This is a genomic window from Bordetella genomosp. 1 (assembly GCF_002261335.1).
Classification (GTDB): Bacteria; Pseudomonadota; Gammaproteobacteria; order Burkholderiales; family Burkholderiaceae_B; genus Bordetella.
On sequence record NZ_NEVL01000005.1, the window covers coordinates 1 to 225,398 of the forward strand.

Genomic DNA, 225,398 nt, shown 5'->3' on the forward strand with positions numbered 1-225,398 from the left:
CGATCACGTCGGCCAGCTTGCGCGCCTCGGTCTTCTGCGCGTAGCGCGCCTTGTCCGGATCCATCAGCGTGGTGCGGCCTTCGTAGACCACGCCCTCGATGTCGGTGACCCAGACGTTCTCGAGCGGCAGGCCCAGGTCCACCATCAGGTTCAAGCACGCCAGCGCGGCCGCGCCGGCGCCCGAGGTCACGACCTTGACCTGCTTGATGTCCTTGCCCACGACCTTCAGGCCGTTGATGAAGGCGGCGCAGACCGTGATGGCGGTGCCGTGCTGGTCGTCGTGGAACACGGGGATTTTCATGCGCTCGCGCAGCTTGCGCTCGACGGTGAAGCACTCCGGTGCCTTGATGTCTTCGAGGTTGATGCCGCCGAAGGTGGGCTCCAGGCCGGCGATGATCTCGACCAGCTTGTCGGGGTCGGTCTCGTTGATCTCGATGTCGAACACGTCCAGGCCGGCGAACTTCTTGAACAGCACCGCCTTGCCTTCCATCACCGGCTTGGAGGCCAGCGCGCCGATGTTGCCCAGGCCCAGCACCGCGGTGCCGTTGGAGATCACGCCCACCAGGTTGCCGCGCGCGGTGTAGCGGAACGCGTTGGCCGGATCGTCGACGATCTCCTCACAGGCCGCCGCCACGCCGGGCGAGTACGCCAGGGCCAGATCGCGCTGGTTGGTCAGTTGCTTGGTCGGCGTGACCGAGATTTTGCCGGGGCGACCGTGCTCGTGATATTCAAGCGCGGCTTTGCGGAGATTGGCATCCATGGGAATGGGCTCGTGAGAGACGGACAAATGGGGGGTGAATTCTAGCGCCGGGCGGGCTTGCGCGGTACACGCATCAGCCCGGACAGGCGGACGGCCGCAGGGCGCGCGCCGGCGCCGGCGCAGGGATCGGCGGGGGGCCGATGGCTCGTATCTTACACAAAGCTGAATAACCCTCCTTTCTCGCCCGCCACACTCAATGCGGTCCGGCCTCGGCGTAGCAGCCCGCGGGATCGAACAGCGCGCGCACGCGGGCGTCGAGCTGGCGCGCCAGGCCGGCCAATGCGGGATCGGGCGCAGGGGGAAGTGCCGGCGCCGCGCCGCCCGGCTCGAACACCAGCTCCTCGATCCAGGCCAGCGCGCCGCCGTGGCCCAGGAACACCTGCGCCAGGTTGACCGCCGCGCCGTCGAGCGCATCCAGCCGATGGCGCGGCGCCCATGCCGGCGCGGCGAGGCAGGCGCGGCCGGCCTCCCCGCGCAGCAGCTCGAACAGCGCCGGCACCAGGCGCTGCACCGTGACCGATTGCAGCGGCTGCGTGGCCGCCGCGCCGAACGCGCCGAAGGTCTCGACCGTGCCGTCGGCCAGCACCGCCTTCACGCCGACCAGGCCGCTGGCGGCCGTGCCCGAGGTGGGCCAGCCACCGGCCTGCGCCAGCCACAGCCCCACCGGGGTGGACGGGATCTCGCTTTCGAACTGGGTGAGCCCCGCGGCCAGCAGCCCGCCCACGCGCGCGCCCGGCGCCACGTGCCAGCGGCCGTCGGCCTGGCGCACGCTCGTCAGCCGCCCGGGGTCGACCACCAGGCAGGGGCCGGCGGCCGCGGCCGGGCGCGCGGCGGCGGTGCCGGCCAGCGCCAGCGTGACGCCGTATTCGGCACAGAGGCGGCGCGCGATGCGCGCGTCCATGGCGTCGGCGGCGAGCAGGCGGGCGCGTTGCTCGCCCAGGATTTCGAGCGGGCCGGTGGCCACGGCCTCGAGCCGCTCGCAGAACGTGAGCCAGACCGAGCGCGGCGGCCGCTTTCCCAGCAGAAAAGCGCGACGGGAAGGCTGCATGACTACAATCCCTCTTTCGCTGTGAGATTCACCATGCCTGCCCTCGCATCACGTACCAATGATTTTTTGACATTCCAGGTCGTCGAACTCTTCAAAGAAGCCCAGGCGCTTGCCGCCACGGGACGCGACATTATCAGCCTCGGTATCGGAGAACCCGACTTTACCGCGCCGCCCCAGGTGATCGAGGCGCTCGAGCGCGCCGGCCGTGCCGGCCTGAGCGGCTACAGCGCCCCCGGGGGCCTGGCGCCGCTGCGCTGCGCCATCGCCCAATTCTATGAAACCGAGTTCGGCGCCCGCATCGATCCGGCGCGCGTGATCGTGACCGCCGGCGCCTCGGGCGCCCTGTGGCTGGCCTGCGCCGCGCTGGTGAACCAGGGTGGCGAGGTGCTGATGCCCGACCCGTCCTATCCGGCCAACAGCAACTTCGTGCTGGCCTCGGGCGGCCGTCCGCGCCTCATCCCCAGCACCGCCGCCAAGCGCTTCCAGCTCTCGGCCGCCGACGTGCGCGAACACTGGGGCCCGGCCACGCAGGGCGTGCTGGTGGCCTCGCCGAGCAATCCCACCGGCACCTCGATCGCCCACGACGAGCTGATCGACCTGCTGGCCGCGGTGCGCGAGCGCAAGGGTTTCACCATCATGGACGAGATCTACCTGGGCCTGTCGTACGACGGCCAGCCGCGCTCGGCCCTGACGCTGGACGACGACATCATCGTCATCAACAGCTTCTCGAAGTACTTCCACATGACGGGCTGGCGCCTGGGCTGGATGATCGTGCCGGAATCGATGGTGGGCCCGATCGAGAAGATGGCCGCGAGCCTGGCGATCTGCGCGCCGACGCTGGCCCAGCACGCCGCGCTGGCCTGCTTCCAGCCCGACGCGATGAAGATCTTCGCGCACCGCCGCGATGCCTTCCGCCAGCGCCGCGACTACCTGCTGCCCGAGTTCGAGCGCCTGGGCATTCCCGTGCCGGTCAAGCCGGATGGCGCCTTCTATATCTATGCCGACGTGGCCGGCCTGGGCATGGACAGCGCGACCTTCTCGCACCGCCTGCTGCACGAGGGCGGCGTGGCCGCCGTGCCCGGCCTGGACTTCGGCCCGGCCCACGGCCACCACATGATGCGCTTCTCCTACGCCACCGGCCTGGACCGCCTCCAGGAAGCCGTGGCCCGCATCGAAAAGCTGCTCTGACGCAGGCTCAGCGCGCCGCCGCCCCGGCCGGGCACGGCGCGCGCGTGGGCGCCGGGGCCGCGCCATCGACGATCAGCGTCATGAAGCGCACCACCCCCACCTCTTCATTGCGGTACAGGCCGCGCACGGCGCCGTCGGCGCCCTGCAGCACCGACATGCCTTCGGGCACGGTGTCGTGGCCGGCGCGTTCGGCGCCCGCCTCGTCCCAGGGGCTGAAGAGCCAGGCCGCGGGGTCGTCGCCGACCCGGCCGGCCGTGCGCACGCGGGTGCCCGCCGGGTAGCGCATCTCGCCCAGCGCGAGCGGGCAGACCAGCGCGCCGTCATCGATGCGCACCAGCCGGCGCGCAGCATCCAGGTAGATCGAGAGGCCGTCGAGCGCCAGGCCGCGCAGCGTCAGGACATGGCCCGTGTCCACGTCGATGCGCCACACGTCGTCGGCGCGAAAGCCATCGCCGTACAGCGTGCCGTGGGTAGCGATCAGGGCGGCGCCGGCCGGCAGCCCGGCGATCGCGTCGTTGCCCGGCCCCAGCTTGCACCGCCGCAGGCCGGCCGGGGCCTCGTCGGCATCGGTCTCCAGCGTGATGCCCTCGGCGAGGTCGCAGCGCCAGCCGTCGATCTCGTGGGTGCCGGCGCCGCGCAGCACCACCTCCTCGGCGTGGGTGCCGGTGACGGCGTACGCGTCGTTGCGCTGCACCTGCACGTTGCGCGACAGCGAGGCCGCCGGCACGCCGCGCACGCCGACCGGCGCGGGAAACGCCGCCGTCACATACGACTCCGGGTGCCCGGCGCGCTCGAGCCGCAGCCGCGTGCCGGCCGGCATGGCGATGCCGCCGAGCGTGCGCGGCGCATCGAGCGTGAGCTGCAGCGCAGCCTCCTGCGCCGCGTACTTGCGCTCGATCTGCTTGACGCCGACATAGAGCCACACGTCGAACGCGGCCGCCACGCCCAGCGCCAGCATCAGCAGCCCGCACAGGACGCGGCGCCGGCCGAAGGCGGCGCGGGCCCCGCCGCTGAAAGCCAGCACGGCCAGCCATCCCACGAGCGCGACGCCCGCGAGAAACGACACCAGCACGGTGAGATAGAAGTACCCGCTCGGAAAGGCGACAGGAATCATGGTGCCATCACTATACCGGGACGCATGATCCGGCGTCCGCCGCCGGGAGGCGCCCCAAACAAAAGGGCCACCCGCCAGGGTGGCCCCGTGCCTGTGCGCGGCGGGTCAGTCGCGTGCCAGGGCGATGCCGGAGGCCAGCGCCAGGCGGCGCCGTTCGGCCTGCACCTTGGCGCCGTAGCCGCCGTCGTCGGGGCCGGTGGCGCCGACGTAGCAGGCCAGGCCGCCGTTGACCGAACCGCGGCGGTCGACGCAATCCTTCAGGATCGTGGCGCCGACGTGGATGTTGGCGAGCGGATCGAGCGGGTTGCCCTTGCCCTTGCCGGCCGACACATAGGCGTCGAACTTGTCCTGGTGCACGCGGGTCATCACCTGCATCAGGCCCTGCGCGCCCACCGGGCTTTCGGCGAACGGGTTGTAGCGCGATTCGATGGCGATCACGGCGAGCAGCAGCAAGGGGTCGAGCTGCTTTTCGCGGCCGACCTTGTACACGGCGTTCACCAGCGTGCCGGTGGCGTCGTACGACACCTTGTATTTGCGCGAGATATAGTTGCGCAACGCATCCACCTGGGCATTGTTGGTGGCTGCGGATGCCGTGGTCTTGCGACCCTGCGGCGGGTTTTCGCTGCGCAACGGACCGAGCAGGCCGGTGGCGTTGCTGGGCGCATTGGGTACTGCCATGACGACGGCCGAAGCGTTATCGGTACCGGAATCCAGCCCCAGCTCGACGTCGGGGGCGGGCTGCATGGATGTGGGTGCGAGAGCGGTCAACAAGGCTTTGTGCACCTGCAGTGCCTGGTCTCGCAGACCGGGCAGTGCGAAGCCCATGCTCACCGTGACGATGACCGCGATGCCCAGATAGACCGTGCAGAGTCGCAGTGCTTCAGCGAGATGGTGGTGCACTCCTTGGGCCAGCTGACGAAAGACGCCGGCCACTGACGCATCGGGCATAAGACCTCCTGCGTGGGGAATGAAGAGCGGGCAATGTTAACCTCTGTTCTATCAATCAAATGTAACCAAATCACCGGGATCTGTAGTGAAGTACCGCGACCTCCGAGATTTTCTGACCCAGCTCGAACGCAAGGGCGAGCTCAAGCGCATCGCCGCGCCGGTGTCCACCGAACTCGAAATGACCGAGATTTCGGACCGCGTGCTGCGCGCCGAAGGCCCGGCCCTGCTGTTCGAAAAGGCCCTGCACAACGGCGCGCCGGCCGAGATGCCGGTGCTGGCCAATCTGTTCGGCACGCCGCGCCGCGTGGCCTGGGGCATGGGGGCCGAAGACGTGGGCGCGCTGCGTGACGTGGGCGAACTGCTCGCCTCGCTGCGCGAGCCCGAGCCGCCCAAGGGCTTCAGCGACGCGCTGGCCAAGGTCAAGATGCTCAAGGCCGCGCTCTGGGACATGAGCCCCAAGAGCGTGCGCGGCGCGCCGTCCCAGGAAGTGGTGTGGGAAGGCAACGACGTGGACCTGGCGCGCCTGCCGATCCAGAGTTGCTGGCCCGGCGACATCGCGCCGCTCCTCACCTGGGGCCTGGTCATCACGCGCGGCCCGAACGCCAAGCGCCAGAACCTCGGCATCTACCGCCAGCAGGTGATCGGCCGCAACAAGCTCATCATGCGCTGGCTGTCGCATCGCGGCGGCGCGCTCGACTTCCGCGACCACGCGCTGGCGCACCCGGGCACGCCGTTCCCGATCGCGGTGGCGCTGGGCGCCGACCCCGCCACCACGCTGGGCGCGGTCACGCCGGTGCCCGACACGCTCTCCGAATACCAGTTTGCCGGCCTGCTGCGGGGCTCGCGCACCGAGGTCACGCAGGCGCTGGGCAGCACGCTGTCGGTGCCGGCCACCGCGGAAATCGTGCTCGAAGGCCACCTGCTGCCGTCCACCGATCCGCGCGCGCTGGCGCCGCAGGCGCCCGACGGCGCGCCGCCCGCCCCCGACACCGGCTACGAGATGGCGCTCGAGGGCCCGTACGGCGACCACACCGGCTACTACAACGAGCAGGACTGGTTCCCGGTCTTCACCGTCGAGCGCATCACGATGCGCCGCAACCCGATCTATCACACCACCTACACCGGCAAGCCGCCCGATGAGCCGGCCGTGCTGGGCGTGGCGCTCAACGAGGTGTTCGTGCCGCTGCTGCGCCGCCAGCTGCCCGAGATCGTGGACTTCCACCTGCCGCCCGAGGGCTGCAGCTACCGCCTCGCGGTGGTGTCGATCCGCAAGCAGTACGCCGGCCACGCCAAGCGCGTGATGTTCGGCCTGTGGAGCATCCTGCGCCAGTTCATGTACACCAAGTTCATCGTGGTGGTCGACGAAGACATCGATCCGCGCGACTGGAAGGAGGTGGTCTGGGCCATGACGACCCGCATGGACCCGGTGCGCGACACGGTGCTGGTCGAACGCACGCCGATCGACTACCTGGATTTCGCCTCGCCCGTCTCGGGCCTGGGCGGCAAGATGGGCATGGACGCGACCAACAAGTGGCCGGGCGAAACCGACCGCGAATGGGGCACGCCGATCAAGATGGATCCGGCCGTGAAAAGCCGCGTCGACGCCATGTGGGGCGAGCTCGGGCTTTGATCGCGCGGGCCGCAACGCAAAGCAAAAGCGCCCCGCGGGGCGCTTTTGCTTTTGCCGGACCCGGCCCTTCAGCGCGGATCGCGCCCGGCGCGGTGGTTGTTGCGCCAGGCCTTGTAGAGCTGCCAGCCGGCCAGCGCGCCGCCGGCCAGCTTGAGCAGGCCGGCACGCTTGCCCCCGCCCATGACGAAGGCCGACAGGCTGGAGCTCACCATCGGATAGCGCCGCATCAGGTTGAACCCCTGCCACAGCAGCTGCGAGGTGTTGCCCCGCGCGAACTTGGGCCACAGCCCCCGCAGCAGCGTGGCGGGCTCGAGGGCCTGCCCCGCGTCGGCGATGCTGTGGGCCAGCGCCTCGCGCTCGATCGCCGCGCGGGCGCGCAGCAGCTCGATGCGGACCTGGCGGTCGACGGTTGCGGAATGTCGCGACATCTCAGCGCCTCCCGGCGCGCTGGCGCGCCGCTGCTTCACGTTCCGCGAGCGCTTCGCGCTCCTCCAGCTCTTCCTGGGCGTCGCGCACCCGGTCGAGCAGCTCGGCATCGCGCCCCAGCTCTTCGAGCGTGGCGGCGAACGGCACCGGGCCATCGACCAGCGTGCGACGCACCAGCAGCAGGAGACCCACGCCGATGACGCCATAGATGCCGGCCAGCAGGCCGAGCGCGACATAGCGATCCTCGGTGGGCCAGAACGCCACCGCGATGGTGATGGTGAATACGAGCACCGCCAGCGTGATGAACAGGAGCGCGGCGAATGCCATGCCCAGCACCTTCACGAGGCGAGCCTTCTCGCCGCTGGCTTCGAGGGCCAGCAGCTCGAGGCGCGTGCGCAACAGCCCGACCAGGCTGGCGGCAACGCCGAAAACCGATCTGCGCAGACTCATAGGCGATCAAATGCAAACGGCCGCGTGGTTTACCCCCGCGGCCGTCTGCACATGGCCTTAGCGTCGGCTGATCAGCAGGCCGAGCAGCAGGCCGGTCACGCCTGCAATGCTGATGGCCTGCCAGGGATTGTCGTGCACGTAGTCGTCGGTGGCACGGGCGGCGCGGCGGCCGCGCTCCAGCATCGCGTCTTGCGCGTCGTAGAGCGCTTCGCGGGTGCGCTTGAGCGAGGCCTGGGCGCGCTCGCGCAGCTCGGAGGCCTTTTCGCCGGAGCTCGCAGCGGCTTCACGCAGCAGCGACTCGGCATCGCTCAGGCTGTTCTTGACGCTGTCGATGAGTTTGTCCTTGGCGACGTCTTCGGATCGTTTTGCGTTCATTGGCGCTCCCTTCTGGATGTGACGGTGACACAACGATAATACCAGCCGCATCGGCGCCGGCAAGGCATCGATGCTACCGGTTGCTACGCCGGCTTACGGCGTGCGCCCAAGGCTTACTTGAGCTGCGTGATCTCGACGGCCGACTTGATCCCGCCCTGGTCGATATCCTGGCGCATGACCAGGTTCATCGACGGGCAATACCAGTCGGTGACCGTGGTGTTCAGCCCGGGGATCGGCAGCGTGATGCCCTTGAAGGTGGCCATCGTGGGATCGCTGTTGCGCGTGTAGGTGATGGGCAGGCAGGCGTACTTGCCCAGCGGCGTGTCGATCTCGCGGCGCGCGCCGACGGTCTTCTCGCCGATGCGCACGGTGGTGCTGGGCTGCCCGCCCACCGGCGCTTCCTTGCCGATGTTCAGGCGATAGGCGGCGCCCGGCAGGCGCTGGCCTTCCTTGACGGTCTCGTAGGCGAACAGGCCCAGCATGCGCAGGTCGAACTGGCCGTCGTTGCGCGGCGCCTCGCCGGCCTGGTCGTAGCGCACGAACGTGGCCTGGCCGTTCTTCACGGTCATGAGGTAGTCGAGCCGCGACTTGCCCGGCGGCAGGCCGGCGTAGGCAAACGTGGCGGTGCCGCGCACGCGCGCGCGGCACTCCGCGCCGCTCTTGCTCACTTCGGCGAAGTTGAGGTCGGCGCCCATGTTGATGTTGCCCGACCCGGTGAGCACGACCTGCCCGCCGTCGTGCATGAACTTGGCGTCGCACACGCCCGCGGCCTGGGCCGGGGCGGCGGCGAGACCGCCCGCCAGGGCCAGGGCGGCCATCGGAAAAATCAGACTTCTCACTTGCACAGGGCACTCCAGTAACGAACGCCAGCCGCGGCCGGACGATGCTCCGATACTACACCGCGGCCCCCGCCGGCCTTGTATCCGGCTGCGCCGGTCCGCAACCGGGAGACGCAGCGGCGACCCGGCCCCGTCCCATATCCCTCGGATTGCAGGAAACCCGGCCCGCCAAATAACTTTTCGGAATATGGATCCAAGCAATCAAAAGTTGTAGGGATGTAGCCCGCTTTCTATGATCGGGGCACATGTTGCGGGCCTGCGCCCGCGTGGCGCACCGACGATTCAATGAAGCTCTTTCCGATTTTCACCGACCTCGCCCAACGCCGTGTGCTGGTGGTGGGGGGCGGCGAAGTGGCCGCCCGCAAGGCGGCCGCCCTGCTCGAAGCCCAGGCCGACGTGGTGGTGGGCGCCCCCGAACTCCATCCCGAGCTGGCCCGCCTGGCCGCGGCCGGCCGCATCACGCACCTGGCCGGCGCCTACCAGCCGGCCTGGCTCGACGAGGCCTGGCTGGTGGTCGCGGCCACCGACGACCGCGCCGTCAACCAGGCCGTGCACGACGACGCCGTGGCGCGCCGGTTGTTCTGTAACGTGGTCGACGACGCCGCGCTGTCCACCTTCCAGGTGCCGTCCATCGTCGACCGCTCGCCGCTCATCGTCGCCATTTCGTCTTCCGGCGTGGCGCCGGTGCTGGCACGCCGCCTGCGCGAGCGCCTCGAATCCCTGTTCGACCACACGCTGGGCCCGCTGGCCGCGCTGGCCGAACGCTTCCGCGCCCGCATCCGCAGCCAGCGCCCCGACCTCGGCCAGCGCCGCCGCTTCTACGACTGGCTGCTCGACGGCCCGGTGGCCCAGGCCCTGCGCCAGCAGCAGCCCGACGAGGCCGAACGCCTGCTCGGCGCGGCCCTGGACCAGCCGCAGGAGGCGCGCCAGGGCAGCGTGGTGCTGGTGGGCGCCGGCCCCGGCGACCCCGGCCTGCTCACGCTCAAGGCGCTGCGCGCGCTCAACGAGGCTGACGTGATCCTGCACGACCGGCTGGTGAGCGATGCGGTGTTGGCGCTGTCGCGCCGCGATGCTGAGCGCATCACGGTGGGCAAGCTGCTCGGCGAAGACCACCAGGCCACCCAGGCGCGCATCCATCGCCTGATGGTGGAACACGCCCGTGCCGGCCGCCGCGTGGTGCGGCTCAAGGGCGGCGACGCCTTCATCTTCGGCCGGGGCGGCGAAGAGCTCGAATACCTGCGCGAACACGCCGTGCCGTTCGAGGTGGTGCCCGGCATCACCGCGGCGCTCGCCTGTGCCGCCTACGCCGGCATCCCGCTCACGCACCGCGAGCATGCGCAGTCGGTGCGCCTGGTCACGGCGCACTGCCGCGCCGACGAAGACACGCTGGACTGGGACGGCCTCGCCCGCCCGGCCCAGACCCTGGCCTTCTACATGGGCGTGGGCCAGCTCGATACGCTGTCGGCGCGCCTGATCGCGCACGGCCGCCAGCCCGACACGCCCTTCGCGCTGATCGAGAACGGCAGCCGGCCCGAACAGCGCGTGGTGGCGGGCCGCCTCGACCAGCTCGCCGAGCTGGCGCGCGCCCATGCCGTGCACTCCCCCGCCCTGCTGGTGGTGGGCGAGGTGGCGGGCCTGGCCGGCAAGCTGCGCTGGTTCGGCCAGTACGCCGAGGGCCTGCCCGCCCCCGCGGCCGCCTGAACGGCCCGGCCGATCCGCCCGCGCCTGCCGGCGCGGCCCAACAAAAAACCCGGCGCATGCGCCGGGTCTGTTGCAACGATCCGCCAGATCGCGCGGGCAGGCTTGCGCCCTTACTCGACCTTCTGCTTGGTGCCGAAGATGCGGTCGCCCGCGTCGCCCAGGCCCGGCATGATGTAGCCGTGCTCGTTGAGCTCGCGGTCGATCGAGGCGGTGTAGATGTGCACGTCGGGGTGGCGATCGAGCACGGCCTTGATGCCCTCGGGGGCGGCCACCAGCGTGAGCGCACGGATCTCGCGCGCGCCGGCGCGCTTGAGCATGTCGATCGTGGCGACCAGCGAACCGCCGGTGGCCAGCATCGGGTCGACGATCAGCGCCAGGCGCTGGTCGAGCTCGCCGACCAGGCGTTCGAGATAGGTCTGCGCTTCGAGGGTTTCTTCGTTGCGGGCCAGGCCCACGACGCTGACCTTGGCGCCCGGGATCAGGCTCAGCACGCCGTCGAGCATGCCGATGCCGGCGCGCAGGATGGGCACCACGGTGACCTTCTTGCCGGCGATCTTCTCGACCTCGACGGTGCCGCACCAGCCCTCGACCTGGGCCGGCGCGAGCGGCAGGTCTTTCGAGGCTTCGTAGGTGAGCAGCGCGGCGACTTCCTGCGACAGCTCGCGGAAGCTCTTGGTGCTGAGGTCGGCACGACGCATGATGCCGAGCTTGTGGCGGATCAGCGGATGGCGGATTTCATGCACGGGCATGTCCGTTATCTCCAGTAAATAGACTGAGCAATTCTTGCGCGGCCAATGCCGCGCCTGGGCGATATCGTAATCCGATTGCGCCCGGCGCGCCCCGGCGCGCCCCGGCGCGCCCCGGCGCAGCCGGTTTTTTCACTGCTCCGCGAGCCAGGCCACCAGCGCGTCGTCGAAGGCCCGCACCGCCGCCGCGTTGTCGTGATTGACGATGCTGACCACCACGAAGCGTTTGCCGCTGGCGCCCAGCACATAGCCCGCGATCGCGCGCACATCGCGCAGCGAGCCGGTCTTCAGGTGCGCCATTCCGGCCGCGCCGTTGCCCTTGAGGCGGCGCCGCACGGTGCCGTCGACCCCGGCGATCGCCATGGACGCGATGAATTCCGGCATCACGGGCGACTGCCAGGCCACGGTGAGCAGCGAGGCCAGGCTCTCGGCCGACACCCGCGCCTCGCGCGACAGCCCCGCGCCGTTGTCGATCACCAGCTCGGGCATCGACAGGCCCTGTTCGTTGAGGATCTGCTTGGCCACCGCCTCGCTGGTCGCCACGGTGGCGGGCCGGCGGCCGCGCTCGGCGCCGAGCGTGAGCAGCACGGTGCGCGCCATCACGTTGTTGCTGCGCTTGTTGATCACGCGGATCGCCTCGCCCAGCGTGGGCGACTCGTGGCTGGCCAGCGGCACGGCGTCGGTCGGGACCATGCCGGTGCGGACCTTGCCCTTGAAGGTGCCGCCGAGCTCGCGCCACAGCATGCGCAGCACCGCGTCGGCGTAGTCCTGTTGCGACAGCGCCAGGCGATACAGGCTGAATTCGCCGCACGAGCCGGCGACCTTGCCCTTCAGGCGCAGGCTCATGCCCTGCTGCGTGACGACCGGGTCGGTGCTCACCACCGGCGGGCCGGGGCAGCGCACGTCGCTCCATTCCACCGCGCCCTCCAGGCGCAGGCCCGGCAGCGGCGGATCGACCACGCCGACCCATTTGTGCGCCACCGGGTCCGGCGTGAACAGCAGGCGCACCGCGCCGAAGCCCACCATCAGCGCGTCGGGGCTGGCGTTGTAGGCCCGGTCGGGGGCGCCGTCGAAGGCGCCCGGATCGGTGGCCACCTGGCCGAAGATGCTGCGGTCGATCACCAGGTCGTTGATCTGCTTGACGCCGCGCAGGCGCAGCTCGCGCAGCAGCGTCCACATGTCCTGCAGCAGGAACTGCGGGTCGCCGCTGGCGCGCAGGTAGAGCGGGCCGGCCAGCGCGCCGTGGGCGTCGGGCCGGTTGCCCGGGTCGGTCAGGAATTCGGTGCGCCATACATAGTTGGGCCCCAGCTCGGACAGCGCGGCCCAGGTCGTGACCAGCTTCATCACCGAGGCGGGGTTGCGCGGCGTCTTGGCGTTGAGCGAGAGCAGGCGCGGCCCGTTGATCTCCTGCACCACCACCGACAGCGCGTCGTCGGGCAGCTTGGCGTCGCGCCAGGCGGCCGCCAGCTTGGCCGGCATGCCGGCCTGCGGCGTGGGCTGCGCCAGCGCCGTGCCGGCCAGCCCCATCAGCGCCACCGCGCTCCAGCGCCGCAACCATCCCGCCGCCCGCGGGCCGCCCTGGCTTCCGTTGCGCGCCTGCCTGCCTTGCCCTTGTGCCATGCCCCACCCGTTGGTTGCTTCACTGCCGTCGAAGCCGAAAGCATACAAAAACTGCGCGCATCCGACTCGTTCGCGGTGGCGCGCGGCGGCCCGGATGTTGGCCGCATGGGACGCCGGCCGCGCAAGATACAATAGCGGGTTATGTCCGCGGACCGTGGCCCGCCGCCGTTGCCTGCGATCGTCGCATGGGCCGTTGCAGACGCCGGTCGCACGCGCCCGTTGCACGGCCCGTTGCATGGGCAGGTCGCATAAGCCGGTTGCATGCACCGTTGCGCGACGCCCGGCCGGATTTCGGCATGGCGCCGAGCCGGCGCCCGCGGCTGCCGGCCGCCCCGGCGCAGGCCCGCCGCGGTCCGACCCGGCCCGGCCGGCGCGCGAGCGCCCGCCCGCCGCCGCCCGCCCCGGCCCGCCTTTCCCTACGTTCTTGATTGCCCATCGTGTCCCAAACCTACACCGTCGCCGACTTCGATTACGTGCTGCCCGACGAGCTGATCGCGCAGACGCCCGCCGCCGAGCGCGGCGGCAGCCGGCTGCTGCATCTCGACCGCGCCAGCCAGCTGCACGACCGCCAGTTCCCCGACCTGGCCGGCCTGCTGCGCCCGCATGACCTGCTGGTGTTCAACGACACCCGCGTCATCAAGGCGCGCCTCACGGGCCAGAAGGCCACCGGCGGCAAGGTCGAGGTGCTGGTCGAACGCATCACCGACACCGATCGGGCGCTGGCCCACGTGCGCGCCAGCAAGTCGCCCGGCGCGGGCATGACGCTGCGCCTGGCCGACGACGCCTTCGAGGCCGAAGTGCTGGGCCGCCAGGGCGAACTGTTCGAGCTGCGCTTTCCGGCGCCCGTGCTGGACCTGCTCGACGCCCACGGCGCCACGCCGCTGCCGCCCTACATCACGCACGCCGCCGACCAGGAAGACGACACGCGCTACCAGACCGTGTACGCCCGCGAGCCGGGCGCGGTGGCCGCGCCGACCGCCGGCCTGCATTTCGACGAGCCGATGCTCGCGCGCCTGGCGGCGCAGGGCGTCGAACGCGCCTTCGTCACCCTGCACGTGGGCGCCGGCACCTTCCAGCCGGTGCGGGTCGACAATCTCTCGGATCACATCATGCATTCGGAGTGGTACACCGTGCCGCCCGAGACCGTGGCCGCCATCGAGCGCGCGCGCCAGGCCGGCGGGCGCGTGATCGCGGTCGGCACCACCAGCGTGCGCGCCCTCGAATCGGCCGCCGCCCACAGCGCCGGGCAAGGCACCGCCGGCCCCGCCGGCCTGGGCGCCGCCAGCGGCGACACCCGTCTGTTCATCACGCCCGGCTACACCTATCGTGTGGTCGACGCCCTGCTCACCAATTTCCACCTGCCGCAGTCGACCCTGCTGATGCTGGTGTCGGCGCTGGCCGGGATGGACCCCATCCGCCGCGCCTACGCCCATGCCGTGGCCCAGCGCTACCGCTTCTTCAGCTATGGCGACGCCATGTTCATCGAAACGCCCCAGCCATGACCGGATTGAACTTCGAACTGCTCGCCACCGACGGCGCGGCCCGCCGCGGCCGAATGACCCTCAACCACGGCGTGGTCGAGACCCCCATCTTCATGCCGGTCGGCACCTACGGCAGCGTGAAGGCCATGATGCCGCACGAGCTCAAGGAGATCGGCTCGCAGATCGTGCTGGGCAACACCTTCCACCTGTGGCTGCGCCCGGGCACGGAAATCATGGAGAAGCACGGCGGCCTGCACGGCTTCATGCAGTGGGACAAGCCCATCCTCACCGACTCGGGCGGCTTCCAGGTCTTCAGCCTGCAGGGCATGCGCAAGATCACCGAGGAAGGCGTGAAGTTCGCCTCCCCGATCGACGGCGCGCGGCTGTTCCTCACGCCCGAGGAGTCGATGCGCATCCAGCGCTCGCTCAACTCCGACATCGTGATGGTGTTCGACGAGTGCACCCCCTACGAGATCGACGGCCGCCCGGCCACCGCCGAGGAAGCCGCCCGCTCGATGCGCATGTCGCTGCGCTGGGCGCGCCGCTCGCGCGAGGCCTTCGACGGCCTCGAGAATCCGAACGCGCTGTTCGGCATCGTGCAGGGCGGCATGTATGAACACCTGCGCGACGAGTCGCTGGCCGGCCTGACCGACATCGGCTTCCACGGCTACGCCATCGGCGGCCTGTCGGTGGGCGAGCCCAAGGAAGACATGATGCGCATCCTGGCGCACGTCACGCCGAAGCTGCCCCAGGACCGGCCGCGCTACCTGATGGGCGTGGGCACGCCCGAGGACCTGGTCGAGGGCGTCGCGCGCGGCGTCGACATGTTCGATTGCGTGATGCCGACCCGCAACGCCCGCAACGGCTGGCTCTTCACCCGCTTCGGCGACGTGAAGATCCGCAACGCCAAGTACCGCGACGACACGCGCCCGCTCGATCCCAGCTGCGCCTGCCACACCTGCCAGCACTTCTCGCGCGCCTACCTGCATCACCTGCAGCGCGCCAACGAGATCACCGGCGCCCGCCTGAACACCCTGCACAACCTGCACTTCTACCTGACCATCATGGCCGAGATGCGGGAAGCCATCGCCGAGGGCCGCTTCGACGCCTGGCGCGCCCAGTTCGCGGCCGACCGCAAGCGCGGCATCGAGTAGCCGGCGCGCCGTGCCGCCCTAGGCGTTTTCCCTGAGGACGACGTCTTTGGCGGCCGTCGTGGCCGCGCCCCGCGTGGCCGCCCGGACCGCGCCGCGCAACCTCGCTACAATAGCCGGCTGCCCTACCCATGGCTCGCGCGGGGGATAGGGACATAACAACACACGCGTACCCGAATACGTACCGAAAAATACGTAGCGCATTTACGTACCAATCGAATAACCAAGGAGTTACTCCATGTCTGCTATCGACACCGCTGGCATCGTCCTGGCCCAGGCCGCTGAAGGCAATCCGCTGATGAGCATGCTGCCCATCATCCTGATGTTCGTGATCCTCTATTTCCTGATGATCCGTCCGCAGATGAAGCGCCAGAAAGAACACCGCAACCTGGTTGCCGCGCTGGCCAAGGGCGACGAAGTCGTCACCGCCGGCGGCATGCTGGGCAAGGTCTCGAAGGTGACCGACAGCTACATCACCATCGAAGTCGCCGAGCTGGCCGACAAGCCCGTCGAAGTCACGCTGCAAAAGGCCTCGGTGACCACCGTGCTGCCCAAGGGAACCATCAAGGCCCTGTAATCGTCAGATCAGGCCCCGCTCACGAGCGGGGCCTTGTTCCGCTCCACCCCTTGATAAGTAGCCGGCAATGAACCGCTATCCCCTCTGGAAGTACATCACGGTCCTGGTTGCGGTCGTCATCGGCCTGCTCTACACCCTGCCCAATTTCTACGGTGAATCGCCCGCCGTTCAGATCTCCAGCGCCAAAGCCACCATCAAGGTCGAGCCCGGCATGCTGGAGCGCGTCGAGCAGATCCTGGCCGACGCCAAGCTTCCCGCCACCAGCGTCTATTACGAGCTGAATGGCACCCTGGGCACCATCCGGGCCCGCTTCGCCTCCACCGACATCCAGCTGCAGGCGCGCGACCTGCTCGACCGCACGCTGAACACCGTCGCCGGCGACCCCCACTACACCGTGGCGCTGAACCTGCTGCCCGCTTCGCCTCCGTGGATGCGCAGCCTGGGCTGGTTCGAGCCCAAACCCATGTACCTCGGCCTGGACCTGCGCGGCGGCGTGCACTTCCTGCTGCAGGTCGACATGCAGGGCGCCCTGACCGCGCGCTACGACTCGCTCGCCACCGACGTGCGCGCCACCCTGCGCGACCAGAAGATCGATGTCGCCGGCGTCGAGCGCACCGGCATGGCCGTGCAGGCCACCTTCGCCAACGCCGAGCTGCGCGACCGCGCCCGCGACGCGCTGCGCAGCCGCATGGCCGACCTGCAGTTCACCGATGCCGACAACGGCGGCCGTCCGGCCCTGGTCGGCGAGCTCGCCCCCGCCGCGATCACCCGCGTCCAGGACACCGCGCTCAAGCAGAACATCAACACCCTGCACAACCGGATCAACGAACTCGGCGTGGCCGAACCCGTGATCCAGCAGCAGGGCAGCGACCGCATCATCGTGCAACTGCCGGGCGTGCAGGACGTGGCCAAGGCCAAGGAACTGCTGGGCCGTACCGCCACCCTCGAAATCCGCATGGTCGACGACTCGCCGGGCGCCTCCAGCGCGCTGGCCGCCGGCACCGTGCCGTTCGGTCTCGAGCGCTACACCGACCGCGACGGCCGTCCGCTGCTGGTGCGCCGCCAGGTCATCCTGACCGGTGAAAACCTCCAGGACGCCCAGCCCGGCCGCGATTCGCAGACCCAGCAGGCCGCGGTGCACCTGACGCTCGACACCAAGGGCGCCCGCATCTTCCGCGACGTGACCCGCGACAACATCGGCCGCCGCATGGCCATCCTGCTGTTCGAAAACGGCAAGGGCGAGGTCGTGACCGCGCCGGTGATCCGTTCGGAGATCGCCGGTGGCCAGGTGCAGATCTCGGGCTCGATGAGCGCCGAGGAAGCCGCCGACACCGCGCTGCTGCTGCGCGCCGGTGCGCTGGCCGCGCCGATGTCGATCATCGAAGAACGCACCATCGGCCCCAGCCTGGGCGCCGACAACATCGCCAAGGGCTTCTACTCCACCCTGTACGGCTTCCTGGCGATCGCGGTCTTCATCATCATCTACTACCACCTGTTCGGCGTGTTCTCGACGCTGGGCCTGACGCTGAACGTGCTGCTGCTGCTGGCGCTGCTCTCGATGCTGCAGGCCACGCTCACGCTGCCCGGCATCGCGGCCATCGCGCTCACGCTCGGCATGGCCATCGACTCGAACGTGCTGATCAACGAACGTATCCGGGAAGAGCTGCGCAACGGCGCCTCGCCGCAACAGGCCATCCATCATGGCTTCGAGCGCGCGTGGGGCACGATTCTCGACTCCAACCTGACCACGCTGATCGTGGGCCTGGCGCTGCTGGCCTTCGGTTCGGGCCCGATCCGGGGCTTCGCGGTGGTGCACTGCCTGGGCATCGTCACCTCGATGTTCTCGTCGGTGGTGGGCGTGCGCGCCCTGGCCAACTTCTGGTATGGCCGTCAGAAAAAGCTCACGCACCTGTCGATCGGCACCGTGTGGAAACCCTCCACCACCAAGGCAAACTGAACTGGCGCGGGCGGCTGAACCAGCCGCCCGGCCGGGCTACCTGCAAGGCGTAACATGGAATTTTTCCGGATTCATCGCACCATCCCGTTCATGCGCCACGCGCTGGTGCTGAACATCATCAGCCTGGTGACTTTCCTGGCGGCGGTGTTCTTCATCATCACGCGCGGCTTCCACCTGTCGATCGAATTCACCGGCGGCACGGTCATGGAGGTGAACTATGCCCAGACCGCGCAGCTCGACCAGGTGCGCGGCGCGGTGTCCAAGCTGGGCTACACCGACTTCCAGGTGCAGAACTTCGGCACCTCGCGCGACGTCATGATCCGCCTGCCGGTGGCAGCGGGCCAGACCTCGGCCACGCAGAGCGAAACCGTGATGGGCGCCCTCAAGGCCGCCGATCCGTCGGTCGAGCTGCGCCGCGTCGAGTTCGTCGGTCCGCAGGTCGGCCAGGAGCTGCTGCACAACGGCATGATGGCGCTGCTGGTCGTGGTGATCGGCATCATGGTCTACCTCGGCATACGCTTCGAATGGAAGTTCGCCGTGGCCGGCGTGATCGCCAACCTGCACGACGTGGTCATCATCTTGGGCTTCTTCGCGTTCTTCCAGTGGGAATTCTCGCTCTCGGTGCTGGCCGGCGTGCTGGCGGTGCTGGGCTACTCGGTCAACGAATCCGTGGTCATCATGGACCGGATCCGCGAGAACTTCCGCAAGTACCGCAAGGCCAGCGTGCACGAGGTGATCGACAGCGCCATCACGCAGACCATCTCGCGCACCATCATCACCCACGGCTCGACGCAGATGATGGTGCTGGCCATGCTGTTCTTCGGCGGTCCCACCCTGCACTACTTCGCCCTGGCGCTCACGATCGGTATCTGGTTCGGTATCTACTCGTCGGTGTTCGTGGCCGCCGCGCTGGCGATGTGGATGGGCGTCAAGCGCGAAGACCTGGTCAAGCCGGTCAAGAAAGACGAAGACGGCGTCGAAACCGCCTGATCTTCCGCGCCCGCCGCCTTGCGCGGCCGGCACACGCACCCCAGGCACGGCGCCCGCCGTCCTGGGGTGTTTTTCATGGTGCCGCCGCGGAGCGTGGCCCGGCCACGGAACCCCTGCCCGGCCCGCCACACAGGCGCGTCCTGAAACCGGGCGCCGGGCTGCCGGGCGCGGGGCAACCCGGCGCCGGGCAGCCCCACGCCCGCCCATGAAAAAGCCGCCCTCGGGCGGCTTGTCGTGGCAGTTCAGTTCAGGGCTGGGCCGGCGGCGTGGCCTTGCCGGCCGGTTGGCGCCAGCGCCACGGCGCGCGCAGCGGCCAGCTGTAGCGCGACGACAGCACCCGCGGCGCCAGGACGGCCGCGCTCAGGATGGCGATCAGGGCGCCGCCGGCCACGTCGCTCAGGTAGTGGTCGCGGTTGACCACCCGGCTCACCGCCACCAGCGCGGCCAGCGCGTACACCGGCCAGCGCCAGCGCGGCGCCACGATGGCGATCACGGCCGCCACGGCGAAGGCCGATTGCGTGTGGCTGGAGGGGAAGGAATCGAAGGGCTCGCCGGCGAAGAAATCGCCGATGCCGTAGAACTTGTCGTCGAGCAGCTCTTCCGGCCGGGCGCGCGACACCAGGCGCTTGAGCAGGAGGGTCACGATGCCGCCCACCGCCATGGTGGCCATCAGCAGCGTGCAGACCCGGGCGACGCGCTCGAAGCCCGCCTGGAGCGGGCAGCGCCAGCCGCGCTGCAGGCCCATCAGCGACAGCACATAGGCGGCCAGCGCCGCGGCGAGGTACAGATCCGGGTCGCCCAGCTCGCCCACCCACTCGAACGCGGTATTGGTGGACTCGCTCACGTGGGCATGGATCCAGAGCGTCAGCGCCTGGTCGAACCAGTGCGCGCTCGCGGCCATCGCGGCCAGCGCGAGCAGCGTGGCCAGCACGGCGCGCGACACGGGAAAGCGCGGCGGTTCGGCCAGCGGCGGAGTCGGGATCGGGGGCGTGATGTTCATGCGTGGCGCGGGCGCGAGGCCTGTGGTCGATCGGGGCCGGAACGCAAAAACACAACGTTCCGGGCGGCAATAGTAACGGCCCGAGGCTGCCAGACCAAGACAATCCCGGTAACCAGCTAAAATCCCGGGTTCCCCAGCCCTCCCTACCGCCCCCGGGATATAAACCCGTCACGGCGCACGCTCATGCAAGAAACCACGCTCAAGCGCGACGGCTCGGCCGCCGCCCCCGCCCCGGCCGACATCGCCGCGGCCACCCCGCTCGACATTCCCGCCAACGCCCGCAAGCTCTACATCCGCACCTTCGGCTGCCAGATGAACGAGTACGACTCCGACAAGATGGTCGACGTGCTGCGCGAGGACCAGGGACTGGAAGTCACCGAGAATCCCGAAGAGGCCGACGTCATCCTGTTCAACACCTGTTCGGTGCGCGAGAAGGCGCAGGAAAAGGTGTTTTCCGACCTCGGCCGGGTGCAGCATCTCAAGCGCATGAACCCCAACCTCGTGATCGGCGTGGGCGGTTGCGTGGCCAGCCAGGAAGGCGAGGCCATCGTCAAGCGCGCGCCCTACGTCGACGTGGTGTTCGGCCCGCAGACCCTGCACCGCCTGCCCGAGCTGATCCGCCGGCGCCGCAGCGAAGGCCGCTCGCAGGTCGACATCAGCTTTCCCGAGATCGAGAAGTTCGACGCCCTGCCGCCGCCGCGCGTCGAAGGCGCGACCGCGTTCGTCTCCATCATGGAAGGCTGTAGCAAGTATTGCAGCTTCTGTGTCGTGCCCTACACGCGCGGCGCCGAAGTCTCGCGCCCCTTCGACGACGTGCTGATCGAAGTTGCCGACCTGGCCGACCAGGGCGTGAAGGAAGTCACGCTGCTGGGCCAGAACGTCAACGCCTACCGCGGCCCGATGGGCGACAGCGGCGAGATCGCCGACTTCGCCACCCTGCTCGAATACGTGCACGAGGTGCCCGGCATCGAACGCATCCGCTACACCACCTCGCACCCCAAGGAAATGACCCAGCGCATGGTCGACGCCTACGCGCGCCTGCCCAAGCTGGTGTCGTTCCTGCACCTGCCGGTGCAGGCCGGCAGCGACCGCGTGCTGGCCAACATGAAGCGCGGCTACACCGCGCTCGAGTTCAAGTCGGTGGTGCGCAAGCTGCGCAGCGCGCGGCCCAACCTCACCCTGTCGTCCGATTTCATCGTGGGCTTCCCGGGCGAAACCGAGGAAGACTTCGAAAAGACCATGAAGCTGATCGCGGACGTGGGCTTCGACACCTCGTTCTCGTTCGTCTACTCGCGCCGCCCGGGCACCCCGGCCGCCGACCTGCACGACGACACCCCGGCCGACGTCAAGCTCAAGCGCCTGCAACGCCTGCAGGCCTTGATCAACGAGCAGGCCGCCGCCATCTCCCAGGGCATGCTCGGCACCACCCAGCGCCTGCTGATCGAAGGCACCTCGCGTCGCGACGTCAACGAGCTGATGGGACGCACGGAAAACAACCGCATCGTCAATTTCCCCGGCCCGCGTTCGCTGATCGGCCACATGGCCGACGTGGTGATCACGCACGCCAACACCAATTCGCTGCGCGGCCGACTGGCGGCCGAACAGCCGCACCTCCAGGGAGCCGCATGAGCCAACCCCGCAGCAAGAGCCGTCGTGGCATGCCCGTCATCGTCACGCTCGATGGCGACAACATCCACCTGTCCAACCTGTGTGGTCCGCTCGACGAGAACCTGCGCCAGCTGGCCGACGGCATGGGCGTCACGCTCAACCGCCGCGGCTCGCGCGTGACCATCGAAGGCGAGCACGCCGACCTGGCAGGCCGCGCGCTGCGCCGCTTCTACGAGCAGGCCACGCACCGCGCGCTCAGCGTCGACGACATCCAGCTCGGCCTGGTCGAGATCGGCGTGGGGCGCAAGAACGAGCCCGAGGCCGAGGTCGCCGAGGATCCGCGCAATCTCGACCCGCTGCCGCCGGTCGACGACGAGAGCAACGGCGTGCTGTTGCGCACCAAGCGCACCGACCTGCGCCCGCGCACGCCGCGCCAGCGCGACTACCTCAACAACATCCTCAAGCACGACATCACCTTCGGCGTGGGCCCGGCCGGCACCGGCAAGACCTGGCTGGCGGTGGCCTGCGCCATCGACGCGATGGAGCGCGACACGGTGCAGCGCCTGGTGCTGACGCGCCCGGCCGTCGAGGCCGGCGAGCGCCTGGGCTTCCTGCCCGGCGACCTGGCGCAGAAGGTCGACCCCTATCTGCGCCCGCTCTACGACGCCCTCTACGACCTGATGGGCTTCGAGCGGGTGCAGCGCATGTTCGAGAAGCAGAGCATCGAGATCGCCCCGCTGGCCTACATGCGCGGGCGCACGCTCAACCATTCGTTCGTGATCCTCGACGAGGCGCAGAACACCACGCCCGAGCAGATGAAGATGTTCCTCACCCGGATCGGCTTCGGCAGCAAGGCGGTGATCACCGGCGATCCCTCGCAGGTCGACCTGCCGCGCGGCCAGCAATCGGGCCTGGCCCATGCCGTGAAGGTGCTCGAAGACGTGCAGGGCATCGCCATGACGCGCTTCACCAGCCGCGACGTCGTGCGCCATCCGCTGGTGGCCCGCATCGTCGACGCCTACGACAAGGCCGAGCAGGACGAGGGCGGCCGATGAGCGCGGGCCTGTCGCTGGCCGTGCAATACGGCGTGGCCGAGGCGCGCCTGCCGCGCCACCGGCTGCGCCGCTGGGCCCGCTACGCGCTGGACGGCGCCCGGGCCGACGGCCTGACCGAGTTCGACTCGGTCGAGCTGTCGCTGCGCCTGGTGGGCCAGGCCGAGGGCAAACGGCTGAATCGCGACTTCCGCGGGCGCGACTACGCCACCAACGTGCTGACCTTCGAATACGGGGTCGATCCGCTGGGCGTGGCGCGCGGCGACATCGTGATCTGCGTGCCGGTGCTGGCGCGCGAGGCGCGCGAGCAGAAGAAGGCCTTCGTCGAGCGCGCCGCCCACCTCACGATCCACGGCGTGCTGCACGCCCTGGGCTACGACCACCTCAAGGCGCGCGACGCCCGCCGCATGGAAACGCTCGAAACCGCGATCCTGGCGCGCATGGGCATCACCGATCCCTACGTGATTGCCGACTGAGGCGCCGTCCTGCGCGGGTTGACGGCGCAGGACGCGCATATCGGCGCGGATCGGGTCACGTTGGGGACGCGTTCGCGCCGTCGTTACAACTATGTCTGCAACTTGGGTTATGCTGGGTTTTTAGAAACGAGTCCATTTGGACGATGTCCGACCCCTACCCTGCTGCCGACGCGCCCGCCGCGCGCTCCACCAAACCCACCAAATCCCTGCTCGACCGCCTGCTCAGGCTGGTCCGGCGTGAGCCCGAAGACCGCGAGGGCATCAAGGCGGTGCTCGATGCCGCCCACGACCGCGCCCTGCTCGATGCCGAGTCATACACCATGTTGAAGGGCGCGCTGGCCGTGTCCGAGCGCACCGTCGCCGACATCATGGTGCCGCGCTCGCGCATGGATCTCCTCGACGTGGCGCTGCCGCTGCCCCAGCTGCTGGCCACCATCGTCGACACCGCGCACTCGCGCTTTCCCGTCTACGAAAACGATCGCGACAACATCCTCGGCATCCTGCTCGCCAAGGACCTGCTGCGCGTGATGCAGGATCCCGGGCTGGAAGTCCGCTCGCTGATCCGCCCGGCCGTCTTCATCCCCGAGGTCAAGCGCCTGAACGTGCTCCTGCACGAGTTCCGCGCCAGCCGCAACCACATCGCCATCGTCATCGATGAGCATGGCGGCATCTCGGGCCTGGTCACCATGGAAGACGTGCTCGAACAGATCGTCGGCGACATCGAAGACGAATTCGACGAAGACGAAGAAGAATCGATCTTCCCCGAAGAGGAAAACCAGTGGCGCCTGCTGGCCTCGACTGACATCAGCCACTTCAACGAGACCTTCGGCACCGCGCTGCCCGACGACGAGTACGACAGCGTCGGCGGCTGGCTCGGCGGCGAGCTCGACCGCATCCCGCGCCGCGGCGACAGCGCCGAGTTCGATGGCCTGAAGATCGAGGTCATCCGCGCCGATCCGCGCCGCGCCCTGTGGCTGCGGGTCTACCGCAAGCCCGCCGCGGCGAGCGCCGACACGCAGGCATGACGCGCCCCGCCTGGTTGCGCCGGCCCGCGGCCGGCACGCTGCGCGGCGCGGCCTGGCTGGCCGGCGCCGGCAGCCTGCACGCCCTCACCTTCGCGCCGGGCCCGCTGCCGGCCTGGTCGCTGGCCCTGCTGCAGATCCTGACCCTGGCCGTGGCCGCGCACGCCACGCTGCGCGCGCCCACGCTGCGCGCCGCGCTGGCACGCGGCTGGTGGTTCTCCTCCTTCAGTTTCAGCATCGGCCTGTACTGGCTGTTCGTCAGCATGCATCGCTACGGCGGGCTGTCCGCGCCGCTGGCGGTGGGCGGCGTGCTGGCGCTGTCGCTGTTCCTGGCGATCTTCCCCGGCCTGGCCTGCGCGATCGCGCGCTGGTTCTGCCCGCCGCGCGCGCTCGACGGCGTCAACGCGCAGGCGCGCCAGGCACTCTGGGCGGCCGCGACGTGGGCCGCCTGCTGGGCCTTCTTCGAGTGGCTGCGCGCCACCATCTGGACCGGCTTCCCCTGGCTCAACATCGGCTATGCCCACGTCGACGGTCCGCTCTCGGGCTGGGCGCCGCTGCTGGGCGTGCATGGCATGGCGCTGTTCGCCGCCTTCGCCGCCGCCGCGCTGGCCGGGCTCTGGCACGCCGAGCGCGCCGATGCCGGCGGCCTGCGCTTCGATGCGCGCCATGGCCTGGCGTTCGGCATCGCGCTGGTCATCGTGCTGGCCGGCTGGCCGCTCGGCATGATCGCGTGGTCGCGCGCCAGCGGCGACCCTATCACGGTGCGCCTGGTGCAGGGCAATGTCGAGCAGTCGCAGAAATTCGATCCGGCGCTGCTGCAGCAGAACCTGCTGCGCCATCTCGAGCTCGCGGCCCTGCCGCCGGCCGAGGGCGTGCCGCGGCCGCAGCTCATCATCCTGCCCGAGACCGTGCTGCCGGTGTTCCAGGACCAGCTCGATCCGCGCGTCTGGGACGCCTGGCGCGAGATCGCCGCGCGCCAGCAGGCCACCATCGCCATGGGCGTGCCGCTGCACACCCGCGGCGCCGATGGCCGGCCGAGCTACACCAACAGCGTGCTGGGCTTCGACGGCAGCACCAGCGCCGCGCAGCTGGCCGCCGGCACCACCGCGATGCGCTACGACAAACAACACCTGGTGCCCTGGGGCGAGTACGTGCCGCCGGGCTTCCGCTGGTTCGTCGAGATGCTGGACATCCCGCTGGGCGACTTCGACAGCGGCGCCGCACGCCAGAAGCCCTTCGCGGTGGCCGGCCAGCACATCGCCTTCAACATCTGCTACGAAGATCTGTTCGGCACCGAGCTGCTGCCCGCGCTGCAGCCCGGCCCGAATGGCGAGGCGGGCGCCACCATCCTGGCCAACGTGAGCAATCTGGGCTGGTTCGGCGACACCTGGGCGCTGCGCCAGCATCTGCAGATCGGGCGCCTGCGCACCATGGAAACCGCGCGTCCCATGCTGACCGCCACCAACACCGGCCTGACCGCCGCCATCGATGCCCGCGGGCGCGTGGCCGCGCAACTGCCGGCGCACCAGCCCGGCGTGCTGCCGGTGTCGGTGCAGGGCATGACCGGTCTCACGCCCTACACGCGCTGGGACGACAAGCCGGCGCTGGCGCTGATGGGCCTGGTGCTGATCGCCGCCGCCGGCCGCGGCCGCTACAACCGCCGCACCTGAGCGCGGCCCCGGCCGCCCTCAGCGCGGCGCGGCAGCCACCGCGTCGCGCGTTTCGGCATCCACCCGCTCCAGCATCTGCGCGCCGCCCGGCGCGGCGCGCAGCGCGTCGGTCAGCCGCTCGGCCCGTTCGCGTTCGGCCGGCGTCATGTGCGCGGCGACATCGTCGCGATAGGCCTGCATCTCGGCATCCGGCGAGGGCGTCGCGCCGATCAGGGCATAGGCGGCCGGCAGGCTGCGCGGCAGCGCGCGCCCTTCGGCATACATCACCCCCAGCGCGTACGTGGCGCGCCGATGGCCGCGCGCCACCGCCTCGCGCCACAGGCGCACGGCCCGCGCCTCGTCCAGCGGGGCGCCTTCGCCATTGGCATACATCGCGCCGAGATTGAACAGGCCCGGCGGGTGACCCTGTGCGGCCGCACGGGCGTACCACTCGCGCGCCTGGTCGAGATCCTGCGCCACGCCGCGGCCGAAGTCGTATTGCTCGGCCAGATGCTGCTGCGCCTCGGCGTAGCCCTGCTCGGCGCCGCGGCGGAACCAGGCCACGGCCTGCGCCGCGTCTTTCGGCACGCCCACGCCCTCCAGGTAAAGCCGGCCCAGCGTGTCCTGGGCTTCGGCATGGCCCTGCTCCGCGGCACGGCGCAGCCACTGCGCGCCCTGGGCGCTGTCCTCGCCCACGCCGCGTCCGGTGAGATAGAGCTCGCCGAGCCGGTTCTGCGCCTGCGCATCGCCCTGCTCCGCCGACCGGCGCCACCATTGCGCGGCCTGCGCCTCGTCGCGCGCCACGCCGAAGCCCTTGAAGAGCATCGCCGCAAGATTGTTCTGCCCCTTGGGCAGGCCCTGTTCGGCGGCCTGGCGGAACCAGTTCACCGCCTGCTCGGGGTCGGTCGGCCCGCCCCGGCCCTGGGCGGCCATCACGCCGAGCTCGTTCTGCGCATCCGCATTGCCCTGGCGCGCCGCCAGCGTGAGCCAATGCAGCGCCTGGGCATCGTCGCGCCCGTTGTCGAAGTAATACGCGCCCAGGCGGTATTGCGCCAGCGCGTCGCCGGCCTCCGCGCGGGCGCGGCCGCGCTCGGGCGTGTCGGCCTCCTGGTCGACCGCGCTGCTCGCGGCGGTGTGATCGTGTGGCGCGGGCTGGGCGAATGCGGCCGGGCCGCAAGTCAGCGCCAGCAGCAGCCATGCCGTGTGTCGTCGCATCGGGATCCCTCTTTGCAACGCCGCCCGCGCGGCGAAGCGCGGACGGCAGACTCGATGCAGGGAGGGTAGCAAAGCGCGCCCGCGCGCTGGCCGCGCAGTCGTTACGGCATGCTGCGTGGCGTCAGCGCACGTGACTCAGGCGAGCAGATCGTCGGGCAGCGCGCCGTCTTCGGTCGGGCGAGCGGGTCCGCTGCCCGCGCCACTCAGGCCGATCGCATCGGCGATCTCTTCCATGTCGTCGGAATCCAGCTCCAGCGAGGCCGCGCCGATCCAGCCATCGACCTGGGCCGGACTGCGCGCGCCGACGATGGCGCCGGTCACGCCGGGCCAGGCCAGCGTCCAGGCCACGGCCACCGCCGCCTGCGTGGTGCCATGGCGTTCGGCCACCGGCTTGAGCGCGTCGGCGAGCGCCAGGTTGCGCGCCAGTTGCGGCGCCGTGAACTCGGCGTTGCGCGAACGCCAGTCGTCGCCGCCCAGCCGCGCCGCCCGGGCCGCATCGAAGGCGCCCGACAGCAGCCCCGATTGCATGGGGCTGTAGACGATCACGCCGGTGCCGTGGCTGGCGCACCAGGGCAGCACGTCGGCGGCCGCGTCCCGCTTGATGGCCGAGAACGGCGGCTGCAGGCTGTCGACGTGTCCCAGGGCCTCGGCGGCCTGCAAGGCCGCCACCCCATGATTCGACAGCCCCACCGCGCGCACCTTGCCCTCGCGCTTGAAGTCCAGCAGCGTCTGCCAGTAGAGCTCGATCGGCGTGCCGTCGCCGGCGGGCCAGTGCATCTGGTAGAGGTCGATGCAATCGGTGCCCAGTCGTTTGAGCGACTGTTCGAGTTCGCGCCGCAGGCTGTCGGGCGCGCCGGTGCGGCGCGGATTCGCCATGCGGTCCTTGGCGGACCAGGTAAGGCCGCCCTTGGTGAACACATAGGGCCGCTCGGCGGCGCCCAGCGGCGCAAGCGCCTGGCGCACCACCTCCTCGGAATGACCCAGGCCGTACACGGCCGCGGTGTCGATCCAGTTGACGCCGCGTTCGACGGCGTGACGGATCGCACGGATCGAATCGGCGTCGTCCTGCGCGCCCCAACCGACCGCCCAATCGCCGCCGCCCACGGCCCAGGCGCCAAAGCCCACGCGCGTGATGTGCATGCCCGTGCGGCCGAGCTCGCGCGTCATGAATCCGGTACTGGCCACTTCCACCTCCTTGCCACCAGGCGTTGCGCTGCAGCCGCGCAAAGAAATGCTGCACTGCTGCCCTGCCGGCATCGCCGCGCCGCGGTTGCGCCGTGTGCGAGGCTTGCGCAGGGGTCTGCGCAGGGCGGCACGCGGCGGTTTTTTGCGGCACCGGCCCGCAAGCGAATGCGGGGGACAGGGCAGCAAATACTGTACCCCACCACTTTTTTTCAGTTTTTTTTTCACGCCGACTTGCACAGGCCCTGAAAGTTGTGCATAATCTCGTTTCTTCGCCAACGACGCGAAACAAAACAAAGCGGAAACGCTGATCGGGCACCCAGCCAGAGCAGATTCGAGGCCCAGTTTTGTGTAGCGGCGGACAGCAAACGATGCCTTGCGGATGACACCGCGAATCATCAGATGATGTCGGTATTCGGGGGTATAGCTCAGCTGGGAGAGCGCTTGCATGGCATGCAAGAGGTCAGCGGTTCGATCCCGCTTACCTCCACCACCATAAGCGAAGAAACTGTTAGTCCATGTCCCCTTCGTCTAGAGGCCTAGGACATCACCCTTTCACGGTGAGTACAGGGGTTCGAATCCCCTAGGGGACGCCAGCTTTTCCTTGAAGAGATCTGGCTCGGTAGTAGTAATACGCCGCTGCGGAGCGGTAGTTCAGTTGGTTAGAATACCGGCCTGTCACGCCGGGGGTCGCGGGTTCGAGCCCCGTCCGCTCCGCCACCATTCGAAAGAAAAAAAGCCACAGCTCAGCTGTGGCTTTTTTCTTTTCCGGATCCGGATCGTGTCCGCATCGCCCGCTGCCGTATCATCCTGCCGGCCGCCCGTCGCCTTGCAGGCGCTGCCGCTCGGCCTGGGGCTGCAGGCGCGCACACCTGACGGCGGCCACCCATCGCGCGGCGCACCTCGCGACAACCCTGCACGCGGCCGCTAAGCTTGCGGACTCACGCTCCGATTGCGGCGCCACGCCGCCCCACCCCGTGAAACCCTGCCCGCGACCGCCGCCGCGCCCGCCCCTGCATCCGTCGCAACCGCCGTCGACACACCTGTCGGTGCACCTGCCGCCGCGCCTGTCGCCGCTCCAGCCACCGCACGTGCCGCCACGCCTGCCGGCGCACAGGCCGCCGCGCTCGCCGGGGCGCTCGCCGGGGCGACCATCGCCTTCGACCTGGACGGCACGCTGGTGGAGTCCGCGCCCGACCTCGTGGCCGCCGTGAATGCCGCGCTCGCGCCGGACGGCCTGCGGCCGCTCGAATACGAAGAGGCCCGCCCCTACATCAGCCGCGGCGCGCGCTGGCTGCTCGAGCACGCGCTGACGCTCGCCGGGGTGGCGGACCCGGCCGGCGAGGCCGCCGCGCGCTTCGGCCGATTTCTCGCGCACTACGGCGCGCACGTCGCCGACGAGAGCCGGCCCCATCCGGGCGCCATCGACGCGCTGGCCCGGCTGCAGGCCGCGGGCGCGCGGCTGGTGGTCTGCACCAACAAGCCGACCGGCCTGTCGCGCGAGCTGCTGGCCCGCCTGGGCATGGACTCGTTCTTTGCGGCCGTGGTGGGCATCGATGCGGTGCGCGCGGCCAAGCCGGATCCGGCACACCTGATCGAAGCCGTCGGCGCCGTGGGCGGCGACCTCGCGCGCACGATCATGGTGGGCGATGCGGAGCCCGACGCCGGCGCGGCCCGCGCGGCCGGCGTGCCCCTGATTTTGGTGGACTTCGGCTACACCGAAATTCCCGCGGCCGAGCTCGCGCCCGACGTCCTGCTGCATCATTTCGACGCGCTGGTGCCTGCCTGCCTGGCGCTGCTCGAGGGCGCCTCGCGCTGAGCGCCGCGCGGCCGAGGCTGCGGCAAGCAAAGCGCGCGGAAACGCCGCGGCGGGCGCGCAACGCGTGGCCCGGGTGGCCTGGGTGGCCCGGGTGGCCTGGGTGGCCTGCCACTCGCGCGCACGATCCAACACCCGGCACGCGAGTGCCGGGCGCACAAAAGCAAAAAGCCACAGCATCTGCTGTGGCTTTTCACTTTCGAATGATGGCGGAGCGGACGGGGCTCGAACCCGCGACCCCCGGCGTGACAGGCCGGTATTCTAACCAACTGAACTACCGCTCCGCAGCGGCGTATTGCTACAACCGAACCAGGCCTCTGCGTTGGCAGGCAGAGCTGGCGTCCCCTAGGGGATTCGAACCCCTGTACTCACCGTGAAAGGGTGATGTCCTAGGCCTCTAGACGAAGGGGACACTAGTACTTGCTATCGTTCGTTGAAGTGGTGGAGGTAAGCGGGATCGAACCGCTGACCTCTTGCATGCCATGCAAGCGCTCTCCCAGCTGAGCTATACCCCCACGATCCCGAGTCATCTGCGCCTACCAGCCTCGACAGGGATCGCTCCGTGCCGCTGCTCGTCGTCGCTTCAAATTCGCGTTTCGTCGAACGGGGCCGAATTATGCATCATTTTTTGAATGCGTGCATGCACAGGCGGTTTTTTTTCGAATATTTTTCGTTCGCTGCGCAATCACTGCGCAAAAGTGCCTGTTTCAAGCACTCGCGTGCGCAAGCATTGCGCAGCACGGCGGGTCGTCGCCAAACAAAATACCCCGTGACCGCGTGGCCGCCGGGGTATGTTGCGCGCGCAACCATCGGCCGCGCGCAAGGTGCGGCAAGCGGAATCAGCCGCCGTGGGCGTGACCGTCGCACTCGACGTAGATCGCGCCCACCGCCTGGCACAGGCGCGGCGACTCATGGAACAGGCGCGCGCTGATGAGGCAGCCCTGCACGGTGGCGAACACCGAACGCGCCGCGACCTCGGGCGTGCCGGAAAACTTCAGCGTGCCCTGCTCCGCGCCTTCGCGCAGCACGCGCGCCAGCCAGACTTCCTGGGCGCGGAAAAAACCCTGCAGCGCCAGGCGCACCTTTTCGGGCAGCGAGTTGACCTCGGCCGCCAGCATGCCGCCCAGGCAGAGCTGGTCGCCGCCGCCACAGGCGTGGGACTCGAGCAGGCGCAGATAGGCGTCGAGCTGCTCCTGGGCGGGCAGCGACGTGTCGATCGCGCGGATCGATGCCAGGGCGCCCGAGCTGTAGGCCTCGACGGCCTCGAGCAGCAGATCGTCCTTGCACGGAAAGTAGTAGTGGATGCTGGACGTCTTCACGCCCACGTGATCAGCCAGGTCGCGATAGCTGAAACCATTGCAACCACGCGTGCGGATCAGGGTTTGCGCGTGCGACAGCAACTGGTCGCGCGTGTTGGTTTGGGTTGGCGTATCCATGGCTGAATTTTACCTACAGGTAGATCGGGATGCATCGGGAATAACCACCGGTGTCGCGCATCCCATGACCCGCGCGCACTTTCCGTCCCTCAAGGGGCGGCTGGCGCGCGGGTTTTCTGGCGACGCATCGGCGGCCCGGCTCAGCCGGCCACGGGCGGGTAATCCAGCTCGCCCGAGCGGGTCAGCCCGGCGTGGCGCGCGGCCTGCAGGTCGTCCCGGACCGCGGCGCGGCTGGCGTCGCCGGAATCGGCGTAGGCCGTGACCGGATACTCCTGCTCGCCGGAGGCGAGTTGGCCCAGTGCACGGGCGGCTTGCAGGTCGGCCTGCACATCGGCGCGGCTCACGGTGCTCACGCTGGTGTCGGCGGGCGGCCAATCCAGTTCACCGGCCTGGGCGCTGCCCAGATAGGCCAGCGACGCGAAGACGCCGGCGGCGAGAAGACTGAGGGCTTTCATGTCTGGCTCCTTTTCACGGGTAGACGGGACGCGGCGTTCAGCCGGCCACGGGCGGGTAGTCGAGGTCGCTGGTCTGTTCCAGGCCGGCGGCTTGGGCGGCGTGCAGCTGCTCGCGCACTTGTTCGCGGGTCAGTTGCGTGGCGGCTTGCTGGGCGACGGGCGGGTAGCCGAGTTCGGTGGTGCTGACCAGGCCTTGCGCGCGGGCGCCCTGCAGGTCGGCCACGACCTGGGCGCGGGTCAGGGTGCTGGCCGAGGTGTCGGCGGGCGGCCAATCCTGTTCACCGGCTTGGGCGGCGCCAGCGAAGGCGGCGGTGGCAACGAGGGCGGCGGCGAGGGTCTTGATGGCGTTCATGATGTGTTCCTTTCAGGGTTCGGGTGCAACGGGTTCAGGGCAGTGTCGAATGGGGTGGCGTTCAGCCGGCCACGGGCGGGTAGTCGAGGTCGCTGGTCTGTTCCAGGCCGGCGGCTTGGGCGGCGTGCAGCTGTTCGCGCACTTGTTCGCGGGTCAGTTGCGTGGCGGCTTGCTGGGCGACGGGCGGGTAGCCGAGTTCGGTGGTGCTGACCAGGCCTTGCGCGCGGGCGGCTTGCAGGTCGGCCACGACCTGGGCGCGGGTCAGGGTGCTGGCCGAGGTGTCGGCGGGCGGCCAATCCTGTTCACCGGCTTGGGCGACGCCGGCGAAGGCGGCGGTGACGGCGATGGCGGCGGCGAGAGTCTTGATCGAGTTCATGGTGGTTCTCCGTTCGTACTATCTATCTGTAGATAGGTATTCAGTGAAATAAAAAGGCGGTTCTCGGGGCGGCGGCTCAGCCGGCAACGGGCGGATAGTCGAGTTCGCCCGATTGGTCCAGACCGGCGGCCTGGGCGGCGTGCAGTTGCTGCTGGACCTGTTCGCGGGTCAGCCGCGTGGCGGACTGCGCGGTGACGGGCGGGTAGGCCAGTTCGGCGGTGGTGACCAGGCCTTGTTCGCGGGCGGCCTGCAGATCGGCGACGACCTGGGCGCGGGTGACGGTGCTCACCGAGGTGTCGGCGGGCGGCCAATCCTGTTCACCGGCTTGGGCGGTGCCAGCGAAGGCGGCGGTAACGGCGATGGCGGCGGCGAGGGTCTTGATCGAGTTCATGGTGCTTCTCCAGTTTCGGTATGATTCGGTTCGGTTTGTTATCTACTAGTAGATAGATAACTCGGGAAATAAAAAAGGCGATGTGCCTTGGTACTTCGGGTGCTGCCAGGGGTAAAGCCTTGCTGCATGAATCTTGGGGTACGTCATCCGCGGCATCTTGCGGTCGTTTTCGTTCTGGGTCCTGCGGTACGGCTGTGGTTCTCTGTCTGGGTACGGCGGTGTTGCTGTGGTTCTCTTTCTGGGGTCCTGCTTCGCTGTCGCGTTTGTCGTTTGCTTCAGCGTTGAACGAATATTACCTACCAGTAGATAGATAACCCAAGCCCTTATTTGCATCTTTATGTAACGCTACCTCCCGCCCTTCCCCAACAAAGGTGTCAGACTGCATTTTTTCCAGGAGCCGCCAGTGGAAAAAAGGAGTCAGACTGCATTTTCTCCAGGGCCAGCGCTGGAAAAGGAGTCTGGGAAAAGGAGTCAGACTGCAATTTTCCCCTGGCCGCTCTGCCCTCGCCGAACACCGCGCTGACGACGGGACTTTCGAAAAATGCAGCCTGACACCTTTGTTTGGGGGCATGGTCCCCACCCCGAAAAAGGAGTCAGACTGCATTTTTGCCCCCGCTGCTCGGCCATCGATCCGCCGCGCGTTCGCGACGGGACGCCCAAAAAAATGCAGTCTGACACCTTTGTTTGGGTCGCTCAAAAAATGCAGTCTGACACCTTTGTTCTGGGTGCCGCGGTGCGGGAGCGGCCCTGTCGAAAATGTAGTCTGACACCTTTGTTTGGGGCGGGTGGCCCGCGGGGCGTCGTGGCTTTGCTACACCGGGGCTGCGTGGAAAGGGCTTGAGACGGCTCGGACCTGCGGGGAATCCCTGGCGAAATCGCCGAATTTACATAATGAAACAACATTCTGCGCCCCGGGGCGTCGGCGAAGATGGCGGCGGGTTGGGCGAGCGCGGAGGGCAAAATCGCCCAAATCCTTTGAAGCCCGTCTAACATTGCCGCAATTTCGGCCTTTGCGGGCCGATTGCGCGCAGGCACGGGGCTTCCTACGATCGGGCCGACGCGGCGAGCACATCACGCCGAGCCATTGCGTCCCGCCCCCCGTTCTTCTGGAGCCCGCCCCATGCAGACCGCCTTCATTCCCCTGCCCGAACGCCGCCCGCCGGCCCCCGCCGGCGCCTGGTCGCGCGACGACATCGAAGCGCTGTTCGCCCTGCCCTTCCCGGAGCTGCTGCACCGCGCCCAGACCGTGCACCGGACCCACTTCGATCCGACCGAGATCCAGCTCTCCAGCCTGCTGTCGATCAAGACCGGCGGCTGCCCTGAGGACTGCGCCTATTGCCCGCAATCGGCGCATCACGACACCGAGCTCGAGGCCGACAAGCTGATGCCGCTGGCCGACGTGGTGGCCGCGGCGCGCGCCGCCCAGGCCAATGGCGCGCAGCGCTTCTGCATGGGCGCGGCCTGGCGCAGCCCCAAGCCGCATCACCTGGAGCAGGTGGCCGAGATGATCAGCGCGGTCAAGGGCCTCGGCCTGGAGACCTGTGTGACGCTCGGCATGCTGGCCGACGGCCAGGCCGAGCAGCTGCGCGAGGCGGGGCTGGACTACTACAACCACAACCTCGACACCTCGCCGGAGTTCTACGGCAAGATCATTTCGACCCGCACCTACCAGGACCGCCTCGACACGCTGGAGCGCGTGCGCGACGCCGGCATCAGCGTGTGCTGCGGCGGCATCGTGGGCATGGGCGAGACCCGCCGCGAACGCGCCGGCCTGATCGCGCAGCTCGCCAACATGGATCCCTATCCCGAGTCGGTGCCGATCAACAACCTGGTGCAGGTCGAGGGCACGCCGCTGGCCGGCATCGACCCGCTCGACACCTTCGAATTCATCCGCACCATCGCGGTCGCGCGCATCACCATGCCGCGCGCCCGCGTGCGGCTCTCGGCCGGACGCGAGACCATGAACGACGCCGAACAGGCGCTGTGCTTCGTGGCCGGCGCCAACTCGATCTTCTATGGCGACGTGTTGCTGACCACGGCCAATCCGCAGGTCGACGCCGACAAGCGCCTGCTGGCGCGCCTGGGCCTGCGGGCCGAGGGCGCGGGCATGGCGCCTTCCCTCGATGCATCACAACCGGGCCCCGCCTGCCACGAACGGCAGCAGGCCTGATTCCGGAGAGCAAGACCATGAGCGCAGGTGTGAGTTTGCTGCTGGCCAGCGTGCTGTGCAGCGTGACCGTGGCGGTGCTGCTGAAGCTGGCGCGCCGTTTCAATATCGATGTGCGGCAGGCCATCGCCACCAACTACGCCATGGCGGCGCTGTTGTGCGTCCTGCTGCTCAAGCCCGACCTGGCGCGCTTCCAGTGGGCAGGCCCGGAACTGGCGCTGCTGCTGGCGCTGGGCGTGCTGATGCCCAGCGTGTTCGTGGCGATGGCGCGTTCGGTGCGCTACGCCGGCATCGTGCGCAGCGACGCGGCGCAGCGCCTGTCGCTGTTCATCGCGCTGCTGGCGGCCTTCGTGCTGTTCGGCGAGGCGATCACCGGCCGCAAGCTCGGCGGCATCGCGCTCGCCTTCGCCGCGCTGTTCTGCGTGCTGCGCCGTCCCAAGGACGCCCCCGCGCACGACGGCCCCGCGCATGCCGCGTGGCTGTGGCCGCTGGCGGTCTGGGCCGGCTACGGCACCATCGACGTGCTGTTCAAGGTGATGTCGCGCGCCGGCAGCGCCTTCACCGGCACCCTGCTGCTCACCTTCCTCCTGGCGGGCATCCTGATGACGGTCTACCTGGTGGCGGTGCGCACGCGCTGGGAGGCGCGCAGCCTCGCGGCCGGCCTGCTGCTGGGCGTGCTGAACTTCGGCAACATCTACACCTACATCCGGGCGCACCAGTCGCTACCCGACAATCCCGCGCTGGTGTTCGCCTCGATGAACATGGGCGTGATCGCGCTGGGCACCGTGGTGGGCGCCCTCGCCTTCCGCGAGAAGCTCTCGAAGCTGAATCTGGTGGGCCTGGCGCTCGCGCTCGCGGCCATCGTGGTCATGATGCCGCGCTGAGCGCGACGGCGATCCCGCGCGTCCGACCCAGGGCCGTTGCCGCGAGGCAGCGGCCCTGTCTGCGTGCGGCTCAGCTGCCGGTGCCGGTGCGCGCAAGCGGCGGCTCGGCGGCCTCGTCGACGGCGGCAGCGGCCTCCGGCTCGCGCACTTCGGCATGCGAAAACGCGGTGGCGGGCTCGACGTTCTCGAAGGCGGCGATGGGCTCGACCGCCTCGCCCGCCGCCATCGGCGGCTGCACCACGCCGGATTCCGGCGTGACCATCTCCATGCCGGGATCGGCCACCGGATCGACCCGCGGATCGAGCGCCACCGCGGCCGGCGAGCTCTGCAGCGTGTCGGGCATGGGCACGAACTGCACCGGCGCCTCCTGCACCTGGTGCAGGCCCGTGACGCGGGCCGGACGCACCTGCCACACCAGGATCAGCGCGCACGCCGTGATGAAGACGAAATACATGGCGTGGCCGCCGAACGACATCAGCACGCCGGCCACCAGCGGGCCGAGGCAGGCGCCCACGCCGTAGGTCATCAGCAGCACCGCGCTCAGGCCCACGCGCCGGTCGGACTCGACGTGGTCGTTGGCGAAGGCGGCGCCCAGCGGATAGAGCGTGAACTGCAGGATGCCGAAGACGCCGGACAGCACCAGCAGCAGCCAGTACGGCAAGGACAGCCAGCCCCACATCAGCACCGGCAGCGCCACCAGCAGCGCGGCATTGAAGCGGATCAGGCCGGCGCGATTGATGCGGTCGGAGAGCCAGCCCATCGGCCATTGCGCCAGCAGGCCCGCGGTCACGCCGGCCGCCACGAACATCGCCGCGTGCGAGGTGCTCAGGCCGAGCTTGGCGGCGTAGACCGGCGCCAGGCCATAGAAGGCGCCCGATAGATTGCCCGCCACGAACAACACCGTGAGCGACAGCGGCACGCGCTTCAGGAAGAAGCGCACGTCGAGCGGCGCGGGCAGCGGCGTGGGCGGGTGCGAGCGCGCGGTCACGGCGATCGGCACCAGGCACAGCGTGAGGCACATCGCCACCAGGATCAGCGGACCGTCGCCCAGCGTGGTGTAGGCGGTGAGCACCAGTTGCCCGAGCACGGTGCCCAGGCCCGACACCATCATGTAGACGGAGAAGACGCGGCCGCGCTGGCGGTTTTCGGTCTGCTCGTTGAGCCAGCTCTCGATCACCATCAGCTCCGTGACCATCACGATGCCCGCGATCAGGCGCAGCGCCAGCCACAGCGGCATGTAGTCGATCAGGCTCTGCGCCAGGATCATGCTGGTGGCCACGGCAGCACAGGCGGCGAAGGCCCGGATGTGGCCGACGCGGATGATGAGCTTGTGCCCCATCCGCGCCCCGCACACGAGGCCGAGATAGTAGGCGGCGATCAGCGCGCCGATCCAGATCTCGCTGACCGATTCGCCGGTCAGGCGCAGGCCCATGTACGTATTGAAGATGCCCGTGCCGATCAACATCAGCAGCGTGGCGAGATACAGCGAGGAAAACGAGGTAATCGTGGAAATCATGAACGGGCGACCGCTTTTGGGTTGTCGGGCACACGCGGGGCAAGGCGGAGTGTCCGCCGGACGCGGGCGGGCCGCGTCGGCGGAACGGGCCGGCGGGCCCTTACAGCTGGCGCAGCAGCGTGTCGGCGTCGCTGACTTCGAACTTGCCGGCGGCCTCGACGTTCAGGCTCTTGACCACGCCATCGTCGATCAGGGCCGAGTAGCGTTGCGAGCGCACGCCCATGCCGCGCGCGACCAGGTCGAGCTCCAGGCCCAGCGCACGGGTCCAGGTGGCCGAGCCGTCGGCCAGCATGCGCACCTTGCCGGCGACCTGCTGCTCACGGCCCCACGCGCCCATCACGAAGGCGTCGTTGACCGACACGCACCAGATTTCGTCCACGCCCTTGGCGCGCAGCGCCTCGGCCTGGGCCACGTAGCCCGGCAGGTGCTTGGCCGAGCAGGTGGGCGTGAAGGCGCCCGGCACCGCGAACACGGCGATCTTCTTGCCTTTCACCAGATCGGCAACCTGGAAGGCGTTGGGGCCCAGCTGGCAGCCCGGCGTTTCGGTTTCGATGAATTCGGTCAGGGTGCCATCGGGCAGCCGATCGCCGACTTTGAGGGTCATGGAGTTCTCCAGCATTTCGCAAACGGACGTTATGTGATTGTTGTACGGCGGGCCGCGCGCGCGGTCCGCCTGTCGTCATGATAGTGCCGAATGCCGACCCCATGTCACCGCCCCGAAAGAATCGCGCACAGACTGAAACGACTCCAAACGCCGTGTTCGTGCCCCTGTCCCGCGTGACTGGCCATAATGAGGTCACAACCGGCCCGGCCTGCGTCCGGGCTCCGAAATGCAGGAGGACATACCATGCGCGCAACCCTGGCCGCCTTGCTGGCCGCTGCGAGCTGGACCCTGGCGGCAGGCGCCGCCCATGCGGCAGATCCGTCGGGACAGCTCACCTACGAACAGATCATCGACACCGCCGGCGCCACCAACGGCGCGGCCCGCACCTGCGGCGCCTCCGAGCCCGACCTGGCCCAGCACGAAGCCACCTGGCGCAACAATCTCCAGCGCTTCGCGCAGGAATATGGTTACGACTTCAAGGTCTTCGACGCGGCCTTCAAGCAAGGGCAATCCAAGGGCAAGGCCATGATGGAAGACATGCGCCGCGGCAACGTCGACGGCTGCGCCGGGGTGCTGGGCGGCTTCCAGCGCGAACGCGCGATCGGCTACAGCGAAATGAAACAGGCCATCGCCGAAGTGACCGATGGCCTGCCCGAGGGCAAGGCCGGCAACTGAATGCCGGCCCGCCGTCTGCGCTGACGCGCCTTATTTCAGGCCCTTCTCCGCGAACCAGTCCAGCATGCGGGTCCAGGCCTGCTCGGCCTCGGTCTTGCGGAAGCTGGGTCGGTAGTCGGCGTGGAACGCATGCGGCGCTTCGGGATAGACGTCGATGCGCGACGCCTTGGCCGCCGCCGGCCCCTTGGCCAGCGCGATGCGCATCTTGTCCACGTCTTCGAGCGGAATGCCGGCATCCTTGCCGCCATAGGCACCCAGCACCGGCGCCTTCAGCTGCTCGACCAGGTCCAGCACCGACTTGGGCTTGAGCTCCGACGGCGTGCCGCCGAGCTGGCCATACCAGGCCGCCCCCGCCTTCAGGCCGGGGTTGTGCGCGGCATACAGCCAGGTGATGCGCCCGCCCCAGCAGAAGCCCAGGATGCCGAGCTTGTCGGCTGCGCCGCCATGCTCCTTGGCCCAGGCCGCGGTGGCGTCGAGGTCGGACAGCACCTGCGCATCGGACACGCGGTCGACCACCTCGGCGCGCAGCTTGGCGATCTCGGTGTACTTGGACGGGTCGCCCTGGCGCGCGAACAGCTCGGGCGCGATGGCCAGGTAGCCAGCGTGCGCCAGGCGGCGGCACACGTCCTGGATGTATTCGTGCACGCCGAAGATCTCGGAGATCACCAGCAGCGTGGGGAGGTTTTTCTTGCCCTCGGGCTCGGCGCGATAGGCCGGGATCTTGCCGTCGCCGGCCGGGATCTCGATCTTGCCGGCGGTCAGGCCGCGCGCGTCGGTCTTGATGGCGGTCTGGGCCACCGCCTGGCCGGTGGCCAGGGAGAAGCCCGCCGCCACGCTGGTGGCGATGAAGCCGCGCCGGTCTAGCTTGAGCGGCGGCAACAGGCTGTCGAATTCGGAATCAGAGCCGGACATGAGGAGACACTCCTGTGGGTCACTTCAGAGAGAAATCGACGCGCGATGGCGAACCGTCGTCCTTGATGCCATCGGTGCCGAACGTGGGCTCGACCATGAAGATCCGGTCGGCGGGCCCGCTGGACTGCAGCTTCTCGTATACCGCCTGAGCGCGTGAGTCCGCAAGCCTGCGCAGCGCATCCTGGGTGACGGGCGCCGCCTGGCGCAGCAGGTCTTCCATCTGCTCCGGCGGCAGCGACTTGGCCATGCCGATGAAATTGCGCGGCTTGTTGTCCATCTTGGTGTCGTCATAGACGCGCTCGAGGTACTTGGCGCGCTCGGCCGCGGTCACGCTCACGCCATCGGGATCGGCCTTCTTGCCGCGCGGCGAGGTGGCGGCCGCCTTGGCGCGGCGGATCTGCAGGTCGACCCAGGCCTGGCGCAGCCCCGCGTCGTCGGCCTTGGCGTCGGCGCGGCCCGCCACGTCGAGCTTCAGGCTGGGCCGGTCGTTGAGCGCCTTGGCCAGGGTCTCGAGCCGCTCGTTGGCCTCGTCGGTGAGCGCGGCGCTGCCGGGCGCGAACTCCACGTACGACAGCTCCTCGCCGCCGCCGAAGGCCGAGGCCAGCAGCTGGAACGGCGAGGTCACCGCCTTGACCACGAGATTCACCAGCACCCGCACGATGATGCCGCCGACCGAGAACTGCGGATCGTCGAGCGAGCCCGAGATCGGCAGGTTGATGTCGATGTTGCCGCTGCTGTCCTTCAAGAGGGCCACGGCCAGCAGCACCGGCGCCTTGATCGCGTCGGGGCTGTCGGTCTTGTCGCCGAAGGTGAGCTGGTTGAGCACCACGCGGTTGCTGGCGGTCAGGGCGCGGTTCTTGATCTGGTAGTGCACGTCCATCGAGAGCTTGCCGCGCTTGATCGGGTAGCCCACGTACTTGGCCGAATAGGTGGTGAAGCGCGGCAGGTCCACGCCCTTGGCGCTCGCCTTCAGGTCCAGTGCCAGGAACTGCTCGAACGGCTGCACGGTGCCGCTGATGGAAAACGGCGCGGTAGTGTAGACCCGGCCGCCCACCTTGACGCGGGCGGGCTGCGGCCGGCGCGACGACACGGCCGACACCGCGCCCTCGATCGAGGACAGCTCCGCCGTGTAGTTGGGCTTGATGAAGCGGTCGGTGAAGGTCATGCGGCCGCGCTTGAGCGTGACGCTGTTGAGCGAGATGTCGGGCAGCGGACCCGAGGCCTGCTTCGCCGCCTGCGGCCGCGTGCGCGTCTGCGTGTCCTGCGTGATCGAGCCGCCGGCCTGGCCGGGCTCGGCCACGAGGTCCATCACGTTGAGGCGGCCTTCGGCGTTGAGCAGGATGCGGCCGTAGAAATCGTCGAGAACGATGTCGCCGAGGTTGGCCGTGAAGGTGCTGCCGTTCACGCCGATCTGCATCCCCGACAGGCCGAGCCTGGACCATTTCAGGAAGTCGTCGCGGTTGACCCGGTCTTCGAGATCCAGGTCGGTCACGTCGACCGCGCCGGACCAGCTGGCCTTGAGCGTGTTGCCGCTGCCGGCATAGCTGGCCTCGCCCTTGGCGCCCACCACCACCGACCGCACGGTGGCGTTCAGGCTCGAGGCCACATAGGGTGTGAAGGGCGTGAGATTCAGGCCCGCGAGGTCGACCGAGGTCTTGAGCGACAGCGGCTGGGTCGTGAAGCTGCCTTTGAGCGCGAGCTGGCCCGGGCCCTGGATGTCCTTGGCACTGAGCGTGAAATTGGCGGGCTGCGGGCCCAGCGTGAGCTGGTCCACGCCCAGGTCGAGCTGGCCCAGCTTCACGTCCACCGCGGGCTTCATGCCCTCGTCGCGCAGGGCCAGCCGCGACAGGCTGGCCTTCACGCCGGCGGCGGAAATCACGTTCACCTCGCCCTGCTGCACCATGCGCAGCCGCGCATCGAGCGCCACCCGGCCGTCCTGCAGCACGATGGGCGCGACGCTGCGCACCGCGGGCGCGAACGGCGCCAGCGCGACGTTGGCCAGGCGCAGGTCCAGGTCCAGCGAGAGCGGCTGCAGCACCAGCGGCCCACGGGCGCGCAGCCAGCCGCCGTCGGTGGTGTTGTCCATCGAGGCCCAGAGCAGGATCGGCCGGTCCTTGGGCTGCGGCAGCTCCACGCCCTCGACCGTGAGCGCCAGGCCGCTGACCAGGTAGTCGAGGCCGCTGCCGGCATCGCGCAGCCGCAGCTCGCCGTCGTGCACATTCACCGCATCGACCACTACATGCCAGGGCGCGGGCTCGGGCGGCTCGGCCGCCGGCGGGGCCGAGCCCGGCTCCGGCACGGCCGTCGTGGCCGACGCCACCGCGGCGCCAGCGGGGGCAGCCGCCCCGGGCAGCGACGGCTGCGAGGGCACGGACGGCTGCGCGGGCTGCGACGGCGACGACGGCCGCGAGGCGCCCGCGGGCTGGGCGGGCTGCGAGGGCTGGGAAGCCTGCGAAGGTCGAGACGGTTGCGACGGCAACGATGGCCGCGAGGGCGACGGTTGCGCGGGCAACGAGGGCTGCGAGGCCTGGGAAGGCTGCGACGGCTGAGACGGCTGCGAAGGCCGCGACGGCTGCGCGGCGCCGGCCTGCGCCACCTGGACCGCGCCCTCGACGGGCGGCGCGGCCGGCCTGGCCTGGCTGGCCGGCGCCACCTTCTTCGCCGGCTCGGTGTTCGGATCGCCGAGCTTCTGCAGGCCGTTGATCACCTCGAGCCAGTTCACGCGCTGGTCGGCGTAGCGCCGCGTCTGGGCCTGGGGCGACCAGAGCTCGACCTCGCCGACATAGAGCTTGCGCGCCATCGGCTCGACCGAGATGCGGCGCAGCACCAGCGTGCTCCAGCCCAGCAGCGCCTCGCCCGAGGTCTCGCGCACGTCGACCTGGCGCAGGCCGGCATCGCCCACCACCCGGATCACCGGCGCGGCGCCGGCCGGCTGTTCGAAGCGCACCTGCAGGTCGGTGTCGAGCAGCCCGCGCTTGAGCGCGACGGGCAGCGGCAGGGGCCAGATGTCGGCCCATTTTTCGAGCTCGAGCCCGGCAAAGCTGACGTTCAGCGTGGACACCGGCACCTTGTCGAAGGGCCGCGCGGTGCCGTCGATGTCGAAGGCGCTGCCGTTGATGCGCATGTGCACCTTGGGCAGCACGTCCACGTCGGCGGCATAGCCGAAGGTCGACACGAAGGGCACGCCCAGCGTGATCTCGTCGATGCGCTGCTGGCGGCCGGTGACCTTGTCGTCGAGCGTGACGACCCCGCCTTCGAGGCTGAGATTGTTGAGCGAGAAGCGCGGCAGGCCGCCCGCCTTGCCCTCGGTTTCGGGCTCGGCGGCGGCCATGGCCGCGAGCCGTTCCTGGACGTCGGAGAAGTTGAAGCGCGTGACCTCGTCGCGCACCAGCGCGATCTGCGGGTCGACCAGGCGCACGCGGTCGACCACCGGGGCGAAGAACACGATCGAGCGCCAGGCGGCGCTGATGTCGACCAGTCCGATCTTTGCGAGCGGCTCGGCGCCGCCGGGCTGTGCCACGGCGAGGTCGCGGGCCCGCACGGTGAGGGTGAAGGGATTGAAGGAGATGTCGCCGACGCTGACGTCGCGGCCCAGCAACTGCGCGACGTTTTCGGTGAGCGCGCCGCGCAGCAGCTTGGGCACCTGCCACGCGGCCAGCCCCGCCAGCACCAGCGCCACCCCCACCACCCACGCCAGGATCTTCAGCATCCGGCGTGAAACCCGCAGTGCAGGCAGGTGCAAGGGCATTTGGCGACTCCCGACGTGTGTTGCGGGGGATTATCGCGCCCCGTTTACGGCTCGTCTATCATAGGGTGATCGCGCGCCGTCCAACCCGGCCGCCCTTGCATTCCTTAACCATTCAGAAGGTCCCGTCCATGTCCGGCTCTTCTCCCGCGGACGCCCCCGGGCTGCCCGCTCTCAGCCACCTCGATGAAGACGGGCAGGTCCGCATGGTCGACGTCGGCGCCAAGCACGACACCGACCGCATCGCCATCGCCGCCGCCAGCGTGCGCATGAACCCGCATGCCTATGGGCTGCTCACGGCGCCCGGCCAGGGCAAGGGCGAAGTGCTGAACACCGCGCGCGTCGCCGCCATCCTGGCCGCCAAGCGCTGCGCCGAGCTGATCCCGCTGTGCCACAGCCTGCCGCTCGCCTTCGTGGGCGTGGAGTTCTCGCTCGACGACGCGGCCCACCGCGTCGACATCCGCGCCACCTGCCGCACCAGCTACAAGACCGGTGTCGAGATGGAAGCCATGACCGCCTGCAGCGTGGCCGCGCTCACCATCTACGACATGTGCAAGGCCGCCGACAAGGCGATCGTGATCGAACAGGTACGCCTGCAATACAAGGCGGGAGGGAAAAGTGGTGAATGGCGCAACGATTGACCTGCTGTATTTCGCACGTGTCGCCGAACTGACCGGCAAGCGCGCCGAGGCCTGGCCGCTGGTCGGCCCCACCACCGGCGCCGAGTTGCTCGCCGCCCTCACCGCGCACTACCCGCAGCTGGGCGCGGCGCGGCGGCTCAAGCTGGCGATCAACCAGACCCACGCCAAGCCCGAGGCCGAGATCCGCCCCGGCGACGAGGTCGCGGTGTTCGAGCCGGTCACCGGAGGCTGAGCCTCCCCCGCCCCCCAAGGAATCCAGCATGATCCTCGTCCAGGAAGCCGACTTCGACGAAGCGGCGCTCAAGGCGCGGCTGGTCGACGCGGCCGGCAATCCCGGTGCGGTCGTCACCTTCACCGGCTACGTGCGCGACTTCGCGCCCGACGCGCCGACCGACGCCCTGCACCTCGAACACTATCCCGGCATGTGCGAGCGCGAGCTCGAGGCCATCGCCCAGACCGCGCGCGAGCGCTGGCCGCTGTCGGCCACGCTCATCATGCACCGGGTCGGGCGGCTCGAGCGCGGCGCGCGCATCGTGTTCGTCGGCGTCGCCAGCGCCCATCGCGGCGACGCCTTTCGCGGTTGCGAGTTCATCATCGACGCCCTCAAGACGCGCGCGCCCTTCTGGAAGCGCGAATCGCTGGCCTCCGGTGAAAGCTTCTGGGTCGAGCAGCGCGCTGCCGACGCCGAGCGCACCGAGTCCTGGCAGGGCCTACCGGCACATCCCAAGGAGATCTGATGGATACCGAAAACAAAGAAAAAGTGTCATTGGCCTGCGCGGTGCTCACCGTGAGCGACTCGCGCACGGCGGGCAACGACACCTCCGGCAACCTGCTCGCGCATTCGCTGGCGCACGCCGGCCATCAATGCGTGCGGCGTGACATCGTGCCCGACAATCTCTATCAGATCCGCCGCATCGTCAGCGAATGGATCGCCGATCCCGAAGTGCAGGTGATCCTCACCAGCGGCGGCACCGGCTTCTCGCCGCGCAACAGCACGCCCGAGGCCATCCGCGTGCTGTTCGACAAGGAGATCGACGGCTTCGGCGAGCTGTTCCGCCAGCTCTCCTACGCCGAGATCGGCAGCTCCACCGTGCAGTCGCGCGCCATCGCCGGCTACGCCAACGACACGCTGATCTTCTGCATGCCCGGCTCCAACAGCGCCTGCCAGACCGCCTGGGACGGCATCATCCGCGAGCAGCTCGACAGCGACCAGAAGCCCTGCAACTTCGCCACGCAGTTCCGCCGCCGCGACGCCGAGGAATGACCATGCTGGAATTCGATCAGGCCCAGGCCCAACTGCTCGACGCCGCCGGCCCCGTCGCCGCCACCGAATCGCTGTCGCTGCGCCTGCTGGCCGGCCGCGTGCTGGCCGAAGACATCGTCGCCACGCTGGATCTGCCGCCCGCCGACAACAGCGCGATGGACGGCTATGCCGTGCGCCACGCCGACCTGGCGGCCGGCACGCCGCTGCCGATCCAGCAGCGCGTGTACGCGGGCGAGGCGCCGCAGCCCGCCCTGCCCGGCCACGCCACCCGGCTCTTCACCGGCAGCCTGATTCCGCCGGGCGCCGACACGATCATCATGCAGGAAGACACGCGCGAGGCCGACGGCCACGTCGAGGTCACCGCGGCGATCCGCCCCGGCCAGCACGTGCGCAAGCGCGGCGAAGACACCACGGCCGGCAAACAGATCGTCGCCGCCGGCACGGTGCTGGGCGCCGGACACATCGCGCTGCTGGCCTCGCAGGGCATCGCGCAGGTGCGCGTGTTCCGCCGCCTGCGGGTCGGCGTGCTGACCACCGGCGACGAGCTCGTCAATCCGGGCCTGCCGCGAGCCGAGGCCCAGATCTACAACTCCAATGCGCCGATGCTGGCCACGCTGCTCGAGGGCGTGGGCGCCGAGGTCGCGCACGTGCTGCATGCGCGCGACGAGGAGGCCGACACGCGCGAGGCGCTGCAGACGCTGCTGCGCGAATGCGACCTGGTGCTGAGCGTGGGCGGGGTGTCGGTGGGCGAGCGCGACCTGGTCAAGCCGGCGCTCGAAGCGCTCGGCGCCACCCTGGCACTGTGGAAGGTGCGCATGAAGCCGGGCAAGCCGGTGGCGCTGGCCCACGTGGACGGCAAGCCGGTGGTGTCGCTGCCGGGCAATCCGGTGTCGGCCTTCGCCGTGTTCACGGTGCTGGTGTCGCCGCTGATCCGCCGCATGCAGGGCCGCACCGAGGTGCTGCCGCCGGTGTCGCGGCTGAAGCTGCGCACGCCGGCGCCGCGCCGCGACGACCGCGCCGAGTTCGTGCGCGTGCAGCGCCACGATGGCGAGGCGGGCGGCGAGCTGCAGCTCTATCCGCACCAGGGCTCCGGGGTGATGAGTTCGTTGCCGTGGTGCACCGGGCTGGCGCGCCTGCCGGCCGACGAAACCGTCAATGACGGCGACGTGGTGCGCTACTACGACCTGCGCCACTGGCTGGCGTGAGCGCGGCGGCTCAGGACTGCGCGAACGCGAAGTCTTCGGCCGTATTCAGGTTGAGAAAGGCCGCGGGCTGGTCGTCGAAGGGCACTTCGACACAGCCCGCCTGCTCCTGCCACAGCGCGACCTTGCGATCGCCCCCGGCCAGGTAGGCCCGCAGGCCGTCGAGCGCCTCTGCCCGCACCGCCATGCAGACCGCGTGGCGCCGGCCCAGCGAACTGGCCACGCCCACCCTGCAGCCCGCCCGCGCCGCCGCGCCGATCAGGCGCGCCGCCAGCGTGTCGGGAATCAGCGGCGTGTCGCAGGGCACGCACACCAGCCAGCCCTCGCGCCAGGCGGCCAGCCCCGCCGCCACGCCTGCCAGCGGGCCCTGCCAGGCGCCGAGCGCCGCATCGTCGCCCACCACCTCGCCGTAGTGCGCGTAGGTGTCCTGGTTGCGGTTGGCGCTCACGATGAGACGGCCCACCTGCGGCGCCAGCCGGCGCGCCACGTGCGACACGAGCGGCTCGCCGCGCCAGGCCAGGAGGCCCTTGTCCGCGGCATTGACGCGCTGCCCCTGGCCGCCGGCCAGGATCAGGCCGGCGACGTGGCCGCGCGCGATCGCGGCGGCCGCGCGCAGGTCGGCGTCGGAGTCGGGCACGGGTTCAGCCACCGATGTAGCTCATTTCGATCCGGTCGCGCGCGGGCCCGTCGTGCTGGGCGCGGCGTTCGGAGTAGTTGTCGGTGCGGCCCTGCCAGATGCCGGACAGCACGCGCAGCACGCGGGCATCGTCGGCGTGACCGCGCAGCAGATCGCGCAGGTCGTGGCCGCTGTTGGCGAACAGGCACAGGAACAGCTTGCCCTCGGGCGACAGGCGCGCGCGCGTGCAACCGCCGCAAAAGGCCTCGGTCACGCTCGAGATCAGCCCGATCTCGCCGGTCCCGTCGGCATAGCGCCAGCGCTGCGCGACCCGGCCCATGGCCGGCTCGGTACAGGGCTCGACCGGGTAGTGTTCGGCGATGCGCTGCACCACCTCGGCGCTGGGCACCACCTCGGCCAGGTTCCAGCCGTTGGTGCTGCCCACGTCCATGTATTCGATGAAGCGCAGGATGTGGCCGCTGCCGCGGAAGCGCCGCGCCATCGGCAGGATCTGGTCGTCGTTCAGGCCGCGCCGCACCACCATGTTGACCTTGACCGGCGTGAGCCCGGCGTCGGCGGCGGCATCGATGCCGCGCAGCACGTCGTCGGGCGTGACGCGGCTGTCGGTCATGTCGGTGAAGCGCGAGGCGTCGAGCGCGTCGAGACTGACCGTGACGCGCGTGAGGCCCGCGTCGGCCAGCGCGCGCGCCTTGCGCGCCAGCAGGCTGCCGTTGGTGGTGAGCGTGAGCTCGAGCGGATCGCCCGCGGGCGTGCGCAGCGCGGCCAGCATGGCGATCAGCGTTTCGATGTGCTTGCGCAGCAGCGGCTCGCCGCCGGTGAGGCGGATCTTTTCGGTGCCGAGCTGGGCGAACAGGCGCGCCAGCCGCGTGATCTCCTCGAACGACAGCAACGCCGAATGCGGCATGAAGGCGTAGTCCTGGTCGAAGACCTCGCGCGGCATGCAGTAGGTGCAGCGGAAATTGCAGCGATCGGTGACCGAGATGCGCAGGTCGCGCAAGGGCCGTGCGCGCGTGTCGCGCACGGGCGCGCCCGCCGCGGGCGGATCGGCCTCGGGCAGGGTCGCCACGCGGGCGTCGGTCAGGTAGATCACGGAACTCATGGTGCTCATCATAGCGCCAGGGCGGCAGCGCGAGCCTTGCGGCCGCGCAAGGGGCTCAGGCGAATGCCTCCTGCACGGTCTGGAGCCGGCCGGTCGCGCTCGCGTCGTAGCCCACCAGCTCGGACACATATCGGACATAGCCGGGACTGCGCAGGAAGGCCAGGAAATCCTGCATGGCCGGGCTGTCGAGCGCGCTCTTGCGGATCGCAAAAAAGTAACGCTCGCGCACCAGCGGGATGAAAGCCAGGCCGAAGCGGCGCGCCGCGGTCTCCACGCCCACGCCGGTGTCGGCCATGCCGCTGGCGATGTGGGCCGCGATCGCCATGTGGGTGAATTCGTTGGTCTGGAAGCCCTGCACCGATTCCACCTCGATGCCGGCGCGCTGCAGCATCAGGTGCACCAGATAACGGGTGCTGGAGCCGGGCTGCCGGTTGACGAAGCGCACGTCCGGGCGCGCCAGGTCGGTGATGCCCAGGATCTGCTTGGGGTTGTCGGCCACCGTGAACAGTCCGGTATTGCGCACGGCGAGATGGATCAGCAGATGCTCGTCGCGGTGCAGCCACTGCGCGTAGTTGGCGAAGATGTCGCGCTCGAACTCGCCCAGCGGCACCTGGAAGCCGGCCAGGTCGCAGTCGCCGCGCTCCAGCGAGGCCAGCGCCTCCACCGCCGTGCGGTAGCGCAGCTCCACGCCGGGCTCGCGGTCGCCCCAATGCTGCATCAGCGCCTCGACCGCGAAGCCGTGGCTGGCATGCAGGCGCAGGTGCGTGCGCGCCTGCGGCAACAGGCGTTCGAGCTCTTCCTGCAGCTCGGACGAGAGGCTATCGAGCGTGGGCATGAGGCGCGCGGCGATGCGGCGGTTGGCCCACAGCAGGCGCTCGGCGAATGGCGAGAGCTGCGTGCCCTGGCGCCGGCGCGTGACGATGAGCGTGGTGCCGAACAGCGCCTCGAACCGGCGCAGCACGCCCCAGCCGTGGCGGTACGACAGGCCGCAGGCCTTGCAGGCGCCCGCGATGTGGCCGGTGGCGTCGATCGCCGCCAGCAGCGAGAGCAGGTCGTGCAGCGAGCGGCCGTCGCCCGGCTCGTCGGGGTCCAGCCCCTCGAGCACCCACTGCGGCTGCAGGCCGATGCGGAATTTATATGTCATTTAATTCATATTGAAGCCAGCCACGGACGCGATTAGAGTAGCGCCAAAACAGCGGCTGGAAACGAAAAAGCCTTGCAAACCGGGATGTTGCGCTGCACACAACGCCCGACACCAAGGTCCGCTCGAGCGGCGTTCCAGACACCCATCCTGATTAATATGTTTTTCCATGCATATTAGCCAGCGCGGCCGCAAATCACAACAAAGGTTGCGCCCCGCGCGCAGCCGCTAGGAGACTGCCATGGCCCACCCACCGGCCAAAGCCGATCTCGCCTCCAGCGCCGGTGCGCGTGGCGGCGACCTGGCGCGCGACCGCGCGGCCCAGGCCACCCCTGCCATCGCCGCCGCGGCGCGCCTCACGGCCGAGCATCAGCACGAACCCGGCGCGCTGCTGCCGATCCTGCATGCCATCCAGGACGAGCTGGGCTGTATTCCGCCCGAGACGGTCCAGACCATCGCCGAGATGCTGAACCTGTCCCGGGCCGAGGTGCACGGCGTGATCAGCTTCTACCCCCACTTCCGCACCGAGCCGGCCGCCCGCCACGTGGTGCAGCTGTGCCGCGCCGAGGCCTGTCAGGCCATGGGCGCCGACGCGCTCGCCGGCCATGCCCGCGGCCGCCTGGGCTGCGACTTCCACCAGCACAGCGCCGACGGCGAGGTCACGCTGGAGCCGGTGTATTGCCTGGGCCTGTGCGCCCAGTCGCCGGCCATGCTGATCGACGGCCAGCCGCACGCCCGTGTCACGCCCGCGCGCTTCGACGCGCTGCTGGCCCGCACCCTGAAGGAGCCGGCATGAACGCGCCCATCGTCACGCCCCGCACCGAGCCCGCGCTGGTGCGCATCTTCGTGCCGCGCGACGCCTCGGCCCTGGCGCTCGACGCCGACCTGATCGCCGCCGAGATCGCGCGCCGCGCCGAGGCGCAGGCACGGCCGGTCGAGATCGTGCGCAACGGCTCGCGCGGCCTGCTCTGGCTCGAGCCCCTGGTCGAGATCGCCACGCCCGCCGGGCGGGTCGCCTATGGCCCGGTGCAGCGCGAGGATCTCGACGGCCTGTTCGCCGCCGGCTGGCTCGACGGCGCCGCCCATCCGCTGTGCCACGGCCTGACCGACGCCATTCCCTATCTCGCCCGCCAGGAGCGCCTCACGTTCGCCCGCGTCGGCATCACCGATCCGCTGTCGATCCAGGACTACGCCGCCCACGGCGGCCTGGCCGGGCTCGAACGCGCGCTGCGCATGCCGGCCGAGGCCATCGTGCAGGAGGTCACCGACGCCGGCCTGCGCGGCCGCGGCGGCGCGGCCTTCCCCACCGGCATCAAGTGGAAGACCGTGCTGAGCGCGCCGGGCCAGCGCAAATACATCGTCTGCAATGCCGACGAAGGCGACTCGGGCACCTACGCCGACCGCCTGCTGATGGAGGGCGACCCCTACGCGCTGATCGAGGGCATGACCATCGCCGGCCTCGGCGTGGGCGCCACGCAGGGCTACATCTACGTGCGCTCCGAGTACCCGCAGGCGGTGGCCACGCTGCGCGCGGCCATCCGCCGCGCGCGCGAGGTCGGCTGGCTCGGCACCGACATCCACGGCAGCGGCCGCGCCTTCGACCTCGAGGTGCGCATGGGCGCCGGCGCCTACATCTGCGGCGAGGAAACCTCGCTGCTCGAAAGCCTGGAAGGCAAGCGCGGCGTGGTGCGCGCCAAGCCGCCCCTGCCCGCGGTCCAGGGCCTGTTCGGCCAGCCCACGGTGATCAACAACGTGATCTCGCTGGCCACGGTGCCCACGATCCTGGCGCACGGCGCGGCCTACTACCGCGAGTTCGGCGTGGGCCGCTCGCACGGCACGCTGCCGTTCCAGCTCGCCGGCAACCTGCGCCAGGGCGGGCTGGTCGAGAAGGCCTTCGGCCTGACGCTGCGCGAGCTGCTCTACGACTTCGGCGGCGGCTCGGCCAGCGGCCGGCCGCTCAAGGCCGTGCAGGTGGGCGGACCGCTGGGCGCGTATCTGCCCGAATCGCTGTGGGACGAGCCGCTCGACTACGAAGGCTATGCGCGCATCTCGGCCATGATCGGCCACGGCGGGCTGGTGGCGTTCGACGACACGGTCGACATGGCGCACATGGCGCGCTACGCGATGGAATTCTGCGCCATCGAATCCTGCGGCAAGTGCACGCCCTGTCGGATCGGCTCGACGCGCGGCGTCGAGACCATCGACCGCATCATCGAAGGCGGGCCGGCGCGCGAGCAGCAGGTGGTGCTGCTGCGCGACCTGTGCGACACCATGCTGGGCGGCTCGCTGTGCGCGCTGGGCGGCATGGCGCCGTTCCCGGTGCTGTCCGCGCTCGATCATTTCCCGGCCGACTTCGGCCTCATCACCGCGGCCCAGCCCGCCTGACCCGGAGACCGCCATGTTCGAAACCGTGATCAAGCGCGACCGCGACCTCGGCACGCCCGCGCGCACCGCCACCCGCCTCGTCACCCTCACCATCGACGGCCAGCCCGTGCAGGTGCCGGAAGGCACCTCGGTGATGCGGGCCGCGGCCGAGGCCGGCATCAACATCCCCAAGCTGTGCGCCACCGACAGCCTCGAGCCCTTCGGCTCGTGCCGGCTGTGCCTGGTGCAGATCGAGGGCCGGCGCGGCTATCCGGCCTCCTGTACCACGCCCGCCGAAGACGGCATGGTGGTGACCACCGAAAACGCCAAGCTGCACGACCTGCGCCGCGGCGTGATGGAGCTCTACATCTCCGATCATCCGCTCGACTGCCTGACCTGCCCGGCCAACGGCGACTGCGAGCTGCAGGACATGGCCGGCGTGGTGGGCCTGCGCAACGTGCGCTACGGCTTCGCCGGCGCCAACCACCTGCACGACCAGAAAGACGAGTCCAACCCCTACTTCAGCTACGACCCCTCGAAGTGCATCGTGTGCAACCGCTGCGTGCGCGCCTGCGAGGAAACGCAGGGCACCTTCGCGCTCACGATCTCCGGCAAGGGCTTCGACTCGCGCGTGTCGCCGGGCCAGGACCAGCCCTTCATGGAGAGCGAGTGCGTGTCGTGCGGCGCCTGCGTGCAGGCCTGTCCGACCGCGACGCTGCAGGAAAAGACCGTCATCATGATGGGCCAGGCCGAACACTCGGTCATCACGACCTGCGCCTACTGCGGCGTGGGCTGCGGCTTCAAGGCCGAGATGAAGGGCCAGGAGCTGGTGCGCATGGTGCCCTGGAAAGACGGCCAGGCCAATCGCGGCCACTCGTGCGTGAAGGGCCGCTTCGCCTGGGGCTACAGCACCCACAAGGAACGCGTGCTCAAGCCCATGATCCGCCAGCGCATCACGGATCCCTGGCAGGAGGTCTCGTGGGACGAGGCCATCAACCACGCGGCCTCGGAGTTCCGCCGGATCCAGGCCGCGCATGGCCGCGACGCCGTCGGCGGCATCACCTCGTCGCGCTGCACCAACGAAGAGACCTGGCTGGTGCAGAAGCTCGTGCGCGCCGCCTTCAACACCAACAACGTCGATACCTGCGCGCGGGTGTGCCACTCGCCCACCGGCTATGGCCTGAAGCAGACGCTGGGCGAATCGGCCGGCACGCAGACCTTCGACTCGGTGATGCATGCCGACGTGGTGATCGTGATGGGCGCCAACCCCAGCAGCGGCCATCCGGTGTTCGCCTCGCGCCTGAAGCGCCGGCTGCGCCAGGGCGCGCGCCTGATCGTGATCGACCCGCGCCGCATCGAGCTGGTGAGCTCGCCCCACATCAAGGCCGACTTCCATCTGCAGGTGCGGCCCGGCACCAACACCGCGCTGCTGACCTCGCTGGCGCACGTGATCGTCACCGAAGGGCTGGTCGACCAGGCCTTCGTGACCGAGCGCTGCGAGACCAAGGCCTACGAGCAATGGGCGGCCTTCGCCGCCCTGCCCGAGAACTCGCCCGAAGCCATGCAGGAGATCACCGGCGTGCCGGCGGCGGCCGTGCGCGGCGCCGCGCGGCTCTACGCGGGCGGCGGCAACGGCGCGATCTACTACGGCCTGGGCGTGACCGAACACAGCCAGGGTTCCACCACCGTGATGGCGATCGCCAACCTCGCCATGGCCACCGGCAACATCGGCCGCGAGGGCGTGGGCGTGAATCCGCTGCGCGGCCAGAACAACGTGCAGGGCTCGTGCGACATGGGTTCGTTCCCGCACGAGCTGCCGGGCTACCGCCACATCGGCGACGACCTGACCCGGCGCCAGTTCGAGGCCGACTGGGGCGTGACGCTGCAGCCCGAGCCCGGCCTGCGCATTCCCAACATGTTCGAGGCGGCGCTGGCCGGCTCGTTCAAGGGCCTGTACTGCCAGGGCGAGGACATCGTGCAGTCGGATCCCAACACGCAGCACGTGGCCGCCGCGCTGTCGGCCATGGAGTGCATCGTGGTGCAGGATCTGTTCCTCAACGAAACCGCGAAATACGCGCACGTGTTCCTGCCCGGCTCGTCGTTCCTCGAGAAAGACGGCACCTTCACCAACGCCGAGCGCCGCATCTCGCGGGTGCGCAAGGTGATGGAGCCGAAGAACGGCCTGGCCGACTGGGAAGTGACCATGGCGCTGTCGAACGCGCTGGGCTATCCGATGAACTACGCCCATCCGAGCGAGATCATGGACGAGATCGCGCGCCTCACGCCCACCTTCCACGGCGTGAGCTATGCCAAGCTCGAGCGCATGGGCAGCCTGCAGTGGCCGTGCAACGAAGACGCGCCCGACGGCACGCCCATCATGCACATCGACGCGTTCGTGCGCGGCAAGGGCCGCTTCATGATCACGCGCTACGTGCCGACCGACGAGCGCAGCACGCGCCGCTATCCGCTGCTGCTCACGACCGGCCGCATCCTGTCGCAATACAACGTGGGCGCGCAGACGCGCCGCACGCCCAACGTGATGTGGCATGGCGAGGACGTGCTGGAGATCCATCCGCAGGATGCCGAGGACCGCGGCGTGGCCGAGGGCGACTGGGTCGGCATCCAGAGCCGCGCGGGCGAGACCGTGCTGCGCGCCACCCTCACCGACCGGGTGCAACCGGGCGTGGTATACACCACCTTCCACTTCCCCGAGTCCGGCGCCAACGTCGTGACCACCGACAGCTCCGACTGGGCCACCAACTGCCCGGAATACAAGGTGACGGCGGTGCAGGTCACGCGCGTGTCGCAACCCTCCGAATGGCAGCAGCGCTGGTCGCGCGAGGCCGATCTGCAGCAGCGGCTGCTGGCCGAACGCACCCGCGAGACCGCAGGCGCGCTGGCGGGGAAGTAACCCCGACACGGAGCCCGACGCCATGGACAGCCAACCGAACCGCCCCGCCCCCGCCTGGCCCGACAGCACGGACACGCAGGTCGTGCGCATCCGTGCCGGCGCGCTCGCCGAGGCGGCGCAGACGGATCACGTGGCCGAGGAAACGCCCGTCGCGCTCGAGTACAACGGCATCAGCCACGCCACCATGCTCGCCACGCCCTCGCACCTCGAAGACTTCGCGCTGGGCTTCTCGCTCACCGAAGGCATCGTGGGCGGCATGAGCGACGTGCGCGGCATCGACCTCGATCCGCGCCCGGACGGCATCGTGGTGCAGCTCGAGATCTCGAGCGCCTGCCTGGTCCGTTTGAAGGAACGCCGCCGCGCGATGGCGGGCCGCACCGGCTGCGGCCTGTGCGGCGTCGAAACGCTGCCCGAGGTGCTGCGGCCGGTCGCGCCGCTGCCCGACGGCGCGCCGATCCCGGCGCAGGTGCTGCTGGCGGCCATGCGCGGCCTGCGTGCGCACCAGCGCCTGCACGACCTGACCGGCGCCACGCACGCGGCCGGCTGGGCCGACGCCGAGGGCGCGGTCCGGCTCGTGCGCGAAGACGTGGGCCGCCACAACGCGCTCGACAAGCTCATCGGTGCGCTGGCGCGCGCCGGGCTGCCGGCGGACACCGGCATCGCGCTGGTCTCCAGCCGCGCCAGCTTCGAAATGGTGCAGAAGACGGCCGCCGCGCGCATCGGCGTGCTGGCCGCCGTATCCGCTCCCACCGCGCTGGCGATCCGGCTGGCGCGCCAGGCCAATCTCACGCTGGCCGGCTTTGCCCGCAACGCCGACGCCACCCTCTACAGTCATCCGGAACGCATCCGGCCCTGACCCACCCGCGAGCCTCCTCATGGACCCCGTCAATCTGATCCGCATGGCCAACCGCATCGGCGACTACTTCGATGCCTACCCCGACCAGGCCGAGGCGATCGAGGGCGTGGCCAACCACATCCAGAAATTCTGGGAACCCCGCATGCGCACCGAGCTCCTGAGCTGGCTCGCCGCGCATCCCGACGGCCAGGGCGCGGTGCCGCTGCACCCCCTGGTCCTGCGCGCGGTGCAGGCCGACACGGGGCGCTTCGCGACCCGCGTGGCGACGTCCGCCTGAGGTTTCCGCCCCCCCGTTTCGGGCCGTGCCGGGTGCCGGCCGGCCGAAGCAGAAGGCGCGCCGTCGTTCGCGATGGCAAGCGCCCGCGCCATGGGCTATAAAGCCCACCCCCTGAGGAGACGTCATGAGTGACACCGCTGCATTGGACCTGCCCGGCCACCGGCCGGGGTTCCTGAGTAAAGAACGCACCATCGCCGGGCCGGGATTCTCCCGCTGGCTGGTGCCACCGGCCGCCCTGGCCATCCACCTCTGCATCGGCATGGCCTATGGCTTCTCGGTGTTCTGGCTGCCCCTGTCCAAGGCGGTGGGCGGCGCCGCGCCGCTGGCCTGCCCGGCCGACATGAGCCTGATGGCGGAGCTCTTCACCACGCAATGCGACTGGCGCATCTCGACGATGGGCTGGATGTACACGCTGTTCTTCGTGCTGCTGGGCTGTTCGGCCGCGCTGTGGGGCGGCTGGCTCGAACGCGCGGGTCCGCGCAAGGCCGGCGTGGTGTCGGCGCTGTGCTGGTGCGGCGGCCTGGTGATCTCCGCCATCGGCGTCTACCTACACCAGATGTGGATGCTGTGGCTGGGCTCCGGCGTGATCGGCGGCATCGGCCTGGGGCTGGGCTACATCTCGCCGGTCAGCACGCTGATCAAGTGGTTCCCCGACCGCCGCGGCATGGCGACCGGCATGGCCATCATGGGCTTCGGCGGCGGCGCCATGATCGGCGCGCCGCTGGCCGACCTGCTGATGCGCCACTTCGCCACGCCCACCTCTCCCGGCGTGTGGCAGACCTTCCTCACCATGGCCGCGATCTACTTCGTGTTCATGATGTCGGGCGCCATGGGGTACCGCGTGCCGCCCACCGGCTGGAAGCCCGAGGGCTGGAATCCGCCCGCCAGGCAGGGCAGCAACGCCATGATCACGCACGGCCACGTGCACGTGAAACGCGTCTGGGGCATCCCGCAGTTCTGGCTGGTGTGGTGGGCGCTGTGCCTGAACGTGACGGCCGGCATCGGCATTCTCGGCATGGCCTCGCCGCTGCTGCAGGAAGTGTTCGGCGGCCGGCTCATCAACCTGCCCGACCTCGGCTACGGTCAGCTCGACAAGGCGCAGCTCGCCAGCATCGCCGCCATCGGCGCGGGCTTCACCGGCCTGCTCAGCCTGTTCAACATCGGCGGCCGCTTCTTCTGGGCCAGCCTGTCCGACAAGCTCGGCCGCAAGCTGACCTACGCGACCTTCTTCGTGCTGGGCATCGTGCTGTACGCCAGCGTGCCCTGGACCGCCCACGCGGGGGCCCTGGCGCTGTTCGTGATCGCCTTCTGCGTGATCCTGTCGATGTACGGCGGCGGCTTCGCCACCGTGCCGGCCTACCTGGCCGATCTGTTCGGCACGCAGATGGTGGGCGCGATCCACGGCCGCCTGCTCACGGCCTGGTCGGCCGCCGGCATCTTCGGCCCGGTGCTGGTGAACTACATCCGCGAATACCAGCTCTCGATCAAGGTGCCGCGGGCGCAGGTCTACGACACGACCATGTACATCCTGGCCGGCATGCTGGTGCTGGGCTTCCTGTGCAACCTGGCGATCCGCCCGGTCAACAAGAAGTACTTCATGACCGACGAGGAGCTGGCGCACGAGAAGGCCCTGGCGCACGAACGCGCCGTGCGCGCCGAAGTGCACGGCGAGGGCCGCTCGACCTTCCGCACGCCCGCCGCGCTGGTGCTGTTCGCCTGGGCCTGCGTCGGCATCCCGCTGGCGTGGGGCATCTGGATCACGCTGCAGAAGGCCGTGCTGCTGTTCCATTGAGCCACGGCGGCGCGCGCCCCCGCACGGGGTGCGCGCCTGACTCGCCGCCACGCTGGCGGCGGGCGAAACTGCTACATTGCGGGGCTGTACCGCCGGAATTCCGCCATGCCCCGCCTGCTCGCCCCGCCCCTGCCCGCCGCCCCTTCCCGGAGCGCCCGATGAGTGCCGCACTCGCCTCCTGGACCGAAGACGGCGTCGAGCGCCAGGCGCGCTGGCAGTCGGAGAGCGCGGCCCCGGTGCCGCGCCGCATCGTGCCGGCCGACGACACCCTGACCGCCGACCAGGCCTTCCGCCTGGCCAGCGAGGGCACCGGCATCCTGTGGCGCGCCGACTTCCAGAATGCCCGCCAGCTGCTGCAGGCCATGGCCCGGCGCTTCGACAAGCGCCGCGTCAAGCCCGCCGACAGCCTGCTCGACGCCTTCAATCAACACCGCATGCGCCAGGCGCAGCGCGCCCGCACGCTGGGCCTGCTGCTGATCGAGGTGCAGGCGGGCGACGTGATCGGACTGCGCCGCGCGCCGGACGTGGCCGAGGCCTGCGCGCAGGCGCACGGCACGGCCGAAGCGCCCTACCTGATTTCGCTGCGCGAGCTGCAGGGCCTGATCGGCGCCTACGAATGGCGCCGCAAGGGCGTGCCGATCGCGGCGCTGGGCGGCGCCCACATCCATCCGCATTACGGCGTGTTCTCGCCCGTGCGCGGCGAATACGTGGACCTGGTGGCGCGCGCGCCGCTGCCCGAGGGCGCGCAGACGGCGCTGGACCTCGGCACCGGCACCGGCGTGCTGGCGGCGCTGCTGGCGCGCCGCGGCCTGCGCGTGCTGGCCGTCGACCAGGATCCGCGCGCGCTCGCCTGCGCGGCCGACAACATCGCGCGCCTGAAGGTGGGCCGGCAGGTGGAACTGCGCCAGCAGGATCTCTACCCCGACGCGCGCTTCGATCTGGTGGTGTGCAATCCGCCCTGGCTGCCGGCGCGGCCGAGCTCGCCGGTGGAGCATGCCGTCTACGACCCGGACAGCCGCATGCTGCGCGGCTTCCTCGACGGCCTGGCCGCGCACCTCACCGAACGCGGCGAGGGCTGGCTCATCATGTCGGACTTCGCCGAGCGCCTCGGTCTGCGCGCGCCCGACGCGATCGGCGGCTGGATCGCGGCGGCCGGGCTGCGACTCATCGAACGCCACGACACCCGGCCCACGCACAAGCGCGCAGCCGACGCCAGCGACCCGCTGCATGCGGCCCGCGCCGGCGAGATCACCTCGCTCTGGCGCCTGGGCCGGGCGTGACGCGTGCGCGGCGGCGTGCCGTTCAGGCCAGCGTCGCGGTGTCGATCACGAAGCGGTATTTCACGTCGCCCTTGAGCATGCGCTCATAGGCCTCGTTGATCTCGCCCGCGCGGATCATCTCGATGTCGGCCACGATGCCGCGCTCGGCGCAGAAGTCCAGCATCTCCTGGGTTTCGGGAATGCCGCCGATCATGGAGCCGGCCAGGCTGCGGCGCTTGGTGATCAGGTTGAACACCTGCGGCGACGGGTGCGGCGTGGCCGGCGCCCCCACCAGCGCCATGGTGCCGTCGCGCTTGAGCAGCGCGAAGAACACGTCCAGGTCGTGCGGCGCGGCTACGGTGTTGAGGATGAAATCGAAGCTCTTGGTGTGCGCCGCCATCTCGGCCTCGTTGCGCGACACCACCACGTCGTCGGCACCCAGCGCCAGCGCCGCCTCGCGCTTGGACTCGGAGGTGGTGAAGGCGACCACGTGCGCGCCCATGGCGTGCGCCAGCTTGATGCCCATGTGACCGAGGCCGCCGATGCCGACCACGCCGATCTTGTGGCCCGGGCCGGCGTTCCAGTGACGCAGCGGCGAATAGGTGGTGATGCCCGCGCACAGCAGCGGCGCCACGGCCGCGAGCTGGTCTTCGGGATGACGGATGGGCAGCACATAGCGCTCGTGCACCACGATCTGCTGCGCGTAGCCGCCCAGCGTGTGGCCGGGCGCATCGGCGGTCGGCGAATTGTAGGTGCCGATCATGTTGTCGCAGTAGTTCTCCAGCCCCTCCTCGCAGTCGGCGCACTGCTTGCAGCTGTCGACGATGCAGCCGATGCCGACCAGGTCGCCCTGCTTGAAACCGGAGACGTGAGCGCCGACCGCCGACACGCGGCCGACGATCTCGTGGCCCGGCACGCAGGGATAGCGCGTGCCGGCCCATTCCGCGCGCACCTGGTGCAGGTCGGAGTGGCAGACGCCACAGTAGGCAATGTCGATGCGCACGTCGTGCGGCCCCGGCGCACGGCGTTCGATGTCGAGGGATTCGAGGGGAAGATGCGCGGCTTGCGCGCCGTAGGCTTTGATGGTCATGGATGAACTCCGGACGAGAATGAGGCGGGACCTCGGCCTTCAGGGCCGGGCCGCCGCGTGAAGGCGCGCGGCACGCCAGGCGAGGCAGGCCGCTGCCAGCAATACGAAAGCGCTGGTGAGGAAGGTGCTGCGATGGCCGCCCTGGTCGTACAGCAGGCCGCCGGCCGTCGACCCGGCCGCGATCGACAGCTGGATCACGGCCACCATCAGGCCGCCGCCGGCCTCGGCGTCGTGCGGCAGGGCCTGCGCCAGCCAGCTCCACCAGCCCACCGGCGCGGCGGTGGCGAGCAGGCCCCACAGTCCCAACCATACGCCTGCCGCGGCGACCGACGCCCCCGGGCTGGCGAGGGCCAGGGCGATGCCCGCCATCAGCAGCGGGATCACGACCAGCGGGGCGTACAGGCTGCGGCGGATCACGCCGCCGATCAGCGCGGTGCCGAACAGGCCCGCCACGCCGATGGTCAGCAGGATCAGCGACAGGGCCGCGGCGCCCGCGCCAACGGCGTTGGCGAGGAACGGCTGCACGTAGGTGAACAGCGCGAACTGGCCCATGAAGAACAGGCCGCTGGCCGCCACGCCCACCACCACGCGGCGCTGCCGCAACAGGCCGAGCGGACCCGCTCGCCGCGGGGCCGCCGCCGCAGCAGCGGGAGGCATGGCGGGCAGGCTGCGCCATTGCCACGCCAGCGCGAGCAGCGCCACCGGCACGAGGCAGAGAAAGGCGCCCCGCCAGCCGACCAGCGTGCCCAGATAGCTGCCCAGCGGCGGGCCACCACGGTGGCCAGGGCGTTGCCGCCGTTGAAGATCGCCAGCGCGCGCGGCACCGAGCGGGCCGGCACCAGGCGCATCGCGGTGGCGGCCGACAGGGACCAGAAGCCGCCGATGACCACGCCGATGAGCGCGCGCCCGACGAGATAGGTGGCGTAGTCGGGCGACCACGCCACCAGCGCGCCGGACAGCGCCATCAGCGCCGTCAGCGCGAGCAGCAGCGTCTTGCGATCCATGCCGCCGGCGAGCCGCGCGATGCAAAGGCTGGTGAGCACGGCGAAGGCGCCGGAGATGGCGATGCCCTGTCCGGCCAGCCCCTCGCTCACCGCGAGCGCGGCGGCAATCGGCGACAACAGGCTGACCGGCAGGAACTCCGAGGCGATCAGCGCAAAGACGCACAGCGTCATGGCGTAGATGCCGCCCCAGTGGGCCGCCTGCGCGGGTTGCGCAGGCGCCGGCGACGCGAGCACGACCGCGCTCATGCGGGCGATACCGCGGCGAGCGCCGCAGCGGGGTGGAGTGACTTCAGGGGGGCTTGCATGCGGGATCCTCGAGCGGGCGCGACAACGACGGAAAGGATTCTGCGCGCTCGTGATCCGGTAGACTAGATAATGAATCCTAAATAGGTTTATTAGTAAATCTAATCAATCTTCACGTACCCGAAAATGGCCCGCCGCAATCTCAATGACCTGCTCGCCTTCGTGACGGTGGCGCGCGAGGGCAGCTTCACCAAGGCCGCAGGCACGCTGGGCGTCACCCAGTCGGCGTTGAGCCAGGCCATCCGCGGCCTGGAGGAACGGCTGCAGATCCGGCTGCTCACGCGCACCACGCGCAGCGTGGCGCCCACGGCCGCCGGCGAGCGCCTGATGCAGGCGATCGGGCATCGCTTCGACGAGATCGAGGCCGAGCTCGACGCGCTCACCGAACTGCGCGACAAGCCCGCCGGCACGGTGCGCATCACCTGCGGCGATCACGTGCTCGCCGCCATTCTGCTGCCGCGCCTCACGCCGCTGCTGCGCGACTATCCGGAGATCAATGTCGAGTTCGACGTGTACTACGGCTTTCGCGACATCGTGGCCGAACGCTACGACGCCGGCGTGCGCCTGGGCGGCACCATCGACCGGGACATGATCGCGATTCCGCTGGGGCCCGCGCTGCGCATGGCGGTGGTGGGTTCGCCCGCCTACTTCGCCGACCATCCGCCGCCGCGCACGCCCGACGACCTGACCGCGCACCAGTGCATCAACCAGCGCATGCCGACCTCGGGCGACGTCTATGTGTGGGATTTCGAGCGCCGCGGCAAACGCGTCAACGTGCGGGTCGACGGCCAGCTGATCTTCAACACCACGCCGCCGCAGGTCGATGCCGCGCTCGCCGGCCTCGGCCTGACGCTGCTGCCCGAAGACGAGGTGCAGGCCCACATCGACAGCGGCCGGCTGGTGCGCGTGCTCGACGACTGGTGCCCGGCCTTCTCCGGCTACCAGCTCTATTACCCGAGCCGGCGCCAGCCCTCGCCCGCGTTCGCGCTGGTCATCAAGGCCCTGCGCTACCCCTGAAGCCTCAGAAGCCCAGGCCGATCACGCCCGCCAGCGCGCCCGCGCCCAGCAGCCACAGCGGATGCACGCGCGTGACGGTGGCCACGAGCGCGACCGCGCCCGCGATCAGGCCGGTGGCCCAGGTGTGGGCCGAGGCCATGCTGATGAGCGCGCCGCTGGCGGCCATGAGGCCGACCGTGACCGGGAAGATGCCGGCCTGCACCACGGCGCGCCAGGGCTTGTCCTTGAAGCGTTCCCACAGGCCCAGGCCGGTGATCGTGACCAGCGACGAGGGGCCGAACTTCGCGATCGAGCTCACCAGCATCCCGCCCCAGCCGGCCACGTGCCAGCCCACCAGCGGCACCACCATCATGTTGGGGCCGGGCGCGGCCTGGCCCAGCGCGAACAGCGCGGAGAACTCGGCCGCCGTCATCCAGCGATGCACCTCCACCACCTGGCGCTGCATCTCCGGCAGGATGGTGTTGCCGCCGCCGAACGCCAGCAGCGAAAGCTGGGTGAAGATCAGCGCCAGCGCGATCAGGGTGCCCATCATCGACGCAGCCTCCAGGTGATGAAGATCGACAGCGGCGTGAGCACCGCCATGGTGGGCAGCAGCGGCAGGCGCAGCAGCGCGATCGCGGCGAAACAGGCGGCGGCGACCGCCATGCCCCATGGATTGCCGCGCAGCGGCCGCGCGATGCGTATCGCCATCGACACCAGCAGGCCCGCGGCGGCCGCGGCCAGGCCGGCGAACAGATGCTGCACGCGCGGGTCGCCCTGGCAGGTCTGGTAGACCGAGCCCAGGCTGATCACGATCAGGGTGGGCGCCAGGATCAGGCCCAGCAAGGCGCTGTAGGCGCCGCGCGGGCCGCGGAACTTCATGCCCACCGCCACCGAGAGGTTGATGATGTTGCCGCCCGGCAGGAACTGGCACAGGCCGAGCAGATCGACGAACTCGTCGTCGGCCAGCCAGCGGCGATGCTCGACCAGCATGCGGCGCGCCAGCGGCAGCGCGCCGCCGAAGGCGGTGACGCCGAGCCAGAAGAACCCCATGAAGAGCTGGCCGCAGGTCGGGATGACGCGGGCGGGCGCGGTGGCGGTGGAAGCAGGTGCGGGCATGGCCGATGCGAACACGGGCCGGGCGCGGCCCACGGGGTTGGAGAGCGTGGCGGCAAGGCTACTCCCGGCGCCACGGCGTGGCAATCGCGTTGCGTGGGGCGCAGCGCTTGCGGGCGCACAAAACACGGCCGCGCCGAATGCTTTAACCTGCTTGTCAGCAATGCCGCCTGGCAACGGCGTCGCCGCCCCCACTGCAACCAGAGGAGAGTCCCATGAAAGACGTCGTGATCCCGGTCGATGGTTCGGAGCATGCCCTGAACGCCCTGCGCGTGGTGCTGGACCGCAATCTGTATCCGGTCCAGACCACCGTGCACCTGGTCACCATCCTGCCCACGCTGTTGCGCCAGGGCCTGCACCTGGGCCTGACCCAGGAAGACATCGATGCCTACCAGCGCGAGGAAAGCGAGTTCGCGCTCAAGGAGGCCATCGCGCTGCTCAAGCGCGCCGGCCAGCCCTACGACACGCACCAGGAGATCGGGCCGGTGGCCGAGAGCATCGTGCGCCGCGCCGAGACGCTGGGTGCGGGCGAGATCGTGATGGGCACGCGCGGCCTGGGCGCGATGCCGGCCCTGATGCTGGGCTCGACCGCCACCAAGGTGCTGCACCTGAGCCCCATCCCGGTGACCCTGGTGAAGTGACCACGGCCGGCGCCGGCCTGCGCCCCGCGCGGCGCGGCGGCGATGCCGTAGAATGGCGCCGCGCCGGCCCGCCGGGCGGGCGCCTTCCGCCGCGCCCGCCGTTCCGATGTCCGCCCCCGACCGCTCCGCCTCTCCCGCCGTCCCCGTCGTCCTGCTCCTGATCGCCATGGCCTCGCTGCAAGGCGGCGCGGCGCTGGCCAAGATCCTGTTTCCGGCGGTCGGCGCGCAGGGCACGGCGGCGCTGCGGCTGTTCTTCTCCGCGCTCATCCTGATGCCCATCCTGCAGCCCTGGCGGCTGCGGCTGCCGCCCGAGGGCTGGCGCATCGTGGCGCTGTACGGCCTCACGCTGGGCGGCATGAACCTGATGTTCTACATGTCGATCCGCACCATTCCGCTGGGCATCGCGGTGGCGATCGAGTTCACCGGCCCGCTGGCCGTGGCGGTGCTGACCTCGCGCCGGCTGCTGGATTTCGGCTGGATCGCGCTGGCCGCGGCCGGTCTGCTGATGCTGCTGCCGCACGGCGACGACCTGGCGACGCTCGACACCGCGGGCATGCTGTACGCGCTGGGCGCGGGCATCTGCTGGGCGCTCTACATCGTGTTCGGCCAGCGCGCCGGCCTGCGCTACGGGCCGCGCACGGTGGCGCTGGCCGCGATGTTCGCGGCGCTGGCCGTGATTCCGTTCGGGCTCGCGAGCGCCGGCATGTCGCTGTTCAATGCCACCCTGCTGCCCACGGCGGTGGCGGTGGCGGTGCTCTCGAGCGCCCTGCCCTATGGCCTGGAGGTGTTGGTGCTGGCGCGGCTGCCGGCGCGCACCTTCGGCACGCTGCTGAGCCTGGAGCCGGTGTTCGGCGCCATCGCCGGGCTGCTGTTCCTGCACGAAGCGCTCTCCGTCACGCAGTGGCTGGCGGTGGCCGCCATCGTGGCGGCCTCGGCCGGCATCACGCTCACCTCGCGGCGCGGCAAGCGCTGAGCAGCCCCACGCGCCGCGGGGGCATGTTTGCCGCCCGCGCGCGAGGCTGCTCAAATAGGCGGCCCGGGCGGCACACTGCGCGCCCCACCGACACCAGGAGTCGCAATGTCTGAAAGCAAAGTCGCCATCATCACGGCCGGTGGCAGCGGCATGGGCGCGGCCGCCGCGCGCAAGCTCGCCGCCGACGGGTTCCAGGTCGCCATCCTGTCTTCCTCGGGCAAGGGCGCAGCGCTAGCCGAATCGCTGGGCGGACTGGGCGTGACCGGGTCGAACCTGGTGCCGGCCGATCTGCAGGCGCTGGTGGACGCCACGCTGGCGCGCTGGGGCCGCATCGACGCGGTGGTCAACAGCGCCGGCCACGGGCCCAAGGGCAAGCTGCTCGAGATCAGCGACGCCGACTGGCACCTGGGCATGGAGTACTACCTGCTCAACGTGGTGCGGCTCGCGCGCCTGGTGGCGCCGGTGATGCAGCGCCAGGGCGGCGGCGCGATCGTGAACATCTCCACCTACGCCACCTTCGAGCCCGAGGCGGCCTTCCCCACGTCGGGCGTGTTCCGCGCGGGCCTGGCGGCCTTCACCAAGCTCTTCGCCGACGAGTTCGCGCCGCACAACGTGCGCATCAACAACGTGCTGCCGGGCTTCATCGACAGCCTGCCCGAGAAGGGCGACCGGCGCGAGCGCATCCCGATGGGCCGCTACGGCCGCGCCGACGAAGTGGCCGACCTGATCGCCTTCCTGGCCTCGGATGCGTCGAGCTACATCACCGGCCAGAACATCCGCATCGACGGCGGCATCACCCGTTCGGTGTGAGCCCCGCCCCGGCCGCCGGCGTGAGCTGGCGGTACACCTCTTCGGCCACGCGCAGCAGTTCCTCGCGCGACACCTCGCCCGACAGCGCGTAGCCGAGCTTGCCCTCGACCCAGTAGAACACCCGCACCTTGTCGTCTTCCATGTAGCGGAAGGCGGTCTCGCCGGTGCTGGCCTCGCGCGTGACGTACAGCGTGAGGCGCTGGCCGCGGCCGGTGCCGTACATGAGCTGCGCCACCGCGCCGCTGCCGCCGGGCAGCAGGCGCCCGCCCATCAGCTGGTAGCCGGCCGCGCCCAGGTCGGGGGCATGCACCTGCACGCCGACGCGGCGCGTCAGCCAGGTGACGAGCGCCTGCTCCTGGTCGCCGCCCATCTCCACCGGCCGCCGGATGTCGGCCGCATAGACGGCGTGCGCCACCGCGGCGCGATGGGCGAACATCTTCGGATCGGTGGCCTGCGCCTGCAGCGTCCGGCCGTCCATCTCGCCGCGCATGAACCAGCCCAGCGCGCCGCTCGCGACCGCCAGTGCCAGGCCGGCCGCGAGCGCCATGCCCCAGCCGCGGCGCCGGTGCGGACCCAGCGGCAGCCGCAGCGGCAGCGGCTCCTCGGCCACCCCGGCGAAATGCGCCTGAAGCAGGCGGTTCTGGGCGCGCCAGCGTTCGATCTGCGCCTGCGCCTCGGGATGCTGCGCCACGAAGGCCTGCACCTCGTGCAGGCGCGCGCCGGCCAGCTGGCCATCGGCCAGGGCGTGCAGGTCCGCCTCGGTGATGGGCGCGCCCGGCGGCGGCAGCGGATCGATGTGTTCGTCGTTCATATCATTTGATGCGTTGCAACGGCAGCACGGCGGCGGGCACGCCCGAGGGCGACTGCGCCTGCTGCAACAGCGCGGCGAGGCGCTCGCGGGCGCGCGACAGGCGCGACATCACGGTGCCCAGCGGCACGCCCAGCACCTGCGCGGCCTCGCGATAGCTGAATGACTCGACCGCCACCAGCAGCAGCACGGCGCGCTGTTCCTCGGGCAGCAGCGCCAGGCAGCGGTCCAGGTCGCGCAGCTCCAGCGCGTCGGCCTGGGTGGCGCGCGCGGGCAGCTCCGGCATCTCGTCGGCGGCATGCATCTCGGGCGCGCGCTGCTGCGCCCGCACGCCGTCGACGAAATGGTTGTGCATGATGCCGAACATCCAGGCCCGCAGCTCGCCGCGCTGCTGCCAGCGCGAGTAGCGGCTCCAGGCACGCTCCAGCGTGTCCTGCACCAGATCGTCGGCCCGGTCGCGGTCGCCCGTCAGCCCGCGGGCGTAGCGCCGCAGGCTGGGGATGCAGGCCACGATCAGGGCCTCGATGTCGGTGCGCATCGGTGCGGCGGTACGCGGCCGCTCAGGGCTTGATCACGTGCCAGATGTCGCGGAAGTTGTCGCCGGTCTTGTCGCCCGGCTTGGCATCCTTCACGTAGAGATAGACCGGCTTGCCCTTGTGGGCCCACTGGCTGGTGCCGTCGTCGCGCTTGACCACGGTCCAGTCGCCCTGCGCCTTGGCGCCGGCGTCGGCCATCAGCGGCGGCCAGGCCTTGGCGCACTGGTCGTTGCAGTTGCTCTTGCCGGCCGCGTCCTTGTCGAAGGTGTAGAGGGTCATGCCTTTGGCGTCGACCAGCACGCCGCCCTCGGTCTTGACCGGGGCCTGGGCATGGGCGAGCGCCGACAGCGACATCGCAAGGGCGGAAACAATCACGAGATTACGGGTTTTCATGTTCATCCTCCTGGGGAAGTGGGGTACCGCAACCGGATAGACGCTGGCCTCTCCAGGTTTATTCCATTCCCGCCGGGATTTCACGCTTTTTCTGTCGGCTGCGGCTGCCCGCCGGCACTGGCCGCCGCACTCGCCGCGCGCTAGCCGCCACGCTGGCCGCCGCGCGCCTCATGCAGCATGTGGAGGGTGATCTTGCGGACCTCGGCCTTGGACAGCTCGATGTGCGCGCGCAGCATGCCGCGGGCGTCCGCGCCGCGCCGCGCCAGGATGGCGCGCAGGATGGCCGCGTGCTCGTCGTAGGTGGCGTCGACCCGGAAGCCCTTGGTGAAGTCGAGCCGCCGGATGATGCGGATCTTCTCGGTCACGTCGCGGTGGATCGCGGCCATCTCCGGATTGCCCGCCGCCGCCACCAGCGCGCAATGGAACGCCTCGTCGAGCTGGCCCACCAGCCGGCCGTCGCGGATGCGTTGCGCCTCGGGCACGAGCCAGACGTCCTGCAGCGCGCCCAGGATGCCCGACGGATCGAGCGTCTCGCGCGCCACCAGGCGCTCGACCGCCGCCAGCTCCAGCACGATGCGCACGTCGTAGAGCGCCTCGAAGCGGTCGAAGTCGATCGGGTGCACCTGCCAGCCGCTGCGCGGCCGCGCCAGCAGGAAGCCGTCGCGCTGCAGCCGCGCGAGCGCCAGCCGCAGCGGCGTGCGGCTCACGCCGAGGCGCGCCGCGAGGTCGGCCTCGGTCAGCAGCTCGCCCGGCAGCACCCGGAACTCGAACAGATCTTCCTTGATGCGTTCGTAGACCACATCGGCCAGCGTGGCCGACGCGGTCTGGACCTGCGCCAGCGCGGGTCCGATCTGTACCGCGGCGCGCATCAGGCCACCGTCGCGGACACGGTCTCGGCCAGCACCACCAGCGGATCGCCGCTGTCGACCTGGCGGCCCGGCGCGCAATGGATCGCGCTCACCACGCCGGCCACCGGCGCGGCCACCGCGAGCTCCATCTTCATCGCCTCGACCACCACCAGCGTCTCGCCGGCCTCGACCGTCTGGCCCACCTGCACCGGAATCTTCCACACGCTGCCGCACATGTCGGCGGCGACCAGCCGCTCACCCTCGGCCAGCGGGATCTCGCCGGTCTCGGGCGCGGCCTCCGGCACGGCCTGCGTGTCCTCGTGCTTCCACAGCGCCACTTCGGCGTCGAAGGCGGTCTTCTGGCGCGCCTGGAACGCGGCGATGCTGTCGGCCTCGCGGGCCAGGAATGCCCGATGCGCGGCGAAGTCGAACAGCTCCTCCTCGATGCGCACCGTGGCGCGGCCCTCGCGGAAATCGGCGCGCAGCCGGTCGAGCTCGATCTCGCTCACCGGATAGAAGCGCACCTGGTCGAAGAAGCGCAGCAGCCAGGGCTTGCCCTCCTGGAACACCGGGTTCTTCAGGAACTTGTTCCAGATCGGCAGGGTGCGGCCCACCAGCTGGTAGCCGCCGGGCGAATCCATGCCGTAGATGCACATGTAGACGCCGCCGATGCCCACCGTGCCCTCGGCCGTGAACGTGCGCGCGGGGTTGTACTTGGACGTGAGCAGGCGATGGCGCGGGTCGATCGGCACGGCGCACGGCGCGCCCAGGTAGACGTCGCCCAGGCCCATGATCAGATAGCTCGCGTCGAACACGATGCGCTGCACCTCGTCGCGCGCGTCCAGGCCGTTGATGCGCTGGATGAAGTCCACGTTGTTGGGCAGCCAGGGGGCCTGCGCGCGCACCGTCTCCTGGTAGCGCTGCACCGCGCCCAGCGTGGCCGAGTCCTCGAAGGCCATCGGCAGATACACCACGCGCGTGGGCACCTTGAGCGTGGCCACGTCGGGCAGGCCGGCCTCGATGCGCAGCAGCGCCTCGATCAGCGCCCCCTGCGACACCTCGCGGCTGTCGTAGCGGATCTGCAGCGAGCGCACGCCCGGCGACAGCTCGCGCACACCGGCCACGGGCGCCGCGGCCAGCGCCTCCATCAGCAGGTGCACGCGCATGCGCAGCGCCAGGTCCAGCACGTTGTCGCCGTATTCCAGCAGCAGGTAGCCGTCGCCGGCCTGGCGGTAGGCCACCGCCGGCCGGGTGCCGGAAGGCGGCAGCGCCGCGATCACGGTTTCCGACACGGTGCCTTGCGGCACGACCGCCGCGCCGGGCAGCACCGGCGCGACCGGCGCCAGCGCCGCGATGCTGCGGTCCTGCGCGGCCTGCAGCGCCACCGCGTGCGCGTAGTCCATGCGCACGAAGCGGATGCGATCGCCCGGCTTGACCTGCCCCACCTTCCACAGCTCGGCCTGCGCGATCGTGGCCGGGCAGACGAAGCCGCCCAGGCTCGGGCCGTCGCGCGTCAGGATCACGGGGCTGTCGCCGGTGAAGTTGATGCTGCCGATGGCGTATTCGCAGTCGTGGATGTTGGACGGGTGCAGCCCGGCCTCGCCGCCGTTCTCGCGCGCCCAGGTGGGCTTGGGGCCGACCAGCCGCACGCCCAGGCGGTTGGAGTTGTAGTGCACCTCGTAGTCGCTGGCGAAGAAGGCCTCGATGGCCTCGGGCCGGAAGAAGTCGGGCGCGCCGTGCGGGCCGTACAGCACGCCGATCTCCCAGTGCGTCCCGTAGGCAGGGATCAGGGCGGGGTCGGCGGCCAGCGGCGCGTCGGCGGCGGGCGGCGTGAGCGAGGCGGCCAGGCCCGGCCGGCCCAGCGGCAGCATGTCGCCCATGCGCAGCACGCGGCCGGCATGGCCGCCGAACTGCCCGAGCGCGAAGGTGGAGCGGCTGCCCAGATACACCGGCACGTCCAGGCCCTCGCGCACCGCCAGGTACACGCGGCAGCCCGACAGCACCTTGCCGACGTTCAACACCTGCCCCGAGCGCACGGTCACGGGCTGCCACTGCGGCACGGCCTCGCCGTCGAGCGTGGCCTCGCATTGCGCGCCGGTCAGCGCGATCACGGTGTCGCCATGGAAGCGCAGGGTCGGCCCGAGCAGCGTGGCCTCCAGGCCGGCCGCCTCGGGCGCATTGCCGACGATGCGGTTGGCGAGGCGGAAGGCATAGTCGTCCATCGGCCCCGAAGGCGGCACGCCGATGTCCCAATAGCCCGTGCGGCCCGGATAGTCCTGCACGCTGGTGTAGGTGCCGGGCGCCAGCACTTCGATCGTGGCGGGGCGATAGTCGAAGCTGTCCAGGAAACGCGTCGAGATCCGGCCCGCGACGAAGGCGGGGTCGGCCACGATCTGGCGCAGATAGTCGAGATTGGTGGCGATGCCGTGCAGCCGCGTGGCGTCGAGCGCGGCCGACAGCTTTTGCAGGGCCTCGGCGCGGTCGGCGCCGTGCACGATCAGCTTGGCCAGCAGCGGGTCGTAGAAGGCCGGCACCTCGGTGCCGGTGGCGACCCAGCCGTCGACGCGCGCGTGCGGCGCGAACGCCACCTCGGTCAGCACGCCGGGCGAGGGCTGGAACTGCTTGAGCGGGTCCTCGGCATACAGGCGCACCTCGATCGCGGCGCCCTGCGGCGCGCGCGTCATCGCCGCCCAGTCGAGCGCCTCGCCCGCGGCCACCTGCAGCATGCAGTGCACCAGGTCCAGGCCGGTCACCATCTCGGTGACCGGATGCTCGACCTGCAGGCGCGTGTTCACCTCCAGGAAATAGAACTGGTCGCGCCTGCCGTCGTAGATGAATTCGACCGTGCCGGCCGACCGGTAGTGCACCGATTCGCCGAGCCGCACCGCGGCCTCCAGCAGCGCCGCGCGCGTGGCGGGCGGCAGGTGCGGCGCCGGGGTTTCCTCGATCACCTTCTGGTTGCGCCGCTGCACCGAGCAGTCGCGCTCGCCCAGCGCCACCACGCGGCCGCGGCCGTCGCCGAAGATCTGCACCTCGACGTGGCGCGCCCGGTCGACGTAGCGCTCGATGAAGACGCCGCCGTCGCGGAAGAAATGCTCGCCCAGCCGCTGCACGCCTTCGTAGGCCGCGGTCAGCTCGGCCTCGTTGGCGCAGCGCGACAGGCCGATGCCGCCGCCGCCCGCCGTGCTCTTGAGCATCACCGGATAGCCGATGCGCTCGGCCTCGGTCAGGGCCTGGCCGAGATTGGCCAGCAGGCCCGTGCCCGGCGTCATGGGCACGCCGGCCAGCGCGGCCAGCTCGCGCGCGCGGTGCTTGAGACCGAACTCGTTGATCTGCTGCGGCGTGGGGCCGACGAACGCGACGCCGGCCTGCTCGCAGGCGGCCGCGAACTCGGCGCTCTCCGACAGGAACCCGTAGCCCGGAAAGATGGCCTGCGCGCCGGTCTCGGCCGCGGCCGCGAGCAGGCGGTCGATGCGCAGATAGCTGTCGGCCGCCTTCTCGCCGCCCAGCGCCACCGCCACGTCGGCCTCGCGCACATGGGCCGCGTCGCGGTCCGGATCCGAATACACCGCGACGCTGCGGATCCCCACGCGCTTGAGCGTGCGGATGGCGCGCAGCGCGATCTCGCCCCGGTTGGCAATCAATACCGTATCGAACATGAACCGCTCCTGTCTTTAGCGGGCCTGCGCGGCCAGGAAGGCGCGCCAGCCACCGAAGGAAGTGATGTCGCGCGCGCCCTCGAGGCCGCGCGGCTCGCAGATGAAGCCCTTCACCAGCCGGCCGTCGGCCAGCTCCAGCGTGCCGATCCCCAGCGGCGCCGGGATCTCGGCCACGAAGCTGCCGAACAGCGCGCCGGGCACGTCCCACAGCTCGACGATGATCGGCGCGCCCTCGGCGCTGCGCACCAGGCCGGGCTTGGGCGGCGTGGTGTTGGCCAGCGCATAGAGGCGATAGTCGGACGCGGTGTGCGTGGCCTCGACCAGGCGCGCATTGCGCGAGGTGAGCTGATGGTTCAGCGGCATGCCGGTCAGGTGCGCGCCCACGACGGCGACACGGATGGTGTTGGCCGCCGGCGCCACGGCGGAGGCTGCGTCGTGCGCGGACGCGGGCAGCGTGCGGCCCGTGGCGCCCAACGGCAGCGCCCGCGCGGCCTGCCAGCGCGCGCCGAACGCGGCCAGCGCATGGTCCTGCCACGCGCCGCCGATCAGCGTGATGCCGGCCGGCAGGCCATCCGCGCGCATGCCGGCCGGCAGCGCGAGCGCGGCCAGGTCAGCGAAGTTCGCGAAGTTGGTGTAGGTGCCCAGGCGGGCGTTGAGCGTGACGGGTTCCTCGCGCAGCGCATCGATGGTGTAGATCGACGGCGCGGTCGGCACCACCAGCGCGTCGTAGCCTTCGAGCGCCTGCTGGATGCGGCGGGTGAGCTCGGCGCGGCGGTACTCGGCCTGGAAGGTCTGCGTGGCGTCGAACTGCGCCGCCTGCTCCACGATGCCGCGCACCACCGGATCGATGGCGTCGGGCTGCTCGCGCCACAGGGCCTGGACGGCGGCGAAGCGCTCGGCCACCCAAGGGCCCTGGTACAGCAGCGCGGCGAGTTCGGCGAAGGGCGCGTAATCGATCGGCTCGATCTGCACGCCCTGCGCGCGCAGCGCCGCGAGCGCCTCGTCGAACGCCTGGCGCGCGGCCTCGTCGCCGAAGAATTCGAGCGTGTCGGGCACCGCGAAGCGCGGCGGCGCCTGCCAGGCGGCGCGCGCGGCCGGCGGCTCGGCACGCGAATACGGATCGAGCGGATCGTAGCCGCCCGCCAGGTCGGCCACCGTCACCGCATCGTCGACCGTGAGCGCAAACACCGACACGCAATCGAGCGTGCGGCAGGCCGGCACCACGCCGGCCGTGCTGAGCCAGCCGCGCGTGGGCTTGAGGCCCACGATATTGTTGAAGCCGGCCGGCACCCGGCCCGAGCCCGCGGTGTCGGTGCCGAGCGAGAACGGCACCTGCCCGCGCGCCACCACCACCGCCGAGCCCGAGCTCGAGCCGCCGCTCACGTAGGCGGGGTCGAAGCTGTTGGGCACGGCGCCGTGCGGCGAGCGCGTGCCCACCAGGCCGGTGGCGAACTGATCGAGGTTGGTCTTGCCCACCAGCACCGCGCCGGCGGCGCGCAGGCGCGCCACCACGGTGGCGTCGCGCACGGGCTCGTAGGCGAAGGCCGGGCAGCCCGCTGTGGTGGGCCAGCCCTGCGCGTCGATGTTGTCCTTCACCGCGAACGGCACACCGTACAGCGGCAGCCGCGTCAGGTCGCCGCCGACCTGGGCCAGCAGGCGCGCCAGGCCGTCGAGCTGGCGCGCCAGCGTGTCGGCATCGACGCGCGCGATCCAGGCGTTGTCGGGCGCGGTGGCCGCGCCGGCCACGTAGTCCGACAGCAGGTCGGCGGGATCGGCGCCCAGTTCACGATAGGCCCGCTGCCAGTCGGCAAGGGTCCATCCCGAAAAGCGCGTCGGTTCAGGCTGGGCAACGGCGTGCATGCTGGAATCCTCTCTTGTATACAAGTAAGGATCCTCAAGCAAACCGTATGCCATCTTTGCCCGGGCATGCGGGCCGCCCGCGCGCCGGCCCTATGAAACAAGGGCCCGCGCGCCCTCGCGCGCGCATGAGCCCGTGCGCGCGCGACCCCGGCCCGCATGCACCGTGTGCGCGCGCCGGCGCACCGGTTTCGTGCATGTCGCACCAGCATGCATCGGTGCACGCCTACGTCGATTCACGTATGGCGCGCGGCCCGCTCAATGAAAAAAACCCCGTCGCACAACCTGGCATAGGGTTTGCTTGAAGCCTCATGTCCGATCCCGTGCCGCGTCCGCTCACCGATCCGACCTTGCGGCAGGCACCGCATGTCGATGCAGGCATCACGTAGTCCAGAAAAATCCGCCGGCGATCCCGGCCCTTCAGCTACAGGAGTCACCATGCAACGCAGATACGTACTCAAGTCCCTCACCGCCGCCAGCCTGCTGGCCCTGTCCGGCTGGATGCCGACGCTCATGGCCGCCGAAGACACGATCAAGGTCGGCATCCTGCATTCGCTGTCGGGCACCATGGCCATCTCCGAGACCTCGTTGAAAGACGTGGCGCTGATGACGATCGAGGAGATCAACGCGGCCGGCGGCGTGATGGGCAAGAAGCTCGAGCCGGTGATCGTGGACCCGGCCTCGAACTGGCCGCTGTTCGCGGAGAAGTCGCGCCAGCTGCTGTCGCAGGACAAGGTGGCCGTGGTGTTCGGCTGCTGGACCTCGGTGTCGCGCAAGTCGGTGCTGCCGGTGTTCAAGGAGCTCAACGGCCTGCTCTTCTATCCCGTGCAGTACGAGGGCGAGGAGCTGGAGAAGAACGTGTTCTACACGGGCGCCGCGCCCAACCAGCAGGCGATCCCCGCGGTCGAGTACCTGATGAGCGAAGACGGCGGCGGCGCCAAGCGCTTCGTGCTGCTGGGCACCGACTACGTGTACCCGCGCACCACCAACAAGATCCTGCGCGCCTTCCTGCACTCCAAGGGCGTGAAGGACAGCGACATCGAAGAGGTCTACACGCCCTTCGGCCATTCCGACTACCAGACCATCGTGGCGAACATCAAGAAGTTCGCCAGCGGCGGCAAGACCGCCGTGATCTCGACCATCAACGGCGACTCCAACGTGCCCTTCTACAAGGAGCTCGGCAACGCCGGCCTGAAGGCCACCGACGTGCCGGTGGTGGCGTTCTCGGTGGGCGAAGAGGAACTGCGCGGCGTGGACACCAAGCCGCTGGTGGGCCACCTCGCCGCCTGGAACTACTTCCAGTCGATCAAGAACCCCACCAACGCCGCGTTCGTGGAGAAGTGGAAGGCCTATGCCAAGGCCAAGAACCTGCCCAACGCCGCGACCGCCGTGACCAACGACCCGATGGAAGCAACCTACATCGGCATCCACATGTGGAAGCAGGCGGTCGAGCAGGCCAAGACCACCGACGTCGACAAGGTGATCGCCGCGATGGGCGGACAGACGTTCGCCGCGCCCGACGGCTACACCATCGAGATGGACAAGACCAACCATCACCTGCACAAGCCCGTCTACATCGGCGAGATCAAGGCGGACGGTCAGTTCAACGTGGTGTGGAAGAGCAAGGGCCCGATCCGCGCCCAGCCGTGGAGCCCGTTCATTCCGGGCAACGAAGGCAAGCAGGGGCTCTGATCCCGCCGATCCGCCGCCACGTCCAAGGGCTTTCCATGCACAGAACCGGTCTTTTCTCGTTCCTGCGACCAGGCCTGCCGCGCGGCCTGCTGGCCGCGCTGGCGGCGGTGCTGCTGCTGTTCGCCGTGCCGCCCGGCGCGCGCGCCGCGGGGCTGGATGCCGCGCTGCTCGCGCCGCTGGCGGGCGACGACAGCGAGGCGCGCGTGGCGGCCATCGCCGCGCTCGGCGCCCTGCCCGATCCGGGCGCCGCCACGGTGTTGCAGGCACTCGGGGAAGACCGGCTCTACGTGACGGCGGCGGGCCGCATCCTGGTGGGCGGCGCCGACGCGCAGGCGCCGGCCACCGACCCGACCTCCGGCGAGCGCGTCGACCTGCCGGCCGACGCGCAGACCATCTCGATCAACAACCGCCTGCGCCGCGCCATCCAGGGCGCGCTGGCAGGCTCCCAATTGCATGCGGCCGACCCGGCCGCCCGGCTCGCCGCGGCGCGCCGGCTGCAGCAGAGCAACGACCCCGCCCGCCTGCCGCTGATCGCACAGGCCCTGGCGCGCGAACAGCACGCGGAAGTGCGCGCCGCGCTCGAGCTGGCGCAGGCCAAGCTCGAGCTCGCGTCGCCCGATGCGAGCGTGCGGCGCCATGCGGTCGAACTGCTGGGCCGCGCCAACAACGCCGCGTTCCGGCCGCTGCTGGCCGACCTCGCCGAACCGCGCGCGGACGGCAGCCATGCCGAGACCGACCCCACGGTGCGCGATGCGGCGGCCGCGGCGCTGCGCGCCATCGACCGCCACGTCGCCATCGTCGAGTGGACCGGCAACCTGTTCTACGGCCTGAGCCTGGGCAGCGTGCTGCTGCTCGCCGCCATCGGCCTGGCCATCACGTTCGGCCTGATGGGCATCATCAACATGGCCCACGGCGAGCTGCTGATGATCGGCGCCTACGCCACCTATCTGGTGCAGACGGCGTTCCGCGCCTGGCTGCCCGGCTGGATGGACTGGTACGTGCTCGCGGCGCTGCCGGTGGCCTTCCTGGCCTCGGCCGGCGTGGGCATGGCGCTGGAACGCACCGTGATCCGCTGGCTCTACGGCCGACCGCTGGAAACGCTGCTCGCCACCTGGGGCATCAGCCTGATCCTGATGCAGGCGGTGCGCACGCTCTTCGGCGCGCAGAACGTGGAGGTGAGCAACCCGAGCTGGATGAGCGGCGGCTTCACCGTGATGGGCGGCCTGGTCCTCACCTACAACCGCATCGCCATCATCGTGTTCGCGCTGCTGGTGGTGTTCCTCGTGTGGGTGCTGCTCAACCACACGCGGCTGGGCCTGTTCGTGCGCGCCATCACGCAGAACCGCCGCATGGCCGATTGCGTGGGCGTGCCCACCGGCCGCATCGACATGCTGGCCTTCGGCCTGGGCTCGGGCATCGCCGGCCTGGCCGGCGTGGCCCTGTCGCAGCTCGGCAACGTCGGCCCGGATCTCGGCCGCGGCTACATCGTGGATTCGTTCATGGTGGTGGTGCTGGGCGGGGTCGGGCAGCTGGCCGGCACGGTCATCGCCGCGCTCGGCCTGGGCGGCGTGAACAAACTGCTGGAACCCTATGCCGGCGCGGTCATGGCCAAGATCACCATCCTGGTCCTGATCGTGCTGTTCGTGCAAAAACGCCCGCAGGGCCTGTTCGCCCCGCGCGGCCGGAGCGCCGAATGACGTCCGCCACCCACCCCGACCTCGCCCGCCTCTCGCACCACCGGCTGTTCACGCCGCGCGCCTGGAGCGCGCTGCTCGCGGCCGTCGTGCTGATGGCGCTGCTGCCGGCGCTCAACCTCTGGTTCGCGCCGGGCCATCCCCTGCACGTGTCGGCCTATGCCGTGGCGCTGCTGGGCAAGTTCATGTGCTACGCGCTGGCGGCCCTGGCGCTGGACCTGGTGTGGGGCTATGCCGGCATCCTGTCGCTCGGCCACGGCCTCTTCTTCGCGCTCGGCGGCTATGCGCACGGCATGTACCTGATGCGCGCGATCGGCCGCGACGGCAGCTACCAGAGCGACCTGCCGGACTTCATGGTGTTCCTGAACTGGAAGGAATATCCGTGGTACTGGTCGTTCACGGAACACTTCTGGTACGCCTGGCTGCTGGTGCTGCTGGTGCCCGGCGTGCTGGCCTTCGTGTTCGGCTACTTCGCGTTCCGCTCGCGCATCAAGGGCGTGTACTTCTCCATCATCACGCAGGCGCTCACCTACGCCGCGATGCTGCTGTTCTTTCGCAACGACACCGGCTTCGGCGGCAACAACGGCTTCACCGACTTCAAGCGCATCCTGGGCTTCGACATCACCGCGCCGGCCACGCGCGCCTCGCTCTACTGGATCACGCTGGCGGCGCTGTTCGGCGCGCTGGTGCTGGCGCGCGCGATCACGCAGTCGCGGCTCGGGCGGGTGCTGACGGCGGTGCGCGACGCCGAGAGCCGGCTGCGCTTTCTCGGCTACGAGCCGCTCGGCTTCAAGCTGTTCGTCTGGACGCTGTCGGCCGTGCTGTGCGGCATCGCCGGCGCGCTCTACGTGCCGCAGGTCGGCATCATCAACCCCAGCGAGATGTCCACCGAGACCTCGATCGAGATGGTGATCTGGGTCGCCACCGGCGGACGCGGCACGCTGGTCGGCCCCATCGTGGGCGCGGGCGCCATCAACGGCCTGAAGACCTGGTTCACCAGCGTGGTGCCGGAATTCTGGCTCTACGCGCTGGGCCTGATCTTCGTGCTGGTCACGCTGTTCCTGCCGCAGGGCATCGTGGGGCTGGTGCGCAAACTGATGGGGCTGCGCCGCCAGCGCGCCGCCACCCCCATCGCGCTCGGCCAGGAGAAACAGGCATGACGACCGCCCCGCTTTCCGACGACGCGCTGCAGGGTGGACCCGGCGGCGAGGCCAGCTACGGCCGGGTGAGCCCCAAGGGCGTGGACACCAGCCACGGCGCCATCCTCTATCTCGACGACATCACGGTCAGCTTCGACGGTTTCAAGGCGCTCAACGCGCTCACGCTCGACATCGGCGTGGGCGAGCTGCGTTGCATCATCGGCCCCAACGGCGCCGGCAAGACCACCATGATGGACGTCATCACCGGCAAGACGCGGCCCACCTCCGGCAGCGCCTTCTTCGGCCAGAACATCGACCTCACCACCCTGTCGGAGGCCGATATCGCCGATGCCGGCATCGGCCGCAAGTTCCAGCGCCCCACGGTGTTCGAGCAGCACAGCGTGTTCGAGAACCTCGAGCTCGCCATGAAGACCGACAAGCGCGTGCGGCAGGTGCTGTTCGCGCGGCTGTCGAGCGAACAGACCGACCGTATCGCCGCCACGCTGGACCTGATCCGGCTGCGCGACCAGGCGGGACGCCCGGCCGGGCTGCTGTCGCACGGCCAGAAGCAGTGGCTGGAGATCGGCATGCTGCTGATGCAGGAGCCGCGCCTGCTGCTGCTCGACGAGCCGGTGGCCGGCATGACCGATGCCGAGACCGAACGCACCGGCGAGCTGCTCAACGAGCTGCGCGGCCGGCATTCCCTGATGGTGGTGGAGCACGACATGGATTTCGTCAACCAGATCGCGGGCGACAAGGTGACGGTGCTGCACGAGGGCGCGGTGCTGGCCGAGGGCAGCATGCAGGCGGTGCAGAATCATCCGCGCGTGATCGAAGTCTATCTGGGACGCTGAACATGCTGGCAGCCACCAACATCAACCAATACTACGGCGGCAGCCACACGCTGCGCGGCATCTCGCTGGAGGTGCCGCGCGGCCAGTGCCTGGCGCTGCTGGGCCGCAACGGCGTGGGCAAGACCACGCTGCTCAAATGCCTGATGGGCGTGCTGCCGGTGGCGCGCGGCAGCGTGCAGCTCGACGGCGTGGACATCACCCGGCTCGCGCCGCACCGGCGCGCCGCGCTCGGCATGGCCTACGTGCCGCAGGGCCGCGACATCTTCGCCCGCCTCACGGTGGAAGAGAACATCCTGATGGGCATGGCGACCAAGCCCGCCGCGCGGGCGCGCCGCGTCCAGGGCGAGATCTACGAGCTGTTTCCGGTGCTCAAGAACATGCTGCGCCGCCGCGGCGGCGATCTGTCGGGCGGGCAGCAGCAGCAACTGGCGATCGCGCGCGCGCTGGTGGCCGAGCCGCGGGTCATCATCTTCGACGAGCCCACCGAGGGCATCCAGCCCTCCATCATCAAGGACATCGCCCGCGTGATCCACCTGCTGCGCCAGCGCGGCGACATGGGCATCCTGCTGTGCGAGCAGTACTTCGATTTCGCGCGCGAGCTGGCCGACCAGTTCGTGGTGCTGTCGCGCGGCGAGGTGGTGGCGGCCGGCACGCGCGCCGAGATCGACGGCGAACACGTGCGGCGGCACCTGTCGGTGTGAGGCCGCCACCGGACGCGGGCGGCCGGCCCGCGCCCTTTCAGCGGAACACGTCGACCAGCACGTCGGCGATCAGGCCGCCGGCGATCGCCACCAGGATCAGGTCGGCGCCCGCCACGCGCCATTCGTAGCCCGGATACACGGGCAGGTGCGCCAGCATGCCGGACGGCACCATCTTCTTGGCGATGCCCGGCGGCAGGGGCTTGCCGCGCGCCAGGTTCTTGCGGATGCCCGGCGGCAGGTCCGACATGCCGGTCAGGCCGGCGTCGAGCGCATAACCGCGCGCCACGCTGACCGTGATGCCGGCCCGGCGCAGGTCGACGCTGACCTGGGCGCCATCGTCCTTGCCGGACTTGCCGCCCTTGCCGTTGCCGTTGCCCTTGCCATCACCCTTGCCGTTGCCGTGATCCTTGCCCTGGCCCTGGCCCTGGCCCTGGCCCTGGCCATTGCCCTTGCCATTGCCATTGCCATTGCCGCGGCCCTCGGGTGGCGCGGCCTGCGCCGCCGTCATGGCGGTCAGCAGCAGTGCAGTACAGAACAACCGGGTCGGGGTACGCATGGCAGCCTCCGTGTGCGAGCTCAGTCGCGGAAGTTTTCGAACTGCAGCGGCAGTTCAACGTCAGTCTTCTTGAGCAGGGCGATGACTTCCTGCAGGTCGTCGCGCTTCTTGCCGGTGATGCGCAGCTTCTCGCCGTTGATCTGGCTCTCGACCTTGGCCTTGCTGGCCTTGATCGCGGCGATCAGCTTCTTGGAGATGGCCTGTTCGATGCCCTGCTTGATGGTGATCTTCTGCCGTGCGCCGCCGAGGTTCTCGAGCGGCGCGGCCACGTCCATGCAGCGCACGTCGATGCCGCGCGCCGACAGGCGGGCGCGCAGGATGTCGATCATCTGCTTGAGCTGGAAGGCGCTGGGCGCGACCTGGGTCACCACGAACTCGTCGAGTTCGAACTTGGCGTCGGTGCCCTTGAAATCGAAGCGCGTGGACAGTTCGCGGTTGGCCTGGTCGACCGCGTTCTTGAGTTCGTGTTTGTCGACTTCGGAAACGACGTCAAAGCTGGGCATCGAAAACCTCTTGAGAATGAAAAAGCCGGTGGCCGCCATGCCGGGCGGCCCCTGGGGGAGATAGGCGAAGTTTAAGACGAAATGGGCGATCCGGCGCCCGGCTATGATGGCTGGCGGCCCTGGCTGCCTTTCTCCCCATTTTTGCGAGGTGTTTCCATGCTCTATGGCATCGTCAAGGCCCTGCACGTGCTGGCCGTGGTTCTCTGGCTCGGCGGCATGGTGTTCGCGCACTGTTTTCTGCGTCCCGCCCTCGCCGGGCAGGACGCGCCCCAGCGCCTGACCCTGATGCGCGACGTGCTGCGGCGCTTCCTGGGCGCCGTGCTGCCGGCGGTACTGCTGATCCTGCTGTCGGGCGCGTGGATGCTGTTCTCGACCGCCCGCGCGGTGTCGGCCAGCGGTGGCAGCATGATCGTCCCGCCCGCCTGGCACCTGATGGCCGGCCTCGGCATCATCATGAGCGTGATCTACGCCTACGTGCGCTACGTGGCCTATCCGAAGCTCAACGGCGCCGTCCAGGCGCGCGACTGGCCGGCGGCCGGCCGCGCGCTCACCGGCATCCGCCACGGCGTGGCCACCAACATCGTGCTGGGCCTGGTGATCGTGGCGGCCGTCTACGCCTGGCACTGAACCCGCGCCATGCCGCGCTGCACCCGCGCTGCACGGGCGTAGCGCGGGCGCAGCGCGGGCGCAGCGCGGCATGGCCTCGCCTCCGGGTTTCGGATACTATGGGCCGCCTGCGCGGCCTGGCCGCCGCGCATCCGTCTCGCGCACGACAACGCCCAGGGCCGCGTCGCTTTCCCGGTCCTCACTCATGGATTTCGTTTCGCCATGACCTCCCCTCCCCTCAAGAAAAGCGTCGCGGACAAAAAGCAGGCGCTGCCACACCGCATTCGCGACCAGCTTCGCTACGAGATCCTGACCGGCGCCCTGCCGGCCGGCACGCCGCTCAAGCAGGATTCGCTCGCGACCCGCTTCCAGGCCAGCCGCATCCCGGTGCGCGAGGCCCTGCGCCAGCTCGAAACCGAAGGACTGGTCACCTACCACCTGAATCGCGGCGCGGTCGTGATGCAGATGGACGTGGCGCAGATCTGCGAACTGCTCGACATCCGCATCGCGCTCGAGTGCTACGCGGTGCGCATCGCGGTGCCCAACATGGGAGAGCCCGATTTCGCGGAGCTCGAAGCCATCCTGAAGGCCTACGACGACTCCGACTCGGTGCAACAGTGGGCCGAGCTCAACCGGCGCTTCCACATGGCGCTGTGCATGCCGGCCAACAACCAGCGCCTGCGCCGGCTGATCGAGGAATACGGCCTGAACACCGACCGCTATACCCACGAGTTGATGTCCAAGGCCACGGGCAAGACACGCCCGCAGCAGGATCACTACGCCATCCTGCAGGCCTGCCGCGACCAGGACGGCCAGCGCGCCGCGCAGCTGCTCGAGGCGCACATCCTCGAGACCCGCAAGAATCTCGTCGCCATGCAGCGCCACGGCGGCGCCGCGCTCGGCTGAAAAAAAGGCCGCCGGCAATGCCGGCGGCCACGGACGGCGCCAGGCCGCCATCCCTGCCCGGGGCTGCCCCGCCCCCGGCCTGCTCGCGCCGTTCAGGCGGCGCGCCCGCCCAGATACAGCTCGCGCACCTCCGGATCGTGCATCAAGGCCTGCGCCTGGCCCGTGAGCGCCACCGTGCCCATCGACAGCACGTAGGCGCGATCGGAGATCCGCAGCGCCTCCATCGCGTTCTGCTCCACCATCAGGATGGTGACCTGCTCGCTGGCGCGGATCTGCTCGATGGCGCAAAACACCTCGTCGAGCGTCTTGGGCGACAGTCCCGCCGACGGCTCGTCCAGCAGCAGGAGCGACGGCGAGGGCATCAGCGCGCGCGCCAGCGCCAGGATCTGGCGTTCCCCGCCCGACAGCGAGGCCGCCGGCGCGGCCAGCTTGCGGCCCAGCACCGGGTAGAGCGCGCACAGCGCGTCGATGCGGCGCTGGCTCTGCGCACCCGGCAACGCCTGCCCGCCCACCAGCAGGTTGTCGCGCACCGACAGCGCGGTGAAGACGTTCTCGGTCTGCGGCACGAAACCCACGCCGCAGCGGCGCACCTTCTCGAACACCGGCACGCGCGACACGTCGGCGCCGCCCAGCAAGACCTGGCCGCTGCGCGGGCGCAGATAACCGGCAATGGTCTTGAGCAGCGTCGACTTGCCGCAGCCATTGGGGCCGAGCAGCGTCACGATCTCGGCGCGCTGCGCGTGCAGCGTCATGCCCTTGAGGATGTCGACCTCGCGGCTGTAGCCCGCCACCACGTCGCGGACTTCGATCATCGGTTCTGCGTTCGTCATGCCATGCTCATCCTGACAGCGCCGGGCGCGGCCACCGCCGCCCCCGGACGTGCGCGCGCCGCGTTGCCCAGATAGGCTTCGAGGACGCGCTCGTTGGAGGAAAGTTCGTCGGGCCGGCAATCGGCCACGATGTGTCCGCGGTCCAGCACGATGCAGCGGCCGCACACCTCGCGGATGAAGTGCATGTCGTGCTCCACGATCACGATGGTCATGCCGGCGGCGTTGAGCCGCTTGAGCGCGCCCACCAGGTCGCCGCGCAGATTGGGATGCACCCCGGCCGTGGGCTCGTCGAGCAGCATCAGCCTGGGCTGCGCCATCAGCGCGCAGACGATGCCGAGCAGCTTTTTCTGGCCGCCCGACAGCGACGCGGCCGGCAGGTCGCGCACCCGCTCGAGCAGCAGATCGCGCAGCAGCACCGTGGCGCGCGCGTGCGCGTCGGCCTCGGCGCGCCGCGCCACCGCCAGCCCGAGCAGGTTTTCCCACACCCCGTGATGCGCGGTGGCGGCGGCCATCGCCACCTCCATCACCGACATCTTGGCCGGCATCGAGGGCAGCTGGAAGGTGCGCGCGATGCCCTGTCCGACGATGCGATGCGCGGGCAGCTTCTCCAGCGCGCGGCCCGCATACAGCACCTGGCCGGCGTCGGCGCGCTCGAAGCCGGTGATGGTGTTGAGCAAGGTGCTCTTGCCCGAGCCGTTGGGCCCGAGCAGCCCCACGATTTCGCCGGCGCCGATGGAGAAATCCACCGCGGTCAGCACCTGGTTGCCGCCAAAGGCCTTGGCCAGCTTCTCCACGCGCAACAGTGCCTGGTTCATGACATCTTCCTCACTTTCTCGGGCAACAGGCCCTCGCTGCGCCACATCAGGCAGGCAAGCAGAATGAAACCGATCAGGCCCAGGCGCAGCGCGCCGGCCACGTCGGAACCGAAGCCGAAGGCATCCTTGGCGAAGGGCACGAGCGCGTAGGCGCCCTGCACCAGCGCCACGCCCAGCACCACGCCGGCGACGTTGCCCAGGCCGCCGATCATGAGCATGGTCCAGAGCAGGAACGTCTCGGCGGCGAGCAGATAGTCGGGGCCCACGAAGCTCATGTAGTGTGCGTAGAGCGACCCTGCCAGCGCGGTGACGGCGGCCCCGCTCATCACGGCGCGCGTCTTGAGCGCCATCAGGTCGTAGCCCATGCAGGCGGCCAGCCGGGGCTCTTCGCGCATCACGCGCAGCGCCCGGCCGTAGCGGCCCGCGGCGAGGCGCGCGCACAGCCACGCCCCCAGCGCCACGAGCGCCACCACCAGCGCCGCGAACGCCAGCGCGCCCGCGCGGCCCGACAGCCAGGGCAGCAGGGGCGTGATGCCGCCGATGCCCTGGGCGCCGTTGGTGAGCCACAGTTCGTTGGTGGCGACGGTGCGCAGGATCTCGGCCACGGCCAGCGTGGCGATGCCCCAGTAGTCGGCGGCGAGCTGGCGGCCCAGGCGCGCGATGGCCCAGCCCAGCGCCATGGCCGCGACGATGCCGCAGGCCGCGCCCACCAGCGGCCCGGCGCCCGCCTCGATGGCGATGCCGGTGGCGTAGGCGCCGATGCCCGCGAAGGCGATGTGGCCGAAGTTGAGCAGCCCGGCCAGGCCGGCCTGCAGGTTCAGGCCCAGCGCCATCAGCGCGTAGATGCCGGCAAACGTGACCGATGCAATCAGGAAATCAAACACGGCGCACCTCCCGGTCGAACAGGCCGTAGGGTTTGAACAGCAGCGCCAGCAACAGGATCAGGAACGAGGCAGCGCCGATGTAGGCCACCGGCAGGAATGCCACCGGCCGGCCCAGCAGGAAGCCGAAGTTCAGGTTCGTCACCAGCGTTTCGCTCAGCGCGATCAGGAAGGCCCCGGCCACCGCGCCCAGCGGGTTGCCCAGGCCGCCCAGGATGGCGGCGGCGAAGACCGGCAGCAGCAGGTCGGTGCCGAGGTTGACGTGGGCGCCGGTCGACAGCGCCAGCATGCCGCCGCCCAGCCCCGCCAGCATGCCGCTGGCGAAAGTGACCTGCAGCGTGATGCGCGTGGCGTTCAGGCCGCTCGCGTCGGCCAGCGCCGGATTGCAGGCCAGCGCCCGCATCGCGCGCCCGGCGCGGGTGTAGAACAGCAGCGCCGCGAAGGCGGCGAGGATGGCGAGCGTGACGGCCACCGAGACCAGCTGGGTCCAGGTGATGCGCGCGTCGCCCAGCAGCAGCGGCTCGGCCAGTGGCAGCGTGAACATCATCGGAAACGAGCCCGCGACGCCCAGGCAGGTGGCGATCACCAGCATCGACAGGGCCAGCGACCCGATCATGGTGATGGCCGGGCCGGCGCGCAGCAGGCGGCGGAACACCAGCAGATGAAAGACGAGCGTCACCAGGCCCGTGCCCAGCGCGGCCAGGACCAGCGCGAGCGGCAGCGGCGCGCCCTGGGCGTGCAGGGCATAGGTCAGGTAGGCGCCGACCATCGCGTACTGCACGTGCGCGATGTTGGGAAACTTGACCAGGCCATAGACCGTGCTCAACCCCAGCGCCACCAGCGCCAGGTCGGAGAAGCGCAGCAGCGTGTCGACCAGAATCTGAATCATGAGCAACCTATTGCGTAGCGAAAAAGACCCCGGCCGCGGGGAGGAAGTCGCGGCCGGGTGCGCAGACGGACTGCGCTCAACGTGCGACGATCTTGCCCTGGTCGGACTTCAACTTGGCATAGGGCGGATCGATGCGCTGGCGATCGGCGTCGAACTTGATGAAGCCCGTCACGCCCTCGTAGCCCTTCTGGCCCAGCGACTTGAGCGCGGCCTGCACCTCGGCCGGCGCGGTCGACTTGGCCTGGTTCATCGCCGCGGCGGTCAGCATCACGGCGTCGTAGGCGTAGCCGGTGTACGAGGTCTTCATGCCTTCCTTGTATTTGGCGGCGAACGCCTCGGCATAGGCCTTGCCCTTGGGGCCCAGCACCGAGCCGACTTCCATGCCGATCTGGCCCTGCGCGATGTTGGCGGGCGTGTCCGACAGGCACATGCTCAGCAGGATCCCGTACCACGGCGTCTTGCGCAGGCCCAGCTCGAAGGCCTCGCGATTGATGACGGCCGATTCCTGGCCGTAGGCGGTGTAGATGTAGGCGTCGGGATTGCTGCGCGACATCTGCTGCAGCTCGCGGCGGTAGGTCGACTGCCCCGCGGTGTACAGCACCTCGGTCACGATCTTGCCACCCAGCTTCTCGAACTCCTCGCGAAAGCCATGCGCCACGCCCTGGCCGTAGGCGTTGTTGGGTGCGATCACCGCCACGCTGCGATAGCCCTGGTCCCAGGTGTCCTTGGCCGAAAAGCGGTTGCCCTTGTCCTCGAGGCCGATCAGGTTGAACGAGGTCGCGCCCAGGTCACGGATCTTCACGCTGGTGCTGGCGATGTTGATGTGCGTGATGCCTTCCTTCACCAGGAACTGGCCCAGCGGAATCGAGATGCCCGACGAGTATTCGCCGATCACCACCGGCACCTTGTCCACGCTCACCAGCTTGCGGGCCGCGTTCAGTGCCGTGGTCGGGTTGCCGCCCGAGTCCTCGACGATCACGTTGAACTTCTTGCCCAGCACGCCGCCGTCGGCGTTGACCTGCTCGACCGCCAGCGCGACGGCGCGGCGCACATCCTCGCCCACGGTCGCGTTGGCGCCGGTCAGCGAAAGCACGGCGCCCATCGAGATCGTTTCCTGCGCCTGCACCCCCATGGCACCGGCCAGCGCCAGCGCGCCCAGTCCTGCACGTACCGAAAACTTCATGGTTCTACCCCTTGATGAATGAACGTTGGATACCGGCCGCGACGGGCGCCGGGCCTTGCTGACCGTCCGCGCGGGACGCCTCACTCCGCCATGTGCGGATAGGCGTACTGCGTGGGCGGGACGTGCGTTTCCTTGATGGTGCGCGGCGAGGTCCAGCGCAGCAGGTTCCAGGCGGAGCCGGCCTTGTCGTTGGTGCCGCTGCGGCGCGCGCCGCCGAACGGCTGCTGGCCGACCACGGCGCCGGTGGGCTTGTCGTTGATGTAGAAGTTGCCGGCCGCCTGGCGCAGCGCGCGGCGCGCCTGCGCGATGGCGGCGCGGTCGCGCGCGAACACCGCGCCCGTCAGGCCATAGCCGCTGGTGCCGTCCACCAGCGCCAGCGTCTCGTCCCAGCGCGCGTCGTCGTACACGTACACCGTGAGCACCGGGCCGAACAGCTCGGTCGTCATCAGCGCGTGGCGCGGATCCTCGACCTCCACCAGCGCGGGCCGGATGTAGAAACCGGTGGCGTCGTCGGCCTGGCCGCCCGCCACGATGCGCACCGCGCCATCGTCGCGGGCCCGGCCGAGCGCGCCCGCCACGCGCGCATAGGCACGCGCATCGATCACGGCCGACATGAAGTTGCCGAAGTCGCACACGTCGCCCATGCGGATCGTGTCCATCAGGTCGGCCAGGCGGGTGCGCAGCGCGGGCCAGAGCGAGCGCGGAACATAGGCGCGCGACGCGGCGCTGCATTTCTGCCCCTGGTACTCGTAGGCGCCGCGCAGCAGCGCGACCGCCAGCGCCTCGACGTCGGCCGAGACGTGCGCGAGCACGAAGTCCTTGCCGCCGGTCTCGCCGACCAGGCGCGGATAGGCGCGGTAGCCGGGCAGGCGCGCCGCCACCTGTTGCCACAGCCCGTCGAACACGGCGGTCGAGCCGGTGAAGTGCACGCCGGCCAGGTGCTCGCTGCCCAGCACCGCCTCGCTGACCGCCACCGGCTCGCCCGGGACGAAGTTGATGACGCCGGGCGGCAGGCCGGCCTCTTCCAGCAACTGCATGAACAGGTAGTTCGACAGGCTCGCGGTGGTGGCCGGCTTCCACACCACGGTGTTGCCCATCAGCGCGGGCGCGGTCGCGAGATTGCCGCCGATGGCGGTGAAGTTGAACGGCGTCACCGCATAAACGAAGCCCTCGAGCGCGCGGTAGTCGGTGCTGTTGGCCACGCCGGGCGAAGACTGCGGCTGGTGCCCCGCGATCTGGTGCGCGAACGCCACGTTGAAGCGCAGGAAGTCGATCAGCTCGCAGGCCGAATCGATCTCGGCCTGCTGCGCCGTCTTGGCCTGGCCCAGCATCGTGGCGGCATTCAGGCGCTGGCGCCACGGGCCGGCCAGCAGATCGGCCGCCTTCAGGAACACAGCGGCGCGCTCCTCGAGCGAGCGCTCGGCCCAGTCGGGCGCGGCGCGCCGCGCCGCCTCGATCGCCTGCTGCGCATGGCCGCCGTCGGCCTGGCTCGCCTGCGCCAGCACATGGTAGTGGGCGTGCGGGCAGACCACCGGCACGGTGCGCGCGGTGGTCACGGCGCGGCCGCCGATCACCAGCGGGATGTCGAGCCGCGCCGACTGCTGGCGCCGCAGCTCGGCTTGCAGCGCGGCGCGCTCGGCGGATCCGGGGCCGTAGGCCAGCACGGATTCGTTCATCGGGGACTTGCTTTGGCTACCATTCATAGAAATTGCATCCAATCCGATTGAAATCGGATGCAAATATATCCAGTTACATCGCCGCTCGACATCGGGGTTAACCCGTCTGAAACGGCAGTCTCACGGGCAAAAACAGCGAAGAATCTGGTGTTTCACTGCCGAATCGCCAGGTGTGAATGCGCAATTCGATAACCGCGCAGTTGCACTGGATACAAGCATCGCGTGGCAGCGGTGCAACCCGGGGCGACGAGACGGTTTACCGTCCGCTAACAGCGCCGCCTGGGCCGGCGCGGGCGCGTCCCGGCCGGGCGCGCCAAGCCGCGCTCGGGTGCGAAAAAAAGCCCGCGCGCGGCGGGCTTGGGTCGGGGCGGGGTGGTGCGCGCGCTCAGCGCTTGGGCATCACGCCGAGCGGATTGACGGCCTTGCCGTCGCGCCGCAGCTCGAAGTAGAGCGCGGGGCTCTTGCGGTCGGAGTCGCCCATCTCGGCGATCGTCTGCCCCTGCTTGACCGACTGGCCCTGGCGCACCAGCAGCTTGCGGTTATGGGCGTAGATCGTGAGAAAGGTGCCGTTGCCATGGCGCACGATCACCATGTTGCCGTAGCCGCGCAGGCCGTTGGCGGCATAGGCCACGGTGCCGGCCGCGGCGGCCACCACGGGGGTGCCCGCGCTGTTGGCGATGGTCAGGCCGGTGGAACTGCCGCCGTAGGTGCTGATCAGCTTGCCCTGCGCCGGCCACATCAGGCTGATGCCCGACACGGGACCGCTCTGCGCGCGCGATGCCGGACGCGGCGCGCTGACCGTCTGCGTGGACTTCGAACCCGACTTTGCAGACCCGCCCCCGGACGCCGACGCGCCGCCCGGCGGTTGCACGCGCAACAACTGGCCCTTCTCGATGCGGTTGGCGCTCGACAGCTTGTTCCAGCGCACCAGCTCGGCCACGCTGCGGTCGTTGCGGCGCGCGATGCTGTAGAGGGTGTCGCCGGACTCGACGCGGTAGAAGCCGGCGGGCGCGGGGCCCGACGTCGAGGCGCAGGCGGCCAGCACCGCCGCCAGCGACACGCAGGCCAGCAGGCGCAGCACGCGAGCGAACGCGCCCATCGCGGCCGGGAGCGGCGCGCCACGCACCGGCGCGGCGGAAGAAATCAACGGGGCAAAGCGGCTCGAAACGGACAAATCGCAGCAGGTTCCAGGTGACGGACCCCGAAAGGGTACCAAGAAATCGATCCGTCATTACGACAAGGAGTCGCAGTTTTGCCGGCTTTGTTGCAGCCGGCCATCGCGGGCGCGCCGGCCGCGCCGCCGCGCGCCCCTCGTGCCCGGGCCGCCCTGCCCCGGCCCGCGCACAAAAAAAACGGCGCGGACACAGCGTCCGCGCCGACCGTGCCCCCGCACGGAACAACGGTGAAAACCAAAAACGATTCAGCGCGCCGCCACCCGCTGCGGCAGGTGCAGCACCACCGCCGACGGGCCGCGCGCAGGCGGCGCCGCGACCATGTCGCTGTGGGTCAGGTCATCGGTGACCTCGCCGAGCGTGGCGGATTGTTCGAGCGAGACGTCCACCACCGCGGCCATGATCTCGGTGACCCGGTGCGACGAGCTCACGATCTCTTCCATGGTCGCGCCGGCCGATTGCACCAGGGTGGCGCCCTGCTCGATCTGCTGCACCGACGCGGTGATGAGCGACTTGATCTCCTTGGCGGCCGCGGCGCTGCTCTGCGCCAGGTTGCGCACCTCGGCGGCGACCACCGCGAAGCCGCGCCCATGGGCGCCGGCGCGCGCGGCCTCGACCGCGGCGTTGAGCGCCAGGATGTTGGTCTGGAAGGCGATGCCGTCCATCACGCCGATGATTTCCGAGATCTTGCGCGAGCTCGTCGTGATGGCGCCCATGGTGCGCACCACGTTGTCGACCGTGCGCCCGCCCTCCTCCGCGACCCGGCAGGCGGCCTGGGCCAGCTCGTTGGCCTGGGTGGCGCGGTCGGCGTTCTCGGTCAGGCCCGCCACGGCGCGCCGCAGGGTCTGCGCGGCCGTGAAGCGGCGCGTGATGTCGGTGGCGTATTTCACGACCTTGAACGGCCGCCCCTCCGGATCCAGGATCGGGTTGTAGCTGGCCTCGATCCAGACCTGGCGCCCGCCCTTGCCGATGCGCAGGTACTGCCCGGTGTCGTGCCGGCCCTCGCCGAGCCGGCGCCAGAAGTCCGCATAGGCTGCACTGCGCCGTTCCTCGGGCTGCACGAACATGCTGTGGTGCTGGCCCACGATCTCGTCGAGGCGATAGCCCAAGGCCCCGAGAAACAGATCGTTGGCGTCGAGGATGGTGCCGTCGAGGTCGAACTCGATCACGGCCTGCACCTGTTCGATCGCGGCCATCTTGCCTTCGAGGTCGGCGTTGCGGGCCTGCTGCGCGGTGATGTCGGTGGCGTACTTGACCACCTTCCACGGCCGGCCGTGCGCGTCGTTGATCGGGTTGTAGCTGGCCTGCAGCCACACCTCTTCGCCGCTCTTGGTATAGCGCTTGTAGCGCCCGGCGTCGTGATTGCCGAGCGAGAGCCCGCGCCAGAACTCGGCATATTCCGGCGAATCGCTTTCGAGCGGGTCGACGAACATGCGGTGATGACGGCCCTGGACCTCGTCGAGGCGATAACCGAACACGTCCAGGAAATTCTGGTTCGCCATCAGCACATGGCCCTGCAGATCGAATTCGATAACTGCCTGGACTTTATGCAACGCATTGATCTGGCCAATCAGATCCATGCGCTTTTCGCGCCCGAGATCAAACAGACTGCCTAGTGAAAAGTGTTGCATCGTATTCTCCCGTACCTGGAATGTCCGCACCAGCGGATTACGCAAGGCAATAGGCTGGTTACGCCGGCGCCCACCGCCGACGGCCACTTTCGCGTGCAACCCTGGTCCCGAGGGCGCCTGCGGGCGCCTCTGTTTTGCTACGCTTGCTGCGGCTGGGAGCCGGGTCGTTCTTTCCACTGAATCGGCGCGCACGGGCGCGCGGCAATGTCGCGCCCGGGATATTGCGTGCCGATTAATACGCGCAATTTACGGCGCCCGACTAAAACAACTTTATTGGGGAAAACGCCGAGAGAGCATTATTTTTTGCGCACTGCAAAACCGCAGGAATAATGACACGCGGCAACTATCGTTGCGCATACATCGGCAAAGAAATATTCCGCAATAATGGGACGGCATATTGATTCGGCCCTGAGACGCCTATTTCATTATTGACGGGGACCTGACACCGCGCTGCGCGGGCGGAGGGCGTGGATATTTATTATTGATTCGCCGGCCGCGCAAAAAAAACGGCGGGCTTTCGCCCGCCGCCGTTCAGTGCACGGCCTCGACCGTTTCCTGCATCTGGCCGAAGCGGCCTTCGTTGAAGTCGCGCAGCGCCTCGACGATTTCCTGCTGGGTGTTCATCACGAACGGACCGTGACCGACGATGGGCTCGTCGATCGGCTCGCCGCTCAGGATCAGCACCAGCGCGTCGTTGTTGGCCTCGAGCTCGATGCCCTCGGCTTCCGGCGCCAGCACGGCCACCTGGGCATCGCGCAGCACGTGCTCACGGTTCAGCAGCACCGTGCCGCGCAGCACCACGACCGCGGCATTGTGCCCCGCAGGCACCGGCAGGCGCGCCAGGCCGCCGGCGTTGAGCCGCGCATCCCACACGTTCACCGGGGTGAACGTGCGCGCCGCGCCGGCCGTGCCGTCGAGCTCGCCGGCGATCACGCGCACGCTGCCGGCATTGTCCGGCAGCGTCACGCGGGCGATCTGATCCGACGTGATGCTCTGGTAGCCCGGCACCGCACGCTTGTCGCGCGCCGGCAGGTTGACCCACAGCTGCACCATTTCGAGCGCGCCGCCGCGGCGGGTGAACTCGGGCGAGTGAAACTCTTCGTGCAGGATGCCGCTGGCCGCGGTCATCCATTGCACGTCGCCCGGGCCGATCGTGCCGCCCTCGCCGGTGGAGTCGCGATGCGCGACCTCACCGTCATAGACGATGGTGACGGTCTCGAAACCCCGGTGCGGATGCACGCCCACCCCGCGCGGCGCACCGCTCGGCTCGAAGCGGGCCGGCCCGGCATAATCGAGCAGCAGGAACGGGCTGAGCTGGCGGCCCAGGGTTTGATACGAAAACAGCGAGCGCACCGGAAAACCGTCGCCCACCCAATGCGCACGCGGCGCGCTGAAGGTACCCAGTACTTTCTTCATGATTTGGCTCCTGACCGCGCTTGGCGGTTCGGTTGGTTCATGAAGCTACGATACCGGCGCGACGATGCCTGCGGTAGACGGCAAAACTTGCCATCAGCGTCCTATCAATGAAACGAACTTCCCCACCCACCCGATGAAGGTTCCGTGGGGCTTTGTGTCTATGACGCCGCGTATTTTTGCGGCAACATGTCTGCACCTATGAACACACCCGCCTCCTCCCAGCCCCTGCGCGAAGGCTATTGGTACGACAGCCTCGATCCCGACACACCGCTCGAACGCGACGGCGACCGCGTGCGCCGCGACCGCGCCGCACCGCCCTGGATCGTGGTCGACGAGCAGATCGCCAGCATCACGATCGGCAGCCGCTGGCCGGGCAGGCTCTGGCGCGTGCGCGTGGTCGAGCTGGGCGACATGTCCGGGCTGGTGGCCAATCCCGGCTACTGGCGCGCCCGCGAGATTGCGCTGCTCGAGCCCCTGCCGCTCGCCACGCTGTTCGGGCCGCACGGCCATGCCGTGATGGCGCTGCTGGCGCGCGTGGCCACGCTCACGCTGGCACAGGCCGAGGCGCTCGACGCCGCGCGGCACCCGGACGCCGAGGCCGCCTACAGCCGCGCCTGGGACCGCTGGATCAACCCGGAACCGGCCACGCCGCCCGAAGACTGGTCGGGCACGCTGGCGCGCGCCGGCGGGCCGGGACACGCCCGTTCGCCGGTCCATTCGGGCTTTTCGTTGCTGCACGGCCTGCTCTGGAAACGCGCCGAGGCGCTCAGCGGCGCGGCCGCCGTGACGCGCATCGAAGAAGACGGCGAGGTCGAGGAACAGCTCGCCCCGCCCTGGTCGGGCGCCTGCTCGGCCCTGCTGCACGCGGCCATGGCCCAGGGCGCGCCCGAGGTCGTCGCGGCGGCCGACGTGGCCGTCCTCATGCAGGCCGGCACGCGCGTCTTCGGCGGCTGATCCCACCGCACTCCGCCAGCGCGCTCGCGCGCGCCGCAGGCCTGCCGCCCCGCCCTATTCGGTTTCGACCCGCGCGCCGCGATGCAGGTGCACGACCTGGCTCACGCCATCGAGCGCGGCCGGCGCGTCGACCAGCAGGCATTGCTTGTTGTGGCGCTTGCAGTGGTCCTGTACGCGCCAGAAGGCGCCATGGCTGACGCAGCCGGTCTGGCAGATCACCAGATCGGCGGCGCCCAGTTGCGCCTCCAGCGCCGCGTTCGCCGTGTCCTGCGTGACAGGCCCGGTCGCATCACCCAGCGCCGCGCCGTCGATGGCGAGAAAGCGCGCGCCGGTCATCTCGACCAGCGTGCGCGCCAGCGTGGTGGTGGCATCCTCGCGGCCGATGCACAGCACGGCCCGGCCCGCCGCGCCGGCACGGCCGGGCGCCGCTTCCGGTCCTGATGCGGGCGCGGGCACGGGCGCGGGCACGGGCGTGTGCACCGGCGCGGGCGGCATCGGGCCCTGGCGCGCGCGCAGCAGCGATTGCACCCGGCCGGCCAGGTGTTCGACCTGGCGTGCCAGCGTCACACGGCGGGCCAGGCCCGGCACGGCGGCTTCGAGCGCCTGGCGCTCTTCGCCAGCCCAGGCCAGGCGGGTATCGCGGATGATCAGTTCGGCGCGCAACTGCATGGCCTCGGCCTGCAGCGCATCGATGCGGCACGCCTGCTCGCGCCGCATGGCCGAGCAGCGCGCCTGGGCGCGGCCATAGCTGGCCAGCAGCGCGGCGTGCTCGCGCTTGAGTTGGTGGTGATCGTCGGCGTTCGACATGGCGGATCTCCGGAACGGAACAGCGATGCCTCGTGGAGGCACCCCGGGGCGCACGGCGATCGCGGCGGCGCGAGGCCGCCTCGTTGGCGTTGAACGACCGGCGCGGCCGGCCCGCGGCGCGCCGTGCGGCGCCGCCCGCAACGGGTGCGGAGCGCCATTATAGATGCGAATGATTGTTATTACAAAACAACGCACGGAGCGAAGCGCGGCCGTCACGCGCGGGCAAAAAAAATCGGCACCCGAGGGTGCCGATTCTTCGATGCGCCTGCCCGGCTTACATGGGCATGGGATGCATCATGTTTGCGTTCATGTTGTGCAGCACCCAGATGGAGCCGCCCACGATGATGCCGATGATCATCACGGTGAACAGGAAGGTGCTGAGGTTGTCGCGATCGCCGCCCGGCTTGGTGCCCATGTGCATGAAGAACACCAGCTGCACCAGCAGCTGCGCCACGCACAGCACCAGGATACCGATCAGGGCGACCGGACGGCTGAAGCTGCCATCCATCACCAGGTAGAACGCCAGCAGCGTCAGGATGATCGACAGCACGAAGCCGACGATGTACGACTTCAGGCTGCCGTGGCTCATTGCGTGGCCGTGTTCGGCCGCAACGTCATGACTCGACATTACAGGGCCCCCATCAGGTAGACGAAAGTGAAAACGCAGATCCACACGATGTCCAGGAAGTGCCAGAACAGGCTCAGGCACGCCAGACGACGCTTGTTGATCGAATCCAGGCCGTAGCGACGGACCATGTCGATCATGACCAGGATCCAGATCAGGCCGCCCGTGACGTGCAGGCCGTGGGTGCCGATCAGCGTGAAGAACGCCGACAGGTAGGCGCTGCGGCCGGGGCCGGCGTCCATGTGGATCAGGTGATGGAATTCATAGATTTCCATCGCGATGAAGCCTGCGCCGAGCAGGAACGTGACCCACAGCCAGGCCATGACCTTGCCGCGGTTGCCCGCGTACAGGTTGAGCATGGCCACGCCGAAGGTGAAGCTCGAGATCAGCAGCAGCATGGTCTCGACCAGCACGAACGACAGGTCGAACAGGTCACGCCCGTGCGGGCCACCGGCGGTGGCGTTGGACAGCACGGCGAAGGTGGCGAACAGGACCGAGAAGATCAGCAGGTCGCTCATCAGATAGACCCAGAAACCGAATACGGTCTTGGATCCATCGTCGTGGTGCTCATGACCGTGGTCGTGGGCACCGTGGGAGTGAGTGGCAACAGCGTGAGTCATGATGGATCAGGCGGCCTTTTGCATTGCGTTGAAGTGGGCGTTTTCGATCCGTTCGACCTCGGCGGCCGGGACCCAGTAGTCCACGTCGCGGTCATAGGCGCGGCGGATGAAGGAGCCGATCATGCCGACCAGGCCGACGATGGCGAGCCACCAGATGTGCCAGATCAGCGCGAAGCCCATGACCAGGCTGAAGGCACCCATGAACACGCCGGCACCGGTGTTGCGCGGCATGTGGATGTCTTCGTACTTGGCCGGACGCTTGTAGGCGACGCCGTTTTCCTTGTCTTCCCAGTGCTGGTCGAGCGAGTCGATGTGCGGGACGACAGCGAAGTTGTAGAACGGAGCGGGCGACGAGATCGACCATTCCAGGGTGCGGCCGTTCCAGGGGTCGCCGGTCAGGTCCACGTTCTTCTTGCGATCACGGATCGAGACGACGATCTGCATCAGGAAGAACCAGATGCCCAGGGCGATGAAGACCGCGCCGACCAGGGCGACGATCAGGTACGGCTGCCATTCGGGGTTGTCGTAGTGGTTCAGACGACGGGTCATGCCCTTGAAGCCGAGGATGTACAGCGGCATGAAGGCCAGGTAGAAACCGATGATCCAGCACCAGAACGAGTACTTGCCCAGCTTTTCGTTGAGCGTGAAGCCGAAGGCCTTGGGCCACCAGTACACGATCGCGGCGATACACCCGAACACCACGCCGCCGATGATGACGTTGTGGAAGTGAGCGATCAGGAACAGGCTGTTGTGCAGCACGAACGAGACGGCGGGGATGGCCATCAGCACGCCGGTCATGCCACCGATCACGAAGGTGATGATGAAGCCGAGCGTCCACAGCACCGGGGTCTTGAACAGCAGGCGGCCGCGGTACATCGTGAAGAGCCAGTTGAAGATCTTCACGCCGGTCGGCACGGAGATGATCATTGTGGCTATGCCGAAGAACGCGTTGACGTTGGCGCCGGCGCCCATGGTGAAGAAGTGGTGCAGCCAGACCAGGAACGAGAGCACGCCGATCGCAGCCGTTGCGTAGACCATCGACTTGTAGCCGAACAGGGTCTTGCGCGAGAACGTGGCCACGATTTCCGAGTACACGCCGAAGCAGGGCAGGATCAGGATGTAGACCTCGGGGTGACCCCAGATCCAGATCAGGTTCACGTACATCATGGCGTTGCCGCCACCGTCGTTCGTGAAGAAGTGCGTGCCGAGGTAGCGGTCGGCGGTCAGCAGCGCGAGCGTCGCGGCCAGCACCGGGAAGGCGGCCACGATCAGCACGTTGGTCACCAGGGCGGTCCAGGTGAACACGGGCATCTTCATCAGGCCCATGCCGGGCGCACGCATGCGCAGGATGGTGACGACGAAGTTCACGCCCGACAGCGTGGTGCCGAGACCCGATATCTGCAGCGCCCAGATGTAGTAGTCCATCCCCACGCTCGGGCTGTAGTCCAGGCCCGACAGCGGCGGATAGGCCAGCCAGCCGGTCGCCGAGAATTCACCGACGAACAGCGACAGCATGATCAGGACCACGCCGGCGGCGAACAGCCAGAAGCTCAGCGAGTTCAGGAACGGGAACGCCACGTCGCGCGCACCGATCTGGAGCGGCACGATCAGGTTCATCAGGCCCGTGATGAGGGGCATCGCCATGAAGAAGATCATGATGACGCCGTGGGCGGTGAAGATCTGGTCGTAGTGGTGCGGCGGCAGGAAGCCGGGGTTGTCGGCGGATGCAACAGCCAGTTGCGTGCGCATCATGATGGCATCGGCAAAGCCGCGCAGCAGCATGACGAGCGCGACCAGGATGTACATCACGCCAATTCGCTTGTGGTCTACCGTCGTGAGCCATTCGGTCCAGAGGTATTTCCATTTGCCCATGTAGGTGATCGCGCCGAAAAGGCCGATACCACCCAGCATAACGGCGGCCAGCGTAACCATGACGATAGGTTCATGGTACGGGATGGCCTCCAGTGAGAGTTTCCCAAACATCAATTACTCCGCAGCGGCGATCAGATTCTTAGACGTCGGCGTGCACGTGGCAGGGTCCAGGCCGGCGATCTTGCTCATTTGGTTGTGCACGACGTAATCGAACATGCCGGCAGGCGCGCTCGAGTACAGCGTGACCGGGTTCTTTTCGCTGGGCTTGGCCAGCGCGGCATACACGTCCGGGGTGAGCGGATTGTTCGATGCCCGGGCCTTCTGCACCCAGGCTTCGAAGTCCTGCTGGCTCGTGGCGTGGGCCTTGAAGCGCATGCCCGAGAAGCCGCCGCCGCTGTAGTTCGCCGACAGGCCGAAGTACGTACCGGCTTCGAAGGCGTTCAGGTGCAGCTTGGTTTCCATGCCGGCCATCGAATAGATCATGCTGCCGAGCTGGGGAATGAAGAAGGTGTTCATCACCGAGGCCGACGTGATGCGGAAGTTCACCGGCGTGTCGACCGGGAACGCGATCTCGTTGACGGTCGCGATGTTGTAGTCGGGGTAGATGAACAGCCACTTCCAGTCGAGCGACACCACTTCGATGGTGACCGGCTTGGCGTCGGAGACCAGCGGGCGGTAGGGATCGAGCTCGTGCGAAGACTTCCAGGTGAAGAAAGCCAGGATCGACACGATGATGATCGGCACCGTCCAGACCACGACTTCGATCTTGGTCGAGTGCGACCACTTCGGATCGTAGGTCGCCGAGGTGTTCGACGCGCGGTACTTCCACGCGAAGACCACCGTCATGATGATGACCGGCACGACGACCAGCAGCATCAATCCGAGGGCGATGAGGATCAGGTTCCGTTCCTGGACGCCGATGTCTCCCTTGGGAGACAGGACTTCCATCGAACAGCCGCCGAGCAGCAGCAGAAGAGCGCCTACGCCTACGGCGCGCGCAAGATTCGCAAGGTGGGGGTGTTTCACGTACAGCCTTGGAGATGGATGGAAAGAGGGGCATGCTGCCAGCGCAGCAAACCAGCAAACTTTGGAATCGTAGCCAGGGAGAGGAGGCCGCAGGTGCGACGGATCGTCGCACTGCATCATCGGCTGTCGCACCAGAACGGTGCATTTGGCGCATTGCGCCCTGCGTGGCAGGGGCGGGCGGCCCGGGCGGGGGTGCGTCAATATGTCGCACCCTTCGAAACCGGCCGGTCGTTGCCCGGATGCCGCAGCGGGCGACACGGCGGCCGGCCGGCCGCCAGGGGATCAGTCGAGCGCGGCGTCGCGCTCGGGACCGGGCTTTTTCATCAGCTTGCGCTGCAGGGTGCGCCGGTGCATGCCCAACAGGCGCGCCGCCGCCGATACGTTGCCGCCCGACTCATGCAGCGCCTGCTGGATGTGCTCCCATTCTAGGCGGTGCAATGGCGTCATGGTCGACTCAATCGTAACGGTTTCTGGCTTCATGAGCCCGAGCGTGCGCAGGATCATGGGCGCCGTCGCCGGCTTGGGCAGGTAGTCGTCGGCGCCGCGCTTGATCGCCTCGACCGCCGTCGCCACGCTGGCGTAGCCGGTGACCAGCAGGATGCGCATGTCGGGCCGCAACGCCCGCAGCGGCCGGATCAGCGTGAGGCCGGAATCTTCGCCCAGCCGCAGGTCCACCAGCGCGAAGGCCGGCCGGATCTCCTCGGCCACCTTGAGCGCCTCGGCGATGTCGCAGGCCACGCGCGTTTCGAGGCCCCGGCGCGCCAGGCTGCGTTGCAGCGTGCGCACGTAGAGCTCGTCGTCGTCGATCAACAGACCGTATTCAGAGGGATCCATCGTGTTTTAAGTTCCCGAACCTTCGAGGGGCAGATAGAACCGGATGCACGCGCCGCCCCCGTCGGCAGCGGTGATCGTCATTTCTCCGCCCAGTTGTTCCACTGTCGCGTGGGACAGCGCCAATCCTACCCCGAGCCCGCCCGGCTTGCCGCTGTTGAACAGCGTGATGGCCGGCAGCACGGTGTGGTCGGGATCGAAACCCCGGCCGTGGTCGCGCACCTCGCCCCGCAGGGCGCCGTCGCGATACTCCAGATGCAGGTCGATGCGCGGATCGCCCGCCTGCTCGCCCGCGTCCGCCGCATTGTTGAGCAGGGCCTGCAGCAGGTGCGCGATCGCCGGCTCGACCCGCAACGACGGCGGCAGCGTGCCGGTGCGGCGCAGGTCGATGGTGGGACGCACCAGGCGCCACTGGCTCACGACCTTCACCAGATCGACCTCGGTCGGCACGGCAAGGTTCCGGATCCGTTCGCGGCACAGCGCAAGCAGCTCGCGCAGCGTCTGCACGTCGTCGCGCACGTCGGGATCGTCGACCTCCTCGCCGATCTCGTCGGCCAGCAGGGTCATGGTGGCCAGCGGCGTGTTCAGCTCGTGCGCCATGGCGGCCGCGTGGGTTGCCAGCGCAACAATGCCTTCGTTGCGCGTGAAACGTTCGCGCAGCAAGGCCAGTTCGCGCTCGCGCACCCGCAGGTCGGCGGCCAGGCGGGTCGAGAAATACAGCACCACGGCGGCCGAGATCAGGAAGTTCGCGCCCAGGCCGTAGAGCAACAGCAGATAGGTGTTGGGCGTGCCGGAGAGCGGCTGGCCGAACACGGCCGCGGCGGTGTAGCCGGTGAGGCTGGCCAGCGCGGCCGCGAAGGCCCAGTTGCGCGGCAGCGCGAACGCCGCCAGCGCGATCAGCACCAGGAACATCGTGCCGAACGGATTGGTGAGCCCGCCGCTCCAGCCCACCATCCAGGCCAGCACCACGATGTCGACCAGCAGGTGGGCGAAGGCGGTGGCAAACGAGATGTCGCCGGTGCGGCGCAGCCGCAGGCTGGCATACAGGTTGAACGCCGCGAGCGCGCCCACGCCGAGCCAGAGCGGTTCGAGCGGCAGCGGCAGGCCCAGCAGGTCGCTGGCCACGAGCACCGTGACGGCCTGGCCCGCGATGGCGAGCCAGCGCAGGCTGCACAGGGTGCGCAGGAACGAAAGGGCGGAACTACCGAGCATACGTGCGGGAAATGGGCGAGGACGCGAAGAGGCCCGGCCCGGCGGGCCTGCAGGCTGCGGCCCGGCGCGATGCGGGCCGCTTGCGCACCTGCGCGCAACAGCGGGCATCACGTCCACGAGGGTGGCGAGCGACCATTGTAGGACTTTTCCGCCACATGAAATTTATGGGTGACGCAACGCGGCGGCTGCGCCCTTCCCCGCGTGGCCGGCGGGCTCAGGCGCGCGCCTGGGCCCAGTCGCGCAGCAGGCCCGGCAGCTCGGCCATGTCGCGGAACACCCGCGCCACGCCGACGGCGCGCAGGGCATCGGCGCCGCTGTGGCCGACCGGACCCGGGCTGTAGCCGAACACGGTGGCGCCGGCCGCCACCCCGGCGGTCGCGCCGGTGACGGTGTCTTCGACCACGGCGCAGCGCGACGCGTCCACGCCCAGCGCGCGGGCCGCCTCAAGATAGACGTCGGGGAACGGCTTGCTGCGCGGCATCTCCTGGCCGCTGAAGACGCGGCCGGCGAAGCAGTCGGCGATGCCGACCTTGGCCAGCTGCAGTTCCACCTTCTTGCGATCGGCGCCCGAGGCCACGGCGATACGGCCGTCCAGTTGCGCGTGCAACGTCCGCACGGCGGCCGGCGCACCGGGGATCTCGACCAGCTCGGCATCGAGCGCGGCGTTGCGGCGCGCGCGGAATTCGAGAATCCAGTCGTCGGTCAGGCGCTTGCCGGTGCGCTCCTCGATCAGCGGCAATTCGTCGCGCACCGCCTTGCCCGTGAAGATGCGCATGGTTTCCTCGAGCGTGATGTGCCAGCCCTGCTCACCCAGCATCTGGGTCAGCACGCGGTTGGTGATGGGCTCGGAATCAACCAGAACGCCATCGCAATCGAACAACACGGCATCGAACGGGAAATCAGTCATGGAGCGCGCCAGGCAGGAGTCAGTGTCGGAAGGCAGAGCATACTGCACCCGCCCCCTGCCCTCAGCGGCGCGGCGCCCGGCCCCGCGCGTAGGCCGCGATCGCGGCCAGCTGCAACAGCAGCGCGGCCACCAGCCAGCCGCCGCCCGGCAGCAGGCCGATGGCCACGCCGAACAGGGCGGGCGCGAAGGCATAGGCGCCCTGCGAGAACGCCACGATCAGCGGCACCGCGCGGCTCACGTCGGCCGGCGCGAATTCGGCCTGCGCGATGAGCGGCGGCAGCGAGGTGGCGTTGCCGATGCCCGACCCGAACAGCAGCACCCCGGCCACGAGCCAGGCCGGATGCGCCAGCGCGCCCCAGGCCGCCGCGGCCAGCAACGCCACGCCCAGCCCCTGCACGGCGTAGGCGGTGCAGGCCACCGCGCGCCGGTCGGCGCCGGGGCCGAGCACGCGCGCCACCCCCATGCGGCCGGCGATCGCGGCGGCGGTGGCCGCGCCCATCAGCCAGCCCGCCGCATCGAGCCCGAGGCGGGCCGCCAGCCAGCCATAGAGTTGCGCGATGAGACCGATCTGCGCGAACAGCCCCAAGGCCATGCCCAGCGCCAGCGTGCGAAAGCGGCGTTCACGCCAGGGCGACACGAGCGGCGCCCGCGCCGGGGCGGGACGCGCGCCTGCCGCGGCCGCGGGCTGCGGCACGGGCACCGCGCCGTCCGCCGCCTGCCCGAGCGTGGCCGGCGTGTGGCGGAACACGCGCCAGGCCAGCACGCCGACGACAGCCACCATCGTGATGCCCACCGCGAGGCCGGCGCCGGCCAACCCCCAACGCGCGATCAACGCGACCCACAGCGGTGCGAAGAGGATGCCGCCCACGCTGGCGCCGTTATAGGCGATGCCCAGCGCCCAGGGCCGGCGCGCCGCGTACCAGGGTGCGACCAGCGCGTTGACGGCCGCCGCGCCGAGCGCGACCCAGCCCACGCCGCTGGCGAGCGCGGCCAGCGCCAGCTGCGCGGGCGAGCCGGCCAGCCCCCAGCCGGTCACGCCGAACGCCAGCGCCACCGCGCCGCCCAGCGTGACCGCGGGCACGCCGAAGCGGCGATACAGCATGGGCAGGCGCGCCACCACCAGCGCGCCGGCCAGGAAATGCAGCGTCACCATGGCCGACACCAGCGCGACGCTCCAGCCGGTGCGCGCCACCACCGACTGCAGGTAGACGGGCGGCCCGTAGAAGCCCACGCCCCAGCCGAAGATGGCCAGCACGAAGGTGGCGGCGAGCACGGTCGGGCCGTAGAACGGCCGCGGCGGCGAAGACGGAGGCATGGCGGAAAGCGTAGTCATGGTGCAACCCTTGTATGTGATCCACGGGCAGCAGTATCCTTCGTGGCATACACCCACACTTCGGCCAGGAGCGAACCATGGATGCAGAATCCGCCGACACGCGCATCGCCCAGGTGGCGGCCGCCATCGCCGATCCGGCGCGCGCCCGCATGCTGTGCTGCCTGCTCGATGGTTGCGCGCGCACCGCCACCGAGCTCGCCGTGGTCGCCGAGATCGGCGCCTCCACGGCCAGCAGCCATTTCCAGCGCCTGCGCGACCAGGGTCTGGTGAGCCTCACGGTGCAGGGCAAGCACCGCTACTTCCAGCTTGCCTCGCCCGAGGTCGCCAGCGCGCTCGAGGCCCTGCTGGTGGTCGCGGGCGTGACGCACACGCCCTTCGTGCCGTCCACGCCGCAGCACCTGCTGCACGCGCGCACCTGCTACGACCACATGGCCGGCACGGTCGCGGTCACGCTGCACGACGCCATGTGGGCGCAGGGCTGGCTGGCCCAGGGCGATGCCGATTACGTGGTGACCGCGGCGGGCGCGGACAGGCTGCGCGCGCTCGGCCTGGACCTGGACGCGCTGGCGAAGAAGCGCCGCCGCCGCGCCTGCGCCTGCATGGACTGGAGCGTGCGCCGCCCGCACCTCGGCGGCGCGCTCGGCGCCGCGCTGCTGGATCTGCTGCTGGCGCGCGGCTGGGTCACGCGCGAACTGGATTCGCGCGCGCTGCGCATCTCGCGCAACGGCGCACGGCAGTTGAGCGCGGCGTTCGGCGTGTTGCTCGAACACGAGCCCGGCCGGGCCAAGGCGCGCGCGGCATAGGGCCGGCCCCGCGCGACGCGCGGATCCGGTTGCGGTGGAATCCAGGGAATCGGCCCGGGCGGCGCGGGCCGGATCAGGCTGTCACTCGAAGCGCGGCGCTTCGTCGAACTCTTCGGACAGGCGCTTGAGCGCGGCCTTCACGGCCAGCTCTTCGGTGGGAAACGGCGGCTCCGACACCTCGAGCGGCGGAAAGCCGAACACGGTGGCGCGCGCCAGATAGCCCGCCTCTTCTTCGCGGGTTTCGACCTCGAAGTTGCGCTCGCCGATCCAACCGCTCTTGAACACTTTCCAATCCATGACTCGACTCCCATGGGGCGGCCGGCGCACGGCCGCGTGATATGTGGCGGACCTATCGTCGCGCATTCGCGACGACGGCGCAACCGCGTACGCATTGCAGCCGCGCGCGCAAGGCGCGATGGTCGCGCGCGCAACGACTCCGGCGCGACGCACCGCCTGTCTCGCACCTGAACATGACACGGTCTTGTCTCGCATGCGGCGGGTTGGCAAAGACCCACTAGGGGTATACGCTCATATCCGGCCGGGCGCCCGGTTTTTTCTTGCGCCACCTTCGGTGCGCGGACGCTCGACTCGCATGTCTCATCCTTCAGGAGCCGCCTTCCATGGCCAAGAAACTGAATGCCAAAAGCGTGAAAACCGCCACGCAGACCCGCAAGCGCCCGCTCGCCACGCCCACCGATCTCGCCGCCGCCGCGACCCGCGACATCTCCGCCGCGCTGAATCAATTGCTGGCCGACGTGTTCGCGCTGTATCTCAAGACCAAGAATTTCCACTGGCACGTGAGCGGTCCGCACTTTCGCGACTACCACCTGCTGCTCGATGAGCAGGGCGACCAGCTGTTCGCCATGACCGATCCGATCGCCGAGCGCGTGCGCAAGATCGGCGGCACCACGCTGCGTTCGATCGGCGACATCGCGCGCCGCATGCGCGTGCTCGACAACGACGCCGACTACGTCGAGCCGATCGACATGCTGGCCGAGCTGCGCGAAGACAACAAGGCGCTGGCCGCGGCGCTGCGCGAGGCGCACAACGTGACCGACGAGTACCGCGACATCGCCAGCTCCAGCCTGATCGAAAACTGGATCGACGAGACCGAGCGGCGCACCTGGTTCCTGTTCGAGGCCAGCCGCCAGGCCGACAGCAGCGGCCACTGAGGGTCCGGCGTGCCGTCCGGCACGCGGCCCCGCCCAGGCATGCCCGGCCCCGGCCGCGCATGCCTTTTTCATGCTCGGGCCATGACCGGCCACGCATGACGCGGCGCCCGGAATCCCGGGATTCCGGCCGGGCGGCGCGCCGCGCTACTTCTTCTTGACGCCGCCTTCCTGCTGCAGCTGCGCCGCGGCGCGGACCAGCGATTCGGTGACCATCTCGGAGAGCAGCGGCGCGGAGACCTTCAGCATGTCGGCGCCCACGGCGTTGCCGCGCTCGGTGAACTTGGCGGCGTCGGGCGACTCGGTGCCCTTGTCGGAGATCGACTTGAGCTCGGCGGTGCTGAAGTGGCGCGTGTAGGCCTGCGCCAGATTGGCGTCCCAGCGCGGCTGGTACTTGGGTTCGAGCTGGTTGAGCTGGTCGACCACGGCGGCCTCGGCGCGCGGCTGCCCGACCGCCTTGACCAGGTTCGCGTAGGTGTCGGTGCGGGCCGCGGCCGCGAACGCCATGACCTTCATGCCGGCGCCCAGCTTGTGCTTTTCGACCAGCGTCCTGGCGGCGCCGAGATCGCCCGCGGCACTGGCGGCCTGCGGCAGGCCCAGCGCCAGCCCGAGGCACAGCGCGCAGGCCGCCCCCAGGCGCGACAGACGCGGCCGCCCCGCCGCCGTTCGAATTCCGTGTCTTGCAGCACCGACCTCAACGACCATGTTGCACCTCGTTCGACAGGAGTGACCCGCACAGGGGGATAAGTCACTTTACACCGGCCGCGCCGCCCCGGGTGCGCCGCCCGGGTGCGCCGCCCGGGTGCGCCAGGTGGCGGCGGAACGACAGCCTTCGTCAGGCCGCCAGCAGGTAGGCGATGCCCGGCGTCACGAGCACGTTCGACAGGCCGGCCAGCACCATCACCAGCCCGGCCACCGAGCCCTCGTCGGCGGCCAGTTCGCGCGCCTTGGCCACGCCCGCGCCGTGCGCGCCCATGCCGAACAGCGCACCGCGCGCGAGCGACGAACGCAGCGGCAATGCGCGCCGCACGATCTGCCCCATGGCCGCGCCGCACACGCCGGTGAGGATCACGAAGACGGCGGTGAGATCGGGAATGCCGCCGAGATTGCCGGAAACCGTCATGGCGAACGGCGTGGCGACCGAACGCGGCACCAGGCTCAGGCGCACCTCGTCGGGCAGCTGCAGCCAGGTGGCCAGCAGCCAGGCCGAGAAGCCGGCGATGGCGCTGCCCACCACCACGCCGATCATCAGGATCGGCCAGTAGCGCCGGATCAGCGCGCGCTCCTGGTAGAGCGGCAGCGCGAACGACACGATGACCGGACTGAGCATGGCCATCAGCCAGTGGCTGCCGCTCATGTAGTCCTGGTAGCCCGCGTGCAGCCACACCGCCAGCGCGAGCAGGAGCGCCGGCGCCAGCACCAGCGTCGAGGTCCACCAGTAGCCGAGCCGGCGATACACGGTGCGCGCGCACAGATAGGCCAGCACGGTGGCGGCCGGCCAGAAGAACAGGCTCAGCTCAGGCCGCATGGCGGTTCATCCAGCGATAACACAGGTCGATCACCAGCGCGGTGCTGCCCATCACGAGCAGGGTGCCGCAGACGATGACGGCAAAGATCTTCAGGCCCAGCATGCCGAGCAGCTCGCGATGATCGAGCAGGCACATCACGGCGGGCACGAAGAACAGCAGCATCTCGGCCAGCAGCCAGCTGGCGCCGCGGCGGATGTGGGTGGGCCGCAGCCAGCCCGAGGCGAGCAGGAGCAGCACCAGGGCCAGGCCGATCACGCCGCCCGGAACCGGCAGCGCGAGCGCGGTGGCGGCCAGCTGGCCCAAGGCGGCAAACACCGCGATCAGGCCGATCTGCAGCGCGCGGCTGCGCCGCCAGGCGCTGCGCGCAAGAATCAAACGACGGGACAACATCACAACGAAAACTCCGGGCTACGCGTGCTGGCCGGGTTCTGTCGCCCGGCGTCGAGACGCCGCAGACACCGTTTTACGCCTGTGCGCCACATAGATAAAATGAATTCATAGAATCCCACCCATTCAAAAACGGAATGCAGCGCGCCAGCGCGGCGCAAGGAGTTGCAGCGGTCATGGATCTGCGCGCATTGCGGGCATTCGTCGAGGTGGTGAAACAGGGCGGCTTCTCGCAGGCGGCCCGTGCCATCCACGCAACGCAGCCCACCGTCAGCAAGGCGGTGCGCCAGCTCGAAGACGAGATCGGCATGCCGCTGCTCGACCGCCAGTCGCATCCGCCGCGCCTCACCGCGGCCGGCGAGATCGTGCATGGCCGGGCCCAGGCCATGCTGGCCGGGCGCGACGACCTGATCGCCGAGCTGCAGGAGCTGCGCGGCCTGCGCCGCGGCGTGCTGCGGCTGGGGCTGCCCACGCTGGGCAGCAATCTGCTGTTCGCCCCGCTGTTCGCGCGCTTTCGCAGCCGCTATCCCGGCGTCGAGATCAGCCTCGCGGAGCACGGCAGCCGGCGCCTCGAAGACATGGTGACGAGCGGCGACATCGAGGTCGGCGCCACGCTGGCGCCGGTGCCGGGGCAGTTCGAATCGCAGGCCGTGGCGCGCGAGCCCATGGTGGTGCTGCTGCCGCCCGATCATCCGCTCGCGCGCGCGAAGATGCTGCGCCTGGCCCAGCTGCGCGACACGCCGTTCATCCTGTTCGAATCCGGTTTCGCGCTCAACCATGTGCTGCTCGCCGCCTGCGAGCGCGCCGGCTTCACGCCCGGGGTGGCGGCACGCAGCGGCCAGACCGACTTCATCAGCGCGCTGGTGGCCTCGGGGCTGGGCGTGGGCTTCCTGCCCGCGCTGGTGGCGCGCGAGCGGCGCCAGCCCGGGCTGCGCCAGGTGCCGCTCGATCCGCGCGACGCGCTGTGGGAGATGATGCTGATCTGGCGCGCCGGCGGCTATCTGTCGCACGCGGCGCAGGCGTGGCTCGCGCTCACGCGCGAGGTCTACGGCGCCGGCCGCTGAGGCCCCATTCCGTTTTCGCATGGCCCGGTTCGAAAGCCGCATGACTGCCCGGCCCCGCCTGTGCCTACCATGGACCATCGCGGCTTTCCCGCCGCGCCATTCCGGGAGACGGCATGAGCGAATCCATCTCCGCCCGCATCCGCGAGGGCGATCTGCACGGCGTGAGGATGAACGGCGTCTGCCGCTTCAGCGCCATCCCCTATGCCGCGCCGCCGGTCGGCCCGCTGCGCTTCGCGCCGCCGCAGCCGCCGCGCTGGCAGGGCCGGCGTGACGCGAGCCGGCCCGGACCCGTCGCGCCGCAACGGCCGTCGCGGCTGCGCGAGGCCATGGGCGATTTCGACGCCGCGCAATCCGAAGACTGCCTGCACCTGAACGTCTGGACGCCCGCGCCCGACGCCGCCCGCCGCCCGGTCGTGGTCTGGCTGCATGGCGGCGCATGGCAGAGCGGCGGCGCCGCCCTGCCCTGGTACGACGGCGCCCGGCTCGCCGCGCGCGGCGACGTGGTGGTGGTCGGCGTGAACTACCGCCTCGCGGCGCTGGGCTGGCTGTACCTGCCCGGGCAGACCGCCAACGCCGGCCTGCTCGACCAGGAAGCCGCGATCGACTGGGTGATCGAACACATCGAGGCCTTCGGCGGCGATCCGGCGCGCATCACGCTGATGGGCCAGTCGGCCGGCGCCTCGTCGATCTGCGCCATGCTGACGCGCCGGCCGCGTTTCGCGCGCGCCATCCTGCAAAGCGCGGCGCTGGGCCGGGGCTTTCGCAGCGCGGCCCAGGCCGAGACGCTGGCGCACGCCGTGCTCGCGGCCTGCGGCGCGCGCGACCTCGACGGCCTGCGCGCGGTGCCGGTCGAGGCCTTGTTGCGCGCACAACAGGATGCCGGCGTGCTGGCCGCCCTGCGGGCCGAGGACAGCAGCCGCTCGCTGTTCGGCCCGGTGGCCGACGGCGAGGTGTTGGCACGCGACATGGACGCGGCGCTGGCCGGGGCGGCCGGCCGCGCCGACGTGCTGGTGAGCTTCACGCGCGACGAAATGGCGGCCTTCCCCGGCATCGGCCGCGATGCCGCCGGCGCCGCGCTGGGCGAGGCCGTGTTCGGCGCGCCCGCCCGCGCCTGGGCCGGGCGGGCGGCGGCCAGCGGGCGCCAGGCCTGGCTGGCACGCTTCGACGTGGGCGCCACGGCGCGCTTCGGCGCCTGCCACTGCATCGAACTGCCGTTCGTGTTCGACACCCTCGATGCCTACCCGGGCGCGCCGATGCTGGCCGGCCTTGATCCGGCGGCCGCGCAGGATCTCGCCGACCGGACCCAACGCGCCTGGCTCGCCTTCATCCGCGGCGACGCCCCGGGCTGGCCGCCCGCGCCGCACCTGCATGCGCTCGACGCCGGCTGAAGAACACCACAACGACACTCAGGGGAACCTCATGATCAAACGCACTCTCCGCGCGGCCCTCGCCGCCCTGCTGTTGGCCACGGGCGCGAGCGCGCAGGCGGCCTTCCCGGATCGGCCCGTGCACATCATCGTGTCCAATCCGCCCGGCGGGCCGGTGGACGTGATGCTGCGCGTGCTCGCGGCACGGCTCGGCCAGCAATGGAACCAGCCGGTGGTGGTCGAGAACAGGCCCGGCGCGTCCGGCATCATCAGCACCAGCGCGCTGCTGAAGGCGCCGGCCGACGGCTACACGCTGGGCATGGTGGTCGCCTCCACCGTCACCATCGTGCCGTTCGCGGTGGACAAGCTGCCCTTCGACACGCAGAAGGACCTGCAACCGATCGCGCTGGTGGCGCGCACGCCGTTCCTCTTCATCGTGGCCGCCGACAGCCCGCTGCGCAGCTGGAGCGACTTCGTCGCCGCCAGCAAGCAGCGCAGCCTCACGATGGGCTCGTTCTCGATCGGCACGGCGTTCCATCTGGTGTGGGAGCAGACCGCGCGCCACGCCGGCATCCAGGCGCTGTACGTACCGTCCTCGTCGTCCGGCAAGACCCAGAGTGACCTGCTCGGCGGGCAGCTCGACGTGGCGCTCGACGCGCCGTCCAGCGCCAAGGGCCTGATCGACAGCGGGCGCGTGCGCGCGCTGTCGATCACCAGCCCGCAGCGTTTCGCCGGCCTGCCAGGCACGCCCACGCTGGCCGAGTCGGGCCTGCCCGGCTATGCGCCACAACCCTGGATCGGCCTGATGGCGCCCGCCGGCGTGCCCGCCGACCGGGCGCTGCAGATCCAGCAGGCGGTGGCGCGGGTGCTGGCCGAGCCGGCCATGAAGGCGCAGATGGAAACGCTGGGCATGATCCCGATCGGCGGCACGGCCGAGGAGCTGGCCCGCACCATCGCCGCCGATCGCGCGGAGATGGAACCGCTGATCAAGTCGCTGGGCATCAAGCTGCAATAGCGGCTGCGGGTTTCCGCGGCATTGCCGCTGCGGGCGGGCGCGTGAATAATCGAACGCTCCCGCCGCCCTCGCCCCATGACCCCGTTCAAAGGAAAACTCCGCACCCGCCACCTGGAGATCGTGCTCGCGGTGGCCGACCTGGGCAACCTGTCCAAGGCCGCCACGCAGTTGCACAGCACCCAGTCGGCCCTGTCGCGCGCCATCGCGGAGATCGAAGACCTGGTCGGCGCGCGCCTGTTCGAGCGCACCGCCAAGGGCACCACCTGCACGCCGCTGGGCCTGGCCATGTGCCGCCACGCGCGCCAGCTGTTGAGCAGCTACCGCAAGGCCGAGATCGACCTGGCGGCGCTCGCGCGCGGCGAGGCCGGCAGCCTCACGGTGGGCTGCTTCACGCTGTTTTCCGGCTGGCCGGTGGCCGAGGCGGCGCTGCGCTTTCGCGAGGCCCATCCGCGCATCACGCTGTCGGTCGAGGTCGGCACGCACGAGCGCCTGATCGAAGACCTCGACGCCGGCGCGCTCGACATCCTGATCAGCCGCTTCGCCTCCACCGTCAACCCCCAGATCTACCGTTCGGTGACGCTCAGCGAAGACGCGGTGGTGCTGACCTGCGCGCCGGGCCACCCGCTCGCCACGCAGGCCGATGCCACGCTGGCCGACTACGTGCGCCATCCCTGGATCGCGGCGCTGCCCGGCAGCCGCATCCGCGGCGAACTCGAGATCGCGCTGCGCCACGGGGGCCTGCCGATCCCGCGCATGGTGGGCGCGCTGTCGCTCGAGTTCGGGCGCGAGATGATGCGCGCCGGCCAGGATCTCTGGCTGCTGCCCGGCAGCGTGGCGCGCGTGTGGCAGGCGCGCGGCGAGCTCTGCGTGCTGCCGCTGCTGCCGCCGCTGCGGCGCTCTCCGCTGGCCGCGATCTGGCGCCGCGACCGGCCCAGCAACCGCCAGATGCGCGCCTTCGCCACCCAGGTCGCGCGCGTGATCCAGGGCACGCCCCAGGCGCGCGACGACGCCGGCGCCGCGCGCTGAAACCGCGCTGAACGGCGTGCCGTTCAGCCGCGCGCAAGCCCGCGGCGGCCACGGCAGTTTGTCAGGTGCGGCGCGCATAATGGGTTCGAGACCGCGCGCGCAGCGCGCGTACGTACAGAGCCCGACATGAACGCCATTGCCCATACCCTGGCCCCGTGGGGCACGCACGACACCCAGCTGGTGGTGTATTGCGTGATCGCCCTGCTGGCCATCATTCTCTTCATCAGCGTGCTGCGGCTCGCGCCCTTCCTGTCCATCCTGATCGGCGCCTTCGGCGTCGGCCTGGCCGCCGGCCTGCCGCTCGAAAAGGTCGGCCACAGCTTCAGCCAGGGCGCGGGCAGCATCCTCGGCGAGGCCGGCCTCATCATCGCGCTGGGCGCCATGCTGGGCGCGCTGATGGCCGAATCGGGCGCGGCGGACCGCATCGTCAACCAGATGCTGGGCGCCGCGCGCGGGCGCGCGCTGCCCTGGCTCATGGCCGCCGTGGCCATGGTCGTCGGGCTGCCGCTGTTCTTCGAGGTGGGCCTGGTCATGATGGTGCCCATCATCCTCGTGATGGCGCGCCGCAGCGGCCTGCCCATCCTCGCCATCGGCATCCCGGCGCTGGCCGGCATGACCACGCTGCATGCGCTGGTGCCGCCGCACCCCGGCCCGCTGATCGCGGTGAGCGCGCTGCATGCCGACCTCGGCACCACGCTCGGCCTGGGCCTGCTGATCGCCGTCCCCGCCGTGATCCTGGCCGGCCCGATCTATGGCGGCTGGCTGTCGCGCTGGATGAAGATCCCCGAGCCCGAGCAGCTCGGCGAGCTCTACACCTCGCGCCGCGCCGACGACGACCTGCCCGGCTTCGCACCCGCGCTGACCACCATCCTGCTGCCGGTCGCCCTGATGCTGGGCCGCACGATCGCGCGCCTGTGGGTCGCGCCCGACACGCCGCTCTACGACGCGCTGAACTTCGTCGGCGAGCCCATCGTGGCGCTCACGCTGGCGGTGCTGGCCGCCGTCGTGCTGCTGGGCTGGGGCCGCGGCACCAGCCGGCGCGACGTGGGCGAGACGCTGCGCCGCGCGCTGCCGCCCATCGCCGGGCTGCTGCTCACCATCGGCGCGGGCGGCGGCCTGAAGCAGGTGCTGCTGTCGGCCGGCATGAGCGACACCATCAGCAAGATCTCCACCCAGTCGCACATGCCGCTGATCCTGCTGGCCTGGATCGTGGCCGTGGCGCTGCGCCAGGCCACCGGCTCGGCCACCGTCGCCACCACCACCACGGCCGGCATCATCGCGCCGCTGGCCGCCGGCCTCGCGCCCACGCAGGGCGCGCTGCTCGCGCTGGCCGTGGGCTCGGGCTCGGTGTTCTTCTGCCACGTCAACGACGCCGGCTTCTGGATGGTGCGCGAGTACTTCGGCCTGGACCTGAAGCAGACCCTCTGGGTCTGGTCGGTGCTGCAGACCATCGTGTCGGTGGTCGGCCTGGCCATGACGCTGCTGCTCTGGCAATGGCTCGCCTGAGGCGGTAAAACGTGCGGGTAGCCGGCGCCGCCGGTGCCCGCCCTCCCCGCGCCATGACCGCCGACCTGCACTACCCGCCCGTCGTCATCGAAGACCTGCCCGCGCTGGCCGAGCTGCGCGTGGCGGCCATGCGGCCCAGCCTCGAGGCGCTCGGCCGCTTCGACCCGGAGCGCGCGCGGCGCCGGCTGGTCGACGGTTTCGTCGCCGCGCATGCGCGCCACATCGCGGCCGGCGCCGAGCGCATCGGCTTCTATCTGCTGCAGCCCGAGGCCGACGCGCTGCACCTCAAACACCTGTATCTGTGGCCGCGGCACAGCGGCCACGGGCACGGCAGTCGCGTGATCGCGCATCTGCAGGCGCAGGCCGCCGCGCGCGGCCTGCCGCTCCGGCTGAACGCGCTGCGCGGCAGCCGCGCCAACGATTTCTACCGCGCCTGCGGCTTCGTGGCCGAGCGCGAGGATGCGCTCGACATCCATTACGTCTGGCACGCGCCGTGAGCGCCGCCCCGCACGAGCTGGTGCGCAGCCATGCGCTGCCCGGCGTCACGGCGCTGGCGCTCGACAGCGCGCGCCACTACGGCCGCCACACCCACGATCAATACGGCATCGGCCTGATCCTGGCCGGCGCGCAGCGGTCGGCCAGCGGGCGCGGACCGGTGGTGGCCGGGGCGGGCGAGCTGATCACGGTCAATCCGGGCGAGGTGCACGACGGCATCCCGCTCACCGGCGCGCGGCGCTGGCAGATGCTGTATTTCGACGTGGAACTGCTGCGCGACGACGACGGGCGGCTGCGCGAGTTCACCGCGCCGGTGGCGCGCGACGTGCGCGCCGCGGGCCTCTTTGCGCGCCTGTACGCCTGCCTGCGCGAGCCCGGCGCGCAGGCCGGGCAGCTCGCGCCGCAGAGCCTGCTGCTGGCGCTGCGCGCGCGCCTGGGTGCGTGCAGCGGCGCCGCTGCAGACGCGGCGCGCATCGACGGCGCGGCACTGGCGCCCGCGCGCGCACGCATCGACGCCGACCCCGCCGCGCAGCACCGCCTCGACGCGCTGGCCCAGGCCTGCGGCCTGTCGCGCTACGCGTTCCTGCGCGCCATCGCCCGCCTCACCGGCCTCACCCCGCATGCCTACGTGCAGCAGCAGCGCCTGCACCTCGCACGCCGCCTGCTCGCGCGCGGCGAGCCCGTGGCGCAAGCCGCCGCCGACGCCGGCTTCGCCGACCAGAGCCACCTGACGCGGCTGTTCGTGCGCGACTACGGCGTGACGCCGGCGCGCTACGGGCGCGCTGCGCCCCCGCGCTGAACCGGCTCAGAAGTCGACCGAGGCCGACAGCATGAAGGTGCGCGGTGCGCCCTGCGAGATCGTGCCGTACGAGGCCACGCCCGACCAATAGCCGCGGTTGAACACGTTGGCCACCGTCGCACGCAGCGTGACGTCGCGCTGCTGCACCCGCATCGTGTAGCGCGCCCCCAGGTCCAGCGTGGTCCACGACGGCACCGACTGGGTGTTGGCCTGGTTCACGTACTCCTGGCCCGTGTACACGACGTTGCCCATCAGCGTCAGGCCCTGCACCCACGTGCAGGTCCCATTGCGCGCCCAGGCTCGCCATCCGGCGCGGCACGCCGACCGGCCGGTTGCCCTGCGTGAGCGGATTGCTGGTGCGCGTGAGCTCGGCATCGAGCCAGGTCACGCCGCCGAGCAGGCGCACGCCGGGCGCGATCTCGCCCGACACGTTCAGCTCGAGCCCGCGGTTGCGCTGCTCGCTGTCCGCGGCATAGACGCCGTTGCTCAGCTGCCCGCTGGGCTTGCTCAGGTTGAAGGCCGACAGGCTCACCACCGCGTCATCGAAATCGACCTTGATGCCGACCTCGCGCTGGCGCGACTTGTAGGGCTTGAACACCTCGCCCGCGTTGCTGGCCGTGGCCGGCGCCACGTCGCCCTTGCTCAGGCCTTCGATGTAGTTGGCATAGAGCGAGACGTTGTGCCACGGCTTGAGCACGAGCCCCGCCAGCGGCGTGGTCGCGCTCTTGTCGTAATGCAAGGTGCGCGCGCCGGCCGCGTTGAAGTTGTTCGACTCGATCTGCTGGTGGCGCAGCCCCAGCGTGAGCTGCGCGCGCTCGTCGAACACGCTCAGCGTGTCGGCAATCGCCAGGCCCTTGAGCTGCGACGACGACACCTTGGGCACCAGCGCCGGCGCCGCGATGGACTGGCTCGGCCGGGTGATCGGGTCATAGATGTTGGACAGCACCGGCGTGCCGGCGCGGCTCGCCTGGGAGATCTGGTCGTCGTAGAGCGAGCCCTGCAGACTGAGGGCGTGGCTGACCGGGCCGGTGTCGAAGCGCGCCCGCGCGCCGGCGTTGTAGGTGGCGCGCTCGACCTCGAATTTGAAATAGCTCGGCGTGGCCGTGGTGTCGCCACGGCGGTTCAGGATGGTGGGCGTCTGGTCGCTCAGCCGCGCGATGTCGATGGTCGAGCCGCCCGCGTCGGCGAACAGCGTGATCGCGTCCGTCGCGTCGTACTCCACGCGCAGCAGCGCCGACTGGCTGTCGGACGTCCACCAGCCCCACGGCTGCGTCACGTTGCGGCGGCCATCGGGTGCCTCGGGCACCTGCAGTCCGGCCGTCACGAGCATGGGTCGAGTAGGCGCGTCGATGCGCTCGTTCTGCAGCAGCACGTCGAGCGTGGCGCGCAGGCGCGCTCCGCGATAGTCGAGCGCGAGCGCGCCGAGATCGGTGCGCGAGCGCTGGTTGTCCAGCGCCGTCGCGCCCTGGCGATGCATGCCGTTCAGGCGCACGCCCCATTCGCGGTCGTCGCCGAAACGGCGGCTGAGATCCACCCGGCCGCCCCATTGCCCATCCGACAGGTAGTCGGCGGTGACGCGGCTGAGATCGTCGGGCAGCGACCGCTTGGGCACCATGTTCACCACGCCGCCCACGCCGCTGTTGGGCGACATGCCGTACAGCAGCGCGCCGGGCCCCTTGAGCACGTCGACGCGCTCGATGTAGTCGGTGAACACGTGGTAGTTCGGCGCGATGCCATACACCCCGTCGAAGGCGATCTCGCCCAGATTGCCTTCGCCGATCGGGAAGCCGCGGATGTAGAAGGAATCGGTGATGCCGCCGATCTGGCCGGTGAAGCGCACCGAAGGGTCGGCGTTGAGCGCCTCGCCCAGCGTCGTGACCTGGCGGTCGGCGAGCATCTGCGCCGTGTAGGTGGTCTGGTTGAACGGCGTGTCCATCACGTCGCGGTTGCCCAGCATGCCGAGCCGGCCGCCCCGGGCGGCCTGGCCGCCGGTGAAGAGCTCGGGCAATGCGCCCGGCGTGTTGCCGGCCACCGTGACGGCGGGCAGCGTGGCCGCGTCGCCGGACGCGGGCAGGCGCCGCAGGGGTGTAGCCCTTGCCGGCCGGCGCGAGCGCGAAGCCGCTGCCCGCCAGCAGGCGGGCAAAGCCGTCCTGCACGCCGAATTCGCCGTCCAGCCCGGGGCTGGTCTGGCCGCTGACCGCGGCCGGATCGAAGGACAGCGCGGTGCCGCTCGCGGCGGCGAACTGCGCCAGCACCTGGCCCAGCGGGCCGGGCGCGACGCGGTAATGCTGGCGCGCCGGGCCAGCCGGCGTCGCGACGCCGGCGCCGGACTGGGCCGTGGCCGGCGGCGTGACGGCCGTCAGCGCCGCGGCGAGCGCGGCGGCCAACGCCAGCGTCGATGCGCGCGGCGGCAGGGAGGAAGATGAAACGGAAACAGCGTGGCCTTTCATGGTCGGGCAATCCGTAGGCAGGAGTCAGGTCGGAAGCCGCGGTGCTCGCGCAACGCGGGGATTTCCTGCCATACCGGATGAGATCGAAAAAAGGCTCACGTGCCCTCGGCCTCGACCGCTCGCACGCTGACCCAATACGGCGTGAGGCGGTCGATGCGCACCGGCAAGGTCCGTGCCAGCAGCGCCAGGCTGGCGTCGGTGTCGGTGAGCGGGAATGCGCCGGACACGCGCATGCCGGCCACGGCGGGATCGCAGCGCAGCACGCCGCGGCGATAGCGCGCGATCTTCGCCAGCACCTCGCCGAGGGGCCGCTCGTGCACCGCCAGCATGCCGCGCGTCCAGGCGGCATCGGCCTCCAGGGCCGGGGTCTGGCGCCCCGCCGCCGCCTCGGAGAATGCCAGCGCATGCCCGGCCTGCACGATCTGCGGCGCGGCGCCGCCGGCCGGGCTGACCTCGACCGCGCCGTCGTACACCGCCAGCGCGGTCTCATCGCCGTCGATGCGCACCGTGAAACGCGTGCCCAGCGCGCGCAGCTCCCCCTGCGCGGTGCGCACGCGGAACGGCCGGCCGGCGCGGTCGGCGGCGGTCTCGACCAGGATCTCGCCCGCGCGCAGCCACAGCAGCCGCTGCGTGTCGGAGTACAGCACGTCGAGGGCGGAGGCGCTGGCGAGCACCACGCGCGTGCCGTCGGCGAGCGAGAGATGACGGATCTCGCCCGTGGCGCTGCGCAGGTCGGCCGACCAGGCCGTCCAGGGCAGCAGCCGCGCGGCGCTCCACGCGGCCGGGGCGACGATCGCCAGCCCGGCCAGGCCGCGCAACAGGCGGCGGCGCTCGCGCTGCCGCCGGGCCGCGTCGCGCAGCACCGGCGCCCCGACGGGCGCGGGCACCTCGGCGAGATGCCCGAGCAGTGCGCGCGCGCGTTCCCAGGCTTCGGCATGCCGGGCATCGGCGCTGTGCCACGCATCGAAGGCGCGCGCCTGTTCGCCCTGCAGCTCGCCGCACTGCAGGCGCACCAGCCAGTCGGCGGCCTGGCGCAGTACCTCGGGGGGCAGTGCCGGCTGCGCGCTCATGCCGCCGCCAGGCAGGCGACGAAACCCGCCTGCATGTGGCGTTTGACCGTGGCGAGCGACACCGCCATGCGTTCGGCGATGGCGTCGTACTTCAGGCCGTCGAACTGCGCGAGCAGGAAGATCTCGCGGGTGCGGGCGGGCAGCGCGGCCAGCGCGGCATCGATGCGCACCAGCGTTTCGAGGATCAGCGCGCGGGCCTCCACCGAGGGCGTCACCGCCTCCGGCAAAACGGCCAAGGCCTCCAGATAGGCGCGCTCCACCGCCTGGCGCCGCCAGTGATCGACCATCAGGCCCTTGGCGATATGGACCAGGAATGCGCGCGAACCGCCGTCGGGCGCATCGGCGGCGGCGCGCCGGCGAGCCTGCAGCACGCGCACGAAGGTGTCATGCGCCAGGTCGGCCGCGTCGCCGGCATTGCCGAGCCTGGCGCGCAGCCAGCCCGCGAGCCAACCGTGATGATCGCGGTACAGGCGGTCGACGTCGCGGTGTGCGGAGGAAGCGATGGTGGAGGCCGGCCCTTGCATGGTGGTCTTGCGGCAGACCCTGGCAGGCCCGCAGTCATTAAGAATGGTTCGCATTCTAGTGGATGCGGCCGTTCGCCGGCGCGGACTTTTTGGGGGGCAGAAGCACCCGACATCGGTTGTGGCGCGTGCGCCACGCGTCAGAGGCCCAGGCGGCGCGCCAGCTTGTGCAGGTTGCTCGGGTCCAGGCCCAGTTGGCGGGCCGCCTGGCTCCAGTTGCCGTCGCGCGCCTGCAGCGCCTGCCTGATCCAGTCGCGCTGGAATGCATCGACCGCCTCGCGCAGCGGCGTGGCGGGCGAGATCGCGGGCGGCGCAACGCCGGGCGCGGGGCGCCCGCCGCCATCGGCACGCGCCGCCGCGCTCTCGCCGTCGAAGGCGCCGTCCAGGTCGAACAGATCGGCCGGCAGCGTCACGATCTCGTTGCGGCCCGCGCCCCGGCTCACCACCTTGAGCGCGGCGCGGCTGATCTCGTGTTCGAGCTCGCGCACATTGCCGGGCCAGGCATAGCGGCGCAGCGCCTGCTCCGCCTCGGGCGCGAGGCGCAGCGCACGCAGGCCGAGCCGCGCCCGGTTCAGCTCGAGGAAGCGCCCCGCCAGCAGCATCACGTCGTCGCCGCGCTCGCGCAGCGGCGGGATCGCGATGGGATAGACCGACAGCCGGTGATAGAGGTCGGCGCGGAAGGTGCCGTCGCGCACGTGCTCGCGCAGGTTGCGGTTGGTGGCCGCGATCACGCGCACGTCGACGCGGCGCGGTATGTCGGAGCCGAGCCGCTGGATCTCGCCGTTCTGCAGGGTGCGCAACAGCTTGGCCTGGATGGCGAGCGGCAGCTCGCCCACCTCGTCGAGAAACAAGGTGCCGCCGTTGGCCGCCTCGAAGCGGCCCGGGCGTTCGGCCGTGGCGCCGGAGAACGCGCCCTTGGCGTGGCCGAACAGCTCGCTCTCGGCCAGCGATTCGGGCAGCGCCGCGCAGTTCACGTGGATCAGCGGCTTGGCGCGCCGGCGCGAGAGCCGGTGCAAGCGGTGCGCGAACAGCTCCTTGCCCACGCCGGTCTCGCCCAGCAGCAGCACGGGCAGCTCCGAGTCGGCCACCACCGTGAGTTCGTGCAGCAGGTGCGTGATGGCCTCGCTGCGGCCGATGATTTCCTCGTCGCCGCGCACGATGTGCAGCGCGGGCTCCTTGGCGCGGGCAAGCCGCAGGGCGCGGATCTCTTCTTCCAGGCGGGTGATGCGCAGCGCCGCCTCGATGGCCGGCAGCAGGCGCTCGAGCTCGCGCTGCGCGTCGGGCAGGAAGGTGCCGGCATCGAGCGCGTCGAGCGTGAGCACGCCGACCTGGCGGCCCTCCACCGACAGGCTCGCCCCCATGCAGTCGTGCACCGACAGGGGCTCGTGCAGGCGATCGTCGATCAGGCCGTCGTAGGGATCGGGCAGGCCGCTGTCGGCCGGGAACCGGGTCACGCCGGCGCGGGCCAGGATGGCCGCCAGGCGCGGCTGCTGGGCCACCACGAAGCGCCGGCCCAGCGCGTCGCTGCTCAGCCCGTCGACGGCCAGGGGCCGCAGATAGTCGCCGTCGAGGCGCAGCAGCGCGCAGGCGCCGGCGCGAAAGTGGGCGCGCAGACTCACCACCAGGCGCTGCAGGCGCACCCCGGCCGGCAGGTCGGCCGTGAAGTCGGCCAGCAGCAGTTCCGTCATCATGGTCAAAGTCACCCAAGCATGGTTGTTTTCACCCGAACTCGCCAGGTCAATATAACCCTGCCCCAAAACAAGCGCTTGATTTTCATCAACTTACGGCTTGGCATGGTTTTCGCTTTAAGAAGGATGAACCCCTCCAAGGAGCACACCATGAGCATGCAGGACCGGTCATTGGGCGATCTGGCCCGGCGCATCCCCGGCGCCACGCGCGTTTTCCACGACTACCAACTCGACTTCTGCTGCGGCGGCAAGCACTCGCTGCGCGAAGCGGCGCAAAGCCGGGGCGTGGACGGCGCCGTGATCGAGGCCCGCCTGCGCGCGCTGGCCGAGGTGCCTGCCAACACGCGCGACTGGTCGGACGCGCCCGCGCGCGAGCTGATCGACTACATCCTGGTCCGCTATCACGACGTGCACCGCGAACAGATGCCCGAGCTGATCCGCCTGGCGCGCCGTGTCGAGGACGTGCACGGCGACCGGCCGGAATGCCCGACGGGCCTGGCCGACCTGTTGCGCGACATGCGCCAGGAACTCGAGAGCCACATGCAGAAGGAAGAGCAGGTGCTGTTTCCGTTGCTGGCCCGCGGCATGGGCGCCATGGCCGGCGCGCCGATCGCGGTGATGCGCATGGAACACGACGACTGCGGCGTGGAGCTGCGTCGCATCGAGGCCCTGACCCGCGACATCACGCTGCCGCGCGGCGCCTGCAACACCTGGCGCGCGCTCTACCTCGGCCTGCGCGCCTTCCGCGAAGACCTGATGGATCACATCCATCTGGAAAACAACGTGCTGTTCGAGAACGCCCTGCAACCCGCGGCACCCGCCGCGCATTGAAGAACGCCTCCAGAACAAGAACCGGGCCGGGTCCGTGACGCGGTCCAACTCGAAGGAACCATCATGCTCGCCACTACTTCGTTCGACCAGACCACGCCGCGCTGCCTGCACAATGCCGGCCTGCTCCCGCAACCCTCCTGCGCCGAAGAAGACCGCCGCTTCGAGGCCCTGGTGCACGAACGGCGCCGCCTCGGCAAGGGCGAGAAGCTCTTCGCGGTGGGCGACGCGATGCAGGAGATCTACGTGGTGCGCACCGGCACCCTGAAGGCGCTCGTCGTCACCGAAGACGGCCACAACCAGGTGCTGGGTTTCTATCTGCCGGGCGAGCTGATCGGCCTCGACGGCCTGGCCGGACTGTGCCACACCGCCGACGCCGTCGCGCTCGAGGACAGCGAGGTGTGCGTGCTGCGGCTGGCCGACATGCAGGCCCTGGCGATGGAGATGCCGGCGCTGCAGCTGCGCTTTCTGCGCGCGATGGGGCGCGAGCTGTCGCAGGAGCAGACCATGCTGGTGCGGCTCGGCTCGATGCGCGCCGAAGAGCGGCTCGCCGCCTTCCTCGTCGACCTCTCGCGCCGCATGGAAGCGCGCGGCTACTCGCCCTCGGAATTCAACATGCGCATGACGCGCGAAGACATCGGCAGCTATCTCGGCCTTACCCTGGAGACCGTGAGCCGCCTGTTCTCGCGCCTCGCCGAGGCCGGCCTGATCGCGATCCGGCAGCGCAATGTGAAGCTGCTGGACCTGGCACGGCTCGGCGCACTCTGCACCTGCGGAAAGGTCTCAACCCCGCATTGAGACGACGCGCGCCCCAAGCCCGTGGCTAGAATCCCGGTATGGAAAGACCGCTGAACGAAGCCGACCTGCGCCGCCTGCTGTGCCGCCATATCCGGCGCAGCAACGGGTCGCGTTCCGATGCCTTCATCCCGGAGTATTTCGTCGAGCATGCCTCCCGGCGCGCGGATCTGGTGGTGGCCGGCGCGGCGCTCGCCGCCTTCGAAATCAAGAGCGACCTCGACACGTTGCGGCGTCTGGATGACCAGATCGCGGTGTTTTGCAGATACTTCGAAGTGGTCACGGTGGTGTGTACGGCGCGCCACGCCGACAAGGTGCTTGCCAGCACGCCCGAACGTGTCGGCGTACTTTGCCTGGGCAGTGCGACCGTGCAGACCCTGAGGGCGGCGGCGCCGGCCCAGACGGTAAGCGTGAGCGACTGGCTGTCGCATCTTCCCCTGAAGCAGATCCAACCCATGCTGCGGGCACGGCAGGTCGTCGTTCCTTGTGCCAGCCGGGCCGCGCTCGAGGAGATCGCAGCGCGCGAGCTCACGCCCGAACAGATTCGCGCTGGCGTGCTGCGATACCTCAAGACCGTCAAATGCGCACAACGCCGTTCGGCCGGACGCGAGCGGACTCGCACGCGCGGGCTCCCCGACCCCTACGAGGCCCACGCAAAAATGATGCGGGACTTTCTGGCGTCGCCCATGGCGGCATCTGCGCCGCTATAGGACGTCGTCCTGCCCGTCGAGCACATCGGTCTCTGCATGCGCTATCTGCCGGGAAAGATGCAGGTTCACCCTGACTGCAGTCCAGGACGCGGCTGCCAGGCTGTGGGGGTCGCCGGCAGCGGCCTGCCGAATCATCCGTGCGCCCCAGGCGGCATCCTCGGATAGCGGCGTAAACAAATTCAACAGCGCGCTTGCGATGTCGACATATGCTTCCCTGCGCGCCGCACGCAACGCAGGCCTTCGCTGAAACTGCCAGGCAAAGGGGAACGCGACGTCGATCCTCGGAACCGGCGAACCACCTCCGGTCGAATGACGGATGACGGGGTGCACTGAAGCGTAGTCACCGTAAGCACAGCGGCGTCCATCCGCCTGAACCGATGCGTGAAGCTTTCGCTCCAGGATCTCGAGTACGCCACGCGTTTGCCCGTCGTCCTCGGCATAGTCGCCAAGATACGCTGGAAAACTCGACCCGAGCAGCACGATCATCGCCTGCGGAATCTCATGCCGTATCCGATCGATGACGCGCTGCGCGAGTGCGCTCGCCAAGGGCAATGTGTCACGCACGTATTTCAAGTCTACGTAGACCAGCGCATTGCCGACATCGTCGAGCGCTGAAAGCGCGCCGACGACTAGCGGCAGTTCAGGATCGGGATCACGCACGCGAAAAGCAAGATACTGGTGACGCCGCTCCAACAGCTGCGCCTGACGCACGAACGCCCGAAGCCCGACATCGGGCACGAACTGAGCCACGGGAATCACGCCTTCGAAATCAGCGACGTAATTGCGCCACATCGAAAAATCGTCTGCGGGATCGAGCAGATCCTGCAGGACGTCGGTCCGATGCCTGGGCTCGCGGGTGAGATCGGCCACAAACGGACGCCCCGGTCCCAAGGCGGAAACGCAATTCTCGATGGCGCGGTCGAACGCCACGGCGTTGTGCCACTTGCCCAGCGTGAACAGGGGAATGATGCGTTGTTTGAGTGCATCGTCGAGTTCGCGCAGGCCCTGTATTTCCGCCACGCGTGACATCAATGATGGGTAGTAGAAATGATCCTCGAAGTCGAGCATGGCCGTTTCCTTGCACGTGCAGAGGGGATGTCCCCGGTGCTTTCACACTACGTGCCGGCGCCCGACGAATTCTCTCAAGTGAATCATCCGATCCATCGGGAAGACTACGCAGGACACGAGCCCCCGCTGCAATTTCATTCAAGACCGCCGCGCCGCGGGGCGGCAGACTGGGCCTCCGACTTCATGAGGCCCGGCTGGCATGGCGGCTCGCAATATCGCTTATCTCGAACTCACGCTCGCCATGGTGCTGGTGGGCAGCACGGTGGTGGCCGGCAAGCTGGCGGGCGCGACGGTCGCGCCGCTGACGGCCACCGCGCTGCGGCTCGCGCTCGCCCTGCCGGCGTTCCTGCTGCTGCTGCGCTGGCGCCGCACGCCCCTGCCGGCATTGGACCGGCACGACCGAGTGCTGCTGTGCGTGCAGGCGGCGGCCGGCTCGGTGGGCTACACCGCGTTCCTGCTGGCCGGCCTGGCGCGGCTGCCGGCGGCCGATGCCGGGATCGTGCTCGGCACGCTGCCGGCGGTCTCGGCGCTGCTGGCCGCGACGCTGCCGGGCGAGCGCGCGGGCGCGGCCACCTGGCTGGCCGTTGCGCTCGCAACCATGGGCGTGCTGCTCGTGAGCGGGGCGCGCTCGGGTGCGGCGGGCGTGCCGCTCGATCCGGCCGGGCTGGCGCTGGTGCTGGGCGCGGTGGTGTGCGAGGCGGGGTTCATCCTGGGCGCACGGTGGCTGCGCACGCCGCTGCCGCCCGTGCTGCTGTCGACGCTGCTCGCGGCGCTCGGGCTGCCGCTGGCGCTGGCCGGCGCGCTGCTGTTCGAGGCGCCGTGGCGGGCGCGGCCGGACGCGCAGGCCTGGGCAGCGCTGCTGTACTACGCGCTGGTGCCCACCGTGGCGGGCTTCGTGCTCTGGTACTCCGGGCTGGCGCGGCTGGGCGCGGGCGGCGGCACGCGCGCCGCGGTGTTCACCGCGTTTGCGCCGGTATCCGCGGTGCTGCTGTCGGCGCTGGTGTTGCGCGAGCCCTTGTTGCCCGCGCAACTGGCGGGCATGGGCTGCGTGGCGGCCGCGGCAATGGCTGCCGCGGCCCCGCGGCCTCAGCGGCCGACGGCGTAGGCCTGCATCAGGCGCGGCGTGGCCGCCGCATGCAACAGGCCGTCCGGATCACGGCTGGCGGCGGTGAGCCGGCCGACGCTCCACTCCGGCACTTCCTCGATGCGGTGACCGCGACCGCGCAGGTCGGCGATCACCTCGGCGCCGAACGACGTTTCCACGGCCAGGTGGCCGGGCTTGCGGTCGCGCGGGTAGAACGAGGTCGGGAAATGCAGGGTGTGCGACATCGGCAGGTCGATCGCCTCCTGCAGGTTCAGGCCGTGATGCACGTGGCGCAGGAACAGCTGCAGCTGCCATTGCTCCTGCTGGTCGCCGCCGGGCGTGCCGAACACCATGTAGGGCGCGCCGTCGCGCAGCGCCAGCGACGGCGTGAGCGTGGTGCGCGGGCGCTTGCCCGGCGCGAGCGTGCACGGCAGCTCGGGCACCAGCCAGAACATCTGCGCACGCGTGTTCAGGCCGAAGCCCAGCCCCGGGATCACCGGCGACGACTGGAACCAGCCGCCCGAGGGCGTGGCCGACACCATGTTGCCCCAGCGGTCGATCACGTCGACGTGCGTGGTGTCGCCGCGCTTGGCCGAGGCCCGCATGTCGGCCATGGTCGGCTCGTTCGAGGCCGCGCCGATCTGCGTGACCTTGGACAGGCGCGAGAGCGTGTCCATCACGCGCGCCACCTGCGCCTCGTAGCCGGGCACGATGCCGGGCCGCAACTCGTGCGAGGCCTGCTCGCCGAGCAGCTTGCGGCGCGTGTCGTTGTAGGCGTCGGACAGCAGCGCATCGAGCGGCACGTCCACGAAGGCCGGGTCGCCGTAATAGGCTTCGCGGTCGGCGAACGCCAGCTTCATGGCCTCGGTCACGCGGTGCACGAACTCGGCGCTGGCCGGGCCGGTCGCGCCCAGGTCGCTGCCCTTGAGCAACGCGAGGGTCTGCTGGAACACCGGCCCCTGGCTCCAGGCGCCGGCCTTCGCCACGGTGTAGCCGTGGTAGTCGTAGGTCAGCGGCGCCTCGTAGGTGGCGGACCAGCCGGCCATGTCGTCGGCCCTGAGCACGCCGCGATGGGCACGGCCGCTCTCGTCCATGACCTCGGTGTTGCGCGCGTAGCGGTCGATGGCCTCGGCCACGAAGCCGCGGTAGAAGGCATCGCGGGCCGCGTCGATCTGGCGTTCGCGGTCGCTGCCCGCGGCCTCGGCCTCGTCGAGCACGCGGCGCCAGGTCTGCGCCAGCGCCGGATTGCGGAACAGCTTGCGCGCCTCGGGCACCGCGCCGCCGGGCAGGTAGACCTCGGCGGTGGTGGGCCAGTGCTGCCTGAAGAAGTCGGCCAGCCCGGCGATGGTGTTGCTGATGCGGGGCATCAGCGCGTGGCCGTGCTCGGCGTAGTAGATCGCCGGCTCGAGGGCGTCGCGCACGCGCATCGTGCCGTGGTCGCGCAGCATCAGCATCCAGGCGTCGAACGCGCCCGGGATGACGGCCGGCAACAGGCCGTTGCCGGGGATCAGGTCGAGGCCGAGCGACTGGTAGTGTTCCAGCGTGGCGCCGGCCGGCGTCGGGCCCTGGCCGCACAGCATTTCGGTGCGGCCGGTGCGCACCGAATGGAACACGATGGGCACCTCGCCCGCCGGCCCCACCAGGTGCGGCTCGACGACCTGCAGCACGAAGCCGGCCGCCACGGCGGCGTCGAACGCGTTGCCGCCGCGTTCGAGCAGGCTCATGCCGGCCTGGCTCGCCAGCCAGTGCGTGGAGGTCACCACGCCGAAGGTGCCCAGGATCTCCGGCCGCGTGGTGAACATGCGATGTCCGGACTGGATCGTCATTGCTTGGCCACCTTCACGTCTTTCAGGCGGATCAGGCCGTCGGGATAGGCCACGAAGCCTTCCACCTTCTTCTGCACGCCGAAGACCCAGGGCAGGTAGTAGAGGTAGATCTGCGGACGCTCGGCCTGCATCTTCTGCAGCACCTGCGAGTAGAGCGCACGGCGCTTGCCCTCGTCGGAGATCGAGCGGGCCTCGTCGAGCAGCTTGTCCACCGCCGGATCGCAGAAGCGGCCGTCGTTCAGGTTGCCCTTGCAGCTCACGTACTGGTGGATGTTGCCGCTCGGATCGACGCGGCCCGACCAGCCGGTCTGGCCCACCTCGAAGTCGCCGCGCGACAGCGCCGATTGCAGCGACGCGAACTCGAGCGGGCGCAGCGAGATGTCGAAGCCGGCCTCGGCCGCCATGGCCTGGATCAGCTCGTAGACCTGCTGCATGGTGGTGTTGTTGCCGTAGGTCAGCTCGAACTTGACGCGGTCGTAGCCCGCTTCCTTGAGCAGCGCCTGGGCCTTCTTCGGATCGCGGCCGGCGTGCTCGACGCTCTTGTCGAATGCGAAGCTGGCGGGCGGGAACGGCTGGTGCGCCGGCTGGAACATGCCCTCGCCCACGACCTGGTTGATCACGTCGCGGTCGATCGCGAGCTCGAGCGCCTGGCGCACGCGCGCATCCTTGGCCAGCGGCGTCTTGGCGCGCTCGCCGTTGCCGATGTTGACCGCGAACGACTGGAAGCCCAGCCCGGTGACCGAGGCCAGCACCAGGTTGCGGTCTTCCTTGACGGCCTTGGCGTCGCTCGGCGCGATGCGCTCGACGATGTCCAGCCCGCCCGAACGCAGGTTGTTCAGGCGCACCGTGGCGTCGGGGATCGGCGTGAACACCACGCGATCGAAGTGGTAGCTCGCGGCATCCCAGTACTTGGGGAATTTCTCGAGCACGATGCGGTCGTTCTGCACGCGCTCCTTGAATTGGTAGGGGCCCGAGCACACCGGCTTGCTGCCGGGGTCTTTGTCGAACGAGGCCGGCGAGATCATCATGCCGGCGCGATCGGACAGTTGCGAGAGCAACGAGGCATCCGGCGACTTCAGCGTCAGGACCACGGTCTGCGCATCGGGCGCGGCCACGCTGGCCACGCTGGAAAGCTCGCTCTTGCGGTTGCTGTCGGGCAGCGACATGGCGCGCTCGAGGTTGGCCTTGACCGAGGCGGCATCGACGGCGCTGCCGTCATGGTAGAAGGCGTTCTTGCGCAGCTTGAACGTGAGGGTCTTGCCGTCGGCGCCCGTTTCCCAGGACTCGGCCAGTTGCGGCACGAACTTCAGGTCGGGCGTGATGTCGACCAGGCGATCGCACAGCGAGGCGAACACGATGCGGCCGACGAAGGTGCGGGCGCGGGCCGGATCGAGCACGTCCGGGTCGTCCTGCAGGCCGATGCGAAGCGTGGATTGGGCCGCGGCGACGCCGCTGGCGAGAAGGCCGGCCGCAGCCAGCGCGAGACAGATTTTGCGCATGTGGTGGTTCCCCCGATGTAGCTGTATGGGTGACCGCGCGTCCAGGCCGCGCGGCCAGGGCCGTAATCACACCACATTTGACCGCCCCGGCATAGTGCGGCGCTGCGCCCGCGCTGCGCCCGCGCTGCACCCACAGCGCGGCCGCGACTGGCTTGCTAAGATCGAGCGTCATGAACCCCGCCCTTCCCGCCGCCATCGCCGGCCAACTCGCACAAACCCGCCGCCTGCTCGAGCAACACCTCGGCGCCGACCTGCTCGCGCTGCACCTGTTCGGATCGGCCACCGACGGCGGCCTGCGCCCGGCCAGCGACATCGATCTGCTCGCCACCGTGCGCGCGCCGCTCGCGCCGGCCGCGCGGCTGGCGCTGATGCGCGCGCTGCTGTCCGTGTCGGCCTGGCCGCGCACGGACCCGGCGCTGCGCGCGCTGGAGGTCACGGTGCTGGTGCGCGACGACGTGGTGCCCTGGCGCCACCCGGCCCGGCGCGAGCTGCAGTTCGGCGAGTGGCTGCGCGACGACATCCTGGCGGGCCGGATCGAGGCCGCCGACACCGATCCCGACCTCGCGATCCTGCTGCGCAAGGCGCGCAGCCACGGCGTGGCCCTGCTCGGCCCGGCCGCCTCGGTCTGGTTCGAGCCGGTGCCGCAGCGCGACTTCGTGCAGGCGCTGCGCGACACGATTGCGCAATGGCGCGGCCCCGACGACTGGCTCGGCGACGAGCTCACGGTGGTGCTGGCGCTGGCGCGCATCTGGTACAGCGCCGCCACCGGCGCGATCGCGTCCAAGGACGTGGCCGCGGACTGGGCGCTGGCACGCCTGCCCGCCAGCCTGCGGCCCGTGATGGCGCAGGCGCGCGCGGCCTACCTGGGCGACGCGCCCGACGAACTGGCCCGCGATCCGGCCGCGCTGCAGGCCTTCGTGCCGCAGGTCCGCGCCGAGATCGAGCGGCTGTTGCCTCCCCCCTCGACGACAGGAACCCCATGACCTCTCCCGCCGCCACGCTCATCGCCCGCCTGGGCCTGCAACCGCATCCCGAGGGCGGCCACTATCTCGAGACCTACCGGGCCGGCCTGCGCGTGACGCGGCCCGATGGCGAGGTCCGCGACGCCGCGACCGCGATTCTCTACCTGCTCGACGGCCAGGCCTATTCCGCGTGGCATCGCATCCGCAGCGACGAGACCTGGCATTTCCACGCCGGCCACACGCTGCTGGTGCACGTGCTGCAGGCGGACGGCGCCCTCTCGACGCACCGGCTCGGCAACACGCTGGAGGACGCGCGCGCGGTGTTCCAGGCCACGGTGCCGGCGGGCTGCTGGTTTGCCGCCGAACTGGAGGCGCCCGCCGGCCCGCGCGCCTACGCCCTGGCCGGCTGCACGGTGGCGCCCGGTTTCGAGTTCAGCGAGTTCGAGCTGGCGGATGCCGAGGCGCTGGTGCGCGCCCATCCCGCGCACGCGGCGCTGCTGCGCCGGCTTGCGCCGCGCGCGGGCTGAGCGGCCCGCGCTTCAGGTGGCCAGACGCGCCTTCAGGCTGTTCTCGGCCAGGCGGCTGGCCTGCGCCTGCGTCATGCCGGCGTGCTCGTGCAGCGCCTGGAAGTTCTCGGTCACGTAGCCGCCGAAGTAGGCGGGGTCATCCGAGTTCACCGTCACCATCACGCCCTGCTCGAGCAGCTCGAGGATGTTGTGATCCGACATGTGGTCGAACACCTTGAGGCGCGTGTTCGAGAGCGGACAGACGGTGAGCGGCATCTGCGTGTCGATCAGGTGCTGGATCAGGCGCGGATCCTCGGCGGCACGCACGCCGTGATCGATGCGGCTGACCTTGAGCAGGTTCAGCGCCTCCCAGATGTATTCGGGCGGGCCTTCCTCGCCCGCATGAGCCACGGCGGGGTAGCCCTCGGCGCGGGCGCGCGCGAACACGCGCTCGAACAGGCTGGGCGGAAAGCCCTTCTCGGAACTGTCGAGGCCGACGGCGATGAAGTGGTCGCGAAACGGCAGCGCGGCCTCGAAGGTGCGCATGGCGGCCTCTTCGGGCAGGTGCCGCAGGAAGCTCAGGATCAGGCCGCTGGTCACGCCGAGCTGCCTGCGCCCGTCGTCCAGGGCCTGACTGATGCCGCGGATCACGACCTCGAACGGCACGCCGCGGTCGGTGTGCGTCTGCGGGTCGAAGAACGGTTCAGTGTGCACCACGTTCTGTTCGGCGCACTTCTTCAGGTAGGCCCAGGTCAGGTCGTAGAAATCCTGCTCGGTCTGCAGCACCTGCGCGCCCTGGTAGTACAGGTCGAGAAACTCCTGCAGGTCGCGGTAGTCGTAGGCCGCGCGCAGGCTTTCGACGTCGGGCCAGGGCAGCGCGATGCCGTTGCGCTGCGCCAGCGCGAACAGCAGTTCCGGCTCCAGCGAGCCCTCGATGTGCATGTGCAGTTCGGCCTTGGGCAGGCGGTTGAGCCAGTCGTACATGGTGGTATCCGGTAAAGACATAGTGGGCGCCATTTTACGGGGCGCGCGGCCGGTGCCGCACGGACCTCGCCCGGGCCCCGCCGCCGACGGCGACCGGCAACAAATCCCAAACCCCGATTGATTCAGGATTTTCAATCTCGAATCGAGAATATTTGCTATGCTGGGCCCATCCCCTTCCGGACGGCACATCATGGAACTGGCCGAACTCGACATCTTCCTGGCCGTGGCGCGCGAACAGAGCGTGACGCGCGCCGCCACCGCGCTGGGCCGGGCCCAGTCCAACATCACCACGCGCATCCAGCAGCTCGAGGCCGCGCTGGGCTGCACGCTGTTCACGCGCGACAACCGCCGCATGCGCCTCACGCCCGCGGGCGAACGGCTGGTGCCCTATGCGCGCCGGCTCACCACGCTGGCCCAGGAAACCCGCCAGGTCATGCACGACGACACGCCCAGCGGCGCGTTGCGGCTGGGCGCGATGGAGGCGGCGGCCGCGAGCCGCCTGCCGGGACCGCTGGCGCGCTTCCACGCCGACTGGCCCGAGGTGGCGCTGTCGCTGCGCGCCGGCACCACCGGGGCGCTGGTGCGCGCGGTGCTGGCGCACGAGCTCGACTGCGCCGTCGTCGCCCACCCGGGCGAGGGCCCCGCCCACGCGCTCTCGCTCGACGAGCTCGCGCATGGCCTGCAGGGCGAGTGGCTCTGCACCGAAAAACTGATGCTGGTGTTGCCCGCGCAACATGCGCGCGTGCGCAGCGCGGCCGACCTGCGCGTCGGCAGCGTCGCCGCGTTCGCCCCCGGCTGCACCTACCGCGCCTGCGCCGAGGCCTGGCTGGGCGAGTCCGCCGCCACCCTGCGCGTGGTCGAGCCCGGCTCCTATCACGCCATGCTGGCCTGCGTGCTGGCGGGCCAGGCGCTCAGCGTCATGCCGCAATCCGTGCTCGACCTGATGCCGGAGGCACGCCACGTGCGCACGCAGGCCTTGCGGCCGGTGCACAGTTTTTTCATCCAGCGCCAGGGATTCGACACCGCGGCCAGCCGCAAGCTGATGGCCGCGCTGCAGACCGCCGCGCACTGATTCCACGCCGCCCGTTTCCGGAGACATCGTCATGACCACGCCGCTCGCCACCCGTCTGGGCCTCGCCCTGCCCGTCATCCAGGCCCCGATGGCCGGCGCCGCGCCGCCCGCGCTGGTGGCCGCCGCCAGCAACGCGGGCGCGTTCGGCTTCCTGGGCGTGGGTGCGATGAACGCCGAGGGCGCGCGCCAGGCCATCGCCCAGACGCGCGCGCTCACCGACAGGCCGTTCGGCGTGAACGTGTTCTGCCACGCGCCGGCCCAGGCCGATCCGGTGCGCGAGGCCGCGTGGATCGACTATCTGCGCCCCAGCTTCGCGCGCTTCGGCGCCGAGCCGCCGGCGGCCCTGCACGAGATCTACAGCACCTTCGTCACCGACACGGCGCTGCTCGACGTGCTGCTCGACACGCGTCCCGCCGTGGTGGGCTTTCACTTCGGCCTGCCGGGCGCGGACCGCATCCTGGCGCTGAAGCAGGCCGGGATCCTGCTGATGGCCACCGCCACCTCGGTGGCCGAGGGGCTTGCGATCCAGGCGGCGGGCGTGGACGTGATCGTGGCGCAGGGCATCGAGGCCGGCGGCCACCGCGGCATGTTCGATCCGCAGGCGCCGGACGCCGAGCTCGACACGCTGACGCTGGTGCGGCAACTGGCCGGTGAAGTGTCGCTGCCGCTGGTCGCGGCCGGCGGCATCATGGACGGGTGCGACATCGCCGCCGCGCTGGACGCGGGCGCGCAACTCGCGCAGATGGGCACCGCCTTCGTCGCCTGCCCCGAATCCTCGGCCGACGCGGCCTATCGCCAGGCGCTGGCGCAACCCGAGATCCGCACGGCGCTCACCCGCGCGATCTCGGGCCGGCCGGCACGCGGCATCCACAATGCCCTGATGGCGCTGGGCGAGGCGCCCGGCTGCCCGCCGCTGCCCGACTACCCGATCGTCTACGACGCGGGCAAGGCCCTGAACGCGGCCGCCAAGGCGCGCGGTAACAGCGACTACGCGGCGCAATGGGCCGGGCGCAATGCGGCGCGCTCGCGCGCCCTGCCGGCCGCCGAGCTGATCGCCCTGCTCGGCCAGGAGCTGGCCGCAGCGCGCGCCTGAGCCCGGCGCGGCGCGCGCTCAGGCGTGCGGCAGCGTGGCCTGCATCGAGGCGCGCTGGTTGAAGGCCTCGAACCACTTCGCGGTCTGGGGATGGCCGGCGCGCCAGTCGAGATCCGGAAAGCGGAAATCGAGATAGCCCAGCGCGCAGCCGAAGGTGATGGTGCCGATGTCGACGCGCTCGCCCAGGCCGCCGGCGAGCTGTTCGATGCGCGCCAGGCTGCTGGCGATCTTGTCCATCTGCCCCTTCATCCAGGCATCCCAGCGCAGCTCGGCCGGACGCATCGCGGTCTCGTAGCGCGCCAGCAGCGCCGCGTCGAGCAGGCCGTCGCCCAGCGCCTGCTGCGTGAGCGCATGCCAGCGGGCCCGCCCCTCGCGCGGGAACATCCGGCCATCGGCCTCGCTGTCGAGGTATTCGCAGATCACGCGGCTGTCGTACAGCGCCTCGCCCCCTTCGGTCAGGAAGGTCGGCACCTTGCCCAGCGGATTGCTCGCGACCACGGTCTGGTCACGATTCACGGGGTTGGCCGCGGCCGCCAGCTTTTCGATGCGGCCGGCGACGCCGAGTTCGAGCGCCACGACCATGCACTTGCGCACATAGGGCGACGCGGGCGAGTAAAAGATCTTCATGCACTGCTCCTTCCGGGGTGGGCGGGCGCGGCCGTCGCTGCGGCCGTCGCGTCGAGGGCGTGCCGGCGCCGTGGCGCGGGCAACGAGGCATGGTAAGCGCCGTTGCCGCGCGCGCCAAGCGGATGCGTGCGCAACCGCCGCCGCGCCATACCTGATACACGCGACGCGCGACGCGCCACACGCGACACGCGCGATCATCGCGCGGGCGGACGACGACGCCCGCGCGCAACAGCCACCGCGCCGCGCCCCGGCAGGCCGACCCGCCGCACCATATTTGGAATAACATAACGTTCCATTTCGGCCTCGCGCCCGCCATGCCCGTGTTCCGTCGCTTCCGTTCGCGCCCGCTGCGCGCCCGCCTTGCCCTGCTGGGCCTGGCGTGGCTGATGCTGTGCGCCGCCGGCATGCCGGTGGCGGCCGCCTTGCATGCGCTCGGCCATCTGCCCACGGCCGCGGCCGTGCGCGAGGCGCCGCGCCTGCAGGCGGCGCCGGGCCTGGCCGACGCGGCGCGCGAACGCGCGGGCGACGGCACCGACGCGTCGCATTGCGACCAGTGCGCCGCCTTCGACGCCTTCGAGGCGGCGCTGCTGCCCGACCTGCCCGTGCTGCCGGCCGAGCCGCCCCGGCTCGCCGCCCCCGGCTGGACCCCGCGCATCACCGTCACGACCGCGGCACGCTGGTTCGAGCCGCGCGCCCCGCCCCTGCGGCAATCCTGATTCCGTGCATCGTCTTCATCAATAGCGCGCGGCGCCGCCACCGGCCGCCGCGCCGTTCAGGATTTCCGTCATGTCCCGTCTTTCCGCCCCGCAGCGCGCGCCCCTGCGCGCGCGTCCGCTCGCACTGGCCTGCGCCGGTGCCCTTGCCCTGCTGTCCGTCCACGCCGCCCGCGCCCAGTCCGACGGCGCCGCCACGCTGGCGCCCGTCATCGTCACCGGCAATCCGCTCGGCGACACCCTGTCGCAGCCGTCCACGGTGCTGTCGGGCGACACGCTCGACCTGCGCCACGGCGACACGCTGGGCGACACGCTCAACGGCCTGCCCGGCATCTCCACCACCAGCTATGGCCCGATGGTGGGCCGACCCATCATCCGCGGCATGGACGGCGACCGCATCCGCCTGCTGAACAATGGCATCGGCTCGCTGGACGCCTCCTCGCTGTCGTACGACCACCAGGTGCCGACCGATCCGATGGCCGCGGACCGCATCGAGATCCTGCGCGGCCCCGCCGCCCTGCTCTACGGCGGCAATGCCATCGGCGGCGTGGTCAACACCATCGACAACCGCATCCCGACCGAGGCCGTCGACGGCGTGCAGGGCCAGGTGCAAAGCGAGTTCAACAGCGCCAACGATTCGCGCAGCGGCGGCGCCCGCGTCGAAGCCGGCGACGGCAACTTCGCGCTGCACGCCGATGTGTTCGGCCGCGAGACCAACGAGCTGCGCATCCCGGGCGACGCGCGTTCGGCGCGCCTGCGCGCCCCCGATCCCGACACGCCCTCCGCCCGCGACCGACTGCCCAACAGCGACGGCCGCGACAGCGGCGGCGCCATCGGCATGGGCTGGACCGGCGACAGCGGCTACGCCGGCCTGTCGTACAGCGGCTACGACTCGAACTACGGCTCGGTCGCCGAGCCCGACGTGCGCATCAAGTTGCGCCAGCAACGATTCAACGCCGCCGGCGAGCTGCGCGACCTCGGCGGCCTGTTCACCCGCGTGACCGTCGGCTTCGGCTACACCGATTACCAGCACAAGGAAATCGAAGACGGCGAGACCGGCACGATCTTCCAGAACCGCGGCTACGACGCGCGCATCGAGGCCCAGCATGCCGACATCGGCCCGGTGCGTGGCGTGCTCGGCCTGCAGCTGGGGCAGACGCGCTTCTCCGCGCTCGGCGAGGAGGCGCTGGTGCCCACGGTGGACACCGACAGCCTGGCGCTGTTCGACATGGAGAGCTGGAAGGTCAACGAGCGCCTGACCCTGAGCGCCGGCGCGCGCGCCGAGCTCACGCGCCTCTCGCCCGCGGCGGGCGGCAACGAACGCTTTGCCGGCAGCGGCCGGCGCCGCTTCACCGCCGGCAGCTTCTCGCTGGGCGGCGTCTACCAGCTCGACCCGATCTGGTCGCTGGCGGCCAACGCCTCGTACACGGAACGCGCGCCCACCTTCTATGAGCTGTATGCCAACGGCCCGCACGAGGCCACCGGGCAATACCTGGTGGGCAATGCCGACCTGCGCAAGGAGCGCGCCTGGTCCAGCGACCTGGCGCTGCGCTGGAAGAAGGACGCCAACCGCGGCAGCGTGGGCGTGTTCTACAGCCGCTTCGGCAATTACCTGGCCGAACTCAACACCGGCCGCCTGCGCGACGACGACGGCGAACCGGTCGCGCCCGGCACCGACGACGCGTTGCCCGAGGCGTTCTATCGCGGCGTGCGCGCCGAGTTCTATGGCATCGAGGCGGAGAGCTCCACGCGGCTGTACGCGGGCAACGGCCATGCGCTGGACCTGTCGCTGGGCGGCGACTACACCCACGCGCGCAACGCCGACACCGGCGAGCCGCTGCCCCGCATCGCGCCGCTGCGCCTGATGGCCGGCCTGGACTGGCGCCGTGGCGCCTGGGATGCCGGCGTGTCGGTGACCAAGGCTTTCGCGCAGCACCGCCAGCCCGAGGCCGACGACGCGACCGACGGCTACTACAGCCTCGATGCGCACGCGGGCTATCGCTTCAAGCTGAGCGCCACGCGCTGGCAGGCCTATGTGCGCGGCATCAATCTGACGAACCAGGAGATCCGCTACGCCACCTCGGTGCTGCGCGACGAGGCGCCGCAGGGCGGACGCGCCGTGCTGGTGGGCCTGCGCGGCAACTTCTGACGCGGCGCTACGCCAGCGCCGCGGCGTCGGGCGCGTCGGGCGCGGCGGCGCCCGATGCCGGTATGCCCGATGCCGGTATGCCCGATGCCGGTACGCCCGATGCCGGTATGCCCGCCCCGGCGGGCGCGCCGACCTGCAGCACGCGTGCATGCAGCGCGGCGAGCGACTCGCGATGCGCCACGCTCACCACGGCCGCGCGCGGCAGGCGCGCAAACAGCATCGCGTAGAGCGCCTGCTCGGCGGCCACGTCGAGCGCCGAGGTGGCCTCGTCGAGCAGCACGCAAGCCGGCCGCAACAGGAACACCCGGGCAAACAGCAGCCGCTGGCGCTCGCCCGGCGACAGCTCGCGCGCCCATTCGCGCGCTTCGTGCAGGCGCCCCGCGAGCGCGCCCAGCCCGGCATCGTGCAGCGCCGCGCGGCAGGCCGCGTCGGCATGCGATTCGGCCGGGTCGGGATAGCAGAGCGCCGCCTTGAGCGTGCCGCCCGGCACGTAGGGCGTCTGGGCAAGGAACATCAGGCGCGGCGCGTCGGGCGCCTCGCGCGGCAGCGTGAGCACGCCGCTCGCATGCGGCCACAACCCCGCCAGCGCGCGCAGCAGCGTGCTCTTGCCCGCGCCGGAGGCGCCGCGCACCAGCCAGCGTTCGCCCGGCCCGATGCGGAAGTCGGCCGGCACGTCGAGCCGCCGTCCATCGGGCAGCCACAGCGCGAGCCCGGCCGCCGCGATCGCGTTGCCCTCGTGCCGGATCCGCACGCCGCCCTCGGGCCGCTCGCGCAGATGGCCATCGAACTCGCCCAGCCGGTTCACGGTGGCGCGCCAGTCGGCCAGCGTGCCATAGCTGTTGATGATCCAGGACAGCGCGTCGCTGACCTGGCTGAAGGCATTCTTCAATTGCATCAGCACGCCCAGCGTGAAGGCGCCCGCGAAATAGCGCGGCGCGGCCGCCGCCAGCGGAATCACGATGGCGATCTGCGCGTACACCGAGCTGGCGAACACCAGGCGCTTGGTATAGCGCATCACCTCGCGCCAGTTGGCGCGGATGGCGCCGAACGCGCCGGCCAGCCGCGCCGACTCGGCGGGCGCCCCGCGATAGAACGCGATCTGCTCGGCGTGTTCGCGGATGCGCACCAGCATCACGCGAAAATCGGCCTCGACCTGTTGCTGGCGGTAGTTGATGGGCACCAGCCGCCGGCCGGTGCGATGCACCACCCAGGTGCCCGCGATCGCATACAGCGCCGCCACCCACACCATGTAGCCGGGCACGTCGAGGCCCACGCCGCGCACCGTGAGATGCAGCGCGCCGGAGAGCACCCACAGGATGTGCACGAACGAGAACAGCGTGACCACGGTGGAGAGCAGGTCGAGCGACAGCGCCAGCGTGTTGCTGGCGAGGCTGCGCAGGTCGTCGGCGATGCGCTGGTCGGGGTTGTCGAGCGGCGCCTGCTGCTCGATCCGGTGAAACGCGTTGCCCGACAGCCAGCCGGCCAGGAAGCGGCGCGTGAGCCAGCCGCGCCAGCGCAGCTCCAGCATCTGGCGGTAGTAGATGGCGAGCGTGGAGAGCCCGATGAAGGCGAAGGCCAGGCCGCAGAAGAGCAGCAGGAGATGCTCGAACGCGGGCAGGTCGTGCTTGTCGAGCGCGTCGTAGAAGCGCGCGTACCAGTCGTTGAGCCGCACGTTGATGTAGACGATCGCCAGGTTGATGGCGATGACCAGCCCGAGCAGGCCCAGCGCGCGCCCGCGCTCTTCGGAGACCCAGAATGGCTTGATCAGGGCCCAGGCGCCCGTGGGCGCGGGCCGGCGGACAGCACCGGTGGCGGCATGGGGCATGGTCGCGCCCTCCAGAAAAACCTCTGGGTCTGACCGCGCCGGGCGCGAATGGTTGCACGCGCAGGAGTCCGGGAATGCCGGGCCGCGTTCAGCCTGGCGTCAACCCCCGGTTCAGGCGCGGGGCGCGGGCGCCTGGGGGTCGGGCTCGGCCACCGCCACGCCGGGCGGGGGCTGCTGGCCGGCGCTGGCGTACCAGTCGTTGAACTCCTCCGCCGGCATCGGCCGCGCATAGAGAAAGCCCTGGATCGAGGCCACGCCGCGCGCGCGCAGGTAGTTGAACTGCGCCACGGTTTCGACGCCTTCGGCCACCAGGCCGAGGTCGAGCCGCTGCGCCAGGCCGATGATGGCGTCGAGCACCGGCGCGTCGTCGTCCTCGCGCTCGATGGCGCGCACGAAACCGATGTCCACCTTCAGGTAGTCCACCGGAAAGCGTTCGAGATAGGTGAGCGAACAGTAGCCGGTGCCGAAGTCGTCGATCGCCACCCGCACGCCCTCGCCGCGCACCACCTCGATGTTGTGGCGCGCACGGCCGGCGTCGTCGACCAGGCTGCGCTCGGTGATCTCCAGCACCAGCGTGGGCTGGCGCGTGGCGGAGGCTTCCATGAAGTTGCGCACGTCGTCGAGCAGCACCGGATCCGACAGGTGCGAGGCATGGAAGTTGACCGCCACGCGAAAGCCCGGCGGGATGTCCCATTGCTCCAGGTCGGCGGCGACCAGGCCGAGCAGGTGCTGCGTGAGCGGCACGATCATGCCCTCGGCTTCGGCCATCGGGATGAACAGGTCGGGGCGGATGGTCTCGCCCGGCCGGAACCAGCGCACCAGCGCCTCGACGCCCTCGCACTTGCCGCTGGCCAGGCCATAGATCGGCTGGTAGTGCATGCGGAATTCATTGGCGCGGATGGCGCGCGCGATGCGCACGCGCGCGGGGCTCTCGCTCTGCTGCAGGCGGTAGCAGAGCCACACCAGCAGCGCGCCGATGATGATGCCGACCGGCACGAAGCGCCACAGGGCCTCGGTCCAGCTCTCGCGCAGCTTCTGGTCGGGCGCCCAGATGCTGATCGCGGTCTCGGTGTATTTGCCGCGCGCGCGCTCCTGGTAGAGCAGCACGTCGGCCACCCGCGGCGCGGCCTCGCCGCGTGCCGAGCCCGACAGCGTCATGCCCTGGCCGAGCCGCAGTTCGATGCGGTATTCGCCCAGCGGCGCAACCGCGCGCAGCAGGTCGAGCAGGTATTGGCCGTCGATGATCGCGACCACCGAACGGCCATTCAGGCCGGGCTCGGCCACCAGCAGCGCCGGCCGGTTGGGCGACAGCGCGGTGCCCGGGATCAGCGCCATCCACTGGCCCGGCATGCGCTCGAGCGGCCAGTTGGGGAAGTCGGTGATGGGCAGGTCGATCATGCCGACCGCGGCCGAGCAATAGGCGCGGTCGTTCTGCAGCAGCATGAGCGAACGGAAGTAGGGCTCGGAGGTACTCATGCGGCGCAGCTCGGGCAGCGCCGCCGGACACGACAGCGCCGTCAGGGGCACCAGCTGGTCGACCATGTAGCGCGCCTTGTCGAGGATGTTGTCGACCTGGTTGCGGACCACGTTTGCCGCCACCGCGGCGTCGGCGTGTTCGTGCCGCCGGGCCTCGACCCAACTCAGCAGCACAGCCAGCATCACCGGCACCAGCGCGGCCAGCAGCAACAGCAGCACGCTGGCGAAAGAGGCGCGAAAGCGGATGGTCCTTGCGGGCAAAGGCGGCCTCAAAGGCAGTTATAGGAATCGGACTCGCTAGGCGTCCCGTCGGAACCCGTTACAAGGCTAGCACGGCGGCTGCGTCCTTGGTGCGACCGTGGCCGCCCCGCGACAGCCGCTTTCCGTGTTAACGTCGCCGGCGTTCGCAAATCTTTCGCTGCGACCATGGCTTTGGTATTGGCACGTTTTCTCTTCGGGCTTTCGATCACGCTGGCGGCAGTGCTGGTGCTGCTGCTTGCGGCCGCCCTCGGCCTGCGCATGGTGCGCGGCGTCTTCGGCCGCATGCAGGACGAGCGCCAGCAGGCGATCGCCAGCGGCGTCCTCATCTTCCTCATCGTGGCCGTGGCGCTGGCCCTGATCTATTTCAGCGGCACCTGGCTGCACGGCGCGCTGGGCGACTGGCTGGCGCCGGGCACGGCGCATTGGCTGGGCGACGGCGAACACCTGCCGGCCGGCGCGGTGCTGGGCGCGATCGCCGCCATCGGCCTGCTGGCCTACGCGCCGGCCATCGCGCGGCTGCGCCGCCGCGGCGACGGCGACGACAAGCCCAAGACGGCCGCGCGCAAGACGGCGCAGCAGGGCGAACTCAAGCTCGAGTCGGGCAAGGCGCGCGCCACGGTCAAGGCCACGCCCCGGAAAAAGGCGGCCGCGCCCGCGCCCAAGGGGCCGCGCGTCGCGGTGCTGGGCCGCATCGCCGCCTTCGTGCTGGCGCTCGGCGCGGTGCTGCTCACCTTCTCTTATATCGTCGCGCCCAACGGGCTGCCGCTGCCGCCGGACTGGACGGCGCTGCAGGCCAGCCCGCTGGCCCAGCGCGCGCGGCCCGTCTACCTGACCGCCTACGTGCTGCTGACCGCGGGCGTCGCCCTGCTCGGCGCCTGGTTCATCATCCGCCGGCCCGCGCCGCGCTGAGCGCGCCTCCTCAGCCGATGCGCATCTCCAGCGGCGTGCGCGCCAGGAAGCGCTCGAGCGCCGCCAGGAACACCCGCTCGACCGCCGACAGCCGGCGCTGCCGGTGCCAGGCCACGTACACATCGATCTCGGCAACGCTGTGCTCGGGCGGCAGGCGGCGCAGCTCGCCGGCCACCACGTCCTGGCGGATCATGTGTTCGGGCAGGAAGCTCAGGCCCACGCCGGCCACCACCATGCGGCGGATCTCCTCGATGTGCGGCGAGGTGCCGACGATCCGGCCGCTGAAGCCCTGCTGGTCGCGGAAGATGGTGAGCGGCGACAGCGTGTCGCCGAGCTGGTCGCTGGCGAAGCACACGAAATTCTGGTCGAGCAGGTCTTCGATGCGCACGTGGCGGCGCGAGAACAGCGGATGGTGGCGGCCGCAGACCACCGCGTAGCGGTGCTGCAGGAACAGGCGGCGCTCCAGGCTGTCGATGGCCTTGCGGCACAGGCACAGCCCGATCGCCGGCGTGCGCTTGGTGAGGGCATCCAGGATGGCGGCGCTCTGCATCACATCGACGTAGAACTCGATCTTGGGATAGCGGCGGTGGAACTGCGCCAGGAAATCATCGTAGGCCGGGCTCTGGATCTTGCTCATCACCAGCAGCCGCAAGGTGCCCACCACCTCGCCCTCGTCGTCGGCCGCGGCGCTGTCGATGCGCGCGACCAGCCCGTACATCTCGCGCGCCAGGCCGTAGATCTCTTCGCCCAGGCCGGTGAGCCGGAACTCGCCGCTGCGGCGGTACAGCAGCACCCCGCCCACCGCCTCCTCGAGCCGCTTGAGCGCCTGGCTCACGGCCGGCTGGCTCAGGTGCAGCGCCGTCGCGGCGCGGCCCACGCCGCGCTCCTGCACCACGAACATGAAGGTGCGCAGCAGGTTCCAGTCCATCCGTTCGGGCGCGAGCGGCGTGGCGGCGGTCTTGGGCACGAGGGAAGCGGACATGACGATCGGAATACGGAAAGAGGCGGCCAGCGCCGGAAAGACAAAAGGCGGCCGAAGCCGCCTTTGCCACGCCGGCCCTGCCGCGCTCAGGCGGCGAAGCCGCCGAAAAAGCGTTCGGCGTTGTTCTCCAGACCCTCGATATAGTAGCCCCCTTCCTGCACGATCAAGGTCGGCAGCTTGAAGGCGCCCACGGCGCGGCCGAGGCGTTCGAAGCCGTCGGAGCTCACGGCCACCAGGGCCTGCGGATCCTTCTCGAACACGTCGAAGCCGAGCGACAGCACCAGCGCATCGGGCTGGAACAGCTCGATGACGCGCTGCGCCTGCGTCAGCTTGTCGAAGAACACCGACTCGGGCGAGCGGTGCGGCATGGGCAGGTTGACGTTGTAGCCGTAGCCCTCGCCCTCGCCGCGCTCGTCCTCGAAGCCCGCGACCACCGGGTAGAAGTTCTCGGGATCGCCGTGGATCGACACGTACAGCACGTCGCTGCGGTCGTAGAAGATTTCCTGGATGCCCTGGCCGTGGTGCATGTCGGTGTCGAGGATCGCCACGCGGCCGTACTTCTGGCGCAGCATCTGGCCGGCGATCGCGGCGTTGTTCAGGTAGCAGAAGCCGCCGGCCGCGTCGCGGCGGGCGTGGTGGCCGGGCGGGCGGCAGATCGCGTAGGCGCTCTGGTCGCCGTCGAGCACCGCCTGCGCGCCGGCGATGGCGCTCTGGGCCGACCAGTAGGCCGAGTGCCAGGTGCGCGGGCCGACCGGGCAGCTGCCGTCGGCCAGGTAGCGCGCGGCCTGGGCCAGCACGCCGCGCAGCGCGTTGCGCTCGCGCACGAACACGTTCGACACCACCTCGTTGCCCCAGTCGTCGGGCAGGGCCTTCCAGCGCTCGTGCGCGCTCTGCAGGAACTGCAGGTAGTCGAGCGAGTGCACCGCCGAGATCGCGCCGGCGCCGGCGTCCACCGGCTGCTGCACGTCGAACTTGAGCGCGCGCGCGGCGTCGACCAGCGCGTCCAGGCGCGAAGGCACTTCCTGCGGCGTGCGCATCATGCCGCGCGAGAAATAGGTCTGCGGGTGATGCAGTTTCTGGTCGTCGTGGAAAAACGCTTTCATGTTGCGATTACCCCTGGTTCATTATTGGGCCGCGGCGCCGCCACGGCGCTGCGACAGGAATATGACCGACACCATCGAGAGCAGCGAGATCACGCTGAACAGGACGGCGAGCGGCCACCACTGGCCCTTGAATTGCTGGGCCAGGATGGTGCCCAGGATGGGCGTGAGGCCGCCGAAGATGGCGCCCGAGATCTGATAGGCCATCGAAATGCCGGTGTAGCGGATGCGGGTCGGGAAGGAGTCGCTCACGTAACCCGCGATCACCGCATAGTAGGCGCCCATGAACAGCACGGCCACGCCCACGCCCAGCGTCAGGCTGGTGAGCGAGCCCTGGTCGACCAGCGTGAACATCACGTAGGGCGTGAAGATCGACACGAACGAGGTCAGGAGCAGGAAGCGGCGGTAGCCGATGCGCGAGGCGATGTAGGCCGACAGCGGCGTGATGATGAACTGCATCACCGACACCAGCAGCAGGCAGTCGAGAATGACCGATCGGCTCAGGCCCACGTACTGCGTGGTGTAGGCCAGCATGAAGGTGTTGGTGAAGTAGAAGCCCGCGATGCCCAGCACGTTGGCGCCCACGGCCATGGCCAGCAGGCCCGGCGCGCCGCGCAGCACTTCGAGCAGCGGCGCCTTGTCTTCGGCCGGCTGGGCGGCGGTCTTCTTGCGCTCCTGTTCGGCCAGGAAGTCGGGCGACTCGTTCACGCCCATGCGGATGGCGAAGCCCACGATCAGCAGCGCGGCGCTGAACAGGAACGGCACGCGCCAGCCCCAGTCCATGAAGGTGGCGTCGTCGAGCGAGGTCACGATCTTGAACATGACCATCGACAGGATCAGGCCGGCCGGGCTGCCGAGCTGCGCGAAGGAGGCGAAGAAGGTGCGCTTGTTCTGGTCGGGCGAGTGCTCGCCGGCCATCAGCACGGCGCCGCCCCATTCGCCGCCCACGGCGATGCCCTGGATGAAGCGCAGCACCACCAGCAGGATCGGCGCCCAGATGCCGATCGAGGCGTAGGTCGGCAGCAGGCCGATCAGCACGGTGACCGTGCCCATCATCAGCAGCGTGATGACCAGCGACTTCTTGCGGCCGATGCGGTCGCCGATGTGGCCGAACACGGCGCCCCCCAGCGGACGCGCCAGAAAGCCCACCGCGAAGGTGCCGAACGCGGCCAGGGTGCCGTAGAAGCCGTCGGCCGACGGGAAGAACAGTTTGCCGAACACCAGCGCCGCGGCGGTGGCGTAGATGTAGAAGTCGTACCACTCGATCATGGTGCCGACGAAGGCGGCGACGGACGCGCGCACCGGCTGGTGCTGCGTGGTGGTTTTGGTATTCCCCTGCATGACTCTCTCGAAATGCGAATGTGGCCGGCCAGAAGTGCCAGAACGTCGCCTTTATACGTCTGGCCCCGGCCATAAGAAAAATTCTAAATAATTATTTTCCACATTGATGGTGCTTATGTGAAAGCCCTGTGCGGCGCGCCATCCCGCCCCCTCGGCGACACCCCGGCGAGCCACAATACGCTTTTATATCAAGGCACTGCAAAATACGGCCGGATCCGTGTGCCGCGTTCGCGGGCGGCGCCGCGCGGGCGAAAAAAAGGCGTCCAACCGCGCGGGTTCGACGCCTTCCCTAGGGAAATCCCTGGTGCGCACGCGGCCCGCCGCGGGCCTCAGGCGGCGGGCGGATCGAGCGAACGGAGCCGGCGCAGCTCCGGGAACCACCACATCCACAGCCCCGCCACCAGCATCGTGCCGACCCCGCCCAGTACCACCGCCGGCACGGCGCCGAACAGGGCCGCCGTCAGGCCCGATTCGAACTCGCCCAGCTGATTCGAGGTGCCGATGAAGAGCGTGTTGACCGCGCTCACGCGGCCCAGCATCTCGTCGGGCGTATGCAGCTGCACCAGCGAGGACCGCACCACCACGCTGATCGAGTCGGAGGCGCCCAGCACCATGAGCGCCACGATCGAGATCGGCACCGAGCGCGACAGCCCGAAGGCGATGGTGGCCAGGCCGAACAGGAACAGCGCGCCGAACAGCAGGCGGCCGATGTGGCTGCCCAGCGTCATGCGCGCCAGCACCAGCGACATGAGGGCCGCGCCGCAGGCGGGCGCCGCGCGCAGCGCGCCCAGCGCCCACGGGCCCGCATCGAGCACGTCCTTCGCGAACAGCGGCAGCAGTGCGGTGGCGCCGCCCAGCAGCACCGCGAACAGGTCGAGCGACAGCGTGCCCAGCAGGATGCGCCGGCTGGCGATGAAGGAGATGCCGGCGAACAGCGTGCGCCAGGTGGTCGGCGCCTTGCGCGGCGGCGCGCGCTCGGTGCGCACGCCGGCGATGCAGAGCAGGCCGCCGACATAGAGCGCCGCGGCCACGCAATAGACCCAGCCCGCGCCGGCCGAATAGCCGATGCCGCCGAGCGCGGGCCCGGCGATCTGGGCGACCTGGTTGGTGGAAGCCGACATGGCGGTGGCGCGCGCGATCCAGTCGCGCGGCACCAGGGCCGGGATCAGGGTGGGCAGCGTGGGCGCCTCGAAGGCGCGCGCCGCGCTCATGACGATGACCGTGAGGTAGACCAGGGCCTTGCCGCCCACGCCGTGCAGGGCGGTGAGCGCGAGCAGCAACGCGGCCAGCGCCTCGACCGCCATGCAGAGCGCCACGATCTTGCGCCGGTCGTAGCGGTCGGCGACGTGGCCGACCACCAGGGTGAGGCACATCATGGGCAGGAACTGCGCCAGCCCGATCAGCCCCAGGTCGAGCGGACTGCCGGACAGCGCATAGATCTGCCAGCCGACCGCCACCGACACGATCTGATAGGACAGCGAGGCGCAGAAGCGCGCCGCGAGAAAGCGCCGGAACGCGGGGCGCGTGAGCGGGTCAGGCTGCGAGGCAGCCGCGAGAGTCGACATCGGAAGGGGCGGCCGGCGGCCGTGCCGAAAGGACGAGTCGCGGATTGTAGGGAGCCGCGCCTGACGAACGCCCTAAGCCGGCGCCAGCGCGGTGCGCGCCGCACCACGGCTGTGCGCTTCCTGGTGCGCCGCGCGGGCGGCTCTACACTCGCGGCGCGCACCAGCGCGACTCGCGGCGGCCGTCCCGGCGCGCCGCCCTCACCCAGCCCGAGCGGCCGAGGAACAACGTGGCATCCGTATTCGGCAGTGCGAGCGCGCGGCGCGGCGGCAAGTGGCGTGGGGTGTTCGGGCGAGCCTGCGCCGCCACGGCCTGGGTGGCGATTGCATGGGCCGCCCTGGCCGTTCCCGCGGCGCACGCGGCGGAAGCGCCGCCGGCGCCCAAGCCCGCGCCGCCGCAGTTCGTCGACTTCACCGAGATCGCGCGCCAGGCCGAGGCGCTGGCCGCCGCCCCGTACAAGGCGCCCGTGTCGCAACTGCCCGACAGCCTGGAATCGCTCAAGTTCGCCGGCTACCAGAACGTGCGCCAGCGCGAGGATCACTTCCTGTGGCGCGACGTCCCGGGCGACTGGCTGCTGGGCTTCTACCACCAGGGCATGCACTTCAAGACCCCGGTCCGGATCAACGAGATCGGCCCGGACGGCACTCGGGAAATCGGCTTCGACCCGGCCCACTTCGATTACGGCGGCGTGCCGGTGGATCCGGCCGCGCTCAAGGGGCTGGGCTACGCCGGCTTCAAACTGCTCTATCCGCTCAACAGCCCGGCCAAGCGCAACGAGGAACTCGCCTCGTTCCTGGGCGCGAGCTACTTCCGCATGATGGGCCGCGGCCAGGTGTACGGCATCTCGGCACGCGGGCTGGCGCTGGACACGGCGCTGGCCTCGGGCGAGGAGTTCCCCGCGTTCCGCGAGTTCTGGATCCGGCGGCCCACGCCCGGCCAACCGGCGCTGGTCGTGTATGCCCTGCTGGATTCGCCGCGCGCGACCGGCGCCTACCGCTTCGACATCCGGCCGGGCGCCACCACCGAGGTGATGGTGCGCATGCGCGTCTACCTGCGCGCGCCGGTCGGCCGCCTCGGCATCGCGCCGCTCACGAGCATGTATCTGTACGGCGCCAACCAGCCCTGGCCCAAACCCAACTACCGGCCCGAGATCCACGACTCCGACGGCCTGGCCATCCACACGGGCGGCGGCGAATGGCTCTGGCGGCCGCTCAACAATCCGCGCCGGCTGGCGGTCAGCGCATTCGCCGTGACGGCGCCGCGCGGCTTCGGCCTGTTGCAGCGCGCGCGCGAGTTCTCCCGCTACGAAGACCTCGACGACCGCTACGAAAAGCGGCCGAGCCTGTGGATCGAGCCGGTCGGGGATTGGGGCAAGGGCAGCGTGCAGCTGGTGGAGATTCCGACCCGCGACGAGACCAACGACAACATCGTCGCGTTCTGGGTGCCCGACGCGCCGCCCGCGCCGGGCCAGGCGCTGGACCTGAGCTACCGCATGTCCTGGACCGGCGACGACCCGGTCAGGATGCAGAGCGCGCTGGCGCATGCCGCCCAGACGCGCCGCTCGCGCGAGGAGATCAAGGGACCGGACCTGATCCGCCGCAGCGACGGCAGCATCACCTACGTGATCGACTTCGTCGGGCCCGCGCTGCGCGGCCTGGCCGCCGCGCCGGCCGTGGAGGCCTGGAGCGATGCCAACGGCGAGATCGTGGAGCAGAGCCTGCGCGCCAACGACGCGACGGGCGGGCAGCGGCTCCAGCTGCGCGTGATGCAGAAGGACCCGACGCGGCCGGTGGAGCTGCGCGCGCGGCTCGCGCAGGACGGCGCCGCGCTCACCGAGACCTGGACCTATCAGGTGCCGGCCCATGACACCGACGCCAAGTGACCCCGGCACGCTGATCCGCGGCTACCTCGACGCCCTGCCCGACGGCGCGGCGCGCGCGGCAATGCTGGCGCGCGGCCTGGAGGCGGCGGCGGCCGGCGCCGAGCCGTGGCGCGCGCTGCACGAGACCCTCGCCGGCGGCACCGCGCCGGCCGAGGCCTCGCTCGCCTCCGAGGGCGCGCGGCTGGCCCTGCTCCCGGGCGCGGCGCTGCACGACTCGGCGCTGTTGCGCGCGGAGGCGGCCGGCGCCACGCTCGCCCCCGCTCCGCGCCTGCACCGCACGCCGATGGCGCCGCGGCCCTGGCAGACCAACCCGTTCGTGCGCGCCTGGCGGCGCCTGCGCGACGACACGCCGCAGCAGGCCCCCGACACGCGCGCGGCGCGCACCGCCAATGCGGCCGACGCGGGCCAGGCCTGGCGCCTGGCGGGCAGCCGCCGCCGGCTGGCCCTGATCGCCGCGGTCGCGGCGCAGACCACGCTGGCCACGCTCTATATGAAGAGCGTGCTGCCCTACCAGGGCGGGCAATGGCTGGAGGTCGCCATCCTGGTGCTGTTCACGCTGCTGTTCGGCTGGGTCTCGGCGGGCTTCTGGACGGCGATGATGGGCTTCGTGCAGCTCATGATCGGACGCGACCGCCACAGCATCTCCGCCCGCGGCCTGTCGGCCGCGCCGCTCGACGCGCAGGCGCGCTGCGCGCTCGTCATGCCGATCTGCAACGAAGACGTGGCGCGCGTGTTCGCCGGGCTGCGCGCCACCTGCGAGTCGCTGGCGCGCACCGATGCGCTGGCGAACTTCGACGTGTTCATCCTGAGCGACAGCTATCGCGCCGACGTGTGCGTGGCCGAGCAATCGGCCTGGCTGTCGCTGTGCGAGGCGGTCGACGGCTTCGGCCGGATCTTCTATCGCCGCCGGCGCAGGCGGGTCAAGCGCAAGAGCGGCAACATCGACGACTTCTGCCGCCGCTGGGGCGCCGACTACCGCTACATGATCGTGCTCGACGCCGACAGCGTGATGAGCGGCGAGTGCCTGCGCGCGCTGGTGCAGCTGATGGAGGCGCATCCCGACGCCGGCATCATCCAGACCGCGCCACAGGCGGCCGGCATGGACACGCTCTACGCGCGCATCCAGCAATTCGCCACGCGCGTCTACGGGCCGTTGTTCACGGCCGGCATGCATTACTGGCAGCTGGGCGAGTCGCACTACTGGGGGCACAACGCCATCATCCGGCTGGCGCCCTTCATGCAGCATTGCGTGCTGGCGCCGTTGCCGGGCAAAGGCGCCTTCGCCGGCGCCATCCTGTCGCACGACTTCGTCGAGGCCGCGCTGATGCGGCGCGCCGGCTGGGGCGTCTGGATCGCCTACGACCTGCCCGGCAGTTTCGAGGAGCTGCCGCCGAACCTGCTCGACGAGCTGCAGCGCGACCAGCGCTGGTGCCACGGCAACCTGATGAACTTCCGCCTGTTCCTCGCCGACGGCTTTCATCCGGTGCATCGCGCCGTGTTCCTGACGGGCGTGATGTCGTACCTGTCCGCGCCGCTGTGGTTCCTGTTCCTGGCGCTGTCGACCGCCCTGCTCGCCGTGCACAGCCTGACCGAACCGGCCTACTTCATCGAGCCGCGCCAGCTGTTCCCGCTCTGGCCGCAATGGCATCCGGACAAGGCCATCGCGCTGTTCAGCACCACCTTCACGCTGCTGCTGTTGCCCAAGGTGCTGGGCGTGCTGCACGTGATCGCGCGATCGGCCGCCGACTACGGTGGCGCGGCGCGCGCACTGGCGAGCATGCTGCTGGAGATGCTGTTCTCGATGCTGCTGGCGCCGGTGCGCATGCTGTTCCACACCCGCTTCGTGCTGGCCGCATTCCTGGGGCTGAAGGCGCGCTGGATCTCGCCGGCGCGCGACAACGACGCCACCTCCTGGCGCGAGGCCCTGCGCCGCCACGGCGGGCAGACGCTGCTCGGCCTGGCGTGGGCGGCGCTGGTGGCCTGGCTCGATCCCGTGTTCCTGTTCTGGATGGCGCCCATCCTGCTGGCGCTGTTGTTGATCGTGCCGTTGTCGGTGGCATCGAGCCGCGTGGGCCCGGGCCTGCGCGCGCGCGCGGCGGGTCTGTTCTGCATTCCCGAAGAGACCCGCATGCCCGCCGAGCTGCGCGCCACCCGCGCCTACGTCGAGGCGAGCCGGCAGCGGTCCGCGGGACAGGCGAGCTTCGCGCGGGCGGTGCACGATCCGCTGCTCAACGCGCTGGTCTGCGCCATGGGCGCGGCGCGGCGCAAAGCGGGCCGCGCGGGCGCCGCCGCGCGCGCCGAACGCGTTGCCGTGGCGGCCGCCGCCCTGGCCACGTCGGCCCCGCTCGACGACGCGCTGCGGCTCAAGCTGCTGGATGATCCGCTGGCGATGGCGCAGCTGCACCGGCTCGCCTGGACCCGCTGATCAGGACGTCGACAGCTTCAGCGCGAACGCGATCAGCACGCCGGAGAAGGTCCAGCGCTGCACGGTCTGGGCGCGCGGATGGCGCCTGAGCCAGCCCGAGAGCCCGGCCGCGCCCAGGCTCAGCGCCACGTCGAACACCACGCCGACGGCCACCAGCACGGCGCCGAGCATCAGCATCTGCGACCACACCGGGCCGGCCTGCGGGTCGACGAACTGCGGCAGCAGCACCGAACAGAACAGCAGCGCCTTGGGATTGAGCAGGTTGCCCATCACGCCGCGCAGCATCGAGGCGCGCCACGCACCCGGCGGCACGCCCACGCCGGCCGCGTCGAGGCGGAACAGCGGCGAGCGGAACACCTGCACGGCGATGTGGATCAGGTAGAGCGCGCCCACGATGCGCACCGTCTCGTAGAGCCAGGGCGCGCTGCGAAACAGCGCCGCCAGGCCGCAGGCCGACAGCGTGACGTGGGCCGCCCGCGCCAGCGCCAGCCCGGCCGCGGTAGCCACGCCCTGGCGCACGCCGCGCGTCAGGCTGGACTGCAGCACCAGGGCCATGTCGGGCCCCGGCAGGGCATAGACCACGGCCAGCGCGCCGATGAAAACCGAGAGAGTGGACAGCGTGATCATGGCGGCTCCGGGCCGGTCCTTCGAGGGGATGTGACGGACGACATGATGCGCCCGCCGGACCCGGATTTCCCGGCAATTTGCCGCGGTTTCCTGCTATATCATTGGGGGAATCCGCCAACATTTGACGAATTACGCATGGACAGCACCTTGAATACCCTGGATCGCGTGGACCGCGCCATTCTGGCCGTCCTGCAGCGTGACGGCCGGCTGCCGATCAGCCGCCTGGCAGAGCAGGTCAACCTGAGCGAAACCCCGTGCGCGCGCCGGCTCAAGCGGCTCGAGCAGGAGGGTTTCATCGAGGGCTATCGGGCGGTGCTGTCGCGCCGCACGCTGGACCTCGGCGTGATCGCCTTCGCGCAGATCCGCTTCAACACGCACGACCGCACCGTGTCGGAACGCTTCGAGCGCGAGGTGATGGCGCTGCCGCAGATCGTGTCCTGCCACAACATCTCCGGCAGCGCGGACTACCTGGTGCAGATCGTGTCGCGCGATCTCGAGGCCTATGGCCTGTTCGTGCGCGACGTGTTGCGCACCTTGCCCGGCGTGACCTCGGTGGAGTCGATGCTGTCGCTGCGCGAGGTCAAGCGCGACGTGGGCCTGCCGCTGCGCTAGCGGCGGCCCCCGGCTCAGGGACCGGTGTCGGGATAGTTGGGGCCGGCGTCGCGGAAGCCGCCGTTGCTCCAGGGGTTGACGGCGCCGGGGTGCGGCGGGCCGGGCTGGCCGTTGCCGGCGCAACCGGACAGCGCCAGGCTCGCCAGCACCAGCATCAGGCAATAACGTGCACGCATGATCGTCTCCAGGCGGCGCGCCGGCCGGACCGCCGGGCGCCTGTGTCATTCGATACGGCCATTGTGCGCCTGCCTCCCGCCGCCGCCAAATCGAAGGTGGAACCAGAGGTATCAGGCCGGGCAGACGCGGATGCGATGGCCGTCGGGGTCGAGCGCCACGAAGGTCAGGCCGAACACGTCGGCATGCGGCGGCTGTTCGATCTCGATGCCGCGCGCCACCCAGTCGGCATGCATGCGCGCCACCGCCGCATCGTCGGTCACCGCATACGCCAGCTCGCCGCGATTGCCGCGCGTGGGCGGCGGCGGCGTGACGCGATGGGTGGCCCACAGGCCCAGCATCAGCCCGCCATCGAGCGCGAACGCCACATAGGCGGGAAAGGCCTGCGCCGGCTCGCGCCCGAGCAGCTCGCGGTAGAAACGGGCGCTGGCGGCGGGGTCCTGCACATACAGAAGAATCAGGTTGGGACTGCTCATGGACGGACTCCTGTCGAGAAGCCCGCCAGCTTAGGCCCGCCTGCTGTCAGTTTCCGTCAGCAGTGACGGCCTTGGGCGCGTGCGTCTCGGCGATGCGCTGCAGCCGCGTCCATTCGCGCAGCAGCACGTGCTTGCTGCGCGGATAGCGCTCCGGCAAGCCCTGCAGCGCGTTCATGCGGTCGGTGCGGAAGTGACGGAAGTCGCCGCGCAGCTCGCACCACGCGACCACCACGCGCACCTCGTCGAAGAAGCCGATCGCGATCGGCCAGATCACGCGCGCGCTCTCCCGGCCGTCCACGTCGGCGTAATCGATGCGCAGCTTGTGCCCCTGGCGGATGGCGCGCCGGATCAGGCTGGCGTCGACCCGATCCACCGCCATCGACTGCCGGGGCGCGACGAACAGCGCGTTGGTCTCGACCGACAGCCGCAGGTCGGGCGGCAGCACCGCCACGATCTTGGCCAGCGCGCTGCGCGCCGACTGCGCCAGATGCGGGTCGGCGCGCTTGGCGACCCAACGCGAGCCCAGCACCAGCGCCTCGATCTCCTCGTCGGAAAACATCAGTGGCGGCAACATGAAGCCCGGCTTGAGCACGTAGCCCACGCCGGCCTCGCCCTCGATCCTGGCGCCCTGGGCCTGCAGCGAGGCCACGTCGCGATAGAGCGTGCGCAGGCTCACGCCCAGCTCATCGGCCAGCACGCGCCCGCTCACCGGCACGCGATGCTGGCGCAGCGACTGCAGCAGGGCGAGCAGGCGTTCCGAACGCGACATGGCTTGCGGGCCGGCCTCAGGCGCCGGGACCCGCCACGGCGGCCCCTTCGATCCCGTGGCGCTTCAGGGCCTCGGCCACGAAGCCCTCGGCCTTCATCTGCTCGACGAAAGCCGACAGATAGGCGGCCGCCGCCTCGCCGCGCGCCTTGCGCAGGCCCATGGCCTGGCGGATCAGCATGAAGTGGCCATCGAGCAGGCGCAGGCCGCCCAGGCGGGCCGCGTCGGCCTGCAACTGTTGCTTGACCCCCGCCGCGACCTCGAAGCCGCCGTCGATGAAGGTCTGCACCACGGTCGGCGAGGTCGGCGCGCGTTCGATCGCGGCGTGCTTGAGTTCACGCGTGAGATAGAGGTCGTAGGCGCTGCCCTTGCCCACCGTCACGCGGTTGCCCGCCACGTCCACCGCGTCGCGCGTGGCGATCGGCGAGTCGTCGCGCACCAGGTAGGCGCCCTCGATCACCACGTAGGGGCCGGTGAACGCGATCTGCTCGCCGCGCTTCGGGTCGATGGCGAAGAAGCCGATGTCGGCCTGGCCCTGCTCGACCGCCTGCACCGATTCGCCGGCGGAGGCGAACACCACCAGGTCGAGCGGCAGGCCGAGGCGGCGCGCCAGCTCGCCGGCCAGGTCGACCGAGACCCCGCCGGCGCGGCCCGCGGCCACGTCGCCGTGCGCCAGGATGGGATTGCCGACGTTGATCGAGGCGCGCAGGCGGCCGGTGGGCGCGAAGGCGTCGCGCAGCTGCGAATCTTCAGACATGGAAGCTCCTTGGACGGGTTCAGGATGCCAGCAACGGCCGGATGCCGGCCAGGTTTTCGAGCGTGCGCCCCAGATGGTGGGCCAGCGCGCGCGAGGCCTCGCGCTGGCGTCCGGCCTCGAGCAGGTCGAGGATCTCGAGATGCTGGTGACAATGTTCGATGTAGCGCTCGCGGTTCTGCATGGAGCGGTACGACAGCAGGCGCCGCACGCGGTTCACGCGGCGGATCGTGTCGATGAAAAAGGGATTGTGGCTGCCTTCCACCAGCGCCTCGTGAAAGCGCACGCCGCGATCGTGCAGCTGGTCGGGCGAGTCGGTGCCGATGGCGCCGTCCAGCAGGCGCTGCTCCGCCGCGCGGCAGCGCGCCAGCACCTCGGGCGCGATGCGGTAGCCCGGCTCCAGCAGCGCCGCGGGCTCGAGCGCGAGCCGCAGCCGGTACGACTGCAGCAGGCTGTCGGGCGTGGTCATCATCTCGGAGAAGGCCCAGCCGTAGCCCGCCGTGCGTTCGGCCCAGCCCTCCTGCGCGATGCGGGTCAGCAGCGCGGTCACCTGCGCGGCGGTCAGGTCGTAGCGCATGCGCAACGCGCTTTCGGTGCAGGCGGAAGGCAGGTCGCCGCGCAGCAGGTCTTCGGCAAGCTGGAAATAGACCCGCGTGACCTCGTCGGGCTCGCCCAGGCCGAGGCGCCGCGTGGCGCGCGCGCTCAACGTGTCGAGCGGCTGCGCCAGAAAGTAGCCGCGATTCGGCACGTGGCGCAGCATGCCCTGCTCCTGCAGCCGCGCCAGCGCCTCGTTCACGGGCGAACGCGACACGCGCAGGCGGACCGCCAGCTGTTGCGCGGCGAGATGGGTGCCGACCGGCACGTCGTCCTGGCGCAGCAGGTCGACGATACGGTTCAGGACGGTGGACGGTCCGGACATGGAGGGAGGCCTCGACGTTCAGAAGAGCAAGTTACGGCGACGCGTTGCGTGCACACGGGCGTGCGCAAGAATAGCCGGGATTGGTCGGGTGAGCGCGGCCGGCCGGGCCGGCGGCGCCGTCCGGAAGCAGCGCTGGCCGAGGCGCGCGGCGCGCGGGCAAGGGCGCATTTTTGCATTTACCCAAGGTGAAGTGCAATCGCATCGCGGCGGGCCTTCCCGCCCGGGCGCCGCTCGCGCGGCCCGGCTCGCGCGTCCAGCATCGGGAAAAACCCTCAGATTTTTGCGCCCTATATTGGCGCCAAAATAATCTAATATTTTCCTCTTCCATCGTCCCTGCGCAGGCGCCTGCCTTCCACCATGTCCCAGATCCCGCAGTTTCCCTTCGTGTCCGTGTCCGGCAATCCCGAGGAGCGCGGCCGCTCCTACGGCCAGCAGGCGCGCGAGCGCGTGCGCAAGAGCGCCGCGATGTACGGCCAGACCCTGGTCGAGCTGGGCTACGACGCCGCCGCGCGCAGCAGCCTGATTGCACATTTCGCACGCGAGATCGAGGCGTTCGCGCCGCACTACCTCGAGGAAATGCGCGGCATCGCCGCCGGTGCCGACGTGGCGTTCGAAGACGTGGTCATGATCAACGCGCGCACCGAGGTGATCGCCAAGGCGCGCGCCGAAAAGAAGAAGGCCGCCGAACTCGAGCCGGGCGACGGCTGCACGGGCGCGCTCATCCTGCCGACCCGCTCGGCCAACGGCAACCTGATCCATGGCCAGAACTGGGACTGGCGCGCCGAGTGCGCCGAGACCGCCATCGTGCTGCGCGTGCGCAACGACAACGGGCCCGACTTCCTCACCTTCGTGGAGGCGGGCGGGCTGGCGCGTAGCGGCCTGAACAGCGCCGGCGTGTCCATCACCGCCAACTACCTGGAATCCGACCGCGACTTCCGCCAGCTCGGCGTGCCGCTCTCGCTGATCCGCCGCAAGGTGCTGGAGCAGAGCCATTTCGCGCTGGCGCTCAAGGCGGTGGCCACCACGCCGAAGTCGTGCTCGAACAACATCATGATCGGCATGGCGCAGGGCTTCGGCATCGACTTCGAGTGCACCACCGACGAGGCGTTCCCGATCTATCCCGGCAACGACGACCTGATCGTGCACGCCAATCACTGGGTCAGCGAAGTGGCGCTGGGCAAGCTGCGCGACACCGGCCGCGCCAGCACGCCCGAGAGCGCCTACCGCGACTGGCGCGTGCGCCGCCTGCTCAACGAGCAGGACAAGCTCACGCGCGAAGACCTCAAGCGCGCGCTGTTCGACGACTTCGGCGCGCCCTATTCCGTCTGCCGCCCGCCCCGTCCGGGCAGCCACGACAATCTGTCGGCCACGGTCTCGATGGTCATCATGGAGCCGGCCGCCGGCCTGATGGAGGTGGCGCCGCTGCCCGCGCTCAACCGCACGTTCACGCGCTACAGCCTGACCGACGAACCGCAGCTGCTCGCCAGCGCGGCCTGAGGCCGGCACCAGGGTCCGGGGCCGCGCCCCGGCCCGCCTACGACGATATACAAGGGGAACACCGCCGATGAAACTGAACCGAACCGCCGCCCTGGTGGCGCTCGCGCTCGCGGGCGCCGCCGCGCAGGCCCAGACCGCGCCGCCGCTGCGCATCTCGTTCACCGCCGACATCCGCTCGACCGAGCCGGGCGTGAACCGCGACAGCAACAGCGACGCGCTGGTGATGCACATCGTGGAAGGCCTGGTGGCCTATGGCGAGGACGCCGAGGTGCGGCCGATGCTGGCCCGCTCCGTCGAGATCAGCCCCGACGGCAAGACCTACACCTTCACGCTGCGCGAGGGCGTGACCTTCAGCAATGGCGCGCCGCTCACCTCGGCCGACGTCAAATGGACCTGGGACCACTACATGGCGCCCAAGTCCGGCTGGCGCTGCCTGAGCGAGTTCGACGGCCGCGGCCCGGCCAAGGTCACCGGCGTGGACACGCCCGACGCCCGCACCGTGGTGTTCCACCTGGAAGCCCCCTCGGGCCTGTTTCTCGCCTCGCTGGCGCGCATCGACTGCGGCGGCACCGGCATCGTGCACAAGGACTCGGTCAGGCCGGACGGCAGCTGGGACCGGCCCATCGGCACCGGCCCGTTCGTGCTCGACGAGTGGAAGCGCGGCGAGTACGTCAGCCTCAAGCGCAACCCCAAGTACGCCAATCTCGACGGCAAGCGCGACGGCTATACCGGCTCCAAGCGGCCCCTGGTGGACGCGGTGCGCTTCGTGATCGTGCCCGACGACGCCACCGCCAAGGCGGCGCTGCAGCGCGGCGACATCGACATCATCGAGGATGTCTCCAACAACGACGTGGCGCCGTTGCAATCGCTCAAGGGCGTGACGGTCGCGCATGCGCCGGTGATGAGCGTGACCGGCCTGCTGCTGCAGACGCGCGACCCCTTGCTGGCCGATCCCAGGATGCGCCAGGCGCTGGCGCACGCGATCGATCATCCGCAGCTCACCGCCGCGGTGAGCGAGGGGCTGGCCAAGCCCAACAACTCGCTGGTGCCGCTGGTCTCGCCCTACTACGGCGCGGTCGAGAAAAAGGGCTGGGACTACGATCCCGCACTGGCGCAGCGGCTGCTGAAGGAGGCCGGCTACAAGGGCCAGGAACTGGTCATCATCACGACCAAGCGCTACCCGCAGTCGTACAACTCGGCCATCATCATCCAGGCCATGCTGCAGGCGATCGGCGTCAATGCCAGGCTCGAGGTCATGGAATGGGCCACCCAGCTCGACCGCTACAACGCCGGCAACTACCAGATGATGACCTTCCCGTACTCGGCCCGCCTCGACGCGGCGCTGAGCTACGAGATGGTGACCGGCGACAAGCAGAAGCAGCCGCGCAAGGTCTGGGACAACCCCAAGGCCATCGCGCTGGTCGAGCAGGCCTCGCGCAGCGCCGACCACGCGGAGCGCCAGCAGCTGTTCGACCAGCTGCACACGCTGATGCTGGCCGACGTGCCGCTGGTGCCGCTCTACAACGGCCTGGACATCGGCGCCTACCGCAACGACATCAAGGGCTACACGCCGTGGGCCGTGAAGAAGCCGCGCGCGTGGGAGGTGGAACGCGCCGCGAAGTAGCGGCCCGCCCCGCAGCGCCATACTCGACCCGGGCCCGCCCCGGGTTTTTTCATGGGCGCATGCCGTTGCGCGCGCAATGAAAACGGCCGCACCGAAGTGCGGCCGGTCGCGCCAGCCTGGCGGCAGGCTCATTGCCCGACGGTGGTCTCCCACGCACGCGGCTTGCCTTCCCAGACGGAGAAGCCCTGCACGCGCGAGGTGTTGGCCCAGGCGTCGGCGCCGTTGTACAGCACGATCAGCGGCGTCTGCGCCAGCATCAGCGCGTGCATCTTGTCGAAGATGGCCTGGCGCCTGGCCGGATCGGACTCGGCAAAACTGGCGTCGAGCAGCTTGAGCGCCTCGGGGTCTTCCCAGACCTTGCGCGGCTGCTTGTCCTTGTCGCCGGTGAACTGCTCATAGCTGAGCGCCGGGTCCAGGCGCGACGAGTACGAGAACGAGCTGATCTGGTACTTGCCGGAGTTGTAGCGGTCGAGCTGGGTGGCCCATTCGATCACCTCGATGCGCGCATTGATGCCCACCGACTGCATCATCGCCTGCGCCATCACCGCCACCTGGTAGCTCGGCACGTGGGTGCGCTTGTTGGCATAGATGACGATGGGCTCGCCCTTGTAGCCGGCTTCCTGCAACAGCTTCTGCGCGCGCGCGGGGTCGTAGTCGTAGCCCTTCTTCTGCGCCGCGTCGAAATAGGCCGAGCTGGTGTGGATGCCGGAATTGTTGAACTGGCCCAGGCCCTCGGAGGCCGCCAGCACGATCTGCGGCATGTCGAGCGAGGCGGCGATGGCCTGGCGCAGCTTCACGTTCTTCAACAGCGGGTCGCGGGTCTGGAGCAGCAGCACGTGCTTGGTGGCGTCGTGCGGCACGAACACGTTCACCTTGCCGTTGGCGCGCAGGTCGGCCACGTCGGTGTTGGTGACCTGGCTGGCGTCGATCGCGCCGGACATCAGGCCCGCCTTGATGGTGGAGGGATCGGGCACGACCAGGAACTTCACCTCGTCGACCAACGGGCGCTTGCCGCCCAGGAAGCCGTCGGGCTTGCCGCTGCCGGGCGACTGGTAGTCCTTGAAGGCGGACAGCAGCACGAACTCGCCGCGCTTCCATTCCTTGAACTGGAACGGGCCGGTGCCGATGGGCTTGTCCCAGGTGCCGTCCGGCTTGAGCGAATCCTTGTGGATGATCGCCGTCATGCCGCAATCGGTGCGGGCCAGGGAGTCGAGGAACACGGCGGACTTGTGGTCGATCTTCATCACCACCGTGTGCGCGTCGGGCGCGCTCACCTCCGTGACCTTCAGGCCGTTGCGGCCGTCGAAATCGCTGCGGCAGCGCCAGTCGGTGCCGGCGTCCATGTAGCGCTGCCAGTTCCACAGCACGTCGGCCGAGGTGAGCACCGCGCCGTTGTGGAACTTCACGCCCTCGCGCAGCGCGAAGGTGTAGGTCAGGCCATCTTCCGAGACCTCGACCGACCGGGCCAGGAGCGGGCCCACGGTGCCGTTGTCGCGGTAGCCCACCAGCCCTTCCACCATGTTCAGCACCACGCCGTCGGTGGTGTTGTCGCGGTTCACGCCCGGGTTGGTCGAGCGGATGTCGGCCGGCTGCGCGATGGTGAGCGTGGCGGCGTGCGCGCCCCAGGCGGCCGACAGGGCCAGGACCAGCGCGAGCGGCCGGGCGTAGGTGGTGAAGGACATGAAGAGACTCCAGGCTGCCGCGCCAGATTTTCCAATAAATTGGCGCCAAAGAAAGCGCCTATTATGGGCGGCCCACCGGGGCGTGCCATCCGGGGTATCCCTGAAAGCGGCGCGGCCCGCACGAGGCGGGCCGCAATCGATGCGCATGCGGGCGGCGCGGGGCCGCGCGCGGATCAGGACACGTCCTGGTTGATGTGGGCCGTGATGACCTTCTGCAGCCGCTTCACGTCGTTGGCCTCGATGGCCTCGACCATCTCGAAGTGCTCGCGCGCCGACTTCTCGATACGGGCGTGGGTGACCCATTCGCGCGCCACGGCCGACGGGCCGCGGCTACGCATCTCGAGGATCAGCGCGGCCAGTTCGCGGTTGCGGCACATGTCGTAGACCGCGGCGTGAAAGGCCAGGTTGACCTCGTATTGCTCGAGCAGGGTGCCGGTCTTGAGCAGGCCGTTGAAGCGCTCGGCCAGCTGCTTGACGAGCCGCAGCTTGGAGGCGGTCACGTTGTTCATCAGATCGGCCGCCGCGCCGGTTTCGAGCAGCAGGCGGATCTCGCGCAGCTCTTCATGACGCTGCGGGTCCATCGCGAACACGTGATAGCCGCGATTCGGGATGTGGGTGATGAGGCGCTTGCCCGCGAGCTGGTCGAGCGCGCGCCGCACGTCCAGGCGCTTGGCGCCATAGCGGTCCTGCAGATCGATCTGCTTGAGCCAGGCGCCCGGGCCGTACATCCCGGCCTGGATGTCCTGGGCGATGCGGTCGGCCAGATTGGACTGGACGGTTGAGGCCGTTTTCGGCGCGGCCGATTTCGGCATGACGTGCTCCCGCGATGTTAGGCATGCAATTATCGAGCATGCATTTTATGCAAAACCCGCCGCCGTCGGATCGGCGGCGGCGGGCGGCAATGACGGACGCCAGGGGTGGCGGCGCCGTCACGCGCCGTCAGGCCGTGGCCCGCTGGCCGGCCTGCGCTTCGTCTTCGAGCCGCCAGCGCAGCCGCACGCCGCCGCTCTGGGTGGACTCGAGCGCCGGAATCGCGCGCAGCAGCGAGCGTGTGTAGGGATCGCGCGGGCGGTCGAAGATCTCGTCGCGCGTGCCCTGCTCGATGATGGCGCCGTCCTTCATCACCACCACCCGGTCGGCCACCTGCTCGACCACGCCCAGGTCATGACTGATGAACAGGCACGAGAATCCGTGCTTTTCCTGCAGGTCCGCGAACAGGTCCAGCACCTGTGCCCGCACCGTCACGTCGAGCGCCGACACGGGTTCGTCGGCGATCACGAAGGCCGGGCGGCGCACGATGGCGCGCGCGATCGCCACGCGCTGGCGCTGGCCGCCCGACATCTCGTGCGGGTAGCGGCCGGCGTATTCGGGGCCCAGGCCGACCTCGACCAGCACTTCGTCGACGCGCCGGCGCTTCTCGCCCGCGGTCAGCGAGCCCACCAGCCGCAGCCCTTCGCCCACGAGCTGGCCGATGGTCATGCGCGGATCGAGTGAGGAATAGGGATCCTGGAACACCATCTGGCAATTGAGCCGATACTCGAGCCAGGCAGGCGAGTCGCGGCCGACCGGCTGGCCGCGGAACAGAATCTCGCCCGCCGCCGGTTTGAGCAGGCCGGCGATGGCGCGGCCCAGCGTGGTCTTGCCCGACCCCGAGCCGCCCACCACCGCCACCACCTCGCGCGGCCGCACGGTCAGGTCGATGCCGCCCAGCGCGCGCTTGGCGGCGGTGCGCGAGAACAGCCGCTGGTGGCCGGCGTAGTCGACCACCAGCTGGCGCACCTCGATGATGGGCGCGTCGGCTGCCGGCGCGCGCGCGGGCAGCCGGCGCGGCATGGCGTCGAGCAGCTTGCGGGTATAGGGCTCCTGCGGCCGCGCCAGGATGTCGTCGGTGCGGCCCGTCTCGACCACCCTGCCCTGCTGCATCACCACCACGCGCTCGGTGTAGCGCGCCACCATGGGCAGGTCGTGGCTGATCATGAGCACCGCGGTGTTGTGCTCGCGGGTGAGCGCCACCATCAGCTCGAGCACGTCGCGCTGCACCACCGCGTCGAGCGCGGTGGTCGGCTCGTCGGCGATCAGGAGCGCGGGCTCGAGCAGCATCACCGAGGCCAGCATCATGCGCTGGCGCATGCCGCCGGAAAACTCGTGCGGCCAGGCCGACAGCGCGGCCAGCGGATCGCGGATGCCGACGCGGCCGAGCATGTCGAGGATGCGGGCGCGGCGCGCCGCCGCGTCCAGGTCGCGCCGGTGCAGCCTGAGGCCCTCGTCGAGCTGGCGGCCGATCTGCATCGAGGGATTGAGCGAGGTCATGGGCTCCTGGAACACCATGCCGATGCGCGCGCCGCGCAGCGCCCGCAAGGCGCGCGGCGAGGCCTGCGTCACGTCGGTGCCCTCGAACAGGATCGCCCCGCCGGCACACACCAGCGGCGGCGGCGTGAGCCCCATGATGGCGCGGGCGGCCTGCGTCTTGCCGCTGCCCGATTCGCCCACGATGCCCACCATCTCGCCCGGCGCCACCTCGAACGACACGTCGCTGACGATCTGCCGGCCGCCCTCGCCCACCGTGAGCGTCAGACCGGAAACGGAAACCAGTGCGGCCATCAGGCACCCCTCATGCGCGGATCGAGGCGGTCGCGCACGGCGTCGCCCAGCAGGTTGATGCCCAGCAACGCCAGCGCGATGCACAGACCGGGAAAGATCGAGAGATAGCTGGCCTGCGCCATGAACGGACGCGCGGCGGCCAGCATGTTGCCCCAGGTGGGCGCGGGCGGCGGCACGCCGAGGCCGAGGAACGACAGCGCGCTCTCGGCCAGGATGACCCAGCCGAACATCGACGTGGCCAGCACGGTGATGGGCGCCACGCAGTTCGGCAGCACGTGGCGGAACATGGTGTAGAGCTCGGAGTTGCCCAGCACGCGCGAGGACTCGATGAACTCCTTTTCGCGCAGGGACAGCACGGTGCCGCGCACGATGCGGGTCACCGAAGGCGTGTAGGCCAGCCCGAGCGCCAGGATGATGCCGTACTTGTTGGCGCCCACGACGGCCAGCAGGCCGAGCGCCAGCAGCAGGCCCGGAAACGCCAGCAGGGCGTTGTTGAAGGCCATGATGATGCGGTCGGTCCAGCCCCGCACGAAACCCGTCAGGGTGCCGATCAGGGTGCCGGCCACGATGGCGAAGCCCACCGTGAGCAGGCTGATGAGCACGCTCGACGAGGCGCCCGCCAGCAGGCGCGACAGCTCGTCGCGGCCGAACTCGTCGGTGCCGAGCAGGAACGTGGCGCTGGGCGGCTTCAGGCGCGAGACGAAATTGATCTTGAGCGGATCGTGGGGCGTCCAGACCGCGCCCATGATGGCGGCGATCACCACGATGGCCACGATGGTGCCGCCGATCAGGGCATTGGCTGCGGTGCGTTTTTTCATTCTGCCGTCACCCGGGGGTCGAAGAGCGGATAGCACAGGTCGATGATCAGGTTGACCACCACGTAGATCACGGCCACGAACAGCAGGCAGCCCTGGATCACCGGGTAGTCGCGCGCGAAGATCGAATCGACCAGCAGGCGGCCGAGGCCGGGGATCGTGAACACGGTCTCGACCACGGCGATGCCGCCCAGCAGGTTGCCCAGCACCAGGCCGATCAGGGTCCAGGTGGGGCCGAAGGCGTTGCGGAAGGCGTGGTGGATCAGCACCGACGACTCCGACAGACCCTTGGCGCGGGCATGCGTGATGTAGTCCAGCCGCAGCACCTCGAGCGTGCTGGCGCGCGCCATGCGCATCAGCACGCCGATCTCGTGCAGGAACAGCGTGAGCACCGGCATCACCAGGTACAGCAGGCCCGCCTTCCAGTCGGTGCTGAGCGAGACGTAGCCCACCACCGGCAGCCAGTCGAGCTTCAGGCCGAAGAACAGCAACAGCAGCAGGCCGAGCCAGAAGGTGGGAATCGAGACCAGCAGCGTGGCGCCCGCGACCAGGATCAGGTCGGGCGCGCGGTTCTGCTTCCAGGCCGCGATCATGCCGGCCGGCACGGCCACCAGCGTGGCGAACAGCACCGCGGCCAGCACGACGCGCGCGCTCACCACGAAGCGGTCCCACACCAGGCCCAGCACTGGCTGGCCGGTGTTGATCGAGGTGCCGAGATCGCCGTGCAGCGCGTAGTTGCCCCAGAGGCCGAACTGGGTCACCCAGTCCTTGTCGAGGCCGAGTTTGGCACGCAGGTCGGCCAGCGCCGCCGGCGTGGCCATGTCGCCCAGCATCAGCTGGGCGGCGTCGCCGGGAATGAGCCGGATCAGCACGAACACCGCCACGGCCACGATCAGCAGCGTGGGGATGGCCATGACGATACGGGCGAGCGCGAAACGTAGCATGGCACTCTCCTATGACTGCGCCGCGGCGCGGCGGAAACGGGCGGGCACCGGGTCAGCCCTGGGGCGCGCGCATCTGGCGCAGCACGCCGGCGAGGAAGTCCTGTACCTCGGCGCAACACTTCAGGCCGTCGTGCGGCACGTTGTCGACCATATCGAGCGTGACGTTGACGCCCGCGGCCATGAACGAACGGCGCAGCGATTCCAGGCGCTCGGGGCGGTTGCGGCCGGCATCGTTGGCGCCCGGCATGAAGAACTTGCCGCCCTCGCGGTGGGTGATTTCCCAGGTCTCGAGGTCGGCCTTGCCCACCACCATGTGCACCGGCAGGGCGCGCAGCGCGTCCAGGTCGATCGCCTTGCCGAAGCGCGCCTGCACGTCGCGCGTGCCGACCCACCAGTCCTGCTCGGGGTCGAGCAGCGTGACCGAGCCCGGCGCGCCGATCGAGCTGGCCCACAGGCGGTCCGGGTGCAGCAGCGTGAAGCGGTTCACGTATTGCCCGCCGCCCGAGTAGCCGAACAGCGCGAAGCGCTGGAAGTTGCGGCCGAACTTCTCGCCCACCTCGCCCACCATGTCGAGCAGCAGCTGGTCGTAGCGGATCTCGCCTTCGCGCAGCTGCTTGAAGCCGTCGCGGTTGCCGTCGCCCAGCACGCCCACGGGAAACAGCGGGCACAGCACGATGCAGTCGTTCCAGCGCGCGAACTCGGCGAACGCGTCGCGGTATTCCACGAAGGCGCGGCCGGTGCCGTGCACGATCACGACCAGTTCCATCGGATGCTGCGCGGCGTCCAGGTGCGGCGGCACATACATGCAATAGGAGAAACGCGGGTCGCTGCGCGACGCGAAGATGGTGCTGTGGCCCAGATCGTAGATGGCGCGCGCGCGAGCTTGATCGAGCGGAGAGACGGTTGCGGCTTCGGCCTGCATGGAAATCCTCGTGATGCGTGAAAAAGGGAAACGGCGGCGCCTGGCGCGGCGGCGGTTCCCGGGTTGCGGCGTAATGGTTGCGACGTAATGGTTGCGACGTAATGGTTGCGTAAATTGGCGCCAATTCTAGAGAGAGGTGCGCCCCGGCGGCAACGGGGTAATCCCGTAGGGCCCGCTCAGTCGGCCTTGTAGCTCTTGAGGTGGATGCTGGTTTCGGTGGCCGCGATCCCCTTGATCAGCCGTACCCGCTCGAGCACTTCCGACATCTGGCCGATGCTGCCCACGCGCAGCTCGGCGAGCAGGTCCCAGCGCCCATTGGTGTCGTGCAGCCCCGCCACCGCCGGTTCGCCGAGCAGCAGGTTCACCACGCGGCGGGTCTCGTGGCCGTCGATCGCGATGCTCATCCAGGCCACGATCTCCTCGGGCACGGCATCGGGCCGCAGGCGCGCGCTGTAGCCCACGATCACGCCGCTGGTCTCGAGCCGGGCGAGCCTGTTGTTGATGGTGCCGCGCGACACGCCGAGCCGGCGCGCCAGGGTGGCGACGGGCGCGCGCGCATCGGCGCGCAGCATGCCCAGCAGTTGTTGGTCCAGCGTGTCCATGAGTGCGGGGGAAAAAGAGGAAGGCGGCGAACGACGCCAGGGCGGCGCGGCACGGCCCGCCGGCATGCGTCGCGGCCGCGATAATTGGCGCCAATTTTGGAGAGAATTATGCCAGCCCGGCGGGCCGCGCGGGCAGTGGCGTATTCCCTGAGCGCCACGCAGCCCCCAGCGCGCCCCCGCCCCGCAACGCGCTGTTATGCCCCGCGACAGGGCAGACTGTGCCTGCTCCCGCACCTCGCGACGGCGCTAGACTGCGAGCGCGCGGACGTCGCGCGATGCGCGATGCGCGATGCCCCTCATGATCCAGATCCTCGGCAAGGCCGCCTCCATCAACGTGCGCAAGGTCCTGTGGGCCTGCGACGAACTCGGGCTGCGCTACACGCGCGAAGATTGGGGCGCCGGCTTCCGGCCGACCTCCGACCCGGCGTTTCTCGCGCTCAATCCCAACGCCATGGTCCCGGTGCTGCGCGACGGCGACTTCGTGCTGTGGGAGTCCAACACCATCCTGCGCTATCTCGCCAACCGCCACGGCGCGCACGCCCCGGCGCTCTACCCCGCCGAGCCGCAGGCCCGTGCGCACGTGGATCAATGGATGGACTGGCAGGCGAGCGACCTGAACACGGCGTGGCGGCCGGCCTTCATGGGACTGGTGCGGCGGCATGCCGACTTTCTCGACGCGGCCGGCATCGCGGCTTCGCTCGTCGCCTGGGCGCGCTACATGCAGGTGCTGGAGGGCAGGCTCGAGCGCACCGCCGCCTATGTGGGCGGCGCGGCCTTCACGCTGGCCGACATTCCCATCGGCCTGTCGGTGACACGTTGGTATCGCACCCTGGAGGTGGCCGGCGCCGCCGGCGCGGCGGCCCCCGCGCTGCCGGCGGTGCGTGACTACTTCACGCGCCTGCGCGCACGCCCGGGATTCCGGGCCCACGCCGACAATGGCGAACCCTGATCACTGCGCCGGCGAGGCGACGCTTGCGGGCGCGACCGTCGCCACGGGCGCGGCGACGACGGCAGGCTCGGCCGTGGCAGGCGCCTGCGCGGCGGAAGCTGCCGCGGGCGCAGTCACGACGGGCGAACCTGCGGCGGGCGATCCCGCGGCGGGCGCTCCCGAGGCGGGCGTGGCAGCCGGCTTCGCCGCCGCGGGCACGCCCGCGGCCTTCGCGGCAGCGGCAGGCAGACGCTCCACCGGCTCGCTGTGCGGCGTGATTTCCATGATCAGCTCGACCCGGCGGTTGGCGGCGCGCGCCGCCGGCGTGCTGCCCGCTTCGAGCGGCCGCGTGTCGGCGTAACCCACCGCGCGCAACCGCGAGCCGGCCACGCCGTCGCGCGTGAGCTCGCGCAGTACGCTGGTGGCGCGGCTGCTCGACAGCTCCCAGTTCGACGGGAACTGGCGCGTCTGGATCGGCACGTTGTCGCTGTGGCCCTCGACGGAGACCGGATACTCGGAACGCTTGAGCACCTCGGCCACCTTCTTGATCACGTCCAGGCCGCCCGGGCTGAGCGTCGCCTGGCCCGACGGGAACAGCAGCTCGTTGCTGATGCGGAAGCTGATGGTCTTGTCGTTGACGATCACGTCGATCGACTTGCCCAGGTCGTCCAGCCCGAGCTGGTCCTTGGTGGGCAGGGCGAGCGCGGGCTCGGCCGGGGCGGGTTCGACCGGCGCGGGCGCGTAGGTGTCGAACACCATGAAAGGCTGGTCTTCCGCGATCGCGGGCAGGCCGAGCCAGCGGCCGGCCTGGCTGGCATCGGGATCGTTGCCGGCGGGCGGCATCGGCGCGGCCACGGCGGCGTTCACCGAGCCGACCAGGTCGATGGACGAAGGCGTGGGCGTGAGCGGCGCGCCGCTCAGGCGGGCCACGGCCAGCAGCACCACGAACAGCGCCAGCAGCAGCGTGATCAGGTCGAGATACGTGACCAGCCAGCCCTCGGACTCGTGATCCTGGTTTTCCGGCACATGCCAGCGTTCGAAGCGGGCGGTACCCGCCGCGCGCGCCACCTTGGCGGCGCGCTCGCGTTCGGCGGCCTCCTGGCGCTTGCGGGCCGCCTCGATCCGGTCGGCCAGCGTGGACGAGATCGCGAGGCTCATTTGCGCGGCGCGCTGGGTGCGTTGGCGGCACGCGCGCCGCCCAGGATCGGCGGCATGCGCAGCGGACCGCGCGCCGGCTTGGCCGGCTTGGCGGCCGCGCGGGCGGCGGCATCGGCCGAGCCGTCATCGATTTCGTCTTCGATGTGCGCCACGAAGGAATTGAGCGTCTCGCGCACCACGGCCGGGCCGCGGCGCTCGCACATCATCGCGATGCCCTGCAGCACCATGTTCATCACTTCCACGCGCTGCGCGGTGCGGCGCTCGAGCTTGACGGCGATCGGCTTGAACACCAGGTTGGCCAGCAGGATGCCGTAGAAAGTGGTGATCAGGCCCACCGCGAGCTGCTCGCCGATCTGCTGCATCGTGCCGGTGCCGAGCACCGACATCATGTTGACCAGGCCCACCAGGGTGCCGAGCATGCCGAAGGCAGGCGCGAAGCCCGCCATGACGCGGAACATCTGCGCCTCGGCGTGTTCCCGCGCGCGCAGGCGGGCGATGCGCCATTGCAGCAGCTCGATGATCTGGTCTTCGGGCGTGTTGTCGATCACCAGTTGCACACCCGTGCGCAGGAACGGATTGGACACGTTCTTGAGCGCGGCCTCGACCTTGCGCACATCGTTGTTCATCCACAGCTGCGCCAGCGACACCAGCTCCTCGATGTCGCGCTCGGTGTCGAGCTTGTCGTGGCGGAACACGGTGGTCACGAGGCGGAACACGCGGCGCACCTCGCGCAGCGGATAGGCCAGGAACAGCGCGGCCGCGGTGCCGCCCACGACGATGGCCAGGCCCGGCGCATTGAAGTAGATGGACGGCGAGGTGGCCGACAGTGCCACCACCAGGATCAACGTGACCACGCCAACGGCGGCGCCGATCAGGGTCGAAGGATTCATGGGTGCTTGCCCCTGTAGAGAATGCGGTACGGAAAGGCGCGGCCCCGAGGCGGACGGCGCGGGCTGCGGCCGCGGCGCGCGCTGGCGCACCCCGGGCAGGATGGAAGGAATTCTAGGCGGGGCGGCCGGTCGCCAATCGGCCGGATAAAGGCAGGAAATCCGGGTAGCCGGCGCCTTTGTGTTTCAGCGAAAAATAAGGGACGCAATTCGCGCGGCGCGGCACGCCGGCGCGGGCTACGGTAAAGTGGCGCCCATGAGCAGAAACAAGCAAAAACCCGCCCCCAAGGGCGGTGGCCGGTCGCCCAATTCGTTCTACGACGCCGAGGCGATCGAGCAATTCATGGCCCTCCTCGGGCTCGAGTGGAAACCGGGCACGGTGCAACGCGCCGAGGTGCGCGCCAGCTATCGCCTGGGCACCGCGCGCCCGCTGAACATCGAGCAGACCGAAGTCGAATTCCATTGCGACCCGCGCAAGGCGCGCGTCTGGGTGCCGGAATTCCAGCGCACCAGCTTTCACCAGTGGTTCGAGATCACGTTCCAGGAATTCGAATACACACCCGGCGGCTCGATGCTCAAGATCAAGGCCGCCGCGCGCGGCAATGCGCCCGCCTACAGCGTGGGCCTCAAGCCGCCGGCCTGAGCGCCCCGGCCGGCAGCACCTTGTACATGATGGTCGTGGCGTCGAGCCGCGGCCCATCGGCCGCCCGCGCATAGCCCGGGATCCGGCCCGCCTCCACATAGCCCAACGACCGGTACAGCGGCTCGGCATGATCGCCGCTGCGCGTGTCGAGCGTGAGCAGCGTGCGCCCCCGCTGCGCCGCGTCCGCCTCGACCGCGGCCATCAGCGCCCGCGCGATCCCGCCCCGCCGCGCCGCCGGATGCACCAGCAGCTTGCGCACTTCGGCGCGGTGCGGCTGGTTGGCCGGCGTGTCGCAGTCCAGCTGCACCGTGCCCACCACCCTGCCCGCGACACGCGCCACCAGCAACGCGACGCCGCCCGTGCGCACGCCCGGCAGCACGCGGCGCTGCCAGTAGGCAAGACTGTCTTCGGGCGTGAAGGGCGCGATGAAGCCCACGCTCGCGCCCTGCGCCACGCAGGCATGCAGCACGTCGGCCAGGTCGGGCAGCACGGCGCAGGCGGCGTCGCCCGCCACCCGTTCGATGTCGATGCTCATGACGTGCCTCACACGATGAAAAGAAAGTAGCGCGCGCCCTGCCCCGCCGGCGTCTCGAACGCGCTGGGGCCGTGCAGTTGATAGCGCAGGCAGTCGCCGGGCGCGAGCTCGTGCGGCGTGCCCTCGATCTCCACGCGCAGGCGCCCCTCGACCAGCAACAGATGGTGTTCCATGCCGGGTCGCGGCGACGCCGCGTAGTCGATGCGCTGGCCCGGGCCGATCTCGCAGCCCAGCACCTCGCCGGCCAGCGCCTGCGCCGGCGGCGAGACCTGGCGGCGCTCGAAGGCCACCGAGGGGTCGCGCCACACCGGCTGCGTCTCGCGCCGCACCACCGGCGGGTAGGCGCTCTCGACCATGTGCAGCAGGCGCGACATCGGCAGGCCGAAGGCCGCGCACAGCCGGCCCAGCGCCTGGGCCGTGGGACTCACCTCGGCGTTCTCGATGCGGGAGAGCGTCGCGCGGCTCAGTCCGCTGGCCTCGGCAAGCTGGTCCAGCGGCCAGCCGCGCTCGGCGCGCAACTGGCGCAGGCGCTCGGCCAGGGCCGCCGTCATCGGTTCGGTTGAATTTTCCATAATCGGGATAATTTCCCAAATATGAAATGGTGTCAAGCGCCCCTGTCGGATCTCGATGGCGCAGCCGCGCCCACGCGCGATGCCGCCGCTTCCGAGCGCTACGCCCGATACGGCTGCGCGTCGCCGAAGAAGGCGAGCCGCAGGCCGGACAGCGCGGCCAGGATCTCCGCGCGGCCGCGCGCGGGCGGGTCGCGGCGCACCTGCGTGAGGGCGGCGTCGAGCAGCGTGAGCGCCGCATCGGCGGCATCGGCGCCATCGCGGCGGCGCTTGCGCGCCTCGAACAGGCGCGCCAGCGCGCCCAGCAGATCGTCCAGCACGGCGCGTCCTGCGAGCGGCAGTTGCGCACGCAATCGTTGCAGCTCGGCCAGGTTGACGGCCGCGCCGAACTCGAAGCTGGCGCGCAGGGCCTTGGCGCGCACCGCGGGTGCCGCGCCGCCGGCGCGCGGCGCCATCAACGCCACGCGGTCATACATGCGGCGCGCCAGATGGTCGCGCGACACCAGGCGCCGGCCGCGCGCCACCTCGGCGATCTCGGCCCAGCCGCCCGCCATGAGGCGGCGCACGCTGGTGTCCGGATTCATCGAGCGCACGAAGTAGATCACCAGCGTCGGGATCGCAAAGCCGATCACCGACGCGATGCCCCCGTTGAGATAGGCGTCGAAGGCTTCGTTCTGCACGTTGTGCAGGTTCAGCAGCAGGATGAAGTTGGCGATCATGGGCAGCGCGATGCCGAAGTGCGCGAGCGAGGCCTGCATCATGCCCATCGGGAGCAGGAACAGCGCCATCACCAGCACCAGCATCGGGAAATGCGTGAGGGCCGGCAGGATGCCGAACAGATACAGCGCCACCACGAACACCGACAGCACGGTGCATTGCAGAAAGGTCTTGAGCGCGGGCACGGGGTCGTCCATGAACGACAGGATGCACGATCCCACCGACGCCATCTGCACCGCCATCACGCCCGAGCTCCAGCCCAGGCCGATCCAGATCAGCGCGCAGAAGGCCACCGACAGCGCGGCGGCCGCGCCGCAGCGCAGCGCGATGCCGTGGTCGCGCAGCTCGCCCACCGGGCGCGAACGCCGCAGCGGCCGCGCCACCGGGCGGCCGCGCACGATGTGGCGCCAGAGATCGTGCGCGTCGCGGCGCAGCTCGACCAGCCGTTCGAGCCGCAGCGCCAGGCTGGCGCGCAGGATCGCCGGCCAGGCCGCCCCGGCGTCCTCGGTGGCGGCCGCGCCGCCGGGCACGGCGGCCGGACCGCCCTGCCCGCGCAGGCGCGCGATGTGGCGGCGCAGGTCGGCCAGCGCCGCGTCGGCGTCGTCCTGCGGCGCGGGCCGCAGCCAGCGCTCGAGCGCCGTCACCAGTACGTCGATGTCGGCGTGCGGGCCCGGCAGGGCGCGCAGCGCATTCACCCGGTCGGCGATGGCGCCGATGATGGGCAGCATCAGCGACATCCGGTCGTGCAGCGCGTGCAGCACCCGCTCGCCGCCGCGCAGCTGCGGCTTCTCGTAGGCCAGGTGCACGAACAGGGTGCGCAGCTCCGACACGCTGGCGGCGAGCCGGTGCAGGTCATGCGGCAGGCGGCGCACGCCCTCGGCGCCGTGCAGGCTGTCGATCAGCAGGGTGGCGGAATCGCGCAGCCAGGTCTCGACCCGCATCGACACCAGACCGCCCACGTGGCGCGGCAGGAGCAGATGGCTGACCAGCGTGGCGCACAGGATGCCGAGCGTGATCTCCTCGCAGCGCGCGATCGCGGTGTCGAACACCAGCAGCGGATCCGACACGCTGGAGAAGCCCACGATGGCGGCCGTGTAGCCGGCCAGCATGAAAATGTAGCTGCGCGGGCGGCGGTCGAGCATGGAGATGTAGAGGCACAGCCCCACCCAAAGCGCGAGCGCGCCCGACAGCAGCACCGGCGCGTTCACCATGGCCGGCACCATCATCACCGCCACCGCCGCGCCGAACACCGTGCCGATCACGCGGTAGACCGCCTTGGAAGTCAGCGCGCCCGACAGCGGATGGGCAATGATGTAGGCCGTGGCCATGGCCCAGGCCGGCCGCTGGAAATCGAGCTGCAGCGAGATGTACAGCGCCAGCATCGCGGCAATGAAATTCTTGGCCGAAAAGATCGCGTCATTGACGCTCGGCCGGTAAGTCAGGGCCTGCAGGATCACGCGCCGGGCTCCTGCGCGTTGAGCTGCTCGAGCCGCGCGTTGACCGCGGCCAGCACGCGTTCGGCCACGGCCAGCTCGGCCTGGGGCAGACCCTCGATCACCTCGGCGCGCACCTCGTCGACGATGCGCGCGATCTCGCCCGCCTTCGCCGCGCCGGCCGGGCTCAGGCCGACACAGCGCGCGCGCCGGTCGTGCGCATCGGGCAGGCGTTCGATCAGCCCGGCTTCGTCCAGCGCATCGATCACGCGCACCAGCGAAGCCCCCTCGACCCCGATCTCCTCGGCCAGCACACCCTGGCGCAAGGGCGCGCCGTGGGTGCGCAGCACCAGCAGCGGCCAGGCGGTGGCCTGGGACAGGCCGTGCGCCTGCAGCGCCTGGTCGATGCGCTTGCGCCACTGGCGGCCGCCGACGACGAGCAGGCGACCGATGGAGACGGGAGGACGGAACGATTCCATGGGAGGGGCGCGCCGGGACCGGCGCGTCATTTATTTAGAATGCTAAATATTAGCATGACAGACACCATGACTTCGTCCGAATCGCGCCCGCTCCCCGCGTGGTAACGACCATCCTTTTGGGCTATTCCCCGAATTGAACGCTTCAGGCATCATGTAAATTGTTATTACAATTCGTCGTTAGCCATAACATTGCCAGGCCGGAGTCGCTGTTGCGCAAGCGTTTGTTTTCCTTTCTCCGTGCGGGCCCCCTCGACCGCTGGGCCGATCCCAGCCCGGCGCTGCGGCAAGTCACCCACGCCGCCGCCCTCGCCGTGCTGGTGGCCGCCAGCGCGGAAGCGCTGCTGCGCAGCCACAGTCCCCTGCAAGCCTTCGTGGCCGCCTGTACCCAGGCCTTCATCGTCCTGCTCCTGCTGATCGTCACCTTCATCTGGAAGCGCCTGCGTTCCCCGCGCGCGCAATACCGGGTGGTGCTGGTCGCCTGCCTGGTGCTGCTGCCCCTGTCGGTGATCGACGTGGTGCGCGGCATGGATGGCAGGCAGCAACGCCAGGTCTACGGCGACGCGCTCAAGCTCACGCAGCAGCGACTCGAGACGGCGCTGCGCACGGCCGACTGGCGCAAGATGCCCGAGGTCGACGCCGCGCCGCAGGCCAGCGGCGCCTTCGGCGAATACGAGCGGCTGGCCAGGTCGTTGATCGGCCGCGCGCTGGATCGGCAGCGCGACTACGCGCGCGCGCTCGAGGCGCTCGACCTGACCCGCGCCCTGGCGCCCGCCAGCCTGGCGGCGAACGTGGGCGTGGATCGGGCCGGCGAACAGCTGCGGCAGGCGCACACGCTGGCCTCGCGCCATCGCGACGGCTGGCTCAAGGATCTGGACGACGGCACGGCGCTGGCGGGGCAGCTGCGCCTGCCGCGCGCCGAGCGCGACCGGCTGCAGGAACTGCTGGGCGAGCAGGCGGCGCGGCAGCGCGGCGCGGTCGAGCAGAGCTGGCAGGCCGATGCGCGCTATCTCGAACAGGCCCAGGCCATCGTGGCGCTGCTGGACCGCACCCAGGGCCGCTGGCGCCTCGACGCGCAGGCGGGCCTGCGCTTCCAGGATGCCTTTGCCCAGGAGCTCTACGACGATTGGCGCACCCGCCTGGCCGAGCTCGACGAGACCAGCCAGACGCAGCGCCTGGCGCCGCTGCAACAGCTCGCCGCCTCGCAGGCCTGGCCGCTGCTGTGAGCGCGCGCCTCAGCGCTTGAGCAGGTCGGTGTAGTAGTCGGCCACGCTGTAGTCGGCCCCGCGCGTGATGCGCTCGTACACCCGGCCGCTCGGCCACACCACGCGGCCCGCGCGCGTGCGCACGCCGGGAAAGCGCCTGGCCTCCAACCGCACCCAGCCCCAGTCGCCGCCGTGATTCTGGCGGTAGATCTCGCCCACGTAGGCGCCGAAGCGCTGCGCGAACGTCATCACTTCTTCATCGGAAGGCTTGGGCTCGACGCTGGCATAGGCCGCGCTCAACCGGGCCAGCGTCTGCTCCACCTGTTCGATGCTGGCCTCGGTGCCGTCGAGCGCGATGTCGTAGCGGCGCCAGGCGAACTGCACGGCCTCGCGCGCCATCGGCACCGCCTCGCGCTGCACCTGCGCGTCGGCGCTGAAGTCGGGCTCGTCGGTGCCCGCGCCCGCCGCGTCGAGCACGGTCAGCGCCAGGGCCGCGAACAGCATCGCGGCCCGCGCGCGGCGCGGCGGCAGGCGTTTGGACCGGTGCATGGGGGCTCCCTCGACGCAATGGTCCGGCCGCGCCGCAATTGGCGTGCCCGCGTGCGCAGAGCGTGTCGTCGGCTTCGTGCACAATAGCGGGCATGTTTCGGGCGCCCTTTCCTTCCTGGCTGGCCGCCGCGCTCGTCCTGTGCGCGGGCCTGCTCGCGGGCTGCGCCCTGCCGTCCCAGGAGAACCGCAGCGTGACCCACGCGCTCGACGCCGACCAGGCCCGCGACACGCCGCTGGGCCGCGCCATCGCGCCGCTGGCCGACCAGCACCCCGGCGATGCCGGCATCCACGCGCTCGCGCAGGCGCAGGACGCCTTCGCCGCGCGCATGCTGCTGGCCCACGCCGCCACGCGCACGCTCGACGTGCAGTACTACATCTGGCACGGCGACATGACCGGCACGATGCTGCTCGAGGCCCTGCACCTCGCGGCCGACCGCGGCGTGCGCGTGCGGCTGCTGCTCGACGACAACGGCACCTCGGGCCTGGACGCCGTGCTGGCCGCCCTGGCCGAGCATCCCCACATCGAAGTGCGGCTGTTCAACCCCTTCGTGGTGCGCCGGCCGAAGTTCATCGGCTACCTCACCGACTTCTCGCGCCTGAACCGGCGCATGCACAACAAGTCGTTCACGGCCGACAACCAGGCCACCATCATCGGCGGCCGCAACATCGGCGACGAGTACTTCGGCGCCACCGACGACGTGCTGTTCGCCGACCTGGACGTGCTCGCCATCGGCCCCGTCGTCCACGACGTCTCGGCCGACTTCGACCGCTACTGGAACAGCGAATCGGCCTATCCGGTGGAGCGGCTGGTGCCCGCCGCCGCGCCCGATGCGCTCGAGCGCCTGGCCCGCGAGGCCGGTGCGATCCAGGCCGATCCGCGCGCCTCGGCCTATGCGCTGGCGCTGCGCGACTCCGCCTTCATCCGCAAGCTGATGGCCAGCGAGCTCGAGTTCGAGTGGGCGCCGACCCGCATGGTGAGCGACGATCCGGCCAAGGTGCTGGACCGCGCGCCGCCCGAGGCGTCGGTGGCCCATCAGCTCGAAAACATCATCGGCGTGCCCGAGACCGTGCTCGACCTGGTCTCGCCGTATTTCGTGCCGACCGAGAGCGGCACGCGCGCGCTCGGCGAGATCGCGCAGCGCGGCGTGAAGGTGCGGGTGCTGACCAACGCCCTCGAAGCCACCGACGTGGCGGTGGTGCATTCCGGCTATGCCAAGCGCCGGCGCGACCTGCTGAAGGCCGGCATCGAGCTGTGGGAAATGCGCGCGGGCGCGAACGAGCCCGAACGCAGCAAGGGCCTCGGGCCGTTCGGCAGCTCGGGCTCGAGCCTGCACGCAAAGACCTTTGCCGTGGACGACCGCCGGGTGTTCGTGGGCTCGTTCAACTTCGACCCGCGCTCGGCCAATCTGAACACCGAACTGGGCTTCGTGATCGACAGCCCGCTGCTGGCGCGCCGCATCGACGAGGTCTTCCTGGAGGGCATCCCGCGCACCGCCTACCGCGTCTGCCTGGACGAGCGCGACCGTCTCTACTGGCTCGAGCAGCGCGACGGCAAGACCCTGCGCCACGACACCGAACCCGGCACGACGTGGTGGCAGCGCACCTCGGTCTGGTTCATCTCGCTGCTGCCCATCGAGCACCTGCTGTGACGCGCACGCGTGCTGAGCGCACGCATGCTAAGGTAGCGCGGCCGCGCGGCTGAACTTTTCGCGCGCGGCCCGGCCAAACAGGCCGGGCGCCACGCCACCGGCGCCCTGATACCAACAAGGATAGCCGTCTCAGCATGTTCCGTATTTCTTCCGCGCGCCGCCTGGCGCTGGCCGCCTGCGTGGCGCTGGCCTGGCCCCTGCCCGCCGCCGTCGCCGCCGCCCCCCAGTCTCCCGTCGCACTCGCCGCCCCGTCTTCCGCCGCGCACTCGCCGGCCGCGCCCACGCTCACCGCGCGGGCCTGGCTGCTGCTCGATGCCACCAGCGGGCAGGTGCTGGGCGCACAGAACGCCAGCGCGCGCATCGAACCCGCCTCGCTCACCAAGATCATGACCGCCTACGTGGTGTTCCAGGCGCTCGCCGCCAAGGAGATCACGCTGGAGCAGCAGGTCACGATCTCCACCCGCGCCTGGAAAGTGGCGCCGGGCAGCTCGCGCATGTTTCTCGAGCCCAACAAGCAGGTCAGCATCGACGCCCTGCTCTACGGCCTGATGGTGCAGTCCGGCAACGACGCCGCGGTGGCGCTGGCCGAGGCCGTGAGCGGTTCGGTCGAGGCCTTCGTGGCGCGCATGAACCAGCAGGCGCAGGCCATGGGCCTGGCCGGCACGCACTTCAACAGCCCGAGCGGCCTGCCCGACGCGCAGACCTACTCCACCGCCGCCGACCTGGGCACGCTGGCCGCACGCATGTCGCGCGACTTCGGCCAGACCGCGCGACGCTACGACACCACGCGCGAGTACACCTACAACAACATCCGCCAGCCCAATCGCAACCGCCTGCTCTGGGCCGATCCCAGCGTGGACGGCATGAAGACGGGCCACACCGAATCGGCCGGCTACTGTCTGATCGGCAGCGCCTCGCGTGCCGAGGGCGGCCTGCAGCGCCGCCTGATCGCGGTCGTGATCGGCACCGACTCCGACAAGACCCGCACGCAGGAAGCGCGCACGCTGCTCGAATGGGGCTATGGCGCGTTCCGCACCGTGCGCCTCTACCAGGCCGGCGAGGCCGCCGGCGAGCAGCAGGTCTGGAAGGGCCAGGCCGACGTGGTGCCGGTGGGCTATGCCCAGGACTTCTACCTCACCACCCCGGCCGGCGCGCGTATCGAGCGCTCGGTCCAGCCGGTCGCGACGCTGGTGGCGCCGGTCACGGCGCAGCAGCAGGTCGGCGTGGTGCAGATCACGGTCGATGGCAAGCCCGCCATGCAGGTGCCGCTGGTGGCCAAACAGCCCGTGCCCGAGGCCGGCATCGCCGGTCGCGCCTGGGACAGCATGCGCCTGTGGTGGCGCGACACCGTCGGCTGATCGGCCACGATCAGCCCGGGCGCGCGCCGTCGGCGCCGCCCGCCGGCCCGGCGTCTTTCCGCTCATCTTTCCGGGCGTCTGTCTGTTCGGCACCTGATCGCTGCTGAGCGCGCGCCTGCTAAGCGCGCGCCTGCTGAGCGCGCGCCTGCTGAGCGCGGGCTTCCAGCAACGTCCGGTCGGCTTGGTTGCGCGTCAGCGCCGCGGCCCGCAGAAAGGCCGTGGCCGCCTCCTCCCCGCGTCCCAGCCGCGCCAGCAGATCGCCGCGCGCGCTCCACCACCACGGATACTGCGCCATCGCCGGCGACTGCCCGAGCGCGTCCACCAGCACGAGCGCGGCCTCGGGGCCTTGCGCCATGCCGACCGCCACGGCGCGATTGAGCGCCACCACCGGCGAGGGCAGGCAGGCATACAGCGCGTCGTACAGCCGCACGATCTCTGCCCAGTCGGTGTCGGCCGCACGCGCCGCGCGCGCATGGCAGGCCGCCAGCGCCGCCTGCAACACATAGGGGCCGGCCGGGCCGCAGGCCAGTGCCTGCGCCAGCGCCGCGAGGCCGCGGCGGATCAGCAGGCGGTCCCAGCGGCCGCGGTCCTGGTCCAGCAACAGCACCGGGCGGCCCTGCGCATCCACGCGCGCCGGCAGGCGCGAGGCCTGCAATTCCAACAGCGCGGCGAGGCCCAGCACCTCGCCCTCCTGCGGCATCAACGCGGCCAGCACGCGCGCCAGCCGCAGCGCCTCGTCGCACAGCGCGGGGCGCGTCCATGCGTCGCCGGCGGTCGCGGCATGGCCCTCGTTGAAGATGAGATAGATCACCTCCAGCACCGCGTCCAGCCGCGCATGCCGCGCCTCGCCGCGCGGCACCTCGAACGGCACGCCGGCCGCGCTGAGCGTGCGCTTGGCGCGCACGATGCGTTGCGCCACGGTGGCCTCCGATTGCAGGCAGGCGCGCGCGATCTCGGCGGTGGAGAGCCCGCCCAGCAGCTTCAGGGTGAGCGCCACCCGCGCATCGGCCGAGAGCACCGGATGGCAGGCCGTGAAGATCAGCCGCAGCATGTCGTCGCCGATGTCGTCGGCGCGGCGCGCGTCGATCGCATCGGCGATGTCGGGTTCGAACGCGGCGCCGAGCGCCTCGGTCTCGCGCGCCAGCGCATCGCCGCCGCGCGCCTGGGCCGCCGCCTGGCGCAGCATGTCGAGCGCGCGGTGGCGGGCGGCGGTCATGAGCCAGGCCGCCGGGTTGGCGGGCACCCCGTCGCGCGGCCAATGCTCGAGCGCGGCCACCAGGGCATCCTGGGCGGCCTCCTCGGCCAGGGCCACGTCGCGCAGGTAGCGCGCGGCGTGCGCCACCACCTTGGGCGACTCGATGCGCCAGACGGCGTCGATCGCATGGCGAACCTCGTCCTGCGCCGTCATCGTCAGGCCGCCGGCGGCTCGGCGTCGGGGTCCATGTAGACCAGCTCCCAGATGTGGCCGTCCGGATCCTCGAAGCCGTGCGAGTACATGAAGCCGTAGTCCTGGGGCGGGCGCGGCGCGGTGCCGCCGGCGGCGAGCGCGCGGCGCACCACCTCGTCGACCTCCTCGCGGCTTTCGCACGAGAGCGCCACCATCACCTCGGTGGCCTGGCGCGCATCGGCCACCGGCCGGCCGGAGAAACCCTGGAAGAAGTCGTGGACCAGCAGCATGGCGTAGAGGTTTTCGCCGATGACGAGGCAGGCCGCCTGTTGGTTGGTGAACTTGGGGTTGAAGCGCAATCCCAGGCCGCTGAAGAAGGCCTGCGAGCGCGGCAGGTCGGCCACGGGAAGATTGACGAAGATCTGCTTGTGCATGGAAAACTCCTGGCGGCGGCGCGCAGCGACCGGCCGCGTGATGGGTGGGGCGCGTGGGCGTTCAGGCGCGGGTGGCGGGCGGGAAATCCTCGGCCTCGAACACCTGGCGGACTTCGATCTCGCCGTCGCGGTCGGGTCCGAACGGCGCCGGATAGCGGCGCGCCCAGGCCAGCGCCTCGGCGCGGTCGCGCACCTGGATCAGCGTGAAGCCGGCGATGAGCTCCTTGGTTTCGGCGAACGGGCCGTCGATGACCGTGGCCCGCCCGCCCTGATGGCGCACGCGAAAGCCGCGACTGCTGGGTTGCAGCCCCATGGCGTCGAGCAGCACGCCGGCGGCCGCGAGTTCTTCGTGGAAGGCGCCCATCGCCTCGAGCAGGCTGGCCTCGGGCAGCGCGCCCGACTCGCTCATGGCGTTGGCCCGGACGATGATCATGAATCGCATCGGATCTCTCCTGGAGCGGCCGGCCGCGGGATGCGCCGGTCCGTATCGACACGACGTGCGAGCGGCCGCGTTCTCGACACGCGGACACGCGACCTAGGGTAAATACCTATGCGATTACAGAAAGCAGGGGCCCAGCTCGCGTAACTCGACCGTGCACCACCGCGCCGCGGGACAGGCCCGCGCGATCTCCAGCGCCTCGGCCCGGCTGGCGCAGTCGAGCAGGAAAAAGCCGCCCACCATCTCCTTGAGCTCGGCGTAGGGGCCATCGAGCAGGCGCGTCTCGCCCTCGCGCACCTGCACCCGCACGGCCTGCTCCTGCGACAGCAGCGACTGGGCCTCGCGCAGCACGCCGCGCGCGCGCAGGCCGGCGGCGAACTCGAGCATGCTGGCGTACAACGCCTCGCCCTCGGCGGCGCTGCGGCTGGCGCGCTGGCCCACGGGTTCGACGATCAACAAGGCATAGGGCATGGCTTCTCCTGGGGCGCCGGGGTCCGGCGCCGCCCCAGTATAGGGAGCGCGGCGCGGGCCTCCAAGGGGTGCCGGCCGGCGCGCCGCCCGGGGCGCCGCGCGCTCAGGCCGGACGGTGGCAGACCGCCTCGACGTTGTAGCCGTCGGGGTCGAGGATGAAGGCGCCGTAGTAGTTGGCGTGGTACTGCGGGCGCAGGCCGGGCGCGCCGTTGTCGCGGCCGCCGGCGGCCAGCGCCGCGCGATGGAAGGCATCGACCTCGGCGCGGCTGCGGGCCCGAAAGGCCACGTGCACGCGCGGCGTGCTGGGGGTGCCCTCGTGGATCCAGAACTCGCCGCCCGGGTCGTCGGCCTCGTCGACCTCGCCCGGGCCGAACCCCATGTCGGTATCGAAGGTCTTGCGCGGCACGTAGCCCATCGCGGCCAGCGCACTCAGATAGAAGGCGCGGCTACGCGCGAAATCGCTGAAATGCAGCGCGACATGGTCCAACATGGGCGGCTCCTCGTGGTGGCGGATTCACGCACCAGCATAGGCCAGCCGCCCCGGCGCAAGCGCTTCAGTGTGCAACACGCGGCGGGAACCTTGCCGCCACCCGGCGCTCAGAAGGGCTCGCCCCGCCCTAGAATGGCGGCTGACGTTTCCGACCCGAGTGCGACCGTGGCCCTGCGCAAGTCTTCCTTCTTCGTCCGTTTCATCGCCCTCGGGCTCGCGGCCCATGCCTACGTGGGCCTGCGCCTCCTCCCGGACCTGGGCGTGGGCCTGCCGGGCGCGCTCGTCGGCGCCCTCTTGCTGCTGGCGAGCTGCATCGTGATCCCGCTCGGCATGTTGAGCCGCTCGTCCGGCCGCCAGCCCTTCGGCGACCGCATGGCCTGGATCGGGCTGCTGGCCATGGGCTTCTTCTCGTCGCTGTTCGTCCTGACCGTGATCCGCGACGCCGCGCTGCTGCTTGCCTGGTTCGCCGCGCTCGGCGGCCTGAGCGTGCCGTGGCCCGGCCTGCGCCAGGGCAGCGCGATCGCGGTGCCGGCGCTGGCGCTGCTGGCCAGCGCGGTGGGCTTCTACAACGCGCGCCGCCGTGCCCCGGTGGTCGACGTGGACCTGCCGATCGCCGACCTGCCCGCCGCGCTGGAGGGCTACACCATCGTGCAGCTCAGCGACATCCACGTGGGACCGACCATCAAGCGCGGCTATGTGCAGGCCATCGTGGACGCGACCAACGCGCTCGCCCCCGACCTGATCGCGATCACCGGCGACGTGGTGGACGGCAACGTGGCGCAGCTGCGCGACCACGCCGCCCCGCTCGGGCAGCTGCGCGCGCGCCAGGGCGTGTACCTGGTGACCGGCAACCATGAATACTATTCCGGCGCCGCGCCCTGGGTCGCGGAGTTTCGCCGCCTCGGCCTGCACGTGCTGCAGAACGAGCACGTAAACCTGAAGACGCAGGACGCGACGCTGGTCGTGGCGGGGGTGACCGACTACAGCGCCGGCGCCTTCGACCCGCAACAGCGCAGCAATCCGGTGCGCGCGCTGGCGGGCGCCCCCGCGGCCGCCGTGCGGATCCTGCTCGCGCACCAGCCGCGCAGCGCCGTCGCCGCGGAGCCGGTCGGCTACGACGTGCAGCTCTCGGGCCACACGCACGGCGGCCAGTTCTTGCCGTGGCGCTTTTTCGTGCGGCTGCAGCAGCCATACGTGGCCGGCCTGCACCGCCACGGCCGCATGTGGCTCTACATCAGCCGCGGCACCGGCTACTGGGGCCCGCCGAAACGCCTGGGCGCCTCCTCCGAGATCACCCGGCTGCGGCTGCGCCGGGCCTGACCCGGCCGGCGCGCCGCGCGGCTCAGGCCGGGCGCGCGGCCCCGCACTGCCAGCACACCGTGAACTGCGGCTCGAGCCGCTCGCCGCACCCGGCGCAATGCCAGGGCAGCGCCCCTGCGGGCGCTCCCTCATGGATCAGCGCGCGTGCGGCCTCGAGGTCGCGCTCGTGTTCGATCCAGACCTCCGGTCCGCACTGATCCACCGGGATCTCTCCCAGCGCCCCCTGCAGATACTGGTTGTGCAGCTCGCACGGAATGCGCGCCTGCGCCAGCAGATTGACCCAATGCTGCGCCAGCAACAGGCTGGGCGCGCGGGCGAGCCTGATCATCGTGACCCTCGCATGGCATGTCGACAGCGTCGATACTCGCCCGCGCGGCGCGCGCTGGCAAGCCCCCGCCAACGGTTGCAGGCATCGCACGGGCTGCGGTACTAATAGGAGGCTCGCGCAGCGCAGTCCAGAAAAACCGGCCGGAGAAGCCCATGAGTCAAAGCAAGTTCCGCATGAAGGTCAACAAGCCCGTGTTCTACACCTCCGGGCTTTTCATCGTGGCCCTGGTGATATTCGCGGCCACCGCGCCCGACGCGGCGCAGAGCCTGTTCGGCAGCATGCAGGCCTGGATCTTCGCCAACGCCAGCTGGTTCTACATGCTGGCCGTCGCCGTGATCGTGCTGAGCATGCTGTACGTCACGTTCAGCCGTTTCGGCGACATCAAGCTCGGCCCCGACCACTCCGAGCCCGACTACCGCGACCTGACCTGGTACTCGATGCTGTTCGCCGCCGGCATGGGCATCGGCCTCATGTTCTTCGGCGTGGCCGAGCCGGTCATGCACTTTCTCGAGCCGCCGTTCGGCGCCGGCGGCACGCCCGAGGCGGCGCGCGACGCGCTGTCGATCACCTTCTTCCACTGGGGCCTGCACGGCTGGGCGATCTACGCCAGCGTGGCGCTCATCCTGGCCTACTTCGGCTACCGCCACGGCCTGCCCCTGACGCTGCGCTCGGCGCTCTATCCGCTGCTCGGCGAACGCATCCACGGCCCCATCGGCCACGCGGTCGACATCTTCGCCGTGATCGGCACCGTGCTGGGCGTGGCGACCTCGCTCGGCCTGGGCGTGGCGCAGATGAACGCCGGCCTCACCTATCTGTTCGACATTCCCAACGGCATTCCGATCCAGATCGGCCTGATCGTGCTGGCCTGCGCGCTGGCCACGCTGTCGGCGGCCAGCGGCCTCGACAAAGGCGTGCGCTACCTCTCCGAAGGCAACATGGTGCTGGCGGTGCTGCTGCTGGCCTTCGTGGTCGTCGTGGGCCCGACGCTGTTCCTGCTCCAGACCTTCGTCGAGAACATCGGCGTCTATCTCTCGGGCCTGGTGTCGCGCACCTTCAACCTCTACGCCTACAACCCGACCGACTGGATCGGCGGCTGGACCCTGTTCTACTGGGGCTGGTGGATAGCGTGGTCGCCCTTCGTGGGCGTGTTCATCGCGCGCATCTCGCGCGGCCGCACCATCCGCCAGTTCGTGGGCGGCATGCTGCTGATCCCCACCGGCTTCACGCTGCTCTGGATGACGGTGTTCGGCGACACCGCGATCTATCACATCCTGTTCAAGGGTGCGACCGGCCTGGCCGAGGCGGTGCAGAGCGACAGCACGCTGGCGCTGTTCGTGTTCCTCGAGCAGTTCCCGTGGGCGCGCGTGATCTCGGGCTTTGCCGTGCTGATGGTGCTGGTGTTCTTCGTGACCTCGGCCGACACCGGCGCGCTGGTCGTCGACATGCTGGCCTCGGGCGGCGCCGACGACGCGCCGGTCTGGCAACGCGTGTTCTGGTCGGTGCTGATGGGGCTGGTCGCCATCGCGCTGCTGCTGGCCGACGGGCTCAAGGCGCTGCAGACCGCCACGGTGGCGAGCGCCCTGCCCTTCTCGATCGTGATCCTGGTGTCGCTCTGGGGGCTGTTCCGCGCCCTCAAGCAGGACACCACCAAGCGGCGCCTGCGCTACCGCACGGTCAGCCGCGCCGCGGCCGGCGGCAGCGCCGAGCCGTGGCAGCGCCGCCTGCGCAACATGATCATGATGCCCAAGCGCTCGCACGTGCAGCGCTACATCAGCGACGTGGTGCGCCCGGCCATGGAAGACGTGGCCACCGAACTCACGCGCGAGGGCTACGAGACCGCGCTGGAGCCGGGCGACGACGGCCAGCTCACGTTCCGCGTGGGTCACGGCGAGCACCTGGACTTCTCCTACACCGTCTATCCCATGGCCGAGGTGCGGCCCAGCCTCACGCCCGAGGAGGCGCGCAACGAAGAAGAGCGGCGCTACTTCCGCGCCGAGGTGCACCTGCGCGAGGGCGGCCAGGACTACGACATCATGGGCTGGAGCCGCGACGAGGTGATCGGCGACATCCTCGACCAGTACGAGCGCCATCGCCACTACCTGTCGCTCACCTACGGCGCTTCCTGAAGCGCCGCGCAGAGGCTGGCTACAATGGGGGCTCGACAGTCCCCGGCGCGCGCGTGCGCTGCGCGCGCCCCCAGCCTCTCCCATGACCGACACTCCGTTTCATTTCAAGGCCGGCTCCGCGCCGCTGTTCATCTCGATCCCTCACCTGGGCCAGGACATCCCGGCCGCGCTGCGCTCGCGCATGACGCCCGTCGCCCAGACGGTGGCCGACACCGACTGGCACCTGGACCGGCTCTACGCCTTCGCCGAAGCCATGGGCGCCTCGATCCTGGGCGCGCGCTATTCGCGCTACGTGATCGACCTGAACCGTCCGCCCGACGACGAATCGCTCTATCCCGGCCAGACCAAGACCGGCCTGTGCCCGGCCGCCTCGTTCCGCGGCGAGCCGCTCTATCTCGAGGGCGCCGCCCCCGACGCCGCCGAGCAGGCCCGGCGCCTGGCCGACTACTGGCAGCCTTACCACGACCAGCTCACGCGCGAGATCGCGCGCATCAAGGCCGCGCACGGCCACGTGCTGCTGTGGGAGGCCCACTCCATCGCCAGCGTGCTGCCGCGCCTGTTCGACGGCAAGCTGCCCGACCTGAACATCGGCACCTCCGACGGCAAGACCTGCGCCCCTGCGCTGCAGGAGGCGGTGCAGCGCGAGCTCGAGGCCAATGGCGACTACACCTGGGCGGTGAACGGCCGCTTCAAGGGCGGCTACATCACGCGCCACTACGGCAACCCGGGCCAGGGCGTGCATGCGATCCAGCTCGAGATGTGCCAGTCCACCTACATGGACGAGACCTTCCCGTTCGGCTATCGCGACGACCTGGCCGGCCGCGTGCAGCCGCTGGTGCAACGCATGGTGGCGGCCGCCGCAAAGGCGCTCGGCTGAGCCGCGCCCATCACGCGCGAGCGCCCCGGAAACCCCGCCACGGCGGGGTTTTTCATGCCCGCGCCCTCCTCGCGCCGCCGTGCCCCGCGGCGCGGGCCGACGCTCAGTGCACGAAGGGCAGGGCCGCGCCGATCAGCGCGAACAGCACCCCGCAGGCCATGTTGAAGCGGCGGCCGGCGCGCTCGATCCACGGGCGGATGCGGTGCGTGAGGCTCGCCAGGCCGAACTCCACCAGCGCCTCGGTGACGGCGAAGGTGAGCGCCATCACCACGAACTGCGGCCACAGATCGCGCCCCGGCGCGATGAACTGCGGCAGGAAGGCGCCATAGAACAGCAGCACCTTCGGATTCGAGATCGCCGCCAGCAGGCCCTGGCGCAACAGGGTGCGCCCGCGCACCCGGGGTCGCGACACCGGGCCCGCCGCGTCCGCAGCGACGCCCAGCACCAGCGCCGGCGCGCGCCAGAGCTGCCAGCCCAGCCACAGCAGATAGGCGCCGCCGACGAACTTGAGCGCCACCAGCGCAGCCGGCGAGGCCTGCAGCAAGGCACCGATGCCGGCCATCGACAGGGCGATCAGCGCAACAAAGCCCAGCGCGCCGCCGGCGATGGTCCACAGGGTGCGGCGATGGCCGTGCAGCGCGCCGTGCGCGATCACCAGCAGGCTGTTGGGCCCCGGCGTGAGCGACAGGCCCAGCACCGCCACCGCATAGACCAGCCAGGTTTTCCATTCCACCGCCGCGCTCCCGAATCCCGTATCGAAGGCCGCCAGTCTAGCCAGGGCGAAGCGCCGCACAGGGATCGCATCTGGCTAGAATGAATCCGGATCTGGACTTGAACGTGCCGCCATGCCTTCCGACCCGACCGCGCCCGTCCTGCGGCTGCTGCTGTTGCCGCTGCCCGACTTCGCGCTCCTGCCTTTCGGCGCCTTCATCGACAAGCTGCGTTTCTCGGCCGATGACGACGACCGCAGCCGCCAGCGGCATTGCCGCTGGTCGCTGCTCGGCCTGGACGACGGGCCGGTCGCATCCAGCAGCGGCGTGTCCGTCAACCTCGACCTGCGCGCCGACGCGGCGGACTTCGGCGCCTACGATTACCTCGTGATCTTCGGCAGCCGCAGCGCCGAGGCCGCCCGCGCGCTTGCGCCGCGCTACGCCCCCCTGCTGCGGGCGGCGCGCCGCCATGGCCTGCCGCTGGTCAGCATCGACAACGGCAGCTTCCTGCTGGCGCAGGCGCGCCTGCTCGACGGCTATCGCGTGGCGCTGCACTGGCGCCACGTCGACGAGTTCCGCCAGGCCTTCCCGCGCATCGCGGTGGCGCCGGACGCGCTCTATTGCTTCGACCGCGACCGCATCAGCTGCGCGGGCGGCACCGCCGCCATCGACATGGCGGTGGCGCTGCTGGCGCGCCACTGCGGCGCGGCGCGCGCCAGCAAGGGGCTGGCCGACATGCTGGTCGACGGCGTGCGCCCGCTGTCGCACCGCCTGCGCTCGCACGGCGGCGCGCCGCACACCAATCGCTATCTCGCGCGCGCGCTCACGCTGATGCGCGAGACCCTGCGCGACGCCCCCACGGTCGACGCGCTGGCGCGGCAATGCGGCGTGGGCCGGCGCCACCTCGACCGCCTGTTCCAGGCCGAGTTCGGCATGAGTGCACATGCCTACCTGCAAGGCATGCGCATGGAGATCGCGCACTGGCGCCTGCTCAACTCCGCGCACAGCGTGGCCGCGATCGCCGACGAGATCGGCCTGGGCAATGCCGGCAGCCTGCGCCGGTTGTATGCGCAACATTACGGCTGCACGCCGGGCGAGGCGCGCCGGCGCGGCTGAGCGCGGCCTGAAAGCCCTGCTGCGCATCGGGGCAATCACGCCCGCCTATGGCCGCGATTGAAACATTCGACTGGACGCGAGCCGGCGCTGGGGCGGACCATGGTCGTTCGTTGCCGCCGCTGGCCCCGGCCCGGCGGCCATCGCAACACTGCTGTTCTGGAACCCCGGGTTCCTAGGAGGGAACATGACAAGTCTGATCGAAGGCCTCATCACGGCCGAACTGCATCTGTTGGGCGTGGACGCGCCCGCCGACGCCCCCGCCATCGAAGGCGACGAGGCGGCGCCCGAGGCCGGCTTCGGCGTGGCCGAATACCGCAGCGCCGCCGGCTGAGCGGCACGCCCCCGGCGGCAAACCAAAGGCCCACCTCGCGGTGGGCCTCGTTCATTGCGGCGCAAGCCGGCGCTCAGAACCTCCAGCGCAGGCCGCCGTTGAAGATCCAGCCGTCGATGCCGCTGCCCCCGAGGGCCTGCTGGCGCGCCACCTGACCATAGAGCGACAGGCGGTCGCTCACCGTGCCGGTCACGCCCAGCGAGAACTGCAGCGAGTCACCATACTGGCCGGTGCGCATGCGCGTGTCGCCGATCTTCACGTCGCTAGCGCCGTTGAAGGCGTGCAGCACGTCCACCCCCACATACGGCGTGACGCGGCCGCTGTCGAGATCGAACGGGCGCGTGAGCCGCGCGCCCAACCGGCCCAGCACCTGGGTCTGCGAACCGAGGTCGACCGAGAGGCCGTCCACGTCGGTGCCGCGGTTGAAGCGCAGATGCTGCGCGATCACCTGCGCCTGCGGTTCCAGGTTCAGGCCGGCGCCCAAGGGGCGCGGATAACCCGCTTCCACCGACGCGGCGTAGCTCTGGCCGTGCAGGCCGAGGGCCTTGCCGCGCGCATCCGTGCGCACGTCGCCGTTGAACCAGCCGTACGACACGATGCTGTCCACATACCAGCCCTGCGTGCTCTGGTAGGTGGCGTAGCCCGAGGCGCGGTAGGTGTCTGCACGCGTGCGGCTGTTGCCGTCGACCGCGTCCGGGCGGTACTGCAGCCAGCCCAGCGAGCCGGCCACGCCGAAGCGCCAGATGCCGGTGTCCGAGGCGGCGGTGTAGAGATTGCCGCCCAGCTGGACGGCGCCGTAGTCGCCCTTGAAGTCGTAGCCGTAGTCGCGCCAGGCGCGGTTGCTGCCGTAGGAGAAGTCGCCGCCATAGGCGCGGAAGAAGGCTTCGCCGTTACCGCCATCGAGGCCGAGCGCGCGGTCATCGCGGATTTCGCCGAGGCGGCGATGCAGGGCGTTCAGGTCCGTGAAGCCGGCGTACTGCAGCACCAGCGGCGCGCTCAGGTAAGACGGCGCCTGCGGCACCAGCGCCGGGCGCCCGTCTTCCGGGTCGGGGCCGAAGCGGCCGTCCGGAGCGACGTAGGTGTTTTGCAGCCGGTAGTCCCAGTAGCCATGCGCGTTGCCGACCAGGTTCTGCGCCGGATCGGCCGCGCCCCAGGTCGAGCCCGGGCCGTAGGCGTACAGGCCGTAGGCGTAGGGCGAGGAGTGCGCGGGGGCGTAGCCGCCTTCGAGCGTGTAGCTCTGCATGCCCGCGCTGCCCGCGACCTGCACCACCGAGATGCCTTCGTGGCTGCCGAGGCTGTGCGGGTCGGCGGTGGGGCCGCCGGGGCTGCCGTCCACGGCGGTCACGCGCAGCCCGGTGGTGCCGGTCGCGTTGCCGCCCACCAGCAGGCGGTCGGTGTACTGGTCTGCCAGGGCGCCGCCGCGATTGAGCCAGGTGTTGACGGCCAGCACGCCGTTGGCGCCCTGGTAGCCGTTCGTGACGTTCAGGGTCTGGTACGACGCGGCGGCGGTGGGCGCGCCGGCGGGCGCGGCCGAGCGCAGATCGATCAGGCTGGCGTCGTTGCCCAGCTCGCTCACGGTCGAGTCGCGTTGCATGTTCCACAGGCTACCGTTGCTCAGGTGCAGCCCGAGCGAGCCGCCCGACGCGACCGAGGCGCCGCCGTCGATCCGCGTCGCATCGGCGCGGATCGCGGTGGTGGCCGTGGGGCCGGCCGTGATGGCGTAATCGCCGCCACGCAGCCAGGAGCCCTGCAGGTCGATCGCGGAGCGGCCCGACTGCGCGTGCAGCGCGCTGCCCGACGTGGCGCTGAGGTAGCTTTGCGACAGGCCGATGGACTTGGCCGTGCCGCTCGCGGCGCCGTCCACGCGCAGGGCGTGCGAACCCGCGCCGCGCGCGTCGAACCAGGCGCCGGTGGCCTGCATGCCGCCCGCATCCGCCAACACCCGCACCGCGTCGGCACCCGTGCCGGTGGTCTGCACCCAGGTGCCCCAGTCGCCCGCGCGGCCGAAGGTGAGATTTGCGCCCGCCTGGGCCACCACGCCGTGCGCCGCGGCGCCCTGCGTGACGAGGTAGGCGCCGTTGATGTCGGTGCGGCCGCCGTAGGCCCACACGGCGTGGGCGTTGTCGCCTTCGCTGCGGATCGAGCCGCCGTTCACGCTCAGGTCGCCATCCCAGTTCAGCACGGCATGGCGGCCGGCGGCCTTGGACAGCAGCGTGCTGTTGTCGAGCACGACCGTGGAGTCGCGCGAGTACAGGGCCATCTGCTGATCCGAGGTGATGCTGGAGTTGGTCGCCGTATAGGTGCCGCCCGTCATCACCATCGCGCCGTAGCCGTTGGTGCCCTGCCCGTGGATCACGGTGCCGTCGGTATCGATGCGCGCGCCGCCGAAGGCGTACACGCCGTAGCTGCCGGCGCCGGTGGTCGTCACCGAGCCGCCCTGCATCTGCGTGCGGGTGCCGGCGCCGGACGCGATCACGCCGTGCGAGGACGCGCCTTCGGTGCGCACGTGCGTGTCCTGCATCCGGATCTGCGCGCCGTCCCAGCTGCGGGCGCCATACGAGTTGTCGCGCAGGGTCGTGAGGGTCGAGTCGCGCAACACCGTGCTGGCCTGCGCGCCATAGGTGCGCAGCGCATCGGAGCTGGCCCAGTCGGTCGTGACGTACACCTGGGTGCCGTCGAAGCGCGAGGCCGCGCTGGCGCCCACGTTGTAGATGCCGCGCACGGTCTTGCCGGTGTTGGCCGCCTGGGCATACACATAGGTGCCGCCCTGGCGCACTTCCAGGTTGCCGCCCGCCACATACAGGCCGTCGACCTCGTCACCCTTGATGTTGATCCACACCGGCGCGGTGGCGGGGCCGACGATGATGTGGCCGCCCGCCTTCACCTGCACGCCCGTGAGGCCCTGCTGGGCCGGCACGGGAAAAGACGGCGAGATGGTGGTGTCGCCCTGGATCACCAGGGTGGGATCGCCCGCCTTCGCCGTGAAACCGTCGTCGTAGAAGCCCGGCGCCACATACACCGTGCTCTGGGCCTGGGCCAGGCCGCTCAGGGCCAGCAACACGGCCAGCGTCAGCGGCATCAGCCGCCCCGGGCGCCGTGCGCCCTTCCTACAGGCACCGCCTGCAGCCCTTCGTGCCGTCGCGGCACCGCGTTTCGCGTTTCTCATGATCGTCTCCCTACCGGATCAACGTGGTTCAACGCTGACGTGGCAGGGAGTCGGAAGGGCTTTGCTGCACGCCCATCCTTCGATGTCGCGCCAGCTCCATGGACACAGTAGGCGTCGCGGAAGCTCAGTACAAACCCTGATGACCCGACACTTAATTAGGATCAAAGACTTTTAAGTTTCAAACACTTCAATGGAACGGGTCGTTCCACCGATGGATCAATCACCCCGTTGCGGCCGCAACGGTTCGTCCACGGACGAAAAAACCTCGCCGCACCCGGAGGCGCGGCGAGGTTTTCGTGCAAAGCCGAAAGATCAGGGGTTCTGCGAGGCCGGCTGCGGCATCTCGGCACGGCGCGCGCGCTGGCGCATCGCGCTCACCACCAGCAGCGTGATCAGGGCCACGCAGGCCAGGATGAAACCCAGGCTGATCGGACGCGTGACGAAGATCGACATCTCGCCGCGCGACAGCAGCAGCGCACGGCGGAAGTTCTCTTCCACCATGGGCCCGAGCACAAAGCCCAGCAGCAGCGGCGCGGGTTCGAACTTCAGGCGCATCAGGCCGTAGCCCGCCACCCCGAACAAGGTCACCATGCCCACATCGAACAGGTTGTTGTTGGTGCTGTAGACGCCGACGCAGACGAAGAACAGCGCGGCCGGATACAGGAAGCGGAACGGCACGGTCAACAGGCGCACCCACATGCCGATCAGCGGCAGGTTCAGCAACAGCAGCAGCACGTTGCCGACCCAGAAGCTGGCGATCAGGCCCCAGAACATGTCGGCGTGTTCGATCATCATCTGCGGACCCGGCTGGATGCCGTGGATGATGAGCGCGCCCAGCATCAGCGCCATGACCGGGTCGCCCGGGATGCCCAGGCTCATGGTCGGGATGAAGCTGGTCTGCGTCGATGCGCTGGTGGCGGCTTCGGGTGCGGCGATGCCTTCGATCGCGCCACGGCCGAAACGGCGCGGCTCGCGGGCGACCTTCTTCTCCACCGCATACGAGATGAACGAGGCGATGGTCGGCCCGGTGCCGGGCAGGATGCCGAAGGCGGCGCCGATGGCGGTGCCGCGCACCAGCGCGCCACGCGACTGTTTGATGTCGCCGGCTTCCGGACGCATCGACTTCATGCTGATCTTGGTCGCGGTGACGCGGCTGTCGCCGCCCACGCGATTGATGTTGCGCAGGAAGTCGGCCACGCCGAACAGGCCCATGGCGAGCGCCACGATCTGCAGGCCGTCGGAGAGCTCCAGGATGCCGAAGTGAAAGCGCATCGTGCCGGTGTTGACGTCGGTGCCGACCACACCCAGCAGCAGGCCCAGCACCACCATCGCCACGCCCTTGATCGCCGAGCCCTTGGCCAGCGTGGCGCCGGCCAGCAGGCCCAGCATCATCATCGAGAAGTACTCGGCCGGGCCGAAGCGGAACGCGACCTCGACCAGCAGCGGCGAGAACAGGATCATGGCCAGGATGCCGACCGACGCGCCGCAGAACGACGAGAACATCAGCATGAACAGCGCCGAGCCGGCCTTGCCGTTGCGCGCCAGCGGATTGCCGTCGAGGCAGGCCACCGCGTGCGAGGCGGTGCCCGGCAGGTTCAGCATGATCGAGGTGATCCCGCCGCCGTACTGCGAGCCGTAGTAGATGCCCGAGAGCATCACCAGCGCCGCGGTCGGCGTCATGGTGTAGGTGAGCGGCAGCAGGATCGAGATCGCGGCCAGCACGCCCATGCCGGGCAGCACGCCGATCAGGTTGCCCATGAACACGCCGAAGGCGGCCCAGGCGAGGTTCTCCAGCGCGAATGCGACCGAGAACCCATGCATCAAGTTGTCGATGATTTCCATGCTCAACCCCAGCGGAACAGCGGGAACTGCAGCTGCAGGCCCCAGGAGAACACCAGCACGCCCAGGAGCGTGACGGCCACCGACAGGATCGCGGCGCCGCGCAGCGTCTGCGCGCGGTCGCCCAGTGCCGAGACGAACACCAGGATCAGCGTGGCGGGCACCAGGCCGCCGTACTTGCCGACCAGGATGAAGGCCAGCAGGCCACCGACGATGCAGCCCCAGCCGCGCCAGTCGGGCGGCGATTCGGGCTCGTGCTCGTCTTCCGCGTTCAGCGGCGACTTGCCCATCTTCGCGATCAGGGCGCCCAGCAGGATCAGCACCACGCCCAGGATCGCCGGGAACATGCCCGGCCCCATGCGGGCCAGCGTGCCCAGCTCATAAGTCATCGCCTGGAGCAATGCTCCCAGGCCCAGGACCACCATGGCCCCTCCGGCCCACCACTCGCGTCTGACGACGCTTTTATCCGGCTGCATACCCCGAATCTCCCTTGTTGTGATGCTTCTATCTGACGCAGGTCTTAAGCGAAGCTGACTTTCGACTGAAGCAGGAGTCTAAAAACTCAAACTTGCGATCGCCTTTCACTGGCGCGAAAAAGTGCGCCTGCGCCAACAAAAACCACAAAAAAGAGGGAAATCCCTGAGTCCGGATTTCGGGTCTTGGCCGAGTTGGTTGCATGCGCAACCAATTTCCGAGCAAACCTTTTATGCGCGCGACAGCTTGATGCGGGCGCCCGCGCGCGGGCGTGGGCGCGCCAACGCACGGACGCGCCAGCGCGACGCGCGCGCGATCGCGCGCACCGGCGTGTACCCGCTCGCACTCGCGCCTGCGACGCGCGAGCGCGCGCAGGCGCGCCCGCGTCCGTTCGCGCGCTCGCGTAACACAGTTTCCGGAAAGCCCTTTTTTTCAGCCGCGCGCGGGCTGCTCACGCACCGCCGCGGCGCCCGTGCGGGCGCGCCGCCAGGCCGCCGGCGAGACGCCCATGACGCGCTGGAACCCGCGTGCGAACGCGGCCTCCGACTGGTAGCCCGCCCGCTCGGCGGCCTGGGCGCCGCTGGCCCCCTGCTCCAGCGCCTGGCAGGCGGTCTGGATGCGCACGTAGAGGAGCAGCTGCGCCGGCGTGAGCGCGGTCAGCAGCGTGAAACGGCGGTGAAAGCTGGCGCGCGACATGTGCACGTGCGCGGCCATGGCATCGAGGGTCCAGTCGGCCTGCGGCGCCGCGACCAGCGCGGCCAGCAACGGACCGAGCTGCGCGTCGTTGGCCAGCGCCAGCAGGCCGTGCGCGTGCGGGTCGTAGCGCGCGTGATGGCGCAGCGTATAGAACAGCAGCAGCTCGATCAGCCGCGCGATCAGCGGCGAGCGTGCGTCGGGGCTGCGCGCCAGTTCGGCGAGCAGCAGGTCCAGCAGCGCGCGGGCGCCCTCGAAGCGCGCGTCCTGCGCACGCAGCACGATGCAGTCGGGCCACGACTGGATCAGCAGCTGGCTCAGGCCCGCCGAAAAATCGAGAAAGCCGCACACCAGGCCGACGCCGTCGGCCACCGCGTCGGACAGCGGCAGCATGTCCTGGCGCGCCAGCGGCGCGCCGAAGTCCGGCCGCGACGCCCGCGGCGCCAGCATGTGCGGCGTGTCGCGCAGGAAGAACACCGCGTCGCCCGGCGCCAGCGCCACCGGCTCGGCCTCGGGCGCATGCAGCCAGCACTGACCGCGCACCACCAGGTGGAACCCGGCGCGCTGGCGGCCCGCCAGGCTGGCCTCCCAGCGGCCGCAGTACTGTCCCACGTGGAACAGCGAGGCGCGCACCTCGAGGCCGCTGAGCAGCAGGTCTTCGAGGGCCTCGGGCGCGTGCGCACCCGCACTGGCGGTTATTTGCTCATGACTCATGGTGGATACGATCACGCATAAATGAGGGACTGCCGTGTATTGTTCAGGCCACATGCCGCAACCACAATGGATGCCTGACTCGAACCTTCAGCCCAAAGGATGCTCTCATGGCCCGTCTCACGCTCCACACCCCCGACACTGCGCCCGAAGCGACGCGCCCGGCGCTGCAGGCCGCGCAGCAGAGCGCCGGCTTCCTGTCCAATCTGCTGGCCGTGCTCGCCAACGCGCCGGTCGCGCTCGAAGCGTACCAGACCCTCTCCGCGATCAACGCGCGCGCCAGCCTCACGCTGCCGCAACGCGAGGTGGTGCAGCTCATCGCCGCCACCACGCACGGCTGCGATTTCTGCGTGGCGGGCCACACCGCCCTGGGCCTGAACAAGGCCAAGCTGCCTGCGGCCGTGGTCGACGCGCTGCGCGCCGGCCAGCCCCTGCCCGACGCCCAGCTCGAGGCGCTGGCCCGCTTCACGCGCGAAGTGATCGCCACGCGCGGCAAGGTCAGCGACGCCGTCCTGGCAGACTTCCTCGCCACCGGCCACACCGAAGGCCAGGCGCTGGAGGTTATCGTGGGGATCGGCCTGGCCACCATCTGCAACTTCGCCAACGTGCTGGCCCAGACCCCGCTCAACCCGCAACTGCAGGATTACGAATGGCACAAGCAAGCGTAGTCACTCCCCTCCCCGCCGACCTGCGTGACTGGCTCGCCGCGCGCGCCGACGCGCTCGACACGGGCGCGCAAGCCGCCGATGCCGTCACGCCGACCCTCGGCGCGGCCGGCGTGTTCCGGCTCGGCGTGCCCGGCGCCTGGGGCGGCGTGGACGGCAGCGACACGGGCACGGCGATCGACGCGATCGCCGCCGTCGCCGAGGAATCGGTGGCGGCAGCGTTCATGTTCTGGGGCCAGCGCACCTTCATCGAATACCTGCTGCACACGCCCAACGAGGCGATGCGCGAGCGCTGGCTGCCGGCGCTGCTCGACGGCACGCTGGCCGGCGCCACCGGCCTGTCCAACGCGATGAAGTTCCTGTGCGGCATCGAAGCCCTGCAGATCGAGGCGCGCGAGACTGCGCCCGGCGAATGGCGCCTGGACGGCCAGATGCCGTGGGTCACGAACCTGCGGCCCGGCAACTTCGTGGTCGCGGCCGCGGTGCGCGCGCCCGACGGCGGCACGGCCATCGTCGCGCTGCCCGACGACACCCCCGGCCTGACCCGCTCCGACGACCTGTCGCTGATCGCGCTGCAATCCAGCCACACCGCCGCCATCCGGCTCGCCGACGCGCCGGCCGGCCCGGCCCTGCTCATCCACGGCCAGGCCACGCAGTATCTGCCCAAGGTGCGGCCGGCCTTCGCGGGCCTGCAATGCGGGCTGTCGATCGGCCTGGCGCGCCGCGCGCTGCGCGAGGTGCTGGCGGGCGGCGCAACGCGCCCGGTGCTGTCGGACCCCGCCCAAACACTGGTTGCGACGCTCGACACGTTGCGCGCGCAACTGATCGAGGGCGTGCTCGACGGGCGCTTCCAGACCCAGCCGATGGCGCTGTTCGAGCTGCGCATCGCGCTGGCCGAACTGGCGGCCGAGGCCGTGCAGCTCGAGCTGCAGACGCATGGCGGCGCCGCCTACCTGAAGCACAAGCGGCCGGGCTTCGAACGGCGCTGGCGCGAATCGGCCTTCCTGCCCATCGTCACGCCCAGCCTGGTGCAGCTGCGCGGCGAGATCGCCAAGCGCCGCGCGCTCGACGCGCAAGCCACCGCATGAGCGCGGCGCAGCCCGTTCCCCTGCTGGCGGCCGAGGCGGTCGCGGTCGGCTATGCCGGCAGCGCCCCGGTGCTCGCCGGTGTCGACCTGGCGCTGGATGCCGGCGAGATCGTGGCGGTGCTGGGCGCGAGCGGCTCCGGCAAGTCCAGCCTGCTGCGCGTGCTGGCGGGCCTGCAGGCGCCCTCGGGCGGCCGCGTGACCATGCGCGGCCAGCCCATCGCGGGCGTACACCCGCGCCTGGCGGTCGCGTTCCAGGATCCGAGCCTGCTGCCCTGGCTCACGCTCGAGAAGAACGTCGCGTTCGGCCTGGACTTCCGCAGCCAGCCGACGCTGTCGCGCGCCGAGCGCCAGGCGCGCGTGGACGCCGCCATCGAAGAGGTCGGGCTGGGCCACGCGCGGCGCCGCAAGCCTGCCGAGCTCTCCGGCGGCATGGCCCAGCGCACCGCGCTGGCGCGCTGCCTGGCGCGCCAGCCCGACGTGCTGCTGCTCGACGAGCCCTTCGGCGCGCTCGACGAAGTGACGCGCGCCGACATGCAGCAGCTTCTGCTGCGCGTGCGCGACGACGTCGGCGCCGCCGCGCTGCTGGTCACCCACGACATCGACGAGGCCCTGCTGGTGGCCGATCGCATCGTCCTGCTCGGCGGCCACCCCGCCCACGTGATCGGGCGCTGGCGCATCGACACGCCCCAGCCGCGGGCGGACCGCATCCAGGAGCTCGGCGCGCTGCGCATCGAGATCCTGCAACAGCTGCGCCGGGCCATGCGCCCGGGCGCGGACCCCTCGCCGGAGATCCCGGCCCACTCCCTGTCTCGCGAAGGAAACGTCGATGCCCATCGATCAACTGTCACGTCGTGACGTGCTCAAGCTCGCGTCGCTATTCACCGCCGGCGGCGCGCTGCCGCTGCTGTCCGCCTTCAACGCGCGCGCCCAGGCCGAGCCCGACGCGCCGCTGCGCATCGGTTACCTGCCGATCACCGACGCCACGCCGCTGCTGGTCGCGCACAACAACGGATATTTCGAGGAAGCCGGCATCAAGGCCGAGAAGCCGACCCTGCTGCGCAGCTGGGCCCAGATCATCGAGGCTTTCATCTCGGGCCAGGTCAACGTGGTGCACCTGCTCACGCCCATGACCGTGTGGGCGCGCTACGGCAGCAAGGTGCCGGCCAAGGTCGTGGCCTGGAACCACATGAGCGGCTCGGGCCTGACCGTGGCGCCGGCCGTGAACAAGGTGGCCGACCTGGGCGGACAGACCGTGGCGATCCCGTTCTGGTATTCGATCCACAACGTCGTGCTGCAGCACCTGCTGCGCGAAAACGGCCTGACGCCGGTGTCGCGCAAGCAGGGCAAGCCCGCTGCCAACGAGGTGAACCTGGTCGTGATGGCGCCGTCCGACATGCCGCCCGCCATCGCCTCCGGCCAGATCGCGGGCTACATCGTGGCCGAGCCCTTCAACGCCGTGGCCGAGAATCTCGGCGTGGGCAAGGTGCTGCGCTTCACCGGCGACGTGTGGCGCGATCACGCCTGTTGCGTGGTCTTCATGCACGAGCGCGACCTCGAACAGCGGCCGCAATGGTCGCAGGGCGTGGTGAACGCGATCGTGCGCGCCCAGCTCTGGACGCGCGACAACCGCGCCGAGACCGCCCGCCTGCTGTCGCGCGAAGGCCCCAACCGCTACACGCCGCATCCGATCGAGGCGCTCAACAAGGTGCTGGCACCGCCCGCCTCCGATCGCGCCGCCTACCTGGCCTCGGGCGTGATCCATCACCCCGAGTGGGACGAGAAGCGCATCGACTTCCAGCCCTACCCGTATCCGAGCTACACCGAGGCGCTGGTGGAGAAGCTGAAGTCCACCGTGATCGAGGCCGACCGCGGCTTCCTGGCCGAGCTCGACCCCAAGCACGCCGCGCGCGACCTCGTCGACGACCGCTACGTCAAGCGCGCGATCGAGTCGATGGGCGGGCTGACCAGGTTCGGCGTGGCCGACTCCTACACCCGCATGGAAACCATCAGTGCCTGAGCCGTCCGCCTCTTCCGTCGTCGCCCCGGCCGCCGCGCGCGGCGCCGGCCTGCGCCGGCTGCTGCTCGGCGTGGCGGGCCTGGCCTGCGTGGTGCTGCTGTGGTGGCTCGCCACGGCGGTGCTGGTCAAGCCGGGCAGCCTGGCCACGCGCTTCGCACCGGGCGCGTCCTGGGACAGCCTGTTGCTGCTGCTGCGCGACTCCGACCTGCCGCTGCACGTGATGGTGAGCCTGCGCCGCGTGTTCGTGGGACTGGCCCTGGCGCTCGCCATCGGCGTGCCGCTTGGCCTGGCCATCGGCGCGTGGCGCAGCGTGGACGCGGCGCTCACGCCGACGTTCCAGCTGATGCGCATGATCTCGCCGCTGTCGTGGATGCCGATCGCCGTGATGGTGCTGGGCGTGGGCGACCAGCCCGTGTACTTCCTGCTCGCCTTCGCCGCGGTCTGGCCCATCATCATCAACACCGCGGCCGGCGTGCAGCAGCTCGACCGGCGCTGGCTGCAACTGGCGCGCAGCCTGGCCGCCAGCCGCAGCGAAACGCTGCTGCGCGTGATCCTGCCCGGCGTGCTGGGCCATGTGCTGACCGGGCTGCGCCTGGCCATCGGCATCGTCTGGATCGTGCTGGTGCCGGCCGAGATGCTGGGCGTGTCGGCGGGGCTGGGCTACTTCATCCTGGACACACGCGACCGGCTGGCCTATTCCGAGCTGATGGCCATGGTCATCATCATCGGCGTGATCGGCTATGCGCTCGACAGCGCCGCACGGCTCGCGTTCCGGCGGCTGATGGGCTGAGACGGGAAGGCTCAGCCCTCGCGGGCCTCGGCCGGCTCAGCCCTCATGGGCTTCGGCTTCGGCGACGCACTCCTCGAGAATCTCGAGGAAGCGCGCCTCGGCCGGCTCCGGCACGAAGGCCGGATTTGTGATCAGGTGGAGGTCTGCGCCGAGGGTCAGGCCGGCGGGTGCGAAGCGCCACAGGCGGCCGGCCTGGAGGTCGGGATCGGCGGCCGCGCTGGGCAGCACGCCGATGCCCACGCCGGCCACGATCATGCGCAGCACGGCGCCGATGTCGGTGCTGCTGCCCGTGATGCGGCGGCCCAGGCCGGCGCCGTCGCCCAGCGCCAGCATGGGCTCCATCACGCCGCCCTTCTTGCTCACCGAAAAGGCCACCAGCGGCTCCTGGCGCAGCTGCTCCAGCGTGATGTCGTCGCGGCCGAACCAGGGATGCGTGGGGCCGCAGTAGATGCCGAACTCCTCGCGCATCAGCAGCCGGCAGTTCAGCCCCGCGATGGGCTGGGCCAGCAGGCACAGCGCCATCGGCGCGATGCGTTGCGACACGGCGCGCACCGCCTGCGGGCTGCTCACGATCTCGATCTCGATATTGACCGAGGGATAGCGCCGCCGCAGCCGGGCCAGCGCCTCATCCAGCGGCGCGTACTGCACGGCCGTGATGAGCAGCAGCTTGACCAGGCCGGTCAGGTCGGCCTGCGCGCCCGCGAGCTTCTCGCCGATGCGCGCGGCGCTGCGCATCATCAGCTCGCATTCGCGATACAGGATCTCGCCGTAGCGGGTGAGCTCGAAGCGGCGGCTGCCGCGCACGATGAGCGTGCAGCCCAGGCTGTCTTCGAGCCGCTTGAGCGCCTGCGTCACGGAGGGCTGGCGGATGCCGAGCTCGCGCGCTGCCTGCGTCAGGCTGCGCGCCTCGACGATCACGAAGAAGGTGCGCAGCAGGTTCCAGTCGAGCGAGTCCAGCGGTGATTCCATGGCGGCGGGCAGGAGGGCGGCGCCGCCCGGCTGGCCGCGCCTGCCTGCCATTAGATCACCCCGGCGCCCGCTCAAGCGCGGTCCGCGCGCTCGACCACGGCGTGCAGCAGCACGTTCAGGCCCGGCTCCATGTCCTCGACCGTGGCCAGCTCGTTGTTGTTGTGCGTGATGCCGTCGCGGCACGGCGTGAAGATCATCGCCGTGGGGAACTTCTGCGCCATGAAGTACGCATCGTGGCCGGCCTGGCTGGGCAGGTCCGCGGTGCTGTAGTTCAACGCGGCGACCTTGTCGCGCACGATGCCGACCATGGCGTCGTCGAAGATGTAGCCGCCCCATTGCCACTGGTCCAGGATGCGATACTCGCAGCCGGTCTTGGCGGCCGCCTGCGCCACGCCGCGCAGCATCTTGTCGCGCATGGCCTCGGCCGCCTGCGGGCTTTCGTGGCGCACGTCGCCGATCGCCTCCGCCCAGTCCGACAGAATGCCGGCCTTGTTGGGCCAGGCCACCAGGCGCGAGGCCGTGGCCTTGCCGCCGGTGCCGGCAAACTCCCAGCCGATGTCATCGACCTCGGTCAGCATGCGCGCGGCCGCCACCAGCGCGTTGCGGCGCTTGGCCATCGGCCAGGGGCCGGCGTGGGCCGTCTCGCCGCGAAACTCGACCAGCACGCCGTGCGAGCTGTAGCCGTGGGTCACCACGCCGACCTGCTTGTTGGCGCGGTCGAGCACGTCGCCCTGCTCGATGTGCAGTTCGAAATAGGCGTCGACCTCGCGCCCGCCCACCGGCTCGCTGCCCTTGTAGCCGATGCGCTCGAGCTCCTCGCCGAAGGTCGGGCCGTCGTCGGAGCGGCGGCCGTAGGCCCATTCGACGTCGTAGGCGCCCACGTAGCAGCCCGAGGCGATCATGGGCGGCGCGAAGCGGCTGCCCTCCTCGTTGGTCCAGTCCACGATCTCGATCGGACGGCGCGTGGTGAGGCCCAGGTCGTTGAGCGTGCGCACCACTTCCAGCGCGCCGAGCACGCCGACGATGCCGTCGAAGCGGCCGCCGTTGGCCTGGGTGTCGAGATGGCTGCCGATGATGACCGGCGGCAGGTCTTCGCGGCCCTCGCGGCGGCCGAAGATGTTGCCCACGCCGTCGACCCGCACCGTCAGGCCGGCGTCGCGGCACCACTGCACGAACTGGTCGCGCATGTCGCGGTCGGCGTCGGTCAGCGCGAGCCGGGCCAGGCCGTTCTCACGGCCCACGCCGATGCCCGACGAGGTGTCGAGCGTTTGAAGATAGCGCTTCATATCGATGCGCGCGTCGGCGGACAGCGTCATGGCAAACCCCTTGGAGAATCCTGGTTGTGCCGCCGGGCGTCGGGCGCGGCGGATCCAGGCATTCTAGGGGCGCCACGGCCTCGTCACCAATAGGCCACGCCTATATTTCACATAGGCCAGAACGGCAGTCAGGCGTCGCGCAGCAGGTCGTGCTCGTTGAGCAGCTCGAACATGATCTCGGGCCGCGCGTCGAGGCAGCGGCGAATCGCCGCCGGGATGCTCTGGCGCGTCTTGCGGCACAGGCCCGGGCGGAACTGGATGTCGATCACGATGCCGCGCGCGGTGCGCACCTCGTTGGGCCCCGGCGCGAAGCGCACCACGATGCCGAGCAGCTCTTCCATCTTGCCGCCCAGCCGGCGCAGGTCGGTAAGCGAGGCGGCCGCCTCGATGCGCTGGATCAGGCGCTTTTCCTCGTCGCGGGTCAGGCGCAGGATGCGCAGGTCGCCCTGCGGCGCGGCCAGCAACTGGTCGCGCTCGCAATCACAGGCGCCCGGCGGGCACTCCTGGCGTATCGGAAACGGCAGATCCATGGGTCGGCACGCTCTGGCGGACAGGCCGCGCACGGCGGCCAAAAGAGAAAGTGTAGGGGTTGCGGGCGGCTTTATCCAGACGGCGCCGGGCCGCCCGGCGGGCCGGCGTCTCCGTAGCGCTACGGAGACCGGCCGCGCGCGGGCGCTGCGATAATGGGCCCATCGTGACACTCATTCCCTTCCGCTGGCGCAGCGTGGGCGCGTGGCTGCTGCTGAGCCTGGCCGGCATCGCGGTGCTGGGCCGCCTCGACTACGGCGCGCAGCGCGACCGCTTCCTGCAGGGCGCCAGCATCGCCCACCGCATGCTCAGCCAGAAGGCCGTGCAGCACGAGGCCGTGCTCGACACGCTGGCCGCGCTGTCGCATCCGCCCGCGCCCGACCGCCTGCTGCCCAGCCTGCAGCCCGCGATGTACGAGCTGCTGGCGCTGGGCTGGCGCGCGCCGCAGGGCTGGCAGGGCAGCGCGCCGCCCCCCGACGGCTTCGACGCCGCGCTCGCGCGGGCCGCCGCCAGCGGCCACGCCGTCACCGTGCCGCTCGACGCGCGCCGCTACTGGCTCGTCGCGCCCTCGTCGTGGAGCATGCTGATCGATGCGCAGCGCCTGCTCGCGCCCACCGACATCGCCGCCGACATCGGCACCCTCACCCTGGCCGTGCAGGCCGAGCCGCTGCCCTTGCGCGCGGCGCCGCACGCCGCCCCGGCCGGACCGCTGCTGCAGATCGCCAAGCCGCTGGGCTCGGCGAGCCAGCCCTTCCTGATGCAGGCCGCGCGCCGCCTCGGCCCGGCCGACTGGCCCTGGGCGGCGTGGGCGGCCTGGACGCTGCTCAGCGCGGTGCTGGTGGCCGCGACCCGCTACTGGCAGCACAGCCGCCGCCACGCGCGGCGCCAGGCGGAGCAGGCACGGATGGCGGCGGTGGCGCGCCTGAACACGCTGGGCGAGATGGCGGCCGGCATCGCCCACGAGCTCAACCAGCCGCTCACCGCCATCCTGGCCCAGACCCGCGCCGCGCAACGCCTGCTCGACGATCCCGACGAGGCCGCCTCGGTACGGCAGGCGCTCGACGCCAGTGCGCAGCAGGCGCGCCGCGCCGCCGACATCATCGCGCGCCTGCGCGCGCTCGTCGGCAACGGCGCGCCGGCCACGCGCGAGCCGCTCTCGCCCGATGCGCTGGCGCGCCAGCTGGCCTTTCTGTGCGAGCCCGAGCTGGCGCGGCACCAGATCGCGCTCGACTGGACGCCGGCCGCGGGCGCCGCGCGACCGCTCGGCGATCCGGTCGCGGTGGAACAGATCCTGCACAACCTGGTGCAGAACGCCATCGCGGCGCTCGCCACCCATCCGGGCCCGCGCCGCATCGCGCTGCGCGGCGAGGTGCAGGACGGCCGCTATCGCTTCAGCGTGTGCGACAACGGGCCCGGCATCGCAGAGGCCGACCTGCCGCACCTGTTCGTGCCCTTCTACACCACGCGCGCGCAGGGCATGGGCCTGGGCCTGACCCTGTGCGACACGCTGGCCGGCTCGATGGACGGCCGGATGCAGGCCGCCAACCGCGCCGAAGGCGGCGCCTGCTTCACCCTCAGCCTGCCCCTGGAGACCCGCCCATGAGCGCCACCCCGCCCGACACCCCGGTGGTCTATCTGGTCGACGACGACGACGCGGTGCGCGACGCGCTCGCGCTGCTGCTGCGCAGCGTCGGCCTGCGCAGCGCGGGCTACGCCGACCCGCTGCGCTTTCTGGCCGAGCCGCACGCGCAGGCCATCGGCTGCGTGGTGCTGGACATCCGCATGCCCGGCATCAGCGGCCTCGACGTGCTGGCGCAGCTGGCCGCGCACAGCGACCTGCCCGTCATCATGCTCACCGGCCACGCCAACGTGGACCTGTGCCGCCGCGCCTTCAAGGGCGGCGCCATCGAGTTCCTGCAGAAGCCGGTCGACGACGACGTGTTCCTCGACGCGGTGCAGGCCGCCGTGCGCGGCCACATCGCCAGCCGCGAGCGCGCCGCCATCACCGAGGCGGCGCGCGCCCGCATCGCGCGGCTGTCGGCCCGCGAACACGAGGTGGCGCAGCGCGTGGCGCAGGGCTGGGCCAACAAGGAGATCGCGCGCGAGTTCGATCTGTCGCCGCGCACGGTCGAGACCTATCGCGCCAACGTCTTCACCAAGCTCGAGGTGGGCTCGCTGGCGCAGCTGATCCGCCAGTACGCGCTGCTGCTCGACGGCGAGCCCACGCCTCCGTAGCGCTACGGAGGCGGCAGCGTAGCCGGACGAATACCGCGATCCGTGGCGCGTCCCTAAGCTGGAGTCTCTTGCTTACGAGGATGACTCCCATGTTCAAACCTTCCCTGCTGCTGGCCGCGCTGGCCCTGTGCGGCACCGCGGAGGCCGCCGTGCTGACCGAAAAGAATGTCTCGCTGGAGGACGCGCGCCACGTCGCCGACGCGGCGGTCGCCGCCTGCCAGGCCAAGGGCTACAACGTGACCGCGGCCGTGGTCGACCGTGCCGGCGTGCTCAAGGCCCTGTCCCGCCACGACAATGCCGGCCCGCACACGGTCGAGGCCAGCCGCCAGAAGGCCTACACCTCGGTGTCCGCGAAGGCGCCCACGCTGGCCATGATGGAGAATTCGCAGAAGAACCCCGGCGCGGCCAATCTCACCGACATCCCGGGCTTCCTGCTGCTCGGCGGCGGCGTGCCCATCAAGGCCGGCGACGCCGTGATCGGCGCGGTCGGCGTGGCCGGCGCCCCGGGCGGACATCTCGACGCGCAATGCGCCGACACCGCCCTGCAGGACAACGCCGCCCGCTTCAAGTAAAGGCGTCCGGCGCGCGCGGCCCGGCCCTGGGCAAGGCGCGCCGTCTCCGCTATGGTGGAAGGCCCGGGCCGGCAGCGTCGGCCCGGGCCTTCCCCTGACTGCCGGAGCGCCCGATGCACGCAGCCCCACATACCTACGCGGTGGGCACCTACACCGAAAAGCTGGCCCACGTCGCGGGCGAAGGCCAGGGCATCCACCTGATCTCGCTCGATCCCGCCACGGCGCAGCTGCGCCTGCTGGCCAGCGCGAACGACATTCCCAATCCCTCCTACCTCTGCACCAACCGCGCCGGCACCCGCCTCTACGCCGTGAGCGAGCGCGCGCACGATGCGGCGCTCGCCGTGTATGCGCTCGCGCCCCACCCGCACGCCGCACCGGCGCTGTCGCTGCTGCAGGTGCGGCCGCTGGCCGGCGCCGACCCCTGCCACGTGAGCCTGCACGAAGACGCCGGCCTGTTGTGCGTGTCGCACTATGGTTCCGGCGAGCTGCTGTGCCTGCGCACAGACGACGCCGGCCTGCCGACAGCGGCCGCCTGGGCCTATCACGGCCAGGGCAGCGGCCCCGTCGCCGCGCGCCAGGAGGCCTCGCACCTGCATTGCGCGCTCGCCACCTCGCGCGGCATCGTGGCCTGCGACCTCGGCACCGACCGCATCACGCTGCATGCGCCGCACGGCGATGGCGCCCCGGTGCGCACCTGGACGGCGGCGCCCGGCGCGGGGCCGCGCCACGCGCTCGCCCACGCCGGACGGCTGTATGTGGTGAACGAACTCGACAACACGGTCTCGGCCTATGATCCCGACGCGCCCGGCGGCGGCCCCTACGCCACCACGGCGCTACCGGAGCAGGCGCGCGCAGCGGCGGGCGCAGCGGCGGGCGCAGCGGCGGGCGCAGCGGCGCCAGCCGCCGCCCTGCCCGCCGCCCTGCATGCGCATCCCAATGGGCGCTGGCTCTACGCCAGCATCCGCGGCGTCGACCGCATCGCCCTGCTGCATCTCGACGGCGCCGGGCGCCCGCACCTGGCGGGCGACTACGACGCCGGCGGCCGCACGCCGCGCGATTTCGCGCTGAGCCACGACGGAGCCTTCCTGCTGTCGGCCGCACAAGACGAGCACCGCATCCGCGTGCATGCCATCGCCGCCGACAGCGGCGCGTTGCAGCCCGTGGGCGTAGCGCTGGCACTGGCCTCGCCGGCCTGCATCTGCCCGATCCCGCGCTGACGGCGCACGCATCGCGCGCGCATCACGCGCCGGTCGCGCGCGACGCGACGCCCGCGCCGCTCAGGCCAGGGCGGGCCCGGTCGAGTCGCGCACCACCAGCGCGAAGTCCAGCGTGCGCGACGCGCCGTCGGGCGTGCGCGACACCAGCTGCTCCACCGCCGCGAACGCCATGGCCTTGATCGGCTGGCGCAAGGTGGTGAGCGCCGGCCAGGTCTGCTGCGACAGCGGCGTGTCGTCATAGCCCGCCACCGACAATTGCGTCGGCACGGACACCCCGGCGCCGTGCGCCGCATACAGCACGCCGGCGGCCATGTCGTCGTTGCCGGCAAAGATCGCGCTGGGCCGCTGCCCGTGGGCCAGCAGCCGGCGCCCGGCCTGCACGCCCGAATCGAAGGAATGCAGGCCCTGTTCGATCAGCGACTCGTCCACGGCGATGCCGGCGGCCGTCATCGCATCGCGAAACCCGAGCAGGCGCTCGTGCGCGGCGCCGTGGTCCGGATGCCCTTTCACATAGCCGATGCGGCGGTGCCCGGACGCGATCAGGTGCGCCGTCATCTCGCGCGCCGCGTGGCGGTCGGGGGTGTGCACCGAGAGTCCGCGCGCGCTCGGCGTGAACGGCGCGAGACGCACGAACGGAATATCCGACGCATCCAAGGCCTGGATCAGGGCCGGCACGTCGCACACGGGCGGCGTGAGGACGAGCCCGGCACAGGCGCGCTGGCGCGCCAGCTGCAGCACGTCGTCGGCGAGCGCGGGCGAACGGTAATCGACCGGATGCAGCAGCAGGCTGTGGAAATACTGCCGACACGCATCGAGCGCGCCGTGCTGCACGTTGATCAGGTAGTTGTCGCTGGGATTGTCGTAGAGCAGCACGACGAGGTCCGAGCGCTTGCTGGCCAGGCGCCGGGCCCAGGGATTGGGCTGGTACTTCAGCTCGGCCATCGCGGCCTGCACATGGGCGCGCGTCTTGGGGCTGATGTTGGGCTCGTTGTTGAGCACCCGGGAGACCGTCTTGATCGACACGCCCGCGTGGGCGGCCACATCGTCGACCGTGACGCTGCCGCTGGCTCTGCTGTTCTTCATCTCGAGGGAAAAGTGGCGGACGCCGGCGCCCGGATGGGGCCCGAGCATAACAGTTGCGTGCGCAATCGCCTATCGCGGCATGCCCGCCCCTGCACCACCGGGGCAAGACCCCGGCGGCCCCCGATGAGCGGCTCAGGGCGCGGGCGGCGCCACCGGCAGGGCCCGCTTGTGCGCGGTGGCCTGGAACACCTCGACCAGCCGGCGCGCGATGGCCGGGTCGACCTCCTTGCCTTCGAGAAATTCGTCGATCTGCGCATAACCGATGCCGAACGCCTCTTCGTCGGGATGCAGCGGCTTGAGCGTTTCGAGGTCGGCCGTGGGCACCTTCATCACCAGCGCCTCGGGCGCGCCCAGCGCCGACCCCAGCGCGCGCACGCGCCGCTTGGTCAGGCCCGACAGCGGCACCACGTCGGCCGCGCCGTCGCCGAACTTCGTGAAGAATCCCATCAGCGCCTCGGCGGCGTGGTCGGTGCCGATCACCAGGCAGCCGCGCGCGCCGGCAATGGCGTACTGCGCGATCATGCGCTGGCGCGCCTTGGCGTTGCCGATCACGAAGTCTTCCTGGGCCTCGTCGCGATACGCCAGGCCGGCCGCCTCGAGCGCCTCGCGCTGGGCCTCGACCGGACCGGCGATGTCCACGCGCAGCGACTCGTCGGCGGCCACGAACTCGAGCGCGCGCGCGGCCTCGGCCTCGTCGCGTTGCTCGCCATACGGCAGCCGGACCGCGATGAAGGTGGCTTTGTGGCCGTGCGCCCGCAGCCGTTCGACCGCCAGTTGCGCCAGCCGGCCGGCGACCAGCGAATCGACGCCGCCGCTGATGCCCAGCACGTAGCCCGAGAGCCCGGTGCGCATCAGGTAGTCGGCGAGAAAGGCGACGCGGCGCTCGATCTCGGCGGGCGCATCGAAATGCGCGGCCACGCCGAGCTCGGCGGCAATCGCGGTTTGTTGCGGGTGCAGGGCCATACGATCCTCCGGAAAAAAACATGGCGCGGCTCGCGCCGCGCCATGCCGCTGCTCGATGTCAGGTGACGGTGGTTCAGCTCTCGATCTCGGCCGGGTCGATCCGCATCTTTTCGTTGCGGTGCGCCAGCCAGGTGACGCCCCACAGTACCACGCCCAGCAGCAGCAGCCACCCCGCGACCTGGTATTGGATCACGTCGCGGCCGGTGACCGGCAGCACCAGGAAAATGCAGAAGGCCGCGCCGGCCCACGGCACCACCCGGTTGATGCGGAAATGCTCGTGCTTGACCTGGTCCCGGCGCAGCACCAGCACGGCCACGTTGACGAAGGCGAACACGCCCAGCAACAGCAGCGCGGTCGTGCCGCCCAGCGCGCGGATCGCCTCGGAATCGCTCAGCGACACCAGGATGATGAGCGCGAACGCCATGGCCGTGGTGAACAGGATCGCGGTCCAGGGGGTCTGGTTGCGGCGGTGCACGTGCGCCAGGAAGGCCGGCAGCACGCCCTGGCGCGACATGCCGTACAGCAGGCGGCTGGCCATCATCATGTTGATGAGCGCCGAGTTCGCCACGGCGAACATCGAGATCACCGGCATGATGTATTCGGTCGGCAGGCCCGGGGCCGCGGTCTTGACCACCAGCACCAGCGGCGTGGAGGTCTTGGCCAGCTCACCCACCGGCACCAGCGCCACCGCGCAGATCGACACCAGCACGTAGATCACCGCCGTGATGCCCAGGCCGGTCAGCATGACCTTGGGGAAGATGCGGTTGGGTTCGTGGGTTTCCTCGGCCATGTTGACCGAGTCCTCGAAACCCACCATGGCGAAGAACGCCAGCGCGGTGGCCGAGGTCACGGCCAGGAACACGCTCTTGTCCTCGGGCGTCTCGAACGCGATGACGCGCGAGAAGTCGGCCTGGCCGCCGGCGATCGCGTAGAAGCCCAGCACGATCACCATCATCAGGCCGCTCAGCTCGATGAGCGTGAGCACCACGTTGGCCTTCACGCTCTCGGAGGCGCCGCGGAAATTGATCAGCATGACCAGCGTCATGAAGCCCAGCGCGCCGAGCGTGATCCAGGATTTCTCGGCCTCGATGCCGAACGAGGCAAACAGATTGGCGGCGAACGCCTGCGAGGCCGTGGCGGCCGAGGTCAGGCCGGAACACATCACCGTGAAGCACACGATGAACGTGAGGAAGTGCACGCCGAAGGCCTTGTGCACGTACAGCGCGGCGCCCGCCGCCTTGGGATACTTGGTCACCAGCTCGAGGTACGACAGCGCCGTGAGCAGCGCCACCCCGAACGCCACGAGGAACGGCAGCCAGGCCGCGCCTCCCACCTCGGCGGCGACCTGCCCGGTGAGCGCATACACGCCGGTGCCGAGAATGTCGCCCACGATGAACAGAAGCAGCAGCTTGGGGCCCATCACCCGCTTGAGCGGGGCCTTGTCTGTCAGCGATGCGTTGTCTGTTGTTGGATTGTTATGTGCCATCTTTCGCTTCTCCACTGAAACTTTGACCCGCCTCTCACGGGTGCTCGCGGAAAAGTCTATGGCCTAAGCGCGGCGGAGTTACAAATTTGAGTGCAACAAGTTGCATGAGTCGTTTTGCAGGCATTGAAAGTGCTACCGCTTGTGCCGAAGCACGGCCCGGGGCTTGCAATCCGCCGCGGTTTGGCGTTTGCGCCGCGCCATGAAAAGCGCCAGCGCGATGCGCTGGCGTCGTCGGCGGGCCGGAGGGGATCAGAACCTGACCGTGGCGCTGACCATGTACACGCGGGGGTCGCCCGCCTTGACGTAGTCGGCCGACTGGTAGAGCCAGTACTTCTTGTCGAACAGATTGTTGATGCCCGCGCGCCAGGTCGTGTCGTAGCCGGCGATGCGGGTGTCGTAGGTGGCGCCGATGTTCACGAGCGCGTAGCCGTCGGCCTGCACGTCGTTGTCGGCGTCGACCATCGTGGCGCCGGTGTACTTCACGTCGGCGCGCAGCCGCAGGCCCTGGACCTGCGGCACGCTGTAGGCGAGCTGCGCGGCGGCGATGAACTTCGGCGCGCCGGCCACCCGGTTGCCCTCGTTGGCGGCCGAGCGCTTGTACTCGGAGTCGAGCAGCATCAGGCTGCCGCCGACGTTCCAGTTGGCGCCCAGGCGCGTGGACGCGGCCAGCTCCAGGCCCTGGTAGATCGACTTGCCGTCCTGGACCCAGGTCGGCAGCCCGCCGGCCGCGTCGGGCTGGCCGAACTCGGCCTTGCGCTCGATGCGGAACAGCGCCGCCGTGGCGGCCCAGCCGTCCTGGTCGGTCTTGATGCCGAGCTCGTACTGGCGGCTCTTCAGCGGCTTGGTCAGCTCGCCGTAGTTGCTGTAGTTGATGCCGACCGAGGTGCCCTGCTCCAGCGACTCGATGTAGCTGCCATAGGCCATGGTGCGCGGCGTGATCTTGTACATCAGCGCCAGCGTCGGCGTGACCACGCCGTTCTTGCGATAGCCCGGATTGGTCGAGCCGTCGTTGTTCAGGCTGCGCTGCTGGTAGTCGGTGATGCGCGCGCCGCCCAGGAACGACCAGCCGTGCGTGAGGTCGATCGTGTCGCTGGCGAACATGGCCTTCTGCGTGATCTCGGCCGCGCGATACAGATGGAGCTGGCCCTGGCTGTAGTAGTCGTGCGGATTCTGCTGGCCGAGGTTGCCCGAGCCCACCAGGCCGTAGAAGCCGTCGTTGCTGTAGTCGTTCTTCTGCTTCTGCCAGGACGCGCCGAACACCACTTCGTGCGCGAGCGCACCGGTGGCGAACTTGCCCTGGACCATGCCGGACCAGTGGTTGAAGCCATAGCCTTCGCCGTAGTCGGAGCGGTAGTTGTCGTAGTTGCCGGCGCGATCCAGCAGGCTCAGCACCGATTCGTTGCGGCGCGTCTTGGTGGTGCTGTAGCTGTAGGTGGCGCGCGCCGACCAGTCGTCGTTGAACTGGTATTTCAGGCCGGTGGCGTAGTAGCGGAAGTCGTTGTCGGCGTAGCTGCCGCCGCCCACCAGCCTGCCGTTGTCGTTGCGCACCGGCGAGGGCAGCCGGTCGCCGTCCAGGCCCGACACCGTGATGGTCGGCTCGATGTCGGTGGCCTTGCGGTCCTGGTAGATCGACTGGAAGTCCCAGGTCAGTCTTTCGCTCAGGCGCGCGTCGAGCGCCAGCGAGAAGGCGTTGCGGTAGATGGAGCCGCCGTTGTAGGTGTTGCCCTCTTCGTGCGTGGCGTTCAGGCGATAGCCGAAGGCGCCGGTCTCGCCGACGCGCCCGCCGATGTCGGCGTGCTGGCGCAGGATGCCCTTGCTGGTGTAGCCCAGGTCGATGCTGCGCACCGGCACGTCGGTGGGCTTCTTGGTCACGTAGTTGATCAGGCCGCCGGGCGAGCCGAAGCCGTACATGAAGCCCGTGGCGCCCTTGCGCAGTTCGATCTGGTCGAACTGCTCGTACGGCAGCGTCGTCACGTAGCTGAGAAACGGATTGCCGTCGATGCGATAGGAGTTCTGCCAGTCCAGCGGCAGGCCGCGCACGGTCAGGTAGCTCGCCCACGCCCCGTAGGCCGCGCTGTTGTCGGACACCGAGGCATCCGTGAAGAACACGTCGCCCAGCTTGGACGGGTTGCTGTCTTCGAGCTGCACGTTGCCGATCACCGTGCTCGAGAACGGCGTCTCGAGCTGGGTGCGGCTGCCGAGCGCGCCGCTGTTGACCGGGGTGTTCAGCTTCACCAGCGTCTCCTCGGTCAGGGGCGCGGCATTCACCGTGACCGCCGGCAACTGGCTCACGTCGGTCTGGGCCTGTGCCGGGGCGGCGAGGCCGGCGGCGAAGGCCGCGGTCAATGCGCTGGCGAGCGCGGTACGGGCAGGCCGTGCGGCCAGGGGCCGGGAGGGGGACGAGAGGGACACGCGGGCTCCGGATGGGCTGTGGAAAATCGCCGCATGCTATAGCCAATGCGAGTCATTCGCAATTTCATTATCAAATTGAAACGGTGGCTGTCGTGCCGCCGCAACGGAGGTGCGGGCCGGCGCCCACCCCACAGCAGGCCAGACCGGCACTGTGCGCGGGCCGCACCGGCTCAGACCGGCGGCGACGCGCCCAGCAGCGTGTGGGGCACGCCGGCCCGCATGATCTCGATGAAGCGGCGCAGCCGCGCCGGGTAGAAGCGCGCCGGCGGATAGACCAGGTAGACCGGCAGCGGGGCCGCGCGCCAGGCGGGCGCGAGCTGCACCAGCCGGCCGTCGGCCAGCTCGTCGGCCACCGCCCAGGCGGACACGATGCCCGCCCCCACGCCCAGCACCGCCGCGGTGCGCACGGCATAGAGCCCGTCGGTGGACAGGCGCGGCGCGATCGGGAAGGTTTCGGTGGCGCCGGACTGCGCGTGCGCCAGCGTGACCTCGTCGCGGTAGAACATGCGCAGCGCCACCCAGGGCAGCGCGCCGAGTTCGCGCGGATGCTGCGGAACGGGCCCGCCGCCCAGCAGCTCGGGCGCGGCCACCACGATGCGCGGCACCTCGCCCAGCCGCACCGCCACCACGTCGGGATCGGGCGGCAGGCCCACCTGGATGGCGCAGTCGATGCCGTCGGCGATGAACTGGGGAGGCCGGTCGTGCAGCGACCATTCCACGTTCATGCGCGGGTAGCGGGCCAGGTACTCGGCCAGCGGCGTGACGAACTGCTGCTGGCCGAAGGCGTGCGGGGCGACCACGCGCAGCGTGCCGGCCGGCTCGTCGTTGGCGCCGCGCACCGTGCTCTCGAAGGATTGCCAGCTCGCGATCAGGTCCTTGGCGCGGTCGTAGCAGCGCACCCCGTCGTCAGTGAGATTCATGGCGTGGGTCGAGCGCTGCAGCAGGCGCACGCCGAGCGACCGTTCCAGCGCCTGCAGCCGCCGGCTGATGGTGGGCTGGGTGCTGCCGAGCTGCTGGGCGGCCGCGGACAGGCTGCCGGCATCGACGATGCGCACGAAGGTCTCGATCAGCAGCATGCGATCGGCGCCCGCGCCAGCGTCGAGGGGGGCCTGGGCGGCTTTAGGGATGGTTGGCATACGCCGAACGTATAACCCATGTACCCGAATGGCGTCTACACAGCGCGCATGGTGCGGCGCAAAATCCATCTCGTCACTCTACGAACTCGGGATCTGCCCATCATGTCCACCATTCAAACAACGCATACAGCCGCGCTGCCGCCGGCCAGCGAAACGGCCCAGATGCCGGCCGCCCTGCTGTTGCTGCTCGCCCTGGGCGCCGGCCTCGCCGTGGCCTCGATCTACTACAGCCAGCCCATGCTGGGCATTCTGGGCGCCGACATCCACGCCAGCGACGCCGCCCTGGGCTGGATGCCCACCCTGACCCAACTGGGCTATGCCGCCGGCATCCTGCTGCTGGCGCCGCTGGGCGATCGCTACGACCGCAAGCGCATCATCCTGATCAAGACCACGCTGCTCTTCGTGGCCCTGCTGGCCAGCGGCGCCGCCCCCGGCATCGGCCTGCTGCTGGGCGCCAGCTTCGTGGTGGGCCTGTCGGCCACCCTGGCGCAGGACATCGTGCCGGCCGCGGCCACGCTGGCGCCGGTCGAGGTGCGCGGCAAGACCGTGGGCGTGGTCATGACCGGCCTGTTGCTGGGCATCCTGCTGTCACGCGTGGTGAGCGGCTTCGTGGCCGAGCACTTCGGCTGGCGCGCCATGTTCATGGCGGCCGCCGTGAGCATCGCGCTGCTCGGCGCGGCCCTGTGGCGCGGCCTGCCGAACTTCGCGCCGACCTCGCAACTGCCCTATGGCGCGCTGCTGCGCTCGCTGGCCGCCCTGTGGCGCCAGTATCCGAAGCTGCGCCGCGCGGCGTTGGCACAGGGCCTGCTGTCGATCGGCTTCAGCGCCTTCTGGTCGACCCTGGCCGTGATGCTGCACGGCGCGCCGTTCCATCTCGGCGCGGGTGCCGCGGGCGCGTTCGGCCTGGCCGGTGCCGCGGGTGCCGTGGCCGCGCCGCTCGCCGGCAAGCTGGCCGACCGCCGCGGCCCCGCGCTGGTCACGCGCATCGGCGCGGCGCTCACCGCCGTGTCGTTCGCCACCATGTTCGCCCTGCCCTCGCTCTCGCCCGAGGCCGGTCTGGTGCTGCTCGCGGGGGCCGCGCTCGGCTTCGACCTCGGCGTGCAGGTGACCCTGATCGCCCACCAGAGCATCGTGTATGGCCTGGACCCGGCCGCGCGCAGCCGTCTCAATGCGGTGCTGATGGTGAGCATGTTCATCGGCATGGCCGGCGGCGCGGCGCTCGGCAGCCTCGCCCTCACGCATGCCGGCTGGCTCGGCGTGACCGCACTGGCGATGGTGGCCGCGCTCGGCGCGCTGACCCTGCGCCTGCTACCGCAGCGCGGCGCCTGACCGCAGGCGACGACAGGTGATTTATCCGGGGCGCCGGTGAAATGGGGCTAGAATCAAAGCCCGAACACCACTGGCGCCCTTTCCATGCATGCGCTCGCCGAGCCTACGCAACTCCCGCCAGATGGCCTGATCCTCACCGAGCGCATCCGCGCCTGCGACTGGTCTCGCACCCCGATCGGGCCGATCTCGCAATGGCCGCTGGCCCTCCAGGTGGCGGCGGAGATGGTGTCCGCGTCGAAGTTCCCCTGCTGCCTGACCTGGGGCCCGTCGCTCATCACGATCTACAACGAGGCATTCCACCCCATCCTGGGCCGCAAGCCCGAGGCCATGGGGCGCCCCTTCAGCGACGTGTGGGCCGAGGCCTGGCACGCCATCAGCCCGATCGCCGAGCGCGCCTTCGCCGGTGAAGCCACCTTCATCGAGGATTTCCCGCTGCGCATCGAGCGCAATGGCGAAGAGGAAGACGCCGCCTTCACGTTCTGCTACAGCCCGGTGCGCGACGAGCACGGCGTGGTGGTGGGCATGCTCGACACCGTGATCGAGACCACCGGCCGCGTGGCCGCCGAGCGCCGCCAGGCACAGGCCCTGCGCGAGGCCCAGGAGCTGCTGCACCAGACCCAGAAAATGGAAGCGGTGGGCCAGCTCGCGGGCGGGCTCGCGCACGATTTCAACAACCTGCTGTCGAGCATCACCGGCAGCCTCGACCTGATCGCGCTGCGCCAGGCGCAGGATCCCACCGCCGACATCTCGCGCTATCTCGAGATCGCGCAGGCCGGCGTCAAACGCGCCGCCGCGCTGACGCAGCGCCTGCTGGCGTTCTCGCGCCCGCAATCGCTCGACGCTCGGCCGATCGATCCCAACCTGCTGGTGCGCGGCATGGCCGAACTCATCACGCGCAGCATCGGGCCGTCGATCACCCTGCGCCTGCGACTCGTCCACGCGCCGTGGGCCGTGCGCGCGGATGCGCACCAGCTCGAGAATGCGCTGCTCAACCTCTGCATCAACGCGCGCGACGCGATGCCGGCCGGCGGCGACCTCGTGATCGAGACCGCCAACGCGACGCTCGACGCGGCCCGGGCGCGCACGCTGGGTGCCGCGCCGGGCCCCTATCTCGCCGTCAGCGTGATCGACACCGGCTGCGGCATGTCGGCCGACACCGTGGCCCGCATCTTCGAGCCCTTCTACACTACCAAGGCGACCGGCCAGGGCACCGGCCTGGGCCTGCCGATCCTGTATCGCTTCGTCCGCGAGTCGGGCGGCCACGTCGGCGTGCGTTCGCAGCCCGGCGCGGGCACCACGGTCACGCTCTACCTGCCGCGCCATGCCGACGCGCTGTCGCACGCCGACGCCGCGCAGGCGCTGCCGGCGGCGCCCGCGCAGCACGAGGCACGCGGCGAGACCGTGCTGGTGGTCGACGACGAAGAGGCGGTGCGCAGCCTCACGGCCGAGATCCTGCGCGAACTGGGTTATCGGGTCGTCGAGGCCGCGGACGGCCCGGGCGCGCTGGCGCAGCTCGATGCCACGCCCGTGATCCATTTGCTCATCACCGACCTCGGCCTGCCGGGGCGCATGAGCGGACGCGACGTGGCCGCGGAGGCACGCCAGCGGCTGCCCGCGCTGCCCGTGCTGTTCATCACCGGCTACGGCGCCGATGCGGTTTCGGAAGACGAGCGCGGTCCGGGCGTGGACATCGTCAGCAAGCCGGTGGACTTCGACGCGCTGGCGTTGCGCGTGCAACGACTCACCCGGCCCGACCTGCCGGCCGCGTCGTAAACCGCCGGCCGCGCCGTAAACCGCCGGCCGCGCCGTAAACCGCTGGCCGCGCCGAAAATCGCCGGCCGCGCCGTAACTCAGCCGAGCGCGTCGTAGTACTGGAATTCCAGCATCACACAGCCGCCGCGCGACACGAACGGGCCGTGCGGCACCGCAGGCGGGCGGCACGCGTAGGTGTGCGCGAGAAACACCTCGCCGCCCTCGCCGTGCGCGTCACAGCCCACCACCAGGTCGCCGCTCACGAGAAACACCTCTTCATGGAAGTCATGGCTGACCGGGGCCGGCAGCAGCGTGCCGGGCGCCCAGCGCGCCAGCCGCGTGCGGCTGCCGCGGCGGCGCAGCGGATCGAGATTGTCGGCCAGGATCAGCTCCTGGATGCGGCCGTCGAAGCCCGCCACCGGCCGCCAGCCCACGCCGGGCAGCGGATCGGTGTCGAACGCGATGCGAAAGAATTCGCGGTGCGGCTTGGCGATGTGGGGGGCGGTGTCGGAGTTCATGGGCGCAGCTTAGAGAGCCCGTGCCCGGCCCACAAGCGCGAAAATCTGTGCGCCGCCGACAAGAATTTCTTAATGGTCCGCCAGGCAGCGCCGGGCCTCGCCGCGCTCGGCGAAATAGGCGGCGCAGACCGCGGGCGCCAGCGCCAGCATGGCATCGGCCAGCGGCGCGGCCTGGTCCAGCCGCTGGCTCGCGATCAGCGGCAGGGGCTGCGGGGCCGGCCGCACGTCCAGCGCCACCAGCGCCTCCGGCCCCCGCTCCGCCGGCACCGCGGCGCAGGGCAACAGCGCCACGCCGAAGCCGGCCCGGACCAGCGCGGTCATCGCGCCGAGCGACGAGAAATGGTGCACCCGGACGGCCCCGGCCAGCCCGGCCTCCTGGGCCGCGCGCACGATGGGACGGTGCAGCGGCGACTCGCGCGTGAAGGCCACGATGGGCAGCGCGGCCAGGTCGGCGAAGCCCGGCGCATGCGCGGGCAGCCGCGCCAGCAGCGACGGGTGGGCGTACCAGGCGGTGGCCAGGCGGGTGATGGGGCGGTTCTCGGCCAGGCCGTGGGGCACCGCCTCGGTCGTGACCACGCAGTCGAGCGCGCCGCGCAGCAGCCGCTCGTGCAGCGCCGGCGTGTCGAGCGATTCGACCTCGAGCGTGACGCGCGGGTACTGATCGGCGTAGCGCGCGATCAGCGGCGCGAGCCAGGTCGACGCCACGGTCTCCACCACGCCCAGCCGCAGCGTGCCGCGCAGCGCACCGCCCTGGCCGGCCTCGGCCAGCATCTCCGCCTGGACGGCGAGCATGCGTTCGGCGTGCGGCAGCAGCCGCGCGCCGTCGGGCGTGAGCGTCGCGGCGCGGCTGTCGCGATCGAACAGCCGCACGCCCAGCTGCGCCTCCAGGGTGGCGATGCGGCTGGACAGCCCGGCGGGCGTGGTGCACAGGCGGTCGGCGGCGGCCTTGAAGCTGCCGAGGCGGGCGACCCACACCAGCGATTCGAGAAATCGTACGTTCATGGCGCGCGATCTTACCGGGGCCACGCCGCCGCGCCATCGGGACTCGCCCGGGCACGAGGCTTGCTGGCGTGACATGATGTTGCCAGAACGCGTTGGCGTCATGCCTCGCGAAACAAAGTGGGCGTGCCGACACATCGCGTGACCGTCCCCGGTTGCGTCTGCATGCAATACTAGTGCCTCGCAATCAGGATTTGTCCATGGTCATCAACGCTTCGTCCACGCCCGCGCCGGAATTGAATCTCGCCGCGTGCGAGAATGAACCGATCCGTATCCCCGGCAGCATCCAGCCTCACGGGCTGTTGATCGCCCTCGACGCCTCGACCTACGCCATCGAGCAGGTCAGTGCCAATGCGGGGCCGCTGCTCGGCCACGACACCGCCAGCCTGCTCGGGCAGGACGTGCGCAAGGTGTTCGGCGCCGGGCTGATGGCCATCCTGCCCGGAACGCCTCCCGACGAGCGTGCCGTGTATCTCGGCCCGCTCGAGGTTTCCGGCGCCGCCTACCACGCCACGATGTTCCGCGCCGCGCCCGGCACGCTGGTGCTCGAGTTCGAGGTGCAGGCGGGCGCCCCGTCGGGCTCGCTCGACACGCTCTATCCCCATATCCGCGAGTACATGGAGCGGGTGCCCGCCACCACCTCGCTCGAGGAGCTGCACGCCTATACCGCCGCCGAGGTGCGCCGCATCACCGGTTTCGACCGGGTGCTGATCTATTGCTTCGACGAAGACTGGCACAGCACGGTGGTGGGCGAATCGGGCAACCAGGCCCTGCCCTCCTATCTCGGCCTGCGCTTTCCCGCCGGCGACATCCCCGCGCAGGCGCGCGAGCTCTACCGCGTCAATCGCGTGCGGCTGATCCCCGACATCGAGTACGCGCCGGTGCCGCTGGTGCCGGCGCTCAACCCGCAGACCCGCGCGCCGCTCGACCTCACCTATTCGACGCTGCGCAGCGTCTCCCCGGTCCATGTGCAATACATGCGCAACATGGGCACGCCGTCGTCGATGTCGTTCTCCATCATGGAAGACGGCCGGCTCTGGGGCCTGATGTCGTGCCACCACGCGCAGGCCAAGCGCGCGCCGCTGCACATCCGCACCGCCTGCGACCTGATCGCCCAGGTGCTGGGCATGCAGCTCTCGCGCCGTGCCCGCGCCGCGGATGCGCTCGAACGCGTGTCGCTGCAGAGCATCCAGGCCCGGCTGCTGGCCGACATGGCGGCCGAAAAGCACTTCGTCGACGGCCTGGTGGCGCACCCCGAGGACCTGCTGGCGCTGGCCAATGCCCAGGGCGCGGCCGTGCTGTTCGCGGGCGAGGTCCGCACCGTCGGCGCCACGCCCGGCGAATCGCAGCTGCGGCTGATCGCCGACTGGCTGGCGCGCGAGCAGCCGATGCGCGAGGTGTATGCCACCCAGCGCCTGCGCGACGCGATCCCGGAGGCGGCGCAATGGGGCGACACGGCCAGCGGCATGCTGGCGATCTCGATCTCGCAGATGCACAACAGCTATGTGCTGTGGTTCCGCCCCGAAGTGGTGCAGACGGTGAACTGGGGCGGCGACCCGCGCAAGCCGTCCCCCGCGAGCGGGCCGCTGCATCCGCGCAACTCGTTCGAGATCTGGAAGGAAACCGTGCGCGACCAGGCCCATCCCTGGAGCGCGCCCGAGGTCGACACCGCGCAATCGTTCCGCGCCGCCATCCTGAGCATCGTGATGCGCAAGGCCGAGGAGCTGGCCGCCCTGACCGATGAGCTCAAGCGCAGCAACAAGGAGCTGGAGGCGTTTTCCTATTCGGTGTCGCACGATCTGCGGGCGCCGTTCCGCCACATCGTGGGCTATGCCGAGCTGCTGAAAGACACCGAGGGCGTGCGCGACGACGAGCGCGCGACCCGGTACGTGGACACCATCATCGAATCGGCTTTCACCGCCGGCCAGCTGGTGGACGACCTGCTGGGCTTCTCGCAGGTCGGCCGCTCCACGCTGGCGCCGACCCAGATCGACATGAACCGGCTGGTGCACGACACCCGCGACGTGTTCAGCAGCAGCACGGAAGGACGCCGTATCGAATGGCAGGTCGATGACCTCGCGCCGGCCTGGGGCGACGGCGGCATGCTGCGCCAGGTGGTGCAGAATCTGGTCGGCAACGCCATCAAATACACCCGTCCGCGCGACCCCGCCGTGATCCGCATTTCGAGCACACGCGAAAACGGAGAAATCGTCTATCGTTTCGCAGATAATGGCGTCGGTTTCGACATGGCCTACGTCAACAAGCTCTTCGGCGTATTCCAGCGGCTGCACCGCATGGAAGAGTTCGAGGGCACCGGAATCGGCCTGGCGAATGTGCGCCGGATTGCCGAACGCCACGGCGGCCGGGCCTGGGCCGAAGGCCAGGTCGACCACGGCGCCACCTTTTACTTTGCCTTGCCTGACAAGCAGGACGTCCGCACATGAGTTCACTGAAAAAAATACTGCTGGTCGAAGACAACCCCAAGGACCTCGAGCTCACGCTCGTCGCGCTGGAGCGCAGCCAGCTCGCGAACGAGGTCATCACCGCCCGCGACGGCGTCGAAGCGCTGGACTGGCTCCTGTCGCAGGGCGCACACGCGGGCCGCTCCGATGGCGATCCCGCCGTGGTGCTGCTCGATCTGAAATTGCCCAAGATCGACGGCCTCGAGGTGCTGGAGCGCATCAAGAAGAATCCCGACACCCGCCACATCCCGGTGGTCATGCTGACCGCCTCGCGCGAGGAGTCGGACCTGGTCAAGAGCTACGACCTGGGCGTGAACGCCTTCGTCGTCAAGCCGGTGGACTTCCAGGATTTCTTCCGCGCCATCCGCGAGCTCGGCATGTTCTGGGCCATCCTGAACGAAACACATCCGGGCAAGGTTCGCACCGTGCCGATGAAAGTCACCCCCGCCTGAACGCATGAATCGCCAGTCGCTTTCCATTCTGCTGCTCGAAGACAGCGACCTCGACGCCGAACTGGTGCAGGAGTACCTGCGCCGGGGCGGCCTGGACGCATCGATCAACCGCGTCTGGACGCGACAGGCCTTCGCCAATGCCCTGCAGGAACGCAGCTACGACCTGATCCTCGCGGATTACGTGCTGCCGGCCTTCGACGGCATGAGCGCGCTCGACATGGCGCATGCCGTCGCCCCTCACACGCCCTTCATCTTCGTCTCCGGCACGCTGGGTGAAGAGGTGGCGATCGAATCGCTCAAGCGCGGCGCCACCGATTACGTGGTCAAGCAGCGCCTGGCGCGCCTGCCCGCCGCCGTGGAGCGCGCCTTCACCGAGGCGCGCGAACGGCAGGCCCGGCGCACGGCGGAGTCGCGCCTGCAGGAAATCAACGCCTCGCTGGAGGCGGCGGTGCAGACCCGCACGCGCGAACGCGACGTGGTGTGGCGCCTGAGCCAGGATCTGTTCATCATCTGCGACGCGCAGGGCATCATCCAGAGCGCCAATCCGGCCAGCATGATGGCGCTCGACGCCTCCGACCTGCGCGGCCTGTCGTTCGCCGACCAGGTGGCGCCGGCCGACCGCGAGCCCGCGCGCCAGGCCATGGCGCGCAGCGCGCGCGGCGAGGTGCTGCGCGACGTGGACCTGCGCCTGCAGGTGGGCACGCGCCAGCGCTGGTATGCCTGGACCTTCGTGCCCACCGAGGCCGGCCACTTCTACGCCGCCGGCCGCGACGTGGACGACCGGCGCGAGCTCGAATCGCGCCTGCGCCAGGTGCAGAAGATGGAATCGCTGGGCCAGCTCACCGGCGGCGTGGCGCACGACTTCAACAACCTGCTCACCATCATCCTGGGCAACCTCGAACGCGTGCAGCGTTCCAAGTCGCCCCTGACGCAGCAGCAGCGCGATGCGCTGGCCAACGCGGCCAGCGGCGCGCGCCGTGCCGCCGAGCTCACCGGCAGCCTGCTGGCCTTCTCGCGGCGCCAGCCGCTCGCGCCGCGCCGCCTCGATCTCAACGGCCTCACGCGCGGGCTGTCGGAGCTGCTGGCGCGCACGCTGGGCGAGCAGATCACGCTCGACTTCACGCTGGCCGACGACGCCTGGCCGGTGGAGGCCGATCCGAACCAGCTCGAGAACGCCATCATCAACCTGGCGGTGAATGCGCGCGATGCCATGCCCGACGGCGGGTCGCTGCGCCTGCGCACGCAAAACACCACGCTCGATGCCGACTACTGCGCGCGCCAGGAAGGCGTGCGGCCCGGCGATTACCTGATGCTGCGCATCTCCGACACGGGCGTCGGCATGGACGAGGCCACCATGGCCAAGGTGTTCGAGCCCTTCTTCACCACCAAGGCCGCCGGCCACGGCACGGGCCTGGGCCTGAGCCAGGTCTACGGTTTCGTGGCGCAGTCGGGCGGCCACGTGCGCATCGCCTCCGCGCTGCGCAAGGGCACCACGATCGACCTGTTCCTGCCGCGCACCACCGCCGCCGCCACCGAGCAGGCCCTGCCCGAAACCGATCCTGCCGCCCCGCCTGCGCGCGCGCGCGAAGGCGAAACGGTGCTGGTCGTCGAAGACAACGACGGCGTGCGCGAGCACGCCCTGGACGCGCTGCAGGCCCTGGGCTACCAGACCCTGGCCGCGGCCCATGCCGAGGCCGCGCTGGCGCTGATCGACACGCCGGCACGCATCGACCTGCTGTTCACCGACGTGGGCCTGCCGGGCATGAACGGCCGCCAGCTGGCGGCCGCGGTGCGCGAACGCCGTCCCGCGCTGCCGGTGCTCTACACCTCGGCCTACGCGGCCGAATCGCTGCTGCGCCAGGGCCGGCTCGACGCCGACGTGGCGCTGCTGGCCAAGCCCTACGAACACCACGACCTGGCCCGCATGGTGCGCATGCAGCTCGACAGCGCGGGCAGCTCCGCGGCGAGTGCGGCGGCCAGCACGGCAGCCGATGCGGTCGTCAGTGCGCCGCCGGTCGGCTCGATCTCCGCGGCCGCGGCGCAGCGCACCGCCCCGGCCGGCGCGCGCCCGCGCGTGCTGGTGGTCGAAGACGACGAACTGCTGCGCGAACTCACCGCCGAGATGCTCGACGGCGAAGGCTACGATGCCACCCTGGCCGCCACCGGCGGCGAAGCGCTCGGCGTCATCGGCCAGGACGCCGCGCCGGCGTTCAGCGCCGCGCTGATCGACGTCGGCCTGCCCGACATGAGCGGCGCCGACCTGGCCGCCCAGTTGCGCAGCCTTCATCCCGCGCTGCCCCTGCTCATGGTCAGCGGCGCGCCCTCCCCGGCCTTGCAGGCCCGTTTCGACGGCGACATCCGCTTCGACTACCTGCCCAAGCCCTACCGCAGCGAACACCTGTTCGAGGCCCTGGCCCGGCTGCGCGCGCGCGCCTGACGCGCGTGCCGCGCCGTGCGCGGCCGCGCACGCAAAAACTCGTCACGGTTCAGACAAGTTTGGTCACGCCTGCGTCGCGCCGCGCCATCCCAAGTCAGTACACTTCCGCGCAAGCCATTGCCTGCAATGCGGCCCCTCGGGCCGGGCTCGCCTGAGCCGCTTTGCGTTGGCCCGCGGCCAGACGGTCTTCGAGCAGGACCGCCCGGCCGCGCGCCGTTGCCGCTTCGCACCGCGCGCCCTGCAAGGCCGCCTTGTCCGGCCGCCCGCCGCGCGTGCGAAGCCTAGCCACGCCCGGCATGGGCCGGGTGTGATCGAGTGTTAGAGGCCGGACGGCAGCGTCCGGGGGGACTGCATGAGAACGGCTGAAGGAACGCACGGGCGCGATCGCGCGCGCCCGCAACCATCCGGGCGCACCCGCCCGCACCCTGCCCTGCATTGGGCCGCCCTGGCGGTCGCATGCGCGCTGTCGGCCCAGGCCCGGGCCCAGGCGGACACGCCTGCGGCCGATCCGCCGCCGCCCGTGCCGCTGGTCGATCAGCAGGACGCGGCCGACGCCACCTGGACCTGGGCCAACACCTGCGTCTCGAACACGATGCGCGACACCGACTGCGCGCGCGACTTCAGCGAAGGCCTGGCGGCCGTCAAGCTCGCGGCCGGCGAGGGCGACGATGCGCGCTGGGGCTACATCGATGCACAGGGCCGCGTGGCGATCGGCCCGTCCTATGCCGAGGCCGAGCCGTTCCAGAACGGCCTGGCGGCCGCGATGCAGGACGGCAAATGGGGCTATCTCGACCGGCAGGGCAAGTGGGCCATCGCGCCGCGTTTCGACAGCGCCACCGGCTTCAACGCCGAAGGCAGCGCCCTCGTCACCCTGAACGAGCACGATGTGCTCATCGACCGCCAGGGCAAGGTCCTGAAGACCTTCCCGCTCGGCACGCGCACCTGGGGTTTCCAGCCGGGCCAGCGCCTGGCCGCCATGGAAGGCCCGAGCACGGCGCTGCTGCTCGACACCCGCACGGGCAAGGCCCGCGCGCTGCCCGACGACGTGATGGCGCTGGGCGAGCCGCAGGGCGGATTGTTGCCCGCGCAATCGCGCAGCTCGCGCTACGGCGGCGAATGGGGCATGCTCGATGACCAGGGCCGCTGGGCCGTGCGGCCGGACGTGCTGCGCTCGCGCGAGGCGCCGCGCCGCATCGGCACGCACTTCGCCGTGCTTCGCGACGACACCTGGCAGGTGGTCGACGGGGCCAGCGGCAAGCCGGCCGACGAAGCGCGCTACCGCGGCGTGCAGAACGTGGGCGACAGTCTCTGGGCGCTGCAACGCACGGAAGGCGGCTTCATCGTGGTGGATGCGCGGCTCCAGACCGTGATGCAGGATCCGGCCGAATACCTGCGGCTCGACCAGCGCGAGGGTTGGATCCTGGTGCAGGGCGAGCAGGGCACGATGCTGGTGCCGCCGCAGGGCAAGCCGGTGACGCTCGACGCGGGCCACTACTCGATCGAATTCCGCAACGGCCGCGCCTGGGTCAGCCAGACGCGCCCCGACGCCACGCCGACGATCGCGCCGCCCACGCCACCGTCGCCCCCGGGCATGCCGCCGCCGCAGGCCGTCGTCGTGCCGCCGCCCCCGATGGCGCCGGATGCGGTCGCCGAGGCGGTCACGGAGGCGCCCGAGGAGGCCGACGCGGCCGTCTCGCCGCCCGCCACCGAGGCCGGCCCGGCCGCCGACAGTACCGAACACGACACCGCGCGGTCGGCAGCCGCTGCTGCGGCGGCCGATGCCGCGGCAGCCGATGCTGCGGCGGCCGACGCCACGGCGGCCGCCGACGTGGCCGGCGCGGCGCCGGCCGTCGCCGCCGATGCGCAGGATGCGGACGACGCCGCCGTCGACGTCGCCGGCGCCGAGGATTGGGAAGGCGCGCGCGTGGTGCAGGTCTACGAGCGCGACGGCCGCCCGCTGCTCTCGCCCGCCACGGTCAACGCCATGGGCGCCTACCGGCTCTGGCATTTCAGCGCCGGCCGCGACGCCGACGCCGCGGCCGGCGCGCGCCAGCTGCCCCTGGCCTACCTGACGGCGCGCGACTACGAACGCCCGCCCGCGCTGCTGACGCTGTCCGGCGAGCTCGTGTCGCGCCCGGAGTGGGCCGAGATCGGCGGCGACGACCGCCGCATGCCCGTCGCCGTTCGGACCAAGGACGGCAAGATGGGTGCGGTCGACGCCAACGGCGACTGGCAGGTTGCGCCGACGTTCAGCGGCATCGAGTACTTCAATGCCGACTACACCTGGGCCTATACCGGTCGGGGCCGCGGCGACAAGCCCGTGCTGATCGATGCCCATGGCAAGCCCGTGCCGCTGCCCGCCCGCATCGCCGAAGACGGCGACCGCCTGCGCGGCGACGTGCTGCGCTATCGCGAGCGCGGCCGCAAAGGCCGCGAGCAATGGGGCCTGTGGAGCATCAAACGCAACGCCCCCGTGGGCGACGGCATGTACGACTCGCTGCAGGAATTCACCGGCGACTGGGCCGCCGCCGAGCGCGACGGCAAGTGGGGCGTGATCGACCTGAACGGCAAGTGGGTGGTGGCGCCGACCTTCGAGGGCGGCTACAGCTTCAACTTCCAGGAAGGCGGCATCCTGCGGGTCCGCGAGCGCAACGACAACTACCGCCTCATCGATCTGCGCACCGGCCGCAGCAGCGAACCCTTCCGCCAGGAGCCGCGCAAGCTCGGCAACGACCGCTGGCTCGGCCAGCGCGACGACGGCTCGCTGGTGCTGGTCGGCCCGATCGGCACCAGCGTGCAGGTCGCGCGCACCCAGCCGGGGCGCCACGAGGTCTACGGCAACTGGCTGCACCTGTCGTTCGACGGGGGCAACGGCGCGATCGATGCGCGCGGCAACTGGCGCATCGCGCCCGAGCAGGGCGAGTTCAATCCCTTCTTCGTGCAGCCCGAGGCGCTGGCGCGCCTCTACACCGAGGGCCACTACTACGTGGTGGACGAGCAGGGGCGCAAGGTGTTGCCGCAGCTCGGC

At 70.3% G+C, this 225,398-nt stretch carries 204 protein-coding genes, 6 tRNA genes and 2 pseudogenes (1 of these 212 running past the window's edge); 94 read left to right on the forward strand and 118 right to left on the reverse strand.

Translation table 11 applies throughout. The annotated features are described in order from the left end of the window. Positions 1–760, reverse strand: a 760-nt coding sequence (locus CEG14_RS20715; protein ID WP_306437045.1) for a malic enzyme-like NAD(P)-binding protein, incomplete at its 3' end; no start/stop codon positions are given. A gap of 193 nt (positions 761–953) precedes the next feature. Continuing rightward, the gene (locus CEG14_RS20720) at positions 954–1,808 is read right to left on the reverse strand and encodes a hypothetical protein (protein ID WP_094828310.1); all 855 of its coding nucleotides are present in this window, start codon (positions 1,806–1,808) and stop codon (positions 954–956) included. Between the two features lie 33 nt (positions 1,809–1,841). On the opposite strand from CEG14_RS20720, the gene CEG14_RS20725 reads away from it, so the two are divergent. Continuing rightward, the gene (locus CEG14_RS20725; protein WP_094828311.1) at positions 1,842–2,996 is read left to right on the forward strand and encodes a pyridoxal phosphate-dependent aminotransferase; all 1,155 of its coding nucleotides are present in this window, start codon (positions 1,842–1,844) and stop codon (positions 2,994–2,996) included. 7 nt (positions 2,997–3,003) lie between these two features. Here CEG14_RS20725 and CEG14_RS20730 read toward each other — a convergent pair whose 3' ends face one another. Both CEG14_RS20730 and CEG14_RS20735 read right to left on the reverse strand, forming a co-directional pair. Further along, entirely contained in the window at positions 3,004–4,110 is a 1,107-nt protein-coding gene (locus tag CEG14_RS20730) for a hypothetical protein (RefSeq protein ID WP_094828312.1), read from the reverse strand. A 105-nt stretch (positions 4,111–4,215) separates the two neighbouring features. Beyond that, positions 4,216–5,058, reverse strand: coding sequence for a lytic transglycosylase domain-containing protein (locus CEG14_RS20735; protein ID WP_094828313.1), 843 nt, complete (start codon positions 5,056–5,058; stop codon positions 4,216–4,218). A gap of 85 nt (positions 5,059–5,143) precedes the next feature. Between CEG14_RS20735 and CEG14_RS20740 the strand changes: the two genes are divergently transcribed. Then, the gene (locus CEG14_RS20740; protein WP_094828314.1) at positions 5,144–6,688 is read left to right on the forward strand and encodes a UbiD family decarboxylase; all 1,545 of its coding nucleotides are present in this window, start codon (positions 5,144–5,146) and stop codon (positions 6,686–6,688) included. 68 nt (positions 6,689–6,756) lie between these two features. Here the strand turns inward: CEG14_RS20740 and CEG14_RS20745 are convergent, their stop codons facing one another. The 4 genes from CEG14_RS20745 to CEG14_RS20760 all read right to left on the reverse strand — a co-directional run bounded on the left by CEG14_RS20745 (position 6,757) and on the right by CEG14_RS20760 (position 8,757). Next, positions 6,757–7,116: a hypothetical protein gene (locus CEG14_RS20745; RefSeq protein ID WP_094828315.1), complete on the reverse strand. Its 360-nt coding sequence runs from the start codon at positions 7,114–7,116 to the stop codon at positions 6,757–6,759. Position 7,117: 1 nt separating this feature from the next. Beyond that, a complete protein-coding gene (locus CEG14_RS20750; protein ID WP_094828316.1) occupies positions 7,118–7,564 on the reverse strand; it encodes a phage holin family protein in 447 nt (148 codons plus the stop codon). 57 nt (positions 7,565–7,621) lie between these two features. Next, positions 7,622–7,939, reverse strand: coding sequence for a DUF883 family protein (locus tag CEG14_RS20755; RefSeq protein WP_094828317.1), 318 nt, complete (start codon positions 7,937–7,939; stop codon positions 7,622–7,624). A gap of 113 nt (positions 7,940–8,052) precedes the next feature. Next, complete coding sequence (locus tag CEG14_RS20760) at positions 8,053–8,757, reverse strand: hypothetical protein (RefSeq protein ID WP_094828318.1); 705 nt, start codon at positions 8,755–8,757, stop codon at positions 8,053–8,055. Between the two features lie 306 nt (positions 8,758–9,063). Here CEG14_RS20760 and cysG point away from each other — a divergent pair, with 306 nt between their 5' ends. After that, positions 9,064–10,479, forward strand: coding sequence for a siroheme synthase CysG (gene cysG / locus CEG14_RS20765; RefSeq protein WP_094828319.1), 1,416 nt, complete (start codon positions 9,064–9,066; stop codon positions 10,477–10,479). A 110-nt stretch (positions 10,480–10,589) separates the two neighbouring features. Here the strand turns inward: cysG and upp are convergent, their stop codons facing one another. Further along, positions 10,590–11,228, reverse strand: a complete 639-nt coding sequence (gene upp, locus CEG14_RS20770) for a uracil phosphoribosyltransferase (RefSeq protein ID WP_094828320.1) — start codon at positions 11,226–11,228, stop codon at positions 10,590–10,592. A 129-nt stretch (positions 11,229–11,357) separates the two neighbouring features. Then, complete coding sequence (dacB, locus tag CEG14_RS20775; protein WP_255032170.1) at positions 11,358–12,752, reverse strand: D-alanyl-D-alanine carboxypeptidase/D-alanyl-D-alanine endopeptidase; 1,395 nt, start codon at positions 12,750–12,752, stop codon at positions 11,358–11,360. Positions 12,753–13,282: 530 nt separating this feature from the next. Here dacB and queA point away from each other — a divergent pair. The 5 genes from queA to secF all read left to right on the forward strand — a co-directional run bounded on the left by queA (position 13,283) and on the right by secF (position 19,001). Then, on the forward strand, positions 13,283–14,347 hold the full coding sequence (gene queA / locus CEG14_RS20780) for a tRNA preQ1(34) S-adenosylmethionine ribosyltransferase-isomerase QueA (protein WP_094828321.1): 1,065 nt from the start codon (positions 13,283–13,285) through the stop codon (positions 14,345–14,347). Next, positions 14,344–15,480 (forward strand): tRNA guanosine(34) transglycosylase Tgt, encoded by a 1,137-nt coding sequence (gene tgt / locus CEG14_RS20785; protein WP_094828322.1) that lies wholly within the window; start codon positions 14,344–14,346, stop codon positions 15,478–15,480. The genes queA and tgt overlap by 4 nt, the downstream gene beginning before the upstream one ends. Before the next feature lie 235 nt (positions 15,481–15,715). Beyond that, on the forward strand, positions 15,716–16,054 hold the full coding sequence (gene yajC / locus CEG14_RS20790) for a preprotein translocase subunit YajC (RefSeq protein ID WP_094828323.1): 339 nt from the start codon (positions 15,716–15,718) through the stop codon (positions 16,052–16,054). A gap of 67 nt (positions 16,055–16,121) precedes the next feature. Beyond that, positions 16,122–18,011: a protein translocase subunit SecD gene (gene secD / locus CEG14_RS20795; protein ID WP_094828324.1), complete on the forward strand. Its 1,890-nt coding sequence runs from the start codon at positions 16,122–16,124 to the stop codon at positions 18,009–18,011. Between the two features lie 54 nt (positions 18,012–18,065). Next, on the forward strand, positions 18,066–19,001 hold the full coding sequence (secF, locus tag CEG14_RS20800; protein WP_094828325.1) for a protein translocase subunit SecF: 936 nt from the start codon (positions 18,066–18,068) through the stop codon (positions 18,999–19,001). A gap of 247 nt (positions 19,002–19,248) precedes the next feature. Here secF and CEG14_RS20805 read toward each other — a convergent pair whose 3' ends face one another. Then, positions 19,249–20,001 carry a phosphatase PAP2 family protein gene (locus tag CEG14_RS20805; protein WP_094828326.1) on the reverse strand — a complete coding sequence of 251 codons (753 nt, stop codon included), beginning with the start codon at positions 19,999–20,001 and terminating at the stop codon, positions 19,249–19,251. A 183-nt stretch (positions 20,002–20,184) separates the two neighbouring features. Here CEG14_RS20805 and miaB point away from each other — a divergent pair, with 183 nt between their 5' ends. From miaB to lnt, 5 genes are all read left to right on the forward strand, one after another. Further along, the gene (gene miaB, locus CEG14_RS20810) at positions 20,185–21,630 is read left to right on the forward strand and encodes a tRNA (N6-isopentenyl adenosine(37)-C2)-methylthiotransferase MiaB (RefSeq protein WP_094828327.1); all 1,446 of its coding nucleotides are present in this window, start codon (positions 20,185–20,187) and stop codon (positions 21,628–21,630) included. Next, complete coding sequence (locus CEG14_RS20815; protein WP_094828328.1) at positions 21,627–22,664, forward strand: PhoH family protein; 1,038 nt, start codon at positions 21,627–21,629, stop codon at positions 22,662–22,664. The genes miaB and CEG14_RS20815 overlap by 4 nt, the downstream gene beginning before the upstream one ends. Beyond that, the gene (ybeY, locus tag CEG14_RS20820; RefSeq protein WP_094828329.1) at positions 22,661–23,137 is read left to right on the forward strand and encodes an rRNA maturation RNase YbeY; all 477 of its coding nucleotides are present in this window, start codon (positions 22,661–22,663) and stop codon (positions 23,135–23,137) included. Before CEG14_RS20815 ends, ybeY begins: the two co-directional genes overlap by 4 nt. Positions 23,138–23,280: 143 nt before the next feature. Then, positions 23,281–24,162 carry an HlyC/CorC family transporter gene (locus CEG14_RS20825; RefSeq protein ID WP_094828330.1) on the forward strand — a complete coding sequence of 294 codons (882 nt, stop codon included), beginning with the start codon at positions 23,281–23,283 and terminating at the stop codon, positions 24,160–24,162. Then, positions 24,159–25,829, forward strand: coding sequence for an apolipoprotein N-acyltransferase (gene lnt, locus CEG14_RS20830; RefSeq protein ID WP_094828331.1), 1,671 nt, complete (start codon positions 24,159–24,161; stop codon positions 25,827–25,829). The genes CEG14_RS20825 and lnt overlap by 4 nt, the downstream gene beginning before the upstream one ends. Positions 25,830–25,847: 18 nt before the next feature. Here the strand turns inward: lnt and CEG14_RS20835 are convergent, their stop codons facing one another. Continuing rightward, the gene (locus CEG14_RS20835) at positions 25,848–27,023 is read right to left on the reverse strand and encodes an SEL1-like repeat protein (RefSeq protein WP_094828332.1); all 1,176 of its coding nucleotides are present in this window, start codon (positions 27,021–27,023) and stop codon (positions 25,848–25,850) included. Positions 27,024–27,158: 135 nt separating this feature from the next. Continuing rightward, entirely contained in the window at positions 27,159–28,163 is a 1,005-nt protein-coding gene (locus tag CEG14_RS20840; protein WP_094828554.1) for an aldo/keto reductase, read from the reverse strand. A gap of 459 nt (positions 28,164–28,622) precedes the next feature. Between CEG14_RS20840 and CEG14_RS20845 the strand changes: the two genes are divergently transcribed. The 4 genes from CEG14_RS20845 to gph all read left to right on the forward strand — a co-directional run bounded on the left by CEG14_RS20845 (position 28,623) and on the right by gph (position 30,024). Then, a tRNA-Ala gene (locus CEG14_RS20845) sits at positions 28,623–28,698 on the forward strand. 27 nt (positions 28,699–28,725) lie between these two features. Beyond that, a tRNA-Glu gene (locus CEG14_RS20850) sits at positions 28,726–28,801 on the forward strand. Between the two features lie 47 nt (positions 28,802–28,848). Continuing rightward, positions 28,849–28,925, forward strand: a tRNA-Asp gene (locus tag CEG14_RS20855). Between the two features lie 433 nt (positions 28,926–29,358). Then, positions 29,359–30,024, forward strand: a complete 666-nt coding sequence (gene gph, locus CEG14_RS20860) for a phosphoglycolate phosphatase (RefSeq protein ID WP_094828555.1) — start codon at positions 29,359–29,361, stop codon at positions 30,022–30,024. Between the two features lie 204 nt (positions 30,025–30,228). On the opposite strand, the gene CEG14_RS20865 is transcribed toward gph, so the two are convergent. The 8 genes from CEG14_RS20865 to CEG14_RS20900 form a co-directional block, all read right to left on the reverse strand. Further along, a tRNA-Asp gene (locus CEG14_RS20865) sits at positions 30,229–30,305 on the reverse strand. 52 nt (positions 30,306–30,357) lie between these two features. After that, positions 30,358–30,433, reverse strand: a tRNA-Glu gene (locus tag CEG14_RS20870). A 27-nt stretch (positions 30,434–30,460) separates the two neighbouring features. Next, positions 30,461–30,536: transfer RNA gene (locus CEG14_RS20875), tRNA-Ala, on the reverse strand. Between the two features lie 324 nt (positions 30,537–30,860). Beyond that, positions 30,861–31,457: a TetR/AcrR family transcriptional regulator gene (locus tag CEG14_RS20880; RefSeq protein ID WP_094828333.1), complete on the reverse strand. Its 597-nt coding sequence runs from the start codon at positions 31,455–31,457 to the stop codon at positions 30,861–30,863. A gap of 140 nt (positions 31,458–31,597) precedes the next feature. Next, the gene (locus CEG14_RS20885; protein ID WP_094828334.1) at positions 31,598–31,912 is read right to left on the reverse strand and encodes a DUF4148 domain-containing protein; all 315 of its coding nucleotides are present in this window, start codon (positions 31,910–31,912) and stop codon (positions 31,598–31,600) included. A gap of 37 nt (positions 31,913–31,949) precedes the next feature. Continuing rightward, positions 31,950–32,264 carry a DUF4148 domain-containing protein gene (locus CEG14_RS20890; protein ID WP_373454219.1) on the reverse strand — a complete coding sequence of 105 codons (315 nt, stop codon included), beginning with the start codon at positions 32,262–32,264 and terminating at the stop codon, positions 31,950–31,952. A 61-nt stretch (positions 32,265–32,325) separates the two neighbouring features. Next, positions 32,326–32,640 (reverse strand): DUF4148 domain-containing protein, encoded by a 315-nt coding sequence (locus CEG14_RS20895; RefSeq protein WP_373454220.1) that lies wholly within the window; start codon positions 32,638–32,640, stop codon positions 32,326–32,328. 76 nt (positions 32,641–32,716) lie between these two features. Beyond that, entirely contained in the window at positions 32,717–33,022 is a 306-nt protein-coding gene (locus CEG14_RS20900; RefSeq protein ID WP_094828558.1) for a DUF4148 domain-containing protein, read from the reverse strand. A 1,129-nt stretch (positions 33,023–34,151) separates the two neighbouring features. On the opposite strand from CEG14_RS20900, the gene bioB reads away from it, so the two are divergent. After that, entirely contained in the window at positions 34,152–35,201 is a 1,050-nt protein-coding gene (gene bioB, locus CEG14_RS20905; RefSeq protein ID WP_094828335.1) for a biotin synthase BioB, read from the forward strand. A 17-nt stretch (positions 35,202–35,218) separates the two neighbouring features. Then, complete coding sequence (locus CEG14_RS20910) at positions 35,219–36,082, forward strand: EamA family transporter (RefSeq protein WP_094828336.1); 864 nt, start codon at positions 35,219–35,221, stop codon at positions 36,080–36,082. A gap of 70 nt (positions 36,083–36,152) precedes the next feature. On the opposite strand, the gene CEG14_RS20915 is transcribed toward CEG14_RS20910, so the two are convergent. Together CEG14_RS20915 and CEG14_RS20920 are read right to left on the reverse strand one after the other, a co-directional pair. Then, entirely contained in the window at positions 36,153–37,598 is a 1,446-nt protein-coding gene (locus CEG14_RS20915) for an MFS transporter (RefSeq protein ID WP_094828337.1), read from the reverse strand. Between the two features lie 100 nt (positions 37,599–37,698). Beyond that, a complete protein-coding gene (locus CEG14_RS20920; RefSeq protein ID WP_094828338.1) occupies positions 37,699–38,202 on the reverse strand; it encodes a peroxiredoxin in 504 nt (167 codons plus the stop codon). 243 nt (positions 38,203–38,445) lie between these two features. Here CEG14_RS20920 and CEG14_RS20925 point away from each other — a divergent pair, with 243 nt between their 5' ends. Next, complete coding sequence (locus CEG14_RS20925; RefSeq protein WP_094828339.1) at positions 38,446–38,877, forward strand: hypothetical protein; 432 nt, start codon at positions 38,446–38,448, stop codon at positions 38,875–38,877. A 30-nt stretch (positions 38,878–38,907) separates the two neighbouring features. Here CEG14_RS20925 and CEG14_RS20930 read toward each other — a convergent pair whose 3' ends face one another. Together CEG14_RS20930 and CEG14_RS20935 are read right to left on the reverse strand one after the other, a co-directional pair. After that, positions 38,908–39,789: a dienelactone hydrolase family protein gene (locus CEG14_RS20930; protein WP_094828340.1), complete on the reverse strand. Its 882-nt coding sequence runs from the start codon at positions 39,787–39,789 to the stop codon at positions 38,908–38,910. 19 nt (positions 39,790–39,808) lie between these two features. Beyond that, a complete protein-coding gene (locus tag CEG14_RS20935; protein ID WP_094828341.1) occupies positions 39,809–43,537 on the reverse strand; it encodes a DUF748 domain-containing protein in 3,729 nt (1,242 codons plus the stop codon). A 128-nt stretch (positions 43,538–43,665) separates the two neighbouring features. On the opposite strand from CEG14_RS20935, the gene moaC reads away from it, so the two are divergent. Genes moaC through CEG14_RS20960 form a run of 5 tightly spaced genes read left to right on the forward strand, consistent with a single transcriptional unit; the run spans position 43,666 to position 46,644 of the window. After that, positions 43,666–44,175, forward strand: a complete 510-nt coding sequence (gene moaC / locus CEG14_RS20940; protein ID WP_094828342.1) for a cyclic pyranopterin monophosphate synthase MoaC — start codon at positions 43,666–43,668, stop codon at positions 44,173–44,175. Beyond that, a complete protein-coding gene (locus CEG14_RS20945) occupies positions 44,156–44,407 on the forward strand; it encodes a MoaD/ThiS family protein (RefSeq protein WP_094828343.1) in 252 nt (83 codons plus the stop codon). Before moaC ends, CEG14_RS20945 begins: the two co-directional genes overlap by 20 nt. 28 nt (positions 44,408–44,435) lie before the next feature. Beyond that, on the forward strand, positions 44,436–44,912 hold the full coding sequence (locus CEG14_RS20950; RefSeq protein WP_094828344.1) for a molybdenum cofactor biosynthesis protein MoaE: 477 nt from the start codon (positions 44,436–44,438) through the stop codon (positions 44,910–44,912). After that, positions 44,912–45,439 (forward strand): molybdenum cofactor biosynthesis protein B, encoded by a 528-nt coding sequence (gene moaB, locus CEG14_RS20955; RefSeq protein ID WP_094828345.1) that lies wholly within the window; start codon positions 44,912–44,914, stop codon positions 45,437–45,439. The genes CEG14_RS20950 and moaB overlap by 1 nt, the downstream gene beginning before the upstream one ends. A 2-nt stretch (positions 45,440–45,441) precedes the next feature. Further along, a complete protein-coding gene (locus CEG14_RS20960; RefSeq protein ID WP_094828346.1) occupies positions 45,442–46,644 on the forward strand; it encodes a molybdopterin molybdotransferase MoeA in 1,203 nt (400 codons plus the stop codon). A gap of 10 nt (positions 46,645–46,654) precedes the next feature. Here the strand turns inward: CEG14_RS20960 and mobA are convergent, their stop codons facing one another. From mobA to CEG14_RS20975, 3 genes are read right to left on the reverse strand one after another with little or no spacing between them, the layout of a single operon-like run. Next, positions 46,655–47,239: a molybdenum cofactor guanylyltransferase MobA gene (gene mobA / locus CEG14_RS20965; protein ID WP_094828559.1), complete on the reverse strand. Its 585-nt coding sequence runs from the start codon at positions 47,237–47,239 to the stop codon at positions 46,655–46,657. A 43-nt stretch (positions 47,240–47,282) separates the two neighbouring features. Beyond that, positions 47,283–48,377, reverse strand: coding sequence for a GTP 3',8-cyclase MoaA (gene moaA / locus CEG14_RS20970; RefSeq protein ID WP_094828560.1), 1,095 nt, complete (start codon positions 48,375–48,377; stop codon positions 47,283–47,285). A 55-nt stretch (positions 48,378–48,432) separates the two neighbouring features. After that, on the reverse strand, positions 48,433–49,521 hold the full coding sequence (locus CEG14_RS20975; protein ID WP_094828347.1) for a substrate-binding domain-containing protein: 1,089 nt from the start codon (positions 49,519–49,521) through the stop codon (positions 48,433–48,435). A 238-nt stretch (positions 49,522–49,759) separates the two neighbouring features. On the opposite strand from CEG14_RS20975, the gene CEG14_RS20980 reads away from it, so the two are divergent. From CEG14_RS20980 to CEG14_RS21010, 7 genes are all read left to right on the forward strand, one after another. Beyond that, complete coding sequence (locus CEG14_RS20980) at positions 49,760–50,314, forward strand: formate dehydrogenase subunit gamma (RefSeq protein ID WP_094828348.1); 555 nt, start codon at positions 49,760–49,762, stop codon at positions 50,312–50,314. Further along, positions 50,311–51,903 carry a formate dehydrogenase beta subunit gene (locus tag CEG14_RS20985; protein ID WP_094828349.1) on the forward strand — a complete coding sequence of 531 codons (1,593 nt, stop codon included), beginning with the start codon at positions 50,311–50,313 and terminating at the stop codon, positions 51,901–51,903. The genes CEG14_RS20980 and CEG14_RS20985 overlap by 4 nt, the downstream gene beginning before the upstream one ends. Positions 51,904–51,916: 13 nt before the next feature. Then, positions 51,917–54,793 carry a formate dehydrogenase subunit alpha gene (gene fdhF / locus CEG14_RS20990; protein ID WP_094828350.1) on the forward strand — a complete coding sequence of 959 codons (2,877 nt, stop codon included), beginning with the start codon at positions 51,917–51,919 and terminating at the stop codon, positions 54,791–54,793. A 22-nt stretch (positions 54,794–54,815) separates the two neighbouring features. Continuing rightward, entirely contained in the window at positions 54,816–55,649 is an 834-nt protein-coding gene (gene fdhD / locus CEG14_RS20995) for a formate dehydrogenase accessory sulfurtransferase FdhD (RefSeq protein WP_094828351.1), read from the forward strand. Between the two features lie 19 nt (positions 55,650–55,668). Continuing rightward, complete coding sequence (locus CEG14_RS21000; protein ID WP_094828352.1) at positions 55,669–55,926, forward strand: formate dehydrogenase subunit delta; 258 nt, start codon at positions 55,669–55,671, stop codon at positions 55,924–55,926. A 124-nt stretch (positions 55,927–56,050) separates the two neighbouring features. Next, on the forward strand, positions 56,051–57,718 hold the full coding sequence (locus CEG14_RS21005) for an OFA family MFS transporter (RefSeq protein ID WP_094828353.1): 1,668 nt from the start codon (positions 56,051–56,053) through the stop codon (positions 57,716–57,718). Positions 57,719–57,876: 158 nt separating this feature from the next. After that, complete coding sequence (locus tag CEG14_RS21010) at positions 57,877–58,998, forward strand: methyltransferase (RefSeq protein ID WP_094828354.1); 1,122 nt, start codon at positions 57,877–57,879, stop codon at positions 58,996–58,998. A gap of 22 nt (positions 58,999–59,020) precedes the next feature. Here CEG14_RS21010 and CEG14_RS21015 read toward each other — a convergent pair whose 3' ends face one another. Together CEG14_RS21015 and CEG14_RS21020 are read right to left on the reverse strand one after the other, a co-directional pair. Continuing rightward, the gene (locus tag CEG14_RS21015; RefSeq protein WP_094828355.1) at positions 59,021–60,067 is read right to left on the reverse strand and encodes an NAD(P)-dependent alcohol dehydrogenase; all 1,047 of its coding nucleotides are present in this window, start codon (positions 60,065–60,067) and stop codon (positions 59,021–59,023) included. Between the two features lie 39 nt (positions 60,068–60,106). After that, positions 60,107–61,317, reverse strand: a pseudogene (locus CEG14_RS21020) (MFS transporter). Positions 61,318–61,500: 183 nt separating this feature from the next. Between CEG14_RS21020 and CEG14_RS21025 the strand changes: the two are divergent. Continuing rightward, on the forward strand, positions 61,501–62,391 hold the full coding sequence (locus CEG14_RS21025; RefSeq protein WP_094828356.1) for a LysR family transcriptional regulator: 891 nt from the start codon (positions 61,501–61,503) through the stop codon (positions 62,389–62,391). A 4-nt stretch (positions 62,392–62,395) separates the two neighbouring features. On the opposite strand, the gene CEG14_RS21030 is transcribed toward CEG14_RS21025, so the two are convergent. Next, positions 62,396–62,923: a chromate transporter gene (locus CEG14_RS21030; RefSeq protein WP_094828357.1), complete on the reverse strand. Its 528-nt coding sequence runs from the start codon at positions 62,921–62,923 to the stop codon at positions 62,396–62,398. Continuing rightward, positions 62,920–63,489 carry a chromate transporter gene (locus tag CEG14_RS21035; protein ID WP_094828358.1) on the reverse strand — a complete coding sequence of 190 codons (570 nt, stop codon included), beginning with the start codon at positions 63,487–63,489 and terminating at the stop codon, positions 62,920–62,922. The genes CEG14_RS21030 and CEG14_RS21035 overlap by 4 nt, the downstream gene beginning before the upstream one ends. Positions 63,490–63,701: 212 nt before the next feature. Here CEG14_RS21035 and CEG14_RS21040 point away from each other — a divergent pair, with 212 nt between their 5' ends. The 3 genes from CEG14_RS21040 (at position 63,702) to CEG14_RS21050 (ending at position 65,910) form a co-directional block, all read left to right on the forward strand. Further along, on the forward strand, positions 63,702–64,127 hold the full coding sequence (locus tag CEG14_RS21040) for a universal stress protein (protein WP_094828359.1): 426 nt from the start codon (positions 63,702–63,704) through the stop codon (positions 64,125–64,127). A 106-nt stretch (positions 64,128–64,233) separates the two neighbouring features. Continuing rightward, on the forward strand, positions 64,234–65,100 hold the full coding sequence (gene rhtA / locus CEG14_RS21045; RefSeq protein WP_094828360.1) for a threonine/homoserine exporter RhtA: 867 nt from the start codon (positions 64,234–64,236) through the stop codon (positions 65,098–65,100). Between the two features lie 105 nt (positions 65,101–65,205). After that, positions 65,206–65,910 carry an SDR family oxidoreductase gene (locus tag CEG14_RS21050; RefSeq protein WP_094828361.1) on the forward strand — a complete coding sequence of 235 codons (705 nt, stop codon included), beginning with the start codon at positions 65,206–65,208 and terminating at the stop codon, positions 65,908–65,910. Here the strand turns inward: CEG14_RS21050 and CEG14_RS21055 are convergent. The 6 genes from CEG14_RS21055 to atzF form a co-directional block, all read right to left on the reverse strand. Beyond that, entirely contained in the window at positions 65,894–66,721 is an 828-nt protein-coding gene (locus tag CEG14_RS21055) for an anti-sigma factor family protein (RefSeq protein ID WP_094828362.1), read from the reverse strand. The genes CEG14_RS21050 and CEG14_RS21055 overlap by 17 nt on opposite strands. A 1-nt stretch (position 66,722) precedes the next feature. After that, the gene (locus CEG14_RS21060) at positions 66,723–67,256 is read right to left on the reverse strand and encodes an RNA polymerase sigma factor (protein WP_094828363.1); all 534 of its coding nucleotides are present in this window, start codon (positions 67,254–67,256) and stop codon (positions 66,723–66,725) included. A gap of 22 nt (positions 67,257–67,278) precedes the next feature. Continuing rightward, complete coding sequence (locus CEG14_RS21065) at positions 67,279–67,647, reverse strand: COG4315 family predicted lipoprotein (protein ID WP_373454221.1); 369 nt, start codon at positions 67,645–67,647, stop codon at positions 67,279–67,281. A gap of 140 nt (positions 67,648–67,787) precedes the next feature. Beyond that, positions 67,788–68,516, reverse strand: a complete 729-nt coding sequence (locus CEG14_RS21070) for a GntR family transcriptional regulator (protein WP_094828365.1) — start codon at positions 68,514–68,516, stop codon at positions 67,788–67,790. Beyond that, positions 68,516–72,154: an urea carboxylase gene (gene uca, locus CEG14_RS21075; RefSeq protein ID WP_094828366.1), complete on the reverse strand. Its 3,639-nt coding sequence runs from the start codon at positions 72,152–72,154 to the stop codon at positions 68,516–68,518. Before uca ends, CEG14_RS21070 begins: the two co-directional genes overlap by 1 nt. Before the next feature lie 15 nt (positions 72,155–72,169). Next, on the reverse strand, positions 72,170–74,014 hold the full coding sequence (gene atzF, locus CEG14_RS21080) for an allophanate hydrolase (RefSeq protein ID WP_094828367.1): 1,845 nt from the start codon (positions 74,012–74,014) through the stop codon (positions 72,170–72,172). A gap of 435 nt (positions 74,015–74,449) precedes the next feature. Here atzF and urtA point away from each other — a divergent pair, with 435 nt between their 5' ends. The 5 genes from urtA to urtE are packed head-to-tail and all read left to right on the forward strand — an operon-like array spanning position 74,450 to position 80,091. Continuing rightward, entirely contained in the window at positions 74,450–75,703 is a 1,254-nt protein-coding gene (gene urtA / locus CEG14_RS21085) for an urea ABC transporter substrate-binding protein (protein WP_094828368.1), read from the forward strand. Positions 75,704–75,738: 35 nt separating this feature from the next. Beyond that, positions 75,739–77,400, forward strand: coding sequence for an urea ABC transporter permease subunit UrtB (gene urtB, locus CEG14_RS21090; protein WP_094828369.1), 1,662 nt, complete (start codon positions 75,739–75,741; stop codon positions 77,398–77,400). Further along, a complete protein-coding gene (gene urtC / locus CEG14_RS21095; RefSeq protein WP_094828370.1) occupies positions 77,397–78,557 on the forward strand; it encodes an urea ABC transporter permease subunit UrtC in 1,161 nt (386 codons plus the stop codon). The genes urtB and urtC overlap by 4 nt, the downstream gene beginning before the upstream one ends. Then, entirely contained in the window at positions 78,554–79,390 is an 837-nt protein-coding gene (gene urtD, locus CEG14_RS21100; RefSeq protein WP_094828371.1) for an urea ABC transporter ATP-binding protein UrtD, read from the forward strand. Before urtC ends, urtD begins: the two co-directional genes overlap by 4 nt. Before the next feature lie 2 nt (positions 79,391–79,392). Next, on the forward strand, positions 79,393–80,091 hold the full coding sequence (gene urtE, locus CEG14_RS21105; protein ID WP_094828372.1) for an urea ABC transporter ATP-binding subunit UrtE: 699 nt from the start codon (positions 79,393–79,395) through the stop codon (positions 80,089–80,091). Between the two features lie 37 nt (positions 80,092–80,128). On the opposite strand, the gene CEG14_RS21110 is transcribed toward urtE, so the two are convergent. After that, entirely contained in the window at positions 80,129–80,647 is a 519-nt protein-coding gene (locus CEG14_RS21110) for an anti-virulence regulator CigR family protein (RefSeq protein ID WP_143277253.1), read from the reverse strand. Positions 80,648–80,667: 20 nt separating this feature from the next. Beyond that, the gene (locus CEG14_RS21115) at positions 80,668–81,150 is read right to left on the reverse strand and encodes a YajQ family cyclic di-GMP-binding protein (RefSeq protein WP_094828561.1); all 483 of its coding nucleotides are present in this window, start codon (positions 81,148–81,150) and stop codon (positions 80,668–80,670) included. Between the two features lie 156 nt (positions 81,151–81,306). On the opposite strand from CEG14_RS21115, the gene CEG14_RS21120 reads away from it, so the two are divergent. After that, complete coding sequence (locus CEG14_RS21120) at positions 81,307–81,777, forward strand: CopD family protein (RefSeq protein WP_094828374.1); 471 nt, start codon at positions 81,307–81,309, stop codon at positions 81,775–81,777. A gap of 201 nt (positions 81,778–81,978) precedes the next feature. After that, positions 81,979–82,662 carry a GntR family transcriptional regulator gene (locus CEG14_RS21125; protein WP_094828375.1) on the forward strand — a complete coding sequence of 228 codons (684 nt, stop codon included), beginning with the start codon at positions 81,979–81,981 and terminating at the stop codon, positions 82,660–82,662. 92 nt (positions 82,663–82,754) lie between these two features. On the opposite strand, the gene CEG14_RS21130 is transcribed toward CEG14_RS21125, so the two are convergent. The 9 genes from CEG14_RS21130 to CEG14_RS21170 form a co-directional block, all read right to left on the reverse strand. Further along, positions 82,755–83,474, reverse strand: a complete 720-nt coding sequence (locus CEG14_RS21130; protein ID WP_094828562.1) for an ABC transporter ATP-binding protein — start codon at positions 83,472–83,474, stop codon at positions 82,755–82,757. A 14-nt stretch (positions 83,475–83,488) separates the two neighbouring features. Beyond that, positions 83,489–84,307 (reverse strand): ABC transporter ATP-binding protein, encoded by an 819-nt coding sequence (locus CEG14_RS21135; RefSeq protein ID WP_094828376.1) that lies wholly within the window; start codon positions 84,305–84,307, stop codon positions 83,489–83,491. Then, positions 84,304–85,191, reverse strand: coding sequence for a branched-chain amino acid ABC transporter permease (locus tag CEG14_RS21140; RefSeq protein ID WP_094828377.1), 888 nt, complete (start codon positions 85,189–85,191; stop codon positions 84,304–84,306). The genes CEG14_RS21135 and CEG14_RS21140 overlap by 4 nt, the downstream gene beginning before the upstream one ends. Further along, the gene (locus CEG14_RS21145; RefSeq protein ID WP_094828563.1) at positions 85,184–86,077 is read right to left on the reverse strand and encodes a branched-chain amino acid ABC transporter permease; all 894 of its coding nucleotides are present in this window, start codon (positions 86,075–86,077) and stop codon (positions 85,184–85,186) included. The genes CEG14_RS21140 and CEG14_RS21145 overlap by 8 nt, the downstream gene beginning before the upstream one ends. Positions 86,078–86,153: 76 nt before the next feature. Continuing rightward, positions 86,154–87,260 carry an ABC transporter substrate-binding protein gene (locus CEG14_RS21150; protein WP_094828378.1) on the reverse strand — a complete coding sequence of 369 codons (1,107 nt, stop codon included), beginning with the start codon at positions 87,258–87,260 and terminating at the stop codon, positions 86,154–86,156. Positions 87,261–87,340: 80 nt separating this feature from the next. Beyond that, complete coding sequence (pruA, locus tag CEG14_RS21155; RefSeq protein ID WP_373454222.1) at positions 87,341–88,936, reverse strand: L-glutamate gamma-semialdehyde dehydrogenase; 1,596 nt, start codon at positions 88,934–88,936, stop codon at positions 87,341–87,343. 385 nt (positions 88,937–89,321) lie between these two features. Then, positions 89,322–90,035, reverse strand: coding sequence for a peptidoglycan DD-metalloendopeptidase family protein (locus tag CEG14_RS21160; protein ID WP_094828380.1), 714 nt, complete (start codon positions 90,033–90,035; stop codon positions 89,322–89,324). Positions 90,036–90,356: 321 nt separating this feature from the next. Continuing rightward, entirely contained in the window at positions 90,357–91,739 is a 1,383-nt protein-coding gene (locus CEG14_RS26770; RefSeq protein ID WP_094828381.1) for a methyl-accepting chemotaxis protein, read from the reverse strand. 531 nt (positions 91,740–92,270) lie between these two features. After that, positions 92,271–93,155, reverse strand: a complete 885-nt coding sequence (locus CEG14_RS21170) for a pirin family protein (protein WP_094828382.1) — start codon at positions 93,153–93,155, stop codon at positions 92,271–92,273. Between the two features lie 198 nt (positions 93,156–93,353). On the opposite strand from CEG14_RS21170, the gene CEG14_RS21175 reads away from it, so the two are divergent. Beyond that, positions 93,354–94,109: a hypothetical protein gene (locus CEG14_RS21175; protein WP_255032132.1), complete on the forward strand. Its 756-nt coding sequence runs from the start codon at positions 93,354–93,356 to the stop codon at positions 94,107–94,109. A 54-nt stretch (positions 94,110–94,163) separates the two neighbouring features. Here the strand turns inward: CEG14_RS21175 and CEG14_RS21180 are convergent, their stop codons facing one another. The 9 genes from CEG14_RS21180 to CEG14_RS21220 form a co-directional block, all read right to left on the reverse strand. Beyond that, positions 94,164–94,916: a DUF2325 domain-containing protein gene (locus tag CEG14_RS21180; RefSeq protein ID WP_094828384.1), complete on the reverse strand. Its 753-nt coding sequence runs from the start codon at positions 94,914–94,916 to the stop codon at positions 94,164–94,166. A 274-nt stretch (positions 94,917–95,190) separates the two neighbouring features. Further along, complete coding sequence (gene cyoD, locus CEG14_RS21185; RefSeq protein ID WP_094828385.1) at positions 95,191–95,544, reverse strand: cytochrome o ubiquinol oxidase subunit IV; 354 nt, start codon at positions 95,542–95,544, stop codon at positions 95,191–95,193. Next, positions 95,544–96,161: a cytochrome o ubiquinol oxidase subunit III gene (cyoC, locus tag CEG14_RS21190; RefSeq protein WP_094828386.1), complete on the reverse strand. Its 618-nt coding sequence runs from the start codon at positions 96,159–96,161 to the stop codon at positions 95,544–95,546. The genes cyoD and cyoC overlap by 1 nt, the downstream gene beginning before the upstream one ends. 6 nt (positions 96,162–96,167) lie before the next feature. Further along, complete coding sequence (gene cyoB / locus CEG14_RS21195; RefSeq protein ID WP_094828387.1) at positions 96,168–98,144, reverse strand: cytochrome o ubiquinol oxidase subunit I; 1,977 nt, start codon at positions 98,142–98,144, stop codon at positions 96,168–96,170. Positions 98,145–98,147: 3 nt separating this feature from the next. Continuing rightward, positions 98,148–99,059 (reverse strand): ubiquinol oxidase subunit II, encoded by a 912-nt coding sequence (cyoA, locus tag CEG14_RS21200; RefSeq protein ID WP_094828388.1) that lies wholly within the window; start codon positions 99,057–99,059, stop codon positions 98,148–98,150. 282 nt (positions 99,060–99,341) lie between these two features. Then, positions 99,342–99,893, reverse strand: coding sequence for a response regulator transcription factor (locus tag CEG14_RS21205; protein WP_094828389.1), 552 nt, complete (start codon positions 99,891–99,893; stop codon positions 99,342–99,344). A gap of 6 nt (positions 99,894–99,899) precedes the next feature. Further along, on the reverse strand, positions 99,900–101,102 hold the full coding sequence (locus CEG14_RS21210; RefSeq protein ID WP_094828390.1) for an ATP-binding protein: 1,203 nt from the start codon (positions 101,100–101,102) through the stop codon (positions 99,900–99,902). A 214-nt stretch (positions 101,103–101,316) separates the two neighbouring features. After that, a complete protein-coding gene (locus tag CEG14_RS21215) occupies positions 101,317–102,009 on the reverse strand; it encodes an HAD family hydrolase (protein ID WP_094828391.1) in 693 nt (230 codons plus the stop codon). A 61-nt stretch (positions 102,010–102,070) separates the two neighbouring features. After that, the gene (locus CEG14_RS21220; RefSeq protein WP_256985883.1) at positions 102,071–103,342 is read right to left on the reverse strand and encodes an MFS transporter; all 1,272 of its coding nucleotides are present in this window, start codon (positions 103,340–103,342) and stop codon (positions 102,071–102,073) included. Positions 103,343–103,419: 77 nt separating this feature from the next. Here CEG14_RS21220 and CEG14_RS21225 point away from each other — a divergent pair, with 77 nt between their 5' ends. After that, entirely contained in the window at positions 103,420–104,145 is a 726-nt protein-coding gene (locus CEG14_RS21225) for an ArsR/SmtB family transcription factor (protein ID WP_094828393.1), read from the forward strand. 81 nt (positions 104,146–104,226) lie between these two features. Here CEG14_RS21225 and CEG14_RS21230 read toward each other — a convergent pair whose 3' ends face one another. Then, the gene (locus CEG14_RS21230) at positions 104,227–104,442 is read right to left on the reverse strand and encodes a hypothetical protein (protein ID WP_094828394.1); all 216 of its coding nucleotides are present in this window, start codon (positions 104,440–104,442) and stop codon (positions 104,227–104,229) included. A 323-nt stretch (positions 104,443–104,765) separates the two neighbouring features. On the opposite strand from CEG14_RS21230, the gene CEG14_RS21235 reads away from it, so the two are divergent. Next, on the forward strand, positions 104,766–105,317 hold the full coding sequence (locus CEG14_RS21235; RefSeq protein WP_094828395.1) for a Dps family protein: 552 nt from the start codon (positions 104,766–104,768) through the stop codon (positions 105,315–105,317). Between the two features lie 144 nt (positions 105,318–105,461). Here the strand turns inward: CEG14_RS21235 and CEG14_RS21240 are convergent, their stop codons facing one another. The 3 genes from CEG14_RS21240 to CEG14_RS21250 form a co-directional block, all read right to left on the reverse strand. Further along, entirely contained in the window at positions 105,462–106,019 is a 558-nt protein-coding gene (locus tag CEG14_RS21240) for a hypothetical protein (protein ID WP_094831303.1), read from the reverse strand. Between the two features lie 130 nt (positions 106,020–106,149). Continuing rightward, positions 106,150–106,842 (reverse strand): LrgB family protein, encoded by a 693-nt coding sequence (locus CEG14_RS21245; RefSeq protein ID WP_094828397.1) that lies wholly within the window; start codon positions 106,840–106,842, stop codon positions 106,150–106,152. Beyond that, the gene (locus tag CEG14_RS21250; protein WP_094828398.1) at positions 106,832–107,233 is read right to left on the reverse strand and encodes a CidA/LrgA family protein; all 402 of its coding nucleotides are present in this window, start codon (positions 107,231–107,233) and stop codon (positions 106,832–106,834) included. Before CEG14_RS21250 ends, CEG14_RS21245 begins: the two co-directional genes overlap by 11 nt. Positions 107,234–107,406: 173 nt before the next feature. On the opposite strand from CEG14_RS21250, the gene CEG14_RS21255 reads away from it, so the two are divergent. The 7 genes from CEG14_RS21255 (at position 107,407) to CEG14_RS21285 (ending at position 114,502) form a co-directional block, all read left to right on the forward strand. Then, positions 107,407–108,294: a LysR family transcriptional regulator gene (locus CEG14_RS21255; RefSeq protein WP_094828399.1), complete on the forward strand. Its 888-nt coding sequence runs from the start codon at positions 107,407–107,409 to the stop codon at positions 108,292–108,294. A gap of 113 nt (positions 108,295–108,407) precedes the next feature. Further along, the gene (locus tag CEG14_RS21260) at positions 108,408–109,682 is read left to right on the forward strand and encodes a carboxylesterase/lipase family protein (protein ID WP_094828400.1); all 1,275 of its coding nucleotides are present in this window, start codon (positions 108,408–108,410) and stop codon (positions 109,680–109,682) included. A 31-nt stretch (positions 109,683–109,713) separates the two neighbouring features. After that, complete coding sequence (locus CEG14_RS21265; protein ID WP_094828564.1) at positions 109,714–110,676, forward strand: Bug family tripartite tricarboxylate transporter substrate binding protein; 963 nt, start codon at positions 109,714–109,716, stop codon at positions 110,674–110,676. 75 nt (positions 110,677–110,751) lie between these two features. Further along, entirely contained in the window at positions 110,752–111,702 is a 951-nt protein-coding gene (locus CEG14_RS21270; RefSeq protein WP_094828401.1) for a LysR family transcriptional regulator, read from the forward strand. A gap of 126 nt (positions 111,703–111,828) precedes the next feature. Continuing rightward, positions 111,829–113,208, forward strand: a complete 1,380-nt coding sequence (locus tag CEG14_RS21275; RefSeq protein WP_094828402.1) for a GntT/GntP/DsdX family permease — start codon at positions 111,829–111,831, stop codon at positions 113,206–113,208. Positions 113,209–113,261: 53 nt separating this feature from the next. Then, the gene (locus CEG14_RS21280; RefSeq protein WP_094828403.1) at positions 113,262–113,705 is read left to right on the forward strand and encodes a GNAT family N-acetyltransferase; all 444 of its coding nucleotides are present in this window, start codon (positions 113,262–113,264) and stop codon (positions 113,703–113,705) included. Beyond that, on the forward strand, positions 113,702–114,502 hold the full coding sequence (locus CEG14_RS21285; protein ID WP_094828404.1) for an AraC family transcriptional regulator: 801 nt from the start codon (positions 113,702–113,704) through the stop codon (positions 114,500–114,502). Before CEG14_RS21280 ends, CEG14_RS21285 begins: the two co-directional genes overlap by 4 nt. A gap of 6 nt (positions 114,503–114,508) precedes the next feature. On the opposite strand, the pseudogene CEG14_RS21290 reads toward CEG14_RS21285, so the two are convergent. The 4 genes and pseudogenes from CEG14_RS21290 to norR all read right to left on the reverse strand — a co-directional run bounded on the left by CEG14_RS21290 (position 114,509) and on the right by norR (position 120,234). After that, a pseudogene (locus tag CEG14_RS21290) lies at positions 114,509–116,952 on the reverse strand (TonB-dependent siderophore receptor). A 95-nt stretch (positions 116,953–117,047) separates the two neighbouring features. Then, positions 117,048–118,022: a FecR domain-containing protein gene (locus CEG14_RS21295; protein ID WP_094828405.1), complete on the reverse strand. Its 975-nt coding sequence runs from the start codon at positions 118,020–118,022 to the stop codon at positions 117,048–117,050. Further along, on the reverse strand, positions 118,019–118,546 hold the full coding sequence (locus tag CEG14_RS21300; RefSeq protein ID WP_094828406.1) for a sigma-70 family RNA polymerase sigma factor: 528 nt from the start codon (positions 118,544–118,546) through the stop codon (positions 118,019–118,021). Before CEG14_RS21300 ends, CEG14_RS21295 begins: the two co-directional genes overlap by 4 nt. A 137-nt stretch (positions 118,547–118,683) precedes the next feature. Further along, entirely contained in the window at positions 118,684–120,234 is a 1,551-nt protein-coding gene (gene norR, locus CEG14_RS21305) for a nitric oxide reductase transcriptional regulator NorR (protein ID WP_094828565.1), read from the reverse strand. Between the two features lie 147 nt (positions 120,235–120,381). Between norR and ytfE the strand changes: the two genes are divergently transcribed. The 3 genes from ytfE to CEG14_RS21320 all read left to right on the forward strand — a co-directional run bounded on the left by ytfE (position 120,382) and on the right by CEG14_RS21320 (position 122,564). Continuing rightward, a complete protein-coding gene (gene ytfE, locus CEG14_RS21310) occupies positions 120,382–121,062 on the forward strand; it encodes an iron-sulfur cluster repair protein YtfE (RefSeq protein ID WP_094828407.1) in 681 nt (226 codons plus the stop codon). A 63-nt stretch (positions 121,063–121,125) separates the two neighbouring features. Further along, on the forward strand, positions 121,126–121,857 hold the full coding sequence (locus tag CEG14_RS21315) for a helix-turn-helix domain-containing protein (RefSeq protein ID WP_094828408.1): 732 nt from the start codon (positions 121,126–121,128) through the stop codon (positions 121,855–121,857). Between the two features lie 38 nt (positions 121,858–121,895). Further along, positions 121,896–122,564, forward strand: coding sequence for a sce7726 family protein (locus CEG14_RS21320; protein WP_094828409.1), 669 nt, complete (start codon positions 121,896–121,898; stop codon positions 122,562–122,564). On the opposite strand, the gene CEG14_RS21325 is transcribed toward CEG14_RS21320, so the two are convergent. Next, positions 122,559–123,632, reverse strand: coding sequence for a beta family protein (locus CEG14_RS21325; protein ID WP_094828410.1), 1,074 nt, complete (start codon positions 123,630–123,632; stop codon positions 122,559–122,561). The genes CEG14_RS21320 and CEG14_RS21325 overlap by 6 nt on opposite strands. Before the next feature lie 199 nt (positions 123,633–123,831). Between CEG14_RS21325 and CEG14_RS21330 the strand changes: the two genes are divergently transcribed. Then, positions 123,832–124,737 (forward strand): DMT family transporter, encoded by a 906-nt coding sequence (locus CEG14_RS21330; RefSeq protein ID WP_094828411.1) that lies wholly within the window; start codon positions 123,832–123,834, stop codon positions 124,735–124,737. On the opposite strand, the gene CEG14_RS21335 is transcribed toward CEG14_RS21330, so the two are convergent. Beyond that, on the reverse strand, positions 124,719–126,518 hold the full coding sequence (locus tag CEG14_RS21335) for a gamma-glutamyltransferase family protein (protein ID WP_094828566.1): 1,800 nt from the start codon (positions 126,516–126,518) through the stop codon (positions 124,719–124,721). The two genes, CEG14_RS21330 and CEG14_RS21335, sit on opposite strands and share 19 nt — an antisense overlap. Before the next feature lie 20 nt (positions 126,519–126,538). Further along, complete coding sequence (locus CEG14_RS21340; protein WP_094828412.1) at positions 126,539–128,041, reverse strand: ABC transporter substrate-binding protein; 1,503 nt, start codon at positions 128,039–128,041, stop codon at positions 126,539–126,541. A 170-nt stretch (positions 128,042–128,211) separates the two neighbouring features. Between CEG14_RS21340 and CEG14_RS21345 the strand changes: the two genes are divergently transcribed. Continuing rightward, the gene (locus CEG14_RS21345; protein WP_094828413.1) at positions 128,212–129,024 is read left to right on the forward strand and encodes an aminoglycoside adenylyltransferase family protein; all 813 of its coding nucleotides are present in this window, start codon (positions 128,212–128,214) and stop codon (positions 129,022–129,024) included. After that, positions 129,021–129,530, forward strand: coding sequence for a cupin domain-containing protein (locus tag CEG14_RS21350; RefSeq protein WP_094828414.1), 510 nt, complete (start codon positions 129,021–129,023; stop codon positions 129,528–129,530). Before CEG14_RS21345 ends, CEG14_RS21350 begins: the two co-directional genes overlap by 4 nt. Positions 129,531–129,542: 12 nt before the next feature. Here the strand turns inward: CEG14_RS21350 and CEG14_RS21355 are convergent, their stop codons facing one another. Next, positions 129,543–130,493 carry an adenosine deaminase gene (locus CEG14_RS21355; protein WP_094828415.1) on the reverse strand — a complete coding sequence of 317 codons (951 nt, stop codon included), beginning with the start codon at positions 130,491–130,493 and terminating at the stop codon, positions 129,543–129,545. 190 nt (positions 130,494–130,683) lie between these two features. Between CEG14_RS21355 and CEG14_RS21360 the strand changes: the two genes are divergently transcribed. Further along, positions 130,684–131,565: a LysR family transcriptional regulator gene (locus tag CEG14_RS21360; RefSeq protein WP_094828416.1), complete on the forward strand. Its 882-nt coding sequence runs from the start codon at positions 130,684–130,686 to the stop codon at positions 131,563–131,565. Between the two features lie 31 nt (positions 131,566–131,596). After that, on the forward strand, positions 131,597–132,658 hold the full coding sequence (locus CEG14_RS21365; protein ID WP_094828417.1) for an NAD(P)H-dependent flavin oxidoreductase: 1,062 nt from the start codon (positions 131,597–131,599) through the stop codon (positions 132,656–132,658). Between the two features lie 18 nt (positions 132,659–132,676). On the opposite strand, the gene CEG14_RS21370 is transcribed toward CEG14_RS21365, so the two are convergent. After that, positions 132,677–133,285, reverse strand: a complete 609-nt coding sequence (locus CEG14_RS21370; RefSeq protein WP_094828418.1) for a glutathione S-transferase — start codon at positions 133,283–133,285, stop codon at positions 132,677–132,679. 314 nt (positions 133,286–133,599) lie between these two features. Here CEG14_RS21370 and CEG14_RS21375 point away from each other — a divergent pair, with 314 nt between their 5' ends. After that, the gene (locus CEG14_RS21375; protein ID WP_256985888.1) at positions 133,600–134,001 is read left to right on the forward strand and encodes a hypothetical protein; all 402 of its coding nucleotides are present in this window, start codon (positions 133,600–133,602) and stop codon (positions 133,999–134,001) included. 70 nt (positions 134,002–134,071) lie between these two features. Next, the gene (locus tag CEG14_RS21380; protein WP_094828419.1) at positions 134,072–136,147 is read left to right on the forward strand and encodes a TonB-dependent receptor; all 2,076 of its coding nucleotides are present in this window, start codon (positions 134,072–134,074) and stop codon (positions 136,145–136,147) included. 7 nt (positions 136,148–136,154) lie between these two features. On the opposite strand, the gene CEG14_RS21385 is transcribed toward CEG14_RS21380, so the two are convergent. Both CEG14_RS21385 and CEG14_RS21390 read right to left on the reverse strand, forming a co-directional pair. Next, a complete protein-coding gene (locus CEG14_RS21385; protein WP_143277254.1) occupies positions 136,155–137,972 on the reverse strand; it encodes an ABC transporter ATP-binding protein/permease in 1,818 nt (605 codons plus the stop codon). Positions 137,973–138,083: 111 nt separating this feature from the next. Further along, positions 138,084–139,709 carry an EAL domain-containing protein gene (locus CEG14_RS21390; protein ID WP_143277255.1) on the reverse strand — a complete coding sequence of 542 codons (1,626 nt, stop codon included), beginning with the start codon at positions 139,707–139,709 and terminating at the stop codon, positions 138,084–138,086. A 177-nt stretch (positions 139,710–139,886) separates the two neighbouring features. Here CEG14_RS21390 and CEG14_RS21395 point away from each other — a divergent pair, with 177 nt between their 5' ends. After that, positions 139,887–140,618 (forward strand): hypothetical protein, encoded by a 732-nt coding sequence (locus CEG14_RS21395; protein WP_094828421.1) that lies wholly within the window; start codon positions 139,887–139,889, stop codon positions 140,616–140,618. 10 nt (positions 140,619–140,628) lie between these two features. Here the strand turns inward: CEG14_RS21395 and CEG14_RS21400 are convergent, their stop codons facing one another. From CEG14_RS21400 to CEG14_RS21415, 4 genes are all read right to left on the reverse strand, one after another. Beyond that, positions 140,629–141,600, reverse strand: coding sequence for a LysR family transcriptional regulator (locus CEG14_RS21400; RefSeq protein ID WP_094828422.1), 972 nt, complete (start codon positions 141,598–141,600; stop codon positions 140,629–140,631). Between the two features lie 86 nt (positions 141,601–141,686). Further along, positions 141,687–142,703 carry a histone deacetylase family protein gene (locus tag CEG14_RS21405; protein ID WP_094828423.1) on the reverse strand — a complete coding sequence of 339 codons (1,017 nt, stop codon included), beginning with the start codon at positions 142,701–142,703 and terminating at the stop codon, positions 141,687–141,689. A 21-nt stretch (positions 142,704–142,724) separates the two neighbouring features. Continuing rightward, positions 142,725–144,041, reverse strand: coding sequence for an MFS transporter (locus CEG14_RS21410; RefSeq protein WP_094828424.1), 1,317 nt, complete (start codon positions 144,039–144,041; stop codon positions 142,725–142,727). 329 nt (positions 144,042–144,370) lie between these two features. Then, positions 144,371–145,606, reverse strand: a complete 1,236-nt coding sequence (locus tag CEG14_RS21415) for an MFS transporter (protein ID WP_094828425.1) — start codon at positions 145,604–145,606, stop codon at positions 144,371–144,373. 227 nt (positions 145,607–145,833) lie between these two features. Here CEG14_RS21415 and CEG14_RS21420 point away from each other — a divergent pair, with 227 nt between their 5' ends. Together CEG14_RS21420 and mdoH are read left to right on the forward strand one after the other, a co-directional pair. After that, on the forward strand, positions 145,834–147,486 hold the full coding sequence (locus CEG14_RS21420; RefSeq protein WP_256985890.1) for a glucan biosynthesis protein G: 1,653 nt from the start codon (positions 145,834–145,836) through the stop codon (positions 147,484–147,486). After that, a complete protein-coding gene (mdoH, locus tag CEG14_RS21425; RefSeq protein WP_094828426.1) occupies positions 147,467–149,911 on the forward strand; it encodes a glucans biosynthesis glucosyltransferase MdoH in 2,445 nt (814 codons plus the stop codon). Before CEG14_RS21420 ends, mdoH begins: the two co-directional genes overlap by 20 nt. Here the strand turns inward: mdoH and CEG14_RS21430 are convergent, their stop codons facing one another. Then, a complete protein-coding gene (locus tag CEG14_RS21430; protein ID WP_094828427.1) occupies positions 149,912–150,538 on the reverse strand; it encodes a LysE family translocator in 627 nt (208 codons plus the stop codon). It lies immediately after the preceding gene. Between the two features lie 135 nt (positions 150,539–150,673). Between CEG14_RS21430 and CEG14_RS21435 the strand changes: the two genes are divergently transcribed. Further along, positions 150,674–151,150, forward strand: coding sequence for an Lrp/AsnC family transcriptional regulator (locus tag CEG14_RS21435; protein ID WP_373454223.1), 477 nt, complete (start codon positions 150,674–150,676; stop codon positions 151,148–151,150). 14 nt (positions 151,151–151,164) lie between these two features. On the opposite strand, the gene CEG14_RS26440 is transcribed toward CEG14_RS21435, so the two are convergent. From CEG14_RS26440 to CEG14_RS21460, 5 genes are all read right to left on the reverse strand, one after another. Further along, complete coding sequence (locus CEG14_RS26440) at positions 151,165–151,326, reverse strand: hypothetical protein (RefSeq protein WP_094828428.1); 162 nt, start codon at positions 151,324–151,326, stop codon at positions 151,165–151,167. A gap of 111 nt (positions 151,327–151,437) precedes the next feature. Beyond that, positions 151,438–151,800: a VOC family protein gene (locus tag CEG14_RS21445; RefSeq protein ID WP_094828429.1), complete on the reverse strand. Its 363-nt coding sequence runs from the start codon at positions 151,798–151,800 to the stop codon at positions 151,438–151,440. A 46-nt stretch (positions 151,801–151,846) separates the two neighbouring features. Next, positions 151,847–152,569, reverse strand: a complete 723-nt coding sequence (locus tag CEG14_RS21450; RefSeq protein ID WP_094828430.1) for a helix-turn-helix transcriptional regulator — start codon at positions 152,567–152,569, stop codon at positions 151,847–151,849. A 16-nt stretch (positions 152,570–152,585) separates the two neighbouring features. Further along, positions 152,586–153,323: an ABC transporter substrate-binding protein gene (locus tag CEG14_RS21455; RefSeq protein ID WP_094828431.1), complete on the reverse strand. Its 738-nt coding sequence runs from the start codon at positions 153,321–153,323 to the stop codon at positions 152,586–152,588. A gap of 19 nt (positions 153,324–153,342) precedes the next feature. Further along, positions 153,343–154,239 carry a GntR family transcriptional regulator gene (locus CEG14_RS21460; RefSeq protein ID WP_094828432.1) on the reverse strand — a complete coding sequence of 299 codons (897 nt, stop codon included), beginning with the start codon at positions 154,237–154,239 and terminating at the stop codon, positions 153,343–153,345. A gap of 357 nt (positions 154,240–154,596) precedes the next feature. On the opposite strand from CEG14_RS21460, the gene CEG14_RS21465 reads away from it, so the two are divergent. Both CEG14_RS21465 and CEG14_RS21470 read left to right on the forward strand, forming a co-directional pair. Further along, positions 154,597–155,736 (forward strand): C45 family autoproteolytic acyltransferase/hydolase, encoded by a 1,140-nt coding sequence (locus CEG14_RS21465; protein WP_094828433.1) that lies wholly within the window; start codon positions 154,597–154,599, stop codon positions 155,734–155,736. A 67-nt stretch (positions 155,737–155,803) separates the two neighbouring features. After that, positions 155,804–157,360: an ABC transporter substrate-binding protein gene (locus tag CEG14_RS21470; RefSeq protein WP_094828434.1), complete on the forward strand. Its 1,557-nt coding sequence runs from the start codon at positions 155,804–155,806 to the stop codon at positions 157,358–157,360. A 128-nt stretch (positions 157,361–157,488) separates the two neighbouring features. Here CEG14_RS21470 and CEG14_RS21475 read toward each other — a convergent pair whose 3' ends face one another. The 7 genes from CEG14_RS21475 to CEG14_RS21505 all read right to left on the reverse strand — a co-directional run bounded on the left by CEG14_RS21475 (position 157,489) and on the right by CEG14_RS21505 (position 164,926). Next, positions 157,489–159,042 carry an ABC transporter substrate-binding protein gene (locus CEG14_RS21475; RefSeq protein WP_094828435.1) on the reverse strand — a complete coding sequence of 518 codons (1,554 nt, stop codon included), beginning with the start codon at positions 159,040–159,042 and terminating at the stop codon, positions 157,489–157,491. A gap of 173 nt (positions 159,043–159,215) precedes the next feature. After that, positions 159,216–159,854 (reverse strand): GntR family transcriptional regulator, encoded by a 639-nt coding sequence (locus CEG14_RS21480; RefSeq protein WP_094828436.1) that lies wholly within the window; start codon positions 159,852–159,854, stop codon positions 159,216–159,218. Positions 159,855–159,981: 127 nt separating this feature from the next. Continuing rightward, on the reverse strand, positions 159,982–161,643 hold the full coding sequence (locus CEG14_RS21485) for an ABC transporter ATP-binding protein (protein ID WP_094828437.1): 1,662 nt from the start codon (positions 161,641–161,643) through the stop codon (positions 159,982–159,984). Then, positions 161,643–162,461 (reverse strand): ABC transporter permease, encoded by an 819-nt coding sequence (locus CEG14_RS21490; RefSeq protein ID WP_094828438.1) that lies wholly within the window; start codon positions 162,459–162,461, stop codon positions 161,643–161,645. Before CEG14_RS21490 ends, CEG14_RS21485 begins: the two co-directional genes overlap by 1 nt. After that, on the reverse strand, positions 162,458–163,402 hold the full coding sequence (locus tag CEG14_RS21495; protein ID WP_094828439.1) for an ABC transporter permease: 945 nt from the start codon (positions 163,400–163,402) through the stop codon (positions 162,458–162,460). Before CEG14_RS21495 ends, CEG14_RS21490 begins: the two co-directional genes overlap by 4 nt. A gap of 52 nt (positions 163,403–163,454) precedes the next feature. Continuing rightward, a complete protein-coding gene (locus CEG14_RS21500; RefSeq protein ID WP_094828440.1) occupies positions 163,455–164,324 on the reverse strand; it encodes a hydrolase in 870 nt (289 codons plus the stop codon). 176 nt (positions 164,325–164,500) lie between these two features. Beyond that, positions 164,501–164,926, reverse strand: a complete 426-nt coding sequence (locus CEG14_RS21505) for an Lrp/AsnC family transcriptional regulator (protein WP_094828441.1) — start codon at positions 164,924–164,926, stop codon at positions 164,501–164,503. A 298-nt stretch (positions 164,927–165,224) separates the two neighbouring features. On the opposite strand from CEG14_RS21505, the gene CEG14_RS21510 reads away from it, so the two are divergent. Then, entirely contained in the window at positions 165,225–165,875 is a 651-nt protein-coding gene (locus CEG14_RS21510) for a glutathione S-transferase family protein (protein WP_094828570.1), read from the forward strand. Here CEG14_RS21510 and CEG14_RS21515 read toward each other — a convergent pair whose 3' ends face one another. Both CEG14_RS21515 and CEG14_RS21520 read right to left on the reverse strand, forming a co-directional pair. Continuing rightward, positions 165,876–167,012, reverse strand: a complete 1,137-nt coding sequence (locus CEG14_RS21515) for an OmpA/MotB family protein (RefSeq protein ID WP_094828442.1) — start codon at positions 167,010–167,012, stop codon at positions 165,876–165,878. Next, complete coding sequence (locus CEG14_RS21520; RefSeq protein ID WP_094828443.1) at positions 167,009–167,902, reverse strand: motility protein A; 894 nt, start codon at positions 167,900–167,902, stop codon at positions 167,009–167,011. Before CEG14_RS21520 ends, CEG14_RS21515 begins: the two co-directional genes overlap by 4 nt. 253 nt (positions 167,903–168,155) lie before the next feature. On the opposite strand from CEG14_RS21520, the gene CEG14_RS21525 reads away from it, so the two are divergent. Then, positions 168,156–168,542 (forward strand): hypothetical protein, encoded by a 387-nt coding sequence (locus CEG14_RS21525; protein ID WP_255032128.1) that lies wholly within the window; start codon positions 168,156–168,158, stop codon positions 168,540–168,542. Here CEG14_RS21525 and CEG14_RS21530 read toward each other — a convergent pair. The 4 genes from CEG14_RS21530 to CEG14_RS21545 form a co-directional block, all read right to left on the reverse strand. Next, a complete protein-coding gene (locus CEG14_RS21530) occupies positions 168,526–169,077 on the reverse strand; it encodes a GNAT family N-acetyltransferase (RefSeq protein ID WP_094828444.1) in 552 nt (183 codons plus the stop codon). The two genes, CEG14_RS21525 and CEG14_RS21530, sit on opposite strands and share 17 nt — an antisense overlap. Positions 169,078–169,085: 8 nt before the next feature. Then, positions 169,086–169,649, reverse strand: a complete 564-nt coding sequence (locus CEG14_RS21535; protein ID WP_094828445.1) for a helix-turn-helix domain-containing protein — start codon at positions 169,647–169,649, stop codon at positions 169,086–169,088. Positions 169,650–169,747: 98 nt separating this feature from the next. Next, positions 169,748–171,820 carry an FUSC family protein gene (locus CEG14_RS21540; RefSeq protein WP_094828446.1) on the reverse strand — a complete coding sequence of 691 codons (2,073 nt, stop codon included), beginning with the start codon at positions 171,818–171,820 and terminating at the stop codon, positions 169,748–169,750. After that, positions 171,817–172,275, reverse strand: a complete 459-nt coding sequence (locus CEG14_RS21545) for a MarR family winged helix-turn-helix transcriptional regulator (protein ID WP_094828447.1) — start codon at positions 172,273–172,275, stop codon at positions 171,817–171,819. Before CEG14_RS21545 ends, CEG14_RS21540 begins: the two co-directional genes overlap by 4 nt. 209 nt (positions 172,276–172,484) lie before the next feature. Here CEG14_RS21545 and CEG14_RS21550 point away from each other — a divergent pair, with 209 nt between their 5' ends. Next, positions 172,485–173,498: a hypothetical protein gene (locus tag CEG14_RS21550; RefSeq protein ID WP_094828448.1), complete on the forward strand. Its 1,014-nt coding sequence runs from the start codon at positions 172,485–172,487 to the stop codon at positions 173,496–173,498. Between the two features lie 9 nt (positions 173,499–173,507). Here CEG14_RS21550 and CEG14_RS21555 read toward each other — a convergent pair whose 3' ends face one another. Next, positions 173,508–174,026 carry a hypothetical protein gene (locus CEG14_RS21555; RefSeq protein ID WP_094828449.1) on the reverse strand — a complete coding sequence of 173 codons (519 nt, stop codon included), beginning with the start codon at positions 174,024–174,026 and terminating at the stop codon, positions 173,508–173,510. 92 nt (positions 174,027–174,118) lie between these two features. On the opposite strand from CEG14_RS21555, the gene CEG14_RS21560 reads away from it, so the two are divergent. Together CEG14_RS21560 and CEG14_RS21565 are read left to right on the forward strand one after the other, a co-directional pair. Next, on the forward strand, positions 174,119–175,675 hold the full coding sequence (locus tag CEG14_RS21560; RefSeq protein ID WP_094828450.1) for a phospholipase D family protein: 1,557 nt from the start codon (positions 174,119–174,121) through the stop codon (positions 175,673–175,675). 134 nt (positions 175,676–175,809) lie between these two features. Further along, complete coding sequence (locus CEG14_RS21565) at positions 175,810–177,033, forward strand: D-alanyl-D-alanine carboxypeptidase family protein (protein ID WP_094828451.1); 1,224 nt, start codon at positions 175,810–175,812, stop codon at positions 177,031–177,033. Between the two features lie 118 nt (positions 177,034–177,151). Here CEG14_RS21565 and CEG14_RS21570 read toward each other — a convergent pair whose 3' ends face one another. From CEG14_RS21570 to CEG14_RS21590, 5 genes are all read right to left on the reverse strand, one after another. Then, positions 177,152–178,441 (reverse strand): RNA polymerase sigma factor, encoded by a 1,290-nt coding sequence (locus CEG14_RS21570; protein ID WP_094828452.1) that lies wholly within the window; start codon positions 178,439–178,441, stop codon positions 177,152–177,154. Positions 178,442–178,443: 2 nt separating this feature from the next. Next, entirely contained in the window at positions 178,444–178,854 is a 411-nt protein-coding gene (locus CEG14_RS21575; RefSeq protein WP_143277256.1) for a VOC family protein, read from the reverse strand. A gap of 61 nt (positions 178,855–178,915) precedes the next feature. After that, the gene (locus CEG14_RS21580; RefSeq protein ID WP_094828454.1) at positions 178,916–179,296 is read right to left on the reverse strand and encodes a YciI family protein; all 381 of its coding nucleotides are present in this window, start codon (positions 179,294–179,296) and stop codon (positions 178,916–178,918) included. 114 nt (positions 179,297–179,410) lie between these two features. Next, positions 179,411–179,764: a YciI family protein gene (locus CEG14_RS21585; protein WP_094828455.1), complete on the reverse strand. Its 354-nt coding sequence runs from the start codon at positions 179,762–179,764 to the stop codon at positions 179,411–179,413. A 103-nt stretch (positions 179,765–179,867) separates the two neighbouring features. Continuing rightward, positions 179,868–180,254 carry a VOC family protein gene (locus CEG14_RS21590; protein WP_094828456.1) on the reverse strand — a complete coding sequence of 129 codons (387 nt, stop codon included), beginning with the start codon at positions 180,252–180,254 and terminating at the stop codon, positions 179,868–179,870. 165 nt (positions 180,255–180,419) lie between these two features. On the opposite strand from CEG14_RS21590, the gene CEG14_RS21595 reads away from it, so the two are divergent. After that, positions 180,420–181,574 carry a metallophosphoesterase gene (locus tag CEG14_RS21595; RefSeq protein WP_094828457.1) on the forward strand — a complete coding sequence of 385 codons (1,155 nt, stop codon included), beginning with the start codon at positions 180,420–180,422 and terminating at the stop codon, positions 181,572–181,574. Between the two features lie 22 nt (positions 181,575–181,596). Here CEG14_RS21595 and CEG14_RS21600 read toward each other — a convergent pair whose 3' ends face one another. Further along, the gene (locus CEG14_RS21600) at positions 181,597–181,902 is read right to left on the reverse strand and encodes a putative signal transducing protein (protein WP_094828458.1); all 306 of its coding nucleotides are present in this window, start codon (positions 181,900–181,902) and stop codon (positions 181,597–181,599) included. A gap of 152 nt (positions 181,903–182,054) precedes the next feature. Between CEG14_RS21600 and CEG14_RS21605 the strand changes: the two genes are divergently transcribed. Then, positions 182,055–184,028, forward strand: coding sequence for a BCCT family transporter (locus tag CEG14_RS21605; RefSeq protein WP_094828459.1), 1,974 nt, complete (start codon positions 182,055–182,057; stop codon positions 184,026–184,028). An 82-nt stretch (positions 184,029–184,110) separates the two neighbouring features. Next, positions 184,111–184,905 carry an N-formylglutamate deformylase gene (gene hutG, locus CEG14_RS21610; protein ID WP_094828460.1) on the forward strand — a complete coding sequence of 265 codons (795 nt, stop codon included), beginning with the start codon at positions 184,111–184,113 and terminating at the stop codon, positions 184,903–184,905. Between the two features lie 103 nt (positions 184,906–185,008). Here the strand turns inward: hutG and CEG14_RS21615 are convergent, their stop codons facing one another. Beyond that, the gene (locus tag CEG14_RS21615; protein ID WP_094828461.1) at positions 185,009–185,638 is read right to left on the reverse strand and encodes a LysE family translocator; all 630 of its coding nucleotides are present in this window, start codon (positions 185,636–185,638) and stop codon (positions 185,009–185,011) included. A 112-nt stretch (positions 185,639–185,750) separates the two neighbouring features. Between CEG14_RS21615 and CEG14_RS21620 the strand changes: the two genes are divergently transcribed. Together CEG14_RS21620 and CEG14_RS26445 are read left to right on the forward strand one after the other, a co-directional pair. Continuing rightward, positions 185,751–186,731 carry a GlxA family transcriptional regulator gene (locus CEG14_RS21620; protein WP_094828462.1) on the forward strand — a complete coding sequence of 327 codons (981 nt, stop codon included), beginning with the start codon at positions 185,751–185,753 and terminating at the stop codon, positions 186,729–186,731. A 184-nt stretch (positions 186,732–186,915) separates the two neighbouring features. Further along, the gene (locus CEG14_RS26445) at positions 186,916–187,062 is read left to right on the forward strand and encodes a hypothetical protein (protein WP_179280650.1); all 147 of its coding nucleotides are present in this window, start codon (positions 186,916–186,918) and stop codon (positions 187,060–187,062) included. Between the two features lie 73 nt (positions 187,063–187,135). On the opposite strand, the gene CEG14_RS21625 is transcribed toward CEG14_RS26445, so the two are convergent. From CEG14_RS21625 to CEG14_RS21645, 4 genes are all read right to left on the reverse strand, one after another. After that, positions 187,136–190,141, reverse strand: coding sequence for an autotransporter family protein (locus CEG14_RS21625; RefSeq protein ID WP_094828463.1), 3,006 nt, complete (start codon positions 190,139–190,141; stop codon positions 187,136–187,138). Between the two features lie 399 nt (positions 190,142–190,540). Continuing rightward, positions 190,541–192,070, reverse strand: a complete 1,530-nt coding sequence (locus CEG14_RS21630) for a tripartite tricarboxylate transporter permease (RefSeq protein WP_094828464.1) — start codon at positions 192,068–192,070, stop codon at positions 190,541–190,543. A gap of 2 nt (positions 192,071–192,072) precedes the next feature. Beyond that, positions 192,073–192,543 carry a tripartite tricarboxylate transporter TctB family protein gene (locus CEG14_RS21635; RefSeq protein WP_094828465.1) on the reverse strand — a complete coding sequence of 157 codons (471 nt, stop codon included), beginning with the start codon at positions 192,541–192,543 and terminating at the stop codon, positions 192,073–192,075. Between the two features lie 430 nt (positions 192,544–192,973). Continuing rightward, positions 192,974–193,948 (reverse strand): AraC family transcriptional regulator, encoded by a 975-nt coding sequence (locus CEG14_RS21645; RefSeq protein WP_094828467.1) that lies wholly within the window; start codon positions 193,946–193,948, stop codon positions 192,974–192,976. Positions 193,949–194,055: 107 nt separating this feature from the next. On the opposite strand from CEG14_RS21645, the gene CEG14_RS21650 reads away from it, so the two are divergent. Genes CEG14_RS21650 through CEG14_RS21670 form a run of 5 tightly spaced genes read left to right on the forward strand, consistent with a single transcriptional unit; the run spans position 194,056 to position 198,504 of the window. Continuing rightward, the gene (locus CEG14_RS21650; protein WP_094828468.1) at positions 194,056–194,613 is read left to right on the forward strand and encodes a carboxymuconolactone decarboxylase family protein; all 558 of its coding nucleotides are present in this window, start codon (positions 194,056–194,058) and stop codon (positions 194,611–194,613) included. Continuing rightward, a complete protein-coding gene (locus CEG14_RS21655) occupies positions 194,595–195,698 on the forward strand; it encodes an acyl-CoA dehydrogenase family protein (RefSeq protein WP_094828469.1) in 1,104 nt (367 codons plus the stop codon). The genes CEG14_RS21650 and CEG14_RS21655 overlap by 19 nt, the downstream gene beginning before the upstream one ends. After that, the gene (locus tag CEG14_RS21660; protein ID WP_094828470.1) at positions 195,695–196,552 is read left to right on the forward strand and encodes an ABC transporter ATP-binding protein; all 858 of its coding nucleotides are present in this window, start codon (positions 195,695–195,697) and stop codon (positions 196,550–196,552) included. Before CEG14_RS21655 ends, CEG14_RS21660 begins: the two co-directional genes overlap by 4 nt. After that, complete coding sequence (locus CEG14_RS21665; RefSeq protein ID WP_094828471.1) at positions 196,524–197,714, forward strand: ABC transporter substrate-binding protein; 1,191 nt, start codon at positions 196,524–196,526, stop codon at positions 197,712–197,714. Before CEG14_RS21660 ends, CEG14_RS21665 begins: the two co-directional genes overlap by 29 nt. Continuing rightward, on the forward strand, positions 197,707–198,504 hold the full coding sequence (locus CEG14_RS21670; protein WP_217904378.1) for an ABC transporter permease: 798 nt from the start codon (positions 197,707–197,709) through the stop codon (positions 198,502–198,504). Before CEG14_RS21665 ends, CEG14_RS21670 begins: the two co-directional genes overlap by 8 nt. Before the next feature lie 36 nt (positions 198,505–198,540). Here the strand turns inward: CEG14_RS21670 and CEG14_RS21675 are convergent, their stop codons facing one another. From CEG14_RS21675 to CEG14_RS21685, 3 genes are all read right to left on the reverse strand, one after another. Further along, complete coding sequence (locus tag CEG14_RS21675; protein WP_218831351.1) at positions 198,541–199,473, reverse strand: LysR family transcriptional regulator; 933 nt, start codon at positions 199,471–199,473, stop codon at positions 198,541–198,543. A gap of 71 nt (positions 199,474–199,544) precedes the next feature. Further along, complete coding sequence (locus CEG14_RS21680) at positions 199,545–200,789, reverse strand: Zn-dependent hydrolase (protein ID WP_094828473.1); 1,245 nt, start codon at positions 200,787–200,789, stop codon at positions 199,545–199,547. A gap of 128 nt (positions 200,790–200,917) precedes the next feature. Next, positions 200,918–201,319, reverse strand: a complete 402-nt coding sequence (locus tag CEG14_RS21685; RefSeq protein ID WP_094828474.1) for a hypothetical protein — start codon at positions 201,317–201,319, stop codon at positions 200,918–200,920. A gap of 164 nt (positions 201,320–201,483) precedes the next feature. Between CEG14_RS21685 and CEG14_RS21690 the strand changes: the two genes are divergently transcribed. The 4 genes from CEG14_RS21690 (at position 201,484) to CEG14_RS21705 (ending at position 205,341) form a co-directional block, all read left to right on the forward strand. Beyond that, positions 201,484–202,920 carry a sensor histidine kinase gene (locus tag CEG14_RS21690; protein ID WP_256985893.1) on the forward strand — a complete coding sequence of 479 codons (1,437 nt, stop codon included), beginning with the start codon at positions 201,484–201,486 and terminating at the stop codon, positions 202,918–202,920. Next, complete coding sequence (locus CEG14_RS21695) at positions 202,917–203,552, forward strand: response regulator transcription factor (RefSeq protein ID WP_094828476.1); 636 nt, start codon at positions 202,917–202,919, stop codon at positions 203,550–203,552. The genes CEG14_RS21690 and CEG14_RS21695 overlap by 4 nt, the downstream gene beginning before the upstream one ends. A gap of 89 nt (positions 203,553–203,641) precedes the next feature. Next, entirely contained in the window at positions 203,642–204,124 is a 483-nt protein-coding gene (locus tag CEG14_RS21700) for a GlcG/HbpS family heme-binding protein (protein WP_094828477.1), read from the forward strand. A gap of 113 nt (positions 204,125–204,237) precedes the next feature. Then, positions 204,238–205,341 (forward strand): lactonase family protein, encoded by a 1,104-nt coding sequence (locus tag CEG14_RS21705; RefSeq protein ID WP_094828478.1) that lies wholly within the window; start codon positions 204,238–204,240, stop codon positions 205,339–205,341. 60 nt (positions 205,342–205,401) lie between these two features. Here CEG14_RS21705 and CEG14_RS21710 read toward each other — a convergent pair whose 3' ends face one another. From CEG14_RS21710 to CEG14_RS21730, 5 genes are all read right to left on the reverse strand, one after another. Then, positions 205,402–206,424, reverse strand: a complete 1,023-nt coding sequence (locus CEG14_RS21710; protein WP_094828573.1) for a LacI family DNA-binding transcriptional regulator — start codon at positions 206,422–206,424, stop codon at positions 205,402–205,404. A 132-nt stretch (positions 206,425–206,556) separates the two neighbouring features. After that, positions 206,557–207,387, reverse strand: a complete 831-nt coding sequence (nadE, locus tag CEG14_RS21715) for an ammonia-dependent NAD(+) synthetase (RefSeq protein WP_094828479.1) — start codon at positions 207,385–207,387, stop codon at positions 206,557–206,559. Between the two features lie 73 nt (positions 207,388–207,460). Continuing rightward, a complete protein-coding gene (locus CEG14_RS21720) occupies positions 207,461–208,873 on the reverse strand; it encodes an APC family permease (protein WP_094828480.1) in 1,413 nt (470 codons plus the stop codon). A gap of 249 nt (positions 208,874–209,122) precedes the next feature. Next, on the reverse strand, positions 209,123–211,258 hold the full coding sequence (locus CEG14_RS21725; protein WP_373454225.1) for a TonB-dependent siderophore receptor: 2,136 nt from the start codon (positions 211,256–211,258) through the stop codon (positions 209,123–209,125). Between the two features lie 197 nt (positions 211,259–211,455). Continuing rightward, entirely contained in the window at positions 211,456–212,421 is a 966-nt protein-coding gene (locus tag CEG14_RS21730; RefSeq protein WP_143277257.1) for a LysR family transcriptional regulator, read from the reverse strand. Between the two features lie 102 nt (positions 212,422–212,523). Between CEG14_RS21730 and CEG14_RS21735 the strand changes: the two genes are divergently transcribed. Continuing rightward, positions 212,524–213,750, forward strand: coding sequence for an MFS transporter (locus CEG14_RS21735; RefSeq protein ID WP_094828483.1), 1,227 nt, complete (start codon positions 212,524–212,526; stop codon positions 213,748–213,750). An 84-nt stretch (positions 213,751–213,834) separates the two neighbouring features. Then, entirely contained in the window at positions 213,835–215,523 is a 1,689-nt protein-coding gene (locus CEG14_RS21740) for an ATP-binding protein (protein WP_094828484.1), read from the forward strand. 77 nt (positions 215,524–215,600) lie between these two features. On the opposite strand, the gene CEG14_RS21745 is transcribed toward CEG14_RS21740, so the two are convergent. After that, complete coding sequence (locus CEG14_RS21745) at positions 215,601–216,020, reverse strand: hypothetical protein (protein ID WP_094828485.1); 420 nt, start codon at positions 216,018–216,020, stop codon at positions 215,601–215,603. Positions 216,021–216,089: 69 nt separating this feature from the next. Next, entirely contained in the window at positions 216,090–217,022 is a 933-nt protein-coding gene (locus CEG14_RS21750; protein WP_179280652.1) for a LysR family transcriptional regulator, read from the reverse strand. A gap of 197 nt (positions 217,023–217,219) precedes the next feature. On the opposite strand from CEG14_RS21750, the gene CEG14_RS21755 reads away from it, so the two are divergent. The 4 genes from CEG14_RS21755 to CEG14_RS21770 form a co-directional block, all read left to right on the forward strand. After that, positions 217,220–219,463 (forward strand): ATP-binding protein, encoded by a 2,244-nt coding sequence (locus CEG14_RS21755; protein ID WP_094828487.1) that lies wholly within the window; start codon positions 217,220–217,222, stop codon positions 219,461–219,463. Next, a complete protein-coding gene (locus CEG14_RS21760; protein ID WP_094828488.1) occupies positions 219,460–219,933 on the forward strand; it encodes a response regulator in 474 nt (157 codons plus the stop codon). The genes CEG14_RS21755 and CEG14_RS21760 overlap by 4 nt, the downstream gene beginning before the upstream one ends. Positions 219,934–219,937: 4 nt before the next feature. Continuing rightward, on the forward strand, positions 219,938–222,370 hold the full coding sequence (locus CEG14_RS21765) for a response regulator (protein WP_094828489.1): 2,433 nt from the start codon (positions 219,938–219,940) through the stop codon (positions 222,368–222,370). A gap of 352 nt (positions 222,371–222,722) precedes the next feature. Then, positions 222,723–225,398: the 5' portion of a WG repeat-containing protein gene (locus tag CEG14_RS21770; protein WP_094828490.1), read on the forward strand. 570 nt of this gene lie beyond the right edge of the window; only the first 2,676 of its 3,246 coding nucleotides appear in the window; it begins with the start codon at positions 222,723–222,725; its stop codon lies beyond the right edge, outside the window.

Bases quoted from the DNA above. Each gene is read 5' to 3' on its own strand.
- secF (WP_094828325.1), top strand. From the start codon at position 18,066: ATGGAATTTTTCCGGATTCATCGCACCATCCCGTTCATGCGCCACGCG.
- nadE (WP_094828479.1), bottom strand. From the start codon at position 207,387: ATGGCCCTGCACCCGCAACAAACCGCGATTGCCGCCGAGCTCGGCGTG.
- CEG14_RS21445 (WP_094828429.1), bottom strand. From the start codon at position 151,800: ATGAGCAGTCCCAACCTGATTCTTCTGTATGTGCAGGACCCCGCCGCC.
- CEG14_RS21495 (WP_094828439.1), bottom strand. From the start codon at position 163,402: ATGCTACGTTTCGCGCTCGCCCGTATCGTCATGGCCATCCCCACGCTG.
- CEG14_RS20840 (WP_094828554.1), bottom strand. From the start codon at position 28,163: ATGCACATCACGCGCGTGGGCTTTGGCGCCTGGGCCGTGGGCGGCGGC.
- CEG14_RS21730 (WP_143277257.1), bottom strand. From the start codon at position 212,421: ATGCCAACCATCCCTAAAGCCGCCCAGGCCCCCCTCGACGCTGGCGCG.
- fdhF (WP_094828350.1), top strand. From the start codon at position 51,917: ATGTTCGAAACCGTGATCAAGCGCGACCGCGACCTCGGCACGCCCGCG.
- CEG14_RS21030 (WP_094828357.1), bottom strand. From the start codon at position 62,923: ATGATGGGCACCCTGATCGCGCTGGCGCTGATCTTCACCCAGCTTTCG.
- CEG14_RS21740 (WP_094828484.1), top strand. From the start codon at position 213,835: ATGCATGCGCTCGCCGAGCCTACGCAACTCCCGCCAGATGGCCTGATC.
- CEG14_RS21295 (WP_094828405.1), bottom strand. From the start codon at position 118,022: ATGAGCGCGCAGCCGGCACTGCCCCCCGAGGTACTGCGCCAGGCCGCC.
- CEG14_RS21320 (WP_094828409.1), top strand. From the start codon at position 121,896: ATGGAAAGACCGCTGAACGAAGCCGACCTGCGCCGCCTGCTGTGCCGC.
- CEG14_RS21410 (WP_094828424.1), bottom strand. From the start codon at position 144,041: ATGCAGGGGAATACCAAAACCACCACGCAGCACCAGCCGGTGCGCGCG.
- CEG14_RS20925 (WP_094828339.1), top strand. From the start codon at position 38,446: ATGCGCGCAACCCTGGCCGCCTTGCTGGCCGCTGCGAGCTGGACCCTG.
- hutG (WP_094828460.1), top strand. From the start codon at position 184,111: ATGACCGACACTCCGTTTCATTTCAAGGCCGGCTCCGCGCCGCTGTTC.
- CEG14_RS21315 (WP_094828408.1), top strand. From the start codon at position 121,126: ATGCTCGCCACTACTTCGTTCGACCAGACCACGCCGCGCTGCCTGCAC.
- CEG14_RS20730 (WP_094828312.1), bottom strand. From the start codon at position 4,110: ATGATTCCTGTCGCCTTTCCGAGCGGGTACTTCTATCTCACCGTGCTG.
- CEG14_RS21460 (WP_094828432.1), bottom strand. From the start codon at position 154,239: ATGTCCGGACCGTCCACCGTCCTGAACCGTATCGTCGACCTGCTGCGC.
- urtA (WP_094828368.1), top strand. From the start codon at position 74,450: ATGCAACGCAGATACGTACTCAAGTCCCTCACCGCCGCCAGCCTGCTG.
- bioB (WP_094828335.1), top strand. From the start codon at position 34,152: ATGCAGACCGCCTTCATTCCCCTGCCCGAACGCCGCCCGCCGGCCCCC.
- CEG14_RS20915 (WP_094828337.1), bottom strand. From the start codon at position 37,598: ATGATTTCCACGATTACCTCGTTTTCCTCGCTGTATCTCGCCACGCTG.
- CEG14_RS21255 (WP_094828399.1), top strand. From the start codon at position 107,407: ATGGATCTGCGCGCATTGCGGGCATTCGTCGAGGTGGTGAAACAGGGC.
- CEG14_RS26770 (WP_094828381.1), bottom strand. From the start codon at position 91,739: ATGCAACACTTTTCACTAGGCAGTCTGTTTGATCTCGGGCGCGAAAAG.
- CEG14_RS20920 (WP_094828338.1), bottom strand. From the start codon at position 38,202: ATGACCCTCAAAGTCGGCGATCGGCTGCCCGATGGCACCCTGACCGAA.
- CEG14_RS21485 (WP_094828437.1), bottom strand. From the start codon at position 161,643: ATGGCCGCACTGGTTTCCGTTTCCGGTCTGACGCTCACGGTGGGCGAG.
- CEG14_RS26445 (WP_179280650.1), top strand. From the start codon at position 186,916: ATGACAAGTCTGATCGAAGGCCTCATCACGGCCGAACTGCATCTGTTG.
- CEG14_RS21620 (WP_094828462.1), top strand. From the start codon at position 185,751: ATGCCTTCCGACCCGACCGCGCCCGTCCTGCGGCTGCTGCTGTTGCCG.
- CEG14_RS21120 (WP_094828374.1), top strand. From the start codon at position 81,307: ATGCTCTATGGCATCGTCAAGGCCCTGCACGTGCTGGCCGTGGTTCTC.
- CEG14_RS21545 (WP_094828447.1), bottom strand. From the start codon at position 172,275: ATGGAATCGTTCCGTCCTCCCGTCTCCATCGGTCGCCTGCTCGTCGTC.
- CEG14_RS21430 (WP_094828427.1), bottom strand. From the start codon at position 150,538: ATGATCACGCTGTCCACTCTCTCGGTTTTCATCGGCGCGCTGGCCGTG.
- CEG14_RS21630 (WP_094828464.1), bottom strand. From the start codon at position 192,070: ATGGAAATCATCGACAACTTGATGCATGGGTTCTCGGTCGCATTCGCG.
- CEG14_RS20720 (WP_094828310.1), bottom strand. From the start codon at position 1,808: ATGCAGCCTTCCCGTCGCGCTTTTCTGCTGGGAAAGCGGCCGCCGCGC.
- ybeY (WP_094828329.1), top strand. From the start codon at position 22,661: ATGAGCGCGGGCCTGTCGCTGGCCGTGCAATACGGCGTGGCCGAGGCG.
- CEG14_RS21070 (WP_094828365.1), bottom strand. From the start codon at position 68,516: ATGCGCGCCGCGGTACAGATCGGACCCGCGCTGGCGCAGGTCCAGACC.
- atzF (WP_094828367.1), bottom strand. From the start codon at position 74,014: ATGCACGCCGTTGCCCAGCCTGAACCGACGCGCTTTTCGGGATGGACC.
- CEG14_RS21705 (WP_094828478.1), top strand. From the start codon at position 204,238: ATGCACGCAGCCCCACATACCTACGCGGTGGGCACCTACACCGAAAAG.
- CEG14_RS21220 (WP_256985883.1), bottom strand. From the start codon at position 103,342: ATGACTACGCTTTCCGCCATGCCTCCGTCTTCGCCGCCGCGGCCGTTC.
- CEG14_RS21585 (WP_094828455.1), bottom strand. From the start codon at position 179,764: ATGCCCTATGCCTTGTTGATCGTCGAACCCGTGGGCCAGCGCGCCAGC.
- CEG14_RS21145 (WP_094828563.1), bottom strand. From the start codon at position 86,077: ATGATTCAGATTCTGGTCGACACGCTGCTGCGCTTCTCCGACCTGGCG.
- CEG14_RS21490 (WP_094828438.1), bottom strand. From the start codon at position 162,461: ATGAAAAAACGCACCGCAGCCAATGCCCTGATCGGCGGCACCATCGTG.
- rhtA (WP_094828360.1), top strand. From the start codon at position 64,234: ATGTCCGCCCCCGACCGCTCCGCCTCTCCCGCCGTCCCCGTCGTCCTG.
- CEG14_RS21470 (WP_094828434.1), top strand. From the start codon at position 155,804: ATGAAACTGAACCGAACCGCCGCCCTGGTGGCGCTCGCGCTCGCGGGC.
- urtE (WP_094828372.1), top strand. From the start codon at position 79,393: ATGCTGGCAGCCACCAACATCAACCAATACTACGGCGGCAGCCACACG.
- CEG14_RS21180 (WP_094828384.1), bottom strand. From the start codon at position 94,916: ATGTCGAACGCCGACGATCACCACCAACTCAAGCGCGAGCACGCCGCG.
- CEG14_RS21635 (WP_094828465.1), bottom strand. From the start codon at position 192,543: ATGCAGCCGGATAAAAGCGTCGTCAGACGCGAGTGGTGGGCCGGAGGG.
- CEG14_RS21700 (WP_094828477.1), top strand. From the start codon at position 203,642: ATGTTCAAACCTTCCCTGCTGCTGGCCGCGCTGGCCCTGTGCGGCACC.
- CEG14_RS20750 (WP_094828316.1), bottom strand. From the start codon at position 7,564: ATGAGTCTGCGCAGATCGGTTTTCGGCGTTGCCGCCAGCCTGGTCGGG.
- CEG14_RS21505 (WP_094828441.1), bottom strand. From the start codon at position 164,926: ATGGACACGCTGGACCAACAACTGCTGGGCATGCTGCGCGCCGATGCG.
- CEG14_RS21480 (WP_094828436.1), bottom strand. From the start codon at position 159,854: ATGCCGAAATCGGCCGCGCCGAAAACGGCCTCAACCGTCCAGTCCAAT.
- CEG14_RS21590 (WP_094828456.1), bottom strand. From the start codon at position 180,254: ATGTTGGACCATGTCGCGCTGCATTTCAGCGATTTCGCGCGTAGCCGC.
- pruA (WP_373454222.1), bottom strand. From the start codon at position 88,936: ATGAACGAATCCGTGCTGGCCTACGGCCCCGGATCCGCCGAGCGCGCC.
- CEG14_RS21660 (WP_094828470.1), top strand. From the start codon at position 195,695: ATGAGCGCGGCGCAGCCCGTTCCCCTGCTGGCGGCCGAGGCGGTCGCG.
- moaB (WP_094828345.1), top strand. From the start codon at position 44,912: ATGGATACCGAAAACAAAGAAAAAGTGTCATTGGCCTGCGCGGTGCTC.
- CEG14_RS20735 (WP_094828313.1), bottom strand. From the start codon at position 5,058: ATGCCCGATGCGTCAGTGGCCGGCGTCTTTCGTCAGCTGGCCCAAGGA.
- CEG14_RS21735 (WP_094828483.1), top strand. From the start codon at position 212,524: ATGTCCACCATTCAAACAACGCATACAGCCGCGCTGCCGCCGGCCAGC.
- CEG14_RS21160 (WP_094828380.1), bottom strand. From the start codon at position 90,035: ATGGGCGCGTTCGCTCGCGTGCTGCGCCTGCTGGCCTGCGTGTCGCTG.
- ytfE (WP_094828407.1), top strand. From the start codon at position 120,382: ATGAGCATGCAGGACCGGTCATTGGGCGATCTGGCCCGGCGCATCCCC.
- CEG14_RS20885 (WP_094828334.1), bottom strand. From the start codon at position 31,912: ATGAAAGCCCTCAGTCTTCTCGCCGCCGGCGTCTTCGCGTCGCTGGCC.
- CEG14_RS21060 (WP_094828363.1), bottom strand. From the start codon at position 67,256: ATGCGCACCGACATCGAGGCCCTGATCGTGGCCTGCATCCCCAGCCTG.
- CEG14_RS20890 (WP_373454219.1), bottom strand. From the start codon at position 32,264: ATGAACGCCATCAAGACCCTCGCCGCCGCCCTCGTTGCCACCGCCGCC.
- CEG14_RS21115 (WP_094828561.1), bottom strand. From the start codon at position 81,150: ATGCCCAGCTTTGACGTCGTTTCCGAAGTCGACAAACACGAACTCAAG.
- CEG14_RS21515 (WP_094828442.1), bottom strand. From the start codon at position 167,012: ATGAGCCTCGCGATCTCGTCCACGCTGGCCGACCGGATCGAGGCGGCC.
- dacB (WP_255032170.1), bottom strand. From the start codon at position 12,752: ATGGGGCTGGCCGGCACGGCGCTGGCGCAGCCCACGCCGCAGGCCGGC.
- CEG14_RS21230 (WP_094828394.1), bottom strand. From the start codon at position 104,442: ATGGATTGGAAAGTGTTCAAGAGCGGTTGGATCGGCGAGCGCAACTTC.
- CEG14_RS20760 (WP_094828318.1), bottom strand. From the start codon at position 8,757: ATGGCCGCCCTGGCCCTGGCGGGCGGTCTCGCCGCCGCCCCGGCCCAG.
- CEG14_RS21135 (WP_094828376.1), bottom strand. From the start codon at position 84,307: ATGAACCAGGCACTGTTGCGCGTGGAGAAGCTGGCCAAGGCCTTTGGC.
- CEG14_RS21035 (WP_094828358.1), bottom strand. From the start codon at position 63,489: ATGCCCGCACCTGCTTCCACCGCCACCGCGCCCGCCCGCGTCATCCCG.
- CEG14_RS21645 (WP_094828467.1), bottom strand. From the start codon at position 193,948: ATGAGTCATGAGCAAATAACCGCCAGTGCGGGTGCGCACGCGCCCGAG.
- CEG14_RS21130 (WP_094828562.1), bottom strand. From the start codon at position 83,474: ATGATCGAAGTCCGCGACGTGGTGGCGGGCTACAGCCGCGAGGTCGAC.
- CEG14_RS21555 (WP_094828449.1), bottom strand. From the start codon at position 174,026: ATGCACCGGTCCAAACGCCTGCCGCCGCGCCGCGCGCGGGCCGCGATG.
- urtC (WP_094828370.1), top strand. From the start codon at position 77,397: ATGACGTCCGCCACCCACCCCGACCTCGCCCGCCTCTCGCACCACCGG.
- CEG14_RS21500 (WP_094828440.1), bottom strand. From the start codon at position 164,324: ATGCAGGCCGAAGCCGCAACCGTCTCTCCGCTCGATCAAGCTCGCGCG.
- CEG14_RS21375 (WP_256985888.1), top strand. From the start codon at position 133,600: ATGCCCGTGTTCCGTCGCTTCCGTTCGCGCCCGCTGCGCGCCCGCCTT.
- CEG14_RS21225 (WP_094828393.1), top strand. From the start codon at position 103,420: ATGGATGCAGAATCCGCCGACACGCGCATCGCCCAGGTGGCGGCCGCC.
- CEG14_RS21695 (WP_094828476.1), top strand. From the start codon at position 202,917: ATGAGCGCCACCCCGCCCGACACCCCGGTGGTCTATCTGGTCGACGAC.
- CEG14_RS21760 (WP_094828488.1), top strand. From the start codon at position 219,460: ATGAGTTCACTGAAAAAAATACTGCTGGTCGAAGACAACCCCAAGGAC.
- CEG14_RS21330 (WP_094828411.1), top strand. From the start codon at position 123,832: ATGGCGGCTCGCAATATCGCTTATCTCGAACTCACGCTCGCCATGGTG.
- CEG14_RS21350 (WP_094828414.1), top strand. From the start codon at position 129,021: ATGACCTCTCCCGCCGCCACGCTCATCGCCCGCCTGGGCCTGCAACCG.
- CEG14_RS21510 (WP_094828570.1), top strand. From the start codon at position 165,225: ATGATCCAGATCCTCGGCAAGGCCGCCTCCATCAACGTGCGCAAGGTC.
- CEG14_RS21680 (WP_094828473.1), bottom strand. From the start codon at position 200,789: ATGACGCTGTCCGCCGACGCGCGCATCGATATGAAGCGCTATCTTCAA.
- CEG14_RS21605 (WP_094828459.1), top strand. From the start codon at position 182,055: ATGAGTCAAAGCAAGTTCCGCATGAAGGTCAACAAGCCCGTGTTCTAC.
- CEG14_RS21560 (WP_094828450.1), top strand. From the start codon at position 174,119: ATGTTTCGGGCGCCCTTTCCTTCCTGGCTGGCCGCCGCGCTCGTCCTG.
- urtB (WP_094828369.1), top strand. From the start codon at position 75,739: ATGCACAGAACCGGTCTTTTCTCGTTCCTGCGACCAGGCCTGCCGCGC.
- CEG14_RS21025 (WP_094828356.1), top strand. From the start codon at position 61,501: ATGGCCCGCCGCAATCTCAATGACCTGCTCGCCTTCGTGACGGTGGCG.
- CEG14_RS21170 (WP_094828382.1), bottom strand. From the start codon at position 93,155: ATGAAGAAAGTACTGGGTACCTTCAGCGCGCCGCGTGCGCATTGGGTG.
- CEG14_RS21685 (WP_094828474.1), bottom strand. From the start codon at position 201,319: ATGGATCTGCCGTTTCCGATACGCCAGGAGTGCCCGCCGGGCGCCTGT.
- CEG14_RS20930 (WP_094828340.1), bottom strand. From the start codon at position 39,789: ATGTCCGGCTCTGATTCCGAATTCGACAGCCTGTTGCCGCCGCTCAAG.
- norR (WP_094828565.1), bottom strand. From the start codon at position 120,234: ATGATGACGGAACTGCTGCTGGCCGACTTCACGGCCGACCTGCCGGCC.
- CEG14_RS21580 (WP_094828454.1), bottom strand. From the start codon at position 179,296: ATGCGATTCATGATCATCGTCCGGGCCAACGCCATGAGCGAGTCGGGC.
- CEG14_RS21355 (WP_094828415.1), bottom strand. From the start codon at position 130,493: ATGTACGACTGGCTCAACCGCCTGCCCAAGGCCGAACTGCACATGCAC.
- CEG14_RS26440 (WP_094828428.1), bottom strand. From the start codon at position 151,326: ATGCGTGCACGTTATTGCCTGATGCTGGTGCTGGCGAGCCTGGCGCTG.
- CEG14_RS21570 (WP_094828452.1), bottom strand. From the start codon at position 178,441: ATGACGGCGCAGGACGAGGTTCGCCATGCGATCGACGCCGTCTGGCGC.
- CEG14_RS20755 (WP_094828317.1), bottom strand. From the start codon at position 7,939: ATGAACGCAAAACGATCCGAAGACGTCGCCAAGGACAAACTCATCGAC.
- CEG14_RS21520 (WP_094828443.1), bottom strand. From the start codon at position 167,902: ATGAATCCTTCGACCCTGATCGGCGCCGCCGTTGGCGTGGTCACGTTG.
- CEG14_RS20960 (WP_094828346.1), top strand. From the start codon at position 45,442: ATGCTGGAATTCGATCAGGCCCAGGCCCAACTGCTCGACGCCGCCGGC.
- CEG14_RS21380 (WP_094828419.1), top strand. From the start codon at position 134,072: ATGTCCCGTCTTTCCGCCCCGCAGCGCGCGCCCCTGCGCGCGCGTCCG.
- CEG14_RS21005 (WP_094828353.1), top strand. From the start codon at position 56,051: ATGAGTGACACCGCTGCATTGGACCTGCCCGGCCACCGGCCGGGGTTC.
- CEG14_RS20935 (WP_094828341.1), bottom strand. From the start codon at position 43,537: ATGCCCTTGCACCTGCCTGCACTGCGGGTTTCACGCCGGATGCTGAAG.
- yajC (WP_094828323.1), top strand. From the start codon at position 15,716: ATGTCTGCTATCGACACCGCTGGCATCGTCCTGGCCCAGGCCGCTGAA.
- CEG14_RS21110 (WP_143277253.1), bottom strand. From the start codon at position 80,647: ATGCGTACCCCGACCCGGTTGTTCTGTACTGCACTGCTGCTGACCGCC.
- CEG14_RS20835 (WP_094828332.1), bottom strand. From the start codon at position 27,023: ATGCGACGACACACGGCATGGCTGCTGCTGGCGCTGACTTGCGGCCCG.
- CEG14_RS21050 (WP_094828361.1), top strand. From the start codon at position 65,206: ATGTCTGAAAGCAAAGTCGCCATCATCACGGCCGGTGGCAGCGGCATG.
- upp (WP_094828320.1), bottom strand. From the start codon at position 11,228: ATGCCCGTGCATGAAATCCGCCATCCGCTGATCCGCCACAAGCTCGGC.
- CEG14_RS21475 (WP_094828435.1), bottom strand. From the start codon at position 159,042: ATGTCCTTCACCACCTACGCCCGGCCGCTCGCGCTGGTCCTGGCCCTG.
- mdoH (WP_094828426.1), top strand. From the start codon at position 147,467: ATGACACCGACGCCAAGTGACCCCGGCACGCTGATCCGCGGCTACCTC.
- CEG14_RS21400 (WP_094828422.1), bottom strand. From the start codon at position 141,600: ATGTCCGCTTCCCTCGTGCCCAAGACCGCCGCCACGCCGCTCGCGCCC.
- CEG14_RS21365 (WP_094828417.1), top strand. From the start codon at position 131,597: ATGACCACGCCGCTCGCCACCCGTCTGGGCCTCGCCCTGCCCGTCATC.
- secD (WP_094828324.1), top strand. From the start codon at position 16,122: ATGAACCGCTATCCCCTCTGGAAGTACATCACGGTCCTGGTTGCGGTC.
- urtD (WP_094828371.1), top strand. From the start codon at position 78,554: ATGACGACCGCCCCGCTTTCCGACGACGCGCTGCAGGGTGGACCCGGC.
- CEG14_RS21150 (WP_094828378.1), bottom strand. From the start codon at position 87,260: ATGAAGTTTTCGGTACGTGCAGGACTGGGCGCGCTGGCGCTGGCCGGT.
- CEG14_RS21530 (WP_094828444.1), bottom strand. From the start codon at position 169,077: ATGAGCATCGACATCGAACGGGTGGCGGGCGACGCCGCCTGCGCCGTG.
- CEG14_RS21215 (WP_094828391.1), bottom strand. From the start codon at position 102,009: ATGACTGATTTCCCGTTCGATGCCGTGTTGTTCGATTGCGATGGCGTT.
- CEG14_RS21015 (WP_094828355.1), bottom strand. From the start codon at position 60,067: ATGACCATCAAAGCCTACGGCGCGCAAGCCGCGCATCTTCCCCTCGAA.
- CEG14_RS21370 (WP_094828418.1), bottom strand. From the start codon at position 133,285: ATGAAGATCTTTTACTCGCCCGCGTCGCCCTATGTGCGCAAGTGCATG.
- CEG14_RS21360 (WP_094828416.1), top strand. From the start codon at position 130,684: ATGGAACTGGCCGAACTCGACATCTTCCTGGCCGTGGCGCGCGAACAG.
- CEG14_RS21000 (WP_094828352.1), top strand. From the start codon at position 55,669: ATGGACCCCGTCAATCTGATCCGCATGGCCAACCGCATCGGCGACTAC.
- CEG14_RS21575 (WP_143277256.1), bottom strand. From the start codon at position 178,854: ATGCACAAGCAGATCTTCGTCAATCTTCCCGTGGCCGACCTGCCGCGC.
- CEG14_RS21265 (WP_094828564.1), top strand. From the start codon at position 109,714: ATGATCAAACGCACTCTCCGCGCGGCCCTCGCCGCCCTGCTGTTGGCC.
- CEG14_RS20745 (WP_094828315.1), bottom strand. From the start codon at position 7,116: ATGTCGCGACATTCCGCAACCGTCGACCGCCAGGTCCGCATCGAGCTG.
- CEG14_RS21535 (WP_094828445.1), bottom strand. From the start codon at position 169,649: ATGGAAAATTCAACCGAACCGATGACGGCGGCCCTGGCCGAGCGCCTG.
- CEG14_RS21450 (WP_094828430.1), bottom strand. From the start codon at position 152,569: ATGTCGCGTTCGGAACGCCTGCTCGCCCTGCTGCAGTCGCTGCGCCAG.
- CEG14_RS21710 (WP_094828573.1), bottom strand. From the start codon at position 206,424: ATGAAGAACAGCAGAGCCAGCGGCAGCGTCACGGTCGACGATGTGGCC.
- CEG14_RS21040 (WP_094828359.1), top strand. From the start codon at position 63,702: ATGAAAGACGTCGTGATCCCGGTCGATGGTTCGGAGCATGCCCTGAAC.
- CEG14_RS21720 (WP_094828480.1), bottom strand. From the start codon at position 208,873: ATGGCACATAACAATCCAACAACAGACAACGCATCGCTGACAGACAAG.
- moaA (WP_094828560.1), bottom strand. From the start codon at position 48,377: ATGAGTTCCGTGATCTACCTGACCGACGCCCGCGTGGCGACCCTGCCC.
- CEG14_RS21325 (WP_094828410.1), bottom strand. From the start codon at position 123,632: ATGCTCGACTTCGAGGATCATTTCTACTACCCATCATTGATGTCACGC.
- CEG14_RS21340 (WP_094828412.1), bottom strand. From the start codon at position 128,041: ATGCGCAAAATCTGTCTCGCGCTGGCTGCGGCCGGCCTTCTCGCCAGC.
- CEG14_RS20910 (WP_094828336.1), top strand. From the start codon at position 35,219: ATGAGCGCAGGTGTGAGTTTGCTGCTGGCCAGCGTGCTGTGCAGCGTG.
- CEG14_RS21345 (WP_094828413.1), top strand. From the start codon at position 128,212: ATGAACCCCGCCCTTCCCGCCGCCATCGCCGGCCAACTCGCACAAACC.
- lnt (WP_094828331.1), top strand. From the start codon at position 24,159: ATGACGCGCCCCGCCTGGTTGCGCCGGCCCGCGGCCGGCACGCTGCGC.
- miaB (WP_094828327.1), top strand. From the start codon at position 20,185: ATGCAAGAAACCACGCTCAAGCGCGACGGCTCGGCCGCCGCCCCCGCC.
- CEG14_RS21125 (WP_094828375.1), top strand. From the start codon at position 81,979: ATGACCTCCCCTCCCCTCAAGAAAAGCGTCGCGGACAAAAAGCAGGCG.
- fdhD (WP_094828351.1), top strand. From the start codon at position 54,816: ATGGACAGCCAACCGAACCGCCCCGCCCCCGCCTGGCCCGACAGCACG.
- CEG14_RS21465 (WP_094828433.1), top strand. From the start codon at position 154,597: ATGTCCCAGATCCCGCAGTTTCCCTTCGTGTCCGTGTCCGGCAATCCC.
- CEG14_RS21755 (WP_094828487.1), top strand. From the start codon at position 217,220: ATGGTCATCAACGCTTCGTCCACGCCCGCGCCGGAATTGAATCTCGCC.
- CEG14_RS21300 (WP_094828406.1), bottom strand. From the start codon at position 118,546: ATGCAAGGGCCGGCCTCCACCATCGCTTCCTCCGCACACCGCGACGTC.
- CEG14_RS21055 (WP_094828362.1), bottom strand. From the start codon at position 66,721: ATGAACGACGAACACATCGATCCGCTGCCGCCGCCGGGCGCGCCCATC.
- CEG14_RS21250 (WP_094828398.1), bottom strand. From the start codon at position 107,233: ATGTTGTCCCGTCGTTTGATTCTTGCGCGCAGCGCCTGGCGGCGCAGC.
- CEG14_RS20980 (WP_094828348.1), top strand. From the start codon at position 49,760: ATGGCCCACCCACCGGCCAAAGCCGATCTCGCCTCCAGCGCCGGTGCG.
- CEG14_RS21415 (WP_094828425.1), bottom strand. From the start codon at position 145,606: ATGTCGACTCTCGCGGCTGCCTCGCAGCCTGACCCGCTCACGCGCCCC.
- CEG14_RS21745 (WP_094828485.1), bottom strand. From the start codon at position 216,020: ATGAACTCCGACACCGCCCCCCACATCGCCAAGCCGCACCGCGAATTC.
- CEG14_RS21270 (WP_094828401.1), top strand. From the start codon at position 110,752: ATGACCCCGTTCAAAGGAAAACTCCGCACCCGCCACCTGGAGATCGTG.
- CEG14_RS21240 (WP_094831303.1), bottom strand. From the start codon at position 106,019: ATGGTCGTTGAGGTCGGTGCTGCAAGACACGGAATTCGAACGGCGGCG.
- CEG14_RS21650 (WP_094828468.1), top strand. From the start codon at position 194,056: ATGGCCCGTCTCACGCTCCACACCCCCGACACTGCGCCCGAAGCGACG.
- CEG14_RS21275 (WP_094828402.1), top strand. From the start codon at position 111,829: ATGAACGCCATTGCCCATACCCTGGCCCCGTGGGGCACGCACGACACC.
- CEG14_RS21665 (WP_094828471.1), top strand. From the start codon at position 196,524: ATGCCCATCGATCAACTGTCACGTCGTGACGTGCTCAAGCTCGCGTCG.
- CEG14_RS21455 (WP_094828431.1), bottom strand. From the start codon at position 153,323: ATGTCTGAAGATTCGCAGCTGCGCGACGCCTTCGCGCCCACCGGCCGC.
- CEG14_RS20815 (WP_094828328.1), top strand. From the start codon at position 21,627: ATGAGCCAACCCCGCAGCAAGAGCCGTCGTGGCATGCCCGTCATCGTC.
- CEG14_RS20825 (WP_094828330.1), top strand. From the start codon at position 23,281: ATGTCCGACCCCTACCCTGCTGCCGACGCGCCCGCCGCGCGCTCCACC.
- CEG14_RS21175 (WP_255032132.1), top strand. From the start codon at position 93,354: ATGAACACACCCGCCTCCTCCCAGCCCCTGCGCGAAGGCTATTGGTAC.
- CEG14_RS21655 (WP_094828469.1), top strand. From the start codon at position 194,595: ATGGCACAAGCAAGCGTAGTCACTCCCCTCCCCGCCGACCTGCGTGAC.
- CEG14_RS20895 (WP_373454220.1), bottom strand. From the start codon at position 32,640: ATGAACTCGATCAAGACTCTCGCCGCCGCCATCGCCGTCACCGCCGCC.
- CEG14_RS21065 (WP_373454221.1), bottom strand. From the start codon at position 67,647: ATGAAAACCCGTAATCTCGTGATTGTTTCCGCCCTTGCGATGTCGCTG.
- CEG14_RS21435 (WP_373454223.1), top strand. From the start codon at position 150,674: ATGGACAGCACCTTGAATACCCTGGATCGCGTGGACCGCGCCATTCTG.
- CEG14_RS20975 (WP_094828347.1), bottom strand. From the start codon at position 49,521: ATGACATATAAATTCCGCATCGGCCTGCAGCCGCAGTGGGTGCTCGAG.
- tgt (WP_094828322.1), top strand. From the start codon at position 14,344: ATGACCGGATTGAACTTCGAACTGCTCGCCACCGACGGCGCGGCCCGC.
- CEG14_RS21210 (WP_094828390.1), bottom strand. From the start codon at position 101,102: ATGCTCGGTAGTTCCGCCCTTTCGTTCCTGCGCACCCTGTGCAGCCTG.
- CEG14_RS21405 (WP_094828423.1), bottom strand. From the start codon at position 142,703: ATGAAAGCGTTTTTCCACGACGACCAGAAACTGCATCACCCGCAGACC.
- CEG14_RS21335 (WP_094828566.1), bottom strand. From the start codon at position 126,518: ATGTTCACCACGCGGCCGGAGATCCTGGGCACCTTCGGCGTGGTGACC.
- CEG14_RS21675 (WP_218831351.1), bottom strand. From the start codon at position 199,473: ATGGAATCACCGCTGGACTCGCTCGACTGGAACCTGCTGCGCACCTTC.
- cyoC (WP_094828386.1), bottom strand. From the start codon at position 96,161: ATGACTCACGCTGTTGCCACTCACTCCCACGGTGCCCACGACCACGGT.
- CEG14_RS21765 (WP_094828489.1), top strand. From the start codon at position 219,938: ATGAATCGCCAGTCGCTTTCCATTCTGCTGCTCGAAGACAGCGACCTC.
- CEG14_RS21235 (WP_094828395.1), top strand. From the start codon at position 104,766: ATGGCCAAGAAACTGAATGCCAAAAGCGTGAAAACCGCCACGCAGACC.
- CEG14_RS21525 (WP_255032128.1), top strand. From the start codon at position 168,156: ATGAGCAGAAACAAGCAAAAACCCGCCCCCAAGGGCGGTGGCCGGTCG.
- moaC (WP_094828342.1), top strand. From the start codon at position 43,666: ATGTCCGGCTCTTCTCCCGCGGACGCCCCCGGGCTGCCCGCTCTCAGC.
- CEG14_RS21245 (WP_094828397.1), bottom strand. From the start codon at position 106,842: ATGCGGCCTGAGCTGAGCCTGTTCTTCTGGCCGGCCGCCACCGTGCTG.
- CEG14_RS21750 (WP_179280652.1), bottom strand. From the start codon at position 217,022: ATGAACGTACGATTTCTCGAATCGCTGGTGTGGGTCGCCCGCCTCGGC.
- CEG14_RS21565 (WP_094828451.1), top strand. From the start codon at position 175,810: ATGTTCCGTATTTCTTCCGCGCGCCGCCTGGCGCTGGCCGCCTGCGTG.
- CEG14_RS21280 (WP_094828403.1), top strand. From the start codon at position 113,262: ATGACCGCCGACCTGCACTACCCGCCCGTCGTCATCGAAGACCTGCCC.
- CEG14_RS21600 (WP_094828458.1), bottom strand. From the start codon at position 181,902: ATGATCAGGCTCGCCCGCGCGCCCAGCCTGTTGCTGGCGCAGCATTGG.
- CEG14_RS21010 (WP_094828354.1), top strand. From the start codon at position 57,877: ATGAGTGCCGCACTCGCCTCCTGGACCGAAGACGGCGTCGAGCGCCAG.
- CEG14_RS20805 (WP_094828326.1), bottom strand. From the start codon at position 20,001: ATGAACATCACGCCCCCGATCCCGACTCCGCCGCTGGCCGAACCGCCG.
- cysG (WP_094828319.1), top strand. From the start codon at position 9,064: ATGAAGCTCTTTCCGATTTTCACCGACCTCGCCCAACGCCGTGTGCTG.
- CEG14_RS20725 (WP_094828311.1), top strand. From the start codon at position 1,842: ATGCCTGCCCTCGCATCACGTACCAATGATTTTTTGACATTCCAGGTC.
- cyoD (WP_094828385.1), bottom strand. From the start codon at position 95,544: ATGTCGAGTCATGACGTTGCGGCCGAACACGGCCACGCAATGAGCCAC.
- CEG14_RS21385 (WP_143277254.1), bottom strand. From the start codon at position 137,972: ATGCCCCATGCCGCCACCGGTGCTGTCCGCCGGCCCGCGCCCACGGGC.
- CEG14_RS21260 (WP_094828400.1), top strand. From the start codon at position 108,408: ATGAGCGAATCCATCTCCGCCCGCATCCGCGAGGGCGATCTGCACGGC.
- uca (WP_094828366.1), bottom strand. From the start codon at position 72,154: ATGTTCGATACGGTATTGATTGCCAACCGGGGCGAGATCGCGCTGCGC.
- CEG14_RS20950 (WP_094828344.1), top strand. From the start codon at position 44,436: ATGATCCTCGTCCAGGAAGCCGACTTCGACGAAGCGGCGCTCAAGGCG.
- CEG14_RS20880 (WP_094828333.1), bottom strand. From the start codon at position 31,457: ATGGATACGCCAACCCAAACCAACACGCGCGACCAGTTGCTGTCGCAC.
- CEG14_RS20985 (WP_094828349.1), top strand. From the start codon at position 50,311: ATGAACGCGCCCATCGTCACGCCCCGCACCGAGCCCGCGCTGGTGCGC.
- CEG14_RS21205 (WP_094828389.1), bottom strand. From the start codon at position 99,893: ATGGATCCCTCTGAATACGGTCTGTTGATCGACGACGACGAGCTCTAC.
- cyoB (WP_094828387.1), bottom strand. From the start codon at position 98,144: ATGTTTGGGAAACTCTCACTGGAGGCCATCCCGTACCATGAACCTATC.
- CEG14_RS21625 (WP_094828463.1), bottom strand. From the start codon at position 190,141: ATGCCGCTGACGCTGGCCGTGTTGCTGGCCCTGAGCGGCCTGGCCCAG.